Here is a 226005-nt window from a genome sequence, read left to right on the forward strand (position 1 = left end):
TCCAATAGGCCAGCTGCTGATCGCGGGTCAGTTGCATCGGATCCACGGCTTGCAAATCGGTCAGATAACCATCCAGCCGCGCCCGGTCGGCCTGCGTCACCTTCCCATAAGCCAGCCGATTTACACCTTGCGCATCCAGCGCGACATAACCGGACAGGAAAGCTGTCCAATCACCGTGATCAACCCGTTGTCCGGGCAGTGGCGCATAGCTGGTCAAGGTCTGCCCCGGCAAAGCCTCAGGCGCGGGCAGCGCCAAACGCTCAACACTGGCGCAGGCGGCCAGCAAGGGCAGCAGCAGGATAAGCAGGTATCTCATGACGCGTCCTTCCGGGTCTGGCGCAGGGCCCGCATCTGACCCTTGAGCCGCTTCAGCGGGGCAAGCGAGGGGTCGCCAAGCTCGGGCAGATCCGGCCCACCAGACAGGCGCGGCACGGCGGCGTTCCACCAGCTTGGGCCGGTCGGGCCTTCGATCCGGTCCGGCCTGGCCAGATGCACATCGCGCTGCGCATTGTGTACACACATCGACAGCGGTCCGTTGGCCGTCGCGACCATGAACACGCATGAGGTGCAGCGATCCTCCTCAAGCGCATCCGCCGCCATGAAGTTATGGATGAACACGGCCTGCCGCCGCACCGGGCCGCGCAGCAGCCCTGATCCCAGACGCACCACGCTTAACGCCAGATGACCAAGCGCCCGCGAGGCCAGAAGCGGGTGCCGCCAGATCATGCGCCGCAGTTTGGGGCGGATGCGGATATGCGCGTCCTGTTTGTCGTCCACGCCCTCAAGCGCGGCGATCACCCGATGCACCAGCCGCCGGTTCGACAGCAACGAGACCGCGCGCCCTCCGGCGGTGACCACACTGGCATAACGATTGCATTTGGAATGCCCAATGGCAGCAGTGTCGAAATGCAGCGGCGTGCCGTAGCCTGCTTCGATCGCGCGCGTCACACTGTCCTGCGTGATCGCATCGGGCCGCACGCGCAGTACACCGCGCCCGGTATCGGCCTGCATCTGGAACGACACAAAAGCAACCTCGGGGCGGTCACGCAGAAACCGGGCCAATTTCGGTATCTCGCCGAAATTGCCGCCAAACACGGTGGTATTGAACAGGATACGCAACCCCAACCCGCGCGCGCGGCGGATGTAGGCGCGGCGCACGGTGTTCAGTTCGACCTCGGTGCTGAACCCTTTTCGTTCCTGGGTCAGGTCGACGTGAAAGGCGACATCATCCAACCCTGCCGCTGCCAGCCGCGTCAGAAAAGCCCGGCTGGCGCGGATACCGTTGGTCATCAGGCAGGACCGCATGCCCAGACGGCGGATCTCGCGGCACAGGGTCTCAAGATCCTCGACTTTGCGCAGGGTCGGATCACCGCCCGTCAGTTGTACCGAGACACCTGTGCCATAGTGGCTGCGGATCGTGGCGAGCCGTGCAAACAGAACCGAAAGCGGTGGGTCAAAGGTCATCTCGGCCCGGTCCGAGAGGTAGCATAGCGTGCAATCCAGATTGCAGTGCTGGGTGACCTCAAGCGCGACGCAGGCGATGGGGTAAAACCGCCCCGCTGTCTGTCCCGCGCCAAATTCACCGCAACTTAGCAAACCACCACGCAAGGGGGCACGACGGTCGGTACCTGCGAACTTGCGTCCGGCGGGGGCAATGGCGGGCTGGGGATGCGCGGTGTCTTTCATACGCACCAAGCTAGAGAGGGCTCGGACAAGCGACCACGCCCTCTCACGCCAACGTGCGGGCCGGTGAACGATCAGCCGCAGCAGCCACCGGATTGTTTCACTTCGGTCGCAGACGGAGCCTCGTTCACATTCGCACCCCGACCCAGCCAGGTGCGTTCGGCCAGATAGAAACCGGTGAAGCGGTCGTGAAAGTCGTCGGACACGGATTTCTGCGGAATGCCCGTGGCCTGTAGGGCCTGCTGCCACGCTTTCACCTTGGGATAATCGGCCAGCATGTCGTGCCCACTGTGATCGGCGACAATCGCAGCGCGGTGCAACAAGGGCAGCCATGCCATATCCACATTGCCCAGCGTTTCCCCTGCAAAGAACGGACCATCGCCCAGTTGTTTTTCCGCCTTGGCAAAGGCGGCGTTCAATTTGGTCACGCGTTCACCAAATACCGCGCTGTCCGCACTTTGCATGGTGCTGCACTGAACCAGATAGTGTTTGCTGGCCTGATAGCTCCACGCTCGGTTCAAGGCGCGCTGTTCGGGCGTCAGATCGGGTTGCAGCAGGGCAGCGACTTCATCAAGATATTCAGCGATTGCGTCTGACTCGAACAGCGGCGTGCCGCCTTCGGTCACCAGCACCGGCACCTGGCCTGTGGGCGACAGCTCAAGAAACCAATCAGGCTTGTCGCTAAGGCTGATGAAGTCAATTTGATAAGGCACCTGCTTGGCTTCAAGCAGCGCCGTGACGCGCTGAACGAAGGGGCAGATTTTAAAGCTGATAATACGGATCATTGGTCTTTCCTTTTGGTTGCTTCACCTGTCAGACGAAGCCCACGCCAAAAAGACGACGATCAGATCAACATTTTCTGCAATTGGTGGATTTTTCCTGCACGTCCGAGATGTTTCCCCGCACATCCATCGAAATATTGCAGCAGTCTTCAAACGCCTTGCGCAGCTCGGACCGACCTTTTTGAACGCGTGACTTGAGGGTCGAATAGGACAGCCCATGCGCCTGTGCATAATCGCGTTGTGACATGCCATTGATGTCTATGGCCATCAACATATCTGCGGTCTCGGCGGGCAGACCCCGAATGAAGGGTTCGACACAGCCTTCAAGATCCTGACGGGTTTCGGGATCATCGCGATGATACCACAGGTCATCCGGATGCGCCTGCGCACGGCCCGCTTTGCGATAGTGGTCAATGATAGTGCGATCCGCCGTCTGAAACAGCCACGGCTGCAGCTTGGCCGGATCTTTCAAATCAGGCAGGCCGGTGAAGACCTTGACCGAAATCTCTTGCAGCAGGTCATCCACATCCGCCGTATTGGACACGCGCGAATGCAAAAACGCCTTTAGACGAGCGCGATATTTCGGCCAGATATCTTCGATCTGCATGCTGGTTTATGACAGGTAATCGGCGAACGCGTCCACCACCTGCTCGTACACCGCGCGCTTGAAGGGCACGATTTCCGCGATCAGCTTGCCTGGCTCCTGCCATTTCCAGCGGGTGAATTCCGGGTGGTCGGTTGCGATATTGATCTGATCGTCGCTGCCGGTGAAGCGCAGCAGGAACCATTTCTGTTCCTGCCCTCGAAAGCGGCCCTTCCAGATATTGGGCACGATCTCATGCGGCAGATCATAGGGCAGCCAGCCATCGGTCTCGGCCACCACCTTGACCAGATCAGCGGTCACGCCGGTTTCTTCCCATAACTCGCGCAGGGCTGCATCGCGGGGGTCCTCACCCTTGTCCACCCCACCCTGCGGCATCTGCCAGGCGTCCTTATGGCGGTCATTGCGCTGGCCGACGAAAATCTTTCCCTCGGCATTCATCAGCATAAGGCCGACGCAGGGGCGATAGGGCAGTTTGGCAATTTCTTCCGGGGTCATCCGCGGCCTCATGGGGTTGTTAAGGCAACCTGTAACAAGCGCCGCAAGATCCGCAAAGGGGGTGACGTTAGGTTTCGCGTGACAAAGTTTACGCGCACGTCAATTTAGAGTGCAAATTCGTGAGGGAGAGTTTCGCCATGACTGCGTACCCAAACATGCTGGCCCCGCTGGATCTGGGCTTTACCACGCTTAAGAACCGCGTGCTGATGGGTTCGATGCATACTGGTCTGGAAGAGACCGGCGATTGGAACCGCGTGGCCGAGTTCTATGCAGATCGCGCAAGGGGTGGTGTGGCTTTGATGGTCACCGGTGGGATTGGTCCGAACCTTGAAGGTTCGGTGTTGCCCGGCGCGTCGATGATGACAAACGATAAAGAAGTGGCGAACCATTCTATCGTGACGCAGCGCGTGCATGAGGCGGGCGGCAAGATCGCCATGCAGATCCTGCACGCGGGCCGCTATGCCTATGGTCCGAAATGCGTGGCCCCAAGCCCGGTAAAATCCCCTATCTCGCCGTTTCCGCCAAACGAGTTGGACGAAGACGGCATCGAAAAACAGATTAGCGATATCGTCAACGCCGCCCGATTGGCACAGAAGGCGGGTTATGACGGGGTCGAAATCATGGGCTCCGAAGGGTATTTCCTGAACCAGTTCCTTGTGACCCACACCAACAAGCGCTCCGACCGTTGGGGCGGGTCGTATGAGAACCGGATGCGCCTGCCCATCGAAGTCGTACGCCGCACGCGCGAGGCAGTGGGGACGGACTTCATCATCATCTACCGCCTGTCGATGATTGACCTGATCCCCAATGGCTCGACCCATGATGAGGTGGTGGAACTGGCGCAGCGGATCGAACAGGCCGGCGCGACGATCATCAACACCGGCATCGGTTGGCACGAAGCACGGATTCCGACGATTGCGACCAGTGTTCCCCGCGCCGCCTTTGCGTGGGTGACCAAAAAGCTGATGGGCAAGGTCTCGATCCCCGTGATCACCTCAAACCGGATCAATACACCGGAAGTGGCCGAAGAGGTTTTGGCGACAGGCTGCGCCGATATGGTCTCAATGGCCCGCCCAATGCTGGCGGATGCGGATTTCGTGAACAAAGCGATTGCCGGGGACAGCGCCAAGATCGCGCCCTGTATCGCCTGCAACCAGGCCTGCCTGGATCACACGTTCAGCGGCAAGCTGACCTCATGCCTGGTTAACCCGCGCGCCTGCCACGAGACCGAGTTGGAGATTGCCAAGGCAGATACGGTCAAGACAGTGGCTATTGTCGGTGCTGGCCCGGCTGGTCTATCCACCGCCATGACCGCCGCCCAGCGCGGCCATGAGGTCACCCTGTTCGACCGCGCCAGTGAAATTGGCGGTCAGCTGAACATGGCCAAACAGGTACCGGGTAAAGAAGAGTTCTGGGGCCTGGTCGACTGGTACCGCACCATGATGGCTGATCTGGGTGTGAAAGTGGAACTGAACCGCGAGATTAGTGCCGATGACCTGACCGGTTTTGACGAAGTGATCATCGCCACCGGTGTTACCCCTCGCGATCCGCAGATACCGGGACAGGATCGGGACAACGTCCTCAGCTATATCGACGTGCTGCGCAACAAGGCCGAGGTCGGCGCGTCCGTCGCCGTGATCGGCGCAGGCGGCATTGGTTTTGATGTGTCCGAATTCCTGATTGAAGACGGACATAGCCCCACAACCGACTTGCCCGTCTGGATGAAGGAATGGGGTGTGACCGACCCCGAGGATCACCGCTCGGGCCTGGCCCCCGAAGGCCCGCAGCCCGAGGCTCCCAAGCGGCAGATCACCCTGTTGCAGCGCAAGAAGCAGGCACACGGCAAAGGGCTGGGCAAAACTACGGGATGGATTCACCGCGCAACGCTAAAGATGAAAAACGTCAATTTCGTAGGCGGCGTGAACTATGAACGCATCGACGAGGACGGCCTGCATGTAACCTTTGGCGAAGAACGCGCTGATCCGACTGTCATCCCAGCGGATACGATTGTTCTGTGTTCTGGTCAGGTGTCTGAACGCTGCCTTGCCAACGCGCTGATCGATCGCGGCATCACCCCGCACGTGATTGGTGGCGCGGATGTAGCGGCAGAGCTGGACGCCAAGCGGGCGATCAATCAGGGCACACGGTTGGCGGCTAGCCTCTGAGTTCGTACAAAGGTTACTCGGAAAGCGCGAGCTTGACGCCCAGCGCACCAAACGCGGTTGAGAAACACCGCTTGATCCAGGTCATGACGGATGGTCGGTGAATGACATAATCCCGCGCCAGCGCCGCGCAGGCTCCGTATCCAACAAAGACCACAAAGGTCAGTGCCATGAAGGCAAGGGCGAGCTTGATCAGTTCCAGCCCTGCGTTCGCCGTACCTGCCGGTAAGAACTGTGGCAGGAAGGCCAGAAAGAACAAGGATAGTTTGGGGTTCAGAACATTGATCAAAGTTCCGGTCACCGCGATTTTGACGTGGCTTACCGAGGATTTCTCGGCATTGACCTCCAATGCGCCGCCATCTTTGAGAATCCCCCAAGCCATATAAAACAGATAAAGGACACCCAGATACTTGATGAGCTGAAACGCCAGCGCGCTGGTATGCAAAAGCGCGGCAAGCCCGATGATACTGGCAAGCGCTGCCGGAACGATTCCAATTGTACATCCAACTGCGGCCGCAAGGCTGGCGCGAAAACCGCGCCCAAGACCAACGGCCAGCGTGTATATCACACCGGTCCCCGGCAATAGCACCACAATTAGGGATGTCAGAAAAAACTCAAGCGACATGCCGCCTCCAACTTGTTCCGAGGCAGAGTTTCCGACAATCAAATTAATGTAAACCGTTTTAGCTGGCAGTTCTGGTGACTACTCCACCGTAATCGTAATCACCTCGGACACAATTGGTGTTGCATGCGGCACGTGCCCTGCATCGCCCAACACCAGTTGCAGCGTGTGTTCACCGGGGGCAAGGTCCAGCGTCACTTCGGTCTGACCGCCACCAAAATGCAGGTGATTGTCGTCTGCGGGCAAACCATAGGCCAGCTCATCCGCGCCGTCTTCGCCCTCTCCTAGCGGTGGGCGGTCAATCAGCAAATGATGGTGACCGGTGTTTTCCTTCTCGGTCCCGGCCGGGGCCACGCCCATGCCGCTAAGACCAAAGACCACCGTCACAGGGGACTTGACGGTATCCCCGTCCGCCAGATTGACGAAATAAACCTTTGCTTCGGGGTTGGATGGCGTTTCTCCACCGGCCAACGCAAGGGTTGCGGACAGGCACAGGGCAGCAAGGGCGAAAAAGGCTTTCATGATCTCCTCCGTGGTCACAAATTTGCCATTCTCATCTTAGCATATTCGCGCCAATGCCCCTAAACCCTTTGTCTTTTTTGGGGTGTAGTCACCTTGGAAACTATTGTTTCCGCGTTTCCCATCTGCAAACGATAGCAATTAAATCCCTGATATTATCCCATGTCTGCCCCGTTTCCGCCCAGATTGGGCGCCAAAGTCAGGCAGAGACAAAACACCCGGGGAACGAGTATGGACCGACTGACCGAAATGGAAGCCTTTGCCAATGTGGTGGATCAGGGTGGGTTCACCGATGCGGCCAAGAAGATGGGTATTTCTAAATCTGCAGTATCAAAGCATGTATCAAGCCTTGAGGCACGGCTGGGCGCACGATTGCTGAACCGTACCACGCGTCGGGTATCCCCGACCGAGATCGGGCTGGCCTATTACGACCGCGCGCGCCGCGTACTGAATGACGCGGGCGAAGCGGATGCGCTGGTCACCTCAATGCAATCGGCACCTTCTGGCCTGCTGCGAATCAGCGTGGCGACGGATTTCGGGGTGAACCATCTGTCGCCGGTGCTGTCGGACTTTTTGGCCGCGTACCCGGATATCACCGTGAATATGGTTCTGAACAACCGTTACGTGGAATTGATTTCCGAAGGCTTCGACGTCGCCGTACGCATTGGTGAGCTTGAGGACAGCACCCTGCGCGCACGTAAACTGACCGAAACCGTGAAACGAATGGTGGCCGCGCCCAGCTATATCGAGAAATTCGGTCGTCCGCAGAAAATCGACGATCTGAATGAACACAAGCTGCTGCATTATTCGAGCCAATCCTCGGGCAATGTCTGGAGGTTGACCGCACCGTCAGGTGAAAAAAGACAAGTGCGCACCGCCGGTTGGCTCAGCGTGAATGACGGTCAGTCGCTGTTGAACGCGGCGATCTCGGGGCTGGGGATCGCATATCTGCCCAGCTACCTATATGCCGAGGCGCTGAAATCCGGCGAGGTACTGGATGCGATGCCGTCATTGCCCGATGAGGTGCAGGGTATCTATGCCGTCTATCCACCCGGCCGCTTCACGCAGCCCAAAGTACGCGCGTTCATCGATTTCCTGGTTCAGTCCTTTGCGGAAAAAGGCCTGATGGATTGGGTGGACTGACCCGATGCTCAACAGGCTGAACAAATGAATACAGCTATTCAGACCGAGAATAGCACCGAGCACGCCGATGGCGACGCACGTCCTGCATCGTCAACAGGGTCAAAAACGCCCCCGGTTTCAGCCGTAAGCGAAATCACTGGCCTGATTGGCGTAGTCGGCCTTTTTGCAGCAACATTGGCAGCCGTCTATTTCGACACGCCGTTGTTGCAGTCCATTCAGTTGTTGTTGGCGGGTGCCGCGCTTCCGATGATTGTGTCGTCTATCCTGCTGGACAAGGCCCATTTGCGCGCCTCAACAGGATTAGATTATAGGCTCAGGAGGCACTCTTCAGATGTTGTCTCAATCACGGTAACAAAGACCCTGGGCCTTGGGGCGACCTTTTTCGTCATCGCCATGGCCTACCAGATCATTCCGACCTACGACTCGTCAAAATACGAGCTGGTTCGCGCACTGACCCTTGCGTGGTTTCCTATAATTTGGATTCTGTCCCCAGCTTATATTGCCTTCACCACCCGCCACATGGTCGAGCCGCGCGACGAGCTTTGGCACTTTGGTAAGCTGATCACCCTGCAGCTTTCCGTCGTAGATTCTGAAAAGATTAAAGACCATTGCAGGACATGGCTGGTCAAAGGGTTTTTCCTGGCCTTCATGATCACCATCCTACCGCAGATCGTCAGTTTCGTGACCAACGCGGATCTAGAGAGCTTTTTTGCCGATCCAGTGTCGCTCATCCTGCTCTTGATCCAGGTTTCCTTTCTTGTGGATGTGTGCATCGGATCGATTGGCTATGTCTGCACGTTCCGGGTTCTCGATTCACATATTAGAACTGCGAACCCGTATCTGTCTGCCTGGGTCGCTGCGCTGGTGTGTTATCCCCCCTTCGCGTTGATGACCACTGGCGGCCCGCTCGACTATCGCGCAGGCACGCAATCATGGACGGATTGGCTGTCGGATCAGCCTGTGCTTTTGATTGTTTGGGGCGGCGTGATTCTGTTGCTTGCCATAATCTATGCCTGGGCAACCGCTGCGTTCGGGCTTCGTTTTTCGAACCTGACCCATCGCGGGATTATCACGACCGGGCCGTTTCGCTATTCCAAGCATCCTGCCTATCTGTCCAAAAACATCATGTGGTGGATGCTTTACATGCCATTTCTTTCGGCCGTCGGACCAGCGGCCGCCCTTCAAAGCTGCATTTTGTTGTTGGGGGTGAATGCACTGTATTACGCGCGCGCCAAGACGGAAGAAAAGCATCTTATGACCGACGAAGACTATCACGCCTATGCTGACTGGATCGCGGAGAATGGCCTGATTGCGCGCTTGCGAAATCAACGTCGCAGTCAGAAACCCTGACGGTCAGAGCCAACCGAAGGCGATTAGTCGAAGAACAACCACAGATCGTCTTCATTTTGTCGACAAATCGTCTCTTTTACCAGTGATAGTGCAAGTAACAGGAAAGATCTCCCCCGGTGAACCTCGACGGCCCGCGCATCAGTGCGGGTCTTTTTTTCTTGATTGTCTTTTAGAAACGCTCGACCCAAGGACGCAAGGTCAGTTCGTTGCTCCAGGCGGATCGGTGCTGATGTACCAAATGCATGTATTCCCGCGCGATGGCGTCCGGGTCCAACATGCTGTCGGGGTTGTCCGTAGCCTCAACCCGTTCCGGACGGGACGCATTGCGGATGCCGCCGTCGATATTGACCCACGCCACGTGGATGCCTTTGGGGTGCAACTCGCGCGCCATGGATTGCGCCAATCCGCGTTGTGCAAATTTGCCCATGGCAAAGGGTGCGGACAGCGGAAAGCCTTTGACTCCAGCCGAGGCACCGGTGAACAGAATCGTTCCGCGCCGGTTGTCCCGCATCGGCTGGTCCAGCATGCGGCGGGCAGCGGCCTGCCCTAACAAAAAGGCCCCGTGGGCCGTTACTTCAACCGCCTTGCGTACCGTTTCGGGGTCCAGATCGGTGATGGGACCACGCTGCCGGGCCGAGGGGTTGTAACAGGCCACACGCAATTCACCCGGCAGATCGGCGACCAACGCCACCACGCCCGTGGCATCCGTACCGTCCAGCTGATGAAGCGTCGCACCCGTTTCGGCAGCCAGTGGTTCCAGTTTCGCGATATCGCGCGCGGTCAAGTGCAGCGCATATCCATCCCGAGCCAAGGCCCGCGCGAATGAGGCCGACAGGCCTGCCCCCGCGCCGATGATCAATGCCTGAGGGGTTTGTGTCTGATCGGCCATGGCGGGCTCCTTCACTCTTGGTCCTCTCACTGACCTAAGTCGGTGCGATCAATTGACCAGCAATACGGCCTCAACCCGGCGATTCAGGTCGCGCCCTTCGGCGGTTGCGTTTGACGTCAACGGCGCCAGATACCCAATCCCCCGCGCCTCAAGCCGGTCGGCGGCAACCCCATGCGCCTCGATCAGGCGGGTTCGCACCGCTTGCGCCCGACCCGTGCTAACCGAGATATTAGCATCCAGCGCGCCGGTATCATCTGTGTGGCCCACCAACGCCAGCCGCGTACCCGGATTGTCGGCCAAATACCCGGCAATCAAATCCAGAGAGGCAAAGAGCCCGTCACCCAGCGTGATCTCACCGGTACGGAAATGCAGGTCGTCCAGAATCACATGCCCGTTCTGGGCCAATTCGCTCAGCAGGCCGTCCGAACCACTGACCGTTTCCTCAATCACCAGCGGCGGCGGAGCAGCGACACCAACCGGGGTGACACGGATCATCTGCACATAGCCGCTGGGCGGGTTGCGGCTGACCAGCAGGCTCAGCACCTCATCCCCGCGCGTGGCAGCCAAGAAGCGATAATCCTGGATCGAGACATACATGTCGGGGGTCGGCACCACCTCGGTCCCGAAGCGGAAATCGAACCCGCCGCAGTTCCGAGCCTCGCATTCGAACAAAACCTCATAGCCCTGCGCGATGATCTGTTCACGCAATGGCGCCAACAATTGCAACGTGGTGCTAGAGCCCGATTGCACACGCCATGTGATGCGCTCAATCTGCCCTTCGACGTGGCGCACGGGCAGGCTGCCATCGGCAAAGGGGCCAGTTGGCAGATCGTAACTGTCCAAGGGGCTGACACGGTCGCTGAGTTGACGTGCGCCGCTAGGCAGGGTCAGGTCTTGCGCGGCAAGCGGTCCGGCCAGCAACACCAGGATCAGAAAGGCAATTCGGGTCATCGGGCCTGCGCGTGATATTCGTCGTTCGGGGCCATGGCCGTAGCACTGGCAACCCGGTTCGACATGTTGAAAAATCCGGTGACATTGGCAAGGTCCCAGATATCCCGGTCTGTCAGCCCGACATCCCGTAGGTGTTGGCGATCGGGCTCTTCGATCTCGGCGCTGGAAGTCGTCATTTTGGCGGCGAAATCCAGCAGCGCGCGCTGTCGCAGGTCCAGTGGCGCCACACGGTAGTTCATCACCAGCATCTCACCCAATTGTGGATCGCCCGACAATTGCCGCACCGCTGCGCCATGGGCCACAAGGCAGTAAAAGCACTTGTTGATCGCCGACACGACCACGGCGATCATTTCCCGTTCCAGCTTGCTCAGCCCACTGTCGCCCAGCATCAGATCGTTATACGTCGCCGTAAATGCGTTCAGCTTGTCGATATCAAACGCATAGGCCCGCAGCACATTCGGTACAAAGCCCAGCTTTTCCACACAGATATCAAAGTATTTCTGCGTCTCGGGCGGCAGCGGGTCCACCATCGGCAAATTCAGCGCGGTGGGCATATTCTGGTCGGTCACGTCAGGCTCTCTCCTTGGACAAGCTGACGGTAGTGGTATTCGCCGACAATCTCCATCCCAAGTGCGTGATAAAGCCCGTTGGCCGCAGCATTCGCCTTGGTGCAGATCACGCTGAGTTTTTCGGCACCGTTTTCCTGTGCCCAAAAGGCTGCCGCGCGCATCGCCCAGGCACCCAACCCGTGTCGCCGGTGCTGCGGCAGAACCTCAAGCGCGTGAACCATTGCAACACCGTCTTGAATCGCGACAAATACAGTACCGGCGGGCTGATCGTCGCGGCGCAGCAGTAGCCCGGTTTTCGGGCCCTTCGCCCGCTCCATCACCGCAACACGTGCCGGACCAATCCCCCCATGGGCCCAAATCTCGCGCATGATCGCAAGGGGTTCCGGTGTTGGAAAGACCATCACGCGCGGGATCGGTGTATCGGTCAGGTGATCAGTTGGGCAGGCATAGATGTTAACCGGATCCAGAACCTCATACCCGCACGCGGCAAGCTGAGCATCCAATGCCTCATCCCCCGGACGCAGACAGAACAGGCGCTTTTGCCCCATTGCCTGCATTGCAGCCTCGGCGGCGCTGATATCAGCTTCGGTCACCGGGCCCAGTGCACTGGCCGCTGACACCCGCGATCCGCCGCCCTGCCCTTGTCGCAGCTGAAACGGCCCCAGCCGTTCATAGCCCGCAGCGGGCCAGGTGCCGTCAACGATGTCGGGCCAGTTGACGCTCACAGATCAAGCTCTTTCGCCAACCGGGTGACAGCCGCGTCGATCCGTGCCCCGTCTGTGCCGCGCACAACCACGTTCGCCCCAAACACGCCGTTGATCTGGTACGGGTAGCTGCCGATGGACAGGTCCGAGAAATCTTCAGCTAAGGCGGACAGCGGTCCCGCGATATCACCCTCACCACGTTCCACGCGCAGGGTTTGCGACAACAACGGGCTGCCACCGGTCAGGCCGGGCAACACGCTGGCAACCATCGCCTGAAACACCGAGGGCACCCCGGCCATCACATGCACGTTCTGAATGGTGAACCCCGGCGCGGTCGAAACCGGATTGTCGATCAGCGCCGCCCCGTCCGGAATGCGCGCCATACGCAGGCGGGCCGCATTCAACTCCTGCCCGGATTTGTCATAGCGGGCCTGCAACAAAGCGCGCGCATCCTCGCGCACGTCGATAGGCGTGTCGAACGCACGGGCAATGCTGTCGGCGGTGATATCGTCATGGGTCGGGCCGATCCCACCGCTGGTAAAGACATTGTCATAGGCTTCCGACAACGCCTTGACCGCCGTTTCAATGGCGGATGCGTCGTCGCTGACAATGCGCACCTCTTTCAGATCGATGCCATGTTTGGTCAGTTCACCGGCGAGGTAATGCATATTCGCATCTCGGGTGCGGCCTGAAAGGATTTCATCCCCGATCACCAGCATTGCAGCGGTTGGATTGGCCATGGCGCGTGCCTCCCTCTTGATCGACCTTTGGGGCAGGTATAGGCCCTGAGGCATGAAATTTGAAACCCCCCTTGTCCCCGCCCGCCTGATCCGACGCTACAAACGCTTCCTGGCCGATTGCACGTTGGAGGACGGGCGCGAGGTGACCGCACACTGCGCCAATCCGGGCTCAATGATGGGTCTGGCGGAGCCGGGCGAGAAAATCTGGCTGGAGCCCAACGACGACCCGAAGAAGAAACTGAAATACGGCTGGCGTTTGGTCGATCATGAAAATGGACACTTTACCGGGGTCGACACCTCGGTTCCCAACAAAGCCCTGCGCGCGACACTGGAAGCTGGTGAGATTCCGGAACTTGCTGCCTATAGGACCGTCCGCCCCGAGGTGAAATACGGCGAAAACAGCCGCATCGACTTTTTATTGACCCAACCGGGCCTGCCAGATGCCTATGTCGAGGTCAAAAGCGTCACCCTGTCTCGCCAACCGGGACTGGCCGAATTCCCGGACAGTGTCACCGCCCGCGGCGCCAAGCATCTGGGTGAATTGGCGGCGATGGCGGCGCAGGGGCACCGCGCGATCATGCTGTATCTGGTGCAGCGCACCGATTGCGACCGGTTCGCGCTGGCCGCGGATATCGACACAGCCTACGCGGCCGCGTTCGAGATCGCGCAGGGGCAAGGGGTCGAGTGGCTGATTTACGGCACGCGCATTGCACCCACCGAAATCACGGTCGGCGAAAGGATTCGGGCGCAACCCGGATAAGGCCGGATTTTATCTGTTGCGCCCGTTGCCATTTCCCGGTCCGCGCGTTTGACTATGCCCGGGTCACCCGTACCAACGATTTACCAACCAGTCAGGGGAACGCACTTGGAGTCCAATCAAGAAAAGCTAGTTGCCTTGCGGCAAGATTTTCACCGCTTTCCGGAACTTGGGTTCGATGAGACACGTACCAAGGCCAAAGTAGCGGAATTTCTGCGCGATCTCGGATTGGACGTTCACGAGGGCGTCGGCGTCGTGGGGGTGTTGAAAGCGGGTACAGGCAACCGGGCCATCGGGCTGCGCGCTGATATGGATGCCCTGCCGATTCATGAGACCAGCCAGCACGATTACCCCTCGGAGACCGACGGCGTGATGCATGCCTGTGGGCATGACGGCCACATGACCATGTTGCTTGGCGCCGCGCAAGAACTGGCTGCTGATCCCGGTTTCGATGGCACCATAGTTTTTTTGTTCCAGCCCAATGAAGAACATGGGCTCGGCGCGCGGGCGATGATTGATGAAGGGATTCTGGAACAGTTTCCGGTGGACGAGATCTATGCCATTCACAACCTTCCCGGTGCCCCTGTCGGGCAGATATCGACGCGGACCGGGTTGATCTGTTCCTCAGAAAGCCTGTTCGAGATTGCAATCACCGGTCAGGGGGGTCATGCCTCGATGCCGCAAGCAGGGCGCGATGCGATAACCATTGGCGCGGACATGGTGCAGGCATTGCAGACCATCGTATCGCGTAAACTTGCCCCCGGTGCCGGGGCAGTGGTGTCAGTAACCGAGTTTCTGACCGATGGGCAACGCAATGTTCTGCCGGGACATGCGACTTTGAAAGGCGACGTACGCGCCCGCAGCCCCGAAGACCGCATCACCATCGAGGGCCTGATGCGCGAAATCGCACGCGGTGTGGCCATCGCGCACGGGGTCTCGGTCGATGTCATGTTCAACACGGAATTCATCGAAACAATTAATGCCGAGGAACCCACACAGGCCGTTGTTCGGACCGCACGATTCATCGGCGCCGACACCATCCCCGACCGCCAACCCATGAGCTTTTCCGAAGATTTCGCTCATTTCAGCGCGGCCGTTCCGGGCTGTTTTCTGCTGATGGGAAATGGCGAAACCGGACCGCATGGGCAACCGCTGCACTCCAGCGATTACGATTTCAATGATGAATTGCTGCTCTTGGGGGTCGATTTCTGGACTGCGCTTGCGCGCGATCGTTTGCCCGCAAGGGATTGAACCGAAGCGGCCACAATGGATAAGGGCGCAACCGGTTTCAGGCTTGCTGTTCCTCAGCATCGCCCGGCGCATCCAGAAACTCTGCCCACAACTCGGCATCCAGTCCGTTCACAAACGGCTCGAACTCATCTGTCACCGCCTGCCAGCCCCCGACCGAGGCGGCATTGACCGGCTTGCGCGCCTGTAGGTTACTGGCCGTCTTAATCGCGTTCGGGGACTTGTCCGGTGACAGCATCGCGTCCTCAAAGGACAGATCGCAAATCTGAGCCAGTTCTTTTGCGGTTTCTTCCAGATTGCCTACCAACGTCTCGTACCGAACGTCGTGAATGCGCCCGGGCAGTACCTTGTGCCAGTGCCGCATATAGCGCTGATACCGGTTGGCCTCGGCCGCCATCCAGTCCAGGTCATGGGTGAAATACAACCCGCCCGCGCCAAAATTCGCGCGCCACATGGACAGCGCGACATCGCGCGGGTCTCGCAGCACGTTAAAAATCACGGCATTGGGGAAAGCTTGCGCAATCTCACCCAAAAAAGCGTAGTTGCCCGGTGCTTTGTCCACAAAAGCCACTGCGCCATTTGTCAACGAAGGCAGCTTACCCGTGTAGAAATCGGCCAGATTATGAGCCTCGCGCCATTCGGGTGGTTGCGCTTCGGCCTGTCTGGCCCATTGGTGTACTGATGCCAGCTCACCCAAACCCTGAACAGCAGAGTGACGGCCCAGAATACGCTCGACCAGCGTGGTGCCCGACCGGGGTAGACCAACCACAAAAATCGGCCGGGTACTGCCCTTGGATGGCTTGGGCTGGGCAGCGGGCAATGGCGCAGCCAGCCGTTTATCGCATTCCTGCACGCTGCGTTCTTCCCAAGAGTCAAACCCCGCACGCTGCATCAAATGAGCCTCAGACAGGTGCTGCATTTCAAGCGGTGTGTTCTTTTCGCGGCGTGCCAGGCTGGCCGCAGCAAAGCATACCATCACAGCATCCTTAGGGTTTGGCACGCCGCGCTCCAGCGCAGCTGCGATCTGCGTCTTCAGCGTTGCGGCATCCTCGAAGGTCAGGTTGGGCAACCCCGCCATCATCTCAAGCGCCTCGGGGTGACCAGGCGCTTGCACCAGGGCTGTGCGTAGGTTCTTTAACACCTCGCCAAGCTGGCCCAAACCCAACTGAGATCTGGCAAGACGCAACAGGCCGGGAAGAAACCGCGGGTTTTTTCGAACCAGCGTATTCAACATGTCTACAGCACTATCCCATTGCTGCAACGCGTCCAGAATGTCCGCCTTCAGAATTTGCGCATTCACATTGGCGGGTTCGCGCTTCAGGACTTGTTCGATGGCTACAAGGGCCATTTCCGCTTCTTGCTCTTGCAGCAGGGCCAACGCCTGAATGAACAGCTGCGCCGGGCTGAGAGGACCACGTGCGCTGATTTTTTCCAGAAACTTCAAGGCAGCAGCCGGTTCGCCGCCTTGAATCAAGCTCAGGCCATAGTTCTGGATCAGTTCGGCATTGCCGGGGTCCAGCCGCCAAGCGCGTTCAAAATAAATCTGGGCCTGCTTGAAGTTCTGCTGCTGAATTGCGCACAGACCGGCAATTCGGGGCAACGCCGCAGCCTTAGGCCATTTCTTGGCCGCCTTGGTGGCGCGTTTAAAGGCCTGATCCAGCCGACCAGCCTGGAGAAGCGCGCTGATATTGGTGATCTCGGCCCTCAACTGGTCTGCTTTTCTTTGCATTTGCACGCCTTCTCCTGTTTCGCGCACCCGCGCAGCCTTGCTTTGTGCTAGTTGAAAATTACCTGGGGGTCTATATGCGATCAGGTACCAGACCGGGCGCGGACTTGACATTACGACCCAACGCCCTCTGGTACTTTCTGCACAAGCAGCGTAAAAGGAGTGCTGCGCGAAACATTTGGAGCCTCGCATCCATGAAAGAACATCGTGGCCGTCTGACCAAGGATGGCATCCGCATCTATGAACAGGGTGACTTTGCCGGCATGCACGCGGCAGGGGCACTGGCGGCGCGGATACTCGACGATATTGCGGATCATGTCTTTCCCGGCCAAACAACCGGTGAGATCGACCGCCTGATCACTCAGATGGTCGAGGATGCAGGCGCAACGTCGGCCACCATAGGCTACAAGGGCTATCAGCACGCAAGCTGTATCAGCGTGAATCATGTGGTCTGCCACGGCATCCCAGGCGACAAGCGCCTGAAGGATGGCGACATCCTGAATATCGACGTTACCGTCATCGTTGACGGCTGGTTCGGCGATACTTCGCGCATGTTCGTGGCCGGCAAACTGCCCCGCAAGGCAGAGCGTCTGATTCAGGTGACCCATGATGCGCTGTTCAAAGGCATTGAGATGGTCAAGCCGGGCAACACCTTCGGCGATATCGGCCACGCGATTCAGGCTTATGTCGAGGCGCACCGGATGAGCGTTGTCCGCGATTTCTGTGGCCACGGGTTGGGTCGTGTGTTCCACGCCCCGCCCAACGTGCTGCACTATGGCCGTCCGGGGACCGGAGCGAAGCTGGAAGAAGGCATGTTCTTCACCATCGAGCCGATGGTCAATCTGGGCCGCCCCGAGACCAAAACGCTGGCCGATGACTGGACCGCCGTGACCCGTGACAAGTCACTATCGGCGCAGTTCGAACATTCGGTGGGTGTCACGGCAGATGGGGTTGAGATCTTTACCCTGTCACCGGGCAACAAGTTTCACCCAACCTATTCGTCCTGATTGACGGCCTGATCGCGCAATAGCTTCAGCAGCAATGTCTCATCCCTCCACGGCGTTACAGCGTCATGGATGAATACCGGCCCGCGCATGGGATTGCGTTCGGGGCCGGTAGTCGATTCCGTATCCTTTGAAAGGGTCCAGATCGGGGGATTTAAGGTACGGTCCATGCCCCGAATGCTAGCACGTCCAGGTCAGATTCCCAAAAGCGTCGGAACCTCGGCCATATCGGTAAAGACTTCGGCCCCAAGTTCCGCCAGCTTCTCGCCCTGCCCATGCGGCGCGTAGGCCAGACAGCGCATGCCCGCGCGTTTGGCTGCCATTACGCCGTTCTGGCTGTCTTCGATCACCACTGGTGCGGTGGCCCCGAATTGATCGGCGGCCGTCTGGAACATGACCGGATCAGGCTTGGCGGTTCCCAAGACATGGGCGGAGTACATTGCGCCGCTAAAACGCTCCCACAAACCGTTCTGGCCCAGAGTGATCTGCATTTTGTCGGGACTTCCATTTGACGCCACACAGAAGGGGATGCCCTTGGCATCCAGCGCGGTCAGCAGTTCCGGAATACCCGAAACCAGATCCACGCCCTGCCGCAAACGATCATAGGTTTCTGCATAAACCTCATCGACCCAATCTTCGGGCAGGTTTGCGCCCAGCGCACGGGCCTTGTCGCGCACTCCGGTCATTGTACCCCCAAGAAAGAACGCAACACTGTCTTCCAGCGTCAAGTTCAGCCCATACCGTCCAAGATTGTCGACCAGCACCTGATTGGACAGCGGTTCACTGTCTACAAGAACACCGTCGCAATCGAAAATGACCAGATCGTGCATGCCTGCCCTCTTTGTTTTGCACTGTGCCTAGCCAACCGTGCGCGCAGGTGCAAACCGGGTGTCAGCAGAACCTTGCCCGCAGGGTTTCAGCCTGAAACATTTCGCCACATCAACGAGATATGCGTGTCACCGTATTTCCGGCTGTCCTGCAGGTCGAACCCCTGCGGCGCTGCCATGGGGCTGTTTTCCTCCCACACGATCAGCGCGTCGTCGGCAATCCAGCCATGGGACAGGGCAGCGATGGCCTTTTGCCCCATGGATTTTCCATAAGGCGGATCCAGAAAGATCAGATCATAGGGCGCACCCGGATTTTCGCCCAGCCGCGTGGCGTCCCGGCGGATCAAGGTGGTGCGGTCGGCGCTGCGGGTCAGGTCGATATTCTTGCGGATCAGCCCCTGCGCCACCCGCCCGTCATCCACAAAGGTCACCCGTGCAGCGCCGCGCGACAGCGCCTCAAGCCCCAGCGCGCCGGTTCCGGCAAACAGGTCCAGAACGCGCAGCCCGTCAAAGTCGATCTGATGACCCAACACGTTGAACAGGCTTTCGCGCACCCGGTCGGTGGTGGGGCGCAAATGAGCGCCCGCATCCCCTTTGCCAACCGACGCCAAGGCCCGGCCCCGGAACTCTCCGGCGATGATCCTCACGCCTTGAGCAGCGGTTTCAGATCCGCGTCCGGGTCGGCGACCACGGCCGGATCAGCGGTTTTGCCCGCCTCAATCAGACGCTTGCCAACCATATAAGCGCGAGGATCATTCATCGCGTCAACGGCGATCAGCTGATCGCCGTTGTAGTACCAGAAGGACACGGTCTGACCGTCACCCTGACGGGTCACCACGCGGTCATAGCCGGTGTTCAGGCCCGCGATCTGCAGTTTGACGTCATACTGATCCGACCAGAACCACGGTGTCGCCACATAGTCCTTGGCTGCGCCCAGCATGTTTTGGGCTACGATCTCGGCCTGATCAATCGCGTTCGGCACGCTTTCCAGACGAATACGGGCATCGCCATGTGGGAAGGACGCGCAGTCGCCCGCCGCCCAGATCGCCGGATCAGAGGTTCGACCATGCGCATCGGTCTTAATGCCGTTCTCCAACTCAAGCCCTGCGATCTCGGCCAGTTGAGTAGATGGGACGATGCCGACACCGACAACAACAAAATCGACCTCGATCTCGGTGCCGTCGGTCAGAACCGCACCAACCACCTTGCCGTTGTCGCCCACCAGACGATCCAGCCCGACACCTTCGCGGATATCGGCGCCATATTCACTGTGCAATGCGCGGAAGTAATCGCTGGTCTCGGGCGCGGCCACCCGTTGCAGGATGCGGTCGGCCATCTCGACCAAAGTCACCTTGACCCCGCGCTTGGCGCAGACTGCCGCGGCCTCAAGCCCGATATAGCCGCCGCCCACGATCAGGGCGCGCGCGCCGTCTTTCACGCGGGGCTCCATCTCGTCGATATGGGCCAGATCGCGTACTACGTGGACACCTTCAAGATCACCGCCAATCGCGGCAGGCAGGTAGCGCGGGTCCGACCCGGTGGTCAGGGCCAGTTCGTCATATGCGATGACCTCATCCCCTACGGTCACGGTTTTGGCCTGCGGATCAATCGCCGTCACGCGTTGACCCAAACGTAGGGTAATATTGTTCTCGGCATAGAAACTTTCGGGCCGCAGGAACAGGCGCTCCAGCTCCATTTCACCCAGCAGATAAGCCTTGGACAGCGGCGGGCGCTGATAAGGCAGATGCGGCTCGGCCCCGATCAGAGTGACGTCCCCTTCGAACCCGTCTTTGCGCAGCCTGGCAACAAGCGACGACCCCGCCTGCCCGGCACCGATGACGACAATATGGCTCATGTTCCTCCCACCGCGTCGAATTCCCGTGGTCTCATCCACTCGACCACCTATATTGCGGCTGAGCCCGACTCTGCAAATCCAAACGACAGGAGCTTAAAAAATGATTTCAACAGGTGAGACACTGCCCGACGCCACACTGACGCAACTGGGCGCAGACGGCCCCGAAGAGGTGCGGATTTCAGACAAAACCAAAGGGCGCAAAGTGGTGATCTTTGCGGTGCCCGGAGCATACACGCCGACCTGCAGTTCGGCCCATGTGCCCAGCTTCATTCGCACCAAAGACCAGTTTACCGCCAATGGCGTGGATGAGATCATCTGCGTTTCGGTAAACGACCCGTTTGTTATGAAAGCCTGGGGCGAGGCCACAGGCGCGGCCGATGCAGGCCTGACCATGCTGGGCGATGCCTCAGCCGAATTCACCAAGGCCATTGGCATGGAATTCGACGCCCCGCCCGCCGGACTGTATGCCCGTTCCAAACGCTATGCCATGCTGGTCGAAGACGGCAAGGTCACTGCGCTGAACCTGGAAGAAAGCCCCGGCACCTGCGAGATTTCGGCAGGCGAAACTTTGCTGGACGCGATCTGATCCTGCGCGCGGCCCTGGGTCACCTCGGGGCCGCAAACGCATTTAACTTGATGCAACGCCCTGATCAGCCAATAGTTGTGGCATACAATCAGGGAGTTCATTGATGAAACTGAAAGTATTCACTCTATTACTGGGCACAGCGGGGGCATTGGCCGCCTGCGGCCCGGCACCCACCCCTCAGCAACAGGCGGCGCGGCAGCATGAAATCGCATGTCTCAGCGGATCACTGGGCGGTGCATTGATCGGCGGCGCGATCGGCAACCAATTCGGTGGTGGATCAGGTAAATCCATCCTGACTGCGGCAGGCGCAGCCGCAGGCGCGATTGAAGGCAACAGATACGCATGCTGAGGAGAGCCGAGATGACACGTGGAATTTTGATTGCTGCGGCCCTTATACTGGCCGGTGCGGCCACAGCCGAGACCGTGGGCGAGTTGCATGAAAACGAACTGAAGGCCATCGACAAGAACAATGACGGCTTCTTGTCCCGTGATGAGTTCGATGCCTTTTCCGATTATGCCTTTCAGGAAATGGATGACGACAAGAACGGCACGCTGGGATTGGACGAAGCCAAGCCGTTTCTGGACATAAAACAGTTTCAGGACGTTGACCGCGATAATGACGACTTTATCTCTCGGGCGGAATACGACGCGCAGATGAACGACGATTTCAACGCGGCGGATAAGAACGGCAACGGTCAACTGGACTAGCAACAGGAGCGCACGATGAACAAATGGATCCGTTTGGGTGCGCTTTTACTGGTGGCGGCCTGCGATGTACCGCAGGCGCCGGTTGTGAACGGACCGGACGGGCAGACATTTATCCAGATCAACACTTCCGGGCTGACCTGCTATAACACCAAATGTCTGGATATTAATCCGGCAGCCCGCAGTGTGCGCCAAATCGGCAATCGGACGACGCAAATTCCTGGCAATATCAACGTCAGCAACGGAACCGTGACACCTGATGAGTTCCGGCAATTGGGTATTGCTGCATCCCTGGCCGGCGGAGAAGGCTCGCGGAGCGACAGAGGCTAAACCAGGCTGTCCATCTTGCGCGCCAGCTTTGCATCCAGCGCCGAAATGCCACCGACATCATGGGTGGCCAGCGTCACCTCGACTGTGCGGTAGACGTTGGACCATTCGGGGTGGTGATTCCACTTTTCGGCAAAAATCGCCACCTGCGTCATCCAGCCAAAGGCATGCACGAAATCTTCGAAGATAAAGGTCTTGGTGATCGCATCCCGGTCTTCGACCATGGTCCAGCCGTTGTTGAACAGCGGGTCCAGAAGCGGTCCGCGGGTCTCGGGCGACAGTAGTTCGGTCATTGCTGTTCCTCCGGGTTCGATTTCCTGAACGGGCCGTATTCCGTCAGAATCTCAATCTCTTGTCCCACTGCGTGGGCCTCGGCGTCCAGATATTTCTTGATCGCATCGGCAAAGCCGGGGTCGGCGACCCAATGCAAGCTATGCGTGCGCATAGGCATATAGCCCCGCGCCAGCTTGTGTTCGCCTTGCGCGCCGGCCTCAACACGGGCCAATCCTTCGGCAATGGCAAAGTCGATCGCCCTATAGTAGCACAATTCAAAATGCAGGCAGGGGTGATGTTCGACGCAGCCCCAATAGCGGCCATAAAGCGTTTCGCGTCCAATGAAATTCAGTGCCCCGGCAATCGGATAGCCATTGCGTTCCGCCAGAACCAACGCCATATCATCCGCCATGGTTTCCTGAGCGATATCAAAGAATTGTCGCGTCAGGTAAGGCGATCCCCACTTCCGCGCGCCGGTATCCTGATAGAACCGCCAGAACGCATCCCAATGTTCAGGGCGTAGATCATCACCGGAATAGGTGTGAATTTCTCCGCCAAATTCGCAGGCCTGCGCGCGTTCCTTACGGATATTCTTGCGCTTGCGCGAGGACAGCGCGGCCAGAAACCCATCAAAATCCGCATATTGGTCGTTAAGCCAGTGAAACTGCTGTGATTGACGCAGCAACAGACCCATCTGTTCGCCCGCCAGCGCTTCGTCCTCGGTGCAGAACGTGGCGTGGACCGAAGACACCCGGTTATCGGCTGCAATCTGCACGGCTCCTTGCACCAGGGCCGACATACCCGGAACCTCGTACCCCGGTCGCACCAGAAACCGCCGCCCGGTGGCCGGAGTGAACGGTACCGCGATCTGCAGTTTGGGGTAATACCGCCCGCCTGCGTTTTCATAAGCATGGGCCCAGCTGTGGTCGAAGATGTATTCGCCTTGACTGTGCGATTTGGCATACATCGGCGCGGCCGCGATCAGCATCCCATCCAGATATGCGGTCAGGTATTGAGGCTGCCAGCCAGTGCCCGCCCCAACCGAACCGCTGTTTTCCAGCGCCAGCAGGAATCGATGCGTGGTAAAGGGATCAAGCGGCCGCCCGCCATCGGCGGCCTCGGGGCAGGCGCAGGCATCCCATTCGGTCGCAGAAATCTGCGAAAGCGATCTCAGAACCTGAACTTCGATTTGCGCCTGATCCATGTGCCCTCCGCGTCTGATCTTTATCTGTGACACCGAGGGGCAGGTTCAACCCGGATGTGGCGCCAAATACCCTTCGAAGGTCACGTTATCGGCAACCCTTCGGGCCTGAGCCTCTTGCTCGGCCGAGCGTACTGTCCAACACAGAACCGGCACGCCGCGCGCTTTCAATTCGGCCACGCGGGGGCGGGACAGATCGGCGACCTCATGGCTGATAAAGCTGGCACCGACCCTGTCAAAATCGGGTATGTCGCGCAGGTGATCGCAGACCTTCTGCGGCAACAGCTCGACCTTGGGCTGGTAAGAACAAGTCACCAACCCGCGCGGCAGATGGGGGGCAAGACGCGCCAGTTCGGCCACGCTGTTGGGATTGAAAGACATCAAGGCCACTGGCCCGTCATAACCCTGCAAGGCCCGTACCGCGTCGGCCTCAAGTGATCCGACATTGGGACCCATCGCGCCGTCCTGATCCTTGAACTCGATCAGCAAGGGAACCTTGCCGTCCACCTGTGCAAGCACGTCGTCCAGCGTCGGAATACCATCATCAGCATGCAGCAGCTGCGTCGCCTGCGCCTGTGTCGCCGTCACCTGCTGAATAGGGCCGGGCTGCCCGGTCAGGCGTGTCATGTCGTAATCATGAAACACTATTGCCCGGCTGTCCGAGGTTCGCTGCAAATCAATCTCGATCCCGTACCCGGCCTCGACAGCCGCACGGATGGCCGCCCGGCTGTTTTCCGGGCGGTTATCCGAAAGGTCATGCAGCGCCCGATGCGCAATCGGGGCCTGCAGGAAAACTGACGGCAAGGTCGGTGTCATTGAACCTCGAAAATACCTTCGATTTCGACGGCCACGCCCAGCGGCAGTGCCGCGGCGCTGACAGCCGAGCGGGAATGACGGCCAGCCTCGCCCAGCGCCTCGACCAGGAAATCCGACGCTCCGTTGATCACCTGGGGCTGTGCTGTGAAATCGGCGGTCGAGTTCACGAAACCGGTCAGCTTGATCACTTTCACCAGCTTGTCGATGTCACCGCCACAGGCTGCCTTGACCTGCGCCAGCAGATTGATGGCGCAAACCTTTGCCGCCGCGGCACCGGCTTCGATTTCCATGTCATCGCCCAGCTTGCCGGTGATCAGATCGTCATCCTTGGAAATCTGGCCCGAGACATAGACGATGTTGCCCACCCGAACGAAGGGTACATAGTTCGCCGCCGGCGCAGGCGCGTCCGGCAGGTTGACGCCCAGGCTTTCCAGTTTTGCTGCGATGCTCATGAAGTTTCCTCCCAATCTTTGAGTCGGGGCGAAGCTAACCGGGAAGACCGGGATCGGAAAGTACGAAAACGGGGATAGACGACCCAGAGCGGTCAGCGTAACTCTTCCTATGCCGAACAGTTGAACCTGTACCACTTTACGTAAGTACGTCGCACAGGTTAAACGCTTTTTGTTTCATACTGGTTGCGAAACGTATATGTGACATCGGATTGGGCCATGCTATGTGGCCACGGGCAGTATTGATTGACAGTTCGGGCGTGTGGAACCCGAACGTTTAGGAGTGGCAAAGACCGTGTTGAGCAGACCCCGCCTGAAGCACCTTATCGTCATGTCCGTGATGGCATTCCTTAGCGCCTGCGCCACGCGACCGCCGGAGGGGACCCCGTCGAATGAGGTGTTCGATCCCTATGAGAACACCAACCGGGGCATTCACAAATTCAACTTGGGCGTTGACCGGTTTCTGTTCCGTCCGGCCTCGAAAGGCTATGTCAAGATCGTACCCGATCCGATGGTGACAAGCTTTAACCATTTCGCTGAAAACCTGACGATGCCCGGGCAGGCGCTGGACTACCTGTTGCAAGGCAATGTCAAACAATCCGGCAACGCTTTGCTGCGCTTTGTGGTCAATACCACTGTGGGCGGCTTGGGCCTGTCTGACCCCGCTGCCGAGTTGAACCTGCCGCCGGTGGATACCGATTTCGGCGAGACCCTGCATGTTTGGGGCGTTGGCGAGGGCGCTTATGTCGAGCTGCCTTTCTATGGCCCGTCAACCCAACGGGATGCGATTGGTGTTGTGGTCAATCTATTCTCGAATCCGATCAATTTCACACCGGTCCGTCCGGTGGACAATATCGGCGTATATGCCGAGGTCGTCCGCCGCATGGGTGATCGGGGCCGGTTCTCGGATACGGTGGATTCAATCCTGTATGAAAGCGCCGACAGCTATGCGCAGGCACAGACAATTTACATCCAAAACCGCCGCTTTGAACTGGCACGCGACGATGAGGACGCCTATCTGGGTTTGTATGATGACCCTTATGCAGATATCGGGACTGACCCAGTCAGGGACCCCTACCTAGACCCCTACGAGGACCCCTATGCCGAATAACCATCTGAACCGACGCGGTTTTATCGCCACTGGCCTGGCCAGTGCGATGCTGACCGCCCTGCCCGCCTTTGCCCAGACCGAAGCCAGCGCCAAGGCACTGGTTGTCAGTGTCGTGGACGATATCAACCGCGTGATCGCCTCGGGCAAATCCGAAAAGGCGATGATCCGCGATTTTGAAAAGATCTTCGTGCAATATGCCGATGTGCCGATCATGGCGCGCTATGTGCTGGGGGCAGATGGCCGCTCAGCAAGCCCCTCGCAGATCAAGCAATTCACCAAAGCGTTTCAGGGCTATATTTCCAACAAATATGGCCGCCGCTTCCGCGAGTTCATTGGTGGCCAAGTCACAGTTCGCAATGCCCGCAAAATCAAGGCGGGCTACGAGGTGCGCACCTCGGTCAAGTTGCAGGGGTCTTCCCCGTTTGAGGTGACATTCCTGGTGTCGGACAAATCGGGCCGCGACAAGTTCTTCAACATGTTCATCGAAGGGGTGAACATGCTGCTGACCGAACGGACCGAGGTCGGCGCCATGCTGGATGCGCGTGGGGGCGATCTGAACCGCCTGATCAAGGATATGAGCCGAAACAAGCTCAGCTGATCCGGTTCACAAATGAAAAAGCGCCGCGCGATTGGTTTCGCGCGGCGCTTTTTTGGTTTTAGTTCAGGCGTTCGCCAGTTTCCTTGGCGAAATAGGACACCTTGCTCATGTCAAAGGCCAGGTTCAACATCTTGCCCGCCTGCGCACTGGTTTCCGCGTGCAGCCGCGCAGTGACCTGTTTGCCGCCCAGTTCCGAGACCACATAAGTATCAGCCCCCGCCGGTTCGACCATGTCGACCATACAGGAGGCCTCTTGCACACCATCACCGGCACGGAACCCGGCCTCGGCAATGTCTTCGGGGCGCAGGCCCAGAATCACATCCTCGGGCAGTGACAGATCGCGGGCATCGTTCAGAACCAGTGTCTCGCCCGTTTCACGTGCAATGGCGATCTGCGTGCCCGGGCCGGTCTTGGACGCTTGCGCCGGGATCAGGTTCATCGCCGGTGAGCCCATGAAATCAGCCACAAACAGGTTGGCCGGGTTGTTGTAGATTTCAGCCGGGCTGCCGATCTGCTGCACGATTCCACCTTTGAGAACCACGATCTTGGTCGCCAGCGTCATCGCCTCGATCTGGTCATGGGTCACGTAGACGATCGAGGCATCCAGCGTCTGATGCAGTTTCTTGATCTCGGTTCGCATCTCGACCCGCAGCTTCGCGTCAAGGTTCGACAGCGGCTCGTCAAACAGAAACAGTTTGGGATCGCGCACCAGTGCCCGGCCCATCGCCACCCGCTGACGCTGACCGCCTGACAATTGGCTGGGGCGGCGGTTCAGCAGCGGCTCGATCTGCAGCAACGAGGCAACCTCGTTCAGCTTGGCCTCCTGCGTCGCCTGATCGACCCCGCGTACCTTCATGCCAAAGGTGATGTTCTTGGCCACGGACATTGTCGGGTACAGGGCGTAGGACTGGAACACCATCGCGATGTCGCGATCCTTGGGGCTGACATGGGTCATGTCCTTGCCCCCGATGGACAGCGTGCCGCCGGTAATATCCTCCAGCCCCGCAATACAGTTCAGCAGGGTGGACTTGCCGCAACCCGAGGGGCCGACCAACACCAGGAAATCACCCGGTTCGATCGAAATGTTGATGTCCTTCAGAACCTCGGTTGCGCCGTAATTCTTGTACAGATTGTTGATATCGAGGATGGGAGCCATGGGTTATCCCTTCACTGAGCCAGCGGTCAGACCGCGGATGAAATACTTACCGGCGACGACATAAACGAGCAGCGTCGGTAGCCCCGCGATGATCGCGGCGGCCATGTCGACGTTGTACTCTTTGACGCCGGTGGTGGAGTTTACGATGTTGTTGAGCGCCACGGTCACGGGCTGCGTTCCCGCCTGGCTGAACGACACGCCGAACAGGAAGTCGTTCCAGATCTGCGTGAACTGCCAGATCACGGTCACCACGATGATGGGCAGCGACAGCGGCAGGAAGATCGACCAGAATATCCGCAGGAATCCGGCCCCATCGACCCGTGCCGCCTTGGTCAGCTCGGCCGGAATGGTGACATAGTAATTGCGGAAAAACAGTGTGGTGAAACCGAGGCCATAGATCACGTGGACGAAGATCAGACCCGGAATGGTCCCGGCGATCCCCATCATGCCCAGCAGCCGCGCCATCGGCAGCAGCACAACCTGAAACGGGATGAAGCAACCAAACAGCATCAGCGAGAAGATGATATTAGCGCCTTTGAACCGCCATTGCGCCACGACATAGCCATTCAGCGCGCCCAGCAGGGTCGAAAGGGCCACCGCAGGCACCGCGATCAGGACCGAGTTCCAGAAGTAAGGCCGCAGCCCTTCACACTGGATACCGGTGCAAGCCCCGGACCACGCGGTTTTCCAGGCGTCAAAGCTGACCTCACGCGGCAGCGAGATCAGGCTGCCTGTGCGAATTTCCTCAAGGCTTTTAAGCGACGTGGTCAACATCACGAAAAGCGGCATCAGGTAATACAGCGCGAACAGGCCCAGCAGGACATACAGCAACCAGCGCAAGGCAATTTTGCCGGTTGCGCTTTGCGTGCGGGTTTGGGTTTGGGGCATCGACAGATCAGTCATTTTTAGCCCTCAGCTCTGAGTAAAGATAGGGAACCACGATGGCAAAGACGACCAGCATCATGATCATCGCGGAAGAGGCCGCCTGACCGATATCGCCGCGCGAAAACGCCATGGCATACATGTAGGTGGCTGGCAGATCGGTCGCGTAGCCCGGACCGCCACCCGTCAGGGCGATGACAAGGTCAAAGCTTTTGATCGCAAGGTGGGCCAGCACGATGAAGGCAGACAGGAAGATCGGGGCCATCGACGGGATGATGATCGCCGTATAGATGCGCCACGTGGGGATACCATCGACCTGCGCGGCCTTGATGATTTCGCCATCCACCGAACGCAGACCGGCGAGGAACAGCGCCATAACAAAGCCCGAGCTCTGCCAGATTGCGGCGATTACGATGGTGTAGATCGCGTAATCCGGGTTCACCAGCCAATCGAACTCGAAATTCGGGAAACCCCAGCCCTGCACCATGGATTCAATACCCAGACCCGGGTTCAGTATCCATTTCCACGCGGTACCGGTCACAATCATCGACAGTGCCATCGGGTACAGGTAAATTGTGCGGATGGCTCCTTCGACGCGGATCTTCTGATCCAGCAGGATGGCCAGCAGCAGACCCAGTACCATCGCGATCACGATGAACAGAGCACCGAAGATGTAAAGGTTGTTGATTGCCGTATCCCAGCGGGGTGAATCAAACAGGCGCTCATATTGGATGAACCCGTTGATCTCATATTTCGGCAGTAGTTTAGATCGTGTCAGCGACACCCATGCGGTCCATCCGATAAATCCGTAAACAAAGATCAATACGGCGATGAACGACGGTGCCAGCACCACCTTGGGCAGGTGGTTTTCCAGCCATTCGGACATTTTAGCCTCCGGGGAAAGATGCTCTGCCCCGCATTATAGGGGGCAGAGCGTATTGGATCAGTAGCTGTTCGCCACCGCGTCCGCCAGTTGCTGAACCGCGTCAGCCGAGGACATATCCGAGTTAAAATGCGCGGTCACAACGTCGGTGATCGCACCGGACTGCGACCCGCGCAGCGCCATGCCATGGGCATAGGACGGCAACAGCGACCCAGCGTCCGAGGTCGAGCCCATGTCTTCAGCCGACAGGTTGGCGCAGATGTCAAAATCATCCAGCGCGACGTCGGTGCGGGCAGGGATCGAGCCTTTGTTCAGATTGAACACCTTCTGGAAGTTCGGCGCCACGATCAGCTTGGCCAACAGGTCTTGACCGGCTTTCTTGTCATCTCCGTCCACGTCGAACATGGCAAAGCTGTCAACGTTGTACAGATAGCCGTCGCCGGGGGTCGAGGCGCACAGGAAATCTTCACCGGGCTTCTTGCCGGCCGCCAGGAACTCACCCTTGGCCCAGTCACCCATGATCTGGAAGGCTGCTTCGCCGTTCATGACCATCGCTGTTGCAAGGTTCCAGTCGCGGCCCGAGAAGTTCTCGTCGACATAGCCGCGCAGGGTACGCATCTGATCAAAGACCTGAACCATCGTGTCCGAGGTCAGCGCCTCGGGGTCCAGATCGACCAGCGCTTTCTGGAAGAACTCGGGCCCGCCGATACCCAGAACCACAGTTTCAAAGACGGTCGCGTCCTGCCATGACTGACCACCATGGGCCAGCGGGATCACACCGGCAGCCTGCAGCTTATCAGCAGCAGCGTTGAACTCGTCCCAGGTGGTCGGCATTTCGATGCCATTTGCGGCCAGAACATCAGCATTGGCCCAGATCCAGTCTACGCGATGTACGTTCACTGGTGCGGCGCACCATGTGCCCTCGCACTTCATGTGACCTGCGATGGATGCGGGCAGCACATCCGCCCAGCCTTCGGCGTCGGCCACGGATGAGATATCGGCCAGAACGCCCTCTTCGTACCATTCCTGAATTGCGGGGCCTTTCAGCTGAACTGCGGTCGGCGCGTTTCCGGCCAGCACCCGGGCACGCAACGCGGTCATGGCCGCGTCACCGCCACCACCTGCAACCGGCATATCGGTCCAGGTTCCGCCATTCGACGCGAACTCTTCCTGCAGTACGGCGACCGACTTGGCCTCACCACCCGACGTCCACCAATGCAGAACCTCGGCCTGCGGCTCGGCCAGAACCGACGACCCGGCCACAACGGCCAATGTCGAAACGGTGGCGAATGCAAAATGCTTCATTGTCTGTCTCCTCCCTAGAGAACTTAGTGACTGCTGATGCAGCGATGCCCGTTATTCTGAGACCAGTTCGTCATCTGGCAACGCTGAATCCGCGCCAAAGCCCGGCAACCACCCAAAAATTCACTGCTTTTGTTACAGCGTGTTACGTTGACATTGAATCTGTTTCCGTTCGTTACAATGGATGATGTCGGAGGAGCAGAAACTGGGAGGACAAACCGCGTGAGCATTCCGCGACTTTTGGTGGTGGATGACGACCCTGAAATGCGGTCGATGATGACCCAATTCCTGCATCAGAACGGGTTCGTCGCCCTGCCCGCCAGTTCCGAGGCTGAAATCCGCAACCATCTGACAGCGGGACGGATCGACCTGATCCTGCTGGATGTGATGCTTGGGGATGAGAACGGTGTCGAAATCTGCGCCCGCCTGCGGGCTGAACAGGATGTGCCGATCATTCTGGTTTCGGCCCTGTCAGCCGACCATCAGCGCATGGCGGGGTACGAGGTCGGGGCCGACGACTATATCGCCAAGCCTTTCAACCCGCAGCTGATGCTGGCGCGGGTTCGTGCGGTGATGCAACGCGCCCGGCGTACGCCGTCGCTGGCCTATCGCCGCCGCACACACCGCTTTCGGTTCAACGACTGGGCCTATGACGGCAAACGGGATGAGGTGCATTCACCGGAAGGCTACCTGGTTCCTCTGTCGCAACGGGAAACTGCGCTGCTCAAGGTTTTGCTGGCCAACCCGCATATCCCCCTGACCCGGGATGAAATCGCCGCTGCGCTGGACGTCACCGGCAGCGCCGACAAACCCGAGGCGCAGGGTCGCGCCATCGACATGCTGGTTGGTCGGTTGCGTTCGAAAATCGAGGTCAACCCGAAAGACCCGCAGATGCTGCGTACCGAACGCGGGGTCGGCTATGTCTTTGCGGCCGAAGTGTCGGTGGAAGAGGACGCATGACCACACACGCCCCGCGCCTGCGCAGCCTGGGCTGGATCTGGACAGGGGCCGCCTTTGCCTCGGGGCTTCTCTCCGCCGGGCTGTGGTTTTCTTCGGCCCGCGCCTGGGACAACTTTCTAACCCGCGCCTATGTCGCAGGGTTTTCCGTCTATGAAGAGCTGCGGGTCAGCAAAATCCCCCCGCCGGGGATCACGATCACCCCCTTGTCCCCCGAAGCTGCGCAGTTGGCCGATGCCGGGCGGTTCGAGCAACTGCCCGGCCTGTCGGATCGCAGCTTTGTCACCAACCTGTCGATCCTGACCGACAACACCGCCCCCCTGGCCGGGCGCGAACTGACGCTGGCGGTGATGTCCGACCGGCTGGTTTACCCGGTGTCTGATCTTCTGTCCCGCGTTGACCAGACCGGGGCCGAGAAGATGGGCAATCTGACCCGCCTTCTGGCCACCTATTGCAGCGAGCCAATCCTGGTCGCCCGGTTCGGACACAGGGGCTGGCAGCAGGTGGACGGCACCGATATCTGGGGTTGCAAGGCCGCCCCTGCCGACCTGCGCCTGCCCGCCATTCTGGCCGCCATCGTGGCTTTGGCGGTCATCCTGACATCGATCGGCAATGTCTCGGACAGTTTCACCCGGTTTTCCAACGCCCTGCGCGGCCGCAAGCGCCGGGGCGGGCCGAGCAGCTATGATGCCGACGGCCCGGCGGAACTGCGCGACATCGTGTCAGCCGTGAACGACCATCTGGATGCCGAGCGCATGCAGCTTGAAAAACGCGCTACCGTTCTGTCCGGTGTCAGTCACGATCTTGGCACCCCTGCCACGCGTGTTCGCCTGCGCGCGGCCCTGATCGCCGATGACGAACTGCGCGAAAAGCTTGAGGCCGATGTGGATCAGATGACAGGCATGATCGAAAGCGTGCTGACTTACACACGCTCGGAACTCAGCGTTGAAGACCCCCGTCAGATTTCCCTGACCGCACTGGTCGAGTCTGTGGTCGCTGATTATCAGGACATGGACCTGCCGGTAACCCTGAAGAAAATCGCCCCGGTCGCAGTCGAAGGCGCGCCATCGGTCTTCATGTCCCGACGCGGGCATGGATCCTTGCCCGAGACACGGCGGATGCTGGTGATGGGGCGGCCAATATCTCTGAAACGGGCGTTAACAAATCTGATCGACAACGCCCTGAAATACGGCCGCCATGCCGAGGTGCAGCTGGAAACCGACGCCCGCACCGCGACCATCACGGTCGAGGACAAGGGTGCCGATCTGTCCGTCACTGATATTGAAAACCTGATGGCACCGTTCCGGCGCGGATCGAACATCGGATCCTCAGACGGGTTCGGCCTGGGTCTGACCATCGTGGCCACAATTGCCGAACAGCATGGGGGCTCCCTCAGTTTTGAGGCCGGGGACCAGGGCTTGCGCGCGCGGCTGCAAATCACCCGGCAGTGATACCTCATGTCATATAGCTGCGCACCAACGCCCCAGCGATCAGAGACCATCCATCCGCAATAACAAAAAACGCCAGCTTGAATGGCAGCGATACCGTCGCAGGCGGCACCATCATCATTCCCATCGACATCAGCACCGCCGCCACAACCAGATCAATGATCAGAAATGGCAGGAAAATCAGAAAGCCGATCTGAAAGGCGCGTGCAATCTCGGACAGCATGAAGGACGGCATCAGGATCGACAGCGGCGCCTCGGGCGTCAGGGCGATAGCGTCACCGCCTGGTCGCAAGGCCGCCATCGCGTGAAACGTATCCGGGTCCAGCCGCGCGGCCATAAAGGCTCGGAAGGGCTGAATGGCAATCTGCAACGCGGGTTCAACCGCCATGGTTTCTTCGACCATCGGTCGAATACCGGTGGCCCAGGCCTCGGAAAATACAGGCTCCATGATGAAATAAGTCAGGAACATCGCCAGGCTGACGATCAGCATGTTCGGTGGCGATTGCTGCAATCCGATCCCTTGACGCAGAATGGCCAGAACGGTGATCAGAAACGGAAAACAGGTGACCATGATCGCCAGCCCGGGTGCCAGGCTGAGGATCGTGATCAAAAGGATCAGCTGGATGGTCCGCGCCGAGATCGACCCCCCCTCGCCCAATGACAGCGACAGCTCTTGCGCCGCAGCCAGAGACGGGGACAGTGTCGCCAGCGCAACAACCAACCAAAGCAGAGCCCGCATCAACCGATCCCGTTCTGCAAATCCGCAATCTCTGTCAGGCGCACAGCAAGCTGCCCGGCCTGATCGCCCTCCATCTCTTCCAGCAGGCCGCGGGCGACCAGTTGGTCTCCGACATACAGGTCGACCGGGTCCTCGATCCGCTTGTCCAGCGTCAGCACGGCGTTCTCACCCATGTTCAGCAGGTCGCGGATCAGCGGGCGCGCACGCCCGACCGAAACCGTAACCTCAATCGGAACCGCCTCGAACGGATTGGCTTTTTCGGGTTTCGGAGTTTGGGGATCATTCATGGTTCACTGCCTCTTTTGCCTCAAATACATATGCGTCAAATGCCCCCGCGACCGCGGCGAGCAGACCGCTGCAATCCACCTCACGCTGGGTTGTACCGACCTGCAACCGGGCCTGTCCTGGCTCTAACGAGGGGTCTTCGATCACGCGAGTGGGTGAGGACAGTTCCTGCGGCAGCAGGGCCTCTACCCCAGCCGCGCGGCCTTTGGGCACGAAGATTTGCATAGGCTGGCCAATCTGTTCCCGCGCCATTTCGGTCAGCTGTTCGGCCAACCGGACAGCAAAACCGCGATCCAGCGTTTCGGGCAGGACAGTGTCCACCAGGCTTTGGAACATCGGGTCCAGCGACAATGTCATGCGGGTGACAGCCTCATGATAAGTAAAGGACATATCCTCCAACGATCTGGCCAGCCCGTCCGAGACCTGACCTCGGCTTTGTTCTTGCGCCTGAAGCGCGTCTTCCCAACCGGCGCTATAGCCTTGCTCGAACGCTGCCAGCCGCTGTTCCTCCAGCGCGTCCTCGTCCAGCAGGTGCAGCTTGCCACCCCCGGCTTGCAGCGTGAAATCCTCAAGAAGATGAGCAATCGACATCAGACACGCTCCTCACCTTCTTCAAGCCAGCTGCGCAGGATCTCGACGGTCTCTTCCTGTTTATCGCCGATCATAGCCCGCAACCGGTCGACCGGATCAGCGCCCGCCTGCGCGGCCAGCGCCGGGACGTCGCCAGCGGCAGTCTGGCCCGGCAGCGCGCTAAATTGTCCGTTTTCGTCAGTCGCTATCTCGCCGGTCAGAATGGCCTCGGGCTCAGGAGGTGCCCCGGCGGGCAGCAAGGCCGGGGCCATCGCCGGTTGAGTCAGGATCGGACGGATCACGAAGAGCCCAAGCACCAGCGAGACAATCGCCAACACTGCCATCTGGATCAGCGACATCGCGTCGAAATGAACCTTTTGCCAGATCGAGGCCGCTGCCAATGTGCCCTGCGGCTCTACCACCGGCAGGTCCAGCGATTTCAGGGTGATGACGTCCCCACGTTCGGCGTCGAACCCCACGGCCGAGGCCACAAGCTCCTTCAAGGCCTCCATCTCGGTTTCGGGCATCGGCTCAAATGTCTCGACTCCGGTCGCATCCACGGACCGTGTGCCGTTGACCAGAACCGCAACCGTCAGACGCTTGATCGCACCGGGGGCATTGTGGACTTCCAATTCAGTTTCCGAGACCTCGTAATTCACCCGTTCCCGCGTCAGCGTCGCGTTCGAATTCGATTCGTCCCCACCCGCGCCATCGCCATCCGGCAGGTTCGACGCCACGGTGACATCGGCGGATTGATTGCGGGCGCTGTCCGAGCGTTCCTCGATATCAGTGCTGATGGCAACGCGGCCATTGGGGTCAAAACGGCGTTCGCGGATGGATTCGGTCTTGGTCACGGTGTCGACGCTGACCTCAACCACAGCATTGCCCGTGCCGACGCGCGCCTCGACCAATCGCATCACACGCTCGCGCAACTGGCGCGCCTTGTCATCTGCCGTATCCGCAGCGACTGCGGTCTCCTGCGCGCCGATCACCGCCCCGTTCGAATCGACCACGGTGACATTCTCAGGCGCCAGACCACTGACGGCAGACGCCACAAGAAACCGGATCGCGTTGGCCTGATCGGATGTGATCTGCGCCCCTGACGGCACCAGATAGACCGAGGCCGTCGGCGCCACGCTGCGCTGAAACGGGTTGTTCGATCCGTTGGCAATATGAACCCGTGCCTGGCTGACATGAGGGCTGCCAACGATGGTTCGGGCCAGCTCACCTTCTTTTGCGCGCCAATAGGCGGCATCGAACATCTGCGAGGTGGTGCCAAACCCGCTAAGTGAATCCAGCAGCTCATAGCCTTGATTGCCGTTGGCGGGCATCCCCTCGCTGGCGAGTGTCATGCGCAGCTCATCTCGCTGTGATCCGGGCACGTAGATCGAGCCGCCCCGAATCTCATAAGGCACCCCGCGCTGATCCAGCGAGCGGACGACATCCCCCGCCGCGCCACTTTCCAGCCCGGCATAAAGCAAGGTCATCGACGGCGCCGTGACCAGTCGCGACATCGCAAGAACCCCAAGAAAAACCAGCACTACTGCGCCGGCGACGATGATTTGTTTACGCCTGTCCAAACTTGCCCAGACAGTTCCGATCTGCTGCACGATCACCTCCGACTCGCCGACATTCTGCCCGGCGCATCCCTTGTTTGAACGATTGCCCTTAACAATCGGTTAGTCCCTGCCGGGTTATGACGATTGCAGAACGGACAAATGAGGACGTCATGACTGACGCGACTGCAGAACAGGCAGAAGTACCAGAAAAACCTGGGAAAAAAGGGATGATCATAGGGGTGATTCTGGTCGTGGCCGGGGCGGCTGGTGGCTATTTCCTGACCACCTCCGGGTTACTTCCTTTTGTTGGCAAGCCCGCAATGGAAGACGTCAAGGAAACGGATAAGGGCAAGGCTTTAAAGGCCCTGCCGCAAGTGGGATTCATCGATCTGCCGGCGGTGATCGTGTCGGTGAACGCAGGCGATTCGCGGCATCTGAAATTTCACGCTCAGCTTGAGGTGAACAGCGAACACGCCGCCGATGTCGAAAAGATGAAACCCCGAATCATGGACATCCTGAACGGGTATCTACGCTCGGTCGAAGTCTCGGACCTTGAAGATTCTCTGGCCCTGATGCGCATCCGCGGCCATCTGCTGCGCCGCATTGAAATCGTCGTCGGAGAAGGCCGCGTGCGCGACGTTCTCGTGATGGAATTCGTTTTGAACTAGGAGGCGAAATTGGAGCTGATTGCAGATATTTTGCTGGTCGCCGGCGCGCTGGGTGCGGGTCTGTATTGTTTCGTGCTGTCCCGGCGGCTGAAACGCTTCACCGATCTGGAAAAAGGCGTGGGCGGCGCGGTTGCTGTTCTGTCGACCCAGGCGGATGAGCTTAAGAAATCCCTGGGTGCCGCACGAGCAGCCTCGGACCAGTCCGGTGCGGAATTGAAAGAGCTGACGCAGCGGGCAGAATCAGTGGCGCAGCGGTTAGAGCTGATGATGGCTTCGATGCACGACGTCGTTCCATCGCAAGATAAACCCGACCAGTCGACCGACCCCGAAGAAGATATCAGCGCCGCACCCGAGGAACAGGCGGAATCCGCCGTGGCTGAGTCAGATGAAGTCGCTGAAACGATCGAAGCGCCCGAGAAGCCAAAAAAGGACGCGACCGCCCCAGAACCGGCCAAGCGGCCGGGCGGCTTGATGTTCTTCCGCCACGATCGCTCTCAGGGTGAGGTCGCATCATGACCCGCCGGAAAGCCGATAGGCGCCCAAAAGGTGGCGTGCTGGCCGTCATCTCTTTGCTGATGATCGGGTCTGCCGCGATTCGTCTTGGGCTGGAAGCAGGACCAGCGTTGGCAAAAACTGCCGAACCTTATGCCCCCAAAGTCAAACACGCACAGGCCGATCTGCCCGGCGCACAGGTCCTGCTGACCGAACTGCTGCGCCGGGAAGAAGCGCTGAAAAAGCGCGAGGCAGCAGCGCTTGACAAGGAAAAGGCATTGGCCATCGCCGATCAGGCGATCGAGATGCGACTGGTTGCCCTGCAAGAGGCCGAAGAGGCCCTGCGCGCGACGCTCGCCATTGCCGAAAAAGCTGCCGAGACCGATCTGACGCGCCTGACGGATGTCTATCAAAGCATGAAACCCAAGGACGCCGCAGCGTTGTTTGAGACGATGGACCCAAGCTTTGCCGCCGGATTCCTGTCTCGCATGCCGCCCGATGCGGCTGCTGGTGTTCTGGCCGGTCTGCGCCCCGAAGCCGCCTATACCATCAGCGTCATAATGGCAGGCCGCAACGCCGCCGCCCCACAGGAATAAAACTCTAACCCCGCACAGGATTTTGCTGGAGATCACCCATGATCGGAATAATCGGAATTGTCGTCATTTTCGCCATGGTGTTCGGCGGTTATCTGGCTGCGGGCGGCAAAATGACCATCATTTTGAAATCGCTTCCTTTTGAGATGATGATGATCGGCGGTGCCGCTGTTGGCGCTTTCCTGATCAGCAATGACATGAGCGCCGTCAAACACACCCTCAAAGACATGGGCAAAGTGTTCAAAGGACCAAAATGGAGACCTGAGGACTACCGCGACCTGCTGTGCCTGCTGTTCTCGCTGATCCGTATTGCCAAGGCCAACCCGGTCGAGGTGGAACAACATATCGAAGACCCGGAAAATTCATCTCTGTTTTCGGCTTACCCGAAAATTCAGGCAGATAAAGAGGCCGTTGACCTGATCTGCGATACGATGCGCGCCGCCTCGATGAACTATGATGATCCGCATCAGGTGGAAGAAGTTCTTGAAAAGCGGATGGAGGCGAACTTCCACCATGCCATGCATTCCAGCCACGCCTTGCAGACGGTTGCGGATGGCCTACCCGCTTTGGGCATCGTTGCGGCGGTTCTTGGCGTGATCAAGACGATGGGTTCGATTGACCAGCCCCCCGAAGTGCTGGGTAAATTGATCGGCGGCGCCCTGGTGGGGACCTTTCTTGGGGTGTTTCTGGCTTATGGTCTGGTCGGGCCTTTCGCGGGCAAACTGAAAGCTGTCGTCGAAGAAGACAACCACTTCTACCAGCTGATCAAAGAAGTGTTGGTCGCCAATCTGCGCAACCACAACGCTGCCATGTGCATTGAGGTTGGGCGTCAGAACACCCCAACCCACAACCGCCCTGATTTCACCGAGTTGGAAGAAGCGTTGAAAGAACTCAAACAGGCAGCCGCATGACACGGTTTGCATTCTTATTCTCGGCGTTCATCTCCGGGGCCAGCGGAGCCGCAGCGCAAGATCTGACGGTGCGCTCGGGTGAGCATGAAGGTTATACCAGATTGGTGGTTAAAGTGCCTCAAGACACCGATTGGGTTCTGAAACAGACAAAAAACGGCGCACGCCTGAACGTCGCGCTGAAGGATGTGACATACCGAACCGGCACCGTCTTCCAACGCCTGACGCAAAACCGACTTGCCGCGATTTCGCAGGCCGAACCAGGCGGTGCACTGGAACTGGAGTTCGGTTGCGATTGTGTCGCTTCGGCCTTTCTTTTCAAAAGTACGATGATTGTGATTGATATCGCGCCCGGCACCTTCCTGCCGCCGCTCACCAGTGATATTCCGGCCCCGGTCCTGCCCAAATCCCCAAAAGAAATCAAAACGACAGGCCCGGAGCAGACCATTGATGCACTGGCCCTGCCGCTGTTGAACCTCAACGCGAACGGATTCGAAGACCAGCTTTCGACCCGGCTGCTGCAGGGGGCGGACCGCGGAATCATTGATCTGAACATTGCGCCGGTGGGGCCACGCGCATCCAACGGGAATCAAAGCCTGTTTTTGCCAACCGATGTTGAATTGAATGTTCAAGTGACTTCGGTTTTGGACGGTTTGAACGGGCTTTTGGGTCCGGATGTTCCAAAAGTGGAACGGCGCCCACCCTGCGTATCCAGCGCCGAGCTGGCTTTTGACCATTGGTCTGACGAGCGTCCGTTTCCAGAACAAGTCGCGCAGCTTCGATCAGAACTGTACCAAGAATTCGATACCATCGACAAAGAGAGCGCGCTGAAACTGGCGAAACTGTACGCGCATTCCGGGTTTGGCGCCGAAGCGATCCGGGCGTTGGACCTGCTGGACGAGCGATCTTTGGAAACCGAACACATCGCGGCCATTGCCCGTGTTCTGGATGATGGGCCGCTGATCGAAGACAATCCATTCCAGGGCTTGCAGCATTGCGAGGGCGATGCGGCTTTGTGGGCGGCGCTGAGTGAGGGCGACTTGCAAGGCGAGGCCAATCTAACGGCTATCGAACAGTCTTTTGCCCGCTTACCGGACCATCTGCGGCGCCATGTCGGCCCGGCTTTGTCGGACATTCTGGTAGACGGGGACGAGTTAGAAGCCGCCCGGCGGATCTTGCGCTCGGTCGATCGCGTCAAGACGCAAACCAGCGCAAATGTCGCGCAGGCAAAGGCCAAGGTTGCAGCGGCCGAAGGTGACGCCCCCCGGACCGAAGTCTTGCTGACTGAAGCGATCGAAGCGTCAGACGCCACACTTGAGGCGCCGTTGGCACTGGCCCGACTGGTCGACAAACGTTGGCTGGAACGTGGCGCAATCTCTCCTCAGGAACTGGCTCTGGCGGAATCCTACACGATTGAGTTTCGCCGTTCTGACATCGGCCCCCTGATGAATCAAACCCATATGGTCGCGCTAAGCCTGAGTCAGGAATTCGATGCCTCTCTGGATTTGGTGGCAGAGCTGTCAGAGGATGCGGAATCCGCGGACGCTCTGAACCGTGCGGTGCTTATCCTGACCGAACGCGCTGATGATGCGACCTTTTTGCGCCGCGTCCTGATCTTGTCACATAAGCATTCTCAAAATCTGAAAACCGACACAGCCATTGCCGTTGCTGACCGACTGGCAAAGCTTGGGTTTTCACGACATGCATACGCACTAGCAAAGCGTCCTCAGGACAGGCTGAGGCGGGGTGAGCGTGCCCGTCTGCGGGCCAAAGCCGCGCTATTGGATCAGCGTCCGCATCAAGCGATGCTGGAACTGGACGATGATCAGACGGACGCAGCGATTATGCTACGGACTGAAGCCCTGATTGCAGCAGAGGATTTTGCGGCGGCGGGTGATCTGATGCGCAACTCAGGTCGTGAGGATGAAGCAAACCGCTTGTTCTGGTTGGCCGATCTACCAGAGCAAGTGAATTTGGAAAATCACACCAAATTCGATCAGGTCGTCCAGACATCCCAAGGTCTAACAGCCGCACCGGCCCGACTTCCTGAAACGCCCCTGGCCGACGCGGAGAACCTATTGAGGGACAGCGTGGAAACCCGCAACAGGATTGCGGAGTTGTTTGCCATATTGAGTCAGCCGTGAATACGGCTCTAACGCGGACACTTTCCTGATTTTTTGTCGACACGCGCGACGTAAGCGACACATTTTCTAAGGATCAAATATCAACGGAGACAAGTCAGACATCCGAGAGTCCGGCGCGACCCAGCCCAAAATTGCATCCCGAATTGCCGAAGCCCGGGTCGGGCCGATGACTGGCGTTGCGAATTCCGAGTACTTGGTGATCACTTCTTCGCGGCTGATGGGGGCCTCGGGACCGCCTCGGGCGTGGACATCTCCAGAGTCGAAAATCTGCCCATCTGAGGTTTCGATACTGACATCGGCCCAACGACCCTTGGGGAAGCGGGCATTGTGACGATCACTCTCGGCCACGTGAATACGGGATATCAGCGCGGCCACTGCCGGGTCAGAAAGACCGGAACCGGAAATATGCTCGACCCCGATCCGACCGTAAAGCGCCTGCACGGCCACCGCGAAAGGCAACGAATACTGTGCCTGAGAGGTCGTGTCCGGCATTCCGGCATACAGGCAAGCACCCTGATGGAATGTGTTGATCTGAATAGACTGGATTTGCGCATGAGACAGGTCATTGTCCCGCATTACCGCCCGGACACCGTCGATTGCGGCATGGGCCCAACGGCAGATTGGGTAGGGTTTCACGTATTGATGCTCGACCTGCCAAAACTGGCCTAGATCGGCCCAATGAGGCGCGGCGATTTCTGCCTCGATCGTGATGGCGGGGGCACCGGTAAAGCCACGTTCGGCCAGAATAGCGGCTGAAACTCCGACAAGCGCACCCCAACCCGATCCGTCATGCAGCATCGTGGGGTTGGCAATCTCGCGCATCATCTGACTGCGGGGACCGTGATATTCGGCGATACCCATCGCCTGCCGCATCTGATCCAGCGAATGACCGCGCAGACGGGCGGCCATCGCGACCACACCCAACGCGTTCCATGCACCTGACGTATGGTAGTCACTGACCGAGGCATGCAGCGACAACCCCGCGCGCCCGGCAATTTCATAGCCGGTGATCACCGTCGCCAGTGCTTCGGGGCCCGTCAGATCCGGGCGATGGGCGGCCATGGCGATCAGTGCGGGCAAAACCACGACACCAATATGCCCCTTAGTCGGGTTATAGCCGTCATGCCCATCCAGGTTATCCGTCTGGGTCGCCGCCGCATAAGCCGCCCCGGCCATGCTGACCGGACGCCCGTCGAACATCATCCGGGCGCTGTAGTCCGGATCAGAGCTGCCATAGAGCAGGGCCGCCGTGTCGCGTGCGATCACCCCGGCCTCCATCGGGCCAGAGGCGATCAGGATGCCCATCGTATCCAGCATCATCAGCGCAGCCGCTTCCTTGGCGCTGTCGGGCATCTGATCGGCAGATCGGTTCAGGGCAAAATCTGCAACGCGGGCGAAAGTTCCGGTCATGAGACGCCTTCGACGACCGGCTGAATATCACGCAATTTGAGACCTTTGGGATCGAATGGCGGTTCCGAGAGGATTCTGGCGCTGTGCGGCTTGCCCAGAATGTAGATTTCGACCGTATCGCCGGGGCCGGCCACCTTGGGGTCGGCATACCCAATGGCCAGGGACTTGCCCACCGAATAGCCATAGGCACCCGAGGTCACCCGGCCTACAGGCGTACCATCGGGCATGAATATCGGCTCACCTCCGGTGGCATCAGCGTCAACGGCATCAACCTCAAAGATCGAAAGCACTTCGCGGGCAGAATTATCTTTGATGGACAGATAGGCGTCTTTGTTCAGGAAATCCTTGTCCAGTTTGATCAGGCCGGCCAACCCGACCTCTTGCGGCCAGTATTCCTGAGAATACTCCCGTCCCCACGAGCCGTAGCCTTTTTCGATGCGCAGCGATCCCAACGCGCGACCGCCAACCGGGCCACCGTTCAACTCTTTCGCCGCGTTCAAAAGCGCGGAATAGAGCCTGATTTGATCGGATTCGGCGCAGTGTAGCTCCCACCCCAGATCACCGGTGAACGAAACGCGGATGGCCAGACAGGTCACCCCGGCCACTTCGATGGTCTGGGACCGCATAAAGCGGAACGCCTCGTTCGAAAGGTCTGCGTTGGTCAGCCGTTGCAGCAGATCGCGCGATTTTGGACCGGCCACGTTGAAGCCCGCAATCCGATTGGTGGCAACCTCGAACGTGGTGCCTTCGGGCAGATCGACCATGTTGAAAAAGCGCTGATGATAGCGTTCCGCCATGCCAGAGCCGATCATCATGTATTCGTCCTCGGCCACCTTGGTGATAGTGAAATCACCGGCCACGCCACCGCGAACCGAGATCAGTGGCGTCAGGCAGGACCGTCCCACTGCAGTCGGCACCCGATTGGCCACCAGACGATCCAGCCAGTCATACGCGCCCGGCCCTTTGACCACGTAATTGGCAAAGTTCGAGATATCGATGACGCCCACATGATCGCGCAGCATCTGCACTTCGCGGCCAACTGGCTCCCACCAATTCTGGCGAGTGAAGCCGTTGGTTTCAGTCGCCCCGGGGTGATCTGCGAACCAAAGCGGGTGTTCCCAACCACAGTTCAGTCCAAAGACGCAGCCCATATCTTTCTGCATCTCGTAAGCGGGGCGCACACGGGCGGGACGGCCAGCGCTGCGTTCTTCGTTCGGGAAATGGATGGCAAATCGATGGGTATAGACATCTTCGACCCGCGCCTTGGTGAATTTCTTATCGGCCCAGTCGCCGAACCGCGCCAGATCCCAGGCGAACATGTCATATTGCGGCTCGCCCTCGACCATCCATTGCGCCGCCAACAGCCCGAGGCCACCGGATTGCGAGAAGCCGGGGATGATACCGGTACAGCAGAAATAGTTCTTCAGTTCTGGCACCGGCCCCCAGATCGCGTTGCTGTCCGGCGACCAGATCATCGGGCCGTTGATCACCCGTTTGACCCCGGCTGTTGCCGCCACCGGCACACGTTCGGTAGCGCGGATCACGTTCTCCATGATCCGATCCAGATCGTCGGGGAACAGGTCATGGGCGAAGTCCAGCGGCGTGCCGTTTTCGGCCCAGAACCGCATGTCTTTCTCATAGGCTCCGATCAGCAGGCCGTTTCCTTCCTGACGGAAATAATACTCACCATCCCGATCGGCGATCGAGGGCAGGCGACGGCCCAGTTCCGCAACCTCGTCAATCGCCTCGGTCACGAAATACTGGTGCTCGGTCGGTTGCAGCGGCAGTTCGATCCCGGCCAGAGCCGCGACTTCTCGCCCCCACAGACCCCCGGCATTGACCACCCATTGCGTGTGGATATCACCCTTTTCGGTGCGCACGATCCACGAGCCATCAGATTTCTGTTCAGTCCCTATTACAGGGCAAAACCGCTCAATCGTTGCCCCCATCGCGCGCGCCCCTGCGGCGTAGGCGTGGGTCACACCCGACGGATCGACGTTGCCGCCATCGGGTTCAAACATGATACAGCGGATATCGTCGAACTGCGCCAGCGGATGCAGTTCCATCGCCTGTTCGCAGCTGATCTCATAGAAGTTCAGGCCGTAGAATTTTGCCTTGGCCTCTTGCAGGCGCAGCTGGTGTTCGCGGTCCTCGGTCTGCGCCAGATACAGCGAGCCCGACTGGAACACGCCGCAGCCCTGTCCGGTTTCCTTTTCCAGTTCTTTATACAGGTTCATCGTATAATGCTGGATGCGGGTGATGTTGTTGTTGTCGTGCAGCCCATGAATATTCGCCGCCGCATGCCAGGTCGAACCCGAGGTCAGCTCATCCCGCTCCAGCAGCACCGCGTCAGTCCAGCCGAGCTTGGCCAGATGATAAAGGATCGAGCAGCCGACAAGACCTCCTCCGATCACAACGGCCTGGGCGTGGGTTTTCATGGGTGTGACCTCCTGCTGGCGGGCGCATGAACCGCACCCTGTCAGGAAAGTCAGCCACAGGTCAAAAGTGGCTTATGCTCTGTTCCCGACGCGAAATGTCGGGAACAGAGTATTCTCGGTATGAATAATTTTCACGCAGAGATGAGTTAATACGGTGCCTCGACATCGTTCATTGAAACATAAACCGTCTTCATCTCGCTGAAATGGTTGATCGCCAGTTTCGAATTCTCACGTCCGACACCCGACATTTTCGACCCGCCAAACGGTGCCTCGACCGGAGCAAGGTTGTAGGTGTTGATATAACAGGTGCCCGCCTCGAACCCGGCCACAATGCGGTGGGCGCGGGTCAGGTCGTTGGTGAACACACCGGCGGCCAAGCCGAATTCTGTGTCGTTGGCGCGGGCCAGTACCTCTTCCTCGGTGTCGAAATCCAACACCGACATGACCGGGCCAAAGATTTCTTCGCGCGCGATGGTCATATCATCGGTGACATCGGCAAAAACTGTAGGCTGCATATAGAACCCGTCACCTTCGATGCGCTCACCGCCAAAGACCAGCCGTGCGCCCTCGGCCTTGCCCTTTTCGACATAACCCAGCGCGATATTCATCTGGTTTTCGCTGACCATGGGGCCGAAATTGACCTCTTCATCCAGCGGATCGCCGATTTTCGCCGTTGCCAGACGTTCGGACAGACGGTTCAGGAAGGTCTCCTTGATGCCTTTCTGCACGAACACGCGGGTGCCGTTGGAACAGACCTGACCCGAGGAATAGAAATTGCCCAAAATCGCACCCGACACGGCGTTTTCGATATCGGCGTCATCGAACACGATCATTGGGGACTTGCCACCCAATTCCATGGTCACGTGTTTCATGCCATCCGCCGCGGCGGCATAGACCTTGCGGCCCGTCGGAACGGACCCGGTCAGCGATACTTTGGCCACGCGCGGGTCGGTCACCAGTGACGCACCTACATCGCCATAGCCCTGCACCACGTTGTAGACGCCTTTGGGCGCGCCGGCTTCGATCAGGATCTCGGCCACCTTCAAGGCCGACAGGGGCGTGGTCTCAGAGGGTTTGAACACCATCGTGTTGCCGCAGGCCAGCGCAGGGGCACCCTTCCAGCAAGCGATCTGGGTCGGATAGTTCCACGCACCGATTCCGACGCAGACACCCAGCGCCTCGCGGATGGTGTAGACGAAATCGCCACCGCCCAGCGGGATATGCTCACCCGTCAGCGACGCCGTCAGCCCACCGAAATATTCCAGCGCATCGGCGCCACTGGTTGCATCGGCCACCAAGGTCTCTTGCAGCGGTTTTCCGGTGTCGTGGGTTTCGAGGATCGACAGCTCACGATTACGCTCACGCATGATATCGGCGGCGCGGCGCAGAACCCGGCCACGTTCAGTTCCGGACATCGCGGCCCATTCCGCTTGCGCCGCGTTGGCGCTGTTTAGAGCCTGATTTACAATCTCTGGCGTGGCGGAATGCAGCCGCGCGATGACCTCGCCAGTGGCCGGGTAGATGACGTCGATGGGGGCGCCATTGGTGTCTTCGACATATTCACCGTTGATGAAATGGCTGGCCTTGGGCTGAAACTTCATGCCGCGTCCTTTTCTTGATTGCACCCGCGTCGGGCAAAGAGCGTTATCCGCGGATTTAGCTTTTATTGATTGGTCAGTCAATAAAAGCCGTGACAGGCAACATCCCGCCGTGTCGCAGCCCCCTCTCTTGAAATTAGAAGTTAATGTTCCATTTATGTTCTACATAGTCAGGGGAATATCCGATGACCCAGAACTTGCGAAATTCCGCCCCAAGCGGCCCGACAAACGACTATCACCTGCTGCCCGTCACGGACCGGCAGATGCGCTTTGCCCGCGCTATTGCGGAACAGTCGGCGCTGGAAATCCCGGTCGAAGCACAACGCGACCGCCGATCAATGTCAGCCTGGATTTCGGCACATAAACCACACGATCCGTCACCTTTTGCCAATTATCCCACAGGCAAGCAGGTCGCCTTTGCCGAACGGATTTCGCGCAGCAAACGCAGGCCAATCCCGTCTGAGTGTTTTCGCGACAAATACGCAATGTCCCAGTGGATCGACCACAACAAGTGACCGTTCAATTCTGGCTGTGTCCGCGCGCGTAAATGCCCACGGCCGCCGCTACGAACAGGCCCAGCAGGATATACCCAGTGATCGCCTCAGCCACGGCCAGCCCGCGGCACAGGCCTGCGGGATGCAGGTCTCCGAACCCAACCGTCGTGAATGTGACATATGAGAAATACAAAACGTCTGACGGCCCTTTGGCCCCGACCACACACAGATCGTTATACCCGAACGAGCCGTAAACGGCTGCGAACAAGAAAGGCACGACCTGAATAAAGGAGATCCCCATCAGCAACAGCTGGCGCTTTGGGGATTTCACCTGGGTCATGTAGTACCAGGTCTGCGACACCAGCCAGATCGTCAACCCTACGGTTGTTGCAGTCCCTATTTTGTCGCCAGCAGTGGTCTCGCTCAGCCGCGACAGGCCATACCAGGCAACAAAGCTGACGACCACCAGACCCAAGGCCGCGACCAAGGTCGATTTCCACTCATCCAGAGTTGTCGGGTCGCGGTGCATTAAACCTCCGATACGGTGATGCAGGTTCAATGATCGACATTCCGACCCGCGCCTGCAACCTTATTTATCAGAGAGTTAGTCGGCGCCCAGATGCTCTTGCCCGCGCTGACGCGCCAGACCGATCTGCTTCTGCCGCTCACGGAACCGCATTTTGTCGGCTTCAGAGGTTTCGTCAACACACCGATGGCAGGACACGCCATGTTCGTATTCAGGGCGCTTCATATCCTCGGGCAGAATCGGACGGCGGCAACCGTGGCACAGGTTATGCGGCCCCTCGACCAGCCCGTGCCCAACGGACACACGGTTGTCGAACACAAAGCACTCGCCCTGCCAGGTGCTGTCATCAGCTGGCATTTCTTCAAGATAGCGCAGGATGCCGCCCTTCAGGTGATACACATCCTCAACCCCCTGCCCCAGCAGGAAGTTGGTGGATTTCTCACAGCGAATACCACCGGTGCAAAACATGGCGACGCGCTTGTTGTGGAACCGCTCTTTGTTCTCTTCCCACCAAGCCGGGAACTCACGGAAACTGGCCGTTTCAGGGTCTATTGCGCCCTCAAACGTGCCAATCGCCACCTCATAATCGTTGCGGGTGTCGATCACCACCACGTCGTCCGAGCGGATCAGATCGTTCCAATCCTCAGGCTCGACATAGTTGCCGACACGGGCGCGCGGATCGATATCCGGCTGCCCCATGGTCACGATCTCTTTTTTCAAGCGCACCTTCATCTTGCCAAAAGGCGGGTGATCGGCGGTGGCCTCTTTCCAGTCCAGATCGGCACAGCCGGGCAGCGCTTTGATATGCGCCAGCACCGCATCGATCCCAGCGCGGGGGCCGGCAATGGTGCCATTGATCCCCTCTTGCGCCAGCAGCAATGTGCCTTTGACAGATTGCGTGCGGCACAGGTCCAACAAAGGCTCGCGCAGGGCAGCGTGATCCTGGAAACGGGTGAAGTGATAAAGAGCAGCGATGGTATACATGCGCGCGGTCTAAACCTGACGCAACAGAGTCGCAAGGGATCGAATTGACGCTTCGCAGCCAGATTGACGATTGGGCCTGCGCGCCCTACCGATAGAGCAACCTGAGGAGAAACCGCGATGACCCACGCCCTGCTTGTGATCGACGTCCAGAACGATTTCTGCCCCGGCGGCGCGCTGGCCGTACCCGGAGGGGATGAGATCGTGGCCCCGATCAACGCCATGATGGACGAATTCGATGCCGTGATCCTGACGCAGGACTGGCATCCGGCGGGTCATTCGTCCTTCGCCGGGTCGCATGACGACAAGAACCCGTTTGACATGACGGAAATGCACTACGGCCCGCAGGTACTTTGGCCGGATCACTGCGTTCAGGGAACCGAGGGCGCCAATTTCCATCCGGATCTGAACACCCATGCCGATCTTGTCCTTCGCAAGGGCTTTCGTAGCGGTATCGACAGCTACTCGGCGTTTTTCGAAAATGACCAGAAAACACCAACAGGGTTGGAGGGGTATCTTAAGTCGCGCGGAATCACGAAACTGACGCTCGTCGGCTTGGCCACTGATTTTTGTGTGTACTATTCCGCAATCGACGCAGCACGTCTGGGTTTTGACGTCACGGTCCGAATGGATGCGTGCCGAGCTATCGATATGGATGGATCACTGGCCGCTGCTGAAACCGCAATGCGGGAAGCCGGCGTTATCCTGGCCTAGGGGGCAGACCCCTCGGACGCCAGGTATCTCAGCACGACAATCACAACCACGGCCAGACCAAGCGCAAACCCGATACGCCCCTGAACCGAGCGTCGTTTTGGTTTGACCACATCAGGCGCTTGAGGGCTTGGCGTCAATTCCTGCAACTCGCGCGTGGCATTTGCCCGGGGGCGTGCCCGCCTTACGTCGTCCAGGAAATGCCAAAAGTCGAAATCACCACAATATTCCCCCTGAACACCCATATTGCGGATATTCGAAAACAGCCGTTTCAGGATGCGTTCACGATCCGGTGCATCTTCGGACAGGAAATAACCATGTGGAAGGCTGCCACCCTTGGATTCCAGGCTGAAGCCCGATTCCAGAAAAATACGACGAATCTTGGGGGATGCACTGTGCAGGGCCTCAACAGTCTGAGTATTGCGAAAGGTCGCGCGAACGGCGCGGTGGCCCGTCACGGCAGCCATGCCATGTTCCGGATCCACTTCATCAGGCGCAATCGCTACAATATCAAAGTCGTACTCGAGACCCATTCACCAACTAAACCTTGTTCTTCCAACCCCTTCTTTTCACTAACCAATGAAAAGATTACACAATATGCTCGATTTGTGACCTCACCTTGTCATTGTCTTCAATCTAGCGACTCTTGCCAATTCATGCACCTATTGATCTAACAACAGAAATCGCAGGAGTTCTGCCATGGTCGATATTGCGACGCGCGTGTACAATCATAAATGGAAGATTGACCCGATTGTCCGGTCTTTAATCGACACAGACTTCTACAAACTGCTGATGTGCCAGTCAGTGTTTCGAAATAAGCCCCAAACGGATGTGGTTTTTTCGCTGATCAACCGGTCGAATCACATTCCACTGGCCAAATTGATCGATGAGGGTGAGCTGCGCGAACAGCTGGATCATATCCGGTCTCTTAGCCTCAGCCGGGGTGAAAGCACCTGGCTGCGTGGCAATATGTTCTATGGGAAACGGCAGATGTTCCGCTCGGATTTTATGGAATGGTTCGAGAATCTGCGCCTGCCGCCATACCACCTTGAGCGCAAAGGCGATCAGTATGAACTGACCTTCGAGGGCAAGTGGCACGAGGTCATGCTGTGGGAAATCCCGGCGCTTGCGGTATTGATGGAGCTGCGATCCCGCGCCGTTCTAAACAATATGCGCCGGTTCGAACTGCAGGTGCTTTATGCCCGTGCCATGACCCGCGTTTGGGAAAAAATCGATCAATTGCGCAGCATCGATGGGCTGGGCATTGCTGATTTCGGCACCCGTCGGCGGCATTCCTTCCTGTGGCAGGACTGGTGCGTGCAGGCGATGATCGAAGGGCTGGGGCCCGCGTTTACCGGCACCTCGAACTGCCTGATCGCGATGCGACGCGAGGTTGAGGCGATCGGCACCAATGCCCATGAACTGCCCATGGTCTATTCCGCGCTGGCGGAATCCGACACCGAACTGGCGCAGGCCCCCTATGACGTCCTCAGCGACTGGCACGAGGAACATGACGGCAATCTGCGCATCATCCTGCCCGACACCTATGGCACGCAGGGCTTTCTGGACAATGCGCCGGATTGGTTGGCGGGATGGACCGGTATTCGTGTCGACAGCGGAGATCCGGCGACAGGTGCCGAGATTGCCATCAACTGGTGGAAATCGCGCGGTGAGGACCCGCTGCAAAAGCGGGTAATCTTCTCGGACGGGCTGGACGTGGACAAAATCCACGAACTACACAGCCAGTTCGCTCATCGCACGAAGGTCTCGTTTGGTTGGGGCACCTTGCTGACCAATGATTTCCGTGGACTTGTCCCGAATGACGCACTGGCACCGTTCTCGCTGGTCTGCAAGGCGGTGTCCGCCAATGGCCGACCAACCGTGAAACTGTCCGACAACCCGGAAAAAGCGATGGGCCCAAAGGATGAGATCGAGCGCTATAAGCGCGTCTTCGGTGTGGGTGCACAACAGTCGATCGAAGTGATTGTTTAGACCCTAACCATGGTAAGCCGCTACTGTTTTCACCTGCGAGAACCCAAACAGCGCCTCGAACCCCTTTTCGCGGCCATGACCGGACTTGCCGACACCGCCAAACGGCAACTCTACCCCGCCCCCCGCACCATAATTGTTGATGAACACCTGTCCTGAACGCAGCTGTTTCGCCAACCGCATCTGCCGCGCACCGTCGCGGGTCCAGATGCTGGCAACCAACCCGTATTCGGTGGCGTTGGCGATCTGAACCGCCTCCTCCTCGGTTTCAAAGGGGATCAGAACCTGCACCGGTCCAAAAATTTCATCCCGAGCCAGAAGGTGATCTGACGGGACATCGGCAAAAAGGGTTGGCTGCACATATGCCCCCTCGCCGGGGGCATGATCTACGATACGCCCTTGTCCTGCGATGTTGAGGTCGGCGCCTTTGGCTAAAAACCCCTCGACGATCTGTTTCTGACGGGCCGAGATCAGGGGGCCGACCCGCAAATCTTCGGGTGCTGGACCAACAGTCAGATCGGCATAGGCGGTTGCCATGCGGGTTTTGACCTGCTCATACACCCCACGCTGCACCAGAATACGGGACGAGGCCGAGCAGGTCTGCCCGGCATTCTGAATACCCGCGTTCACCAGAAACGGCAGTGCGGTATCAAGATCGGCATCGTCAAATACCAGCTGGGGCGATTTACCGCCCAGTTCCAGCGTCACTGGCACCACGTTGCGCCCCGCCGCCTGTTGAACCAGCGCGCCGGTGGCAACTGACCCTGTGAATGAAATATGCTGCATGCCTGGATGCGCTGACAATGCCGCCCCGGCCTCGGCCCCTAACCCCGGCACCACGTTCAGCGCTCCGGCAGGTAGGCCCGCCTGTTGCGCCAGATGGGCAAAGGCAAGCGCGGTTAAACACGCCTCTTCCGCTGGCTTTAGCACGCAGGCGTTGCCCATCGCCAAAGCTGCCCCGACAGAGCGGCCAATGATCTGCATCGGGTAGTTCCACGGCACTATATGCCCGGTCACTCCGTGCGGTTCGCGCAGCGTGTACACGGTGTAGCCGTCCAGATAGGGGATCGTCTCGCCCATCACCTTGTCCGCCGCGCCGCCGTAGAATTCGCAGTACCGCGCCAACGCCACGGCATCCGCACGGGCCTGTGTCAGCGGTTTTCCTACATCCATCGCCTCAAGCTGCGCCAAGTCCTCTACGCGTTCCAAAACCAGTTGGCCAAGTCGGGTCAGGACGCGGCCGCGCTCCAACGCCGTCTTTCGCCCCCAATCCCCATCCAACGCCGTTTGGGCGGCCTGCACAGCGGCATCTATATCTGGGGCATTCGCGCGGGCAATCCGGCAGATCTCGGATCCGTCAGACGGATTAATCATCGAAATCGTCTGCTGTGAAGCAGGCGCGACCCAATCGCCGCCGATCAGGCAAAGGCCGGGGTTGAACCAGAGAGAATTGGGCATTTTGGCCTCCATATCGACTCTAACAAAGGAATTACGCGACATTTGCACCGATACCGGGCAAGACCGGTGCGGCATCGATCAGGGTCCGAGTGTAAGCGTGCCGCGGGGAAGAGAATACCTGTTCGGTCTCACCCTGCTCAACAATTCTGCCTGCCTGCATCACCATCACCCGGTCGGTGATCGTGCGCACAACGCTTAGGTCGTGGCTGATGAACAGATAGGTCAGATTGTATGTGGCGCACAGTTCGGCCAGCAGGTCCAGAATCTGCGCCCGGACCGATACATCCAAGGCCGAGACCGCCTCATCAAACACGATCAGTTCGGGGCGAATGATCAAGGCGCGGGCAATGGCAATCCGCTGTCGTTGCCCGCCCGAGAATTCATGGATGTATTTGTTCGCATCATCCGGGCTGAGGCCCACGGCGGTCAGCATTTCGGCGATACGGTCTTGCCGCTCTGTGCCGGTGGGCGGGTTGTCCAACGGGTGAAACGGCTCGGTGATCAGGCGGGCGACGCGGTGGCGCGGGTTGAAACTGCCATAGGGGTCCTGAAACACCACCTGCATCTTACGTCGCACAACGGGGTTCGGCTTGTGACCGGCAAAGACAGGCTGGTTGTCCAGTAAAATTTCACCGCTCTGCACGTCCTCCAAACCCAAAATTGCCCGTGTTAGGGTCGATTTTCCACAACCAGATTCTCCGACCAGGCCCAACCGCTCACCCCGGTGCAGGGTAAAGCTGACTTCATCGACCGCGCGGTGGTGATCCGGCCTGCTGAACAGACCTTTTCGCGGCAAGCTATAGTCGCGCACCACATTTCTCACCTCTAGCAATGGCAGGGACTCGGGCGGGTCAGGTAGTGAAACCTGATGCCTCGAGGCCTGAAACAGCATCTTCGTATAGGGGTGCTGCATATTGTGCAGCAGGTCAGTGGTTGCACCGCTTTCGACCACCTCTCCATGGCGCATCACGACGATCTGGTTGGCCATGTCTGCCACCACCGCCAGATCGTGCGTGATCATCAGCAGCCCCATGCCATATTCGCGCGCCAGCCCTTTGAGCAGGTCGAGTATCTGCGCCTGTGTCGTCACATCCAGCGCGGTTGTCGGCTCATCCGCGATCAACAATTTGGGGCGCAGTGCGATTGCCATGGCGATTACCACACGCTGCCGTTGACCGCCGGACAGTTCATGCGGATATCGCGACAGCGGGAAACGGTCAGGTGGCAGGCCAACGCGGCTCAGAACCTCGTGTGCGCGGGCCCGCACCTTGGTGCGCGACATGGCCTTGTGGACCAGAATGGTTTCGATCACCTGATCGCCAATGGTTTTGACCGGGTTCAAGGCGGTCATGGGTTCCTGAAACACCATCCCAATTTTGGCCCCGCGCAGGGCGCACATTTCGCGTTCAGACCGTTTCAGCAGATTCTGACGTCCCAGCCAGATCGCACCTTCTGTCTTTGCGCCATTTGGCAGCAATTGCATCACGGCCAGCGCGGTCATCGACTTGCCCGAGCCACTTTCACCGGTCACGGCAACAATTTGTCCGGCACCAATACACAAGCTGACCCGCTTCAGAATCTCGGTCTCATGGATGGTCAGAGAAAGGTTTTCGATCTCCAGCAAGCTCATGCGCGCGCGACTCGAATTCTGGGATCAAGCCAATCGCGCAACCCATCGCCTAACAGGTTCAGTCCCAGCACAGTGACAATAATTGCCAGCCCCGGAATCAGAGCCAAATGCGGGGCAAAACTGACCATTGTCTGCGCATCAGCCAGCATTCGACCCCAACTGGGTGTGGGCGGCTGCGCACCCAGACCGACATAAGACAAGCCCGCCTCAGCTAGGATACCCAGCGAGAACTGGATGGTCCCCTGAACGATCAGCAGGTTCGCAACATTGGGCAGAATATGCTCTGCTGATATCCGCGCCGCGCCTTTGCCCGCGACACGCGCGGCCAGAATGAACTCGCGTTCCCATAGGGACAAGGCCGCGCCACGGGTGATGCGGGCGAAGACGGGAATGTTGAAAACACCGATCGCGATGATCGCGTTGATCGCGCCTGCTCCGAACACCGCTGTGATCAGAATGGCGATGACTAGCGAGGGGAAGGCAAAGACCAAATCGTTGCCGCGCATGATCACCTCATCCAGCCATGATCCTTTACGCGCTGCCGCCGTCAGGCCCAGCGGTACGCCCAGCGCCATACCGATCCCCACCGCCACCAATGCCACCGCGATGGACGTACGAGCCCCCACCATGATCATCGAGAACATGTCACGCCCGAAATGATCTGTGCCGAACCAATGCTGTGCATTAGGCGGCTCCAGCTTGTTGGGGATATCCAGCGCCGCATAATCATACGGCGTCCAGACAAAGGACATCAGCGCCGCCAGCAAGACCAACGAGGACAATACTGAACCAAGAAGCAGGTTGCGGCTCATGACCGACCTCTCAACCTTGGGTCCACGGCGGCATAAGCGAGATCGACCAGAAAGTTCACGGTGATGACAGCAAAGACAAGCAGCATGACCACCGATTCCACCACGACCAAATCGCGGGCCGAGATCGCCTGAAACACCAGCCGCCCGAGTCCGGGCAGATAAAACACCTGCTCGATGATGATCGACCCCGCCAACAGAAACGAGAACTGCAGCCCGATGATGGTCAGAACCGGGATAAGCGCGTTGCGCACACCGTGCCGCCACATTGCTTGACGGCGTGACAATCCCTTGGCGCGGGCAGTGCGCATGAAATCTTCGCCCAGTATATCCAGCAGCGAAGACCGCATGACCCGCGCCAAGATCGCCGCCTGCGGCAAGGCCAGCGCAATGGCTGGCAATGTCAGAGAATGCAGGCCGGTCCAGACGCCTTTGTCCCAACCCGCAAAACCTCCGGCGTTGAACCAGCGAAGGTTGATGGCAAAGATCAGCACCAGCATCATCGCGAACCAGAAATTCGGCACCGCGATGCCCAGCTGCGTCGCCCCCATCACCGTCAGATCCCCCGGCTTACCTCGGCGGGCGGCGGCGTAAATCCCGGCAGGGAAGGCAATCAGGGTCGATAAGGTCAGTGCATAAAGCGCCAGCGGCAAGGACACCCACAACCGATCCGCAATCATCTGCGACACCGGTGTGCGATACGTGTAAGAGGTCCCGAAATCCCCCACCACCATGCCGCCAACCCAGTTGAAATATCGTTGGATCTTGGACCCGTCCAATCCCAGCTCGGTCCGCAATGCGGCCAGCGTGTCCTCTTGCGCGTTGACGCCCAGCATGAACGAGGCCGGATCACCCGGCGCCACTTCGATCACGGCGAAGATAACCACTGAAGCAACCACAAGGCTGATCAGCAAAGATATCAGTCGTTTGAGGGCAAAGCGCAGCATTGAAGCCACGTTAGGATCACATATCGCGCGGGTCCAGCACCTAAGGCACCAACAGATAGGCAAAAACCGCGTAAGCGACGATGGCTGCATAGCCCAGCGGGTAAATCCACTTGATTGCGTAATTGTCCAGTTTTCTGGCCCCATCCTCACGCCCGGACACTTTCAGTTTGCGCAAGGCCACGTTGAACACGATCAGCGCCCCCGTCATCAGGAACATGCATTGAAGGATGAAATCCAGAAAGGTCAGATACCCCAGCTTGGGCAGATCGGCCGAAATCGCCCAGTTGAAGGCCACGAAGACCAGCAGATTGCCCCCGGCAATCTCGATCCGGCGGCGGTATTCGTCGAGGAAAAACAGTGCCCAGCCCACCGAGACCAGAACCAGCATCGGCAGGAACACCCGGATCACATAATAGGTCAGGTGCCGCTTTCCTTCGAACGCCAGCGCCACCTGATCGCTGTCCCGACCAGACAGGCCGATGACCGTTGAATGCAGAATCTGTGGGTTGTCCAGTATCCATTCTTCCTCGCCAAGCAGATCACCCAGGCCGGAGTGATCTTCCAGCGGATAGTAAGTCACGTATTCAGATGGAAAGATTGAAACGACCTCGAAAAAGAACTCCTGCGTGTCGAACGGGTACTTGCGGAAGTCGAAATGCGGGGCCTGCAATGTCAGCGAGGATTTCTCGACATAGACCACATGCCCGTCATAGTGCAGCGAGGCCGCGGCTTCGTGTATCCATTTGTTGGATTGCTGGTTGTGAATGACAAAGGCCGGAACCACCGCCCCAATATCCGAGGTATGTTTGGCCAGCGTCCTCGGATTGAAAACCTGAAACTCGCGGCCGACCTCTTCGCGGTCGAAGGCCAGGGCCGGGTCGGTCCATTCGACACGCAGAACGACAACGGCACCATAGTTCTCTGCCTTTTGATCTACGCTGGTGACCTGATCTATCCGGATACCGATCCCCACCTTCAGCGGGTTTTCCGGCGTGCCAACCAACGCCGCAAGCCCGCCATCCAGCACGTTTTGCGCCTGCGACTTGTCGCCCAGCACACAGAAGCAGGCAGTCACAGCAACAAAACACAAAAATCGGACCAGGTTCATTTTCGGGCTCATTCGGGAACAGGCAATCCGGGGCCGGATACAGCCCCGGATCAGATTATTCGGACCAACTGATCTGGGTCAGGTCGATGGCAGCTGTTGGCGCGTTCTTCCACAGGCCCTGAACACCGGCCTTGGCAACCCCCAGCTTGGCCAATTGGAACAAGTAGCCGTTGACATAGTCCGTGGCGATCAGGCGCTGCATATCGCCCAACAGCTTTTTACGCTCCTCCGGATCGGTGGTCGCGTTCAATGTCTCCATCAACGTCTGGGCATCCAGACTGTCATACTGGAAATAATAGTCGGGGCGGGCATAGATGCCGATATCCATTGGCTCAGTATGGCTGATGATGGTCAGTCCGTAATCCTTACCCTTGAACACAGATTCCAGCCACTGCGCCCATTCCACATTGATGATCTCGGCCTTGATGCCAACCTCGGCCAGTTGCGCGGCGATGATCTCGCCTCCGCGTCGGGCATAAGAGGGCGGCGGCAGGTGCAGGGTGGTCTCGAACCCCTCTTCATACCCCGCATCGGCCAGCAGTTTGGCGGCCTGTTTCGGGTCATGGGCCGAGGTGCCGGTCAGATCGACATAGGCAGGGTTGTGCGGTGCGAAATGAGTGCCGATGGGCGTGCCATAGCCGAACATCGCACCGTCAATGACCGCCTGCCGGTCGATGGCATGGGCCAGCGCCTGCCGCACGCGGATATCATCAAACGGGGGTTTCTTGTTGTTGGTCGACAGGATGGTTTCCCCCTCGGTCGACCCCACCAGCACCTGAAAACGCGGGTCAGCCTCGAATTGAGGCAGGTTTTCGGGTGCGGGGAAGTTGTCGAAGACGTCCACATCTTCGGCCATCACCGCAGCAAAGGCGGCAGTGGGGTCCGAGATGAATTTGAACGTAGCAGTCTCTAACGCAGGTTGTTCGCCCCAATAGTTGGGGTTCCGGTTTAGCGTGATGCTATCGCCCTGCACCCAGTCACCAAAGGTAAAGGCACCGGTCCCCACCGGGTTGGTCTTGATGTTGTCGATGCTTTCGGGCGCGACGATCACCGCATCCCCCCAAGCCATGTTGAACAGAAAATTGCCGTTCGGCTCGGACAGGGTGACCTTTACGGTCAGCGGGTCCACAATCTCAACGCTTTCGATGCCTGCAAACAGCGCCTTTTGCGCATTGGCACTGTCTTCGGCCGTGGCGCGGTCGAGGCTGAATTTGACGTCCTCGGCATCCATGACGGTGCCGTCATGAAAGGTCACCCCGTCGCGCAGCTTGAATGTATAGACAGTACCGTCCTCGGAAATTTCCCAGCTTTCGGCCAGGCCGGGCACGACCGAGCCGTCACCCATAAAGCGGGTCAGACCCTCGAAGATATTTGTGTAAACCACCGAATCAATGGCCTGCGCGGCGGCGCTGGTCGGGTCCAGGTGTGGCGGCTCCAACTGCATCGCAATCGTAATGTCCGATTTGGCCAAAGCCTGCGAGGCAAACAGGCTGGCGCCCACCGCCAGAGCCGACGCAATACTCCGAAACATCTGCTTTGTCATGAAAAACTCTCCCTGTTTGAATCCTTGGAACCGGCTGTTTTACAGGCTTTTCTGCACTCAATGTCCCTTTAAACCTCGGGTCAATCAAGGAAATGTTCGCGCAACCGGGGTTTCTATAACCTTGTGCAATCTGCTATGCCGCACTGCAACATGAACCCCGCAGGAGCGATCATGAGCGCCACCGCCCGCAAAACAGCCCCGAATGCCGAGGATATCCGCGCCCGCAAAGGCAGCACACCATTGGTCAGTTTGACTGCCTATACCACACCGATGGCACGGCTGATGGATGCCCATTGCGACTTTGTTCTGGTCGGCGACAGCGTCGGCATGGTGCTGCATGGGCTGACCTCGACCCTGGGTGTGACGATGGAGATGATGGTGATGCATGGTCAGGCCGTTGCGCGCGGTCTGGACAGGGCGATGATGGTTATCGATATGCCCTTTGCCAGTTACGAACACGACCCGGCCCATGCCTTCAAGAATGCCGCTCGCCTGATGGCCGAAACCGGCGCAGGCGCGGTCAAGCTGGAAGGCGGCGTGGAAATGGCCGAGACCATCCGCTTTCTGGTCAAGCGCGGTATCCCGGTGATGGCGCATATCGGCCTGACGCCACAATCGATCAACACGCTGGGCGGCTACAAGGTGCAGGGTCGCGACGAACAGGCGAAGGCGGTGTTGGCCGATGCCCATGCGGTGGCCGAGGCTGGTGCATTTTCCGTTGTGCTTGAGAAGGTACCGCAAGGCCTGGCTGATCAGATCACCGCCGAGGTCGCGATTCCGACCATCGGCATTGGCGCCTCAGCCGGATGTGATGGGCAGATTCTGGTCGTGGACGACATGGTGGGCTTTTTCACCGCGTTCAAACCGAAATTTGTCAAACGCTATGCCGAACTTGGTCCGCAAGCCGAGGCCGCCATCGCGGAATATGCCTCCGATGTGCGCGCCCGCAGCTTTCCAGCGGATGAACATGTCTTTGCCGATCAGGCTCCGTCCAAAGGACCTAAGACATGACCGCACCCATTCTGCGCCGCCTAAGTGATTTGCGCGCGCTGACGACCAAATGGCGCGGCAACGGCGAAACGATCGGTGTCGTCCCCACCATGGGCGCGCTACATCAGGGGCATCTTTCATTGGCCGAGGCCGCGAAGGCCGGAACCGACCGGGTGATCGTTACGGTTTTTGTGAACCCCAAACAGTTCAACAACCCCGACGATCTGGCCAATTACCCGCGGACCGAGAACGAAGATGCGCAGAAACTGGCCCCTTACGGTGTCGACGCGATCTATGTCCCCGATCCCGAGGAGATCTATCCGCAGGGCTTTGCCACCACCGTATCAGTCGCCGGTTTGACCGATGTGATGGAGGGTGAATTCCGCCCCGGCCATTTTGATGGCGTTGCCACTGTTGTCGCTAAGCTGTTCCTGCAAACGCAGGCAGATCGAGCCTATTTCGGGGAAAAAGACTATCAACAATTGATGATCGTCCGCCGCATGGCCCGCGATCTGGACATCCCCATCGAGGTGATCGGCTGCCCCACGGTGCGCGAACCCTCGGGGTTGGCGATGTCATCGCGCAACCTCCTCCTCTCGCCCGAGGGGTTGAACATTGCGGCCAACAAGCACCGGATCATGCAGGGTGTGGTCCAGTCGCTGAAAGCAGGGGCCGCGTTTGAAACTGTGGCCGCGCGGGCCGAGTCTGATCTGCTGGCGGCAGGCTTCACTCAAGTTGAATATATTCAACTGCGCTGCGCCGACACACTGGACCCGCTGACCCATGCCACACGACCCGCTCGGCTGTTTGCGGCGGCTTGGGCGGATGGCGTGCGGCTGATCGACAATATTCCTGTCTGAACGCTCTGGCACGATCGTCATTGTTTGCGCTAAAGTCCGGCAAAACCAGACCGGAGGAGGGCGCAGGCGTGACCTATATTCTTGCCATTGATCAGGGCACCACATCATCGCGGGCCATTTTGTTCGACGCGGATATGCAGCGCGTAGGCACCGCGCAGCACGAATTCACCCAGCATTTCCCGCAGGAAGGCTGGGTCGAGCACGACGCCGAAGAAATCTGGGAGAGCGTTCTGCGCGTCTGCCGCGAAGTGATGGACTCCACCGGCGTCACCGCCGACCAGATCGCAGGCATCGGCATCACCAACCAGCGCGAAACCACTGTGGTCTGGGACCGCACCACCGGTCAACCACTCCACAACGCCATCGTCTGGCAGGACCGCCGCACCGCCGAGATTTGCGCGCGCTATAAACGGGCGGGGTGCGAAGATGACGTGACCGCTCAGACCGGGCTGCTGCTGGACCCCTATTTCTCGGGCACCAAGGTCAAATGGCTGCTGGATACTGTGCCCGGCGCGCGCGAACGGGCTGAGGTCGGAGAGCTGATGTTCGGCACCATCGACTGTTTCCTGATCTGGCGTCTGACCGAGGGGCGCAGCCACGCCACCGACGCGACCAATGCCGCACGCACCCTGTTGTTCGACATCAACAAAGGCGAGTGGAGTGCCGAAATTTGCGACCTGCTGGACGTACCGATGAACATGCTGCCAGAGGTGCATGATTGTGCCTCGGACTTCGGAAATACGACCCTATTCGGGGGGGATATCCCAATTCTGGGCGTGGCGGGAGATCAGCAGGCCGCAACCATCGGGCAGGCCTGTTTTCAACCCGGCATGATGAAATCGACCTACGGTACGGGGTGTTTTGCCCTGCTGAATACCGGGGACAAACCGGTTGAATCCAAAAATCGCCTGCTGACGACGATTGCCTATCAGTTGGACGGCAAGCGCACCTATGCGCTGGAGGGGTCGATCTTTGTGGCCGGGGCCGCTGTGCAATGGCTACGCGATGCGTTGCAGATCATTGAGAGCGCCCCGGAAAGTGGTGAACTTGCCCAAAAAGCCGATCCAAACCAGCATGTGGTGCTGGTACCTGCCTTTACCGGCCTCGGCGCGCCCTATTGGAAGCCCGACTGCCGTGGCGCGGTGTTTGGCCTGACCCGCAATTCCGGCCGCGCGGAGTTCGCCAAGGCCACGCTGGAAAGCATCGCCTATCAAACCCGCGATCTGTGGCACGCCATGCAGGGCGACTGGGGCGCGGACACCGATGTCACCCTGCGCGTGGATGGCGGTGCCAGCGCCTCGGACTGGGCGATGCAGGGGTTGTCGGACTATCTGGGGGCCGAGGTCGACCGCCCGGTGATGCAGGAAACCACCGCATTAGGGGCGGCCTGGCTGGCCGGCATGCGCGCCGGTGTTTATCCGGACCAACAGGGTTTTTCCGAAACCTGGGCACTGGATCGTCGGTTTGAGCCGGAATTGTCCGCCCAAGAACGCGACGCCGCATATGATCGCTGGAAACGCGCGGTTGAGGCCGCGATGGCCTTCTAGCTGTGATCCTTCATCAGCCGCTGTTTCTGCCGTGACCAGTCCCGCTTGGCCTGAGTCTCACGCTTGTCGTGCAGCTTTTTACCTTTGGCGATGCCGATCTTCAGCTTCGCCCGGCCCTTGTGGTTGAAATACAAAACCAGCGGCACCAGCGTCATGCCCTTGCGCTGGGTGGCATTCCACAGATTCGACAGCTCTTTGCGCGACACCAGCAGCTTGCGGCGGCGGCGTTCTTCGTGCTTGAAAACCTTCGCCTGCTCATAAGGCGCGATATAGCTGTTGATCAGCCACAGCTCGCCATCCTCGACCGAAGCATAGCTTTCGGCAATGTTTGACCCACCAACGCGCAGGGATTTGACCTCGGACCCTTCCAGCACGATGCCGCACTCGATATCGTCCTCGATCGCGTAATCGAAGCGCGCACGCCGGTTTTCGGCGATAACTTTGTAATTCGGGTCTGTCTTTTGCTTGGCCATGACGCGTTGATTTAGGCGGCTTGGGCGGCCCTTGCAAGCCGTTGCGGTCAGGACGTGGCCGAGATGATCAGATCAGGACCGAAAATCGTGTCGGCGTGACTGTGCAGATAGATCTTCAGCCACGGCGTGAACCGCTGCGGATGTCGTTGCACTTCAGCCAGCAGATCATGGTAGTCGATCCACCGGATATCCATGACTTCGTCTGGATTAGGCTCGATTTTAAGCGGCCCACGAACATGAGCCAGAAAGATATCGACCACTTCGTGTTCGATCATGTTGTTGCCAACATCGGCGTGATATTCCAGCCGGTGCCGGTATTCCGGGTACAAGCCGGTGATCCCCAGCTCTTCGCGCAAACGACGCACGGCACATTCCGAGGGCGTCTCGCCCCAATCGGGATGGGTGCAGCAGGTATTCGCCCACAGGCCCGGCGTATGGTATTTGCCCAAAGCCCGGCGTTGCATCAAGATCTCGGTGCCGCGCACGACAAAGACCGACACTGCCTTGTGCCGCAGGCCCTTTTCATGCGCCTCAAGCTTGTCCACGGGGGTCAATTCACCATCAACCCAGGCCGGGATCATGATTCCCATCTGTCGTCTCCTGCTGCCGATCCGCCAGGGCGGCGGGATGTATGGAATTGGCTGCCGCCGGACCGGCTTGGCTTTGCGAAGTCATGCAAGGGCATGATGAACCGCGTATCCCCAAGGTGACCTTGATCCAAGCTGTTATCAATCGCACGAAAGGCCGCAGGGGCTGCGGCCTTTTGCAATCGTTCGAATGGTCTGGTTTTTCAGACGTTATTCGCCCGAGACACTGACGATATAGGCATAGACGTCTTCGCCGCCCTTCTTCAACTTGAAGGTCATTTTCGACTTGGCCGATGTCTCACCCAGGTAATCTTTCAAAAACGCCTTGGGATCCTGCGCGTATTCGACAAAGGTGGCTTCATCCCAGACCAGACCGTTTTCACCAGCCTCAACGATGCTGTCTCCGTATTTGAACCCTTCAACGGTACCCGCGGTGCGGCCCGCGATACCGTATAGGTTCGGACCGGTCTTACCGCCCTTGACGATGACTTCACCGGCCGGGTCAGCGATCTGATGGCAGGATTTGCATTTATTGAAGGCCTTTTTGCCGGCCTCGGCGTCACCTTCCGCATAGGCAGGAAGGGCCAGCAGGCCGACAATTGCGGTAGCGAGGATACGATTCATGAGTTTTGCTCCGATACGAATTGGCTGCACCGAATGGACCTTCGGCGCAAAAAAGAGTCAACGCGCAGATTGCCGCGCGAGGGTAATGTGCCCTGCGGCATAAAGACAGTCCTTAACTTTTGTCATGTGGTGCGGTCCAACAGGGCAATAGATCGCCCGCTGCCGGGGTCGCCAGATAAATAGCCCGCGCAATAGCTCGTGCCAGACAGACCGAGGCCGCATGTCCGATCAGCCCCAAGCCGGCTTCGGCGTCGATGGTCTGCGCGCCAGTGCTGACCGCAAAGACCAGATCTCCGTCCCCTGGTGTGTGTGCCGGCAGAATGGCGCGGGCAATGCCATCATGTGCTGCCACTGCCAGTCGCTGGCACTGCGATTTCGACAAGGCAGCATCCGTGGCCACAATAGCGATTGTCGTGTTGCCCTTATCCGGCTCGGCAAGTCGCATCGCCTGCGCCTTGAGGCTGGGAGCAGGAAAGCCAAGACCAGCACTTGAATCAGATCCTAAACCGCCAAATTCGTCTCCAAACTCGAACGGCGCTGCCCAGAAATGGCGGTCGCCGGGTGTTGTCACACTGCCCAGCGGGTTGGCCGCAACCAGGGCACCGACGGTCACCCCATTGTCCAGAACCAATGAGGCGGACCCGAGCCCCCCCTTGTGCCGCGCCGCCAAAGCGCCGGTTCCGGCCCCCGCTGTGCCTAACGCAAAAGCCACATCTGCGTCGTCAAAGGCCGCCTGTCCCAGCGCGCGATAGGGGTTTTGAACCCAATCCTTGTCTCCGCCGTTCAACAAATCAAACAGGATCGCGCCCGGCACAATGGGCACCACAGTATCGCCCACCGGATACCCCCTGCCCCGCGACCGCAATGCATCCGAGACGCCAGAACAGGCATCCAACCCAAAGGCCGACCCACCGGACAAAGTAATTGCATCCACTTGCGAGACCGATTTATCCGGCGCCAGCAGATCGGTTTCCCGCGTTCCCGGTGCGCCCCCCATCACGTGAACCGAGGCGGTAAAGGCCTGATCTGCCGTCAGGACAGTTGTTCCCGATTTCAACGCAGCGTCCTGCGCATTTCCGACCCTCAGGCCAGGGACATCGGTGATCAGGTTACGGGGTCCGGGGATCATGGATGGACCTCAGATACAACGGCCACCGTCGACCTCCAATGCAGCGCCGGTGATCATGCTCGCCTCGTCCGAACACAGGAAACAGGCGGCGTTGGCCATGTCGTCGGGGGTCGAGAAACGCCCCAGCGGGATGGTCGACAGGAACTTGGCGCGCATTTCAGGCGTATCTTCTCCCATGAAGGATTTCAGCAGTGGTGTTTCCCCGGCCACCGGACACAGCGCGTTCACCCGCACGCCCGAGGGCGCAAGTTCCACCGCCATTGTCTTGGTGGCAGTGATCATCCAGCCCTTGGACGCGTTGTACCAATTCAGGTTCGGACGTGGCGACAGCCCCGCGGTCGAGGCCACGTTCAGGATCGCACCCGCCCCGCGCGCTTTCATCGCTGGCACCAGCGCCCGTGCGGTCAGATAGACCGATTTCATGTTCACGTTGAAGACGCGGTCAAATTCCTCTTCGGTGACATCCTCTAGCGGCGTCGGCAGATGCGTGACACCGGCATTGTTCACCAGAATATCCAATTGCCCGAACCGATCCATCGCCATATCCGCCATGGCCTGCACCGAGACTGCATTCGCCACGTCGACCATCTGAGCAATCGCATTCGGCCCAAGCTGATTTGCCTGAACCTCGGCCGCGTCACCATTGATATCGGCAATCATGACCCGCGCGCCTTCGGACAGGAATTTCTGCACGATCCCGGCACCAAAGCCAGACGCGCCACCGGTTACAATCGCGGTTTTCCCCTCTAACCTCATGATCTTGCTCTCCCTTGCCCTATCAAACTAGCAAGGCACCGTGAAACTGCCAGTTCAATCTTCTGCGACCTTGCCGCGCAGCGCCTTCACATCCGAGCGCGCTTTTTTGGCCGCCAGCCGCCGCTTGACCGAGCCATAGGTGGGTTTCGTCGCAATCCGCCGCTTGGGTTTCACCAGCGCGCGGACAATCAGTTCAGCCAGACGGGCGCGGGCAATCTCGCGGTTGCGGGCTTGGCTGCGGGTTTCTTCGCATTGAATGATGATCGCGCCATCTTTGGTCCAGCGCCGCCCGGCCAACCGTTTCAGCCTGTTTTTGACCGGATCGGGCAAGGAGGGCGAGCGCGCAGCCTCGAACCGCAGCTCAACTGCGGTCGAGACCTTGTTCACGTTCTGACCACCGGGACCGGACGAGCGGACAAAGCTCTCGGTCATTTCCCAGTCCTGCAGGGTGATATCGTCGGTGATGCGCAACATGAAGTGGACCTTATCCGGCACAAGCAGAAACAAAAAGGGCCGCCCCGGCGGGACGGCCCTTCGAAAGTACAGGAGGTTGGGTCGGTTAGATCAATCGACCAGCCGGAGCGAGCGCTCCGCCAAGGGCTGCCCTAACAGGCGATCCCCCCGGTTGTTCCGACACCTCTCTCCAATCTCTTTCTCGACACTGGATCACCTCCTTTTCTATCTGTTGCGGTTAGCTTTGAGCCTGACACAAGATGCGCCATTCTCAAAGCACTTTTTTACGCAGGCTGCGCGGTCAACCGCGCAACGATCACCTTGAACGGGATCAGCGCAATCATCGCCAGCGACAACTTCACCAGCCAGTCAGCAAAGGCCAGCGTCACCCACAGGGGCACCATCGGACCAGTCAACATGAAGGGCACAGGCTCCCACGCCCAGTTGATCGCCGCATCAGCATTGGCACCGAAAACCGTGATCGAAGCTGAGAATGCGATGGTGAAAAACAGCGCGGTGTCCAGCGCCGAGCCAACCAAAGTCGACACCAGCGGCGCGCGCCACCAGCGACCACCGCGAAGCGAATTGAACACGGTGACATCAGTCAGCTGTGCAATCAGAAACGCCGTTCCCGAGGCAACAGCGATCCGCAGCGGCACGGCGGCATAGGTAAATCCGTCACCTTGCAGCATGATCTGGCTGCCGATCAGCGAACAGATGATGCCGGTGACAAACCCGGCGAACACCACCTTGCGGGCCGTGGCCACGCCATAGACGCGGTTCATGATGTCGGTGACCAGAAAGGCCAGCGGATAGGTAAAAGCACCCCAGGTCAGCAGCCCGTCAAAAATCAGGAACTGAACCAGAATGTTCGAGGCCACAACAATGGCGGCCATGGCAATAATGCCGGGTATATAAGCGCGTTGCATGTTTTCAGATGCCCGTTTTGACAAGGTAGCGGCGACTTGGCCAAGGGACCGTCCCAAGGCAAGCCGTGCGTTTAGACCTTTGGTTGGGATGTGTCAATCCGGTAGCAGATACTCCACCAGTTCAGTGCGCTGAAGGACCAGAAAGTTGTCGTCCGAGATCATCGTGGCGCGCAACCGCCCCTGATCATCGCGCCAAACCGACAACCCTTCGAGGTTATCATGCGTGCCTGTGCCGGTCGTAAACAGGTTTTCTTCGGCACCGACTGAATCCTCTGTGATCTGCCACCGCCGCAGGCGGGTGCGGAACCCTGTCAGGGACAGGGCTCGTTCCAATAAATAGAACCGACCATCTGGACCAAAATCGGCAGATACAGGCAAGAATTTGCCCCGCTGTGGCAACACGAAAGGGGTCGACCAACCCTGCCCGTCCCAGCGATAAACGGGGATGTCGCCTGCTTCGGTCCGGCTTCTTTCGGGAAGGGTATACAGCCACCCCTGATTGTCGATTGCCAAGGCTTCGAACGACCCATTCAGTTTCAGATTTTCAAACGCCTTTGGGCGCGGCAGCACCCGCGCTTCGGCGTCGGGGGTCGCGTACCGGGCAACGCGATGCACTGACTCAAATGAGATGTAATGGCTACCGTCCGGTGCGACCGCAATGCCCTCGGAATCCCCTGCTTCGCCGGATAGGGGCCGTCCTGTGCTAGAGAGAACCGGCCAGTTCCCGGTGATCCGGACCCCTGTAATGTCATCCTCGTCCCGCGCAATGGTCGCGCGGACAAGAACCGACCGGTCACTAAGCGCAAGCATATGCCGACCGTTGTCCGAGATATACAGGGCCGAAAACCCACCAAACCATTCCGCCGGGTGGCGCCAGACAAAGCTGTTTAAGTATGTGGCCGTCTTGACCTCGACCGCCCAAACCGCACCCGCCAGCAAAGTAGCAATCAGTTGGACTGCAAGACTGCGGCACATTGCTGGGGCAAATCGGTCAGAACATACTCGCGGCGTTTCTTCGGCGCAGGCGCGTTCGGGTCAGGGGGCGGCGGGTTGAGGATGTTGCGCACCCATTGCTGCGCCTCGGCACACCCATCACCTTTGGGCGGCGCGTCCTGATTGACACAGCCGCGCGAGCCCTTGGGGCATTTCAGACGCACGTGGAAATGATAATGATGCCCCCACCATGGCCTGATCTTGCGCAGATAGGCCTTGTTGCCTTTCTCATCATTGCACATCTGAACCTTGGCGCCGGGAAAGACGAAAATCCGCGCCACGCGCTTGTCCTTTGCCGCCTCACGCAGCACGGCGTGGTGCTGTGCCGTCCAATTGCCATTCACATAGGCCCCGTTGGCGCGGCGCAGGGAAATCGACGAAATATTCTCGCGCGCTTTGCGCGACAGCCGCATGTTGTCGCCGGGCAGCATCCAGATATCAATGTCCAACCCCAACTGGTGGCTGCGATGACCAGAAGTCATCGGACCACCACGCGGTTGGCTGATATCCCCTATATAGAGACCATTCCACCCCGGTTGCCGGGCCGCAAACTTGCTGAGGTCCTGTACGTAATCCACCGCCTCCGGGTGGCCCCAGTTGCGATTACGCGACAGGCGCATGGCTTGCCATGTCGGCCCCGTTTCGGGCAGTTGCACCGACCCCGCCGCACATCCGCGCGAATAACTGCCGAACGCGGCCGGTTTTTGCTGTGAACTTTGCTTTTGCGCCCCGAACAATTGCTTGGCCAAGGGCTGCGCCCCGGCTGCTCCTGCCAATGTCATCGCGGCGATTATTGCTAAAAAACGTAGTAAAATCATCTGCTCTGATCCCCTTCCGGTTTAACCCAGCGCATTAGGAACAGGCCCAGAATAAACAACAGAATGATCGGTGACACCCCCAACCGCGCACTGCCCGTAACAGTTGTGGCAATCCCGATTAGCAAAGGCGCGGCAAAAGATGTCGCGCGGCCGGACAGGCCGTAAAGGCCAAAGCTTTCGACTGGCGTTTTTGGGTCGGTATGGCGCACCATCATGGATCGGCTGGCCGATTGCAGGATACCGCCCATACCGCCGATCAGAACTCCGCAGCCAAAGAACACCAGATCCGGCAGGCTTGACCCTTCGGGAAAGGAGATGCCGTAAATCTGCGTCCGATCCATCGACACCACAGTTATGCAGACAAAGATCAGCACCCAGATCGCGACCAGAATAACTGGTTTAGGACCGTATTTCTTATCCATCTTGCCACCGACCCACGCAAAGATGGCCGAGGCCAGAACGCTGACAATCCCGAACACTCCGATCTTGATCAGCCCCCATTCCAATACCAGCCGTGCATAGACACCGCCGAAACTGTACAGCCCGTTCAGCGCATCGCGGTAGAACATGGATGAACCCAGATAGGTCGCCAGACTGACCCGGTGCCGCAAGTCTGAGATGGATTTGCCCAGCAGTCGCAATGCCTCACGCAGGCTGCCAGTCTTGTTACTGTCCGGGTCATCACGCACCCAAAGGAAATAGGGCACCATGAACAGGATGAACCAACCGGCGGTAAAGGGACCGACGAACCGCGTGCCCTGCTGGCTCGCCGCATCCAGCCCGAACATCGGGTCCATCCCAATCAGTGTCTTGCCGTTGGGCTGTTCGACGAACAGCAACAGCATGATCGCCAATGAAATCAACCCGCCGAAATAACCAAACGCAAAGCCCGAACCCGAAATTTCGCCCACTTCATTGTCATCGCCCAGATCAGGCAGCTGAGAGTTGATGAAGATCAGCGCATACTCCGCGCCGACAAAACCCAGCCCAAAGGCCGACAGCATCAGCCACATGTTCGAGCCATCGGGCAGCGTGTACCAAAGCGCGGCAGATCCCACCGCGTACATCGCCGAAAAGGCAAAGATCCACGGAATGCGCCGCCCCGACACATCCGCCATCGCACCCAGCAACGGCGCGCCAAAGGCGATGATCAACCCGGTGATGGTCAGGCAATTGGCCCAAACCGTCTGCGCCCGCGCGGCCGCAGCCTCGGCATCCAACCCGGTTCCTGAAAAATACCCCGCCGCAACCCCGGCGAAATAGGGGCCGAACACAAAGGTGACCAGAAGGGTGTGATATGGTTGACTGGCCCAGTCGAAAAACCACCAACCCCAAATGCGCTTGCGCTTGGAAATCTCTGCCATAACTGCCCCTGTTTATTGTTGCATTCATAAGACGGGGCTTTAACCCAATTCGCAAGCGTTGTGTTGGCGCGGGCTTGCTCTTTGTCGCGGGGGCGCTTACCTCTCATCTCACGTATTTACCGGAGGCCCCATGCTGTCGTTGATCCAAATTCTGCTGCTGATCCTGGACATTGTCTGGTTCATCATTTTGGCCCATGTGATCATGAGCTGGCTGATCAACTTTCAGGTTCTCAACCTGCACCAGCAACTGGTGGCGCAAATTTGGTATGGCCTGAACCGGATATTAGAGCCTATCTATGGCCCAATCCGCCGCGTCCTGCCCGCGATGGGTGGGCTGGACCTGACGCCTTTGGTGGTGCTGATCGGGGTCTACGCGCTGCGGATCATTCTAATTAACAATATGGGCTATTTCGTCTGACCTCTTGTTCACCGAATCTTAGTATGTGATTGTCCTGTCTTAAGAGCAGATAAACCTTAAAACAGGGCAACCCCGCACATGTTCGACGCCGCGCCTTTGCTGCGAGATGTCTTTGGATTCGACGACTTCCGCCCCGGTCAGGAAGAGATCGTCGATGCCGTCACGCTGGGTGAAAACGTGCTGGCGATCATGCCCACGGGCGGCGGCAAATCCCTGTGTTTTCAGTTACCCGCCCTTCTGCGTGACGGGGTGACCGTGGTGATATCCCCCCTGATTGCCTTGATGCGTGATCAGGTGCGCGGGCTGCAAGAGGCCGGGGTCGAGGCCGGTGCGCTAACCTCGGGCAACACCCCCGAAGAAACCGACGCCGTGTGGGAGGCGTTGGAGGCCGGGCGTCTGAAACTGCTCTACATGGCCCCCGAGCGTCTGGCCGCCGGGTCAGCCTTGGGCATGTTGCGTCGGATCAATGTCAGCCTGATCGCAGTGGACGAGGCCCATTGCGTCAGCCAATGGGGCCATGATTTCCGCCCAGATTATCTGCGGATCGGAGAGCTGCGACGCGCATTGGACGTGCCTTTGGCCGCTTTCACCGCCACTGCGGATGCCGAAACGCAGGACGAGATTGTCGAAAAACTGTTCGACGGCACCGCCCCACGTAAGTTCCTGCGCGGCTTTGACCGGCCCAATATCCATCTGGCCTTTGCTGCCAAGGACGGCCCACGCAAACAGATCCTCGACTTCGCCGAAGCGCGCAAAGGCCAATCCGGTATCGTCTATTGCGGCACCCGCAACAAAACCGAAGTGTTGGCCCAGGCCTTACGCGCCGAAGGCCACACCGCCTGTCATTATCACGGCGGAATGGAGGCCGAAGACCGCCGCATCGTCGAAACCCGCTTTGCCCGCGAGGATGGGCTGATCGTGGTTGCCACCGTTGCGTTCGGAATGGGCATCGACAAGCCCGATATCCGCTGGGTCGCGCATGCGGACCTACCCAAGTCCATCGAAGCCTATTATCAGGAAATCGGCCGCGCCGGCCGCGACGGCGGGCCTGCTGAAACCCTGACCCTGTTCGGCCCCGACGACATTCGCTTGCGCCGGTCTCAGATCGACGAGGGGCTCGCACCACCGGAACGGCGCATGGCAGATCATGCGCGGCTGAACGCTCTGCTCGGGCTGGCCGAGGCGCTCGAATGTCGACGCAAGACCCTGCTGGGGTATTTCGGAGAACAGATCGAACCTTGCGGTAAATGCGACCTGTGCGACAGCCCTCCGGAAGTGTTCGATGGCACCACCCCCGTTCGCATGGCCTTGTCGGCGATCCTTCGCACCGAGGAATGGTTCGGCGCGGGCCATCTGATCGACATTCTGCTGGGTAATGAAACCGACAAGATTCGCGCCCGGCGGCACGACAACCTGTCCACATGGGGCATCGGCAAGGACTGGTCGCGCCCGCAATGGCAGGCGATCTTCCGGCAGATGATGGGTCACGATCTTGTTCGCCCCGATCCCGAACGCCACGGCGCGTTGCGCATGACCGAAGCAGCCAAGCCGATCCTGAAAGGTGAGGCGCAGATCAACCTGCGCAAAGACACGATCCGCAAGGCCACCCGGAGGCCCGCCGTCAAGATGATGGTGTCCGAGGAAGACGCGCCGCTGCTATCTGCGCTCAAGGCCAAACGTCGCGCGCTGGCGGAAAGCGCGCGAGTTCCGGCCTATGTTATCTTTCCCGATCGCACTCTGATTGAAATGGCCGAAAAACGCCCGGCCTCTTTGGACGATATGGCCCGGATCAGCGGAGTTGGCGCGAAAAAGCTGGAACGGTACGGCGACACCTTCCTTGAGGTGCTGACCGGCGCGGTTGAAGAATTGCACCCAGCACGCCGCAAACTGGCGGGCCGCGAACAAGGGGATATCTATGACCGACTGCTTGAGGTTCAAACACAGCTTTCGCGCGGTTCCGACGGGATTGACAAACCGCTGACCTGTTCGGCCTCACAACTGGCCAAGGTCGCACAACTGCGCCCCAATGACCCCCGCGGGATGGAACAGGTGCTGGGCAACCGTCGTCACGAAAGGTTTGGTGCCGCGTTTCTGGACGTGCTGCGTCAGGCGGGCTAGATACCCTGCATCAGGCAAGAAACGAGGGCGGATATGCTGGTAGTGGTTTCCCCGGCCAAGCGGCTGGATTGGGCAGAGCGGGACGTTGAGGTCACGCAACCCGACTTTCAGGACGACGCGATCCGACTGTCGAAAACCGCCCGCAATCTGACACTGGGCGATCTGAAAAAACTGATGGACCTCAGCGACGATCTGGCCCGTCTGAACCGTGACCGGTATCGAGCATTTTCGGACTCGCCGAGCGCTGAATTGACCCGACCTGCAGCGCTGGCCTTTGCTGGGGATACCTATCAGGGGCTGGAAGCGACCTCGCTGGATGCCGAAGAAATGGCCTGGGCACAAGACCATCTGCGTATCCTGTCCGGACTTTACGGGGTGTTACGCCCGCTGGACGCGATTCAACCCTATCGTCTTGAAATGGGCAGCAAGCTGAAAACCCGGCGCGGTAAGAACCTGTATGAATACTGGCGCGACCAACTGAGCAAAGCGCTGAACGCGCAGGCTGAAGAGGTCGGATCAGACGTTCTGGTGAATTGCGCCAGTCAGGAATATTTCGGCGCGGTCGACTTGAAGGCGCTGAAGCTGCGGGTGGTCACGCCGGTCTTTATGGAAGACAAGGCCGGCACCCCCAAGATCGTCAGTTTCTTTGCCAAAAAAGCGAGGGGTGCGATGGCCCGATATATCGTTCAACACCGTCTGACCGACCCCAAAGGGTTGCTGGATTTCGACACTGGTGGATATGAATACCGCTCGGACCTGTCGCAAGAGGACAAACCCGTTTTCGTGCGCCCCTATCAGGCCTGATCCAGCATCGATGGGTCGTAAGCAACCAACTCAACCGTGTTGCCCTCGGGGTCTTCGGTGAAAATGCCCCGCCATCCGATCCAGCCGAATTGTTCAACGCGGTAAGGCTGACTGATTTTGTCATACCAGCGCATCACGGCCTCTTGTTCGGCAAAGGGCAATGACAGAGCAATATGATGCAGCGATGACCCGGCGCCGGTAGTGGGCTTGTCGGCGCCGGTCGGGTGCAACCCAGGCCGCGGGGCTGCTGTGTGGTGAAATAGGGCCAAGACCTGTGTATGCCCACCGAACCCTTCGGCGATGCGGAAAAAGGTGATGGCGCTGTTGTGATCACCGCTCAGGCGTTCCAGCCCGATTACATCTTCATAAAACGCCACCATCGCGCCCATATCGGCACAGCGAATGGCAATCTCACCCAAGGCACGAGGCTGAAATCCACGATCAGTCATGGCTTACCCTATTCAGCCTGTGCATCTTCGGCAATGACAGGCAAAGCATCCTCGGGCTGATGGTCCAATATCATCTGGTGGATTCTCCGCTTTTGCAGCGGTTTGGTCAGATAGTGATCCAATCCGGCCGACAGAATGCCCTGATCATCCCCAGCCATGGCATGCGCCGTCAATGCGACGATCGGCACATGCCGATCCGTGTCAATCTCGCGCCGCCGGATTTCCGCCGTGGCCTGTTTCCCATCCATCTTGGGCATCGAAATATCCATGAAAATCAGGTCCGGGTCGAATTTCTGATGCTGGTCCACGGCTTCCAGCCCATTCGCGGCGAATTGCAGGTCAATATTCAAATCCTTGACCATCTTTTGCAGGATCAACTGATTGGTCCGATTGTCCTCGGCTGCCAAAACACGCATCTGGCGTTCACCGTGCGGCTCTGACGGTGCCTCGGGGTCACTTGAAGCAGCTTCAGGCGTGACAGGCAGCCGCCCCAATGTCGTCAAGCGCGAATACAGTTCGGCGCGGGGAATAGGTTTCTGCAAAACCCCGTCAATCAGGTTACGTGCCGGGTTGGCGTGGATGACACCGGGATTGGCCGACATCACCACCACGGGCAAATCCCCCCAGCCCCGGCCTTTCAGCGTGGTCGCCAGTTCCAACCCATCCATGTCCGGCAGGTCGTGATCACACAGCAACAGGTCCACACTGCCATCAACAGCGGCCAGCGCCTCACCCCCCGAGGCGCAAACGGTGACTTTCGATCCCAATCGCCCTAGCTGTTTCGACAGGATGGCACGGTTCACCGCCAGATCCTCGACAACGACCACGTGGCGCAACCGACCAGCCAAATCAGGCGGTGTGGGTTGCGGGCCTTCGATGGTGGGCAACGAGATGCGAAATCCAAAACAGGAGCCCTGCTCAGGTTCGCTTTCCACCCAGACCGACCCGCCCATTAGTGTGATCAGCCGCTTGGTGATCGCCAACCCCAGCCCTGTACCCTCGAATGCGCGGTTTTTTTCATCTTCGACCTGATTGAATTCACCGAAGATGTGCCCGATCTTGTCCTCTTGGATGCCGATACCGGTGTCTTCGATCGCAACGTGAATATCGCATGTGTTCGTGTCTGCATTCGGCACACCAGTGACGCGGATCAACACATGGCCTTCGGTGGTGAACTTGACCGCATTGCCCACCAGATTGGTCAATACTTGCCGCACGCGACCGGGATCGCCCACGAACAAGGTCGGTAGGAACAAATCATAATCGACCAACAAGGACAGCCCTTTGTCGCGCACGCTGGGTTGCATCAGCATCGCAACCTCAAGAATGCAGCGTTCAAAATCGAACTGTTCAGGGTGCAGGATCAGCTTGTCCGCCTCGATCTTGGAATAATCCAGAACGTCGTTGATGATCACCAACAACGCCTCGCCCGAGTTGCGGATGGTGTTGAGATAGAGCCGCTGTTCCTCGTCCAGCGGGGTTTCCGACATCAACTCGGTCATGCCGACAATGCCGTTCATCGGGGTTCTGATTTCATGGCTCATATTGGCCAGAAAGGCAGATTTGGCCCGGTTTGCGGCCTCGGCCCGTTCGCGGGCGGCCTTCAACTCAGCCTCATCCCGAACCGAGGCGGTGATGTTCAGGCCCAAACTGACCACGTCACCGCCATTGCCGCGCTGGTCGATCATCTTGAAATATTCACCATTCCACAGCTTGATCACCACCGCTTCCGGCTGGGGTTGTGCCCAGCGGTTCAGCATTCTGGCCTGCCAATCGGTCGGAGATTCCGCGCCAATATCGATCAGCCCTTCATCGGTCAAAATCTCAAGGATACGCGCATAGGAAATACCCGGCGACACTTCTTCCAAACCGTCAAACAGGCTGAGATAGACGGCATTGGCCCCGATCATGTGGCTTTGGTCATTGAAAAAGGCGAAACCGTCCTGAATGGTCTGCATCGAATGCCACAAGCGGCGCTCGGCCACTTCGATCTTGGCATTGGCTTCGGTCAGGTCGGATTTGACCTTTTCATTTTCATCCCTGACCGTTTCGACCTCGGCCTGGGTTTCACCGATGCGTTTGGTCAGGGCCATCGCATGCAAACCCAGCTTGCGATTGGCGGCTGACAATTCGACCTGCTTCATTTCCAACAGCCGCTCGGCCGCCAGCCGCGCACGCCGTTCCTGTGCCAGTTTGGTTGCTAGACTCATCGTTTCTGATCCCAGGTAACTTGCGCCCAGCATCCCGACAGAGCGTGAAAAAGTGTTTAAGCCGTTGCCCGAACACGGACCATCGTGCCAGAGTTTTCGAAAACCCGGAGGTCTGCCATGCCGCGAAAAACATACTTGCCAATACTCTGCGCCATCACGCTGGGTTCTCATGCGGTGGCGGATTGCGCCACAGAAGCGCAGATTGACCAATATGTGCAGGACTATCTGACCAACACACCGACGACGGCCCTTTCTGCGGATGGCAGCATGGAAGACGCGCTGTGTACACAGGCCAAGATAGTCAGTGTGTTAGAGCCACATTTGGGGCCGATCATCGGCTATAAGGCAGGCCTGACCAGCGCCCCCGCGCAAGAGCGGTTCGGCGCATCTGAACCGGTTCAGGGCGTTCTGTACCGCGATATGATGCTGGACGACGGGGCCACTGTACCCGCCACATGGGGTGCGCGTCCGGTTTTTGAGGCCGATTTGGTGCTGGTTGTCGGCGACGCTGGCATCAATCAGGCGACTGCCCCGGCCGAAGTTCTTGCCCATATCTCAGCCATCCGCCCCTTTATCGAGCTGCCGGATCTTACCCTGGCCGAGGGGGAGCCAATCACGCCGGTTACCCTAACCGCCATTGGCGTTGCCCCGAAACTCGGCGTGTTAGGCTCTGAAATTCCCGTATCCGATCCTACAGCGATGACGCAGGCGTTGCAGGATATGACGGTCACACTCCGCGCCGCGGATGGCGAGGTACTGGCGCAAGCCCCAGGGGCGGCCGTTTTGGGGCACCCGGCAAATGCGGCCCTATGGCTGATGTCGAAAGGTATCGAGTTTCAAGCCGGCGACCTGATTTCCGTCGGGTCTTTCGGCCCGCTTGTGCCGCCTGCAAAGGGCAAAGGCGGGGCGTCCGTCAGCTATGCGGGTCTGCCCGGTGATCCCACGGTCAGCGTGGTGTTCGAGTAATCAACGTCGCCCTTCGCGCAACCATCCGGCCAGCAAGAAGCCACCGGCCAGCACCAGCACCAGCCAGGGCGGTAAAAGCCCGGCCTGTGTGACATCGCGCGTCTCATAGGCTTCTCGCGGGGTCAGGCCGATCCATCCGCGCCCAGCAGCTGGACGCCCGGCGCGGACATTGCGGATAGACGGCAACCCGTCTTCCAGTCGGATGGTACCCCCGCGCAGTTCAGCCAGTACGGGTTTCAGCACCTCATCAGTGGCGATGGTACGCTCAAACTCTTTCGGCGCAGCGGGGCCCAGCCCGATCACTGCCATCTGGTCACCTTCCTGAAGACGGTAGAGGCCAATCTCGGGTCCAAAATAGGTCGCCTCGAATCGCCCAGGGGAGACCTCATCGAGCGTTATTTCAAGCGTTTCGCCATCGGGGCGGGTGATGGTCACCGGTCCGACCTCATCCTCCAATGTCTGACGGATGATACGCATGACCTGCCCGTTGGCTTCGGCCCATAAGGCTTCTTCCTCAAGCTCGGGTTCTTTCATCATCCAATGGGCCAGACGGCGCAACAGTTCCAATTGCGGCCCGCCGCCCTCAAAACCCCGGCTCCACAACCAGGCATGGTCCGACGCCAAGAGCGCCACGCGCCCTTCGCCCACGCGGTCCAGCACCAGCAGGGGTCGCTCATCCACACCGGTCATCAACAGCTCACCCGTGCGGTGGTTGACGTCGATCTGGCGCAGCCATGCGCCCCAATCCTCGGAATCCCCCAGATCTGTCGTCACCGGGTGGCGATGGCCCAGATCGGTCACCATGGGCACGAAACGTTCCTCGATCACTCGGGCAGTGGGTTGTGCCGGCAGAATCGGCGCCAAAGGTGAACGGAAGATGCTGTCGGCGCTGGCAAAATCCGGCCCCGCCGCAATCAGAACAGCGCCGCCTTCGTTGATATAATTGGTGACATTGTCCAGATAGATCGCGGGCAGGATGCCGCGCCGTTTGTAGCGATCAAAGATGATCAGGTCGAAATCGTTGATCTTTTCCAGAAACAGCTCGCGCGTTGGGAAAGCGATCAAGGACAACTCGTCCACCGGCACGCCATCCTGTTTCTCGGGCGGGCGCAAGATGGTGAAATGCACCAAATCGACCGAGCTGTCGGATTTCAGCAGATTGCGCCAGGTCCGCCCACCCGGATGCGGCTCACCCGACACCAGCAGCACGCGCAACCGGTCACGCACCCCGTTCATCTGGATCAACGCGGTGTTGTTGCGGTCGGTCAATTCGCCCTCTGCCTGAGGCACAGTGAACTGGATGACATTGCGCCCACCATGCGGCAGAGCGATGGGCAATTCGACATCGACGCCGATGGGAATGGTGAATTGTTCCGGCTCGGCCCCATCTACTGATATCTCAAGCGGCGCAGTGGTCGCCCCGGTAGGCGCAGCGCCGCTGTCTTCCACGCGCAAGGTCAGGGTGACAGGTTCGCCGATAATGGCAAAGGCAGGGGCATTGCGGACGATCAGGCGGCGATCCCAGTCGCTTTCACGTCCGGTTTGCAGCAAGTGCATCGGCGCGGGCAGGTCGGGGGCCTGCTCGACATCATGCACCAGACCGTCTGAAACCACCAGAATACCCGCAATCCGTGCGCGCGGCTCTTCGGCCAGTGCGGCGCTCAACGCGGCCATAACCTGCGTGCCTTCGTCGCCGTCTCCGTCGGCGACCTTGATCCGGCGCAGCTCGGTATTGTCACGGGCTTCGATTTCAGCAGCCAAACCCTCGGCCGCCTGTGCGGTTTGGTCGGCGCGATCCGAAAGGGCCTGACTGGCGCTTTCATCCTCGATCATCAGCACGATATCAGTCAGCGGCGCACGGTCTTCGACCTGATAGACCGGACCCGCCAAGGCCGCGATCACCACCAGCGCCGCCAGCCCGCGCAAGGCCCAACCAGACAGGCCGCGCCAAAGGGCCAGCAGAACCCCTGTGACCGCAATCGCGGCGACAATGGCCAGTACTGGCCACGGGATCAGCGGATCAAAGATGACTGTTCCGGTCATTGTCCCAACCTGTCCAAAAGCGCAGGCACGTGTACCTGATCCGATTTGTAATTCCCGGTCAGCACATGCATCACCAGATTGACCCCAAAGCGATTGGCCAGTTCACGCTGACGTTCCCCGGCATAACCACGCCCGACTGGCAACAGCGCCTGTCCGTTTCGGTCAATTGCCCAAGCCCCGGCCCAGTCGTTGCCGCCAATCACCACCGGGGTGACGTTGTCGTTGAGATTGCGAAATGGCATGCCCTCGATCTGCTCGGCATCCACCGGGGCGGCCTCGACCCAGATTTCTGTACCAGCGTAGCGACCCGGGAAATCCTGCAGCAGGTAAAAGGCTCGGGTCAGAACATGATCACCCGGAACAGGCTCTAAAGCGGGAATATTAAGCGGGGCCGCCAGTTGTTGCAGTTTGCGCCCATTGGGGCTCGAGGCCCCAAAGCGCGCGATATCCGCATCACGTGTGTCGAACAGGATCATGCCACCCGACCGCAAATAAGCGTTCAGTTTAACATAGGCCTCAGCCGAAGGCTGCGGCTGATCCGGAGTGATCGGCCAATACAGCAGCGGGAAAAACGCCAGTTCATCGCGCTCAAGATCCACCCCAAAGGGCTCGGCAGGTTCGACCGATGTGCGATAGAACAACGTTTGTGACAAGCCACGCAGGCCAGCACCTGCCACATCGTCAACCTGCGCATTTCCGGTCAGCACATGGGCCAGCACCAGCTCATGCGTGGCATTCAGTGCGAATTCTGTATCCTCGGGCGTCTGCGCCTGCGCCTCGGGCACCAACAGCATTGCGCCCATAGCAACCGCCGCCGCTTTGGCCAGACCAAGGCGGCCAGACAAGGCCAATGAGGCGATCACATCAATCGTCAGCAATAGCAGAGCGAGGCTGAGCAGGATGCCCCCGACAGGTGTCTCAGAGTTCACCTCCTGCCCTTTGATCGGTACATCCGAAGGCCAGATTGCCGGGCTAATTACAGCCTCTTCCGACAGAACATTCAAGGCCAGCTTCTGTTTGCCGCTTTCATAAAGGCCGGGCTGCAAATCGGGGCCGGTTGTGCCCGAGATCAGCTCGACCCCGTCCACGCCAGCCAGATTGCCCGCATCGGACAGGGCGCCAAAGCCGTCCATCACTTGCAACGGCTCCCACGTGGTGCCCTGTAGCTGCGAATCCTGCCGGGATTTCGCCGCTGAGGCCACGGCCAGACGGTCCAACATCTCAACAAACAGCCCCGAAAGCGGCAGGCTAGACCATTCTGCATCCGCCGTCACATGGAACAAAACCACCTGGCCCAAGCCCAGCGCCTTGCGTGTGACCAGGGGCGTGCCGTCGGACAGCGACGCAATCACCCGATCCGCCAAGTTAGGGTCTGGTTGCGCCATGACCTGTGTTGTGACCGTAACATCGCCGGGCACCTGCAAGCCGTAGAAAGGCGAGTTTTCCGGGAAGGGTGCCAGCCCCTTGGCCTCACCCCAGCTCATCGCGCCACCGACCGAGCGACCGCCGCTGCGCAGACGTACCGGCAGCAATACATCTTCGGAATCGCGGCCCAGGTCGCTGGCGGCCATGCGCGGACCGGCAAAGCGCAGCAATAATCCGCCCTGTTCGACCCATTCCACCAATGCCGTCTGTTCCCCGGGCGACAGTTTGGCCACATCGGCCAGAACGATGGCATCAGGATTGGCAGGTAAAACTTCCAGCAACCCTCCATCCACGAAATCCGCAGTGGGACTCAGGACCTGGGTCAGATAGTGCAGCGGTGAGAGCAGTTCCAACCCTTCACGGTTCAACGTTCCGGCGATCAGGGCGACCTCGCGTCGGCGAAGGCTGTCATCCGTTAGCGTTACCGCACCGGCCGAACGCTGCCCCTGAATCTCGAACCTTGTGATCCGTCCCCGCAATTCGGATGGCAGGGCAAGCTCCACTTGCGCAGTTGTTTCATTTTCTTCGAAAACGGCATCAGCGCTGTGCAGAATGCGCATGACACCCGCCGGGTCGCGGCCCTGAGCCACAAGCGTGACAGCCGTCGCCGGCCCGGGTTCAGATCGTCTTGCAGTCAGTTGAATAACCCCATCCTGATACACTGCCGGAACCATCGCCAGCACCGGGGCGGCAGATTGATACACCGTCACGTCACCACGCGATTGCAAAGTGTCCAGAATTCGGGCGCTGTTCGGGTAAGCCAGCTTGTCGCTGAACCAGAATGTGTCAAAGTCCTCTTCGATCTGATCCAGCACGTCAATTGCCTGCGTGATCTGGGTTTCGCTTGGTTGCCATGGCACCGGAACCATCCCCGGCAACCGCCCGCGCCAGGCCTCTGCCGCCTGAAAGACAGGGGTTTCCGGCTCTGTAAGGCGCAAAATGGATACCGGACGGCCCGCGCGTCCGGCCTCAACCAACTGGGCGTCAATTTGCTCCAGCGTTGCTGGCCATCCAGTAGCCCCGGCCCAGCTTGCATCCAACACCAAAAGCAACGGGCCGGACCCGGCCTGAATACGTGACGGATTCAATACCGGTCCGGCTAATCCGATGATGATCGCGGCAACTGCCACCATCCGCAGCAAAAGCAACCACCACGGGGTACGGTCCGAAACGCTTTCCTTGTCCTTCTGTCCCAAAAGCAAAGTGACCGCGGGAAACAAGCGGCGGATCGGTGCAGGTGGAACTGCGCGCAGAATCAGCCACAGGATCGGCAGGGCCAGCAGGCTCAGCAATACCCAAGGGGATGTGAAGCTGATCACTGACAGAAATGCCGTCATCGCAAGCTCCCGTCCAAAGCGCGGTACAGCCACAGCAGCGCCGCCTGTGCGCTGTCTTCAGTGTGGTGCAGGCCATATTGCCAATTTGTCGCCCGGCACAATTGCTGTAGCGCTTCTTTGCGCTCCGCCAGCCGCTCAAGATACCGGCCACGCAAAGCACCAGCTTTCAGGGTCTCGTGTTTCAAGGTTCGTCCGACACTCTCGAACACGGTGCGGCCGTGATAGGGAAAAGATTCCTCGCTGGGGTCCAGAACATGCATCAAAACGCCCCGTACACCACGGTCGGCAGCTTTGGTCAGGGCCAGCTCCACCTCGCTCATCGGGCCCAGAAAGTCCGATATGAACACGGCACGCGCGCGCGGGATCATGGCGCGATGCTCGGGCGAGGCGTAATCGTCCTGCACATCGCCTGACCAGGCCTGCGCCAGTCGGATGATTTGCGCGTTTCCGCGCCGGGGCGGCAGCGTGGTGCCGGTTAGGCCCACGCGCTCTCCACCGCGAACCAGCAGGATCGAGATTGCCAAACCCAGCAAACGGGCCCTGTCACCTTTCGTGGGAAGGTTCTTGTTGGACGCAAACCGCATCGAGGCACCCTGATCCACCCACAGCATCACCGATTGCGCGATCTGCCATTCCCGTTCACGCACAAACTGCTGATCCCCGCGGGCCGAGCGCCTGTGGTCGATCATCCGACGGCTGTCACCGATCTGCGCCGGGCGGTATTGCCAGAAATCGTCACCAAGGCCCGAGCGCCTGCGTCCATGATCGCCCAGCAAAACGGTTCCGGCCAGATGTTCTGCGCGCGCCAACAGCGGCGGTAGCCGGGATGCCTCGGCCTCGGATCTTTCTCGAAGGGTCAGCGCGGCATTCACGCCGCGGCCTCGGTACGGATTAACCCGGCGGCCGTCGAGTCGATCAGCTCAGCCAGACTATCACCACGCGCGCGCGCCGCGAAGTTCAGCGCCATCCGGTGGCTGAGCACCGGGCGGGCCATGTCCAGGACATCTTCGGCATTTGGCGCCAACCGCCCCTGCAACATCGCGCGGGCCCGCACCGTCATCATCAGCGCCTGCGCTGCACGGGGACCTGGACCCCAGGCAACTGTTTCTGCGACGCGCTCGGACGCACCTGCCTCTTCTGGGCGGAACGCACGAACCAGATCAAGAATCAACTCCACAACCGACTCTCCCACCGGCATGCGACGCAGCAAAACCTGCGCGGCCAGCAGTTCATCTTTGGTGAAAATCTGATGGGCTTCGTCTTCTTCGACCCCTGTGGTTGCAAGCAAAATGTCTCGTTCGGTCTGACGGTCAGGATATTCAACATCGACCTGAACAAGGAACCGGTCCAGCTGCGCCTCAGGCAGGGGATAGGTGCCTTCCTGTTCAATCGGGTTTTGCGTGGCGAGAACATGGAACGGCTCGCCCAGCGAGCGATCTTCGCCCGCCACGGTTACAGTGCGTTCCTGCATTGCCTGTAGCAGAGCCGACTGAGTCCGCGGGCTGGCGCGGTTGATCTCATCCGCCATCAGCAACTGACAGAAGATCGGGCCAGAGATGAAGCGGAAGTGGCGGGTGCCGTCATCAGCGGTGTCCAGAACCTCGGACCCCAGAATATCGGCAGGCATTAGATCGGGCGTGAACTGGATACGATTGCCATGCAAGCCCATCACCGTCGACAAGGTTTCAACCAATCGCGTCTTACCCAGCCCCGGCAAGCCGATCAACAAAGCGTGACCGCCGCACAACAGCGCAGTCAGGGTCAGGTCAACGACCCGTTCCTGTCCGATAAAGCGACGGGTGATCGAGGCCTTGGCCTCTTGCAGCTTGTTTTCCAGCGCTTCGATCTCGGACACGAGGTCGGCAGGTTCGCTCATGACTTTCCCTTCCGTGGACTATTATGATTGAAGTGTATCGCGCTGAGAGGAAATGGCAAAAGCAATGAGCGGACAAAAACCTGTGACCCCTTCACCTGATGGTCTGGCAGCATCAGTCAAAGCAACCAAATCCAAGGGTTTGCCGCCTGTTCACCTGTGGAATCCTCCGTTTTCCGGCGATCTGGACATCAAGATCGCAAAAGATGGCACCTGGAGTTATTTAGGGTCGCCCATCAACCGGTTCGAGCTTGTGAAGCTTTTTTCCTCAATTCTTAAGAAAGAAGACGGGAAGTATTACCTGGTAACCCCGGTGGAAAAGGTTGGAATCACCGTCGAGGATGCGCCCTTTGTGGCCGTCGATTTCGATATCGAAGGGGAAGGTGACGGGCAAAGCGTGACTTTTAGCACGCATGTCGGTGACCGCGCTGTGGCGGGGCCGGATCATCCCATCCGCATTGTCATCGACGAGGAAACAGAAGAGCCGTCGCCCTATGTATTGGTGCGCACAAACCTTGAGGCGCGGATTGATCGTAAAAGCTTTTACCGCCTTGTGGACCTTGCCCAGCATCAGGATGGCTGGTTCGGCGTTCGGTCGGGGGGGCGGTTTTTTCCTTTGATTCCGTCCGAGGACCTGCCGGATTAAGCCCGTCGCGGGACCCGGCGATCCTGCGCCAGAACCACAGCGACAGCGACGATGCTCGCGCCCAGCGCGCGGGTCCAATTCCACTCTTCGCCCAATACCAACATGATCAGCATCACATAGAAGGGTGCGATGTTGATATGAAACGAGGCCAATGCCACGCCCAGCTTGCCCACCGACGCGATGAACAGCACCTGACTCAGCCCCAGCGAAACCAGCGCATAGATGACCAGCATCCCCATCTGCTGCACATCAATCGGTGCCGAGGGCAGGATATCCATGCCAGCCTGACCCGCCGCAAAGAACAGGAATGCAGCCACGATCAGCCCCCCAACCAAGGTAATCGTGCTGCGCCCGGTCTGGCTGAGTTCGGGGAAATCCCGCGCTGTCGCCATGCTGGCCCAACAAAACAGTCCGGTTGACAGGATGGCACAGCCCGCACCCAATCCCAGCTGCGCCGGAGCTACCGCACTGGTGGCAATCAGCCCGCCGACGATCGACACGACCAGACCCACCGCAAAATTCCACCGCAACCGCCGTGTGCCGGTCGCCAGTTCCAACAGCGTCGCGAACAAAGGCGCGCAAGAGGCGATGATGGCCACTGTCACTGGGTCAGTCAGTTTTTGCGCCACAATGATCAGGAACATGCCAGCGCCCAGCGTCCCGCCAACAAACAACGCATGTCCCCAACGGGCGCGCAATACGCGTGACGGTCCGTCAATCAGCAACCAGACCGGAACCAGAAACGCCACCGCCAATACCAGTCGTGCGGCAAACAGGGCCACCGGAGGCCAGCTTTGCAACAGCACCTCGGCGGCCGGAAATCCCGCCGCCCAAGTCAGCATGGATGCAACCGCCAGACCATTGCCAGACACCGCGGATGTCCGTCCGCCAGACACAGTAAGGGCGTTCCCGCGCACGGGGTCAGGGCTCATTGCCATCGTGTTCAAACCTTCTGTTGGCACGGCGCGCAAAAATGATTCGCCGCGTTGCCCCAAAAGTCTCTAATTTGATCCAGGCGATCTGGCCGATTTTCGACAATCTGTCGTTTTTGATCCCCTTCCCCAAAAATCGCCGTCCCGTTAAGGTCCGGCCAACAGCTGCCCGAGACCGCCCATGCCCAAATTTGCCGCCAATATCTCACTGCTCTTTGCTGAGCTTCCGTATCTGGAGCGTTTCCAGGCGGCGGCCGACGCCGGGTTCAAAGCGGTCGAAATTCTGTTTCCTTATGAACTGGCTGCAAAGGAAACGCGCCGCGCGCTGCTGGCAAATGGACTGGAACTTGTTCTGATCAACGCGCCGCCGCCCAATTACACCGGGGGTGAGCCCGGCTATGCCGCAGTTCCGGGCGGCGAGGCGCGGTTTCAATCCGATATCCGCCGTGTCTTGCGCTATGCCGAGATCCTACGACCAGGGCTGATCCACATCATGTCGGGTTATGCCACGGGTTCGGACGCGCAGGACTGTTTCGTGCGCAACCTGCAATGGGCCGCCGATTTTGCCCCGCAACAGCAGTTCACGATCGAACCGCTGAATCCGGTTTCCCAGCCCGGGTACTTTCTGAACGATTACGATCTGGCAATGCAGGTGCTGGACCATGTGAACCGCCCCAATGTCGGCCTGCAATATGACAGCTTTCATGCTCATATGATCCACGATGACGCGGAAACTGTCTGGAATAGCTTTCACCCGCGGATCGTCCACGCCCAGATCGGCGCCGCCCCCGACCGCTGTGAACCGGGGCGCGGACCGACAGATTTCCAACGTCTGTTCGAAGCGATGGACGCAACGGGTTATTCCGGCTGGGTCAGCGCCGAATATATTGCCTCCACGTCACGAACAACGGACAGCCTTGACTGGATGCGGGGCTAGCTCTGGCGTTTTGACGGAAAATACAGCACATCAAGGGAAACAAGACCATCAGGATGCCCGCAATGATCCCCGCCCGCTTTTCCCGCGCCTTGTTCAGCCTGATCATGTCGGGCCTCATGTCCTGCCTGGTGACAGGGATCGCGACGGTAAAAGCCATCGGGTTTGGCCCCAACACCGTCAGCGACTGGATAGCGTCCTGGGCCTTTTGCTGGCCCATCGCCTTCACCGTCATCCTGCTGCTTGGCCCATCCGTGCAACGGTTGGTCAACCGCCTGGTCAGGCCACAGGACTGACCCGCTGTGAAGAGGGCCCGCCGGGCCTGATGAACTGCGCCGCCCTTGTTTTTAGCAGCTAGTGCGCCTCGGCCCAGTTGGCCCCTTGCCCCGCGTCCACGCTCAGCTTTACATCCAACTTCACCGCCGGGTCCGATGCACCTTCCATCACATCGCGCGCCACGTCGATCACCTGATCCACCGCGTCCTCGGCCACTTCGAACAGCAATTCGTCATGCACCTGCAACAGCATCTTTGCGGGTAACCCATTGATCGCATCCGGCATTCGAACCATTGCGCGCCGGATCACATCCGCTGCTGTGCCCTGAATTGGGGCATTGATCGCCGCCCGGCGTGAAAATCCTGCATGCGGTCCCTTGGCGTTGATTTCGGGCGTATGGATTTTGCGCCCAAACAGCGTCTGCACGTAACCATGCTCTTTGGCAAAGACGACGGTGTCGTCCATGTAGCGGCGAATACCGGGGAACCGCTCGAAATAACGGTCGATGAAACCCTGCGCCTCGGCTCGTGGGATGCGCAGGTTGCGCGCCAGACCAAAGCCCGAGATGCCATAGATCACACCAAAGTTGATCGCCTTGGCCTGACGGCGGATATCCGGCGTCATCTCGTCCAGCGGCACATCAAACATCTCGGACGCGGTCATAGCGTGAATGTCCAAACCATCTGAAAACGCTTGTTTCAGAGCCGAAATATCGGCGATATGCGCCAGAATCCGCAATTCGATCTGGCTATAGTCGAGACTGACCAGCACATTGCCCGGCTCGGCAATGAACGCCTCGCGTATGCGCCGCCCTTCTTCCGTGCGCACCGGGATGTTTTGCAGGTTGGGATCGGTCGAGGCCAAACGCCCCGTGTTCGCCCCAGTGATCGAATAAGATGTATGCACCCGGCCCGTATCCGGATTGATATGGGTCTGCAGCGCGTCGGTGTAGGTCGATTTCAGTTTGGACAGCTGCCGCCAATCCAACACCCGGCGCGGCAACTCATGCTCGGTTGCCAGATCTTCCAAGATATCCGCCCCGGTCGAATATTTACCGGTCTTGCCCTTTTTGCCGCCTTCCAGACCCATCTTGTCGAACAGGATCTCACCCAGCTGCGCGGGTGAGCCGACATTGAAGTTCTCTCCCGCCAGCTCATGGATTTCAGCCTCTAATCCCGCCATTTTCTGTGCAAACGCGTTCGACATGCGGCTCAGGACGTCGCGATCGACCTTAATGCCGTGCATCTCCATCTCTGCCAAAACCGGCACGAGAGGGCGTTCGAGCGTCTCATATACTGTGGTCACCTGCACCTGATGCAGTTGCGGCTTGAACAGTTTCCACAGGCGCAGAGTGATATCCGCATCCTCGGCAGCGTAAGCCGTAGCTTCATCAATCGGAACCTTGTCGAAGGTGATAGCCGACTTGCCCGAGCCCAACAGCGGTTTGATCGGGATCGGCGTGTGGTTCAGATACCGTTCGGACAGGGTATCCATACCATGTCCGTGCTCGCCCCCATGCATCGCATAGGACATCAACATGGTGTCATCGATCGGGGCCACGTCGACGCCATACCGTTTGAATATCTTGGCATCGTATTTCATGTTCTGGCCGATTTTCAGGATCGATGAATCCTCAAACATCGGTTTCAGCAGGGTCAGAGCCTCATCCAACGGCATTTGCCCATCGGCCAGCGCATCCGATCCGAACAGATCATCCGTTGCGCTTTCGCGATGAATCAGCGGTAAATAGCAAGCTTCACCCGCCTCAACGCACAGTGAGATACCCACCAGCTCAGCGATCATTTCATTCAGCCCGGTGGTTTCGGTATCGACCGCGACCCAGCCACGCTCATATGCCTGATCAATCCACCTTTGCAGCGCCCCGGCATCGCGTACACATTCGTATTTCGACGCATCAAAGGGTACGGCCTCAGCCTCGGCCTCTTCGACCGCAGTTGCGGGCGCATCAGCGATTACCGGGGCCTCGGCCCCCAACTTGTCGGCGATGCGCTTGGTCAGGGTGCGAAACTCCATCTCGGCCAAAAAGCCCAGCAAAGTGTCCGGTTCGGGGTCTTTCACCTCCAGATCGTCCAGGGTGAAGTCCAGCGGAGTATTCTCATCCAATTGCACCAGCTTTTTCGACAGCTCGATCTGATCACGCTTTTCGATCAGCGTCTGGCGGCGTTTGGGCTGTTTGATTTCCTCAGCCCGGTCCAGCAGAGATTCCAGATCGCCATATTCGTTGATCAGCAGCGCCGCAGTCTTAATCCCGATCCCCGGCGCACCCGGCACGTTATCGACGCTGTCACCTGCCAGCGCCTGCACGTCGACCACCCGTTCCGGCCCAACACCGAACTTTTCGAACACCCCATCGCGGTCGATGCGCTTGTTCTTCATTGCGTCCAGCATTTCCACGCCGCCGCCGACCAACTGCATCAGATCCTTGTCCGAGCTAACGATTGTCACCCGTCCGCCGGCATCGCGCGCCTGCACGGCGAGGGTCGCGATGATGTCGTCGGCTTCATAGCCCTCCAACTCTTTGCAAGCGATGTTGAACGCCTGCGTCGCCTCGCGCGTCAGTGGCATCTGCGGGCGCAGATCTTCGGGCATCGCCTCGCGGTTGGCCTTGTACTGGTCATACAGGTCATTGCGGAAGGTGTGCGATCCCTTGTCGAAAATCACGGCCACATGGGTCGGCGCGTCCGGCCCGGCGTTTCCTTCGACATATTTCTGCAGCATGTTGCAGAACCCAGACACAGCGCCAATCGGCAACCCGTCGGATTTTCGCGTCAGTGGGGGCAGCGCGTGATAGGCCCGAAAAATAAAAGCTGATCCGTCGATCAGATGCAGGTGACATCCTTTTCCGAAATTGCTCATGTACGCGCTCCGTTCTTGTTGGGAACGGTTCTGCCACAGGGCCGTGCAGGTGACCAGCGCAGAAGACAAACAAACTGCGGATCCGCTTGCTTAGCCGAGGTTGAATACCCTGCGCGCCTTATCCCAGACCAGCCCTGTACGATCTGCGATTTGCTGCAACTGCTTGTTTAGGGACCGATCATTCAAACGACGGCTCAGTGACCGCAGGGGAACAAGGTTACGCTCACCATACCCATCGATCAGAAGAAACATCCGGGTCTGACCGCGCAACCCGTAGACGATGTTTTCCGCGTGGATGTCACGGCCCACAATCTGCAGTTCGAACAACTTTTCCACAAAACGGTTGAGGTCACCCAGCATCTGATCGCTCAGCCCCTGCTGTCGGCACATCGACAAAAGATGGTTCGCAAGCTGGCCATCGCTGGATTGAATCCGTTCAACCACAACCCCCGGCCCGACATCTGTCTGCACAACGCCGAACGACCGCGCCAATGGCAGCTGCGCGATTTCCTCACCGCTTTTCAGCGCGGCTTTCATCTCACATTCGATCTCTTTCAAGGCGTTGCGAAAGGCGGTGTCCGGCAATATCCGCCGCACCAACCGTTTAGAGAACGAGCGGTTCCGGCGTGTACGGGGCCGTGTCACCTTGATCAAAAGCGCGGGCTGATCCGGGTAGGCATACACATTTCTGTGGCCGCCTTTTGCCAGTGGCTCCTTATCCGATAGCCGCAAAAGCTGCACTGCATATGGCATCCGGCCTCCGTTTCGCGCGGCACCTGCCACTCTGTCAGCTTTGTGCCTGGCTGCCGGACAGCACAAATTTGCAATCACAGTACGGACACTCGACCCAACCGATATCCCCGGGGATTTGCAGCCAGACGCGCGGATGGCCCAATGCGCCTTCCCCGCCGTCACAGGCGACACGGGCGGTTTCGACGATCTTGGTTTCCGGCGCTTCGATTGTCACGGCTGGCGATCCTTCTTCGGTTGTCGGCCTCGCGGGCATGCATTAGGTGCGTTTATGAGCGATGAGCAAACCGGGGGCAAGGGTCACATGGCCGATGCGGCAATCAGGATCGAAGGGCTGCGCAAAACCTATCGTGGCGGCAAGGGCCAGCCCGAGAAGAGCGCATTGAAAGGCATCGACCTGACCGTTCCACGAGGGTCAGTCTTTGGCCTGCTGGGGCCGAACGGGGCCGGAAAATCGACCCTGATCAACATCCTGGCCGGGCTGGTGGTGAAAACCTCGGGCCATGTGTCGATCTGGGGCTACGATCAGGACCAGAGCCCTCGCCAGTCCCGTGCTGCCATTGGTGTGATGCCGCAGGAACTGAACCTCGACCCGTTCTTCACCCCGCGCGGTGCGCTTGAGGTACAGGCTGGCCTTTACGGCGTGCCCAAAGCACAGCGCCGCAGCGATGAGATTCTGGAGCTTGTTGGCCTCAGCGACAAGGCCGAGGCCTATGCGCGAACCCTCTCGGGCGGGATGCGGCGGCGGCTGCTGTTGGCCAAGGCGCTGGTGCATCATCCTAAGATCCTTGTGCTGGATGAACCGACGGCTGGCGTGGATATCGAACTGCGTCAGATGCTGTGGGCCAATGTGCGCAATCTGAATGAACAGGGCATGACCATCATCCTGACCACGCATTATCTGGAAGAAGCACAGGAAATGTGCGACGAGATCGCCATCATCAACCACGGCGAAATGATCGCGCAGGACAGCACCGCCAACCTGCTGGGCCGGGTGGACAGCCGCACCATGGTGATTGCTCCGGACAGCCCGATTGTGAATCTTCCCACAACCGAAGGCGTCGAAGCCGCTTTGCGAGACGATGGCACCCTGGTATTGAGCTATCGCAGCGCCCAGACCAGCGCCGAACAGGTTCTGGAATCCGTACGCTCTGCCGGCATTCGCATCCGCGATGTTCGTACCGAAGAAGCGGATCTCGAGGATGTCTTCCTCGCCCTCACCTCATCCCGCGCGAATGAAACCCCGGCGGACGATCAGGATCAGCCGCGCCGGGGCATGCACCGGGTCAAGCTTTAGACCCGGTCGATTCGGGCCTGGTAGCAATTGTTTCGCGCGGATCGGACGTGGATATAGCTCACATCGGGGCGGGCAAAGATATCCCTGACCGCAGTGGCAATCTGGTCTGTGGCTGTGATCGCTCCGGTGCCATAGACGATCCGGTCATCGGTTCCGTAGCCCTTGATCAGATAGTCGGGTGACGTGGTCAGAATTTCAGGCAGCCCTTTCCCCTCGTACCGCTCACACTGTGCAGCGCATAGAAATATCGGACCCGTTTCCGCGTAAGGATGTGTCTCTAGAAAAGGCCGGTGCGCCAATATTAGCATCTCTTCGCCCTCAGGAATATTCTGCAGGCAATGGCGGCATGGATTGCCTGTGCCTGTGGATGTCGCGCGCTCTGGCGTGGCACCATAAGCATCCGTGTGACCAGCCTGAAGGGCGCGCACTTCGTCGGTTGCCAATGCGGTGATCTTGAACATTTTGCGTCTCCTTTTGCCCAATCATGCCCACCCGGAAAATCCCAATCGACCCGTTTCCTGCGCAAAGGACTCGAAAAAGAACAAAACGTGAATATAATATGGAATCGCCATGTATGCCGAACTGTCGATCACGTCGAATTTTACCTTTCTCACCGGGGCTTCACATCCCGAGGAATATATGGAGCGTGCCGTCACCCTTGGCCTACCGGCCATCGCGATTGCCGATGACAATTCGGTCGCCGGAATCGTCCGTGCCCATACCCAAGCGCGCGAAATCGCCCGCAAGGTACGTGAACGGCTGGAGTGGGAAGCGCAGAACACCTCTATCGGCCCACCTTGCCCCGATCACATCCCCAAACCGCCCTCTTACCCCATCCACGCGGTGCCGCGCCTGATCCCAGCGGCGCGGCTGATCTTTACCGACGCGCCCACCGTCACCGCCCTACCCCTGAACCGGCAGGGCTGGGCCAACCTGTGCCGTATCCTGTCGGCTGGCCGCCTGCGCGCCGAAAAGGGCGACTGCATTCTACAGCTGTCCGATCTGCTGGAGTTTTCCGACGGTCTCCACCTGCTGCTCTGGCCACAGGCGACACCGTCTCCGGGCGGCGCGAACGGATGGCGGACACAGGCGCAACAGCTAACGCGCCGCTTTGCCGGGCGGATGCATCTGTTGATGCACCCCCGGTATGATGGCGCAGATACTGTCTATTTCTCTTTATTAGAGACTGAATCAAAGCAACTCGGCATTCCCACCCTAGCCAGTGGCACACCGCTGATGCATCACGGCACCCGTCGCAAGCTGGCCGATGTGGTGACCGCCATCCGCCTACGCCGCAAAGTCGATGAGCTCGGTCGCGAGGCGCTGGCCAACGGGGAACAGCGCCTGCGGTCTGAGGCCGAGATGCTGCGGATATTCAAAGGCCACGAAGGCGCGGTCACCCGCGCCCATCAACTCAGCGAACAGCTAACCTTTTCTCTGGACGAGCTGCGCTATGAATATCCCAGCGAGGGCAGCGATCAGGAAACCCCGACCCAACGCCTGCACCGCCTGGCGCATGAGGGTTTAAAATGGCGCTATCCGGCGGGCGCGTCGGAAAAGGCGCAAAAGATGCTGGCGCATGAACTGACCCTGATCGGTAAGCTGAAATACGAGCCCTATTTCCTGACCGTCCGCGACATCGTCCATTTCGCCCGCTCGCGCGGTATCCTGTGCCAGGGGCGGGGCTCGGCGGCCAACTCGGTGGTCTGCTTCTGCCTTGGCATCACCGAAGTCAGCCCCGAGATGGGCACCATGGTCTTTGAACGCTTCGTGTCCGAGGCCCGCGATGAGCCCCCCGATATCGACGTCGATTTCGAACATGAACGGCGTGAAGAGGTGATCCAGCACATCTACGACCGCTATGGCCGCCACCGTGCGGGTCTCTGCGCCACCGTGATCCACTATCGCGGCAAACGCGCCATTCGTGAGGTCGGACGGGCGATGGGCCTGACAGAAGACACCATTTCAGCCTTATCCTCACAACTCTGGGGCTTTTTCTCTGCCGCCGGGCTCGAGGCTGAACGCATGCGCGAAATCGGTCTCGACCCCGAGGATCGCCGCCTAAAACAGACTCTAATGCTGGTCTATGAGATCAACGGCTTTCCCCGCCACCTTTCGCAACATGTCGGCGGTTTCATCATCACCGAGGGGCGTTTGGACGAGCTGGTCCCCATCGAAAACGCCACGATGGAGGACCGCACGGTCATCTGCTGGGATAAGGACGACATCGACTCTCTGGGTATCCTCAAGGTCGATGTCCTCAGCCTCGGAATGCTCACCTGCATCCGCAAGGCGTTTGACCTGATCGGCCAACACCACCAGACCAGCTATACGCTGGCCACCCTGCCGCCCGAGGACCCAATGGTTTATGACATGCTGTGCAAGGCAGACAGTATCGGCGTGTTTCAGGTAGAATCACGTGCGCAGATGAACTTCCTGCCCCGGATGCGGCCACGCAATTTCTATGATCTGGTGATCGAGGTCGCCATCATCCGCCCTGGCCCCATCCAAGGCGACATGGTCCACCCCTATATCCGCCGCCGGAACGGAGAGGAGGAGGTCCGCTTCCCCTCGGACGCGTTGGGCGAGGTGCTTGGCAAAACGCTGGGCGTACCGCTGTTTCAGGAACAGGCCATGCAGATCGCCATTGTCGGCGCGGGTTTCACCCCGGAACAGGCCGACCGCCTGCGCCGGTCGCTGGCAACCTTCAAGAAACATGGCAATGTCAGCGAATTCCGTGCGCTGTTCCTGCGCGGCATGCAGCGCAATGGCTATGACGACGACTTTGCCGAACGCTGTTTTTCGCAGATCGAGGGCTTCGGCTCTTACGGTTTTCCCGAAAGCCACGCGGCCAGCTTTGCGCTGCTGGTCTATGCCTCGGCCTGGATCAAATGCCACCATCCCGGCATCTTCGCCTGCGCGCTGCTGAACTCACAGCCGATGGGGTTTTATGCGCCTGCCCAGATCGTGCGCGATGCGCGCGAACATGGGGTTCAGGTGCGGCCGGTCTGCATCAATGCCAGCTTTTGGGACAATGTGATGGAGCCTGACGGCCATGGCGGGCTGGCCCTGCGGCTGGGTTTTCGCCAAATCAAGGGCCTCAGCGAGGAAGACGCCAGCTGGCTGACCGCCGCACGCGGCAACGGCTACACCCAGGTCGATGATGTTTGGCGCCGTGCCGGGCTGGGGCCGTCAGTGATCGAACGGCTGGCCGAGGCCGACGCCTTCGCCACTTGCGATCTGACCCGGCGCGAGGCGCTGTGGCAGGCCAAGGCGATTGCGACTGCCAAACCGCTGCCGCTGTTCTCGCGGGATCTGGAGGGCGAGGCGCTGGACGAGCCCGAGGCCTATCTGCCTCAGATGACATTGGGCGAACAGGTGGTCGAGGATTATGTCGCCACCCGTCTCAGCCTCAAGGCGCATCCGGTGGCCCTGCTGCGGCATATTCTGACACCGGACCAGCGCGACAAAACCACCCCTGTAGCGTAACCCCTGAACCGGCTATTGACCGCGAACAGAATCGAAACCCCGAGATCACCCATGTCCAGACCGCCCCTGCCTCCGCGATTTCCCGCGACGCCCGAGCAAATCAACGCGCAGGTCAGCGCTTTCTATGCGCGTGTCCGGGAAGACAATGTGCTGGGGCCGATCTTCAACCGACATGTCGATGACTGGCCCGCGCATGAGGAAAAAATTGCCGCCTTCTGGCGCAACGCCATCCTGTACGAGCGTAGCTATGACGGCAATCCACAGCGGGTTCATATCGAGCGGCCCGATGTAAAACCCGAATTCTTCGCCCATTGGCTAGATCTGTTCGAAGAGGTCGCCACCCGGATGCTGCCACCGGAAACCGCCATTCCCTGGGTCGCCTTGGCGCGTCGTATCGGTGTGGGGATGAAAGCGGGTGTTCAGTCTGCCCGTCAGCCTAAGGACGCGCCACCGATCCTGCGATGATCGGATATCATACCGGCTTTGACATGTTAGCGGTAAAATAGGGGCTATCAGACTCTGCAAAATGGGTTTATGCAGCGCGAATAGACAGCCCGAGATCACTCCGTGCCGCCCTAAACACCGCACATCACCCGAGGCCAGACTCATGAGCACTCAAAACACTACCCTCCGGGGTCTTGGCTATGCGTTTGCAGGCTTTGCAGTTTTTGCGAGTCATGACGCACTGATCAAAGTGCTGGGCGGGACCTATTCGGTGATGCAGATCATCTTTTTCGCAACGCTGTTTTCCTTCGTGCCGATGGCGGTGACAATCCTGACCGACCGGACAACCGGGAACTTCCTGCCCCATCACCCTTGGCTGGTACTGCTTCGCTCGACCTTGATGGTTTCGTCCATGGTCTGTGCTTTCTATTCCTTTTCGGTTCTGCCGCTGGCTGAGGTCTACTCGCTGCTGTTTTCCTTTCCGCTGATCGTCACCGTCCTGTCGATTCCGATTTTGGGAGAGGTCGTCCGCGCCCAACGCTGGGCTGCTGTCGGCGTCGGCCTGATCGGCGTGCTGATCGTCTTGCGTCCTGGCGCGACCGATATCACATTGGGCCACCTCGCCGCCCTGACGGCCGCGTTCTGCAGCGCCTTTGCATCCGTTCTGGTGCGCAAGATCGGGAATGAGGAACGCTCGGCCGTATTGATCTTATACCCGATGCTGCTGGCCATTGTGGCGATGAGCCTTGCCCAACCCGCCGTGTATCTGCCGCCCTCGCTGCTGCATCTGGCAATGATGGCGCTGGTCGGCGTGTTCTCGGTGATCGCCCAGCACCTGATCATCCTTGCCTACCGCGCCGCGCCCGCCGGTGTCATTGCGCCCAGCCAATACAGCCAGATCATCTGGGCCACGCTGTTTGGTATGATCTTCTTCGGCGAAAAACCCGATGCTTGGGTCGCAGTCGGGGCCAGCATCATCATCGCATCCGGCGTGTTCGTGGTTTGGCGCGAAAGCCGGACGAACACTTCGTCAGCGAACACCCCGGTTCTGCGGGTACGATCTCCGCGAGCGGATACTGGGGCAACGAGGCCAGGCTCGTAGCTTCGGAGTGCTACATGAGCCTTTACTTGTCTTTGGGTCTGATCTTAAGGCTTCCGTTTGTACCTGCCTCCTCAAATTTTCCTGTTGCACGAACAAGATCACTCAAGCGTCCGAACCCGTATGATCGCGTGTCAAAAGAGGGGTAATTCTTGAGCAGTTGATTTCCGAGCCAGCCAAGCTCAGCCCATCCGTCGGGTTCTGCGGACTTGAGCACAACATTCCGAATGAGCTGAAAGGCGTGGTTGATTTCCTTTATTGGCGCCAAGTTCTTTCTCTTGGCGTCGCTCGTAGCCTGTGGTTCATCCTTTTTGATGTTTTCGATTGAAATGTAGCGGTTGCACGCAGCCTTGAAAGCCCAAGGTGCCTTCTCCTCGCCAATCCCGAACACGCTCAACCCCTGTTCGCGGATGCGACTGGCAAGCCGGGTGAAATCGCTGTCCGAGGACACTAAAACGAACCCGTCGAACCGGCCCGAATGTAAAATGTCCATCGCATCTATAACCAGGGCGATGTCACCAGCATTCTTCCCAATAGTGTTGGCGAACTGCTGATGGGGAACGATGGCGTATTCCGCCAGTTTCTCGGCGCTCCAACCCTGCGGAATGTCACCCGAGAAATCTCCGTAGATCCGGCGCAGACTAGCCTCGCCCAACGTGGCGACTTCCTCGAATATCTCGGAAACATGCTTTGCCGAAATATTCTCGGCATCAATCAGAACGGCTAGGCGTTCCGTGGTCGTGTCGGTCAATTTGGTCCCTCAATTCAGATGTTTATCAATGATCTGAAGATAAGAGGCAAAAAGGGCGGGTTAAACCCCGCCCGTTTAATTTCTGGTTGTCAGTAGACCACGACCGACCGGATGCTCTCACCCTTATGCATCAGGTCGAAGCCGTGGTTGATGTCGTCCAAACCCATGGTGTGGGTGATCATCGGGTCGATCTCAATCTTGCCGTCCATGTACCAGTCAACGATCTTGGGCACATCGGTCCGGCCTCGAGCCCCGCCAAAGGCTGTACCACGCCATGACCGGCCGGTGACCAGCTGGAACGGACGGGTCGAGATTTCGGCCCCGGCAGGTGCCACACCGATGATGATCGATTCACCCCAGCCCTTATGCGCCGATTCCAGCGCCGCGCGCATTACGCCAACATTGCCGGTGGCGTCAAAAGTATAGTCCGCGCCGCCCTTGGTCAGGTTGACCAGATAGGGGACCAGATCGCCCTCAACTTCGGACGGGTTGACGAAATCGGTCATGCCAAATTTCGTGGCCATTTCCACCTTGGACGGGTTCAGGTCAACGCCAACGATCTGATCAGCTCCGGCCAGACGCAGGCCCTGGATCACGTTCAGGCCGATACCGCCCAGACCGAACACGATGGCGCGGCTGCCAATCTCGACCTTAGCGGTGTTGATCACCGCGCCGATACCGGTGGTCACGCCACAACCGATATAACAAATCTTGTCGAACGGAGCGTCCTCACGCACTCTGGCCAGCGCGATCTCGGGCAGGACCGTGTGGTTCGCGAAGGTCGAGCAGCCCATGTAGTGCAGAATCGGATCGCCATCCAGCGTCGAAAAGCGCGAGGTACCATCGGGCATGAGGCCCTTACCTTGGGTTTCGCGGATCGCCTGACACAGGTTGGTCTTGGGGTGCAGACAGTATTCACACTCGCGACATTCGGGGGTGTAGAGCGGGATCACGTGATCGCCCGGCTTCAGGCTGGTCACTCCCGGGCCGACCTCGACCACCACGCCCGCGCCTTCGTGGCCCAGAATGGCGGGGAACAGGCCTTCGGGGTCAGCACCCGACAGTGTAAATTCATCGGTGTGGCAAATGCCGGTGGCCTTGATTTCCACCAGAACCTCGCCCGCTTTGGGGCCTTCGAGGTTTACTTCCATCACTTCCAAGGGTTTGCCGGCCTGAACGGCGACGGCGGCACGGGTACGCATATCGTTGTCTCCCTGTCTTCTTTGCCCCGACCCTGCGTCAATCGCAGAGGGTTTTCAACTGCGCTTTGGTGACAGATCGGCTAATGATTTGATATTGCAGAAACGACATTGCCGCAAAGAGGAACGCCAATGCGCCGATTTATTCCGATTTTGATCTTGCTGGCCGCTTGTGCCGAAACGCCACCCGCACCGGAAGACGCCCGCCTTGCACCCGAAGCCGCACCGGTCGATCTGGCCTTTTGCGAGGGTGAACCCTTTGGCGATTCCATTGGTCAGCCGGTTTCGACCATTCAGGGCCAGCTGCCTGAACGCGCGCGTGTGTTAGGGCCGGATGATTTGGCCACGCAGGATTACCGCATCGACCGGTTGAACGTGTTCGTCAATGACGCCGGGATCATTCAGCGTCTGACCTGCGGGTAGGCGTGGACTCGGGGCATGATTCTACGGTAAGAACAAAATGGGAACATTTTGATGTCTGCCGATGCCCAAACGACGAATACTCTCACTCTGGTTTCCCCGTCTGGGGGCTGAACGGCTGGTCCGCGCTGCGCGGGGCCTGCAGGATGGGCCTTTGGCCGTGGTGGCCGAGCAGGCGAACATGCAGGTTGTCACCTCGCTGAATGCACAGGCTCAGGCCGCCGGGTTGCGCGTGGGTCAGCCGGTGCGCGATGCCCATGCCATGTGCGCGAATCTTGTGACGCGCCCTCGCAATACCCCCGCCGAGACCGCGTTTCTAACCGCTTTGCGCCGCTGGGCAGGCAAATTCAGCCCCTGGGTAGCCGAAGAATCACCGGACGGGCTGATTGTCGACCTGTCGGGCTGCGCCCATCTGTTCGGCGGCGAAGAGGCGTTGCTGAGCGTACTTGAGGTCGACTGCGCCGATATGGGCCTGAGCGTACAGATGGGCATCGCCGACACGCTGGGCGCGGCCTGGGCGTTGGCGCGATACGCCGGACAAGAGGCCACATCCGACCGCAACGGCGACGCCATCAGCCAAGAGGCCCGTGCCACCCGTGCCCGCGCCACCAAACGGCGGCACTGGACCAAAGGTGGCGCCGCGCCGCAGGTGATGGCCTTGGGTGGTGGCGCGCGGATTGCAGCGCCGGGACAATCCTATGGCGCGCTCAGCCCCCTGCCCATCGCGGCGCTGCGGTTGGAGGATCAGACCGCGGCGCAGTTGAACCGGCTGGGCCTGCGCCGGATCGGCGATCTGTTGGGCCAGCCGCGTGCCAGTTTGGCGCGGCGGTTCGGGCGGGGTCTGGTGCTGCGGCTGGATCAGGCCATGGGCAGCGCGCCCGAACCGGTCTCGCCCGCCCGTCCGCCGCATCGCTTTGCGGTGCGGATGACCCTGCCCAACCCAATCGGTCTGATCGAAGACGTCATGGCCGCCATTGATCGGATACTGCCCACGCTCTGCGCAAAACTGGAGGAGAAAGGCCGCGGCGTTCGCACCCTGCGGCTTGAGGCACATCGCGCCGATCAGGCCGCTGAGATTGTCGAAGTCGGTCTCGCCCGTCCGACCTTTGACAAATATCGTATTCGCCCTTTGTTAGAGATGAAAATCGACAAGATTGATGCGGGTTATGGCATCGACATGCTGCGGCTTGTGGCGGTCCAGACCGAGCCTATCCACGCCCGCACCATGGCGGGCCATGCCGAGGCCCGCCGCGCCGTGCGGGATCGGCTTGAGGGCAACACCGCCGTCGACGACCTGATCGGTAAGCTGGGCGCACGCGTGGGGCTGGAGGCGATCACGCGGCGGCACCCGGCGGCCTCACATATCCCCGAGAAGACGGCGCAGACGCTGGCCGCAGCCTGGTCGGAACCGGCGCATGACTGGCCTGCCCCTCCGCGTCCCCGCCCCTTGCAGATGTGGCAACCCGAACCGGTGATGGCGCCGGAAACCCCGGACGTTCCCAGCGCCTTTCGCTGGCGTGGGCGCGACTGGCAACTGGCGCAGGCCACGGGCCCAGAACGCATTGCGCCGGAATGGTGGCTGGACGATCCCAACTGGCGCAGCGGCGTGCGGGATTACTGGGTGGTGGTGACCGAACAGGGCGAGCGACTGTGGCTGTTTTATGGCCATGGCGGTACCATGTCGGCAGGATGGTTTTGCCAGGGGCAGTTTTGTTAGAGTCTATTTTCCGCGATAAATCAGCCAATCAGGCAGATAGTCGATCAGACGCACCAGCCAGGAAAATGGTGCTGGAAAATCCGTACGGAATCGGCGACGTGACATCGCTTTGACCACCCTGTCCGCTGCATCCTCGGGCGTCATCAGCATCGGCATCTTGAAAGTGTTCTTCTCGGTCAGACGGGTCTTGATAAAGCCCGGATTGACGATGCGCACCGTCACCCCTGTGCCCGCCAGGTCGAACCGCATGGTCTCGGCCAACGAAACAAGTGCTGCCTTGCTGGCCGCGTACCCCACCGCCGCGGGCAAACCCCGATACCCCGACAAAGACCCGATCAGCGTGATATCCCCCCGACCCCTACGTACGAACCTGCGTACAACCTCACCCAGAACCCGCAGGGCACCCGTGTAATTCACATCCGTCATCGCCAACACGGCCTCGGAATTCCAATCGGCAGAGCGCATCGGTTCATAAGCTCCGGCGTTATAGACCAACCCGTCCACCTCTCCGGCCTCGACCGCGGCACGACGTACAGCGTCCAGATCTGTCACGTCGCACGGAACAGCTTGCGCATTTGGCAGGGCAGAGCAAATCTCGGTCAGACGCTCGGTATTGCGGGCAGACAGGATCAGATGTGCGCCCTGACGGCTCAGCGCCTCGGCCAAAGCCCGGCCCAGCCCTTCGCTGGCGCCAACGATCCAATAGGTTTTTCCTTCAAAGCTGCTCATGCCCTGGCCAATACAGTTGTGTCTATGATTTTACGGCCAGAGCGACGCACTGGATCAAACTCCAGAAGTCACAACATAGTGCTTTTGCGAAAAACTTCTAATCCGATTGATCCACCCCGGCATTTCCTGCGTATCCTATTGTAAAATGTCGCACAAAGAGGATGGCATGTTCGACGAAACCCGAGGCGTACGCAAGAAAATCGCGGTAGTAGGTGCAGGTATCTCAGGTCTGTCGGCCGCTTACTATTTGTCAAAAAACAACGATGTGACCGTGTTCGAAGCCGAACCCCGGCTGGGCGGCCATGCCCGAACCGTCATGGCAGGCAAAAACGGCGACCAACCTGTCGATACCGGTTTCATCGTCTTCAATTATGCCACCTACCCCTATCTGACGCGCCTGTTCGATGAGCTGAACGTGCCCGTCATCAAATCCGAGATGAGCTTTGGTGCCACCATCGACAACGGCCGCATTGAATACGGACTGAACAACCTGCGCACCCTGACGGCGCAGAAACGCAACCTCGCGCGGCCTGCCTACTATAAGATGATCGCGGACATCCTGCGCTTTGGCAAAGAAGCCCCCGAAGCCGCACGTGACGATGACACCACGATCGGAGAGCTGGTCGATCAGCTGCGTCTGGGTCATTGGTTCCGCCACAATTACCTGATGCCGATGTGCGGCGCGATCTGGTCCACTCCGGTGGAGTTTGTGGATCAGTTTCCGGCCCGCTCGCTGGTACAATTCTTCCGCAACCATGCCCTGCTGGCCAGTGGTCGCGCCAATCAGCATCAATGGTACACTGTCAAAGGCGGCAGCATCGAATATGTCCGCCGCATCGATGCCGCGTTACGTGAGCGCGGGTGTGAAATCCGTCTGGCCTGCCCGGTTGAGCATATTCAACGCGGCGATGCCGGTGTGACTGTCCACAGCCAGGGTCAGGTTGATCTTTTCGACGAAATCATATTGGCCACCCATTCCGATCAGTCCCTTGCCATTCTGGGCGAGACCGCAACAGATGCGGAAAGAGCTGCGTTAGGCTCTATTCGCTACCAACCGAACACGGCTATCCTGCACTGTGACCCAAGCCAGATGCCGCGCCGCCGCGCGTGCTGGTCCAGCTGGACCTACCGTTCGCAAGCGGGGAATGTTGGCGTGACTTACTGGATGAACCGACTGCAGAATATCCCGGACAGCGATCCGCTGTTTGTGACGCTGAACGCATCTTCGGAAATTCCCGCGGGTAAAATCTATGACAAGGTCGAGTTTGCCCATCCGGTGTTCGACAAAGCGGCCCTGAAAGCTCAGGGGCAAATCCGCGAGATGCAGGGACAGAACCGAACCTGGTTTGCCGGGGCTTACAACCGGCATGGCTTTCACGAAGACGGGATTGCCAGCGCGATGCATGTTGTTGAGCGCCTTAACGGCACCCCGCACACACTCGGAGTTGACAATGGCATTCCTGCACAAGACCCGGCCATCCCTGCATCGGCTGATCTCTGATACCTGCCGCGCTGCACTGTTTTCTGTGATCGTGCTGGCCCCGGGCGGGTTGGCCGCGTCACCGATCACCCAGACGCTGACTGATGCGCAACTCAGAGGCAGCGCAACCTTCCGGTTTTTGGGCATGCCAATCTACGAAGCCAAGCTGTATACGCCGCAAGGCAGCACGCTCAATTGGACGCAGGACTTTGCATTGCAGTTGACCTATCGCAAATCCCTGAAACAGAAAGCACTGGTTGAATCGACGTTGGATGAGATGGCTCGACAAGGAAACCCTGCCCCGACGCAGGCCCAGTTACAGAAGTGTTTTCAGTCGGTTAGCAAGGGCGACAACTATATTGCAATCTCGGAAGGCCCGAACAAAGTTGGATTTTGGCGAAACGGCCAAAAGACCTGTACCCTGTCCTATCCCGGCGCCAAAAGCGCCTTTATGTCCATTTTTCTGGGCGACAACACCCGATCGGGCAGTTTCACCCGGCAATTGAAGGGCGGATGATGCTGTACCCGCGTGTCAGTCTGTATGCGCTGATGCTCGCTGCGGCGGGGATACCGCTATATATCCATCTGCCGCGATTTGCTGCCGTTAATCTTGGTATCGGGTTGGGTGTGATCGGCACCGTTCTGCTGGTGATCCGGTTAATCGATCTGGTGCAGGATCCGCTGATTGGTTGGGCCATAGACCGATGGCCAAACGCGCAACTGCTGTTTGCTGCGACCGCTGCGATTGGTTTGGCGATCGGGTTTCCAATGCTGTTTGGACTGCCGCCGGGAACAAATATTGCCTTATTAGTCTCTGTTTTAATCTTACTATTCTCAGCCTACAGCTTAGGCACCATCCTGCTTTACGGTCGCAGCGCAACGCTTGCCATACGACCAGAGCCGCAAGAGTTGATAAGATTGGCCGCATGGCGCGAAGGCGGGCAGTTGACAGGCGTCATCCTTGCAGCCAGCGCCCCAGCCTTGTTCGTAGGATTCGGAGCCAGCGCGCAGGGCTATCCCGCCTTTGGCCTGTTTCTGGGCCTGATCGCAATCTTCACCCTGACCCTGACGATCCCAATCTGGCGCCGACCCCCGATTACTGGCGACGGCCTGTCGTTCAATGGGCTCGCACAAGCTGGTGCGCTGCGCTTGCTGCTGCTGGCGCTGGTCAACAGCCTGCCAGTGGCCATCACTTCGACCCTGTTTTTGTTCTTTGTCGAAGATCGCCTGCAATTGCCGGGAAAAGCCGGACCACTGCTGATCCTGTTCTTCCTCAGCGCCGGGGCCAGCGTTCCGCTTTGGGCAAAGCTGGCTAACCGAATTGGCCCGAAACGAACACTGATCATCGCCATGCCCCTGTCGATCGCGGGATTTGTTGGCGCAGCTTTGTTGTCCGCCGGTAATCTGACCGGGTTCGCCGCAATCTGCCTGGCTTCGGGCGCGGCACTGGGGGCGGATATGGTGGTGCTGCCCGCGATGTTCTCAGTCGCGCTGACGCGGGCGGGGCTGAACGCATCCGCCGCATTTGGCATCTGGTCATTCGCTGGCAAGCTGGGCCTCGCGCTCGCTGCCTTTTTCACTCTGCCGCTGCTGGAACGCAGCGGGTTCACCCCAGGACAGGCAAACTCGGCCGAGGCGTTGCGGACGCTCACCCTCGCCTATGCCGTGCTGCCCTGCATCCTGAAACTCGGCGCGTTCGGGCTGGTCCTGACGTTGCCTTCTGAGGTCTCAGTCAAATGACTATCGTAGCTATCCTACTGCTTGCCATCCTTGTTCTGGTCGCAGCTCAGCGCCGGTTCCTAAGCTTTCGCTCGCAATCCCCTGCCGATTACAGCGGCACCGGGCCTGCCTTTAAAATGAAAGAAGTCCTGAACGGCGAAATCCTGTCCGAAGGGCTGATCTATGGCCCCAATGGGAAGATGTCGAACAGCTTTGTCGCCCATATGGTGGGGAAATGGAATGGCAACACCGGCACGTTGACCGAGTATTTCACCTATTCCAACGGCAAGAAGATGACCCGCAAATGGCATCTGACGCTGGGCACGGGCAACACGTTTACCGCGACGGCAGAAGATATCGTCGGTGAGGGTCACGGCACAATTTCGGGATCGACCGTGAAGCTGACTTATCGGATCATCCTACCCCAAGACGCGGGCGGGCACACACTGGACGTTACCGATTGGATGTACCTGACCGAGAATGGTGTGATCATGAACCGGTCCGAGATGCGCAAATTCGGCATCAAGGTCGCTGAACTGGTCGCCACCATGCGCCCCGCGCCCGAAGCTAAAGCTGCGCATGTCAACGGTTCAAATGGCTATGACACCGCGGTAGAAACGAGGACCTTGCAATGACGCCCCGCCGCATCCTGATCGCGGCCCTTGCCATCGCGGGGCTTGCCGCGCTGTCCGCCTGTTCCGCCAAGCCTCGCGTACCTAAAAGCTTTCTGTCCGACCGGCAGTTGAACCTTGAGGAGTTCTTTGAAGGCAAAACCGTCGCCTATGGTCAGTTTCAGGATGTTCTGGGCAATGTCCCCCGCCGATTTACGGTGGATATCCAAGGCACTTGGGATGGTGAAACCCTGACCCTGATCGAGGATTTCGTCTATGACGACGGCGCCACCGAACAACGCATCTGGACCCTAATCAAAACCGGTCAGGACACCTGGACCGGAACTGCGCCTGGCGTCCTGGGCGCTGCCAGCGGGGTCGAGCGTGGTGATACCTTCAACTGGACATACAAGATCGATCTGCCAGTCAAGGACGGCACCATGCGGGTCAACTTTGACGACTGGATGTGGCTGCTAAGCGATGATCGTCTGCTGAACCGCGCCTATGTTTCGCGATATGGCGTGCGGCTGGGCGAGGTTATCCTGTTCTTTGAAAAACAGTAGGGCGCAATAAGGGCGAACCTAAAGGCCCGCCCCTGAATCTAGGTCAAACAGGTCACTTTAGAAGTTGAACCAGACACCAAAGTCGGCCTGAATCCGGCCGTCGTCGTCACCGTCTTTAACTTCGCCAACGGCGCCACGCAGTGTAGCGCCCGCACCCAGATCATAGATGGCGCCCACACCGATGTTGCGCGTGTCATTATCGGCCGATCCGTCACCATAGACCAGCTGCAACGTGGTCGCTGCACCCAGATTATAGGCGACCGAGAAACCGTAAGCAGTGCCGTTTTCATCATCATCGGCCACATCGTCGTCCGCCAGGAACAGCGTTCCGTAGAAGTCATTGAATTCGGCACCCAAAGTGAAGACGGTCAGGCTTTCCTTTTCGACACCATCACCTTCATCGGTTTCACCATAAACCAGCGAGGCGGTGATGTTGTTGAAAGTATAAGCCGCACTTACGTCCCAGCGGTCACGGTCCGTGGTTGAGCCAGTGCCATTGTTTGCAAAGATGGTGTTCTGGTCGTAAGACGCCGAAACAGCAAAATCACCAACGGTGTACTGGAAGAACACGGCATTGTCGCCCGAACCGGTCGATTCATACTCGAGGAACGAGTAGTTCACGCCCGAATACTGACCCAGAAACTCTTCCAGGCCGGGCTCGGTGCCGAAATAGTCATCCAGATTGTCGAATGAACCGGCCACGTTGCCGGCGTCAACACGTAAGCCACCATAGATAACAGAGAACCTCGCGCCGTTCAGACCGGCGTTGTTGGCTTCACCAGTGTCGGAGTCTTCGTCGGCCTGCAGACGAACACGACCTTCAAACCGAACGCCACCGTCAGTTTCCGTGAAACCGTCAATATTCAGACGGAAACGTGAGATCAGGATGGCCTCGTCAGAATCCGCCGTGAATTGGTTTACCGTACCATTGGCTGTGGTGGTGGTCAGTGTCGTGTTCTGACGGTCCTCAAGGTAACCAATACCAAAACGGCCATAGCCGCTGAGGTTGATGCCGGATTCGGCCGCTGCGATGCCTGCGGTTGCAATTGTTGCGGTCGACGCAAAAAGAAGTTGTTTCATGATAAGTCCATGAGAGTGAGAGGAGTTTGGCTACAAAGTGTGGCTGAGCGCCTAGTCGAACAAATCGCGGGCATGCTCAACAGGGCCCGCGGACATTCGAACGTCTTGCCCTCGGCTTGCGTTGCAACTTTGCACAGGTGAAATCAGATAAACTAATTATTATTGTTTATTTTTAGATAATTAGCATAGCTTCCAGAAGCCGTTACAAAAAGTTGATCGCAGAAAAAGGCCGCGACCTCTTTAATTTAAAGAGACTGACCCAATAGCCGTAAATGGTGTTTTCGATACTCATGCCAACGCCTTACGGCCACGCTGATCGGCAAAATCCAACGCTTTCGAATATACCTGCTCAGCCTGCCAAGCTCTTCGGCAGATCAGTTGCCGTAATAGACAAAAGACAGTGACCGGCTGACACCTCCGGGCGGTTTCGGAAAGGGTGAGGCCGCTGCCACCTGTGCCTTGGCTGCCCGTTCAAGATCCGGTGTGCCGTTGGTATCCACCACTTCGACATAATCCAGAGTTCCGTCCGGCTTGATCACGAAAAACACCCTCGCAAAGCCCCGCGCTGCTGTATAGACGATCGGCGCGCGGTTCAGGTGAACCAGAACCTCTCCGGCATAATTCGTCCGGTCAGAATTTCCGGGCCCTCGCCCGCCTGAGCGCCTGCCGCTATTGCCCGAAGTAAACCTGTCGACACCCCGGCGAGCGTATGTGGTCAGGGGGGATTCAATTTCGCGCGATGGATACCGAAGGTTGCTGAAATCCCGCACGCTACGCAACACGTCCCGCGGTTCAGACTGTGGGCGACGATCCGGCAGTTGTGGGCGGATCGAAGAGGCCACAGCCAGCTCTGATCCTTCGCTGCTTTCCTCTGCCTGCGGTGCGGATTCGGCTTGGGCTGCGGGAATATCGGGCTCGACCGCCTCGCTTTCGGTGGGGATATCCGGCGCAACTGATGGCAATACGTCTTCCGACGGGTCCGGCAGCGCGGCAAGCTGCTCGGCCTCAACCGGTTCAGTTGCCGCGGCCTCAGTAATCGGCTCGGTCACCTCGGGGTTGCTTTCTGGGGCTTCGACAACCTCGGCAGTTTCTACGTCCGGAGTTTCTTCCACCTCGTCACTGGCGCTCTGGTCGCCATCCGTGGTCTCTTGGGGTTCGGGGGCTTGTGACTCGACCGGTTCGGGGGAAACGGGCTGCAACACTTCTGAGGTACCCGTATCGGGCGCAAAGGTTTGTTGGGGATCGTCCGAGGCCACATGCACTTCGCTGGTTGGAACCTCGGCAGGTTCGGGTGGGTCATCGACCGGAGGTTCAGGCGTTTCCTCCGGTTCGGGCTCAACAGGTTCAGCGACGGCTTCAACCAGATCTTCGAAACTGTTGCCCAGTTCAACCCTGTCGGGTGTATCAGTGTCACCTGATTGTCCGGTCAGTCTGGGTGCGGTCAGGCTTAGCCCCGTCAGATGCAGCAGCAGCGACAGAAGCGCGGCCAGAACCGCAATAACCACCGACCCCCGGATCATTCCAGCGCCTTTTCGGTCACGACAAACACGGATACGGCGCCCAGTCGCCGCAGTTCAGCCGTCACTTCTATCAGCCGAGCGCCCGGCGCCTCGCGATCCGGGACGATACGTACCGGTCCGGGGTCGCGCCCTGTCATATAGGTTTCGGGGTCCATCGGCGCGCCGCGAAAGCTGAGCGTTCCGTCCCGGTGCAACACCAGCGCATCGGGCGGTTCGCGGCCTTCCAACTCGGACGTGTCGACCAGATTCAGATCAGGATCCAGCGGCGTGGCCACCGTTCCCGCGATCAGAAAGAAGATCAGCATCAGGAACACGACATTGATCAGCGCAATGGTCGAGTCGCGTTTGCGGCGGGGGCGGCCAGGACGGATCATTCCAGCACCAGAACGCTGAGGCCCTCGCGCCCGCGCAGCAAAACCAGCAGGTCCACCAGCCGCTGCGCCGTCGTGTCAGGGTCCAAACTGACCAGCACCTGCCCGGTCGTCACCTGTGTGGTCAGGTCCGCAAGCGTGACCGGAGTACCGTTCAGAACCAGCCTTTCTTCTCCCAGCTGCACAAATGCGCGATCTTGAGGTGTGTCCGCGGTCGGGTTGCCCGCTGTGGCGGCGCTCAGCTCGATCTCGCCATATTTGGAAAAGGTCGAGGTCAGCATGAAAAACAGCAGCAACAGAAAGATCACGTCGATGAGCGGTGTCATCGCCAGTGGTCGCCTGACAAAGGGTGCGAGGTTACGCATGTCCGGGCGTGGCCGCCATGCTCTGTGCGTCCTCGGCCAGCGGGATGGCCTGCCCCGGCACCAGTACGGTGCGCAGCGCCTTATCGGCGAACACCCGTTCCCGTGCGGTGCGGCTTTCGAACCACGACAGCACCATCGAGGTCGGCATCGCCACCGCCAGGCCCACCGCGGTGGTCACCAGCGCCACCCAGATACCACCCGCCAACAGCGACGGATCAACCGAGGACCCGGCGGTTTGCAGACTGCGGAACGCTTCGATCATGCCCAGAACCGTACCAAACAGACCCAACAGCGGCGCCAGCTGCGCCACCGTGTCCAGAAGACGGAAACCACGTTCAAGCCCGGCCAGCGCCAGCCCCGCCTCGGCATCCAACCGTTGATCCAGACCGGGTGCGTCCGGCGCATCCATCGCCACGCCGACCAGCGGCGCAAGATAGCTGTTGCTTTTGGCCAGTCGCGCGCGGGCGGCTTGCTTGTCACCGGCATCCCAAGCGTCCAGCGCCTGCGACAGCACCCGGTGCCGACCAACACCCGAGGCGGCGAATTGCCAAAGCTTGTAAAGCGTCACCGCCAGCGTCACCACGGACATGGCGATCAGGATGGCCACAACCGGCCCGCCCAGGGCCAGAATTTCACGCAGGGCGTCAAGAATACTCATCCCAAAAGCTCCACTTCAGTACGGCTGCGCAAGGTTGGTGTCTTGTCGCAGATTTCGCTGTCAGCACCGTCGACGGTACAGCCGCTTAGCCCATTGATCAGAACCCGCCCAAGATTTTCACAGGCGATGTCGCGTACATCAAACTGGCGCACGCGGGGGCGTTCCGCTGGCAGGTCCCGAAATCCAAAAAGGGTAAAGCGTTCGAACACACCAGCGGCATCGAAAATCACCACCTGATAATTGGCAGTGTCGATCGCCGTTGCAGTTTCGTTTTCGACCAGAAAGGTCAAACGGCAGGCGCCTTCGACATCTTCAGCCGCGTTCAGCTCGACCACCAACCCCGGCGCATCCTTCGCCGTTTGGGCCTGGGCCGCAAAGGGCAGCGTGCTAACGATGGCAGCAAGGGCCAAAGGGCGAAACTTCATGAATACGCTCCCAATTGTTTCACGCAGGCAGAGGTTCTGACAGCGCTATGTCCGTCTTATCCAAGACCGCTGGGGCGCGAAAGGGTTGCGGACATCTTTGTGATAAAGTGCGATTTTCGACCCGTTCAACCCTATTGCCGGGTCAAGGGCAACAGCGTGCTGCTCTAGTTGATGTCACTGGGGCAGTTGCGGGCAGTCCTATGTGTCATCGCGCAGTCCACTCACTGGCACGAACAGACTTACATGTCGGACCTGCGCCCACTTTAGGTCTGATCGGCTTAAATTTCTCGTTCGCAAGCACACTCACGCGTGAATAGCTATCGGGGAAGGGGTGCAAACAAACCTCGTGGTAACGTCAGCTTCTGCTCCACGACAAATCTTGCTTTTATTGAAAAAGTGGTGAGCCGTGCAGGATTCGAACCTGCGACCCACTGATTAAAAGTCAGTTGCTCTACCAACTGAGCTAACGGCCCACTCTTTTGTTGGATCTGTTCGATCCGTGGCGCTCTCTAAGGTATTTTCCCGACTGGGTTCAAGCCCTTATTTTGCACCTCGTTTCACCGTCACTTAACTTGTTTCCGGCGTCCCGATAGGCGGCCTAATTAGGGAGGTGACGCGGGGGGGTCAACCCCTTTTTTCAGGAATCTGCATCGCAGGGTGGATTCCTTTCAAACGCATGGTTATATGCCGGCCATGCAACGAATGATGACCTCTGGTTTGCCCTTCATGAAGATGCACGGGCTTGGCAATGACTTTGTCATTGTAGATGCGCGCGCGCAAAGTGTTGAGATTTCGCCTGCGCTTGCTAGGGGAATCGGGCACCGACAGTTCGGCGTGGGTTTCGACCAGCTGGCCGTGATAGAAAACGGTAACGCAGATGCGCATCTGGTGTTTTATAACGCCGACGGGTCGACCTCAGCGGCGTGCGGGAACGCCACGCGCTGTATCGCCCGTTTCCTGATGGAAGAAAGCGGCAAATCGGAACTGACGCTGACCACCGAACGCGGCACGCTTTTTGCCTGCGATGCCGGGGACGGCATGACCTCGGTGAACATGGGGCAACCGCAGCTGGAATGGCACGAGATTCCGCTGGCCGAAGAGGTTGATACACTGGAATTGCCGATCGAGGGTACTCCGACCGCGACCGGCATGGGTAATCCCCATTGCACGTTCTTTGTCGAAAACGCCGAGGCGATTCCCCTGGAAGAATTTGGCGCGCGGTACGAGTATCACCCGCTGTACCCTGAGCGCACCAACGTGCAGGTGGCGCAAGTCATAGAACCGGACCACATCCGCATGCGTGTTTGGGAGCGGGGCGTGGGAATCACGTTGGCTTCTGGCTCGTCCTCCTGCGCGACGGCTGTTGCTGCTGCCCGTCTTGGCCTGACTGGTCGCAAGGTGCAGATCGATCTGGACGGTGGCACCATTTGGGTCGACTGGCGCGAAGATGGCGTCTGGATGACCGGACCAACCTGTCATGTCTTTTCAGGCACTCTGACATCGGAATTCCTGGGGTCACTGGGATGAGCGTCCCCAAATTCACCACGCTAGGCTGTCGCCTGAACGCCTATGAGACTGAGGCGATGAAAGAACTGTCGCAGCAAGCCGGTCTAACCGACGCGGTGGTGGTGAATACCTGCGCTGTAACGGCTGAGGCCGTACGCAAGGCCCGGCAAGAGATTCGCAAACTGCGGCGGGAGAACCCCGACGCGCGGCTGATCGTGACTGGATGTGCTGCGCAGACCGAGCCCGAGACCTTTTCCCGGATGGAGGAGGTCGATGCGGTGATTGGCAACACCGAAAAGATGCAGCCCGACACCTGGAAAGGCATGGCCGCGGATTTCATCGGTGAGACTGAGGCTGTGCAGGTCGATGACATCATGTCGGTGACTGAGACGGCGGGACATCTGATTGATGGGTTCGGCACCCGCTCGCGCGCTTATGTGCAGGTCCAGAATGGCTGTGACCATCGCTGCACCTTCTGCATCATTCCTTATGGCCGCGGCAACTCGCGCAGCGTCCCTGCGGGCGTGGTGGTGGATCAAATCAAGCGGCTGGTAGACCGGGGCTATAACGAGGTTGTACTGACCGGCGTTGACCTGACCTCTTGGGGCGCTGACCTGCCCGCGCAGCCCAAGCTGGGCGATTTGGTCATGCGCATCCTGAAACTGGTGCCTGACCTGCCGCGGCTGAGGATCAGCTCCATCGACTCGATCGAAGTGGATGAGAACCTGATGCAGGCCATCGCAACCGAACCACGCCTGATGCCGCATCTGCACCTGTCGCTACAGCACGGGGATGACCTGATCCTGAAGCGGATGAAGCGCCGCCACCTGCGCGACGATGCCATCCGTTTCACGCAAGAGGCCCGCAAGCTGCGCCCCGAGATGACCTTTGGCGCCGACATTATCGCAGGCTTCCCCACCGAAACGGATGCGCATTTCCAGAACTCGCTGAAGCTGGTTACAGATTGCGACCTGACCTGGCTGCACGTCTTCCCCTATTCCAAGCGCGATGGCACACCAGCGGCCCGTATACCGCAGCAGATCAACGGGAACATTATCAAGGACCGCGCCGCCCGTCTGCGCGCGATGGGTGAGGCACAGGTCGCAAAGCACCTGAACGAACAGATCGGCAAGACCCATCGCATCCTGATGGAAAACCCGCATATGGGCAGGACCGAGCAGTTCACCGAGGTCGCGTTCAACACCCCGCATACCGAGGGGCAGATTGTGACGGCCAAAGTGCTAGGGCGCTCAGACACACAGCTGACTGCCTGAGGTAAAGCTGCTTAGGTGGTGACCGCAGACACCGCTGCGGTGTCATAGAATTCCTCGTATTCACAGACCAGCCCGTCGCGAAACCGGCAAATGATCAAAATCGGCGTCTCTACCGTCTTGCCAGTGCCTTTATGCGTCCAGGCACAGGCGCCGATGCCGACAACACGGTCATCCTGTGCAATGGTGTCTTTCAGGGTCCAATGCTGCATCTCGAATGCGGCAGTCAGATCTTCCAGATATTCCTGCATCTCGGCCCGACCATCGCGCCCACAGCTGAAATCCAGCCCGTATTGGCCCCGGCCCAGCGAACGCATGCACAGATCCTCGGTCGTGTATTTTTCCCACATACCGATATCTGAAGCCTTACAATCGTTCCATTCCGCAAAGGCTTTCCGCATCTTTTCGACATTGCTCTGCGTGTCCATAATTCGTTCTCCCAAATGTAATGCGCTGAAAATTTGCTGCCCCAGAAACAACAAAGGACGAGGCGAGTATAACACCGGCAGCCAGCCGAACAAAAAAGGCCCGGTGTCGAACACCGGGCCTCGTAACATTCAGAAGCAAAATCCGATCAGACGGACTTCTTGCCTTTCACACCTGCCCACAGGCGTTTGTTGACCAGGTACAACAGCACCGACAACAGCGACAGGAAGATCACACCGACGAAGCCGGAGTACTTACGCTCCATCATCTTCGGCTCGGCTGTCCACATCAGGAAGGCCGCGATGTCTTCGGACAAGGCTTCGACCGTGGCCGGGTGACCATCAGCGAATTCCACCTGATCTTCGGCCAGGGGCGGTGCCATCGAAATCCAGCCGCCTGGGAAGGCGGTGTTTTCGTACAGGATCGTGCCGGCCTCTTCTTTTTCATGGCCGGTATAGCCATCCAGCAGCGAGGCGATGTATTCCGCGCCACCCATGCCTTTGAAGAACTGGTTGATGCCCAGACCGTAAGGACCGTGGAAGCCCGCACGGGCCTTGGCCATCAGGCTCAGGTCCGGTGCGCCTACGCCGTCATTTGCCGGGAAGTGATCGGTCGGAATGGCCGGACGGAAATCGTCCAGCTCGGGGTCGAACACTTCGAAGTTGCCCGCCGCATAGGCGATGACTTCTTCTTCCGAATAGCCCAGCGCTTCAAGGTCGCGCAGGGGCACGTATCTCAGGCCGTGGCAAGCCGCGCAAACCTCGGTATAGACTTGAAGACCGCGCTGCAGCTGGTTCTGATCCCAGGTGCCAAACGGCCCCTCGAACGAGAAGTGGAAGTCCTCGATATGCTGTTCGCCTCCGCCTGCCGCGTAGGACGCAGCAGGAGCAAGGGCGAGAGCAAACGCGGCACCGATTGCAAGTTTCTTGAACATGTTTCCGGTCCCTCTTCTTACTCGGCCGGCGTGGCGTCGGCGTCAGCCTTGCCATAATGCGCGTTGAAGTCTTCTTCGATGGTCTCGGGCTGAGCCAGAGGTTTCTCGATCACGCCAAGGATCGGCAGGATCACGAAGAAATAAGCGAACCAGTAGGCGGACGCGATCAGCGAGAAGGTCGCATAGGGCTCTTCCGCGGGCATCGCACCCAGCCACATCAGGGCAAAGAAATCGATGATCAGCAGGTAGAACCACCATTTGAACAGCGGGCGGTATTTGCCCGAACGCACAGTCGACGTGTCCAGCCAGGGCGCCAGCGCCATGGCCAGGATCGCACCGAACATCGCGATCACACCAAAGAATTTGGCGTCAACAATGCCGCCGGTGATGAAGCTGGCGAACTGCACGACCCAGACCTCACCAGTGAAGGCACGCAGGATCGCGTAGAACGGCAGGAAGTACCATTCGGGCACGATGTGCGCAGGCGTCACCAGCGGGTTGGCTTCGATATAGTTGTCCGGGTGGCCCAGATAGTTCGGCATGAAACCGACGACCGCCCAGAACACAACCAGGATCACAGCCAGTGCGAACAGATCCTTGATCACGAAGTACGGCCAGAACGGCAGCGTGTCTTTCTCGGCTTCGGCTTTCGAACCGCGGCGCACTTCAACACCTGTTGGGTTGTTATTGCCAGTGGTGTGGAAGGCCCAGATATGCACGATCACCAGCGCCGCAATGACAAACGGCAGCAGGTAGTGCAGCGAGAAGAAGCGGTTCAGCGTGGCGTTGTCCACCGCGGGTCCGCCCAGCAGCCAGGTCTGGATCGCATCACCCACGAACGGGATCGCGCCAAACAGGCCGGTGATCACGGTTGCACCCCAGAAGGACATCTGACCCCAAGGCAGAACGTAGCCCATGAAGGCGGTGCCCATCATCATCAGGTAAATCAGCATCCCGATGATCCACGTGATCTCACGCGGGGCTTTGTACGAGCCGTAGAACAGGCCACGGAAGATGTGGATGTATACCGCAACAAAGAACAGCGATGCGCCATTCATGTGTAGGTAGCGCAGCATATAGCCGCCATTCACGTTGCGCATGATGTGTTCGATGCTGGCAAAGGCCAGATCGACATGCGGGGTGTAGTGCATCACCAGAACGATACCGGTGACAATTTGCAGCGCCAGGCAGAACGCCAGGACGATGCCCCAGATCCACCACCAGTTCAGGTTCTTAGGCGTTGGGATCATAAGGGTGTCATACAGCAGGCCGACGATCGGCAGACGGCTGTTCAGCCACTTCTCGCCATTTGTCTTCGGCTCGTAATGATCGTGGGGAATTCCGGACATCTGGGTCTCCCTTAGCCGAGCTTGATGGTTGTCGCATCCACCCATTCAACGGGCGGAACGGGCAGGTTTTCAGGCGCGGGGCCTTTGCGGATTCGACCGGCAAGGTCATAGTGCGAACCGTGGCAGGGGCAGAACCAGCCACCGAAATCACCCGCATCGCCCAGAGGGACACAGCCCAGGTGGGTGCAAACGCCCATCTGAACAATCCATGCGCCGGGCGCTTCGCCTTCGGGCGACGGCATCACGCGGTTGGCATCCGTTGCGGGCGCATCGGCAGGCAGGTTGAAGTTGCGCGCCAGCGGATCAGGCAGTGCATCTACGCCTTCGGCGTCCTGTTCCTGAGCCTCTTGGATCTCAGCACCGGTACGGTGACGGATAAATACAGGCTTGCCCAGCCATTTGACGGTCAGCTGCGTGCCCGGCTCGACACCGCTGACGTCCTGGCGAATCGAGGACAGCGCCTGAACGTCTGCCGATGGGTTCATTTGGTTGATCAGGGGCCATACGGCTGCACCCGTCGCAACGACACCTGCGCCGCCTGCGACGTAGTAGAGGAAATCTCTGCGGGTGCCTTCGTGGTCTTCTGCGTGGGACACGAGGTTTTCTCCGATTCCGGCGCCCGCGATTGCGGGCAAACATGCATCAGCACCGCATCAAAGCGGCGTCTCATCGCGGCTATCTAGCCGGGAGAAATCGGTTCGTCCAGCGGTCATAGGCGCGCAGGACGCCTCAACAGGGCATTCATGTCACAACGACGGGGTATTTTTTCAAGATGGGGACAGATTTAAGCGGGGGAACCCACCGCCTGTCCAAACCTGCTGCCCATGTGATTCGGGTGAGGCATACTGAGGGCGAAACCGGCATGCAGAACTGGGTTTTGCCCCGCAAGAAAGCGGGCATCGGGCAAGATTCAGACCAGATTCTGCCACCCTATTTTCCACTTTTCTGGAATGTGTGACCAATTAAAAACTGAGTTAAAAATGTATATTTTATAACGGGTTATATACGCCTGAATTCGATTGCACTTTTAACGGGAATCCACGAAAGGCAAGGAAATTCCAACCTCTGCAGGACGTTTTCAATGTCAAACCCCGTGTCACAACTTTTTGCACCAACGCTGACCCTTTTTCTGGCCATCGCGTCTCAGGCCGTGGCCGTTGGCGATCCGGCAAAGGGTGAAAAACTATATAACCGCTGCTCTTCTTGCCACGCGATCATCAAAGATGGAGAAATTTTGGTCAAAGGCGGCATCACCGGGCCGAATCTGTATGGTGTGGTAGGTCGTGTTGCCGGATCCGAGACTGATTATCTTTACGGAAGCGAACGCCTGCCCATCGGAATGTTCACTGATGACATGATCCGTGCGGGCAACGAAGGGCTTGTGTGGACCGAGGAAAATATCATCGCTTACTCGCAAGACCCGATTGGGTTTATTCAGGATTACCTGAATGACGAAACCGCACGCCCGAACATGAGCGTGAAGCTGAAGAAAGGGGCCGAAGACATTGCTGCCTATCTGGCCACCTTCAGCAGCCAGTAATGCAAAAGGCTCCGCCCCATCCTCGGCGCGGGGTCTGTTTCCTAGGCTGGCGGGCGGGTGGCAACCATGCTTGGCCGTTCGCTGAAATCCGCGTACCACGCGGCCAACGCATCATTGCCCTTACGCCAGCCACGCGCATCATGCCGCAGGTCCAGATACCCCAGTGCGCAGGCCACAGCGATCTGGCCCATATCCAGCGGGCCCGCCAAATGGGCCATCCACCGTTGGTTCAGCGCAGCGCAGGCGCGTTCGATCTTACCCCATTGCGCATCCTTCCAAAGGTCCCACTGCTTATCCTCGGGGCGGAAACGCTCTTCATAGGCGACCGCCAAAGCTGAATCCATAATACCGTCTGCCAGCGCTTCCAGTGTCAGCACGTCCCAGCGCCCGGAACCCTCGGGGTACATCCCGGCCTTGGCGCGTGCATCCAGAAAGGCGCAGATCACCCGACTGTCGAACAATGTCGGGCCATCGGACCGCTCCAACGCGGGGATTCTGGTCAACGGCACTTTGCCCAGCAGGGAATCGGAGGGATCCAACGGCGTATTGGCAATGGTCATCACCTCGACATCGTCAAGTTGGTTGGTTTCATGCAGCAAAACCATAACCTTACGCACATAGGGGGACATCGGGCTGTGATAGAGTTTCATTCACATTCTCCTTGGCTTCAGAAACCCTACAGCAGCTGGTTTGAAACAAAACCCATCAATTGCCAGCACCTTCACCCTTGCGGAACGGCGCGGGCCTTGGCAATGTCGTTCCCGTTCTCAGGGCGGGGCGAAATTCCCCACCGGCGGTATGCGGGCCAAGACCCGTAAGCCCGCGAGCGGCCCCGTTGACCGGGGTGTCAGCAGATCTGGTGAGAGGCCAGAGCCGACGGTTACAGTCCGGATGAAAGAGAACGTGCAAGTAACGCCGGTGATACGGCGTGTTTGCTCGTGATCGCCTTGGGTGACGTGTCTGTTACGAAAGGAGATCATGATGACACACACCCGCTATGCTTTTATCAAAGCCAACTGGCATTCCGATATCGTTGACCGCGCGCTGGATGGGTTTCTGGACCTCATCCCCGCCGAGCAGGTCGATGTTTATGACGTCCCCGGCGCGTTCGAGATGCCGCTGCTGGCCCGCGACCTGGCCCAAACCGGTCGTTATGCCGCAGTCGCCTGCGCCGCATTCGTCGTGGATGGCGGTATCTATCGACACGATTTCGTTGCCCAAGCCGTGGTTGACGGGCTAATGCGCGCAGGGATGGACACAGGTATTCCGGTCCTATCGGTTTCGCTGACCCCGCACCAGTATCAGGAAACCGACCACCACAATGCCATCTACCGCGACCACTTTGTGCAAAAGGGCCGCGAAGCGGCACAGGCGGCGCTGAAAATCACCCAGACCCGCGACGGGTTGGCTGCGGCTGCGTGATGTGAACAAGGTTGGGGTCAAACGGCCCCAACCGCAAATCCGCTTGAGGCCGCGGGCCTTGCCAGCTAATCACGACGCGCAAAGGAGCATGCCCCATGTCGATGAACAGCTTTGGACACCTCTTCCGCGTCACCACCTGGGGCGAAAGCCACGGGCCCGCTTTGGGTGCCACCGTCGATGGCTGCCCGCCGGGCGTTGCGATTGACGAGGCGATGATTCAGCACTGGTTGGACAAGCGCAAACCGGGGCAGAACAAATTCACCACCCAGCGACGTGAGCCTGATCAGGTTAAAATCTTGTCCGGCGTGTTTGAAGGCCAGACCACCGGCACGCCCGTGCAACTGATGATCGAGAACACCGATCAACGCTCAAAAGACTATGGCGATATCATGGACAAGTTCCGGCCGGGTCACGCCGATATCACCTATTGGCAGAAATACGGTATCAGGGATTACCGCGGTGGCGGGCGCAGTTCGGCCCGGGAAACCGCGTCGCGCGTGGCCGCAGGGGGGCTGGCGCGCGAGGCGATCAAGCAGATCGCGCCCAATGTGCAGATCACCGGCTATATGGTGCAAATGGGGCCGCGCAAGATTGACCGCGCCAATTTCGACTGGGCGCAAATCGAACAGAACCCGTTCTGGACGCCCGACGCACAGGCGGCCGAAGACTGGGCCGCTTATCTGGATGACCTGCGCAAATCCGGCAACTCGGTCGGCGCAGTGGTTGAAGTGGTAGCCCAAGGCGTCCCTGCCGGCATCGGCGCCCCGGTTTATGCCAAGTTAGACACTGATCTGGCCGCTGCGATGATGTCAATCAACGCGGTCAAAGGCGTTGAAATCGGCGAAGGCATGGCCGCCGCCGAGCTGACCGGCGAGGCCAACGCAGACGAGATTTTCATGGGTCAGAACGGCCCGCAATACAGCTCCAACCATGCGGGCGGTATTCTGGGCGGTATTTCCACCGGGCAGGATCTTGTGGTGCGATTTGCGGTCAAACCAACCTCATCCATCCTGACCACCCGCAAGACCATTACCAAATCCGGTGAGGAAACCGAGATCATCACCAAGGGCCGGCACGACCCCTGCGTCGGCATTCGCGCAGTCCCGGTGGGTGAGGCGATGATGGCCTGCGTCATTCTGGATCACCTGCTGCTGCATCGTGGCCAAATCGGAGAGAACCGTGGACGGATCGGCTGATCTGCGGGCGCGCCTGCGCGCCATCGTCGCGCAGCGGATGGAGACCGACCCAGCCCATGATCTGGCCCATCTGGACCGGGTTTGGGTGAACGCGCAGGCCATTGCGGACGATCAGACCGACATGCCCGTGTTGTTGGCCGCCAGCTATCTGCATGATCTGGTGAACCTGTCCAAAGACGACCCGGATCGCCATCTGGCATCCCGCCAGTCCGCGCAGGAATCAGAGCCTATACTGAGTAAACTTGGCTATAGCCCAGATCAAATCCGCGCTATTCAGCATGCGATTGAGGCACACAGCTTCTCTGCCAATATCGCGCCAGTCTCACCCGAGGCCTGCATCTTACGCGATGCGGATCGGCTGGACGCGCTGGGCGCGATCGGCATTGCGCGGAACTTTTCGGTTTCAGGCGCTTTGGGACGGGCGCTGTACGATCCGGCAGATCCGTTTGCCGCAAATCGGTCCTTGGACGATCTGACCTATTCGCTGGATCACTGGAAGGTAAAGCTGCTGGGCCTGCCCAGTGACATGCTGACCGAGGGCGGAAAAACCCTTGCACGACAACGCATCGAGCTGATGATCCGCTTTCTGGATGACTTCGCGGACGAGATCGGCCAGTCTCTGCCTGCGGACTGGACGAATTCCTGATTCCACGCGTTGATCTTTGTCGAACAAAGGCGCAGGTTCGCGCCGATGGCAAAACCGTTAACATCGCATCGACCGCTGCTGGCCGTCGCTCTGAAAACGAGCGCGGTTTTTTTGTTCACCGTGATGGCCGGGTTGATCAAGTCGCAGTCTGATCACTTTCCACCCGGCGAGATGGTGTTCTTCCGATCACTGTTCGCCATTCCAGTGATCGTCATCTGGCTGATCTCACGCGGAGAATTGGCACAAGGCTTTGTTGTTCGCAAACCCATGGGTCATTTCTGGCGCGGCGTACTTGGGACCACAGCGATGGGGCTGACCTTTACTGGCCTTGGTCTGATCCCCCTGCCCGAGGCCACGGCAATTGGTTACGCGACCCCGATTTTCACCCTGATTCTGGCCGCGATCATGTTGGGCGAGCGCATCCGCAAGATTCGGATCGCCGCCGTGGCAATTGGCCTTTTGGGTGTTCTGATCATGATCTGGCCCCGACTAGGCGGCAACAACATGGAGGCCGCCGCAACCATCGGCGCGCTGTGCATACTAGGAGCGACCGTTGCACGCGCCTTTGTGCAGATTCACATCCGGCAGTTGGTGCAGGTCGACCACCCGGCGGCCATTGTGTTTTATTTCTCGATGACCGCGACCTTGCTGTCCGGTCTGACCGTTTTCTGGGGCTGGGTCCTGCCCACGTGGGAGCAAGCCGCCGTGTTGATTCTGGCCGGGCTGATCGGCGGTGTGGCGCAGATTCTGGTGACCTCGTCCTATCGCTTTGGTCAAGCGTCGATGTTAGCGCCCTACGACTATACTTCGATGTTGTTTGCCATTGTCATCGGCTATTTCTGGTTCAGCGAACTCCCGACACTGGTGATGTTGATCGGTGCGGCACTAGTGATCGCCGGCAATATTGTGGTGATCTGGCGCGAACATCAGCTGGGTCTGGAACGTGGACGCGCCCGCGCCGTCACAGATCCCAAAGCCTGACCTTTACCTTTGCCAAACTTCCCCTAGGGTGTGGCGCGACACAAAATGAGGGTTCCCCATGAGCGACGCGCAGGATCACAAGGAAAAGATGCAAAAGGTGCAGGCTCAGCACCGCAAGAAAGTCTCAGAGGCGGTCGATCCCGACCGTGGGCTGGTGCTGATCAACACCGGCAAAGGCAAGGGCAAATCCTCGGCTGCTTTTGGCGTGGTAATCCGCGCCCTGGGTTGGGGGCAGAAGGTCGCCGTGGTCCAGTTCATCAAGGGCAAGTGGAAAACCGGCGAGCGGCGTTTCTTCGAAGAACGTGATCTGGTCACCTGGCACACGATGGGCGAGGGCTTTACCTGGGACACCCAAGACCGCGAGCGTGACATCGCAGCCGCTAATGCCGCCTTTGACAAGGCCCGCGCGCTGATGGCCAGCGGGGATTATGATCTGGTGGTACTGGATGAGATCAACATCGCCCTGCGTTATGAATATCTGTCGGTTGATCAGGTGATTGACGGGCTGAACGAGCGATCAGACAAAACCAGCGTGTTCCTGACCGGGCGGGACGCTCCGCAAGCGCTGCGCGACTATGCCGATCTGGTCACTGAAATGACCGAAGAAAAGCACCCGTTCCAAGCCGGGATCAAAGCACAGCGCGGCGTGGATTTCTGAAAACAGAGTCTAAACAGCCCCAAACCGGGGCTGTTATCCCGCCCGGTTTTCATTGAGAAACCGGACCGACCCGCGTTGGCTGGCGGCGCTGTCAGGTAAACGGTCGGATGACTTGGCATCTGTGGCAGGTTTTTTCTTGTCGACATAGGCGCAAAAATCGTCGTCACAACAGCAGCCGCACGCGGTTGCGGCCTCGTACCGTGCCATGATTTCGTCCAGCGGATCGCCCATACCAAGCTCTTTCCATGCCAGTCTGTTTCGTTTCCGAGGCGGCGGCGGGCTCTCACCAAGTCACGCGCTAAGCCCGCAAACCGCCTCGAAATTCGGTGCCGGATAGTATCATACCCAGCGTTGCTTTTTATCTGATTATTTTAGTCGGGAATTGCAAGAGCAAAAGCGCCATGTGATCAGGTGTGATGCGTTTGATGAGCGGATGAGCCGCCTGTTCTTAAAACAAGCGACTCACAGACATAAAAGTGGGCGTATTTCACACTCAGGCGGTTGCGCCCTGTTCCGACGCGCTAAGCGAGATCACAGCAACCACCGCCGCACCATTCAGCCAGTAGTAAATTGCGTCCAGCCCCGTAAAACCAAACAGGCTAGGTGCGGCCAGGAACGTGACGCCGACGAGCAAATCAACCGCCAGGTGGAATTTATAGGGCAGAACCCGCCAGACGCCGAGATGGTGGTCGGTCAGCACGGTCAGAACAAGCGCCGCGACACCGGTGACTACCGACAGCCACAACGCCATTGGGTTGGATTGCCCCAGCCCTAAAACAAAAGGCAACACCATCAGCGCCAGAGCAACCGGATAATCAAGATAAGCATGCACAGTGCGGGTAACAAAACGGACAGACATTGTTTTTTCCTTTCCTAACTTGGCATGGCACCAAGTTAAGATTGGATAGTCGGACGTTTAATTCTGGATCGTTCGCGAAACATTGCAGATCGTTCGAAGATCCAGCGGATCAGTGCATGGACCGGTAAGCTGCCGGAGACAGGCCAATCTGTTTCTTGAACACGCGGGAAAAGGCCGCTTCTGACGCATAGCCAACCTCGGCCGCCGCATCCGCCACGTTCCAGCGATTCTCAGTCAGGCCGTGACAGGCGATCTGCATGCGCCAATCCGTCAGATATTGCATGGGGGTCGCGTTCATCTTCTCGGCAAACAACTGCGCGAAGGCGGTACGTGACATCCCGGCCTCACGCGCCAGTGACTCGACACTCCATTCCTGTGCGGGGGCCTGATGAAAGGCGGTCAGCGCCCGCGAGATGCGCGGATCAGCGAATCCGGCCAAGGCGGTATCGCTGGGGCTTTGGTATTCCAGATGGGCGCGTATGGCTTGCGCAAACAGCACTTCGGACAGCTTCAGGGCGATCAGGTCGCCCCCGATACGGGCACCGTTGATCTCGGACCCGATCATGCGCAGGGTCGCTTCGATCCAGGCACCGGCCTCTTCGCCGTAGTTTTCGATCAGAATGTACGACGGCAAGCGGTCGATCAGCATATGACCTGCGCCCCTTCGTCCCGGCGGACCAGTGAATGAGAAATGGCCGCACACCAGCTGAGTATCGCGGCTTTTATCCTCGCCCCCGTAAATCAGGACGCCGTCGCCCTGATAACCGGACTCCTCCAGAACCTGCTCTAATGGCAACGCGTCCAGTGGCTTGATCTCATTGCACAGCAGCGCGTGCGCGGCCCCGTGCGGGATCAGGATCAAATCGCCTTGCTTGAGCCGCAGCGTTTCCCCTGTGTTAGAGACATAAACCTTCAATTCGCCGCGCTGAACAAAGTGGAAGCGGGCGACATTTTGATAGGCAGGGACCTGGATACCGAAAGGCGGCGTGAATGACGTGCGGAAATAGAATGTCCCCCGCAAGGACAGGCGGGTGAGGATATCGCTGAGCAGGTCCAACATGGGCGTAACCTATCGCTGCCTGCGCTGCCGTCCAGCCCGTTGAACGATCTGCACAAGAACTTGAACGGCGGGCAAAGAAAAACCCCCACGAAACGCGGGGGTTCCTAACTGTGCGTTTCTGGTCAGATCAGGCGCGAACCAGCGCCTCATAATCTGCGGCGATCTCGCGGGTCAGATCTCCGACTTCGAAAGCGTAGTCGCCGATTTGCCCCACCGGAGTGACCTCGGCCGCCGTCCCGGTCAGCCAGCATTGCTCGAAATCAGCCATTTCTTCGGGCTTGATACGACGTTCGATCACGTTGATGCCCTTGTCTTTCAGCATCTGGATCACGGTCTGACGGGTGATGCCGTTCAGGAAGCAATCGGCCAACGGAGTATGTACCTCGCCATCCTTGACGAAAAACACGTTGGCACCGGTCGCCTCGGCCACATAGCCGTTGTAATCCATGAACAGCGCGTCCGAGCAGCCCTTGGCCTCGGCCTTGTGCTTGGATATGGTGCAGATCATGTAGAGACCCGCCGCCTTAGCGTGAACCGGGATGGTTTCCGGACTTGGGCGTTTCCATTCGGCGATGTCGAGCTTGGCGCCTTGCATCTTAGCGTCGCCATAATAGGCGCCCCAAGGCCAAACCGCGACGGCCATACGTACGGGGTTTCGAGCCGAGGCCACGCCCATATCTTCGCCCGAACCGCGCCAGACCAGCACCCGCACATAGGCGTCCTGCAGACCGCTGGCTTTCAGGGTTTCTTCCTTGGCAGCTTCGATCTGATCGATCGTATAAGGCATCGGCATGTCCAGCGCGTCGGCAGATGCGATCAGACGCTCGGAATGCTCGCGGCTTTTGAAGATCTTGCCGTTATATGCGCGCTCACCTTCGAACACCGAGGACGCATAGTGCATTGCATGAGACAGGATGTGTACATTGGCATCGCGCCAAGGCACCAGTTCACCGTCTATCCAGATCACGCCGTCACGATCATCATACCCCGCCATGCGAAACCTCCTGAACTGGGTTGAATTTTTCGCTTGTTGCGCCATTTAAGTCCGATGCGGACATAAAGTTGCGCAGAAACTGCGGTTCGATACCTGTCCACTCTTGGAATGTCAATAACGCTGACATAAAGTCGGTCCTGAGTAACGAATGAGGCAAATGATGTCGGATACGCGCCCCGCCCAAGTGTTTGGCGGTGAAAGCCTTTTGTTTTTGACCGACGAACAGTTGCGACAAGGGATCGAAGCGATGTTTTTCGCTTACCGGGGCTTTACCGCCGATCCTGATCGCATTCTGGCGCAACTCGCCTATGGTCGAGCCCATCACCGCGCCGTTCATTTCATCAACCGCGCGCCAGGAACGACCGTGAACAACTTGCTGGCGATCCTGGGCGTGACGAAACAGTCGCTGAACCGGGTACTGCGGACCTTGATCGATGACGGGCTGGTCGAAAGCCGCGTGGGCACAGTGGACAAGCGCGAACGCCATCTGTTTCTGACCGAAAAAGGCAAGGCGCTTGAGGCCAAACTCTCTGAGGCTCAGCGGGTGCGAATGCGCGCCGCCTACAAGGATGCGGGCCCCGAGGCGGTATCAGGATTTCGTAAAGTACTTGAAGCAATGATGGATGCTGATATGCGTCATGCTTACACGAAACTGCGGGATACGACCTCATGAGCGATTTGGATGCCCATCTGCTGATCGTCGACGACGATGAGCGTATTCGTGATCTGCTCAAGAAATTCCTGATGCGCAGCGGGTTTCTGGTGACCGCCGCCCGTGATGCCGCCCATGCGCGGCGGGTACTTTCGGGGCTGGACTTCGACATGATCGTTCTGGACGTGATGATGCCGGGCGAAGACGGCGTAAGCCTGACCAGAACTCTGCGCGAAACCCATTCAACCCCGATCCTGCTGTTGACCGCGCGTGGTGAGACCGAACACCGGATCGCCGGGCTTGAGGCTGGCGCGGACGATTACCTGGCCAAGCCGTTCGAGCCAAAAGAGCTTTTGCTGCGCATCAACGCGATCCTGCGGCGGATGCCTGAAACACCAGCGCAAGATACGGCGACCAAGATTTTGACCCTCGGCCCGATCCGCTATGACGTGGAACGTGGTGAGATGTGGCAGGGCGAAGAACCGGTGCGTCTGACTGCGACGGAAAGCCAGTTGATGAAGATCTTCTCGACCCAACCCGGTGAGCCGATCAGCCGCGCCAAGCTGGTCGAGGATCTGGGCCGCGACAAGGGACAGGCGCAGGAACGCGCGGTTGATGTGCAGATCACCCGGCTGCGGCGCAAGATCGAACAAGACCCAAAGCAGCCACGTTATCTGCAGACGGTCCGGGGCGCCGGGTATATGCTGGCGCCGGATTGATCAGGCCGCTGCGCGGCGACTATTGGCCTTCGGCGAAGGTATTTTTAGCCAGATAAACAGGGGATCGATATGAAAACCGCCCTTTTGACTCATGCGGATTGTCTGGAGCATGTCACCCCGGATGGGCACCCTGAGCGGGTGGCCCGACTGGAGCATATCCTGCATGCTTTGGAGTCATTGGACCTGAACCGGGTGACAGCCCCGCTTGCGGCGGATGACGATCTGCTGCGCATACATCCGGAAAGCTACATCCGGGATGTGCGCAAAATGCGCCCCGCGGAGGGCTTTACCCAGATCGACGGGGACACGTTCATGTCTCCGGGCTCGGTCGATGCGGCCTATCGCGCGGCGGGGGCTGTGGTACGGGCGGTGGATATGGTGCTGGGCGGTGAGGCGCAAAATGCGTTTTGTGCGATCCGGCCTCCGGGGCATCACGCCGAGACTGACACCGCGATGGGGTTTTGCTTGTTCGGCAATGCCGCGCTGGCGGCAAAACATGCGCTGGATCACCACGGGCTGAACCGCGTCGCAGTGGTTGATTTTGACGTGCATCACGGCAATGGCACGCAGGATTTGCTGTGGGATGAGAAACGCGCACTTGTGATCACCAGCCAGCAGATGCCGCTATGGCCCGGATCGGGGCGTCCGGATGAAACCGGCGCGTTTGAGACCATTCTCAACATCCCCCTGCCCCCCGGTTCCGGCGGGGCAGAGATGCGCGCGGCCTATGAAACACAGGCCTTCCCGCGCCTGCGCGCCTTCAAGCCGGACCTGATCATCATCTCGGCTGGATTTGACGCGCATCAGGACGATCCATTGGCCAATCTGAACTGGTCCACAGGTGACTTTGCCTGGGTCACCGCAGAGCTTTGCAAGATTGCCGATGAGCTTTGCGGGGGACGTATCGTCTCGACTCTGGAAGGCGGGTATGATCTGAACGCACTGGCCCAGGCCACACGCGCCCATGTGGAAGAATTGATGAAGGCAGCCCGATGACCGATACCCCAGTAGACCAGATGACATTCGAACAGGCGATGAAAGAGCTTGAGGCCGTTGTTGGCCAGCTCGAGCGCGGCGATGTGGCGCTGGACCAGTCCATCGCGTTGTATGAGCGCGGCGCGGCGTTGAAAAAGCGTTGCGAGGAGGAGTTGAAGCGGGCCGAAGAAAAGGTGGCCGCTATTACTCTGGACGCCAACGGTCAGCCGACCGGGACGACGCCTGTCGAAGGTCAGTAAATGTTTCGTGAAATACTAGCGCAGGATGCGGCGCGGATTCAGGATCAGTTCGATCTGGTTCTGGGCGCGCTGGACGATCTGAATGTGACCCGTGCGATGGCCTATGCCATCAAAGGTGGCAAACGGTTACGTGGGTTTCTGGTGTTGGAAAGCGCGCGCGTGCACGGCGTGGATGCAAGCCGCGCCGTTTGGCCCGCCACCGGGATTGAAGCACTGCACGCGTACTCACTAGTCCATGACGATCTGCCCTGTATGGATGACGACGACCTGCGCCGTGGGCGGCCCACGGTTCATGTGAAATGGGACGAAGGCACCGCCGTTCTGGCCGGGGACGCGTTGCAGACGCTGGCCTTCGAAGTCTGCACCCGTCCCGAGGTCGGCACGGCCGAGGTTCGGGCAGAATTGGCCCTGACCCTTGCCAAGGCCAGCGGAGCGCAAGGTATGGTGCTGGGTCAGGCGCTGGATATCGCGGCGGAAACGGCTACAGCACCGCTGACCCTGGACGAAATCACGCGCCTTCAAGCGGGTAAGACCGGTGCCCTTATTGAATGGTCCGCATGTGCAGGCGCACGATTGGCGCAGGCCGACCCCGGGCCGTTGCGCCAATATGCACGGGCACTGGGGCTTGCTTTTCAGATCGCGGACGACATTCTGGATGTCGAGGGTGATGCCGAAAAGGCTGGAAAACGCCTGCAAAAGGATGCCCAGGCTGGCAAGGCCACATTTGTTTCACTGTTGGGTCTGGAAGCAGCCAAAGCCCGTGCGGCGGAACTGGTGGATCAAGGCTGCGCCGCACTGGACGGCTATGGCGCATCGGCAGAAACCTTGAAGGACGCCGCCCGCTTCGTTATTGCCCGGGACAGCTAAGCCAGGAACGCCAAATGTCTGACCGCCCGAAAACGCCTTTGCTGGACCTTGTGAGCCGCCCTGCGGATCTCAAGCAGTTCTCGGATGCGCAACTGCATCAGGTGGCACAGGAATTGCGAACCGAAACGATCTCGGCCGTGTCCGTCACAGGTGGGCACTTGGGCGCGGGCCTAGGTGTAGTCGAGCTGACCACTGCTTTACATGCGGTGTTCGACACGCCCCGCGACAAGATCATTTGGGATGTGGGGCATCAGTGTTATCCGCATAAGATCTTGACCGAGCGGCGCGACCGTATCCGAACCCTGCGCATGAAGGACGGGCTGAGCGGGTTCACCAAGCGCAGCGAAAGCCCGTATGATCCGTTTGGGGCGGCGCATAGCTCAACCTCGATCAGCGCCGCACTTGGGTTTTCCGTGGCTCGCGATCTGGGAGGCGTCACGCCCGAAGGGCTGGGTGACGCAATTGCCGTGATCGGCGATGGGTCGATGTCGGCGGGTATGGCCTTTGAGGCGATGAACAACGCCGGTCATCTGGGCAAACGCCTGATCGTCATCCTTAATGACAATGAGATGAGCATCGCCCCGCCCGTCGGTGCACTGTCCAACTATCTGTCGCGAATTTACACCGAAGCCCCGTTCCACGAATTGAAAGCTGCTGCCAAGGGTGCGGTCTCGCTTCTGCCTGAACCGTTCCGAGAAGGTGCGAAACGGGCTAAGGAAATGCTGAAAGGCATGGCGGTGGGCGGCACGCTGTTCGAAGAGCTTGGCTTTTCCTATATCGGGCCACTCGACGGTCACGACATGGATCAGTTGCTGCCGGTTTTGCGCACGGTCAAAGCACGGGCAACCGGTCCGATCCTGATCCATGTGCTGACAAAAAAGGGCAAAGGCTACGCGCCCGCCGAGCAGGCCCGCGACAAAGGCCACGCCACCGCGAAATTTGACGTGGTCACGGGCGAGCAGAAAAAGGCCCCGTCCAACGCGCCGTCATATACGTCGGTCTTTGGCAAAGCGCTGGTTGATGAGGCGGGGCGCGATGACAAGATCGTGGCTGTCACGGCCGCAATGCCGGACGGCACCGGGTTGAACCTGTTTGCCGAACGCTACCCGTCGCGCTGTTTCGACGTCGCAATTGCGGAACAGCACGGCGTGACCTTCGCGGCGGCGCTGGCGGCTGGCGGTATGAAACCGTTCTGCGCGATGTATTCGACCTTTTTGCAGCGCGGCTATGATCAGGTGGTGCATGACGTGGCCATTCAGCGCCTGCCGGTGCGTTTTGCCATCGACCGTGCAGGGCTGGTGGGTGCTGATGGCGCAACCCATGCGGGATCCTTCGATATTGCCTATCTTGCCAACCTGCCCGGCATGACCGTCATGGCCGCTGCGGATGAGGCCGAACTGATGCACATGGTGGCCACGGCGGCGGCCCATGATGACGGTCCCATTGCGTTCCGCTATCCGCGCGGCGAGGGTGTGGGCGTCGACCTGCCTGAAGGAGGCGAGGTGCTTGAGATCGGCAAAGGCCGCATGATCCAAAAAGGTGCGCGCGTGGCGCTTTTGTCCTTTGGCACCCGCTTGGCCGAGGTGCAGAAGGCCGCCGAGGCCCTTTCAGCCCGCGGGATCACACCCACCATCGCCGACGCCCGTTTCGCCAAACCGCTGGACCGTGATCTGATCCTTGATCTGGCCGCTAACCACGAGGCTCTGATCACCATCGAAGAAGGTGCCGTTGGCGGATTTGGCAGCCACGTGGCACAGCTATTGGCGGATGAGGGTGTGTTCGATCACGGGCTGAAATACCGCTCGATGGTGCTGCCGGATATCTTCATCGATCAGGCCAGCCCAGCGGACATGTATGCCGTTGCGGGCATGAATGCCGAACAGATCGAAGCCAAGGTTCTGTCGGTTCTGGGCGTCACAACAATAGGCGAAAAACGCGCCTAAGCGGTTACCGGAACACGATTCGGGAATGCATGTGGTGCCTCAAGAGGGACTCGAACCCCCGACCTTGTCCTTACGAAGGACCTGCTCTACCAGCTGAGCTATTGAGGCAAGCGAGGGTTCGTTTAAACGGTCGGGGTGGTACGCGCAAGCCTACTTCTTTTTGGTTTCCTCGTGCTTTTTCCACGCGTTTGGGCAAGCTGTGCTGTTGACCGCTCGACCCCAACGCGAACATTCAGTGACAACGAATGTGAATTTTTTGTAACGGCCCAGGTTAGGGATTGTTGTTTGTGTATTATTTCGATATTTCATGAATTATGGTAAAACAAATAACAAACCAGCTCGCTGTCCTTGGCCACCCGCAACGTATTTCGGTGTTTCGCATATTGATGCGACGCTTTCCTGACACCGTTCCGGCGGGTGAATTGGCGACAGAGCTGGGTATCAAACCCAGCACTCTGTCGAACTATCTGAACGCATTGCAACGATCCGGGTTGGTGACGCAGAAACGGTCGGGGACTTCCCTGCTTTATTCGGTTGAAATGAAGAACGTGCAGAACATGCTGGGCTTCCTGCTGAACGATTGCTGCCGTGGCCGCCCTGATATCTGCATGCCATCCGAGCAAGGAAACGGCGCAATGACGGGCCGCAAATTCAACGTGTTGTTTATCTGCGTAGGCAACTCGGCACGTTCCATTTTTGCCGAGACCCTGCTGCGAGACATCGCAGGGAACCGGTTCAACGTCTACTCAGCTGGCACAAAATCGTTTTCCGAGCTGAATCCGATGGCCATGCAAGTGCTTGAGGACAAGGGTCATGACACCTCGGGTCTACGGTCCAAAAGCATATCTGAATTCTCGGGCCCCGACGCGCCCGAGTTGGATTTCGTTTTTACTGTCTGCAACAAGGCCGCAAACGAAGAATGCCCCGCCTGGGAAGGTCAGCCGATTAGCGGCCACTGGGGTATGATCGATCCGGTCAAGGCCACCGGTACGGATGCCGAGAAAAGCCTGGCCTTCCAGAACACCTATGGCGCGCTCAAGCGCCGGATCGAAGCCTTCACCTCTTTGCCGGTCGAAAGTCTTGACCGGATCGCATTGCAATCTGCTGTCGATGACATCGGCAGAACGCCCGTCGAGGAAGAACAATGACAACTTACGCACTGAACGGTCTGGGCCGGATGGGAAAGCTGGCGCTGAAGCCATTGCTGGAAAAAGGTGCCAAGATCGCCTGGATCAATGATGCGGTGGGTGACCCCGAAATGCACGCGCATCTGCTGGAGTTTGACACCGTGCATGGCCGCTGGGATGCCAATTTCGAGCATGACGCAGAGAGTGTCACGATCAATGGCACCCGCCTGCCTTTTATTGGCACCAAGGACCTGAATGCCCTTCCACTGGACGGTGTCGATGTGGTGATCGATTGTACAGGCGTATTCAAGACCGAGGCCAAGCTGGCCCCATATTTCGAGGCTGGCGTGAAAAAGGTTGTCGTCTCGGCTCCGGTCAAGGAGGGACCGACTGCCAATATCGTCATGGGCGTCAACGATGCCACCTATGACCCGAACAAGCACCTAATCATCACTGCGGCCTCATGCACCACCAACTGCCTGGCGCCTGTGGTCAAGGTGATCCATGATAACCTGGGCATTCGACACGGATCGATGACCACAATCCACGACGTGACCAACACGCAAACCATTGTGGATCGACCGGCCAAGGACCTGCGCCGCGCACGCTCGGCGTTGAATTCTCTGATCCCGACCACCACCGGATCGGCCACCGCAATCACGCTGATCTACCCCGAACTCACGGGGCGGCTGAACGGCCATGCAGTGCGTGTGCCGTTGCTGAACGCCTCGCTGACCGATTGCGTATTCGAAGTCGAGCGGGAAACAACTGCTGAAGAGGTCAACGCCCTGTTCAAAGCCGCTGCCGAAGGGGACTTGAAAGGTATTCTGGGTTATGAAACGCGGCCTTTGGTGTCGACCGACTACACCAATGATACACGCTCTTCGATCGTGGATGCGCCTTCGACCATGGTGGTGAACGGAACGCAGGTAAAGATCTATGCCTGGTACGACAATGAAATGGGTTATGCGCACCGCCTGGTGGACGTTGCCCTTATGGTTGGGTCGGGGCTGTGACCCAACGGCCCGAGGGTCTGTCAGCCTATATCGCGGTCACAGCCGCCTATTGGGCGTTTATGCTGACCGACGGTGCGTTGCGCATGTTGGTGCTGTTGCATTTTCATTCGCTGGGCTTTTCTCCGGTGCAGCTGGCCTATCTGTTTGTTTTGTATGAGGTCGCAGGGATCGTGACCAATCTGACGGCGGGCTGGATCGCGGCGCGGTTCGGGTTGGCCTCGACGCTTTATGCCGGTCTGGGACTTCAGGTTCTGGCCTTACTGGCGATGACGCAACTGGACCCGAATTGGACCATCGCAGCATCGGTGACCTTTGTGATGATGGTGCAAGGGGCCAGCGGCGTGGCCAAGGACCTGGCCAAGATGTCCTCGAAATCTTCTGTGAAACTGCTGGCACCCACCGAGGGGGGCGGGCTTTTTCGTTGGGTAGCGGTGCTGACCGGATCCAAGAATGCGGTGAAAGGGCTGGGCTTTCTGCTGGGTGCGGTGATGTTGGCCACCTCGGGATTCATGATGGCGATCCTGATTATGGCCGCAGTTCTGGCACTGATATTGATTGGAGTAATACTGTTCATGCCCGCAGGTCTGCCCATGGGCCGCAAAGGGGCAAAATTCTCCGAGGTGTTCTCGAAATCCGCCAATGTGAACTGGCTTTCGGCGGCGCGTGTCTTTCTTTTTGGCGCCCGAGACGTGTGGTTCGTGGTCGGCATCCCGATCTATTTCTACGCCGTGCTGTCCGACGGCACCCAAGAAGGAAACCGCGCTGCCTTTTTCATGATCGGCTCTTTCATGGCAGTCTGGGTTATCCTTTACGGCGCTGTTCAAGCCAGCGCGCCCAAGATTCTGCGCGCCAGTGAACGCAGCGAAGCAGACCTGATCCGCTCCGCCCGCAGCTGGGCCGCAGCTTTGTTTTGCGTACCCGCCGCATTGACGATTGTGGTGCTGTTCTCTTCAGGCCCCGAAACATGGTTAACCGTCACGCTGGTTCTGGGCCTGCTGCTGTTCGGCGCGGTGTTCGCAGTCAACTCATCGCTGCATTCCTACTTGATCCTGGCCTTCACAAAATCGGAACGGGTGACGATGGATGTCGGATTTTACTACATGGCCAATGCAACGGGCCGTCTTGTAGGCACCGTCCTGTCCGGGCTGACCTATCAAATCGGAGGTCTTTCCCTGGTCCTGGGCACCGCAGCCGCGATGGTTGCACTGGCAGCGCTGGCATCGGGCAAGCTGACCGATCAAACCGCTGACGCCTATTCTTGAATGTCGTCGTACACTACCTGACCGCCCGGCCGCCTATAGCTGTGTTTCAGCAAACTTGGCGACCCCGGCAGGATTCGAACCTGCAACCTGCCCCTTAGGAGGGGGCTGCTCTATCCAGTTGAGCCACGGGGCCGCGCAAGGCTCTCTGTAACCCGGTTTTTTCAGGTTGTCATGACCTTTGCACAACAGTTGTAAATCAAGTCCCGTTCACGCTACCATCGGGCAAAACAACAGTGCAGGTGCCCTCCGTGACCACAGAAACAAAACGTCCGCTTACCCTTCGTGATGTATCCGAAGCGTCAGGGGTGTCCGAAATGACGGTCAGTCGGGTCCTGAGGAACCGGGGCGACGTGTCCGATGCTACCCGCACCCGCGTTTTGGCTGCCGCGAAAGAGTTGGGATACGTTCCTAACAAGATTGCAGGCGCGCTGGCTTCCAGCCGCGTAAATCTGGTTGCGGTGATTATCCCGTCGCTGTCCAATATGGTCTTTCCCGAGGTTCTGACCGGTATCAATCAGGTGTTGGAAGACACTGAATTGCAGCCCGTTGTCGGCGTCACCGATTACCTGCCCGAGAAAGAAGAAAAAGTCCTTTACGAGATGCTCTCGTGGCGGCCGTCGGGTGTGATCATCGCGGGACTGGAACATACCGAAGCAGCCCGCGCAATGCTGGATTCAGCCGGAATTCCGGTGGTCGAGATCATGGATACGGACGGCAAACCAGTGGACGCGATGGTCGGCATCTCACACCGCCGTGCCGGGCGTGAAATGGCTGCTGCGATCCTGAAAGCGGGTTATCAACATATCGGTTTCATGGGCACCAAGATGCCGTTGGACCACCGCGCGCGGAAACGCTTTGAAGGTTTTACCGAAGTGCTGGGCAAGAACGGGATCGAGATCGAAGATCGCGAGTTCTACTCCGGCGGCTCGGCCCTGGCCAAGGGGCGCGAGATGACGCAGGCCATGCTGGATCGTTCACCAGATCTGGATTTCCTGTATTATTCCAATGATATGATCGGTGCTGGTGGATTGCTGTACCTGCTGGAACAGGGCATCGACATACCGGGACAGATCGGTCTGGCCGGGTTCAACAATGTGGAACTGCTGCAGGGGTTACCACGCAAGCTTGCCACGATGGATGCCTGCCGTCTTGAGATCGGGCGCAAGGCGGCCGAGATTATCGCCACACAATTGGCCGATCCGAATACCGAGGTCGACACGCGTCTGACACTGACCCCCAAGATCAGCTACGGCGACACCCTGAAGCGGCGCTAAAACCGTGGCGCCGCGGCGGCTGGACAACAAAACGGCCCGCGCGTTGTTTATGGATCACCATGCGCTGGCCGAACCGCCTTCGGGCGGGGCCAAAGGTGCGGATTTATTGGATTTGATCCACCGACTGGGCTTTGTTCAGCTGGACAGTATCAATACCGTGGCGCGCGCCCATGACATGATCCTGTATTCGCGCAGGCCATCCTATCGCGCCAAAAACCTCAAACAGCTTTACGAACGTGACAAGGCGCTGTTTGAACACTGGACTCATGACGCTGCTGTCATCCCGATAGAGTTTTACCCCCATTGGCATCTGCGATTTCAACGTGATGAGGTATTGTTGAAATCCCGGTGGAAAAATTGGCGCCGGGATGGGTTTGAGCAGCAGTTTGCCTCTGTCCTGCAACATATCCGCGATCATGGCCCGGTCTCGTCCTCGGATGTGGGCAAGGACGAGAAAAAGGGCTCGGGCGGTTGGTGGGATTGGCACCCATCGAAAACGGCGCTTGAGTTCCTGTGGCGGTCGGGCGCGCTGACCGTGGTTGGCCGCAACGGATTTCAAAAGCAATACGATCTGACCGAACGGGTCATCGAGACGCATCTGTGTCCTGGCAACATGCCCTGCAACGCCGAGGAAACCGTGGATTGGTTGTGCAAAGCAGCGTTGGACCGGCTGGGATTTGCAACACCCGGAGAGCTGGCGGCATTCTGGGATACGGTCAGTGTTAGCGAGGCCAAGAACTGGTGTAATAAGGGTCTAACACAGGGCATTCTGGAGGAGATTGAAGTCACCTGTGCCGATGGAAGAATCCGCAAACTGCTCGCGCGCCCGGATTTGGCCGAGAAAAACCCGCCTTCGCCGTCCAGCCGCATTCGCGTGCTTAGCCCCTTTGACCCGATGCTGCGCGACCGCAACCGCGCGGAACGTCTGTTCGGGTTCCATTATCGGATTGAGGTCTTCGTTCCCGCCGCCAAACGGACCTATGGCTATTACGTGTTTCCGCTGCTGGAAGGGGACCGATTGATTGGCCGGATCGATATGAAAGCCCAGCGCGACAGTGGCATTCTGCAGATCAACGCGTTATGGCCAGAGCGATCCGTGCGCTGGTCCGACGCACGGACACGCAGGCTGGAGGCCGAGATGGACCGCGTCCGCCGGTTTGCTGGATTGGACGGTGTTGAATTCGCAACCGATTGGCTGAAAGACCCTAAATAGGGTCTATTCTGAATCCGTCAGCGTCAATTGGATCGGCTGCAACCCGTCAATCCCCCCTTCGATCACATCCCCAGCCTGCACTGGGCCAACACCGGCGGGTGTGCCCGTCAGGATCAGGTCACCTGGACGCAGATGGTAATATCCGGACAAATGGCTGATGATTTCGTCGATCTTCCAGATCAGTTCGCTCAGCGTGGCATCCTGACGAATGTCGCCGTTCACGCTTAGATGAATGCGTGTGTTGTCTTGCGGTGACCAGTCCGCAGCCGAGGTCAGGGGCGCAAACACTGCCCCGGCCTCAAGGTCCTTACCCAGATCCCAGGGTCGCTGTTTGTTGCGCTCTCGGATTTGCAGATCCCTACGGGTCATGTCTAGGGCACAGCCATAGGCATAGACGGCGTCCCAGGCCTGCGCACTGGTGGCGCGGAAAACGGGCTTGCCGATGGCTACAGCCAGCTCCATCTCGTAATGAAAATTCTCGGTCCCCGGAGGGTATGGCACAGACGCACCGGTCAGAACTGCGTTTGGAGCTGATTTGGTGAAATAAAAGGGGGCTTCGCGGTCGACCTCGTGCCCCATTTCGGCGGCATGAGCGGCATAGTTACGGCCCACACAGAAAATTCGCCCCACCGGATAGGCCGCATCCTGCCCCCGCATCGGAATCACAACCGGATCGGGAAGAGAAAACAAATTGTCTGGCATGGGAGCCCCCCTAATCTATCAGCCAGCGCGCATCTTAATGCGGTGAACCGCGGGAACAAGTCGCCACTTCTCGCGACATCGGCTGAATTCACTGCAATTTTACCTGCCAATCGGCAAGCCCTGGCCGACAGCTGTTCACAATCTGGTCGACGGGCTTGGAAAACGCTCAAACAGCTCTAAGTTGAAAGATGGCTGGGTGACGAGCGCTGGCAAATCGGGGTGCCGCGCGCTCTGACCGCCACTCACAGATATGGCGGGGACCCAAGCACCCGCCACGACGTCCAGACACCCCATAGGGTCCCGCATCACGCGGCATTATCGGGTGCGAATATTTCAGAGAACTATGGTCAAAGGCGTTACCCCCAATGTCTTTGGAGCAAAAAGCCGGTTACTTTTTTGATTGGCGCGTTCTCTGAATTGCGGGCCGGACCGTCGGGAACTATCCGGTGCAACCGGCCTCGGGCCAGGCATATAATCCAGTACACGTCTGGCCGCCCCGTCAGAGATAGCACCTGTCTCTGGCGGGGTTCGTATTTGGGGTGTCACGTTTCCAGTTCGCGCAATTCGTTCAGCAGGTCCAACAGGGCCTCATGCCGGTCGGGCCCAAGTTTGGTGCGCAGATCCTCGGCCAGATGGATGGTTATCTGAATATTGTCTTGGATAATCTGCTTTCCTTTGGCTGTGATGTCGACGATCTGGCGGCGCTTGTCACAAGGGTGCGCGCTCCGCAGGATCAGGCCTTTGACCTCAAGCTTTTGCAGAATGCGAGTGAGGCTGGGCAACAACAGGCAAGCACGGTCCGCAATATGAGTCGGCTCTTGCGGGCCTTCCTCGTTCAGGACACGCAGCACGCGCCATTGCTGTTCGGTCACACCAACATCCACCAGCATCTTGCGAATGGGTCCCATGACCCGTTCCCGCGCCCGCAGCAACGCAATGGGCAATGAACGTGACGTCAATGGTACATCATTGGTCATACGAAATTCTTGCCGAATTCCGCCGACACTGCAACGGGACAAAGGGTTTTTTCGGCTGTTCTTACCTATTTGGCTATAAATAGACTCTATGCGATGGGATATTTTCACAGAGTTGTCATTTTGTGATGAAGTGAAGGATCGAAAGATCGTTGACCTTCTGCCCGCGTTGTCCATCACTATCAGCAAGACAAAACCAGCCTGGGGGTAACCCCCACCAAACAATGCTGAGGATAGCGATGAAATGGGATGAATTCTCAGACTGGGGCAAGAAAATATCCGAATGGGCACAGGATTATCACCTGACCGTGGGGGACAAACCGGTGCGCTCCCAGACCGAGCCCGGAGAAGTGTTCAACGCCCTGCCCGCCCATCCGCCGGAACAGGCGCAGGCGATCGAGGACATTTTTCGCGATTTCGAAGATATCGTGATGCCCGGCATTACCCATTGGCAGCACCCCCGGTTCTTTGCCTATTTCAACTCGAACGCCTCGGCCCCTTCGGTTCTGGCCGAGTTTCTGGCCAGCGCAATCGCGCCACAATGCATGCTGTGGCAGACCTCGCCCGCCGCAACCGAGTTGGAAACGCGGATGATGGACTGGCTGCGACAGGCGCTGGACCTGCCCGAAGAGTTTGCTGGTGTCATCCAGGATTCTGCTTCGTCGGCAACGCTGGCCGCTGTGCTGACTATGCGGGAAAAAGTGTTGAACTGGCAGGGCAATCGTCAGGGGTTGTTCGGTCAGAAACCGCTTCGTGTCTATTGCTCGGCCGAGGTCCATACATCGGTGGACCGCGCCATCTGGGTTGCGGGGATTGGGCAGGATAATCTGGTACGTGTTCCGATCAAGGGAGATTGGCGCGGGATGGATCCTGCGGCACTAGATAGGGCAATTCAGGCCGATTTAGACTCTGGTTTTCAGCCCGCCGGTGTCATTATGTGTGTTGGTGGCACCGGAACTGGGGCCACCGATCCGATCGACGAATGCTTGAAGGTGGCGCAGAAATACGGGCTTTATACGCATGTGGATGCGGCCTGGGCCGGGTCGGCGATGATCTGCCCGGAATATCGCCACTATTGGCCCGGCGTGGATCAGGCCGATAGCATCGTCTTCAACCCGCATAAATGGCTTGGTGTGCAATTCGATTGCTGTGCGCATTTCCTGAAAAACCCGGATGACCTGGTGCAGACGTTGGCAATTAGCCCGGAATTCCTGAAGACACATGGTAAGGACGGGATCATCAACTACTCGGAATGGTCGGTGCCTCTGGGCCGTCGGTTCCGTGCGCTGAAACTGTGGTTCGTTATACGCGCCTATGGGCTTGAGGGGTTGCGTGAACGGCTGCGCAATCATGTGAACTGGTCCGTCGACCTGCATGACAAGTTGGCGGCCGAGCCGGATTTCCAGATCACCACGCAACCGATGTGGTCGTTGTGGACCTTCCGCTATGCGCCTGAAGGGCACCCCGATCTGGACGCGCTGAACCTGCGGCTGGTTAATGCCATCAACGATGATGGCCGCATTTACCTGACCCAAACCCGTGTTGATGGTGATATGACGATCCGTTTTCAGGCGGGTCAGTTCGAAACCACGCAAGATGACGTGCGAATGGCCTATGATGTCATCACCGAAATCGCACGCTCACTAACCTAAGGGTTCCACCATGTCTGCACCAAAAAATACTTTCAAACAGGCTCTGATCAACGGAGATCGCCAAATCGGTTGCTGGAGCAGTTTTGCCGAACCCATCGCAACCGAGATCATGGGCACCGCCGGATTCGACTGGCTGGTGATCGACGGTGAACATGCGCCGAATGACATCCGTTCGATACGCGATCAGCTTATGGCGCTGGCCGCCAGCCCCTCGCATCCGGTGGTACGCGTGCCCGTGGGGGAAACGGCGAAGATCAAGATGGTGCTGGATGTGGGGGCGCAAACCATTCTGGTACCGATTGTAGAAAGCGCCGAACAGGCACAGGAATTGGTCCGCGCCTGTCGTTATCCGCCCATGGGCCTACGCGGTGTCGGTGCAGGGGCCGCACGGGCGACTGGCTATGGGTCCGTCACGGATTACATTCAAACGGCAGATGCGCAGATTTGCCTGCTGGTTCAGGTGGAAAACCGCGCCGGGATGGCAGCACTGGACGATATTCTGACGGTTGACGGTATTGATGGTGTGTTCATCGGCCCGGCGGACCTGTCCACCGACATGGGCTATCAAGGCAATAGCGCCGCGCCCGAGGTGCAGGCCACCATCGCCGACGCCATCACCCGTATCAAAGCCGCCGGCAAGGCACCTGGCATTCTGGGCACCAATGATCAGGCAAATCAGACCTATATGGATATGGGCGCGCAGTTTCTGGCAGTGGGAATCGATGTGATGCTATTGGCGCAGGCGGCGCGGGCCTTAGCGGCCAAGTGGAGAGCGAAGTGACGCCTTAGCCCTGCATCCCTGCCGCGGCCTGCGCGTAACCACCCGAAGCTCCATCGACGAAATGCACATGATCATCGCGCGTGGCCGAGGGCACGAAACAGGTCATCATAGCCTCATCCTGCACGTGCAGACCATAGCGGACCTTGCCCTGCCCGCGCGCTTGTTCCAGCATCACGCGGATCTGCGATAAGGTGGCCGGATCGCAATCCAGCGTCATTTTCAACCCATCATCGAATTTGCGGAAATCGGCATTGCGACTGACCATGTGTTTGTAATGCTCGGGGTCGAACTGACCCAATCGCTTGCCGGTCTTGAACAGCAGCGCAATCAGCAGGTTTTGCCCCAAAAGTTTGAGTTTCTGCGCAAACAGGTTGCGCCCGGCCCGTGACACACGCGCATCAAGCGCGACATCGGGGGGTGGCCAACTGATTGGTGGGCCGTTTTCTGGCACGGGGTGGCCTGCGCGCTCTAACCGATCGGCCGCGGATAGGACGGATTGAGACAGATCGGCAAAATCGCTTTCGGTGGCTTTGGAAGTCGGCTGCACCACGACCGAGACGATCATTCCATGCCGCGCCCTGCTATTGGACCAGCGACAGGACAGGCCGGTAAGGTCGGGCTGCGCGCCGGGGTCGGCGGGCGGCACTTCGAACTGGCCTTCTTTCATCTGCGCCTCAGCCCAGGCCAGCCCGCCCCCCGAGAACATGGCGTAATCCACCCCGTCTGACGGCGCATAGCGTGCCACACGGAGGTCTTTGCCCGCCATGCGGATTTCGGACACAGGCACCAAGGCCCCGCGCAGAGTAATCCCAAACTCCTCGTCCGCCCAGCGCCGAAGCTGGGCCAGGACCGTTCGGCCCGTGTCAACCGCGCTGGCGGGTATGGCAAATCCGGCCCCGTCGCCACCGAAGACATAGGGAAACTCCTGCCCCTTCAACCCGTTGATCATGCCCGAGATCACAGCCGCGCCGACCATATTGACGGTTTTATAACGCCCTTTGGCAATCTCACCGGTGGAATCAACGATATCGGCCACGCCCAGCGCCCAATCATCCGGCACAGCGGTAAACCGCGCAGGCTGAGCCAGTCGAGTAAAGTCCCGCTGCAGGGGAAGGCTGTCATAAAAGGCGGCCTGGGCGTCTTTCATCTGCACCTCGGGGTGATGGGTAAATAGTTAGATAGACCGAATGTGAACGCTGTCCGGTGAAAACAGTATAGCACACGCGCTTGTGTGGCGCATCGTGACGTGCGAAGCATTTCCGCGCAGGCGGGGGTAGAAGGGACGAAAAATGAAGGCAGGTCTGGTAGTCTTGTGCCTGGGCTATGTGCTCAGCCAGTTCTTTCGCGCCTTTCTGGCGGTTCTCAGCGTTGATCTGGGCCGCGATATCGGCGCCACACCCGAGGATCTGGCCTTTGCCTCGGGTCTTTGGTTTCTGATCTTTGCCGCGATGCAATTGCCGGTGGGATGGGCTCTGGACCAGGTCGGGCCGCGCCTGACCTCGGCCGTTCTTTTGCTGGTCGGCGGCGCAGGTGGCGCAGCCCTGTTTGCCGTGGCCCACACGCCGTTTCACATCGCCATCGCCATGGGATTGATCGGGGTCGGATGCTCGCCTGTTTTGATGGCATCTTATTATATCTTCGCGCGGGAATACCCGCCCGCCCGCTTTGCGACATTGGCCGCCGTGATGTTGGGGGTTGGATCGGTCGGCAATCTGGTGGCCTCATACCCCACTGCGCTGGCGGTCGAACTGGTTGGATGGCGCGCAACGATGTGGGTGTTGGCGCTGTTTTCGGGGGCTATCGCACTGGGTATCTGGTTCACCGTGCATGACCCAAAACGGGTCGAGATCGAACACAGGGGGTCCGTGCTGGATCTGCTGAAGGAACCCGCGCTTTGGGCGATCCTGCCTTTGATGCTGGTCGCCTATGCACCCTCGGGCGCCACACGAGGGTTGTGGGCCGGACCGTACCTAAGCGATATATTCAACCTAAACACCACTCAGATCGGGACGGCGACTCTGATCATGGGCGCGGCGATGATTGCAGGCACCTTTGCCTACGGGCCGCTTGACCGGATGCTAGGCACGCGGAAATGGGTGATTTTCGGCGGCAATGCGTTGGGCACCGTGGCGCTGGTGCTGTTGTGTCTGTGGATCGACAACGCCGTCTGGGTATCAGTGGTTCTGATGGCGGTGATTGGGTTCATGGGGGCCAGCTTTCCGGTGATCATGGCGCATGGCCGCGCTTTCGTTGCACCGCATCTGGTTGGGCGCGGCATGACCTTGCTGAACCTCTTTGGCATCGGAGGTGTGGGGCTGGCCCAATTTATCACCGGACGCATTCACGCGGCCACGGTGGACATAAGCCCGACCGCACCCTACACAGCGATATTCGGCTTTTTCGCAGTCGCGCTTGCCATCGGGTGCGTGATTTATCTATTCAGCCGCGACAGCATAGACTGATCCCGCCTCGGATCATCGGGTATGGAGAGCTCAATGCAGGATATCGAAGTTCTGGCGCCGAACCTGAAACATAGTCTTTCGGGAGTGACCACAACTGTTATCCGGCTGCTGCCCATCCAGGCAAAGATGATCAACATCCGCGCCACGGGCCCAGGGTTGCCAGAAAATATTCCGCATATTCCCCTTTGGAAGACTCTGTTTTTGCCCAATCGTGCGCCCATCGTTTGGCATGCGCGTCGCAACACCGAAATGCTGATGGGGCTGTTCCTAAGGTCCGTATTCCGCCGCAACTATAAAATGCTGTTCACGTCGGCCGCACAGCGCGATCATTCGAGATTTACCAAAAAACTGATCTCGAAAATGGATACGTTGATTGCCACCACACCACAGGCGGCCTCATTCCTGCAACACCCGTCGAAGGTGATCATGCATGGCGTTGATACGCAGATCTTCCACCCGGCCGAGGATAAGGAAGCACTGCGCGCCAAGCTTGGATTGCCAACCGGGACGTTGATAGGGTGTTTCGGGCGTATTCGACCCCAAAAAGGCGTCGATCTGTTGGTTGATGCAGCGATCAAGGTGCTGCCATCCTTTCCCGATGCCAAAATTGTCTTTACCGGCAATGCCACGAAAGAATTCGAAGCCTTCCAGCATGAACAGGAAACCAAGCTGAAACAGGCCGGGCTGGCCGACCGTGTCCGGTTTCTGGGCGAACGCCCGTGGGAGGAGATCGTCGAAACCTATCGCGCGCTGGATTTGTTCGTCGCCCCTGCCCGCCATGAAGGGTTCGGCCTGACACCGCTTGAGGCGATGGCATCGGGTGTTCCAGCCATTGCCTGCCACGGTGTCGGTGCCTTTAGCGCACAGATTCAGGACGGTGTAACCGGTCGTTTGGTGAAAAAAGACAACGTTGATGCGCTGACCGAGGCATTGCACGACATGCTGAGCGGCCCAGGCAAAATGGCCGCCGCCGGAACCGCCGCCCGCCAGCATATCGAACAGAATTTTCGAATCGAAGGCGAGGCAGAAGAGATCGTCAAGGTCTATCGATCCCTGTTAGCGCAAGACTGAGGCCGGAAACGCCTCAAATCGCCGTCATCCTCGGAATAATGGAGCGATTCCTCTTTTTTCTTTGCTGCAACGCGGCTATGAACGCGCGTCCTTAACTTTGGAGACATGAAATGGGCTATCGCGTCGTAGTCGTCGGCGCCACGGGTAACGTGGGCCGCGAAATGCTGAACATCCTGGCGGAACGCCAGTTCCCCGTCGATGAACTTGCCGTGTTGGCAAGCCGTCGTTCGCTGGGCACCGAAGTAAGCTTTGGCGACACGACACTCACGACCAAGGATCTGGACACGTTCGACTTCACCGGCTGGGACATGGCACTTTTTGCCGTGGGTTCCGAGGCGACCAAAGTGTACGCCCCCAAGGCGGCGGCCGCCGGCTGCGTGGTGATCGATAACTCGTCGCTGTATCGCTATGACCCGGACATTCCGCTGATCGTACCGGAATGTAACCCCGAGGCGATCCACGACTACAAGAACAAGAACATCATCGCCAACCCCAACTGCTCGACCGCGCAGATGGTTGTCGCGCTGAAGCCGCTGCATGACCGCGCCAAGATCAAGCGCGTTGTCGTGTCGACCTATCAGTCGGTTTCGGGTGCCGGTAAGGAAGGCATGGATGAGCTGTGGGATCAGACCAAAGCGGTCTACAATCCCACCACGGACGTTCCGCCAAACAAGTTCCAGAAGCAGATCGCTTTCAACGTCATTCCGCAGATCGACGTCTTCATGGAAGACGGCTCGACCAAGGAAGAGTGGAAGATGGTGGTCGAGACCAAAAAGATCGTCGATCCGTCGATCAAGGTCACAGCCACCTGCGTCCGCGTTCCCGTGTTCGTTGGCCACTCTGAAGCCGTGAACATCGAGTTCGAAGAATTCCTGGACGAAGACGAAGCGCGCGACATCCTGCGCGAGGCACCGGGTATCATGGTGATCGACAAGCGCGAACCCGGCGGCTACGTCTCGCCGATCGAATGCGCGGGCGATTTTGCCACCTTCATCAGCCGCATCCGTCAGGATTCGACGATCGAAAACGGCCTGAACCTGTGGTGCGTGTCCGACAACCTGCGCAAGGGCGCGGCGCTCAACGCTGTGCAGATTGCCGAACTGCTGGGTCGCGAAGTCCTGAAAAAGGGCTGATAAACATATCGAATGTGCCATGTTGGATGACGTGGCGCATTCCACCTCTGCCTGTTGACAAAGACAGGCTGGCTTGCCACCAAAATGACGCGCTTTGACAGCGGGACATGTGACACAGCAAACCACATGCATTGCCCCGCACAAAGCGACAGAGGCAGAGCATGCGAGTTTTGACCAAGCACAGGATTGTACGAAACCTGATCATAGGCTGCGCAAGTATGCTGATGGGTCTGGTCATTATTGGCTTTACAGGCCCCGTCATTGCAGCTGGGGATTCGTTCGCCCTGCTTCGCCCACTGGCCGGTATTCTGCTTTTACCATGCGCCGTGATTTTGCTATGCATGCGCGCGCGCTACGTCGCTTTGAGCGCGATAGCCGTTGCCGTCCTCGCGATTGGGTCAATCGCAACCAGCTATGCAGCGCCCTCAGGTGATTGCAATGACGCTTGCCTGACGTTGTATCAAAAGAACCTCATGAGCCAGGCCTGGCCACGCTATCCCTTGGCCGATGACATAATAGAATCCAACGCCGAGATCGTGACCTTGCAGGAAGTGTCCAGTCACAATCGCAAGTTCATGAGAAACATGTTCGAACATTACCCGGCAAAATCGATCTGTGAATTTCGCCCCGAACAAAACGTCGCCATCCTGACCACATTGCCAATTGTCGAAGGTTCCGAGTTTTGCCTGGAAGGGTATGGGCTTGTCGGGGTGCAGGTTAAAACCCCCGGCGGCGGTCTGGTTTGGGTTGTATCCGTACACCTGAACTGGCCGTTTCCTTACGACCAATCCAAACAAAGCCAAGTGATTGCTGATCGCATTAAGGAACTCGACGGGCCGGTTCTGATTGCCGGAGATTTCAATATGGTGCCCTGGGGCCAAAGCGTTCAGCGGATCGCGGCGGCAGCAGACAATCAAAGCTTTGGAACTATCTTGAACACTCATAACCTTGGCAGCTGGCAGATACCCTTGCCAATCGACAACCTGTTGTTCCCGAAAGGAACAACAGGAACGGTTGAGTTGCGCCCCTTTATGGGCTCCGACCACCTTGGAAAGCTCGCCCGAATTCGATTTGAATAATCTGCCCGACCGTTGCGCCGGGCTGCATAGATCAAAACCTGCGGCGCAAAACCTATTGGCTTAGGTCTGTCCTTCGACCAGCGCCTTTAGATTGCTCAGTCCCTGTTCGTAATCGCCGCCGACCCACTTATCCATCATCAACCCCATCCAGCGTGCCATCGGGTTCATCCCAAGATCGGATTCAAGCCCCCAAGTTACCTGAGTCTGATCGCCTTCGGGCGCCAGCTCAAACGACGCCGATGCCGTGCCCATCGGACCAAAATCCAGCGCGGTTCTGACGGTCTGATCCGGAACACTTTCGATGATTTCCTGAGTGCCGCTGCCGACTTGTGGATGCTCGGAACTCCAGCTCAGGGTATTGCCCACCCCAGCTTCGGGTCCGCTATAGGACAGTTGCGTTTCCGGGTCCCGCGCCAGCCAGGGAGACCATTTCTCGGTCTCTTGCATGGAATTCACATAAGGAAAGATGGCGCTGGCCGGGGCATCGATGGTGATGCTGCGCGACACGATCGCCTTGCCGGGCAGCAGGTATGAGACACCGATCAATAGCAAAACAAGACAGATTAGAAAAAGGAAAATACGTTTGATGACTCGCATATCGCGCCTCTAACCCAAACCTGGATCAGGCCACTATACCAAAAAAGGGCGCAGAATCAGAGACCTGATCCTCCGCCCACTATTTGCGCAACATTTCAGCGCCGCTTAGACGACGACGAATTTCTTTTCCTGCGGATCATAGCTTTGCAGCCCGCCTTCGCCGATATCGGTCCACAACCCATGCAGGCTGAGCGAACCATCCTGCACCGCAGAGGACACGAAGGGAAAGGTCATCAGGTTCTCAAGCGAGGCCACAACCGCCTGCCGCTCAAACTGACGCGCCTGTTCAACGCTGTCCTCGACATCGGCGACCAGGTCGTATTTCGGTTTGAGGATATCCATCCAGCGGCCCACAAAGCTTTCTTTGGCTTCCAGTTGCGGGGCCTGCCCCTTGCACATGTCGATACAGCCCTGCACACCACCACATTGCGAATGGCCCAGCACGATCAGATGCGCCACTTTCAGAGCGGTGACCGCATATTCAATCGCCGCACTGGTGCCGTGATGATCACCATCCGGTGCATAGGGCGGCACCAGGTTGGCAATGTTGCGGTGAATAAAGAACTCACCCTGATCGGCCCCGAAGATCGAAGTGACATGGACGCGGCTGTCACAACATGAAATCACCATCGCCCGTGGACGTTGTCCTTCAGTGGCCAGACGGCGATACCAGACTTGATTTTCAGAATATGTGGTGGCTTTCCAGCCGTGATACCGCTTGACCAAATAGTTCGGCAAAGGTTTGGCGTGATCCATTTGAAAGTCCCTGATTTGTTCGCTGGGGGCTGCTCTACCCCGAATTCGCAGAAAATTCGAGCGATTATCCCCCGCGAATGCAAGGTTTTGCAAAGGAATTCGCGGTCAAAGTCGGTCCATGCCGTGGGGGCACAAAATATTGGGGTGAATGTGGTGGATAAGATACTCACGCTTGAACACAAGGAAACCGTTCGTCTGGATCAGGACCGGCTGAATGGATTGTACCGGCAATTGGGCGACAAGAACGCATTGGACGTTTTGTGCCGTACGGTCGAGGAACTGGCCGTGCGCCTGTCGAACTGCGAACGGTTCTGGCGGCAACGCGATTGGGCCGGGTTGCGCAAATGCGCGCGGTCGCTGGTGGCGATCGCCGAACAGATCGGCATGGTCGCATTGGCCCGCGTCGCCGGAGATGTGGCGCAGTCCGTGGATGCAGGGGATGCCGTTGCCACCGGCGCCACCCTGTCGCGGCTGATCCGGGTCGGTGAAAACTCGTTGACGGTGATCTGGGATCAGCAGGACCTTTCGGTCTGACGGGGCTTGCGGACGGGCCGTGGGCGGCTAGGCTGGGCGCAAATCGAACAAGCCGAGATTTCCATGACCCTGTCCTTCGCTTCCTCTTCTGATCCATCGCTTCCGCTGCATGTCATCGCACAACCCGATCTGGAAGGTTGGCTGAGCGATCAGCCAGACCATATTCCAAACTGGGTCAGGGCCAGCGGGTTCACCGGCGCGCTGGGTCAAGCATTGCTGATTCCCGGACCGGAAGGCAAACCCGAATTTGCGCTGGGGGGATATGGCAAAGCAACAGGCCGGGTGCGCAAGCGCTTTCCGCTGGCCGCCGTGGCCGAAACCCTGCCAGAAGGCACCTATCACATTGCTTCTGGCGTCCCATCCGAGGTGTTAGCGACCGAATGTCTGGGCTGGTTGCTGACCGGCTATGCGTTCAACCGCTATGCCAAGCAATCTCCGGCCAACGCCCGGCTGATCGCGCCCGAGGGCGTCGACGCCACGTTGATCGAAGTTTTGGCCCAAGCCGAGGCCCTGACCCGCGATTTGGTCAACACGCCCACCGCAGATATGGGTCCGGATCAATTGCAAGCTGCGGCAGAGGCGCTGGCGCAGGAATTCGAGGCGTCGTGCGACGTGATCCGCGGCGCGGCGCTGTTGGATCAGAACTTTCCGATGATCCACGCCGTTGGCCGGGCATCCGCGCAGGACCCCCGGCTGATCGAGATAAACTGGGGCAGTGTCGGTCCCAAGCTGACATTGGTCGGCAAAGGTGTGTGTTTTGATACCGGTGGGTTGAACCTGAAACCCGGCAACTCGATGGGCTTGATGAAGAAGGACATGGGAGGATCGGCCAATGTGCTGGGCCTGGCCCGGATGATCATGGCGTTGAACCTTCCGCTGCAACTGCGGGTGTTGATCCCAGCGGTTGAAAATTCGGTGGCCGGAGACGCCTTTCGCCCCGGCGATATCCTGACCTCGCGCAAGGGCTTGACGGTTGAGATCAACAATACCGACGCTGAGGGGCGGCTGGTACTGGCCGATGCGCTGACGCTGGCAGATGAGGGGGAGCCGGATCTGGTAATCTCGATGGCCACGCTGACGGGTGCCGCGCGGGTGGCCGTTGGCCCCGATCTTGCGCCGTTTTACACCGATGACGACAGTGCTGCCGATGCTTTGGCACAAGCAGGCAGGCAGGCCGCTGATCCGGTTTGGCGGATGCCGTTCCATGAACCCTATGAGGCAATGATCGAACCCGGCATCGCCGATCTGGACAATGCGCCTCCGGGTGGGTTTGCAGGCTCGATCACCGCCGCGCTGTTCCTGCGTCGGTTTGTGGGCAATAGTCGTTACATGCATTTCGACATCTACTCGTGGCAGCCCAGCAAGGTCCCGGGTCGCAGCAAAGGCGGCCTCGGTCAAGGCCCCCGCGCCATATTGACCGCCCTACCCGAGATTCTGGGCTTATGACCCAACAGCGCATCATAACCCCCGTCGCTGACCTGTTGCGCCGCCCGGATGGTCCGCGGGACCGGCAGCTTTTATTCGGTGACACCGTCACCGTCCTTGAAACGCAACAGGGTTGGGGCCGGATCACCGCCGACAAGGACGGTTACCCGGGCTGGGTAAACCTGGATCATTTGGGGGCACCGGTGCCCGATACGCATTGGGTCACGGCGCCTGCGACCCACGCCTATGCGCAGCCGGATATGAAAAGCCCCGACCGGGTCTCGTTAAGTTTCGGCAGCAGGGTTCAGGTTCTTTCGGAAAATGGCCGGTTTCTGGAAACTGAGCTGGGATTCATCCCCGCCGTTCATGCCAAGCGCAACGCCATCCACCTGACCGATCCGGTTTCCGTGGCCGAACTGTTTCTGGGCACACCCTATCTTTGGGGCGGCAACAGCCGGTTCGGATTGGATTGCTCGGGTCTGGTGCAGGCTGGGCTATTGGCCTGCGGCACGCCTTGTCCCGGCGATAGCGGCGATCAAGAGCGTGAATTGGGCGAGGCCCTGCCCGCTGGGACGGAACCGAAACGCGGCGATCTGCTGTTTTGGAAGGGTCACGTCGCTTGGGTCTATGGCGACAACATGCTGCTGCATGCCAATGCCTATCACATGGATGTGACGTTCGAGCCGATGGATCAGGCTATCACGCGTATTCTGGAACAGGGTGATGGGCCAGTGACCGCCCACAAACGGCTCTAATCAAGGTCGACCGAGCGAATCAGCTTGCGTTCCAACACCCTTAGAACCGTGCGCAAATCCTGGCCGCGTTTCAGGATGCGGCCATCCATGCCAACCACCGAATACATCCCCTGCCTTTGCCGCAGACGTGGATGTTTCTCGACCCGGTAAATCGGATGTTCTGCCGTTCGCCGAAAGATGGAAAACACCGCCATGTCGCGCAGGTTGGAAATTCCGTAATCGCGCCATTCTCCGGCGGCGACCATCCTGCCATAGACGGATAGAATATGGGACATCTCGTGCCGGTTAAACGCGACGGGCATCTGGGCCGAGTTTGCAGAAAACCGGCTGGGAGGCTGCATGTTCATACCCCAAGCCTTGCCGGAAATTGCGTTTGAATCAAGCCCAAGCACAACAGGATGTGATTTTTTGGTTCGCCCTGTGCTAGCGCCGCCCGACCTGACGGCAGATCAGAATCACCGGCAACAGCCCCACCGCAAGGATCACCAGCGAGGGCACGGCGGCACCCTCCAACCGCTCATCCGAAGCCAGCCGATACGCCTGTACCGCCAGCGTATCAAAATTGAAGGGCCGCATGATCAAGGTGGCGGGAAGCTCTTTCATCACGTCGACAAAGACGATCAGCAGCGCCGTCAGCAGCGAGGGCGTCAGGATTGGCAAATGCACCCGTCTCAGCGTTCCCAACGGGGTCTGGCCCAGCGACCGTGCAGCGGCGTCCATGTTGACATGCACCGTGCTTTGCCCACCCTCATAAGCGCTGAGCGCAGCGGCCAGAAAACGCACCATATAGGCCGCGATCAGCAACCAGATTGACCCGGTAACCAGCAGGCCGGTCGAGATATCGAAAGTTTCGCGCATCCAAGCATCCAATGCGTTGTCGAAACTGGCAAAAGGCACCAAAAGGCCCACCGCGATTACACCGCCCGGCACTGCATACCCCAGCCGCGCGACATAACCTGACGTGGCGGACCCTTTGCCCGGGCGCAACCGCTGATAGAACCCTATGCAAATCGCCGCAAAAACGGTGACGACGGCGGCCGTACCTGCCAGCGTTAACGAGTTCTGGATAAACCCGATATAGCGCCGCGACAGCAGGTTCTGTTCCGATTCAAGACCCATCTGCACGAGAATGAACACCGGCAGCAAAAAACCCAATAGCACCGGAATGGCACACAGCGTGAACCCCGCAACTGCAAACCAACCTTTAATCTGCTGTGCTGGCAGTGGGGCGTGGCTTTTACCTGCCTGGTAATATTTTGCCTTGCCCCGCCGAGTGCGTTCGATCACTGCCAGCAGCAACGCGAAACCCAGCAGACACATGGCCAATTGCGCGGCGGCAGCGCGGTCTCCGATCGAAAACCAGCTGGTATAGATACCGGTGGCAAAGGTCTGGACACCGAAATAGGCCACGGTACCAAAATCGGCGATGGTCTCCATGATCGCCAGCAGGACCCCGCCGGCAATTGCCGGGCGCGCCATTGGCAAGGACACATGCCAGAACGCCAGCCAAGGGCTTTTTCCCAACGCCCGCGCGGCCAGAAAAGCAGTCGAGCTTTGCTGTAGAAAGGCGGCGCGGGCCAACAAATAGACATAAGGATACAGAACCAGGATCAGCATCACCGCCGCGCCCCCGGTCGAGCGAATCTCGGGGAACCAATAGTCGCGCGGGCCCCAGCCGGTCACCTCGCGCAGGGTGGTTTGAACGATGCCGGGGTGATCCAGAATGAACGTATAGGCATAGGCCAGAACATAGGCCGGAAAGGCCAGTGGCAAGACCAGTGCGATCTCAAGAAAGCGGACGCCCGGAAAGCGGGTCATCGTCACCAGCCAGGCCGCGCCCACACCGATGGACAAGGTGCCGATGGCGACCAGAACCACCAAAATCAACGTTGTCAGCGCATAGCCGGGCAGAACCGTATCCAGCAGGTGTGAGATCGTTTCCGTCCCACCCGTCACCGCTGCCAGCACAACAGCCATCATCGGAAGCAGACAGGCCGCAGCCACCAGATAGGCCACCACGGCCACCAGCCGGGTGCCAAACACGCCCCGATTGCGCGTTCCGTGTTCTGAGTATTCGATTTCGGCCATGTTTCCGGTGTTACAGGCAAAGAGGCGCAGGTTTCGCCTTTAATCGACTAAAATGCTAAGAAACACCAGTAGGCAGAGGAACAATTCTACGGCACAAACTGCCGCAGAACCCTTTGTTGGACTATTCGTAAACGCGTTGATCCTCGATCACCAACCCGTCCTTGGGCAGCGACCCGGGGGCCACAACCTCAATCGCGCCTTTCAGTTTCAGCACCTCAATTACGGATTTGGCATAGGTCACGTCATCGTCGCGTGGACTTTCGATCTGAACGGTCATCGTGTCCATTTCCCCCTGTCGCGCGGCGATGACACGGGCTTTGACGATCTCTGAATGTTTGTCGACCAGCGCGGCCACCTGTTCAGGACGCACGAACATGCCTTTGATCTTGGTGGTCTGATCGGCCCGTCCCATCCAACCCTTGATACGCAGGTTGGTGCGGCCACAAGGCGATTGTCCGGGCATGATCGCGGACATATCACCGGTGGCAAACCGGATCAGCGGATAATCTGGGTTTAGCGAGGTCACCACGACCTCACCCACCTCACCCGTTGCAACCGGGGTGCCTGTGCCGGGCGTGACGATTTCGACAATCACATGCTCGTCGATGATCATTCCCTCCATCGCGTGGCTTTCATAGGCGATATTGCCCAGATCGGCGGTGGCATAACATTGCAGACAGGAAATACCCCGGTCGGCATAGTCCTGACGCAGCGATGGGAACAGCGCGCCACCACCCACCACGGCAGAAGAAAAGTTCAGCTCCACGCCCATCTCATCCGCTTTGTCCAGAATGACCTTCAGGTAATCCGGAGTACCCGCATAAGACGTACACCCCACATCCCGTGCCGCAGTGACCTGCAGCTCGGTCTGGCCGGTACCGGCGGGCAGCACAGCGGCCCCAACAGCCCGCGCACCACTTTCAAAGATCATCCCAGCCGGGGTCAGGTGATAGCCAAAACAGTTATGGACGATATCGCCGGGTCCTACGCCTGCCGCATGCAGGAACCGGCCCATGCGCCACCAATCGGGGTCAGTGCTGCCGGGCTCATAAATCGGGCCCGGGGACTGGAAAACATGGTGAAAATGCCGCGCTGGTGTGACCGTGAACCCGCCAAACGGCGGCCGCGCCGCCTGTGCCTGCGCCAGATCAGATTTGCGCAGCACCGGCAGTTTCACCAGATCCTCGGCCGAGGCAACAGCATTGCAATCAACCCCTGCCAGATGCGCCGCAAAACCTGGCGCGGACAACGCCCGCTGAATTTGAACACGCAGCGCCTGCGCCTGATCGGCAGCGCGCTCGTCGGCTGAACGGGTCTCGAGCGCGTCGTAGTAATTCGTCATGACCAGATCCTCCATCCGCTTACAGCCACCTTTTGCGGCGGCGGTATGAGCGCACGTCACGGAAGCTTTTGCGCCCCTCGTCGGACATGCCCAGATAAAACTCTTTCACATCCGGGTTTTCGCGTAGATCGGCCGCCGGGCCGTCCATCACAACACGCCCCGATTCCAGAATGTATCCGTAATGTGCAAACCGCAGTGCCACATTGGTGTTCTGTTCGGCCAACAGGAAGGACACGCCCTCTTTCTCGTTCAAATCCTTGACGATGCCGAAAATCTCTTCGACCAGCTGCGGCGCAAGACCCATCGATGGCTCATCCAGCAGGATCGTTTCTGGGCGCGACATCAAAGCCCGACCCATCGCCACCATCTGCTGTTCCCCGCCCGAGGTATAGCCCGCCTGCGACCGGCGCCGTTCGGCGAGACGCGGGAAATAGGAATACACAAGTTCAAGATCCTGCTGGATCGCCGCGTTGCCATCCTTGCGAGTATAGGCCCCGGTCAGCAGATTTTCCTCGACCGTCAGGTGTTCAAAGCAATGGCGGCCTTCCATCACCTGAATGACGCCCTTTTCCACCAGATCGGCCGGATCGCTTTCATGCACGCTGGTGCCGCGATAGGTGATCGTACCCTTGGTGACCTCGCCCCGTTCGGACTGCAGCAGGTTCGACACCGCCTTGAGTGTCGTGGTCTTGCCCGCCCCGTTGCCGCCCAGCAAGGCGGTGATCCCACCCTTGGGCACGGTCAGGCTGACGCCCTTCAGCACAAGAATGACGTGGTTGTAGATCACCTCGATATTGTTGACCTCCAACAGGGTTTCGGCCTGTACATCGGTGGTTTGTGCCGCATCCAGCATCGTCAACTCCCGTAGATTTCGTTGATCTTGCGCTCCACCTCAGCCGCGGTCAGCCACGGGATGGGTTGAGAGCTTGTCATGTTCTTCCCCGCCTCGAACAAGGCCCCGGTGATACATTTGTCAAAAAGGGGTTCGGGGTTCTTGCAATTGAGCGCGGGCAGTTCAGGCGCAACCAATGCCTTAAAGGTCCAAGAGGGGTTCTGTTTCACAACGCGAAGGGTTCGGTCGATCGACTCGCGAAATCCCTGATCGGTGACCAGTTGGAAATTCCGGCCTGCCAACGCGAGGATACCGGGTCCTGGGTCCTTTTCCGCGACAACCAGGTCACCGTTCACCAGCAAAGTTACCCGAACGTCAAATTGTTGGCCTGTGCGCTGCGTAGCTGTTTGCTGACCTTTAGCCAGGCCTTCCAGAAACACATGCTGGCGCACACCTGCATCCGCGTATAGGCCCCCATTGATCTTGCGAGGCGGGAACAGAACCGGAATGGCCGAGCTGGCCAGAACCGCCTCGGACACGCAATCCTCTTTTGTCGCGAAATCATCTGGGGTGGTGGCCAGATACTGACCGATATCCATGATGTCGAACCGCCCGGTTTTCAGATTGACCGCGCCGACCACCACGCTGTTGACCTCTTGCCCGGATTGGCCCGGATCGGCCCGCTCGGCGATACGATCCAGCAGAGGTTCGTCAATTTCACTTTCGACCAGCCGTTTCAGTTTTTTGGTGCTGAAGACAGAGCTGGCCAAAGGAATCGGTGGCACGATTTGCAGCGACAGCACATCGTTCAAATTGATCCTGGTATTGGATTTCAGGCGCGCGTCAAACGCCGATCCCGCAAATGCCAGAGGGGTAATCAAAGCCCCGGCGCTGGCCCCGGTCACGACGTTGAAGTCTGGCCTGCCGTTTTCTGTCCAGCCGGTCAGAACGCCTGATGAGAAGGCACCATATTGCCCACCGGTGGTCATAGCCAGAATTTCGACGGGAATGCCCCGCCCATCGCGGTCAAGGTTTGCACGTTGCGCGGCCTGACCTTCGAACACCCGGGCAAACAGATCCGCAGTCGCATCCACATTCGGCGCTGAGCTGCGCCCGACAACGGATTTCGCCGGAACAAAATCTCGGACAAGCCCGGTGCAGGTCGGCCCGTCGATCTCGGGCGCGCTGCACGCAGCAAGCCCAAGTACCGCACTCAGCACTATCCCTGTTCTTATCCGGAGAAACTCCAGCATCACCGCGTGTCCTTGTTTGGGGGTTGGGGCGGCAGATCACCGCCGCCCCTGTTTTTGTTGCGCTTTAGTTGCAGCGCCCCTCGAGGTTGTTTTCCGACGCGTAAGCTGCGGAATCCTCGTCGATAAGCGCACCGATCACGTCACCATCTGTTGGTTTGAAGTCAGAAATCAGCGACCAGGTCTTGTTCGCCGCGTCCCACTGCGTCACACCAACCAGAGCGTCGCCGCCGTGGTTTTTGCACGAGACCGAGAAGGTCGGACCAAAGTTCGGCAGGCCCAGCTCAGCCATTTTCTCTTCGGTCATTTCAAGCGCTTCCATACCGTCACGCATGTCAGCCGGAGTGATTTCGGCATTGCCCGAAAGCTCTTGTGCTTTCTTAATGGCTTCTGCAGCCAGCACCGCAGCGTAAAGGCCTCGGTTATACAGAACCGTCCCAACCTGATCGCCTGCACCGGCAGCCTTGCCAGAATCGACCACATATTGTTGCAGGTCAGCAAAGACCGGGAAATCCGTGCCCACATTGTGGAAGGTCAACGCCTTGTAGCCATTCGCGGCCTCACCCGCAGGCACAACGTCATTTTCCGAGCCGGACCACCAGATACCGATGAAATTCTCCATCGGGAAGCGGATGTTCGCGGCTTCCTGTACCGCAACCTGGTTCATGACGCCCCAGCCCCACATCAAGACATAGTCAGGACGGTCGCGGCGGATCTGCAGCCATTGCGACTTCTGCTCTTGACCGGGGTGATCGACCGGTAGGGCCGCCAGCTCAAAGCCGTGCTTCTTGGACAGTTCTTCCAGCGTGCGGATCGGCTCCTTGCCGTAGGCCGAATTGTGGTAGACCAGAGCAATTTTCTTGCCGCTCAGATCGCCACCGTTTTCTTCCAACAGATAGTTAATCGCACCTGACGCCCCGTCCCAATAGTTGGCCGGATAGTTGAACGTGTGGCTAAAAACGTCGCCATTCTTAGCCGAAGTCCGGCCATATCCCATCGTGTGCAACGGGATATTGTCCGCGGTCACTTTTGGGATCAACTGATAGGTGATGCCCGTCGACAGCGGTTGATACACCAACGCGCCTTCGCCCTTGGTTGATTCGTAGCACTCAACCCCTTTTTCGGTGTTGTAGCCGGTTTCGCATTCGACCACGCGGATCGGCACGCCGCCAATGCCGCCATCCCGTTCGTTCAACAGGGTGAAATAGTCGTTATACCCGTCCGAAAACGGAATGCCGCCAGCTGCATAGGGCCCAGTCCGGTAGCTGAGATCAGGGATTACCAAATCCGCCAGAGCCGGTCCTGCGGCCATCAGGGCGCCAAGCGCCGCGGTTGCCAGTGTCAATTTCATCGGGTGTCTCCTCCCTTGGTTGGTCCGATGTTGGGGTCGGGCTTTGCACCCGTTATCTGATTGGGCCTGCCCCTTAGTGCGGGAACGGCCAGAGTCTGAGTTTCTCTTTCGCCACGCGCCAAAGCTGCGCCAGACCGTGTGGCTCAAGGATCAGGAACATGATGATCAGCGCGCCGACAATCACCAGCTGCAGATGCGCCACAATATCGGTGGGCCAGCCCAGCCAATCGGCGCCAACAACTTTCAGCACCACGGGCAGCAACACCAGAAACGCAGCGCCCGCAAAGGATCCGAAAATAGACCCTAACCCGCCAATAATGATCATGAACAGCACCAGAAATGATTTCTGAATGCCAAAGACCTCACCCACTTCGACAGCGCCCAAATAGACGGCAAAGAACAGCGCCCCGGCGATGCCCACAAAGAACGAGCTGACGGCAAAAGCGGTCAGTTTCGCCTTCAGCGGGTTCACCCCGATGATCTCGGCGGCGATATCCATGTCGCGGATCGCCATCCAGCTGCGCCCCGTGGTGCCACGCGTCAGGTTGCGCGCAATGATGGCGCTGACCGACAGGAAGATCAGGCAGAACAGATAGGTGGCCCAGGCCGGTGCATTCGGGCCGGTGATGATGATGCCGAACACGTCACGCTCGGGCGCGTTGATCTGGCCCGAAGCGGAATAGTTGTAGAACCACGGTACGCGGTTGAAAAGCCAGACCAGAAAGAACTGCGCGGCCAGAGTTGCCACCGCCAGATAGAACCCCTTGATCCGCAGGCTTGGCAGGCCGAACAGCACGCCGACAATGGCGGTGATCCCGCCCGCCAGAATGACATGTATGAACATGCTGACATCCGGGAACGCGGTCATCAGCTTGTAGCAGGCATAGGCCCCCACGGCCATGAACCCCCCGGTGCCCAAGCTGACCTGACCGCAATAGCCCACCAGAATGTTCAACCCGATCGCTGCAATCGCGTAGATCAGAAACGGCAACAGCAACGCATTGGCCCAGTAGTCATTGATGAGGAACGGAATAATCCCAAAGGCCACGGCCAGCACGACATAGTACCGATACCGGTCGAACTTGATCGGAAAGGTCTGGTTGTCATCGATGTAGGAGGTTTTGAAATCCCCGGCCTCACGGTAGAACATAACTTACTTCTCCCACTCTTCCTGTGCCCGGTTACGAGCCTCGGCATCCAGTTGGTTTGTGCCCTTGGCGTATCCGCTCGCCTCGGAGTTGCGCACCAGTTTCATGTAGGCCAGAACGCCCGTGATCAGCCCGGCAAAAGCCAGTATCGCGGCCACGACCAGCTGGCTTTCGGTCAGATCTTCCGAGGTGACGGCGATATAGCCAAAGGCCCAGAACCCTGCCCATGCGATGACGTTGATGATGGCGATCAGTTTGGTCATGCAGCGACCCCGCGGCTTTTGACGTTCAGCCAATGCACCACAGCAGCAAAAGCTGCGTAGAAGAACAGCGAGTCCAAGGCTCGCAGATAGCTCACAATGAGCAACATCCTCATCTCCCACGCTGTATCGCCAGGCATCGCTATGCTTGAACCAGACAGGTTGAGTTCAAAGCAGTCACCAAGTGACCGCGCGAACCCATAGGCCAGCAATGCAATTGGCAACGTTTTGAAGAGGGGTTCCAGCTTATCCATCTATACTCTCTCGATAATTTTCTCACCGAAGAGACCTTGCGGACGAAACACCAGGAAGATCAACGCCAAAACGTAAGCGAACCAGTTCTCGGTCGCGCCGCCGACCAGCGGGCCGACGGCGAACTCGAACAGTTTCTCACCCACACCGATTATCAACCCGCCGACAATGGCACCTGGGATCGAGGTAAACCCGCCCAGCATCAGCACCGGCAGCGCCTTGAGCGCGATCAGCGACAGCGAGAACTGCACGCCCGACTTGGTGCCCCACATGATGCCCGCGACCAGCGCCACGAACCCAGCCACCGACCAGACCATGATCCAGATGAAGTTCAGCGAGATGCCAACCGACAGTGCTGCCTGATGGTCATCGGCCACTGCACGCATGGCCCGGCCCTGTTTGGTGTACTGGCTGAACGCCACCAAGGCCGCCACCAGCAGCGCCGCAATCACGGTCGCCACGATGTCCAGATTGTCGAGGAAGAAGCCATAACCGAAGATGTTAAAGGTGCTCTCATCAATCCACAGATTGATGCCCTGCGGCAGGCCCACATCCAGCGTCTTGATCTCGGACCCCCACATCAGGTCGGCCACACCTTCAAGGAAATAGGCCAGCCCGATGGTGGCCATGAACAGGATGATCGGCTCTTGCCCTACCAGATGACGCATGACGAACCGCTGTACCGCCCAGGCCAGCAATACCATGACACCCATGGTCAAAAGGATCGCCACAAAAGCGGGCACATTCCACCCGAAGGTATGAACATGCGTGCCAAAAGTTGCATTTATCACATGCGCAAAGGGCACCTGCCCGTTCATGACCCCGACCAGCGTCATCGCCGCAAACAGCGCCATAACGCCTTGGGCATAATTGAAAATCCCCGAAGCTTTGTAGATCAGAACAAAGCCCAGCGCGACCAACGCATAGAGCACCCCGGCCATCAGACCGTTGAGGATGACCTCCATCGCGAATACGAGTTGTTCAGGCATCTGCGCCTCTCCCCATGTCTGTCCGATGCTCAGTCATGACTGACCCCCAGATAGGCGTCGATGACGTCCTGATTGCTGCGCACCTCATCCGGGGTGCCGTCGCCGATCTTTTTTCCGTAATCCATCACGACCACGCGATCGCTCAGGTCCATCACCACGCCCATATCGTGTTCGATCAAGGCAATGGTGGTGCCGAACTCGTCATTCACGTCTAGGATAAAGCGGCTCATGTCCTCTTTTTCTTCGACATTCATGCCCGCCATCGGCTCATCCAGCAGCAGCAGCCTGGGTTCGGCCGCCAGCGCACGGGCCAGCTCGACCCGCTTTTTCAACCCGTAGGGCAGGCGCGACACCGGCGTTTTGCGAATGTGCTGGATTTCCAGAAAATCGATGATCTTCTCCACTGCCTCGCGGTTTTCCACCTCTTCCGCTTCTGCCTTGCCCTTCCACCAGGCCTGCTGAAAAATGTTGGTCTTCATAAAGTTCAGCCGTCCGGTCATAACGTTGTCCAAAACGCTCATACCTTCGAACAGAGCAATGTTCTGGAACGTCCGCGCAATGCCTTGCTGCGCGACCTCGAATGGCCGCATCGGTGGGCGCTTGGCCCCGTGAAACCAGACCTCACCCTCTTGCGGGACATAGAACCCGGAAATCACGTTCAACATCGAGGATTTACCTGCCCCATTCGGCCCGATGATGGCGCGGATCTCACCCTCGCGAATATCAAACGAGATATCCTTGATTGCCACAACACCGCCAAAACGCAGAGTGATGTTCTTCATCTCCATCACCACGCCGCCGATCTTGCGGCCGTCTTCGGTGACATATCCTTCGGAACTATCCAGCATCAGTCACTCCCTGACCTACGCAAAAACGGGATGGCGGGCGGGGCGATGACCGCAGGTCGAGCGGCGCTCGGCGACCCATCATTCCGCAGCCACTTTATGTTGAGCGACCGGTACAACCGGCGCATCTACGATCTCAAGCGTCGCGCTGATCGATCCCTTGCGGCCGTCCTCATAGGTCACTTCCGTTTTGGTTGAGACGGTCTCTGACCCGTCATACAGCGCCGCGATAATGTCGCTGAACTTGTCCTCGACAAACCCGCGCCGCACTTTCCGCGTGCGGGTCATCTCGCCGTCATCCGCATCCAGTTCCTTGTGTAGAACCACAAAGCGATGCACCTGACAGCCCGACAGCATCTCGTCGGCGGCAACAGATTTGTTCACCTCTTCCACATGTGCCTTGATGGTCTCTAACACCTGTGGATTCGCCGTCAGTTCTTGATAAGACCCGTAGGCCACGTTGTTACGTTCCGCCCAATTGCCCACTGCTGTCAGGTCGATATTGATAAAGGCCACGCAGCGATCCTTGCCGTTTCCAAACAAAACAACTTCAAGGATGTCAGGATAGAATTTCAGCTTGTTCTCGACGTATTTCGGCGCAAACATCGACCCGTCGGCCATCTTGCCCACATCCTTTGCGCGGTCAATTATCCGCAAATGCCCTGAGTTCTCTTCGATGAAACCGGCATCGCCAGTGGCAACCCATCCCTCGGCATCTTTGGTCGAGGCCGTGGAATCCGGGTTTTTGAAATACTCAACAAAAACACCGGGCGAGCGATAGTGAATTTCTCCCTTGTCATCGATCTTCAACTCGACATCCGGCGCAGGCACACCAACCGTATCCGCGCGTACTTCGCCGTCCGGTTGCACGGTGATGAACACGGTGGCCTCGGTCTGGCCGTAGAGCTGTTTCAGATTGATGCCAAGGGATCGGTAGAAATCGAAAATCTCGGGCCCGATGGCCTCACCCGCTGTATAGCCCACCCGGAACCGACCATAACCCAGCGTATCCTTCAGCGGGCCGTAGACCAGCAGATTGCCCAGCGCGTATTTCAACTTATCACCGAGGCCCACGGGTTTGCCATCCAGCAGCAAACCTCCGACCTTCTTGGCATGCGCCATGAAGTGATGGAACATGCGCTGCTTCAGCTTGCCCGCATCCTCCATCCGGATCATCACGTTGGTCAGCTGTGTTTCGAACACGCGCGGCGGGGCGAAGAAATAGGTCGGTCCGATCTCGCGTAGATCGGTCATCATCGTATCGGCACTTTCGGGGCAGTTCACGCAGAACCCGCACCAATAGGCCTGACCGATGGAAAAGATAAAATCGCCTACCCAGGCCATCGGCAGGTAGGACAGGATATCCTCGCTCTGGGTAAGATGATCGAACTCGGCTGAATTCTTGGCGCTTTCGATGACGTTGCGGTTCGACAACACCACGCCCTTGGGCTTGCCGGTAGTGCCCGAGGTATAGAGCATCACGCAGGTATCGTCATAAGTGATCGCAGCGATGCGCTTGTCCAGTTCCGCATCGAACCGGGCGTGACCGGCACGGCCTTCGGCCATGATATCATCCAGCGCATTCATCTGGGAATGGTCGTATTTCCGCATCCCCCGCTTGTCGGTATAAAGGATGTGTTTGACCTGGTGCAGGTTTTCCTGAATCTCGATGACCTTATCGACCTGCTCTTGGTCCCCGCAGACGACGTATTTTGCACCGCAATGTTCCAGCACATAGGCCATCTCTTCGGCCACCGCGTCCTGATATAGTGGAACCGGAACCGCACCGACCATTTGCGCCGCGACCATCGACCAATAATGCGCCGGGCGGTTGCGACCGATCACAGCAATATGGTCGCCCTTTTCAACACCTAACTCGAGAAACCCCAACGCGATGGCACGAATTTCCTTAGTCGTCTCAGCCCAGGTCCAGCATTGCCAGATGCCGAATTCTTTCTCTCGATAGGCCGGGGCGTCCCCGAACTGTGTCGCGTTTCGGTGTAGCAGCGCAGCAAGGGAGTGCATCCCCTCGGCGCCCGACTGCGTCTGAGCCAATCTTCCTCTCCTCCACATCCGGCCTCTCCCCGGGCCGGAAAAAGCGGACCCGAGGATCAACCCCGGACGCCAACGCCCGATTAAGGGACGCTTGCACGATCAGCGTCAACTTTTTCCTGATGTTTTCTCAATTCTTACGAATTGTAACAACCAAGACGTGGTGAAACCTGACCGATCTTGGGTGTGGAAATTGCAAACCTAAACCAAACGAACAGATAAACAGCCCTGACCTACTATCAAATGCTCTGATCGTCAGGAACGATTTGCCGCCGCAGAAATCGGTCTTGCGGAGGTCTTCTAATGGCTAAATATTCTGGATTACCACATAAGATACGGCGCGTTGGGCTCTGGTAAAAAAATTCAGAAAATCGCGTGTTGATGAAGGCCGACAACAACAAAGGCCGACGCCGCAATGACCAATGCAGACGCGAAATACTTGAAACTTAGCTGTTTCTTTTCAGGCTTCATCGTCCATGTCGCCCATTTGTTTTGCAATTCTTTGTTGGTGGAACTTGTATCGCTTTTCATAACATCACCAATCCGATCTGCGCCATTCAATCTGCGTAGCCGCCCCTGACCTTATCATCGAGTAATTCTGCAGACAGGCACCATTAGGTGTTTTCGACTCGCCGTAAGCTAAAAGAGTTTGCATCAACAATATTAAATACAGAAGCAACGCGTTGTTCACATTGCATTCACATTCTCTTGGTTGAAAACGGAACTGATTTCGTTCCGACGTCCAATCTGACGGATTTACAGCCAGTCCCGCAAAATTGGGATCAGCGGCACATCCGCAGCAGGCATCGGATAGTTTCGCAGCTCATTCGCGCGCACCCATTTCAGTGCCTGCCCTTCTTTAGACTGCGGGATCCCCTCCCACTTGCGGCAGGCAAACAAGGGCATCAACAGGTGAAAATCGTCATAGCTGTGACTGGCGAAGGTCAGCGGGGCAAGGCAGGAGGCCCAGGTGTCGATGCCCAGCTCCTCATGCAATTCGCGGATCAAGGCGGCTTCGGGCGTTTCCCCGGCTTCGATCTTGCCGCCGGGGAACTCCCACAAGCCCGCCATGGATTTGCCTTCCGGGCGCTGCGCCAGCAACACCCGGCCCTCGATGTCGATCAGGGCGACGGCAGACACTAATACGGTTTTCATGGTCGCAATCCCGGACGCAAAACCGGGCTCCACTTTTGCTGGAATTGCTCCGATTTCACGAGCGATAATCCGCGTTGATCTCGATATACCCGTGGGTCAGATCGCAGGTCCAAACGGTGGACTTACCTTCGCCCAGCCCCAGGTCGACCGAGATCACCAGATCCTGACCTTTCATATAGGCGGCGGCGGCGTCCTCGCTGTAATCGGGGCTGACCCAGCCTTTCTCGGCCACCAGAATGTCACCGAAAGAAATGCTCAGCAGGTCCCGATCCGCCGCGGCACCCGATTTTCCGATGGCCATAACAACGCGGCCCCAGTTCGGGTCCTCGCCCGCAATTGCGGTTTTGACCAGCGGGGAATTGGCGATGGCCAGCCCATGCACCTTGGCATCTGCGTCCGAGGCGGCCCCAGTCACACGGATTTCCACGAATTTCGTCGCACCTTCTCCGTCGCGCACTACCTGCTGCGCCAAATCCAGCATCACGCCTTCCAGTGCCTCGGCAAAGGCGACATTGCCCGTCGCATCCACGCCTGACGCCCCGGTCGCGCACAGCAACAGGCTGTCCGAAGTTGAGGTATCGCTATCCACCGTGATGCAGTTGAATGTCCGGTCCGTCTGCGCGCCTAGCAGCGCCTGCAGCGCCGACTGTTCGACCTGCGCATCTGTGAAAATGTAAACCAGCATCGTCGCCATATCCGGGGCGATCATGCCTGATCCCTTTGCAATCCCCGCAATAGAGACTGTTTTTCCATCAATCTCGACCTGCGCGCAGGATCCTTTTGGGAACGTGTCCGTGGTCATGATCGCGCGCGCCGCATCCTCGACCGCGTGACGGCTGAGGCCCGCTTTCAGAGCCTCAAGCTGCGCTACGATGCGATCATGAGGCAGCGGCTCACCAATTACGCCGGTGGACGAGGTAAAGACCCGTTCGACCGGAACACCGGTGGCCTTGGAAACTGCCTGCGTCACCTCGGCCACCGAGGTCTGACCATAATGACCGGTAAAGGCATTGGCATTGCCTGAATTCACCAGGATCGCAGCTGGTCCCTCGTTGGTTCCGCCGATCTTGTCCTGACAGTCTAGGACAGGGGCCGCGCGTGTGGCGGAGCGGGTGAACACCCCCGCCACCGAAGTGCCGGGATCCATCACCGCCAGCATAACATCAGTACGGCCCTGATAACGCACACCGGCCTCGACCGTGGCGAACCGCACACCGTCAATCGCGGGCAAATCGGGAAAGGCCGCCGGGGCCAGCGGGGATACCTTGGTGATCGTGGCCACGGGGGTTACTCCTGAAGCAGTTCGATCTGACGCAGCGCCTCGGGGCCAGCACCCTCGGGGGCGGGACGATCGATGTCGGCCTCGCGGGTCAGCTCGTCGATCCGTGCCTGAATGACGCCCTGTTGCAGGGTTTGGGTCAACTCGGCGCGTACCTGTTCCAATTCAGGCGCTTCGGTTTTGCGCTTGTCGTTCAGGGTGACCAGATGCCAGCCGAACTGAGTTTTCACCGGCTCGGAAATCTGGCCTTTGTCCAGCGCGATCACGGCCGCCTCAAATTCCGGGACCATCTGACCGGGTCCGAACCAGCCCAGCTCACCCCCGTTCGGGCCCGACGGGCCGGTAGAGTGTTCTTTGGCCATCTCGGCAAAATCGGCGCCGTCATCCAGCTGTGCCTTGATTTCTTTGGCTTTGTCTTCCGTTTCCACCAGAATATGGCTGGCGTTAAACTCATCCGAACCTTCGAAATCTGCGTACTGGGCGTCATAGGCGTCTTGTATCACGTCGTCGGTCAGGTTTTCGTCGATCAACGCATCCACCGCCTGCACCGCCCGCATGGATCGCGTCTCGTTTTCCAAGGCCAGAGTGTTCAGTTTGCTCAAAGCGTCCTGCTGCTGGCTCAACAATTGTTGCTGGATCAGCTGATCCAGAATCAGATCATACAGAACATCGTCTTCGATCTGCTGGTACTGCTCGGGCAGCGCGGCTGCGGTGGCGATGATGTGACCCAATGTGATTTCATCTCCATTCACACGAGCGACCACGGTGGCGGCATCAGGTTTGGTTTCGGCGGCCAATGGCAGGGCCATCACAGCAGCAAGCGCCAACGATGGCAGAAAAGTGAGGCCTTTGGGCATGGAATCATCCTATTTCTTTGCCGCGACAGGGCGCAGCGTTGACACTCTGGGACCTGCCGCTTACATCGCTTTGAAGCCTTGGACAGGGCCGCCTTTCACCCCCCGTATCTATGGGTTGCGCGCAAGGTGGGCAAGCCTGTCGCAACCACGATAAGAACAGATCCGCTGGAGTGAACATGCTGGGACTCGGAACGCTCGCCAAAAAGGTGTTCGGAACACCGAACGACCGCAAGATTAAGGCGACCCGCCCGTTGGTCGAGAAAATCAACGCGCTGGAGCCAGAGTTCGAGAAACTGTCCGATGACGGCCTGATCGAAAAAACCGCCGAGCTGCGCAAACGCGCACTGGACGGGGAAAGCCTGGATGACCTGCTGCCCGAAGCCTTTGCCAACGTCCGCGAAGGCGCCAAACGCGCGCTGGGTCTGCGCGCCTTTGACGTGCAGCTGATGGGCGGCGCGTTCTTGCATCAAGGCAACATCTCGGAAATGAAGACTGGTGAGGGCAAGACGCTGGTCGCCACCTTCCCCGCCTATCTGAATGCGCTGACCGGCAAGGGCGTTCACGTGGTCACGGTGAACGAATATCTGGCCAAGCGCGACTCGGAATGGATGGGCAAGGTGTTTGCCTCCGTGGGCATGACCACCGGCGTGATCTGGTCGGGCCAACCCGACGCCGAAAAGAAAGCGGCCTATGCCTGTGACGTGACCTATGCCACCAATAATGAGCTGGGTTTCGACTATCTGCGCGACAATATGAAGGCCGAGCTGGACCAGATTTACCAGAAATACCACAATTTCGCGATTGTGGACGAGGTCGACTCGATCCTGATCGACGAGGCGCGAACACCGCTGATCATCTCGGGACCGTCGCAGGACCGTTCGGATCTGTATACCGCCATTGATGGATTGATCCCCTCGTTGCAGGACGATCACTATACGCTGGACGAAAAGTCCCGCAACGTGACCTTCACCGATGAGGGCAACGAGTTTCTGGAACAGCAGCTGATTGCTGCGGGGCTGATCCCCGAAGGGCATTCGCTGTATGATCCCGAAAGCACAACCGTGGTGCACCACGTCAACCAAGGTCTGCGCGCGCACAAGCTGTTCACGCGCGACAAGGACTATATCGTCCGTGACGGCGATGTCGTGCTGATCGACGAATTCACCGGCCGGATGATGCCGGGCCGCCGCCTGTCCGAAGGTCTGCATCAGGCCATCGAAGCCAAAGAAGGTGTGCAGATTCAGCCGGAAAACGTGACGCTGGCCAGTGTGACTTTCCAAAACTATTTCCGCCTGTACGACAAGCTGGGCGGCATGACTGGCACCGCACTGACCGAGGCCGAAGAATTCGCTGAAATCTACGGTTTGGGCGTAGTCGAGGTTCCGACCAACAAACCGATTGCCCGTTTGGACGAAGACGATCAGGTCTATCGCACCGCCGGTGAGAAATACGGCGCGATGATCGAACAGACCAAAGAGGCGCAGGAAAAGGGCCAGCCGGTCCTCCTGGGCACCACGTCGATCGAGAAATCCGAACTGCTCAGCCAAATGCTGCAAAAGGAAGGCATTGCACACAATGTTCTGAACGCCCGCCAGCACGAGCAAGAGGCGCAGATCGTCGCCGATGCCGGCCGTCTGGGTGCGGTGACTATCGCCACCAACATGGCTGGCCGCGGCACCGATATTCAGCTGGGCGGCAATGTGGAAATGAAGGTTTTGCAGGCACTGGCCGAAAACCCCGAGGCCGACCCGGCCCAGCTGCGTGCCGCTGAAGAATCCCGCCATGCCGAGGAAAAGGAAAAGGTTCTGGCAGCCGGTGGTCTTTATGTAATGGCGTCCGAGCGTCACGAAAGCCGCCGCATCGACAACCAGCTTCGTGGCCGTTCGGGCCGTCAGGGCGATCCGGGCCGCACCGTGTTTTACCTGAGCCTCGAAGACGACCTGATGCGAATCTTTGGGTCAGAACGGCTCGATAAGGTGCTGACCACCCTGGGCATGAAAGAAGGCGAAGCCATCGTCCACCCCTGGGTGAACAAGTCACTGGAGCGGGCACAGTCCAAGGTCGAAGGCCGCAACTTTGACATGCGCAAGAACGTCCTGAAATTTGACGACGTGATGAACGACCAGCGGAAGGTAGTGTTCAGCCAACGGCGTGAGATCATGTCTTCGGACGACCTGTCCGAAATCGTCTCGGATATGCGCGAACAGGTGATCGACGATCTGATCGACGAACACATGCCGCCAAAATCCTATGCCGATCAATGGGACACTGACGGTCTGCACGAGGCGGTCAAGGATAAGCTGACCATCGACGCCCCTGTACAGGACTGGGCCGCCGAAGAAGGCGTGGATGACGAGCAGGTACGCGAACGTCTGATCAACGCCGCAGACGAGATGATGGCGCAGAAAGCGGCGGCCTTTGGTCCCGAAAACATGCGCAACATCGAAAAACAGGTGCTGTTGAACACCATCGACGGTAAATGGCGCGAGCATCTGTTGACGCTGGAACATCTGCGCTCGGTCGTTGGGTTCCGCGGCTATGCCCAGCGCGATCCGCTGAACGAATACAAGAACGAGAGCTTCCAGCTGTTCGAGTCGATGCTCGATAGCCTGCGTGAGACCGTGACTCAGCAATTGTCACGCGTGCGCCCACTGTCTGAAGAAGAGCAGCGGGAAATGCTGGCGCAGATGCAAGCACAACAGGCTCAGGCACAGCAGCAGGTCGAACAAGCGACCGAACGGGCCGAAGCGGTAGCCGAGGCCGAAGCCTCGGGCGATCCGCGTCCCGGCTTTGTCGAGGATGATCCAAGCACCTGGGGCAACCCGTCGCGCAATGACCGTTGCCCCTGTGGATCGGGCAAAAAATTTAAACACTGCCACGGGCGCCTGACCTAACGTCAGCGTAATTCAGACACATTGAGTCCCCCTCACGGCCACATATTGGCCGTGATTCAGAATCAATATGCGACTCGCTCCTTCAACTGGGGAGGGTGTCTTGTTTGTAATAAAGAACTACGTGACCACCGGCGGCACAGTCGTTTGCGCGCTGGCAATTGGTTACCTGATGCAAAATGGATTTCCTGCGTGGTCTGACGACGTGCAGGGCACTGAACTTGCGGCCGCTGATCAAGGTGCCGGTATTCCCGGGCTGGAGGACATCGTCTTGACCTCCTCGACCCCCGCCCAGGAAACGGTTCGCGCCATCCCTTCTGCACAACGAGTTGAGACTCCCAGCCGGTCAACCCCCTCTGATCACGCTGATTGTAGCCTTAGTGCCCGCGCACGCGCCGTGCCCGGTGCTGCCGCGCGCCTGATCATCAAGGCCCCCTGCCACGGTAATGAACGGATCGAGGTGCATCACAGTGGACTGACCGTAACCCAGCAGACAGACGCCAATGGCACGCTGGACCTGACCATACCGGCCTTGTCGGAATACGCGATCTTCCTGATCTCACTTGGCGATCAGAAAGGGACCGTAGCCACCACTCACGTTCCCGACATCAGCCAGTATGCCCGCGTTGTATTACAATGGCAGGGCACGACCGAGCTGCAGATCCACGCGCTGGAATTTGGGGCCAGCTATGGGGATGCAGGTCATGTTTCGGCTCAGTCTGACTCGCAAGGCGCAGGCAGTGTCGTTCAGCTGACGCAACCGACCTTTAGCGATGCGCGCAACCTCGAGATCTATTCCTTTCCCGCCGGGCAATCGGGTCAATCGGGCTCGATCGAATTGACGGTCGAGGCTGAGGTGACGGCAGAAAATTGCGGCACGGACCTGCACGTCCAGTCGCTGGAGTTGCGCGAAGACCGGAAACTGCGGCCGCGCGAATTAACGCTGAACTTTCCAGACTGCTCCAAAACAGGTGAGTTTCTGGTGTTGAATAATCTGTTCCAAAACCTGACAATCGCGGCAAACTAAAACCGCAGGCAGGCTAGAACTTCCTATGACATTTCTTCGTGTGGCGGCGGTCGCACTGTTTTCGGCAACACTTTCCTCAGCCGTTCAGGCGCAGGATATCACGCTCACCTCTCATGACGGCAAGGTCGAGGTGACAGGTACCCTGCTTGGCTTTGACGGAGAGTTCTACCGCGTCGACACCCAATTTGGTGAGCTGACGGTGGATGGCTCGGGCGTGACCTGCGATGGCCCTGCCTGCCCCAATCTGACCGATTTCGTGGGCGAACTGAGGTTTTCAGGCTCTTCCGTCATGGCCGAGAAGGTGTTGCCTGCCCTGTTGATGGGCTTTGCCGAACAGGAAGGGCTGTCAGTCACGTCCCGCCAATCCGCTCCGGACAGTTTGATATACGAGCTTCATCAGGATGGGCGCGACGCACCGCTGGGCCGATTCTATTTCGATATCGGCAATACCGGTCAGGGCTTTGCCGATCTGATCGCGGATCAAACCGACATTGTCATGGCTTTGCGCGAAATCCGCCCGTCAGAGCAAGAGGCTGCCGAGGCCGCTGGTTTGGGCGACTTGAACCACGCACGCCGGTCGCGGGTTATTGCGTTGGATGCGTTGGTGCCCATCGTGGCGCCGGACAATCCCGTGCCCCAAATCTCTCCCGCGGATCTCGCCTTGGTGTTTTCTGGCGCGATTGACAATTGGTCCGCCTTGGGTGGACCCGACGCACCAATTGCGCTGCACCTGCCCGACGCCGGATCAGGTCTGGCACAAGGGGTCGAGGATCAACTGCTTTCACCCGCCAGTGTCGTTCTGTCTGATGCCGTTATCCGGCATGAGCGCAGCAGCGATCTGGTTCAAAAGGTCACCAAGGACCCTTTTGCCATCGGCATCGCTAGCCAGGCCGAGGTTGACGCGGCCCGCGCACTGCCCCTGACCGGTGGATGTGGTCACGTGTTAATGGCCACCCGGCAGACGATCAAGACCGAGGACTACCCGCTGACCTCACCCATGTTCCTGTACTTCCCCAAGCGCCGCCTGCCCCGTATCGCCCGGCAGTTTCTGGCCTATACCCAAGGCGACGCAGCCCAAAAGGCGATCCGCAATGCGGGTTTTGTCGATCAGGAACCCGAGATGATGCGGATCGGACTGCAGGGCGATCGTCTGGCCAATGCGGTGGCCTCGGGTGGCCCCGAGGTTGGGTTGGAGGAATTGCAGCGTATGGTCGATACCCTCAGACCCATGTCCCGGCTGTCGCTATCGGTCAGGTTCGAGGCAGGCTCGTCCCGCCCCGACGCACAATCACGGTCGAACATCCAGCATTTGGCCCAACAGCTTGAGGCCGGGACGCTGAATGCGCGCAAGCTGGTGTTCGTTGGTTTCAGCGACGGCGACGGAGCCGCGACTGCAAATAAGCGGATCGCCTTGCTGCGCGCCAAAACCGTGCGCAATGCGGTGTTGGCGGCGGTGGAAACTGCCATTCCCGATAGTGTTGAATTGCAAGTCGATGCGTTTGGTGAGGCGATGCCGATGGCTTGCGACGACACCGAATGGGGCCGAAAGATCAACCGCCGGGTCGAGATCTGGGTTCAGTAACTCGCTACAGATATCCCTGCGACCGAAAGCTCAGTTCATTCGATTTGCCGATGATCAGATGATCATGCAGCGTCAGCCCCAGGGCCAGACATGCGTCCTGTATCCGGTTGGTCATGTCGATATCTGATTGCGACGGGGTCGGATCGCCCGAAGGGTGATTGTGTACCAGGATCAAGGCTGACGCATTCAATTCCAACGCCCGTTTCGCAACCTCGCGCGGATAGACAGGTACGTGATCGACGGTGCCCTTGGCCTGTTCCTCATCCGCGATTAGCACGTTCTTGCGATCCAGATAGAACACCCGGAACTGCTCCGTCTCGCGATGGGCCATCGTGGTGTGACAATAGTCCAGCAGTGCATCCCAACCTGAAATCACGTGCCGCTGCATCACCCGCGCGCGGGCCATGCGATGGGCGCAGGCCTCAAGTATCTTCAAATCGGTGATCACCGTGTCACCAACGCCCTTGATCTGACGCAGCCGTTCCTCGGGCGCGGTCAGAACCCGGTTGAAATCCCCAAACGTGTCCATCAGCGCCCGTGCCAGCGGCTTTACATCCTGCCGCGGGATTGAACGGAACAGCACCAGTTCCAACAGCTCATAATCCGGCATCGCCGCCGATCCACCTGACATGAACCGTTCCCGCAGGCGTTTCCGGTGGTCTTTGATATAGGACGGCAATCGCCCCGAGGGCAGGGGCGCCACCGGGGCTTCGTCACTTTCAAACAGCATCGGGGCTTCGGCAAAGGCGTCCTGAGTCATGCGTTCAGATTTGCGCAGAATCGGTTTCCGAAAGGTTAACGCGCCCAAACGACCTTAGACCCCTTTGGTCGATAGTCACCGGTTTCCACCTACCTCGTTTATCAATTCACTCATGTAGTTGAGGCTGCAACCAGGACAATCTCACCGGACCAATCCGATTGAATTTGCTCAGCCGCCCGCCATGCGCGCAATCCGCTAGAGCAACAAAGCGCAAGTCTTTTTCCTTTGTTAGGCTCTGTTTTCAGGGATTCAACAATGTCCCGACGTGCCCTGCTGTGAAGAGGCTCGGGGGCCTCGTCCCGGGTGCGCAGTTCAATGATCACATCATCTTCGGTCAATTGGCTGGCGGAAAGAAATCGAAAGTGGTGCGCCGGTTCCGGTGCGCCGTCAAATCGGAATGTGGTGCTGCGCAGCGTGCGGGCGTCAAACTGTACCAACTGTCCCAAAGGCGAGGGGTCCAGGCCAAGGATCACGCCCAGCGCCATTTGCGCCTGCAAGGCACCTATTACCCCAACGACAGGGCCCAGCACGCCGGCCGTTGCACAGCTCGCGCCGCTATCCGGTGCATCCGGGAACACCGCACGCAAGGACGGCGCGCCAGCACAAAACCCACCGACATAGCCGGTCAGCCCCAACACGGATGCGCTGATCAGCGGCTTGCCCTGCAACAAACAAGTATCCGACAAGATATAGCTGGCCGCATAACTGTCCGCGCAGTCCAGAACAATGTCAGAGCTGCGAACAAAATTTAACACATTCTGGTTTGTTAGAGCCTGATTCCCGGCCACTACGGTGATGTCACCATTCAACGCCCGGCAGCGTTCTGCGGCGACTTTGGCCTTGGCGCGCCCACAGTCGGATTCAGCGAACAATGTCTGCCGATGCAGGTTCGATAGCGCGATCTGATCCCGGTCCAGGATGGTTATATGCCCAACCCCGGCCCCGGCCAACAAGGGTAAGACCGGGGCGGCTAACCCGCCCGCGCCCACCACCAGAACCCGCGCTGCTGACAGGCGGGTCTGGCCTGCCGGCCCAACCTCGGGCAGGATCATCTGGCGGGCATAGCGGCTCATCTCGTGACCTCGATCCATTCGCGAACGCGGGTTTCTGGATCGGAATTCAGCGTGATGTCCGTGACGACCGAGACGATGTCGGCCCCCGCCTGCAAGACCCCCGGCGCCCGCTCAACGCTCATGCCGCCAATCGCGACCAGAGGGATATCCCCCACCCGCGCCTTCCATTCGGTGACGCGTGGCAGGCCCTGCTGTTCCCATTTCATTTTTTTCAGGATCGTCGGATAGACCGGGCCCAAAGCCACATAATCCGGGTCCATGGTCAGGACTCGCTCTAATTCATCATCATCGTGGGTGGAGACACCCAGTTTCAGCCCCGCCTTGCGGATGGCTTTTAGATCGGCCTCGTCCAGATCCTCTTGCCCGAGATGAATCCACTCACAACCAGCGTCGATAGCCGCCTGCCAATGATCATTGACCACCAGCACGGTGCCGTGGGCACGGCATAGTTCCAACGATTGGGCGATCTGTTCCCGTATGACCACATCAAGCTGATCCTTAATCCGCAGTTGCACCAGCTTCACACCCAGGGGCAGCATCCGGCGCAACCAATCAGAGTGGTCGAAGATCGGATAAAATCGGCCTAACATCATGATAAGAAGGCCTTTCCGATTACCGGAGTTGACGGTTCGGCCATATCGCGCGCCTCGATCGGGTCGGCTTGATGCGCCAGTTGCCCGGCCTCAATCGCCAGTATCATCGCGCGGGCCATGGCCACAGGGTTTCCAGCACGAGCGACAGCGGTATTCAGCAGAACGGCGTCATAACCCAACTCCATCGCCTGCGAAGCGTGACTGGGCAGGCCGATCCCGGCATCCACAACCAATGGAACATTGGGGAACTCGGCCCGCATCGCGCGTAGAGCAAATTCATTGTTCAGCCCGCGCCCCGACCCGATGGGTGCACCCCAAGGCATCAGCACCTCGCACCCGGCGGCCAGCAGACGCTCGCCCACGATCAGGTCGTCGGTGGTGTAGGGGAAAACCTGAAACCCGTCCTCGGTCAGTATGCGCGCGGCCTCGACCAGTTGAAACACATCTGGCTGCAAACTGTCAGTGTGGCCGATCAATTCCAGCTTGATCCAATTAGTTTCAAACACCTCACGCGCCATATGGGCGGTGGTTACGGCTTCTTTGACCGTGTGGCAACCAGCGGTGTTTGGCAGGATCAGCGCGCCCAGCTCGCGGATCATCTGCCAGAAGGTCTGCCCAGCCCCGGATTCACGGCGCAAGGAAACTGTGGCAACACCCGCGCCGCTCTCGCGAAACGCCTGTTCCAGAATGGCGGGGCTGGGGTACTGCGCCGTGCCCAGCATCAATGAGTTGGGAAGTTGGGTCCCATAAAAGCTTTTCATCCTCAGCCTCCCTGCATCGGCGCGACGACTTCAACCCGGTCGCCATCGGTCAACTTTTGAGCAATGCGCAGCCCCGAGGGCACAAAGTCTTCGTTTACAGCTGTCGCCACCCGTCCAGAGAACCCGCATTCGACCAACAGGTCCGAGAGGATTTCGGCGCGCACCTCGCGCGATTCACCATTAAGCACGATCTTCATCGACCATCTCCGAATGTTCGTTGTCCAACGCCAGATCGGCCACTCCCTGCGCCAGCGCTGGGGCCAGCAGATAGCCATGGCGGTACAGTCCGTTGGCATAAATCGTATGCCCCAGCCGCCGGATGCGGGGCAGGTTGTCGGGAAAAGCCGGGCGCAGATCGACACCGATCTCAAGCACCTCGGCCTCGCCAAAGGCGGGGTTCAGCGCATAGGCGGCACTGAGCAGTTCCAGCATGGATCGGGCCGTGATACGGCTGCTGTCTTCGCTTTCGATCATCGTTGCGCCCAGCATGTAGACACCATCCCCACGCGGCACGATGTACAGCGGCATCCTTGGATGCAGTAGACGTACAGGTCGCGTCAGGGTCACGTCCGGGCAGCGGATCACCAACATCTCTCCCTTGACGCCGCGCAGGTCGTGCAAAACCTCACGCGCGTGTAGACCGCGGCAATCGATTACATTCTCCAGCTGGGTCGGGGCCAGTTTCCGGTGGAAGACTACCCCTTGGTCCAGCAATTGGCGGTGCAGATCCCGCAGCGCCTGTCGTGGGTTCAGATGAGCCTCATCCGTGAAATGCAGACCGTTGGTGAAACTGGTTAAATCAGGCTCTAAATTGGCAACTTCAGCCGGACTAATCTCGGTATACCCCCCGGTCCGACGGGCGAACCGACGCAAATCCGGCAGATCACGCGGGTTGGCAACAACCAGCGTGCCACGTTGTTCCACCCGAGTACGCGTAGACCACCACTCGAACGCAGCCTTTCCCAACCGCAACACCGGTTCTTCGGCGTTTTCAAACTCGCACCATGGGGCCAGCATACCGCCAGCCCACCAAGAACACCCATGCGGGCCAGGTGGACCACTGGGATCAAAGATCTGAACCTTGGCCCCGCGCGACACTAGCTCGCTGGCTGCTGCCAGCCCGGCCACACCGGCCCCTATGACCGACCAGACCGTCACGCGGGCCAGACCCGATGGAAATGATGAACCGGGCCATGCCCCTGTCCGACCATCAGACCGTCAGCTTTAGCAATGGCCCCTTGCAGATACTCATGCGCCTGCGCGACCGCATCGGTCAGGCCCAGCCCTCGCGCCAGCCCGGCTGCTATCGAAGACGACAGGGTGCAACCGGTGCCATGCGTGTTGCGCGTATCGCACCGGGGGGCGGTGAATTCTGCCACAACTCCCGAAGGATCAAGCAAGACGTCGTGGCAAACGTCGCCGCGCCCATGTCCGCCTTTCATCAATACCGACCGCGCCCCCAGCCCGCACAGCGCCATCCCCTGCGCGATCATCTGATCGGGGGATTCGGCGTCCGAGGTGCCCAGCAAACAAGCGGCCTCGGGTAAGTTCGGGGTAAGCATGGTCGCTTGGGGCACAAGAACATCACGCAGGGTGCGAACCGCATCCTGTGCCAGCAAGGCATCGCCAGATTTGGAGATCATCACCGGGTCCAAAACGACGGGGCCATCAAACCCAGCGATGGCCCCGGCAACGGTTTGAATAATTTCAGGGGTCGCAAGCATGCCGATCTTGATCGCGCTCACATCCAGGTCGGTCAGCACCGCCTCGATCTGAGCGGCCACTACGTTGAGCGGTATGCCATGCACTGCGGTCACAGCCCGCGTGTTCTGCGCCGTGACTGCCGTGATCACGCTGGCCCCATACACGCCCAACGCAGACATCGCCTTGAGATCCGCCTGAATCCCGGCCCCACCGCCACTGTCCGAGCCCGCAATTGTCAGGGCAATATGCGCCATATCGTTGCTCCATCATCAGGGGGCAACGCAGCGTGGAAAACGTCTGTGTGTGTAGACCGTTCCCTACGCCGGTATTGCCCGGATCAGGTTCGATGGGTTAGCGCATTCACGCCTCTCAGCCCCTTGATCAGGGCACCCCAACGGTTGGCGCGACAATCTCAGGGGATGCGAAGGGATTCAAGGGCCAATTTTCGCGAAGTTCATGGACAAACTGGACCTATAAAACGAAAAAAGCCGACCCAAGGGGATCGGCCTTTTGGCAGCTTGGTGGAGTGATCTTAGCCCTTCATCCCATCCCAAAAGGATTTGACGGATGAGAAAAAGCTTTTTGATTCCGGGTGGTTATCCTCACCCAAATCGTCAAACTCTTTCAGCAGTTCTTTTTGGCGACTGGTCAGATTGACCGGCGTTTCCACCGCCAGTTCGATGAACATGTCGCCCACACCACCACCGCGCAGGGCAGGCATGCCTTTACCGCGCAGGCGCATCTGGCGGCCCGATTGGCTGCCTGCTGGTATTTGCACACGGCCACGGCCACCATCGATGGTTGGCACTTCGATCGAGCCGCCCAGCGCGGCCTTGGCCATGCTGACCGGAACGCGGCAATACAGGTTCACACTGTCACGTTCGAACAGCTTATGATCCGACACTTCGACAAAGATATACAGATCACCCGGAGGGCCACCGCGCATCCCAGCTTCACCCTCACCCGCCAGGCGGATGCGGGTTCCGGTCTCGACACCGGCGGGGATGTTGACGGACAGCGCACGCTCTTTTTCCACGCGGCCTGCACCGCCACAGGCTTTACAGGGGTTCTTGATGATCTGACCCAGACCCGAACAGGTCGGGCAGGATCGTTCGACGGTAAAGAAACCCTGCTGTGCACGCACCTTGCCCATGCCCGAACAGGTTGGACAGGTGGTTGGCTCCACTCCGCCTTCTGCACCCGAACCGTCACAGGCCGAACAGGCCACGGCAGCAGGAACACTGATGGTTTTCTGCAGGCCCGCGAACGCCTCTTCCAGCGTCACGCGCAGGTTATAGCGCAGGTCCGATCCGCGCGCCGCACGGCGCCCGCCACCGGGGCCGCCACGCTGACCGCCCATGAAATCGCCGAACAGATCGTCGAACACGTCTGAGAACGCGCTGGAGAAATCACCCTGACCAAAGCCGCCACCGGGACGGCCACCACCACCGCCCATACCGTTTTCAAAGGCGGCGTGACCAAAGCGATCATAGGCGGCCTTTTTGTCGGCGTCGCGCAGAACATCATAAGCCTCGTTGGCTTCTTTGAACTGCGACTCGGCATCCGGGTTGTCTTTGTTGCGATCGGGATGCAACTCTTTGGCTTTCTTGCGAAAACCCTTTTTGATTTCATCCGCTGATGCGCCCTTTGATACGCCGAGCACATCGTAGTAGTCGCGTTTTGACATCAGTATTTCCTTCAGCCTCAACGTATTTGGGCCGGCCCGGCAACCGGACCGGCCCACATTGGCCCGGTTACCCGTTAGTTACGCTTGTCGTCGTCCAGATCTTCGAACTCGGCGTCAACAATGTCGTCCTCACCCGGCGCAGCATCTGCCGCCGCAGGTTCATCCTCACCTTCTTCGGCTTGCGCCTTGTAGATGGCTTCGCCCAGCTTCATGGCCGCTTCGGTGACGTTCTGGATGCCCGACTTGATCTTGTCGGCATTCTCGGTCTCCAGCTCGTCCTTCAGCGCGGCAATTGCCAGCTCGATGGCTTCGATGGTGGTCGGGTCGACTTTGTCGGCATGCTCTTCCATCGACTTTTCGGTCGAGTGGATGAGGCTTTCCGCCTGGTTCTTGGCGTCTACCAGCTCGCGGCGTTCCTTGTCGGCTTCCGCGTTCTCTTCGGCGTCCTTGACCATCTTGTCGATGTCTTCATCCGACAGACCGCCCGAGGCCTGGATGGTGATCTTCTGCTCTTTGCCAGTGCCTTTGTCCTTGGCCGAAACCGAGACAATGCCGTTGGCGTCGATATCAAAAGTCACCTCGATCTGAGGCATGCCGCGCGGTGCAGGCGGGATATCTTCGAGGTTGAACTGACCCAGGATCTTGTTGTCCGCAGCCATTTCACGCTCACCCTGGAACACGCGGATGGTTACGGCGTTCTGGTTGTCCTCGGCGGTCGAGAAGACCTGAGACTTTTTGGTCGGGATCGTGGTGTTGCGGTCGATCAGACGGGTGAACACCCCACCCAGCGTCTCAATCCCCAGCGACAGCGGGGTCACGTCCAGCAGAACTACGTCTTTGACGTCGCCCTGCAGAACACCGGCCTGAATGGCGGCGCCCATGGCAACCACTTCGTCCGGGTTCACACCCTTGTGCGGCTCTTTCCCGAAGAACTTGGTGACCTCTTCGATCACTTTCGGCATCCGGGTCATACCACCGACCAGAACAACCTCGTCAATGTCGCCAGCCGACAGACCAGCGTCTTTCAGTGCGGCCTGGCAGGGCTTCATCGACTTTTTGATCAGGTCCGAAACCAACGATTCCAGCTTGGCACGGGTCAGTTTCATGACCATGTGCAGCGGCTGACCGTTCGAACCCATCGAGATGAACGGCTGGTTGATTTCGGTTTGCGAAGTCGAAGACAGCTCAATCTTGGCTTTCTCAGCAGCTTCTTTCAGACGCTGCAGCGCCATCTTGTCTTGCGACAGGTCGACACCGTGTTCCTTTTTGAACTCATCCGCCAGGTAGTTGACGATGCGCATGTCAAAGTCTTCACCACCTAGGAAGGTGTCACCGTTGGTCGATTTGACCTCGAACAGGCCGTCGTCGATTTCCAGAATGGTCACGTCGAAAGTACCGCCACCAAGGTCATAGACCGCGATGGTTTGAGTTTCTTCTTTGTCCAGACCATAGGCCAGCGCAGCCGCTGTCGGTTCGTTGATGATCCGCAGCACTTCCAGACCGGCGATTTTACCGGCGTCTTTGGTGGCCTGACGCTGTGCGTCGTTGAAATATGCAGGAACGGTGATCACGGCTTGCGTGACTTCCTCACCCAGATAGCTCTCGGCGGTTTCCTTCATCTTGCCCAGAGTGAAGGCCGAGATCTGGCTTGGGGAGTACTTTTCACCGCGGGCTTCCACCCACGCGTCGCCATTGCCGCCATCGACGATGGCGTACGGCACCATTTTCTTGTCTTTTTCGACTTCTGCATCATCCACACGACGACCGATCAGACGCTTAACACCAAAGATCGTGTTGTCGGGGTTGGTGACCGCCTGGCGTTTTGCAGGCTGACCGACCAGTCGCTCATCTTCGGTGAAGGCGACGATCGAGGGCGTGGTCCGCGCCCCTTCGGCGTTTTCGATGACCTTCGGCTGCGAGCCGTCCATGATGGCCACACACGAGTTGGTGGTTCCGAGGTCAATCCCGATTACTTTTCCCATATGTTCAATCCCTTTCTCTTCAAGGCGATGTCCCGAGGTCCGAACCCGTTATGGCACCCGGCCCCGATCTGATGTGCGCAACAGCCCTACACCATCGCGCGTCCCGGCGTATATAAGGGCGGGATCAGAGGCCTGCAAGCGTTGTAAAACGCAGGTTTTCGGGAATCTGTGGCCTTTTTGGCAAGGTTTTGGCAAGGATCGGGGATTCTCGGATGGCGCGGCTGCTTTTACGCGGTTTTGATATCAGGAAAGCCTGGCTGGACGGGCCCGCGCAGGAGCGGCTGATCGACAGCCTGCGGCCGATTCTGAAATCCGCCCCTTTGTTCCGGCCGGTCACGCCATCGGGTAAGGAAATGTCCGTGCGTATGACGTCGGCCGGGTCACTGGGCTGGGTCACCGACAAGACGGGGTACAGATATCAGGCGCAACACCCCAAAGGCGCGGTTTGGCCCGCGATCCCGGAGCAGATTCTTGGTATCTGGCGCGACCTTGCCAGTGCGGACCGTGATCCTGATTGCTGTTTGATCAACTACTACGGCGAAGGGGCCCGGATGGGATTGCATCAGGACAAGGACGAGGCCGATTTTTCCTGGCCGGTCCTGTCGATCTCACTGGGGGATGATGCCCTGTTCCGCATCGGCAACCAGACACGGGGCGGCAAGACCGAATCCATCTGGTTGAACTCGGGTGATGTGGTGATCATGGGCGGGCCCGCCCGGCTGACCTATCACGGCGTCGACCGCATCCGGTTCGGATCATCAAAACTGTTGCCCAAGGGTGGTCGGATCAACCTGACGCTGCGTGTGGCAGGTTAGCGGCGCGCCTCCCAGCTTTGGGACACATGCTGACGAGAGAAGAAAATTCCCAACAAGCCGATCAGCAGCAGGATCAGCCCCACCCAAAGCGCGTATTCCCAGCTGGTATTGCGAGGAAAATAATTGCGGAAAAGAAAACCGCGGCACTGATCGATGACGTGAAACAGGGGGTTCCAGGTGAACATGGCCAACGTGGCACCGCCCAGCGCATTCGCCACGAACATTTTACCCGAAAAGATCATGTTCAAGCGCCGGTAGATATTGGTCAGGACTGTCACAAAAGTGGGAAACCACGGTCGCAGAGCCATGAAGACGACGCCAATTGCGCAGCCAACAAACCAGCTCAGGATCAACATGCCAAAAGCGCCGCCCGGTTCCTGAATTTCAATTGGCGCGACTGCTACACTGTAAATAAAGAGGATCACGATGATTGTCACAATCTGCGTGTAAAGCGCCCCAAAAGCGGTGGCCAACAGGACGACAACCATGTTCATCGGCGAATGCAGCATCATCGGGTTGTTGCCGGTCCCGACCCCCGCTACCGCGCTGACGGACTTGATATGGGTAATGAACAGAAATACGCCCGACAGCAGAAACAGGACAAATTCGCCCCGGATTCTTGCAATACGTGGTCCCAGGAAAGACAGGATCGTATACAACACCAAAACCAGGGCGAGAACCTGCAAGATGTTGATGATTATGGCCACGACCGCGTTGTGATGCTGGGACCGTATGCTGCGAACAACGGCGTGGAAAATCAGCTCGGCCGTTGTGAACGCGCCGCCCAGTAAGGACTGGTTTCGCTTGAAATAATACACCCGAAGCGTCTTTCCCGTTTTTTCGCCTGCAATCTGTCACGAAATTCTTGCCGTTCCGTAACCGGCACATCATAAGGCCGTCAGGCTATTCGATCAACAAATCACAGGAACGGAGCTTTTTTGTGACCTACGACGCCCTCATTCCCGTCATTCGACGGCTGGCCCTGGAAGCCGGTGACAAGATCATGGAGATCTACAATTCGGATGATTTCGACGTAAAGGTCAAATCCGATTCCAGCCCGGTGACCGAAGCAGACGAAGCTGCCGATGCCTTGATTTCGGCCGGTCTGCGCGATGCCTTCCCGGATATTCTGCTGGTGACCGAGGAACAGTCCGCCTCGCATTCAGAAAAGGGTGACAGATTCCTGATTGTCGATCCTTTGGACGGCACCAAAGAATTCATCAACCGGCGCGGCGATTTCACGGTGAATATTGCGTTGGTCGAAAACGGCGTTCCAACCCGTGGCGTGGTTTATGCGCCTGCAAAGGGTCGCATGTTTTATACACAGGCCGATGGTCAGTCGGTTGAAGAGACCGGAGCATTGGACAAAGCCCAGGCTGGGGAGGTGACTTCCATATCAGTGTCTAATCCGGAAAATTCAGCACTTCTAATCGTGGCGTCGAAATCGCACCGCGATCAGGCCACCGAGGATTACATCAACAAATATCAGGTCAAGGACAGCAAGAGCGCGGGCTCATCCCTGAAATTTTGTTTGGTGGCCACGGGCGAGGCAGATCTTTACCCCCGCGTTGGCCGCACGATGGAATGGGACACCGCCGCGGGCCATGCCGTGCTGGCCGGTGCGGGCGGCAACGTGGTGCGCTTTGATGATCATTCACCGCTGACCTATGGCAAGGACGGCTATGCAAACCCGTTCTTTATCGCCTACGCTCCGGGTGTTGACCTGAAGGAGGCCTGATGTCCGTTCTGATCGCCATTCCCGCCCGCTATGCCTCGACCCGCTATCCGGGCAAACCGCTGGTTCCGCTGACCGGCGCCAATGGCACCGCGATGACGTTGATCGAGCGGTCCTGGCGCGCTGCCTGTTCGGTGTCGGGCGTCGACAAGGTGGTCGTTGCCACCGATGACGACCGCATCCGCGAAGTGGCCGAAGGGTTCGGGGCCGAGGTGGTGATGACCTCGGAAAGCTGTGGCAATGGCACCGAACGCTGCGCTGAGACCCATGCCAACCTTGGCGCTGGCTATGACATCGTGGTGAACCTGCAAGGCGACGCGCCGCTGACACCGCATTGGTTTGTCGAAGACCTAGTCGCTGGCCTGCGCGCCGCGCCCGGGGCGGGCGTGGCCACACCCGTGCTGCGCTGCGATGGTGACGCGCTGAACAGTCTGCTGAACGACCGCAAGCACGGGCGCGTTGGCGGCACCACCGCCGTCTTCGCCGCGGATCACAGCGCCATGTATTTCTCAAAAGAAGTCGTCCCGTTCACCGCCGAGACCTACGCAGGCGAAGAAGAGACCCCGGTTTTCCACCATGTCGGCGTCTACGCCTATCGCCCCGATGCTTTGGCCGCCTATTCCACCTGGCCGGTGGGCCCGCTGGAACAGCTGGAAGGGCTTGAGCAACTGCGCTTTATGGAGAATGGCCGCAAAGTTCTGTGCGTCGAGGTTGAGGCCAAAGGCCGCCAGTTCTGGGAGCTGAACAACCCGCAGGACGTTCCCAAGCTTGAGGAAATGATGGCCGCGATGGGGTTGGATTGAGCCATTTTCCCCCTGACCTGGACACACCTGTTGGCATAGCAGGGCACAAACTTCTTTGTCTGGAAGACAGATGACCAATATTCTTGTAACCGGCGGGGCTGGATATATCGGATCGCATGCCTGCAAAGCGCTGGCGCAGGCGGGCTATACACCCGTGACTTATGACAACCTGATCACCGGCTGGCAGGACGCGGTGAAATTCGGACCGTTCGAACAGGGCGATCTGCTGGATCGCGCTCGGTTGGATGAGGTCTTCGCCAAATACCAGCCCGCCGCCGTAATGCACTTCGCCGCCCTCAGTCAGGTGGGCGAGGCGATGTCCCAGCCAGGCAGATATTGGACCAACAATGTCACAGGGTCACTGAACCTGATCGAGGCAGCCGTGGCAGCCGGTTGCCTGAACTTTGTGTTCTCCTCGACCTGCGCCACCTATGGTGAGCATGACAATGTGGTGCTGGATGAAGACACACCGCAACTGCCGCTGAACGCTTATGGTGCCTCAAAGCGGGCCATCGAAGATATCCTGCATGATTTCGAGGCTGCATATGGCCTGAATCACGTGATCTTCCGCTATTTCAACGTGGCCGGTGCCGACCCCGAGGGTGAAGTGGGGGAATTCCACCGTCCCGAAACTCATCTGGTGCCGCTGATGCTGGACGCCATTGACGGCAAGCGCGACGGGCTGACCGTATTCGGCACCGATTACGACACGCCCGACGGTACCTGCATCCGCGACTATGTGCATGTCTGTGATCTGGTCGATGCTCATGTTTTGGGGTTGAACTGGCTGGAACAGGGCAAGGGTAGTCGGGTTTTCAACCTTGGCACCGGATCGGGCTTTTCGGTGATGGAGGTGATCAGCCATTCCAAAGCCGTCACTAACCGCGAGGTGCCCTATTCCATCGGCCCCCGCCGCGCTGGCGATTGCACCAAGCTTGTTTCAGGCTCGGTCCGCGCCGGGCAAGAGCTTGGTTGGACCCCAAAAAGATCAACGTTAGAGACTATGATCAGTGATGCCTGGCGCTGGCATCAGAACGGCAATTACGAAAAGTGAGCCATAGGTGACAGATCATGTAGCCGATAATCTTCCACCCATTGGATGGGTGCAGAAGTACCGGTTGCGTCTGAAACGACGGCGGTTGCTTTGGCGATCCTTTCGCAGCCGCCATCAGCTAGCCAGCCTCAAGGATCAGACCGCGCAAATCAGACCCGGCGCGGTACTGGCCTTCACCACGTTGCGCAATGAAATCAATCGCCTTCCGTGGTTCTTCCGCCACTATCGCGGGCTCGGGGTGGATCACTTTCTGGTCGTGGATAACGGCAGCGATGACGGCTCGGTCGGATTTCTGCGCGATCAGCCCGATGTGTCGCTGTGGCAGACCTCTAACAGCTATCGCGACGCGCGATACGGTTTGGATTGGCTGACATGGCTGCAAATGCGCTATGGCCACGGACACTGGACCTTGATGGTGGACGCGGATGAGCTGCTGATCTACCCCAACTACGACAGCAAATCCCTGCATGACCTAACAGGCACCTTGGACCAACAAGGCCACATCGCCTTTGGCGCGCTGCTGCTGGATCTCTACCCCAAGGGGCCACTGGGCGCGCAGCCCTATGACCCCGAAATGGACCCGACCAAAACCCTTAGCTGGTTCGATCCCGGCCCCTACCGGGCGCAGCGCCAAAGCCCATTGGGAAACCTGTGGGTGCAGGGTGGCGCGCGAGAACGGATGTTTTTTGCCGACAGGCCGCGGCATTCGCCCACGTTGAACAAAATCCCGCTGGTGCGCTGGTCACGGCGCTATGCCTATGTGAACTCGTGCCACTCGGCCCTGCCCCGGCATCTGAACGCGGTCTATGACGGCCCCGGCGGCAAGACGCCTTCGGGCGTGTTGCTGCACACCAAATTTCTTCCCGAGGTGGTGGACAAGTCATCGACCGAAAAAACCCGACGGCAGCATTTTCATGATCCCGACCTATTTGGGTCATATTATGATGCAATTGGAAACCGCCCCGACATGTGGACGCCTCAGTCCGTGCGTCTTGAGGGCTGGGCCCAGTTACAACAATTGGGTCTGATGGGGAAAGTTTGCTGAAAAGCAGCATATGTGACTAACGGTTTTTAAATTCGTTGCCTTGAAAGATACATCAATGGCATAAAACGGCACTTGCCCGGCACCACTCTGGATCGTCCAGCCCCCGGGCATGCTCGCGTAACGAAAAAGGCAGTGCAAACGCGTGAGCCTGTTGGATTCATACCGAATGAGATTGCGGCGCAAGCGTCGTCTGGTGCGCTGCCTGCGCAAACGTCGGCAATTAAAGCCGATTTCCGACAAGACCAACGATATCCAACGCGACGATATCTTGTTGATGAGCGTTCTGCGGAACGAGAAAATCCGCCTGCCTTACTTTCTGGAATACTACCGCAGGTTGGGCGTCGATCATTTTCTGTTTGTCGACAACGACAGCGATGATGGCTCGGGCGAATACCTGGCAAGCCAACCCGACGTTTCGGTCTGGCGGGCAAATGCCAGCTATAAACAGGCTTCGTTTGGATTGGATTGGTCAAACTACCTGTTGCGAAAATACGCACACGGACATTGGGTTCTGACAGTCGACCCGGATGAGTTCTTTATCTATCCGTTCTGCGACACCCGTCCGATCCGCGCCCTGACCGATTGGCTGGACGGCTGCGCGGTACGCAGTTTCGGCACCATGCTGATCGACATGTATCCGCAAGGACCAGTGGATGCTCAGCCGTATCACGAAGGACAGGACCCGTTTGAGATCGCCCGCTGGTTTGATGCTGGCAACTATATGATCACAAAGAACCCCGAGTATAAGAATCTGTGGATTCAGGGGGGACCTCGTGCGCGCGTGTTCTTTCGCGACACCCCCTTGCAAGCGCCTGCGCTGAACAAGATCCCCTTGGTCAAATGGGACCGTCGCTATGTCTATGTCAGCTCGACCCATTCGCTGCTGCCGCGTGGCTTAAACCAGGTTTATGACGATTGGGGCGGTGAAAAGACCAGTGGCGCGTTGCTGCACGCAAAGCTGATCAGCACGCTGGGCGACAAAGCCCGCGAAGAGATGCAGCGTGGCCAGCATTACCGCCGCTCGGGCGAATATCGCGCATATGCCCAGGGGCTGGACGAGCAGCCGGTGTTTTGGTGCGACCGGTCCGAGAAATACATCAACTGGCGTCAGCTTGAGATCCTTGGCCTCATGTCGAAAGGAAACTGGGCATGAGCCGTCTGGGCGTTGTTATGCTGGTTCATACAGCACTGCACCGGGCCGAGCAGGTGGCACGGCATTGGACGGCATCGGGCTGTCCGGTGGTGATCCATGTGGACCGCAAAGTGCCGGATCAAGTTTATTCCGATTTCGTTGCCGCATTCGCGGATGAAGCGTTGATCCGGTTCTCGGAACGCCATACCTGCGAATGGGGTAGTTGGGGAATTGTCGCGGCCTCACAATCCGCGTCCGAACTGATGCTTGAGGCTTTTCCGGATGTACATCACGTCTACCTGTCTTCGGGGGCCTGCCTGCCCCTGCGGCCCGTGGATGAGCTGATCGACTATCTTTCTGACCGGCCTCGGGTCGATTTCATCGAAAGCGCCACGACCGCCGATGTCAGCTGGACGATCGGTGGGCTGGATCAGGAACGTTTTACACTGCGCTTTCCGTTTTCCTGGCGCCGGAACCGCAAACTGTTCGACGCTTATGTAAAACTGCAACGCGCCCTCGGGATGCGCCGCAAAATCCCCGAAGGGCTGATGCCGCATATGGGCAGCCAATGGTGGTGCCTGACCCGACAGACCCTGTCGGCCATTCTGCAGGACCCCAAGCGGCAGACCTATGACCGCTATTTCCGCCGCGTCTGGATTCCGGATGAAAGCTATTTCCAGACGCTGGCCCGACTGTATTCCACCCACATCGAAAGCCGGTCGCTGACCTTGTCGAAATTCGACTATCAGGGGCGACCACATATCTTTTATGATGATCATCTGCAGTTGCTGCGCCGGTCGGACTGTTTTGTGGCCCGAAAGATCTGGCCGCGTGCTGATCGGCTGTATCAGGCCTTTCTGACCGATCAGAGCAGCGCCATGCGACCAGCCGAACCCAACCCGGGCAAGATCGACCGGGTATTTTCCAAAGCGGTCGAGCGTCGAACCCGTGGGCGCGACGGGCTGTACATGCAAAGCCGCTTTCCTCGCCACGGCAGTGAGAACGGCCTGACCTCATTCCCTTATTCGGTATTTCAGGGCTTTGCCGAGCTGTTCGAGGATTTTGAACCCTGGCTGGCTGAGACCACAGGCGCACGGGTGCATGGGCACCTGTTTGGCCCCGCTCGGGCCGAGTTCGCCAACGGGGACACGATCACAAACGGTGCGCTCAGCGATTGTGCGGTTCTGCGTGACTATAACCCAACGGCCTTTATCTCGAACCTGATCTGGAACACACGGGGTGAGCGGCAGTGCTTTCAATTCGGTCCCGGGGACACGCAAAAGATCAGCTGGTTTCTGGCGCGGGATAAGAACGCGCAAATCTCGGTTATCACCGGGGCCTGGGCGATCCCACTGTTCCGGTCGAACATGAATTTCGCCGATATCCGCTGTGAAGCGGCACGCCTTCAACAGATTGAAACCAAACAGCTTGAGGTTCTGGGCTCGGTCTGGACCAAGGCGCAGGTGCGGACCTGGTCCTTGGCCGAATTTGTGGAATCTCCGATGGAGCCCATGCAGACCGTGATCGAGGAAATCGGCACCCATCGCGCGAACCATTTGACCGAGGCGCCAAAAATGGTGGATTTGACTGGCTTTGGACAATTCCTCCAGAACCTCAAAAATCAGGGAATGCATCCTTATTTGGTGGGGGATTTTCCGGCAGATGATATTTTCGGCGCGCGGGTTCGGCCATTCAAGAAACCCTATCTGGTGCAATAGTCTGTCATGACATCCAAGTTCGACTATTTCGTCATCCTCGCCGCGATGCGCACCGGGTCCAACCTGCTTGAGTTCAATCTCAACGCGCTTGAAGGCGTCACCAGCTTTGGTGAGGCATTCAACCCACATTTCATTGGTCGGCTGAAATCTGAAAGTCTGTTGGATGTAACTTTGGAAGATCGTGACGGCGATCCGATGAAACTGGTGCAGGCAATCAAAGATGCACCCGGCGAGTTAAATGGGTTCCGCTTCTTTCAGGGGCACGATAACCGCGTGTTAGAGCCTGTTTTGGCTGACCCACGCTGCGCCAAAATCATTTTGACGCGCAATCCTCTGGACAGTTACGTTTCGTTGAAAATTGCGCGGGAAACCAAGCAGTGGCAACTGAAGAACATCAAACGCCGCCGCGAAGCACAGGTAGAGTTTAATGCGGAAGAGTTTGAATCCTATCTGGATAGACAGCAGGATTTTCAGCTCTTGTTGCTCAATACCCTTCAGCGAACAGGTCAAACCGGGTTTTACATTTCCTATGACGACCTGACCAATCTGGAGGTGCTGAACGGGCTGGCCGCGTGGTTGGGTATTTCGGCGCGGTCGGCTTCGATTGACGATACGATCAAGCCGCAGAACCCGGGCCCGACCCTGTCCAAGGTGACAAACCCGGAAGAGACCGAGCATGCCTTGGCCCGGATCGACAGTTTCAACCTGCATCGCACCCCGAATTTCGAGCCCCGGCGCGGATCGACCGTCGGCAATTATGTCGCCGCGCCGCATACGCCCTTGATGTTTATGCCGATACGCGGCGGGCTTGAGGCACCTGTGACCCAATGGATGGCCGATCTTGACTCGGTCAGCACCGACAAGCTGGTCACCAATCTGAACCGCAAACAGATGCGGCGATGGCTGCACGCTCATCCCGGACACCGAAAATTCACGGTACTACAGCACCCTCTGGCACGGGCGCATTCGGCCTTTTGCTCCAACATCCTCAGCACCGGGCCCGGCGCTTACCTGAAAATCCGAAATATGCTGCGCAACCGGTTCAAAATTCCGATCCCGGGTCAGCTGCGTGACGGCAATTACCCGGTTGATCAGCATTATGAGGCGTTTTCGGCCTTCCTAATCTTCCTACGCCAAAATCTGGCTGGACAGACGCCCGTTCGTGTGGATGGAACGTGGTGCAGCCAGTCTCAGGTATTAGACGGGATGGCATCCTTTGCTCTGCCTGACTTCATCCTGCGCGAGGATGATATCGCAACAACCCTGCCCGATCTAGCCAGACGGATGGGGCATGACAGCCCACCAACACCCGGGTTTTGCGCGCCGGAAATCCCGTTCACGTTGGCCGAAATTTATGACGACAGATTAGAAACGCTGGCGGCTGAGGCCTACCAGCGCGACTATGTGCAATTCGGGTTCGGGGATTGGGAACCAGTTACGGGCGCAGCGTGATCAGTGTGCCCTTGTTGACCATCGCATAGATCTCTTCGATCTCTTCATTCTTGACGGCGATACAACCGGCGGTCCAATCCGCTGTCTTCTTGGCGCGTTTCAGTTCCGACCGCTTTTTCGGCTGACCGTGAATGAAAATATCACCACCCGGATCAACACCGGCCGCCTTGGCCTGCGCGATATCATTGGAATTCGGATAGGAAATCCCCAGCGACAGGTGATAGCGACTGTTGGGGTTGCGACGGTCGATCAGATAGCTGCCTTCGGGCGTGCGGCCATCACCGCGCTTTGTCTTTGTACCATCTGGCGCAAAGCCCAAATCGACTTTGTATTCCTTGAGAATGGTTTGGTTGTGCAGAAGATACATCTTCCGCGCGCCCTTGTTGATGACCAAAGAAGTCACCTCGGGGCCATCATATGTCAGAAATCGTGGGCTAGCTGTGGCACAGGCCGAAAGGCCCAGCGTTGCCATAGCGCCCAATCCAAATGCTCGACGATCCATGTGTCACTGCCTGCTCTTTTTTTTCAGCATTATGCCAGATTTCCGAAAAACTGAAATCACTTTTTGATGTGCTGCTGTTCGGTCAGGCGGCGCTCGATGCTTTCCAGCCGTTCCAATACTTCGTCGCGATAGGCGTCAGTTCGCACCTCATCCTCGGCATGATGCGCATCCTGCATCGAGTTCACAATCAGACCGACCAGCAAGTTCACGACCGCAAAGGTGGTGACCATGATGAACGGAACAAAGAACAGCCAGGCATAGGGATAGACCTCCATCACCGGACGGACAATGCCCATGGACCAGCTTTCCAGCGTCATGATCTGGAACAGCGTATAGGCCGACAGACCTAGGTCGCCGAACCAGTCCGGGAAAGTGGCCGAGAACAGCTTGGTCGAGATCACGGCACCGATGTAGAACAGGATCGCCATCAACAGGAATACGCTGGCCATGCCCGGCAGGGCCGAAATAAAACCCTCGACCACCCGCCGCAGGCGCGGCGCGACCGAGATAACCCGCAGTACCCGCAGGATTCGCAACGCCCGCAATACCGACAGCCCCCCGGCGCTGGGGATGAGGGCAATGCCGACAACGATAAAGTCAAAGACGTTCCAGCCGCTGAGAAAGAACCGTCGCCCGGTCGCCAACAGCTTCATGGCGATCTCGGCCACGAAAATGGCCAGACAGATTGTGTCCAGCGTCACGATCAGGGGTCCCGCGGCCTCCATCAGGGTTGGCGATGTCTCCATCCCCAACAACACAGCATTAAAGATGATGACCGCAGTGATGAACCGGCCAAAAGTGGGATGTTCGATGATGGTCAGCAGACGCTGATTGAAGCCCATATTGACACTCTCCTGTCTGCTCATGATGCGGGCCCCCATACAAACCGCGCGGCAAGTTCCGTGTGTGACGACCATCGAAATTGGTCCACCACCTGTACCCATTCAAGAGTGTAGCCCGCATTAACCAGCGTTCTTGCGTCCCGCGCGAAGGTCACCGGGTTGCACGAGACATATGCAATCACCGGGCGCTGCGCCTGTGCCAGTTCGACAACTTGCGCCTCGGCCCCGGCGCGGGGCGGGTCCAGCACAACGGCGTCAAAGGATTTCAACTCATCGGGCATCAGCGGGCGGCGGAACAGGTCGCGGGACTCGGTCGTGACCCGTTTCAACCCTTGCGCGCGGCGCCAGCCCTGATCCAGCGCATCCGTCATCGCGGCTTCACCTTCGACCGCGTGAACCTCGGCATTTTCGGCGAGGGGGAGTGAGAAGGTCCCACTGCCTGCAAACAGGTCGGCAATGCGCTTTTTACCCTGCGTCGCCTGTAATACTGACTGTAATAGAGCCTGTTCTCCATCTCTTGTCGCCTGCAGGAATGCTCCGGGCGGTGGCACAACCCCAGCACCCCCAAAGCGTTGCATCGGAGGTTGGCGCATTGCGATCACTTCACCATCCCAGCTAAGCCGCGCCAAGCCGTGCTTCTCGGTTGCCTGCGCCAATGCCAGTTCCAACGGCCCATCCAGCGGTTTGCCACCTTTGACGGCCACATCCAGCCCGCCTTCGGACAAGGTCAGTGTCACGGCCAGCACGCCCTTGCGACTTCCGCCCAGAATAGCCAGCGCCTCGGCCACCGGTATGGCAGAAATCAGGGCCGGGTCCAGCAGATGACAATCGGGGATTTCGGTGATCGTGTCGGACGCGCGGCCATGGAATCCGGCCAGCGTGCCCTTTTTGGTCCGACGCACGGCGATCGTGGCACGGCGGCGCGACCGCTCGGGCGAAGTATGGATCGGGCGCATCTGCGCCTCTAGCCCCTGCGCCGCCAGTGCGGTGCGCACCACTTCGACCTTCCAGTTGGCCACAAAATCATCTGCGGCGTGCTGCAATTGGCATCCACCACAGGCCTTGTAGTGACGGCAAGGAGGTTTCACCCTTTGGTCCGAGGGTGTTTCAACCCGTATGTCAGTCAGCAGCTGCCCTACTAATGTACCACTTACCACCTCACCTGGCAGGGTACGCGGCGCGTAAACCGGGCCGTCAGCAATGCCGTCTCCCTGATGACCCAGGCGATTTATGGTGAAGTGTTGCGTCATAAGGGGCCTGATACCGGGGCTTTGCGCGCAACAAAACCCCCTAGCACGCTTTGTGCGTTATTCGGCGGCTTCGGCCTGAATGAACCCGCCCGATTGGCGATGCCAGAACCGCGCGTACAACCCGCCCTGCTCCAACAACGCATCATGGGTGCCGGATTCGGCGATCTGCCCCTGATCCAGGACGATAATCCGGTCCATCTCGCTGAGCGTGGACAGGCGATGTGCAATCGCCAGGACCGTCTTGCCCTGCATCACCCGGTGCAGGGCGGTTTGAATCGACGCCTCAACTTCGGAATCCAGCGCCGAGGTCGCCTCATCCAGAACCAGAATCGGCGCATCTTTGAGGATAGCGCGCGCCAGAGCGATCCGTTGCCGCTGCCCACCGCTGAGCTTCACACCGCGTTCGCCCAGATGCGCGTCATAGCTGCTGCGGCCATGGGCATCCTGTAGGCTAAGAATAAAATCATGCGCTTCGGCCTTCTTCGCCGCTGCAATCATGTCGTCTTCTGACGCGTTTGGGCGGCCATACAGGATATTCTCACGCGCCGAACGGTTGAACATCGCAGTTTCCTGCGTGACCATGCCGATCTGACTACGCAAACTGTCCTGCGTTACCTGGCTGACATCTTGCCCGTCAATGCGAATAATGCCTTTTTCCCCGTCATAGAGCCTGAGCAACAACGAGACCAAAGTGGATTTCCCAGCACCCGAGGCCCCAACAATTCCCAGCTTTTCACCCGGATGCACGGTCATGCTCACATCGGACACACCGCCCACATCGCGACCATAGGCAAAGCTGACATGTTCGAAATCTATCCGCCCCTCGGTCACTGTCAGGTCAGTGGCTTGCGCGGCGTCCTCGACCCGGTCGCGTTTGGCAAGCGTCTTCATACCGTTCTCGACCTCACCCACATTCGCGTAGAGCCCCATCAGTGTGAAACTGACCCAGCCGGTCATCTGCGCAATCCTGATCGAAACCGCGCCAGCCGCCACGATATCACCCGCCGTCGCAATCCCGTTTCTCCACAAAAGCAGCGTCGCGCCCAGCAAGAGAACCGGAAGAACCCCGGCCAGCACCATCAGGATAAATCGGAAGCTGGCGGACAATGCCCCGAAGGCCAACATCTTTTCGCGTAGATCAACCATGGAGTTTCGCGCGGCCTGATCCTCAAACGCAGAATGAGCGAACAGCTTTACGGTCTTGATATTGGTGATGGTATCAACCACTTGCCCGGACACCATGGCGCGCGCGCCAGCCCGCGCAGCAGACCGGGCGCGAATGCGTGGCAGATACCAGCGGATCAGCAGAAAATACACCACCAGCCACCCGGCGAAGGGTAACATCACCAGTGGATGAATAGACCCTAACAAGAACAAAGAACCGGCAAGTGAGGCCAAGGCAAACACAATTGCACTGATTGTCTCGGACACGACAGAGGCCAATGCGTTAGACGTCTGCATCTGTTTCTGCGCGATCCGGCCCGCGAAATCATCGTCGAAATAAGTGACCGATTGGCCAAGGGTCCAGCGGTTCAGCTTGGCCAGCACCAGCGGCGGCACATTGGGCATGACGATATAGTTGTTCGTCACCGAAGACAGCCCGAACAGCGCTGGGCGCAGCAACATGAAAAATGCCACCACGCCCAGAATCATCCACAGATTATCTGCGTTGAAAAAACCCTGAGGTCCATTTTCCGAGGCAAGATCGATCACCAGACCCAACATCCAGGCCGTTCCTGCCTCCATCGCGCCAGCCATGGCCGAAAAACTGGCCGCGACAAAAATCATCGGCCACGCGCCGGACAGGCACCAACGGATGAACGCCCCCAGCGTTTGCGGCGGGGGCGTCTCAGATTTTTTGAACGGATCTATAAGATCGGCAGCCTTCATTCCGCAGCCTCCGGGTTCAGGAAGCCACCAGATTGCCGCGCCCAGAACTGAGCGTAAAGCCCCCCATGCGCCAACAATTCGGAATGCCCGCCCTGCTCTACAATCCGACCTCCATCCATAACCAGAATACGATCCATCTGCGCAATGGTGCTCAGCCGGTGGGCAATGGCGATCACGGTTTTACCTTGCATCATGCCGTAGAGGGTCTCCTGGATCGACGCTTCGACCTCGGAATCCAGGGCGGATGTCGCCTCATCCAACAGCAGGATCGGTGCGTCTTTCAGGATCACCCGCGCCAGCGTCACCCGCTGCCGCTGTCCACCGGACAGCTTCACGCCCCGTTCCCCCACATGTGCATCATATCCGGTGCGTCCCTGCGGATCTTGCAGGTCGAGGATGAATTCATGCGCCTCGGCCTGTTTGGCGGCGGCGATCATCTGTTCCTCGGATGCCTCGGGACGACCATACAGGATATTATCGCGCACCGACCGGTGCAGCAGCGCACTGTCCTGCTGCACCATACCGATTTTGCTGCGCAGACTGTCCTGAGTGACGCTTGCGATGTTCTGGTCGTCAATCAGGATTGCACCCTGTTCCACGTCATAAAACCGCAAAAGCAGCTTAACTAGGGTCGATTTTCCGGCACCGGACCGCCCGATCAGACCAATCTTTTCACCCGGTTGAATGGTCAGGTTGATATGATCCAGCCCACCGGTTTTGCGGCCATAGTGATGCGACAGGTTGCGGATGTCGATCTGACCTGTGGTCAGTTGCAATGGTTTCGCGTCCCGCGCATCCAGCAGGTCGATAGGCTGGGCAATCGTCTCCATCCCTTCAGCCACCACACCAAGCTGGCGGAAGAAACTGGTCAACGCCCACATGATCCAACCGGTCATCGCATTCAGTCGCAAGGTCAGCGCGGTCGCCGCTGCTACCACACCGACCGTGGCACTGCCCTGCATCCACAAGGCAATGGCCCAACCGACAACACCAACGATCAGCAGGCCGTTCAACGTCACCAGAACCGCATCCATAATGGTGAAGATCCGCATCTCAACCTGGAAGGTGCGACGGGTTTCAGCTATGGCTTCGCGGGCATAGTCCAACTCTTGATCATCATGCGCGAACATCTTGACCGAGTGGATGTTGGTGTAACTGTCCACCACCCGACCCGTCACCGCCGAGCGCGCATCCGACGCCGCCTTGGACGCCGGTCCGACCCGAGCGACCGTCCAGCGCACCAACAATGCATATAGTGCAAACCAGATCAGCAGCGGCAACAACAGGCGCGGATCGGCCGCCATCAATAGGATCGCCGCCCCGATCAGATAAGCCAGCGAGAAAGAAATCGCGTCAAAAACCTGAAACACGGCCTCACCCGCGGCGGGGGGCGTCTGCATGATCCGGTTTGCGATACGGCCCGCGAAGTCATTCTCGAACCACCCCACGGACTGACGCAGCACATGCTTATGCGCCCGCCAACGTATGATGGTGCCAAAGTTCGGCAGGATCGTGTTGTTCAGCAGCAGGACATCAACCACATGCAGCATCGGCCGTAACAGCAGCACAAACACAGCCATCAGAATCAATTCAGTCCCGTGGGCCTGCCAGACCTCAGCCGGAGGGCCAGACAACAGGTCAACCACGCGGCCCATGTAATAAATCAGCCCGACCTCGACCGCGGCGACGATGACTGAAATCAGCGCGGTCCAGAAAAACACCCGCATGAAAGGTCGGGAATAATCCAGCATAAACGGCCACAGCCGCGTGGGCGGTGTGTCGGTCTCGGTATAGTCGGCAAAAGGGTCAACAAGGTTTTCGAAATAGCGAAACATGGAGAGTGCTCCGATTGAGCAGTAAATAGGTCATGCGAAGAAAGATGGCGCCAGAACACCACCCCTACGGGTCAAAGTGTTCCGGCTTTAGCCGAACCAGATCCCGTAATACATTCGCATCCCTCCATTCATGTGACAGGCGCACGAAACCACAAAGAAGTTGATTTGTCATCCCCTTTTGAGACTTCGTGTCAGATGCTCAGCAATTCCTCGCGGGTCAGCGCAAAGCCTGATGCAATCCAGCGCGCCTCAAGCTCGGCCAGTTTTTTGCCCAGCGCGGGACCGGTGAAATCGGGAATCAGGTCGGTGGCCTTGATCGGGAAATCAGCCTCAGCCCCTTTGTGCAGATCGGTGCGCAAGGTTTCGCTCCACGGCTGTTCAAGGAAGGCGCAGCGCAGCAAGGTTTCGTGCAAGCCGCCCTCTTCGCCATAACGAAACCCCAGTTCGGCAACGCTGGCAGTACCGGATGCCTCATCCCGCATGCGGGTCAGACGTTGTAATTGCGCCTTGCTCAGGCGCAGGGTCTTGGCGATATCCGGTGTTGCGATTGCGGCCAGACGCCGAATTGACTCAGGGGCGGCCCCGGCCTGTTCCTCTAAGGCTATCAACGGTGCCAACGCACGGTCCTCGGCCCCTGGCAACAGCCGGGCCAGAACTCCCGATTGACGCATCGCGGCAATCGAGGGTGCCGGATCGGGTGCGCCCATAAGTTTCAGAAGTTCGGCCCCGACCCGTTCACGAGACAGGCCCTCTAGCCCGTCCAGATTAGACGCAATCGCCGCCAGAGCGTCCGGATCAAACCCAGCCTCGGCATCGCCATACCAGGCGTGAAACCGGAAATACCGCAGGGATCGCAGGTAATCCTCTCGAATGCGGTTCTCGGCGTTGCCGATAAAGCGCACGCGGCGGGATTGCAGGTCGGGCAGCCCGTTCAACGGGTCGAGAATACTGCCATCGGGCCGCGCATAGATCGCATTCATGGTGAAATCGCGGCGCGCGGCGTCTTCTTCCAACTTGTCGGAAAATGCCACCACCGCCCTGCGGCCATCGGTTTTCACGTCGCGGCGAAAAGTGGTGATCTCATGCGGGGCACCGCCACTGACCACAGTGATCGTGCCGTGGTCGATTCCGGTGGGGATGGCCTTGAGGCCCGTTGCCTGCGCCAGCTCCATCACCCGTTCGGGGCGCGCATCGGTGGCGATATCGATATCCGAGACCGGCGCGCCCAGCAGCGCGTTGCGCACGCAACCCCCGACGAACAACGCCTGCGCACCGGCGCCCGTCAACGCTGCACAGACCTTTTGCGTTGCCGGATCAGTAACCCAGGCCTCAGAAATTCGCGTCATTCATTCACCCGTGCGGCCAATCCCCGCAACATTCGGGCCGTCGCGCCCCAGATGTAGTAGGGGCCGAACGGCACCGTGAAATAATACCGTTTGTGACCACGCCAGCGGCGCGATTCAACGATATAATTCGCGGGGTTGAGGACATGTGCAAGCGGAACCGAAAACACCTCGTCCACTTCGCCCGGTTCGGGGGTCAGTTGAAACGGTTCGCGCAGGATCGCGACAACCGGTGTAACGGTAAAGGACGTGACGGTTTCATGAGACGATAGGTGGCCCAGAATCTCGGGCAAGTCGGGCGGCAGACCGATCTCCTCCTGCGCCTCACGCAGGGCAGTGGCGGTGACATCTACGTCGCCTTGATCCTGCTTACCGCCGGGAAAGGCGATCTGGCCGGGGTGGTGTTTCAGAGCCGAGGATCGTTTCGTCAGAATCAGCCGCGGCGTGTCGTCAAACACCGTGATCGGAACCAGCACCCCCGCCGGGCGCAATTTGCGCCCTTCAGGCAGGTTGGTTTCGGGGTTCAGGTCGAAATCGCTTGAACCGTGGCCGGGGCGGCGCAGGGCCGCCCGCAACTGGACCGTAGGATCAGGCGTCGTCCGCATCAAAGCCGACCGAACCCGGTTCCAGTATGTAATGTGCGCCACAGAACTGACAATCGGCGGTTACCTTGCCTTCGGGCGTGGTCATCTTTTCGATGTCCTTGGCCGAATAGATCGACAGGCTTTGCCGCACACGATCTTCCGAACAGGTGCAGCCGAATTGCACGGACTGAGCGTCATAGACCCGCGGCTGTTCCTCGTGAAACAGCCGGATCAACAGGTCGGTCGGCGCCACCGAAGGCCCGATCAATTCGAGATCCTCGACCGTATCCAACAGGATGTTGACGCGGCCCCAGTTTTCACTCTCTTCCCCGTCGACCAGATCTTCGGCGGTCAGGATCTGCCCCCCACCTTGTCCGTCCGCCACAAAGGGCGAGGCCTTGGGCATGTGCTGCAGCATCACTCCGCCCGCGCGCCAGTGTTCACCGACGCCCGGCTCGGTCGATTTGCCAAAGCTGAGCGAGAACCGCGTCGGCAGCTGCTCGGATTGTGCGAAATACGCCTCGGCACAGGCAGAGATCGAGCCCCCCGCCAGCGGAGTGATCCCCTGATACGGCTGCGTGCCTTCACCCTGGTCGATCATGATGGCGAAATAACCCTCGCCCACCTGATCAAACGGCCCGCCATCGGTCAGGCGGTCGCGATCATAGCTGGCATAGGCGCGGATGCGGGCCGGCTCTCCCTCGACCTTGGGCGCAAAGTAATCGGTCGCGATCATGCGCACCGGGCCCTTGGACTGCACCTGCAAAGACAGTTTCCAACGCAGCGAAACGGTCTGGCCGATCAACGCGGTCAGCAGGGCCATCTCGGCCACTAACGCCTCGACCTTTTCGGGATAGTCATGCTGCTTCAGGATGCCGTCCAGCACACCATCCAGACGGGCTACACGGCCGCGCATATCCGATACATCAAGTTGAAAGGGCAGGACAGTATCGTCCCACGCGATTTTCGTTCCAAGAGACATGGGGTTTCCTTACACGCCACGGGTTGGCATACCGGCACCATATAGGTTGAACAGATTGGGTTTGAAGGGGCCATACATGATCAGACGGTTCGGTGAAACCCCGGAAAAAGGGCGTACATATACACGCAGACCGGGTGTCTATGCGTTACTGCCGAAAGGAAAAGACCTGCTGGTCACGTGGTATGACGATGGGCTGAACCCCGAATTGCAGCTGCCGGGCGGTGGCATTGATCCGGGCGAATCCCCGATTACCGCGCTGCATCGCGAAGTGTTCGAAGAAACCGGCTGGCTGATCGCCGCCCCGCGGCGGATCGGTGCGTTTCGCCGATTCACCTTTATGCCTGAATATGACCTTTGGGCCGAGAAAATCTGCATGATCTACAGCGCCCGTCCGGTGCGCCGGATGGGACCGCCCCGCGAAGAGTTTCACGAGGCGCTTTGGATGGAAACTGCCGTTGCGGTGCAGATGCTTGGCAACGAGGGGGACCGTCACTTTGCCACCCGACATCTGAACAGTTTCTAAGCCCCGTTATATTCAAAGAACACGGCGGACACGTCATCATCCATGCCGCTACCCGGTGCCATGGCCTGCGTCATGCGCCAGAACATATCGTCCAGAAACTCAGTACCGCAGCGGTCGGGCGCACAATCGCGGGCCATCTGCTGCAGGCCTTCTTCCTCAAGCAAACCGCCATCGGCCAGACGACACTCGGTAAAGCCATCAGAATACAGCATCAGTTTATCGCCAGGTTGCAGGTAAGTTTCGATCCGCTGAAAGGACACATCGGGCAGCAAACCGATGGGCAGGCCACCCTCGCCCAGAAATTCGGCACTGCCGTCTTGGCGCAAAACAAGTGGATGCGGGTGCCCGGCCTGCACCATCTTAAGATGCCCGTTGCGCAGATCGACAATAGCATAAACCATGGTGAAGTATTCTTCGACGCCGGCATCGGCCATCAGGCGGCAATTGAGCATCTCGGCCACCTGTTCGGGTGGCAGCAGAGCATAGAACTTGTCAAAGCGTTTTTCCATCGCCACGTTCTGATCGAAATGATTGCTGGACAGATAGCCGCCCAATCGCGCTGTCATCATCGCCGAGGTGATACCGTGGCCCGACACGTCAATGCTGTAAAACCCCAGCCGATTGACCCCGGGCGAGAACATCCCCACCAGATCACCGCCAATATGCCCGCAGGGTTTCAGCAGCATGCTGACCCGCGATTTCCCGAAATCCCGCGTCAGTTCGGGGACAAGGGATTCCTGAATTTTCCGGGCCTGAATCAGGTCTTTGTCGATGGCATCATGCGCCACGCGCAGGTCTTCTAACGCGGATTCGATCATCCGGTTCTTCTCGGACAGTTCGCGCTGCATATCCAGAATCCGCGCCCCGGCCGAGATCCGCGCGCGCAGCTCATCCGCCTCAAGCGGTTTGATCAGGAAATCGTCCGCACCAGCGTCCAGCCCGCGCGCCACCTCTTGCTTTTCACTTTTTGAGGTCAACAGGATGAAGTAACTGTATTGATCACTTTCCAGCGCCCGGAAGGCACGGCAGAATTCCAGCCCGCTCATCCCCGGCATCACCCAATCGCTGAGAACCAGATCCGGCGGGTCGGTGGCGCACATCTCGATCGCGGCGTCGCCGTTATCGGCCTCTAGCACCTCAAAGCCCCACTTTTTCAGCGAGGCCACCAGAATACGACGTTGCAGCCGGCTGTCATCGACGACCAGCACCTTTTGGATCGCACCAAAATCCTGATCGGACCTGGCCTCTGCCTGACTGCCCTCTGCCACCTGAACCCTCTGTACTGTGACCTTTACGGAACGCAGCGACCCTAGCGCGGGGCGGTTTAACATCCGGTGAAGGCGTCTTTGTCTTGTTGCTTAACCCGCTCTTTACTCGCCGTGGGCTACGCAAGTCAGGTCGCGATATGTGTGGAGAGGCCGAACATGATCGACTGGTCCAGAGTCAGACAACTGCAGGATGAAGTGGGTGCCAACGAATTCGAAGAGGTGGTGCAGATCTTTCTGGACGAGGTTCAGGAAACCATCGACCGGCTGCATCAGGACACCGACCGGGCTGAGTTCGAACAGAACATGCATTTCCTCAAGGGCAGCGCGCTGAGTCTGGGGTTCGACCGGTTTTTCAAGCTGTGTCAGGACGCAGAGCGCAACGCCGCCGCTGGCAAGGCCAGTGACGTCGATCTGCCTGCCATCCTAACAGTCTATGACGACTCAAAAACTGTGTTCTTTGCCGAGAAAGTCGCAAACCTGTCCTAGATCACGAACTGCGCCAGCGTCTCGTCTTCGGTGATGTCGGCGTAGGTAAAGCCAGCCTCGTCCAGATGCGCGAACAGGCGTGCGAAATTCTCGGGCTTACGGGTTTCGATGCCGATCAGGACCGAACCGAAATTGCGCGCCGACTTCTTCATGTATTCGAACCGGGCGATATCGTCTTCCGGCCCTAATATGCCCAGAAACTCTTTCAACGCGCCGGGGCGCTGCGGCAGGCGCAGGATAAAGTACTTTTTGACGCCGGAATAACGCTGCGCCCGTTCCTTGACCTCGGGCAGACGTTCGAAATCGAAATTGCCGCCCGAGGTGACGCAGACAACGGTTTTGCCGCGGATAAAGCTTTGCACATCAGTCACCGCCTCGATCGCCAGAGCGCCTGCGGGCTCAAGCACGATGCCTTCGACATTCAGCATTTCGATCATGGTGGTGCAGATACGGTCTTCGGACAAGACCAGCACGTCGGACAGGTGGCGATCCTTGAGCAGTTCAAACGGTTTCGCCCCGATCTTCCCGACCGCTGCCCCATCGACAAAATTGTCGATCTGATCGAGCGCCACCGGATGTCCCGCCGCCATGGCCGCATGCAAACAGGCCCCGCCTTTGGGTTCGACAAACAGGCAATGGGTCCGATCCCCGAACCATGTCGCCACGCCCGAGGACATGCCGCCCCCGCCAACCGGCAGGATCACGTGATCCGGGACGCCGCCCAGCTGCGCCTCAACCTCGACAGCCAGAGACGCCTGCCCCTCGATCACATCCTCATCATCAAAGGGCGACAGAAAATGCCCGCCCTGCTGCGCACACCACGCCTGCGCAGCGGCCAGCGTGTCGTCGAAATAGTCTCCGGTCAGGTGAATTTCGATATTGTCGCCGCCAAATATGCGGGTTTTCTGAATTTTCTGCTGCGGCGTCGTCACCGGCATGAAGATCACACCACGCACGTTCAGGTGCTTGCACATATACGCCACGCCCTGCGCATGATTTCCCGCGCTGGCGCAGACGAAAAGCTCTTGCCCCTGCTGCTTGCGCATCGCGTTGAACGCACCGCGGATTTTGTAGGACCGCACCGGGCTGAGGTCCTCGCGCTTGAGCCAGATATCGGCGCCATAGCGGTCGGAAAGGTGAGCGTTCCGCTGCAACGGGGTTGGCGGAAACACGGTGCGCATCGCCTGTTCAGCGACGCGGGCGCGGGTCATGAAATCAGTCATGCCGGTTTCCCTGCCCGATCACCGTTGAAAGGGCAAGGAATACATATGTGTACTCAGCTTAGGTGAGTTCGCGTTTCTCGATGAACACGCCATAGATCGTCGTCAGAATGCTGACATTGATCAATGGGACGATCAGCATGCTCGCAAACAAAACTATCAATATCCCGATGATCGGGATGAAAAGCAGCAATGACGCCAGTAGCTGAAGCAATATTTGGAAGAGGATGGACAAGACGACCAGAAGTGCGATGGCTCCGCTTGCGCCCGAGGTCGCCTGCCACGCTTCAGACAGCTTTATGGGCTTTCCAATAGCTGCACCGGGCAGAATTGGTGAGGCACGATAGAATCCGATCGTAAGACATACGATCAAACCCACCCAGAAAATGGCCCCCAAAACCGCCGAGGATTGCGCCAACATACTCATGATCAACGCCGCAGGGATCATAAGGATGAAAGCCAACAAGAACAGCATCAAAAGACGCCCGAAATAGGCCAGAACGCGGTCAAATCGGAAAGGTGGAACTAGCCCCGACGGATACTCTTCGAGCAAAACAAACCTGTGCCATGATACTACAATCCAGAGCATTACGACGAACACTACGATCACGATGCAAAATAGGAATCCGAGTAACGTCATCACAGCAGTTGGGTCAGGGGTTGTAGCAGTGGCACCTTCGAATTGTTTGTGTGGGGCGTCGAAAAGAAAGAACAAGCCAATGGCCAAAAAGCCGCCAATGAGCGCAGGTACAACGGAAATCTGAAGCGCTTGCTTCAGGTTCCTCAGAACCATCTTTACCGAATGTACGAAAATCGCCAATCCCAGCATATACTCTGCCCTCTCAACCATTCCTTGTTCTCAATCCGCCCGTTTCACCGCAATTCCCACCCTGCGTCAATCCTCATAACTTGCCCCCGCGTCCAAAACCCGTTAGGGGCCAAGCGTCTTACGCATAAGGGGAAGTCAGATGTCCGCGCCCAAGAAAGTTGTTCTGGCCTATTCCGGTGGCCTTGATACCTCGATCATCCTGAAATGGTTGCAGACCGAGTACGGCTGTGAGGTCGTGACCTTCACCGCCGATCTGGGTCAGGGTGAAGAGCTGGAGCCCGCCCGCCAAAAGGCCGAGCTGCTGGGGATCAAGCCCGAAAACATCTATATCGAGGACATCCGCGAAGAGTTTGTTCGCGACTTCGTCTTCCCGATGTTCCGCGCCAATGCGCAATACGAAGGCCTGTATCTGCTGGGCACCTCAATCGCGCGTCCGCTGATCTCGAAGCGTCTGGTCGAGATTGCCGAGGCCACCGGTGCCGACGCCGTTGCACATGGCGCGACCGGCAAAGGCAACGATCAGGTGCGGTTCGAACTGGCCGCCTATGCCCTGAACCCCGACATCAAGGTCATTGCACCCTGGCGTGAATGGGACCTGACCAGCCGCACCAAGCTGTTGGAATTTGCCGAAGCGAACCAAATCCCAATTGCCAAGGACAAACGCGGTGAGGCGCCGTTCTCGGTCGATGCCAACCTGCTGCACACCTCGTCCGAAGGTAAGGTTTTGGAAGACCCCGCAGATCAGGCGCCAGACTATGTCTATCAGCGTACCGTCCACCCCGAGGACGCACCGAACGAGCCCGAGTTCATTGAGATCGGCTTTGAAAAAGGCGACGCGGTCAGCATCAATGGCGAGGCGATGAGCCCCGCAACCATCCTGACCAAGCTGAACGAATATGGCGGCAAGCACGGTATTGGCCGTCTGGACCTGGTCGAAGGTCGTTTCGTGGGCATGAAATCGCGCGGTATCTACGAAACACCCGGCGGTACCATCCTGCTGGAAGCGCACCGTGGAATCGAATCCATCACCATGGACCGCGGCGCGATGCACCTGAAAGATCAGCTGATGCCGCAATATGCCGAGCTGATCTATAACGGCTTCTGGTACAGCCCCGAGCGGGAAATGCTGCAAGCCGCCATCGACAAATCTCAGGACCATGTCACCGGCACTGTCCGCGTGAAACTGTACAAAGGTCTGGCTTCGACCGTGGGTCGCTGGTCGGATCATTCGCTGTATTCTGAAGAGCATGTGACGTTCGAAGATGACGCCGGCGCCTATGACCAAAAAGACGCGGCCGGATTTATCCAGTTGAACGCGCTGCGCCTGAAATTGCTGGCGGCGCGGGATAAGCGCCTGTCCAAGTGATCGACGACGACGACATCAACGACGAACTCGATCTGTTCATCGAAGCGCAGGACGCGGTCTGGTCCGACGTCCTGCGCGAATTGGAACAAGGACAGAAAACCAGCCACTGGATGTGGTTTGTATTTCCGCAATTGGCCGAACTTGGCCGGTCTCACATGGCGCAGCTGTACGGGATCGAGGATTTGGATGAGGCCACAGCTTATCTGGATAATCCAGACCTCCGCCAGCGCCTGACCAAGGTTGCTGGGTTGATGTTACAGCACAAAGGGCGCGATGCCAGTGACATTCTGGGTGGGATTGACGCAAAGAAACTGCGGTCCTCGATGACGTTGTTTGCATCCGTGCCCGGAGCTCCGTCAGAGTTTCAGACTGTTCTTGATGCCTTTTATGATGGGCAACCCTGTGAGCGGACCCGGCAAATCCTGCAAATGTCGTGACTGCAGGGTCCAGTTGGGTCACCCTTGCACAAGAACGCCCATTCTCTTTACGTATAGGCAAATTGTGAAGGGGACAAAGATGCTGCAGGACATCGCCAACGGCATTCAGCAAGGCTTGGATGGCAAAAGCTTTGAGGGCTCGCTGAAATTCGATTGTGGCGAGGATGGGGTCATCGTTCTGGCCGATAATCGGGCCAGCACACAGGATCGCGACACCGATTGCACCATCCGCATTTCGCAGGACAACCTGACCAAATTACTGACGGGCAAGCTGAACCCGATGACCGGCGTAGCATTAGGCAAGCTCAAGATTTCGGGCAATATGGGTGTAGCGATGAAGTTGGGACAACTGCTAGGTTAAGACGATAAACTCGTCTCACCACCCCGTGACAAACCATGTCAGCGGATTGCACCAACGCATAAGTCAGGGCAGCCTTATCCCGAAAAGGAGACCTGCCATGACCCGCATCGCCTATCTCGATTTTTTCAAACCTACGCTTCAGTTCACGCTGATCGCTCTTGTCGCCCTGCTGCGTGCCGCCCCGGCACCCGCCGCCGGGTTCGAAACCCTGACGGTTGCAGGGGGCTGTTTCTGGTGCGTCGAATCCGATTTCGAATCCGTTCCGGGCGTGACTGGCGCCGTGTCGGGTTTCACCGGTGGCAGTACCGCCAATCCAACCTATGATCAGGTCACCAAAGGCGGAACCGGCCATTACGAGGCGGTTCAGATCACCTTTGACCCGGCCCGCGTTTCCCGTGAAACCCTGCTGAGCATGTTCTTCCGTTCGGTCGACCCAACGGATGCGGACGGTCAGTTCTGTGACCGGGGTGACAGCTACCGCACGGCCATTTTCGTCTCTAACGCTGGGGAAAAAGCCCTAGCTCAGCAAGCCAAGACAAGTGCCCAGAACGCTCTGGGGCAACAGATCGTGACGCCAATCCTGCAGCAAGGGGCATTCTACCCGGCTGAGGCCTATCATCAGGATTACTATAAGGGGAACAAGCTGGTCCTGACCCGCTTTGGCCCCAAACGCCAGCACAGCGCGTACAAAGCCTATCGCAAAGCCTGCGGCCGTGATGACCGGGTCAAGCAGCTTTGGGGCAGTGACGCACCGTTCGCGGGGTCTTAATCGAGCCGCGCTTCGCGCACCTCTTTGAGATCGGGAATAACATCAGCTGTGCCGTGCCGCGTGACCATCAAGGCCGCGGCACGGTTTGCTTGGGAAATCACCTGTGCCATTGGCATCCCGCGATCCATTCCTGCCAGAACATAGCCGGTGAAAGTATCCCCTGCGCCAGTGGTATCCACGGCCTTTACCTTGTGCGCCGGAAAATCCGTAGCGGCGCCGCGATGGTAATACCGCGCTCCTTTTGACCCCAAAGTGACGATCACATGCTCGACCTCAAGGTCGGTAACGGATTGCCCGGTTGCCTGCTGTAGTTGTTCAGCCTCGATCTCATTCAGGATCAGAAAATCCAGATACGGCAACACGGCCTGAACCGCGTCAGCCTGGAACGGTGCGGCGGCATAGCAGACAGTCAGCCCCAGATCGCGCCCCATCTTTGCGGCTTCGACCTGTAGGTTGGTTTCGTTCTGCATCACCAGCACATCACCTTGCAGGGCCGAGGACAGCGCTTGCCCCAACTGACCCTGAGTGATCGCGTGGTTTGAACCGGGGAACAGAATGATGTTGTTCTCACCCTGTGCGTCCACCGCAATGATGGCATGACCGGTCGGAACCTCGACTCCAGTGATATGGCGCGTGTCCACGCCATATTCGGTCAGACGATCCAGCGCCCAGCGCCCATCCGGCCCCACGGCCCCGATATGCGCCACTTGCGCCCCGGCCCGTGCGGCCGCCACAGACATATTTGCCCCTTTGCCACCCAGATACCGATCCAGCCGATTGGCTGAAAGCGTCTCTCCCGGTCCGGGCAGGTGCGGCACGTCATAAATCATGTCCGCGTTGATCGAGCCGAGGTTCCAGATCGTCATGGCTTAAGCAATATCGCACGAGGCCAGGATGGCCATGTTCAGAATATCATTCGCCGTCGACCCGGTCGAACAGATCTGGATCGGCTTGTCGACACCAGACAGAATCGGGCCAATCACCGTGGACCCGCCCATTTCCTGCATCAGCTTGGTCGAGATCGACGCCGAATGCCGAGCGGGAACGATCAGGATATTCGCCGGGCCGGTCAGGCGCTGGAACGGATAGCCTGCCTGCTGATCCTCGTTCAGGGCAACGTCCACGGTCATCTCGCCCTCGTATTCGAAATCCACTTTGCGCTTATCCAGCACGACAGGCGCGCGGTGCATCTTTTCGGCCCGTTCCGACACCGGATACCCAAAGGTCGAGAAACTGACGAAGGCCACGCGCGGCTCAAGCCCCATATGACGGGCCACTGCGGCCGAGCGTTCGGCGATATTGGCCAGGTCATTCTCGTCCGGCCATTCATGCACCAGCGTATCACCGATCAGCACGATCCGCCCCTTGTGCAGCAGCGCGGTCACACCTACCGCACCATGCGCTTTGTCCGCGTCGAACACGTGATTGATCCGGTCCAGCACATGCGCCGATTTGCGCGTGGCCCCGGTTACCAGGCCATCACCGTGCCCATGCGCCAGCATCAGGGATGAGAACACATGCCGGTCACGTGCCGCCAGGCGGTAAATATCCTTGCTATCAAAACCTTTGCGCTGCAGGCGCTTGTACAGGAAATCGGTATAGGTCTCGAGATGCGTGGTGTTGGCGGCATTCACCACCTCCAACTCGCGCACGGCATCGCCCAGCCCGGCCTCTTCCAGCTTTTGTTTTACGTCATCGGGGCGACCGACAACCAGGGCCTTGCCGAATCCAGACCGCTGATAGGTCACAGCAGCGCGCAGTACACGTGGATCGTCACCTTCGGCGAAGATCATGCGGCTTTGCGCTTGGCGCGCACGGGCGTTCAGACCGCGCAGGATGCTGGCGGTCGGGTCCATGCGGGATTTGAGGCTCAGCTCATAGGCGTCCATGTCGATGATCGGACGCCGCGCTGCGCCGGTATCCATGCCCGCCTTGGCCACGGCAGGTGGGATACGATGGATCAGTCGGGGATCAAACGGTGTCGGGATGATATAATCGCGACCGAAGGTCAGCGATTTGCCATAAGCCATCGCAACCTCATCCGGCACATCCTCGCGCGCCAGACGGGCCAGCGCATGGGCGCAGGCAATCTTCATCTCGTCATTGATGGCACGGGCGTGAATGTCCAGCGCACCCCGGAACAGATAGGGGAAGCCCAGCACGTTGTTGACCTGGTTCGGATAATCGCTGCGTCCGGTGGCGACGATGGCATCCACACGCACCTCATGCGCTTCTTCCGGCGTGATTTCAGGGTCGGGGTTGGCCATGGCGAAAATCACCGGGTTGTCGGCCATGCTGGCGACCATGTCCTGCGTGACCGCACCTTTGACCGACACGCCCAGGAACACATCCGCGCCGTTCATAGCGTCTTCCAGCGTGCGCAGATCAGTGGTGATGGCGTGTGCCGATTTCCACTGGTTCATCCCTTCGGTACGGCCCTGATAGATTACGCCCTTGGTGTCGCAGACGATGCAGTTTTCATGCCGCGCACCCATTGCCTTGAGCAGTTCTATACAGGCGATCCCAGCAGCACCTGCACCGTTCAGAACGATCCTCACATCCTCGATCTTTTTGCCCGAGATATGCAGCGCGTTCAGCAGACCTGCCGCGCAGATCACCGCCGTGCCGTGTTGATCATCGTGAAAGACGGGAATGTCCATCTCTTCCTTCAGGCGCTGTTCGATGATGAAACACTCGGGCGCCTTGATGTCTTCCAGATTGATGCCGCCAAAGGTCGGCCCCATCAGCTTCACTGCGCGGCAGAATTCATCTGGGTCTTCAGTGTCCAACTCGATATCGATCGAGTTCACATCGGCAAACCGTTTGAACAGGACCGACTTCCCCTCCATCACCGGTTTTGAGCCCAACGCGCCCAGATTTCCAAGACCCAGAACCGCCGTGCCGTTCGAGATTACCGCGACCAGATTGCCCTTGTTGGTATAGTCATAGGCCGTTTCGGGGTTTTCCGCGATTGCTTCACATGGAACAGCGACACCGGGACTATAGGCCAGCGACAGATCACGCTGGGTTGTCATTGGAACCGTGGCCTGCACCTCCCACTTGCCGGGAGTGGGGTCCAGGTGAAAGGCCAGGGCTTCTTCGTCGGTAATTTTCGCTTTGGGCATCTGATATGTCGTTTCTTTACATCTGTTGGGCTGTCGCCTCATAGCGCAGGAAAACGCGCGCCTCAACGAGAATGAGTTTTCGGCTTTTACAGAAGATGCGGGATTTGTAAGGTCGCGCCCGGAACACGCCAAAAGGGGTCAGCCTTGTCCACAGTCACGCCGATGATGGCGCAATATCTCGAAATCAAAGAGGCCCACGCCGATGCCCTGCTGTTCTACCGTATGGGCGATTTCTACGAGATGTTCTTCGAAGATGCCGTCAACGCAGCCGAGGCGTTGGATATCGCCCTGACCAAACGCGGCAAGCATAACGGCACCGACATCCCGATGTGCGGTGTACCTGTTCATTCCGCCGAAGGTTATTTGCTGACCCTGATCCGCAAGGGCTTTCGCGTGGCAGTCTGCGAGCAGATGGAAAGCCCGGCCGAGGCGAAGAAAAGAGGCTCTAAATCAGTAGTAAAGCGCGATGTCGTGCGTCTGGTGACACCCGGCACACTGACCGAAGATGCCCTTTTGGAAGCCCGCCGCCACAACTTTCTGGCCGCCTATGCCGAAGTGCGGGATGAGGCCGCCTTGGCCTGGGCTGATATCTCTACCGGGGCGTTTCACGTGATGCCTTTGACAACCGTGCGGCTGAGCCCCGAACTGGCACGGCTTGCCCCGTCCGAACTGATCGTTGCCGACGGATCGGAACAGGCTTTGCAGGAACCAGTCCGTGATTTGGGAATTTCGCTAACCCCCATCGGCCGCGCCAGTTTTGACAGCACGGCCGCCGAAAAACGTATTTGCGGATTGTTCCACGTGGGCGCTTTGGATGCGTTTGGAAATTTCGGTCGGGCCGAGGTTTCGGCAATGGGTGCCTTGATCGACTATCTTGAGATCACGCAAAAGGGCAAACTGCCCCTGCTGCAGACCCCCTTGAAGGAATCAGAGGATCGCGTTGTCCAGATCGACGCCGCCACACGCCGCAATCTTGAACTGACCCGTTCCTTGTCGGGTGGTCGCGCCGGATCCCTATTGTCGGTGGTCGATCGCACCGTCACTCCGGGCGGGGCAAGGTTGCTGGAACAGCGCTTGTCCAGCCCCTCGCGCAATCTGGACGTGATCCATGCCCGGCTGGATGCTGTGAGTTTTGCAGCTGAGGACAGTCTGACCGCCTCAGACCTGCGCGATGCCCTGCGCAAAACCCCTGATCTGGACCGCGCCCTGTCGCGCCTGTCGCTGGAACGGGGTGGCCCTCGTGATCTGGCCGCCATCCGCAACGGAATGACGCAGGCAGCTGCTATTGCAGGTATCTGTGACACACAGAATTTGCCGGTTCTGCTGGCCACCGCAGTGCAGAACTTGATCGGGTTTGACGATCTTTTGACCTTGTTGGATGAGGCCCTTGTGGCAGAACCACCCCTGCTGGCCCGTGACGGCGGTTTCATCGCTCCGGGTTTTGACACGGAACTGGATGAAGCCCGCAAACTGCGCGACGAAGGCCGATCCGTCATTGCGGGATTTCAACAGAAATACGCAGAACACACCGGCATTGCTTCGCTGAAGATCAAGCATAACAACGTGCTGGGTTATTTCATCGAAACCACGGCCACCCATGCCGAGAAGATGCTGAACCCGCCATTTTCTGAGACCTATATCCACCGCCAGACCACTGCCAATCAGGTGCGGTTTACAACCGTCGAACTGTCCGAGATCGAAACCCGCATCCTGAACGCCGGTAATTTGGCATTGGAAATAGAAAAGAGGCTCTATCAAAGGCTTTCTGACGAGATTCTGGACCGCGCCGCGCGTCTCAACCAAGCCGCCCGGGGGCTCGCCGAGCTGGATTTGACCACCGCATTGGCCGATCTGGCGCGCGGAGAAAATTGGTGCCGTCCCCAGGTCGACACATCGCGCGCCTTCCACGTGCAGGGTGGACGTCATCCGGTTGTGGAACACGCGCTGCGCCAACAAAGCGGCGATGCCTTCATTGCCAATGATTGCGATCTCAGCGCGGATCAGGGCGCGGCTATCTGGCTGCTGACCGGTCCCAACATGGCAGGTAAATCGACCTTCCTGCGTCAGAACGCCCTGATTGCCCTGCTGGCCCAGATGGGCAGTTATGTTCCCGCTGAACAGGCGCATATCGGTGTGGTCAGCCAATTATTCAGCCGCGTCGGCGCATCCGACGATCTGGCCCGGGGCCGTTCGACCTTTATGGTGGAAATGGTCGAGACGGCCGCCATCCTGAATCAGGCCGACGACCGCGCGCTGGTGATTCTCGATGAAATTGGCCGTGGCACGGCCACCTATGACGGCCTGTCCATCGCCTGGGCCACGCTGGAACATCTGCACGCCGCCAACCAATGCCGCGCGCTGTTCGCCACCCACTACCACGAACTCACCGCCCTGGCCGGCAAGTTGGAGGGTGTCGGCAGCGCCACCGTGGCAGTCAAGGAGTGGGAAGGTGAGGTCATTTTCCTGCACGAAGTCCACAAGGGGGCCGCCGACCGCTCCTATGGGGTGCAAGTCGCGCAGCTTGCCGGTCTGCCCGCATCGGTGGTGGATCGAGCCCGCGTCGTACTGGACCAGTTGGAAAAAACCGAACGCGAAGGCGGCAAACAAAAGGCGCTGATCGACGATCTGCCGCTATTTTCCGCCGCTCCGCCGCCCCCGCCACCTGCATCCAAGGCATCGCCGGTCACGGATATGCTGGACGACGTGCTGCCTGATGAGCTGACCCCGCGCGAGGCACTGGACCTGATTTATAAACTGAAAGAGGCGGCCAGATCCTGACCGCCTCAAAAAAATTTTGGTTTTAAAGCCGCTTAGCTTGAAGGTGTCGACGACACACCCACTTGCGCCGGTCGCAGTAGACGATCATGCAGCATGAAGCCTTCGGCCGATACCTGAATGATGTCACCGGCGCGGGTTCCAGGAACCGGCGCTTCGAACATCGCCTCATGCACGTTTGGATCAAATCGATCGCCAACCTCGGGCGTGATCACCTCGATCCCGTGTTTTTGGAATACATCCTTCAGCGCCCGCATGGTCAGCTCGATCCCTTCCAGCAGACCGGCGGCCACTTCTTTCTGCTCATCGGTCGCGGCTTCGAGTGCGCGCTTCATGTTGTCGTAGACCGGCAGCATATCACGCGCCAGTTTCGAACCGCCGTATTGCTCAGCATCGCGCCGCGCTTTGTCGCCACGCTTACGGGCGTTTTCGGCATCTGCCAGCGCACGCATAAACTTATCTTTGTAATCGTCGCGCTCAGCGCGCAACTCATCCAGCTCTAGCGCTTCGTCGCTGAACTCAGCGATTTCTTCAGCCAGCTCTTCAGCTTCAGCCATTGCGATATTGTCCAGAAAATCTTCGTCCTTGGGCTCTGCCATCTCTTACCCTCTAGCTCCGGTCGGATATCAGCTTGCCGACCAGTTGCGCCGTATAATCCACGATCGGTACGATCCGTCCATAATTCAAACGCGTGGGCCCGATGACCCCGACCGCGCCGATTATCTTTCGATCAGCGTTCATATATGGAGACACCACCAAAGAGGAACCCGAAAGTGAGAAAAGTTTGTTCTCAGAGCCGATAAAAATGCGCACACCCTCGCCTTCTTCGGTCAATTCAAGGAATTCCGCGATGTCTCGTTTGCGTTCCAGATCATCAAACAGGGAGCGGATTCGGTCCAGCTCCTCAACTTCACCCGGTTCACCCAGCAGATTCGCCCGCCCGCGCACAATCAGACGGGCCGAGTCGCCTCCATCCCCGTCCCAAGCCGCCATGCCGCTTTCGACCATTTCCCGTGCCAGCACGTCAATCTCTTGTTTACGCGCGTCAATCTGCGCCTGCATCTGACGGCGCACTTCGCCAAGCGTGCGGCCTTCGATCAGTGCGTTTAGAAAATTCGCCGCTTCGCGCATCGAACTGGGTGTCTGCCCCGGTGGCGGTGTAAACAGGCGGTTTTCAACGTGCCCGTCAGCAAAAACCAACACCACTAATGCACGGTCATGAGCTAACGAAACAAATTCGATATGCTTGATCTCGGATTCTTGCTTGGGAGTCAAAACTAAGGAGGCACCATGTGTCACGTGTGACAAGGCCGAACCCACGCGATCCAGCATCCCGCCCACATCGCCTGCGTTAGACCCTAATGTTTCGTCCAGTTTCTGCCGATCAGCGGCGCCCAGATCGCCAACCTCAAGCAAACCATCGACAAACATACGCAAGCCTTGCTGCGTCGGAATGCGCCCCGCACTGACATGGGGGCTGTCGAGCAAGCCCAGAAACTCCAGATCCTGCATGACGTTGCGCACGGTGGCGGCGCTGACTTTTTCCGACAATGTGCGGGTCAGAGTGCGGCTGCCAACAGGCTCACCGCTGTCCAAATAGCTTTCGACGATCAGCCGGAACACCTCACGTGACCGGTCGTTCATCTCGTTCAGAATTTTGCTCGCTTCGCTCATCAGCGGTCCCCTGCTGGGCCGTCATTAAATCGCAGGCATATGAAAGGTCAATCGGGGTTGCATCGTAAGCCATGAGGGCGTTATCCCCAACCCAGCAAACAAAGGATTTTCCATGCGACCCTCAGGACGAGATTTAAGCGAAATGCGCGCCGTTTCAATCGAAACGGAGTTCACCAAACATGCCGAAGGTTCCTGCCTGATCAAAATGGGTGACACCCATGTACTGTGCACCGCCACGATCGAGGATCGCGTACCCCCCTTCATCAAAGGCTCGGGCCTGGGCTGGGTTACGGCTGAATACGGTATGCTGCCCCGCGCCACTAACACTCGGATGCGGCGCGAGGCGGCGTCGGGCAAGCAAGGTGGGCGCACCGTTGAAATCCAGCGCCTGATCGGTCGTGCCCTGCGCGCCGGTGTGGACCGGGTAGCCCTGGGCGAGCGTCAGATCACTGTGGACTGTGATGTGATCCAAGCCGATGGGGGCACTCGTTGTGCTTCGATCACTGGTGGTTGGGTTGCACTGCGGCTGGCGGTGAACAAACTGATGAAGGCCGGGGACGTAATCTCGGATCCGTTGATAGACCCTGTTGCAGCGGTTTCTTGCGGTATTTATGCCGGCCAGCCCGTACTGGATCTGGACTACCCAGAGGACAGCGAAGCAGGCGTGGATGGCAATTTCATCATGACCGGTTCGGGCAAATTGATCGAAGTGCAAATGAGCGCCGAGGGTTCCGTCTTTAGCCGCGCGCAGATGGATCAGCTGATGGATCTGGCCGAAAAAGGTGTGGCCGAGCTGGCCGCAGCCCAGAAAGCCGCAACCGCATGACCCGCAAGTTCGACAGCAACAGGCTGCTGGTGGCCACGCACAACAAGGGAAAGCTTGAGGAGATGAAACATCTCCTTGAACCCTTCGGCGTGACCGTTGTTGGCGCGGCTGAGATGGACCTGCCCGAACCGGATGAAACTGAGGACACGTTCGTCGGCAATGCCCGGATCAAGGCCCATGCTGCCGCCCAAGCCACTGGCATGCCTGCCCTGTCGGACGATTCCGGGATTACCATTGATGCGCTGGATGGCGCTCCGGGTGTTTACACCGCTGATTGGGCCGAAACCGGTGATGGTCGCGATTTCCTGATGGCCATGACCCGCGCCCACGATAAGCTAGAGGCTAAAGGCGCCGCCCATCCCCGCACGGCGCAGTTCCGATGCACTCTGGTACTGGCCTGGCCCGATGGGCATGACGAGGTATTCGAAGGCATCGCCCCTGGTCAACTGGTCTGGCCCATCCGTGGCAAGGACGGGTTCGGCTATGATCCAATGTTTGTCCCTGACGGGTACGACATTACCTTTGCCGAGATGGATCGCTGGGAAAAGAACAAGATCAGCCATCGCGGCCGCGCTGTGGAAATGTTCGTGAAGGGCTGCTTTGGCGGATGATTGGCGCAACGGGGGCTTCGGCCTGTACGTGCATTGGCCTTTTTGCGAGGCCAAGTGCCCTTATTGCGACTTCAATAGCCATGTTTCACGTAATATCGATCAAAAACAATGGGTTAATGCATATTTGGATGAGCTGCGCCGCACGGCTGCCGAAACACCAGGCCGGGTTTTAAACACGATCTTTTTCGGCGGCGGCACGCCGTCGTTAATGGACCCAGACACTGTCGCCGCTGTGATCGATCAGGCCCGGGCCCTCTGGCATCCGGCCAATGACATGGAAATCACGCTTGAGGCCAATCCGGGCTCGGTCGAGGCTGGCCGTTTTGCCGCATATCGGGACGCCGGGGTGAACCGCATCTCGATGGGGGTTCAGGCGCTTAATGACGAAGATTTGCGTCGATTGGGTCGCATTCACACTGTGGCTGAGGCACGTTCTGCCTTTGATATTGCCAGAAATTGCTTTGATAGGGTCAGTTTTGACCTGATCTACGCCCGCCAACACCAAACCCCCGAAGACTGGCGAGCCGAACTGACCGAAGCCCTTTCGATGGCTGTCGACCACCTGTCGCTGTACCAGCTGACCATCGAGAACGGAACCGCCTTTGGGGATCGCTATGCCGTTGGTAAACTGCGTGGCCTACCCGAAGATGACAGCGCTGCCGACATGTATTTGGAAACACAGGACATCTGCGAGGCACATGGCCTGCTGACCTATGAGATTTCCAACCACGCACGCCCCAGCGCTGAATCACAGCACAACCTGATCTATTGGCGCTATGGCGACTATGTCGGCATCGGGCCTGGTGCCCATGGGCGCGTCACCTTGAATGGTCAAAAACTGGCTACAGAAACCTACCTGTCCCCAAACGCTTGGCTAACTGCTGTCGGAAAAGGCAACGGAGAAAAAGAACGCTCGCCCCTATCAGCGCAAGAGCAGGCCAAAGAATACCTTATGATGGGGTTAAGAGTTGTAGAGGGTCTATATATTGATAGATATAATGCCCTGGCAGATCACCCGTTGCCGCAGGACAAATTGGCCGATCTGACGGAATTTGGGATGATCAAACAGACAAATGGCCGATTGATTGCCACCAAAGATGGGCGCGCCGTTTTAAATGCGGTGATCAGGGAACTTTTGGGATAGATGATGCAATATGTTTGGGCCACCCTGGGTTTGATTTGCGTTGGCTTCGCGGTGGTCGGCATCGTTCTGCCCTTATTGCCTACTGTTCCTTTTTTGCTGCTGGCCGCGTTTTTCTTTGCACGGTCGTCTTCTCGCCTGCACAACTGGTTGATTACACATCGCACTTTCGGCCCGTTGATCCTTGACTGGCAAACGTCCGGCGCTATCCGACCTGGGGCAAAAAAGGCGGCCACCATTTCGGTTGCCGCCGTGTTCGGGCTATCGGTTCTGTTGTCCCTGCCGTCTCATGTCCTGATCATTCAGGCCGTGGTTTTGGGCGCAGTGATGTTATTTATCTGGACCCGGCCTAACGGCTAAGCTTGGCGCACAGATCGTCCAACTGATCCAGGTTTTCATAGGTCAGCACCACTTGCCCGGTTTCTGATCCAGCCTTGTGATTGATCGCAACTTTCATCGCCAGAATTGCCGACAGATCTTTTTCCAAGGCTCGCGTATCAGCGTCTTTACCCGCATCCAGGTTTCGGGAACGCGGGGCAGCTTTCGCCGGATCTGCCTGTTGTTTTTTCACCAGCGCTTCGGTTGCGCGAACCGAAAGCCCATCCCGTACTACGATTTTCGCCAGTTCTGATGGGTTTTCGGCCGTTATCAACGCTCGTGCGTGCCCAGCAGACAGCTTACCTTCGATGACCAGCGTCTGAACGTCCAAGGGCAACGACAGTAAGCGCAATAGGTTCGCAATATGACTGCGGCTTTTCCCCAAGGCTTCGGCCAACTTCTCTTGAGTATGCCCGAAACGGTCCATCAACTGCTTATAGCCAGCAGCTTCTTCGACCGCATTCAGGTCAGCCCGCTGTATGTTTTCTATAATGGCGACTTCCAACACCTCTGTGTCGTCAAACTCACGCACAATAACCGGAATATCATGCAACTGCGCCATCTGAGCAGCGCGCCAACGCCGTTCCCCGGCTACGATTTCATATCCGCCATTGCTGATTTCCCGCACAATCAACGGTTGAATAATGCCCTTTTCTTTGACAGAGGCTGCCAGTTCATCCAATTGATCCGCTGAGAATGTACGGCGCGGCTGGTTTGGATTGGCCTGCAGCTTTTCAATCGGAACTTTCATGTCCGGACGACGCGGTTCTGTAGTCACCAGACCTTCGGCTTCCTGCGTTACATCTGCCATCAGGGCAGATAGTCCCCGGCCCAAACCTCTGGGTTTTGATTTTTTGACGGCCACTGCGCCCTCCTCACTGCCGCTCAGGCAGCGGCATTTTTGTTCTTGTGAATGACTTCACGCGCCAAATGTCGATACGCCATCGCACCCAACGATCCCGAGTCATACTGCAACACCGGCAAGGCGTATGACGGCGCCTCACTGACCCGCACATTTCTGGGTATCTTGGTTTTAAATACCATCTCACCCAGATTGTCACGTGCATCCTTTTCAACCTGACGGGACAAGTTGTTGCGGTTGTCATACATGGTCAACACAACACCTTCGATTCTCAGGTCCGGATTCGCAGTTTGCCGAACCTCTCGGATCGTCAACATCAACTGCGATAGCCCTTCCAGCGCAAAGAATTCACTTTGCAGGGGAACCAGAACGGAATGGGCGGCTACCATCGCATTCACGGTAAGCAAGTTCAGAGATGGCGGGCAGTCGATCAGCACAAAATCAAGCTCAAACTGGTCGATCGAGGTCTGACGCAGGGCGTCATGCAACAAATAGCTGCGTTTTTCATTGGAAATCAGTTCGATATCCGCCGAGCTTAGATCAACGGTTGCCGGTATTACCAGCAACCCGCCAATTTCTGTCTCTTGTACCACAGCTTCAAGCGGTGCATCGTCCAGGATCAAATCGTATGTGGTCCAATCCCTGTCCTCAACACCCAAACCGGTTGACGCGTTCCCCTGTGGATCCAGATCCACCACAAGAACCCTGCTTCCTGCTTCTGCCAAACCGGCCGCAAGGTTGATCGCAGTTGTTGTTTTTCCCACCCCACCCTTTTGATTGGCGACCGCAATTATCCGGGGCCCTGAGGGACGAGACAGATCAACCACGCGATACTCCTTTGATCCTTAGAATAACAGCTTGGGGCTCAGTTAAACTTGTAATCGGCTCACAGTCGAAATTCCATTCCTTGCGCGCGTCATTCAACTCTTTTTTCCAGCTTGCGCCTTTCGGCAACAGCGCCGTACCGGACTCTTTTAAATGCCTGTCACAAAAGGACAATAACGTGGACAAATCCGCAAGGGCACGGGCAGACAAAATATCCGCATTCAGAGAGTCTACGGATTCGATCCTTTTTGAAACAATAGAACAGTTTGCCCCGCATTCCCGTGCAACGCTACGCAGAAAGGCAGATTTACGCTGATCGCTTTCTACAAATGTAAATCGCGCCTCTGGCGCTTCCTCTATAGCCATGATCGCGCAAACCATGCCAGGGAAACCACCGCCGCTGCCCAAATCTACCCAATTATGGAACACATCCGAACACCGGTATACCTGCACTGAATCCAGAATATGCCGTGACCAGATGTCATTCAGGCTGTTGCGCGACACCAGATTTATCTTGGGATTCCAGCGCCGAACCAGTTCTACATAGGTTTCAAGACGGCTAAATGTTTCACGTGAAACATCTAAACCTTTAAATACCTCATAGCTCATGCCTTTCGGACCTTTTGCTCTCGCCTCAACTTGGCCAGCAGTAGGGTCAAAGCGGCGGGCGTCACGCCCTCTACCCGCCCGGCCTGAGCAATATTGATAGGCTTTACCTCAGACAGTTTTTGTTTCATCTCAGAGGACAGGCCTTCCAACGCCGAATAATCGAAATCGCGTGGTATTTCATAGGATTCATCGCGTTTCATGGCTTCAACGTCTTTTTTCTGGCGCGCAATATAATTTGCATAAAGCGCATCCCGTTCGACCTGGCTTCGGATATCTTCCTCAATATCTTGCAAACCCGCCTCAAGCGGAATCAGATCATTGAACGTAACATCAGGAAAAGCCAGCAAAGCCATGCCATCTCGGCGATTTCCGTCCTGATTGACATTGATTCCAACTGCACGGACCTCCTTTGGTGTATAAGTCCGGTCTGTCAGAATTGACTTAGCAGCTGTAAGTTTCTCTATCTTTTCATGAAATCTTTCAGCCCGCGTATCACCAACACATCCAAGGTCAATTCCAAGAGGTGTTAATCGCTGATCAGCGTTATCAGCCCGAAGAGACAACCTGAACTCTGCCCGAGAGGTGAACATCCGATAAGGTTCTGCAACCCCTCGCGTAGTCAAGTCATCGATCATAACGCCTATATAGCTGTCAGCACGCGTGAAATGAACGGGTTCCCGATCCAGGACAGCGAGTGCTGCATTCAGACCAGCGACAAGCCCTTGTGCGGCTGCTTCTTCATATCCTGTAGTCCCGTTAATTTGTCCGGCAAGATATAGCCCCGGGGCATCAGGCAAGGACAAGGACGACGTCAGAACACGGGGATCAATATAGTCATATTCAATTGCATAGCCCGGTTGCAGGATCTCCGCCTTTTCCAGACCTTTGATCGACCGCACATAATCATGCTGGACGTCCTGCGGAAGCGAAGTTGAGATCCCGTTTGGATAGATCGTGTGATCATGGATCCCTTCAGGCTCAAGGAAAATCTGATGGGATTCTTTCTCGGCAAACCGAACAATCTTATCCTCAATCGAAGGGCAATATCTGGGCCCGACCCCATCAATATGACCGCCATACATTGCCGACCGTGACAGATTTTTTTCAATTATCTCATGTGTACGCGCATTCGTATGCGTTATTCCGCACGAGATTTGGGGTGCGACAGCTGACTCAGATAAAAACGAGAATAGCGTCGGATCTTCGTCTCCATCCTGCCGCTCTAGATCTGACCAATCAATGGTTCGACCGTCCAACCGGGGTGGTGTACCTGTTTTCAATCGCCCCATTGGAAGGTTTAAGCTGTCCAATCGCTCTGCCAGTTTGACAGAAGGTCGGTCCCCCATTCGCCCGCCGGGTCGGGAAACGTCTCCGATATGAATCACACCACGCAGAAAGGTCCCGGATGTAAGTATCACGGCCGAGGCATGAATCTCGGACCCATCTGCCAATTGTATTCCGACGATACGAGGTCCAACTGTCAGAAAATCTGTGACCTCCCCGACCACCACGGATAAATGCTCTTGCGCCTGTGTCACTTTCTGCATGGCATCACGATACAGTGCCCGGTCTGCCTGAGTCCTTGGGCCCTGCACAGCTGGGCCTTTGCGGCGATTCAGCAATCTAAATTGAATACCGGCCTGGTCCGCAACGCGGCCCATGACACCATCCATCGCGTCGATTTCGCGAACCAGGTGGCCTTTCCCCAAACCCCCAATGGCAGGATTGCAGGACATCACTCCAATATCGGACGCAGACAGCGTCACCAATGCCGTCTCAACCCCCACGCGTGCAGCGGCATGGGCGGCCTCGGTTCCGGCATGTCCGGCGCCAATCACAACAACATCGAACTTTGAATGTTTCACGTGAAACACTCCTTACTTACCCAGGCAGAAACTGGAGAATATCTCATCCAAAAGGTCTTCGACCCCTATTCTGCCGACCAATGTTTCAAGGGCGCGGATAGCCGTCCGCAACTCTTCTGCCGCGATATCATACAGGTCCGGGCCTGATTCCAGAACTGTCATCGCCGCGACCAAAGCTGCCTTGGATTCATTCAGTGCGACTCGGTGGCGTTCACGGGTTGCAATACCATGGCTTGTGGATCTCTCACCCAATACACACGATATATGGGAAATTAACTGATCAATTCCATGACCGGTTTTCCCGGAAATCCCGCCCTTATCATCCCCGCGCAGGTCAGATTTCGGAAAAAGCTGAATGTCACCTTCGACCATGGGAACACCAAGGTCTGACGGGTCTTCGGTCAGAAATACCCGCAAATCAGCCGCGTCCGCACGTTTACGGGCCAGATTAATTCCAAGGTTTTCAACGTGATCTTCGGTTTCGCGCAACCCTGCGGTGTCCAGCAAAGTCACAGGCAAACCACCGAGATCCATGCGAACTTCAATAACGTCACGAGTTGTGCCGGCATATTCCGACGTGATCGCGGCCTCTCGACCCGCCAACGCATTCAGCAAGGTGGACTTGCCTGCATTTGGAAGGCCAACAATGGCAACTTCGAACCCGGTCCGGATACATTCGGCAATTTTTACACCGTCCGCTTCGCGTTGCAGGTCTTGCATGACTCCGGTCACCAATGTGCAGACCTCAGGTGTCACGTCGGTTGGAACCTCTTCATCGGCGAAATCTATCACGGCTTCCAGCAGAGACGCCGCCCGGATCAGGTCACGGCGCCAGCGTTCGGCCAAGCCACCCAGCTCTCCGGCTAAAATGGTCTGGGCCTGTTTACGCTGCGCCTCGGTTTCGGCATCGATCAGATCGGCCAGACCTTCGACCTGCGTCAGGTCCATCTTGCCGTTTTCCAATGCACGGCGCGTGAATTCCCCGGGTTCCGCAAGCCGCAACCCAACCGTATCGGACAAAGTGCGCATTACCGCATTAACCGAAGCCGTGCTGCCGTGTATCTGCAACTCTGCGACGTCTTCACCGGTAAAGCTCGCCGGGGCCTGAAAGGTCAGAACTAACCCATCATCCAAGCGCGACCCATCAGCTGCACACAAAGACCGAAGCCGCATACCGCGGGGCGGTAGCGGGCTGCCGGTCAGGTCGGCTGCGGCTGAATGCGCCAAAGGGCCCGAGAGGCGGATGACCGCCACCCCTGCTTTACCCTGGGCGCTGGCCAAGGCGAATATCGTATCCATTCGAAGGCCTCGCGTCGGTTAAGACCTGTATCAGGTATTCATCGAGTCGAAGAACTCACCGTTGGTCTTGGTCTGCTTCAACTTAGACAGCAGGAACTCGATCGCATCAGTGGTGCCCATCGGGTTCAAGATACGGCGCAGAACAAAGGTCTTGGCCAGATCACCTTTGTCGACCAGCAGGTCCTCTTTCCGGGTGCCGGATTTGAGGATGTCGATCGCCGGGAACACGCGCTTGTCTGCGATCTTACGATCCAGAACGATTTCCGAGTTACCCGTGCCTTTGAATTCTTCAAAGATCACTTCGTCCATCCGGCTGCCGGTATCGATCAACGCGGTTGCGATGATCGTCAGCGATCCGCCCTCTTCGATATTCCGCGCAGCACCAAAGAAGCGCTTGGGCCGTTGCAGAGCGTTTGCATCCACACCACCGGTCAGAACTTTACCGGATGATGGGACCACGGTGTTAAACGCCCTACCAAGTCTTGTGATTGAATCGAGAAGAATAACAACATCTCGTTTATGCTCGACCAAACGCTTGGCTTTTTCGATCACCATCTCGGATACGGCGACGTGGCGTGTTGCAGGTTCATCAAAGGTCGAGGACACAACCTCACCCTTTACTGAACGCTGCATATCGGTCACCTCTTCGGGGCGTTCGTCGATCAGCAGAACGATCAAATAGCACTCCGGGTGGTTCTGTTCGATCGAATGCGCGATGTTTTGCAAGATCACCGTCTTACCAGTCCGCGGCGGCGCCACGATCAAAGACCGCTGTCCTTTACCGATAGGTGAGACCAGATCAATCACCCGGGCCGACTTATCTTTGATGGTGGGATCTTCGATCTCCATCTTCAGACGTTCATCGGGATACAAAGGCGTCAAGTTGTCGAACAGGATCTTGTGTTTTGCTTTTTCAGGCTCTTCAAAGTTGATCTTGGTGACTTTGATCAGCGCAAAGTACCGCTCGTTCTCATCCGGTGCCTTGATATCACCTTCGACCGTATCCCCGGTTCGCAGCGAATGCTGACGGATCATATCCGGTGAAACATAGATGTCATCTGGGCCCGGCAGATAGTTCGCTTCGGGTGAACGTAGAAAACCAAAGCCGTCCTGCAGCACTTCAAGCACGCCATCACCGCCAACGGTCCAGCCTTCATCGGCGCGTTCACGCAGAATCTGGAACATCATCTCGCCCTTGCGCATGGTCGAGGCGTTTTCGATTTCCAGCTCTTCGGCCATCGCCAGAAGGTCTTTGGGGCTTTTGGCCTTAAGGTCAGCCAGATTCAGGGTGTCAGTTGTCATGATATATACCTTCGCCGCAGGCATCGCGGCACGAAGTGGAATTTCAGTACGGAAGATACGCCGCCCGGACGGGCGTGTTGATCTCTACATAAGCGCGGCTGACTGCGGAGTCAAACAGGCCCTCAGAATTTCAAAATGACCGCCAGAACGATGGCAACCATCAAAATGGTGGGAACCTCATTCATCATGCGGTACTGGCGCCCAGTGAGCGTATTTCGGCCCTCTAAGAAGTCTTTGCGCCGCGCCATCAGCCAGTGATGGAACCAGGTCATGCCGATCACGGCAGAACCTTTAATCCAGGGCCATGCAAAATCCCAACCGACAATGCCTGGTGTGAATACCATGATCAGGCCACACACCCACGCCACGATCATTGCCGGGCGCATAATCACGCGCAGCAGTTTTTCTTCCATTTCAAAGAAAATGGTTTCGGCACCATCGACGGCTTGCGCCTTTTCTACGTGATAGACGAACAGTCTGGGCAAATAGAATAAACCGGCCATCCACGAGATCACGGCCATGATATGTAAAGACTTCACCCACGGGTAAATCGTGAAAAGAAGATCGGTCATCCTGTCTCCGGGGGTTGCTCGGAACTCTCCCTAATAAAAAAATAAGAAAAGAAAAAGGAAGATGGTTTTGTAGGGTGAACAAAATTCGTGGATTACTTTTTTACACATGTGTTTTCCCCAGGTGGACATTTTTACGCGTCAAAGCGATGATTCTGTTAATAGTAAAAATAATATAATTAAATCAGTGTGTTAAGGTATGTCTGTAAAAGATGCTCTGGGGATAAGTTTCTGAGTATATGTGGAGTTCCCGCTTATCCCGTCATTCCGACTTATCCTTGTCCCGGAAGGACAGCGTTCGAGCGACTCAGGGAAGATCTGCGCGAATATCCCGGGGTTGCGTGTCAATCGGAAAACCATACAAACCATTCAAGAACGCTCAACGATTTGCACACGGGGTTGTCCACATGTCTGTCCCCATCATCCTGGCCTCAGGCTCATCCATACGTGCGCAGCTACTGGAAAACGCAGGCGTGCCGTTTTCCGTTCAGGTCGCGCGCGTGGATGAGGATACCATGAAACGCGCGTTGCTGGCTGAGGAAGCATCCCCTCGGGACATCGCCGATGCACTGGCTGAGATGAAGGCGCGCAAGGTCAGCGACAAAAAACCAGGTGCGATGGTTCTGGGGTGCGATCAGGTGTTGGATTTCGATGGGAAGCTGTTGTCGAAACCGGAAACGCCCCAGGAGGCGCTGGCGCAGCTCAAGGCGATGCGGGGCAAGCGGCACATGCTGTTGTCGGCGGCGGTGATCTATCTGGATGGCGAGCCGATCTGGCGCCATGTCGGGCAGGTGCGTTTGCGCATGCGGATGAGTTCGGACGCGTACCTGCGCGACTATATCGACCGCAATTGGGACAGTATCCGGCACGCGGTGGGGGCTTATAAGCTGGAAGAAGAAGGCGTGCGCCTGTTCGCCACCATTGACGGCGACTATTTTAATGTCTTGGGTATGCCCCTGTTGGAACTGCTCAATTTTCTGGCCGTCAAAGGGGTGATCGACCAATGACACATAACCGAATACCGCTGGCCGGAGTAATCGGACACCCGATTGCGCATTCCAAGTCGCCCCAACTGCATGGCCATTGGTTAAAGAAATATGGGCTGGCCGGGCATTACATCCCCGTAGACGTAGCGCCCGAGGATCTTGAGACGGTTTTGCGCACCCTGCCGAAGGCGGGGTTTGTCGGGGCGAATGTGACCGTGCCCCACAAAGAAGCGGCGTTGCGTATCGCCGATCACGTATCGGAACGCGCATCGGTCATCGGGGCGGCAAATACCTTGGTGTTTCAAGATGATGGCACAATCCACGCGGACAACACCGATGGCTATGGGTTTATGCAGAACCTGCGCAGCGGCGCGCCGGATTGGGTTCCGTCGGATGGCCCGGCGGTGGTGTTTGGTGCGGGTGGCGCAGCACGGGCGGTGTTGCAGGGTTTGTTGGACGCGGGCGTGCCCCAGATCATGCTGACCAACCGCACGCGCGTCCGGGCGGATCAGTTGAAAGATGAATTTGGCGACCGCATCACCGTTGTGGATTGGTTACAGGCCGGCAATGTCATTGAAGAAGCTGAACTGGTGGTCAATACGACCTCATTGGGCATGCAGGGACAACCGGAACTGAGGGTGCCC

At 58.4% G+C, this 226005-nt stretch carries 228 protein-coding genes, 3 tRNA genes and 2 riboswitches (2 of these 233 cut by a window edge); of the genes, 95 read left to right on the forward strand and 136 right to left on the reverse strand.

Features of this window, described 5'->3' with window-relative positions:
* The 5 genes from ACR0AL_RS09590 to ACR0AL_RS09610 all read right to left on the reverse strand — a co-directional run.
* Positions 1–316, reverse strand: the beginning of a protein-coding gene (locus tag ACR0AL_RS09590) for a DUF547 domain-containing protein (RefSeq protein WP_425081364.1). Its footprint begins 518 nt before the window's first position; 316 of the gene's 834 nt are visible here — the first part of the coding sequence; its start codon is at positions 314–316; its stop codon lies beyond the left edge, outside the window.
* Positions 313–1686 carry a radical SAM protein gene (locus ACR0AL_RS09595; RefSeq protein WP_480662800.1) on the reverse strand — a complete coding sequence of 458 codons (1374 nt, stop codon included), beginning with the start codon at positions 1684–1686 and terminating at the stop codon, positions 313–315. The genes ACR0AL_RS09590 and ACR0AL_RS09595 overlap by 4 nt, the downstream gene beginning before the upstream one ends.
* Positions 1687–1757: 71 nt before the next feature.
* The gene (locus ACR0AL_RS09600) at positions 1758–2468 is read right to left on the reverse strand and encodes a glutathione S-transferase family protein (protein WP_170349782.1); all 711 of its coding nucleotides are present in this window, start codon (positions 2466–2468) and stop codon (positions 1758–1760) included.
* Between the two features lie 64 nt (positions 2469–2532).
* Positions 2533–3072, reverse strand: a complete 540-nt coding sequence (sigZ, locus tag ACR0AL_RS09605) for an RNA polymerase sigma factor SigZ (RefSeq protein WP_170349781.1) — start codon at positions 3070–3072, stop codon at positions 2533–2535.
* Between the two features lie 6 nt (positions 3073–3078).
* Positions 3079–3564, reverse strand: coding sequence for an RNA pyrophosphohydrolase (locus ACR0AL_RS09610; RefSeq protein WP_366553024.1), 486 nt, complete (start codon positions 3562–3564; stop codon positions 3079–3081).
* Between the two features lie 137 nt (positions 3565–3701).
* On the opposite strand from ACR0AL_RS09610, the gene ACR0AL_RS09615 reads away from it, so the two are divergent.
* Positions 3702–5729 carry a 2,4-dienoyl-CoA reductase FMN-binding domain-containing protein gene (locus ACR0AL_RS09615; protein WP_480662803.1) on the forward strand — a complete coding sequence of 676 codons (2028 nt, stop codon included), beginning with the start codon at positions 3702–3704 and terminating at the stop codon, positions 5727–5729.
* Positions 5730–5742: 13 nt separating this feature from the next.
* Here ACR0AL_RS09615 and ACR0AL_RS09620 read toward each other — a convergent pair whose 3' ends face one another.
* On the reverse strand, positions 5743–6351 hold the full coding sequence (locus ACR0AL_RS09620; RefSeq protein WP_170349778.1) for a LysE family translocator: 609 nt from the start codon (positions 6349–6351) through the stop codon (positions 5743–5745).
* A 78-nt stretch (positions 6352–6429) separates the two neighbouring features.
* Complete coding sequence (locus ACR0AL_RS09625; RefSeq protein WP_170376221.1) at positions 6430–6870, reverse strand: DUF4399 domain-containing protein; 441 nt, start codon at positions 6868–6870, stop codon at positions 6430–6432.
* 228 nt (positions 6871–7098) lie between these two features.
* On the opposite strand from ACR0AL_RS09625, the gene ACR0AL_RS09630 reads away from it, so the two are divergent.
* Together ACR0AL_RS09630 and ACR0AL_RS09635 are read left to right on the forward strand one after the other, a co-directional pair.
* Positions 7099–8010 (forward strand): LysR family transcriptional regulator, encoded by a 912-nt coding sequence (locus ACR0AL_RS09630; protein WP_170349776.1) that lies wholly within the window; start codon positions 7099–7101, stop codon positions 8008–8010.
* 24 nt (positions 8011–8034) lie between these two features.
* On the forward strand, positions 8035–9360 hold the full coding sequence (locus ACR0AL_RS09635) for a methyltransferase family protein (RefSeq protein ID WP_480662805.1): 1326 nt from the start codon (positions 8035–8037) through the stop codon (positions 9358–9360).
* 169 nt (positions 9361–9529) lie between these two features.
* Here the strand turns inward: ACR0AL_RS09635 and ACR0AL_RS09640 are convergent, their stop codons facing one another.
* The 5 genes from ACR0AL_RS09640 to ACR0AL_RS09660 are packed head-to-tail and all read right to left on the reverse strand — an operon-like array spanning position 9530 to position 13213.
* Positions 9530–10249: an SDR family NAD(P)-dependent oxidoreductase gene (locus ACR0AL_RS09640; protein WP_480662807.1), complete on the reverse strand. Its 720-nt coding sequence runs from the start codon at positions 10247–10249 to the stop codon at positions 9530–9532.
* A gap of 48 nt (positions 10250–10297) precedes the next feature.
* Entirely contained in the window at positions 10298–11200 is a 903-nt protein-coding gene (locus tag ACR0AL_RS09645; protein WP_170349773.1) for an OmpA family protein, read from the reverse strand.
* A complete protein-coding gene (locus tag ACR0AL_RS09650; protein ID WP_170349772.1) occupies positions 11197–11769 on the reverse strand; it encodes a peroxidase-related enzyme in 573 nt (190 codons plus the stop codon). The genes ACR0AL_RS09645 and ACR0AL_RS09650 overlap by 4 nt, the downstream gene beginning before the upstream one ends.
* A complete protein-coding gene (locus ACR0AL_RS09655) occupies positions 11766–12494 on the reverse strand; it encodes a GNAT family N-acetyltransferase (RefSeq protein ID WP_170349771.1) in 729 nt (242 codons plus the stop codon). Before ACR0AL_RS09655 ends, ACR0AL_RS09650 begins: the two co-directional genes overlap by 4 nt.
* Entirely contained in the window at positions 12491–13213 is a 723-nt protein-coding gene (locus tag ACR0AL_RS09660) for a competence/damage-inducible protein A (RefSeq protein WP_170349770.1), read from the reverse strand. Before ACR0AL_RS09660 ends, ACR0AL_RS09655 begins: the two co-directional genes overlap by 4 nt.
* Before the next feature lie 52 nt (positions 13214–13265).
* Here ACR0AL_RS09660 and sfsA point away from each other — a divergent pair, with 52 nt between their 5' ends.
* Positions 13266–13973, forward strand: a complete 708-nt coding sequence (sfsA, locus tag ACR0AL_RS09665) for a DNA/RNA nuclease SfsA (RefSeq protein ID WP_170349769.1) — start codon at positions 13266–13268, stop codon at positions 13971–13973.
* A 105-nt stretch (positions 13974–14078) separates the two neighbouring features.
* Complete coding sequence (locus tag ACR0AL_RS09670; protein ID WP_254440205.1) at positions 14079–15221, forward strand: amidohydrolase; 1143 nt, start codon at positions 14079–14081, stop codon at positions 15219–15221.
* Between the two features lie 37 nt (positions 15222–15258).
* On the opposite strand, the gene ACR0AL_RS09675 is transcribed toward ACR0AL_RS09670, so the two are convergent.
* Complete coding sequence (locus tag ACR0AL_RS09675; protein ID WP_170349767.1) at positions 15259–16947, reverse strand: tetratricopeptide repeat-containing sulfotransferase family protein; 1689 nt, start codon at positions 16945–16947, stop codon at positions 15259–15261.
* 191 nt (positions 16948–17138) lie between these two features.
* Between ACR0AL_RS09675 and map the strand changes: the two genes are divergently transcribed.
* Positions 17139–17951, forward strand: coding sequence for a type I methionyl aminopeptidase (gene map / locus ACR0AL_RS09680; protein ID WP_170349766.1), 813 nt, complete (start codon positions 17139–17141; stop codon positions 17949–17951).
* Here the strand turns inward: map and ACR0AL_RS09685 are convergent.
* The 4 genes from ACR0AL_RS09685 to ACR0AL_RS09700 all read right to left on the reverse strand — a co-directional run bounded on the left by ACR0AL_RS09685 (position 17939) and on the right by ACR0AL_RS09700 (position 20630).
* Positions 17939–18118, reverse strand: a complete 180-nt coding sequence (locus tag ACR0AL_RS09685) for a hypothetical protein (protein WP_480662809.1) — start codon at positions 18116–18118, stop codon at positions 17939–17941. The two genes, map and ACR0AL_RS09685, sit on opposite strands and share 13 nt — an antisense overlap.
* 24 nt (positions 18119–18142) lie before the next feature.
* The gene (locus tag ACR0AL_RS09690; protein ID WP_425081353.1) at positions 18143–18778 is read right to left on the reverse strand and encodes an HAD family hydrolase; all 636 of its coding nucleotides are present in this window, start codon (positions 18776–18778) and stop codon (positions 18143–18145) included.
* Between the two features lie 86 nt (positions 18779–18864).
* Positions 18865–19422: a 16S rRNA (guanine(966)-N(2))-methyltransferase RsmD gene (gene rsmD / locus ACR0AL_RS09695; protein WP_170376240.1), complete on the reverse strand. Its 558-nt coding sequence runs from the start codon at positions 19420–19422 to the stop codon at positions 18865–18867.
* Positions 19419–20630, reverse strand: a complete 1212-nt coding sequence (locus ACR0AL_RS09700; RefSeq protein ID WP_170349762.1) for an NAD(P)/FAD-dependent oxidoreductase — start codon at positions 20628–20630, stop codon at positions 19419–19421. The genes rsmD and ACR0AL_RS09700 overlap by 4 nt, the downstream gene beginning before the upstream one ends.
* Before the next feature lie 100 nt (positions 20631–20730).
* Between ACR0AL_RS09700 and ACR0AL_RS09705 the strand changes: the two genes are divergently transcribed.
* The 4 genes from ACR0AL_RS09705 (at position 20731) to ACR0AL_RS09720 (ending at position 22251) form a co-directional block, all read left to right on the forward strand.
* Entirely contained in the window at positions 20731–21216 is a 486-nt protein-coding gene (locus tag ACR0AL_RS09705) for a peroxiredoxin (RefSeq protein ID WP_170349761.1), read from the forward strand.
* 103 nt (positions 21217–21319) lie between these two features.
* Positions 21320–21565, forward strand: a complete 246-nt coding sequence (locus ACR0AL_RS09710; protein ID WP_058282649.1) for a glycine zipper 2TM domain-containing protein — start codon at positions 21320–21322, stop codon at positions 21563–21565.
* Positions 21566–21576: 11 nt separating this feature from the next.
* Entirely contained in the window at positions 21577–21924 is a 348-nt protein-coding gene (locus tag ACR0AL_RS09715) for an EF-hand domain-containing protein (RefSeq protein WP_226689088.1), read from the forward strand.
* A gap of 15 nt (positions 21925–21939) precedes the next feature.
* Positions 21940–22251 carry a hypothetical protein gene (locus tag ACR0AL_RS09720; RefSeq protein ID WP_480662811.1) on the forward strand — a complete coding sequence of 104 codons (312 nt, stop codon included), beginning with the start codon at positions 21940–21942 and terminating at the stop codon, positions 22249–22251.
* Here the strand turns inward: ACR0AL_RS09720 and ACR0AL_RS09725 are convergent.
* Genes ACR0AL_RS09725 through ACR0AL_RS09740 form a run of 4 tightly spaced genes read right to left on the reverse strand, consistent with a single transcriptional unit; the run spans position 22248 to position 24990 of the window.
* Positions 22248–22541 carry a 4a-hydroxytetrahydrobiopterin dehydratase gene (locus tag ACR0AL_RS09725; RefSeq protein WP_170349758.1) on the reverse strand — a complete coding sequence of 98 codons (294 nt, stop codon included), beginning with the start codon at positions 22539–22541 and terminating at the stop codon, positions 22248–22250. The two genes, ACR0AL_RS09720 and ACR0AL_RS09725, sit on opposite strands and share 4 nt — an antisense overlap.
* Positions 22538–23725 (reverse strand): GNAT family N-acetyltransferase, encoded by a 1188-nt coding sequence (locus tag ACR0AL_RS09730; RefSeq protein WP_170349757.1) that lies wholly within the window; start codon positions 23723–23725, stop codon positions 22538–22540. The genes ACR0AL_RS09725 and ACR0AL_RS09730 overlap by 4 nt, the downstream gene beginning before the upstream one ends.
* Before the next feature lie 45 nt (positions 23726–23770).
* Positions 23771–24538: a glycerophosphodiester phosphodiesterase family protein gene (locus ACR0AL_RS09735; RefSeq protein WP_170349756.1), complete on the reverse strand. Its 768-nt coding sequence runs from the start codon at positions 24536–24538 to the stop codon at positions 23771–23773.
* Positions 24535–24990 carry a RidA family protein gene (locus tag ACR0AL_RS09740; protein WP_058282655.1) on the reverse strand — a complete coding sequence of 152 codons (456 nt, stop codon included), beginning with the start codon at positions 24988–24990 and terminating at the stop codon, positions 24535–24537. Before ACR0AL_RS09740 ends, ACR0AL_RS09735 begins: the two co-directional genes overlap by 4 nt.
* Before the next feature lie 328 nt (positions 24991–25318).
* Here ACR0AL_RS09740 and ACR0AL_RS09745 point away from each other — a divergent pair, with 328 nt between their 5' ends.
* Both ACR0AL_RS09745 and ACR0AL_RS09750 read left to right on the forward strand, forming a co-directional pair.
* Entirely contained in the window at positions 25319–26098 is a 780-nt protein-coding gene (locus tag ACR0AL_RS09745) for an MlaA family lipoprotein (RefSeq protein WP_170349851.1), read from the forward strand.
* Positions 26088–26696: an MlaC/ttg2D family ABC transporter substrate-binding protein gene (locus ACR0AL_RS09750; RefSeq protein ID WP_170349755.1), complete on the forward strand. Its 609-nt coding sequence runs from the start codon at positions 26088–26090 to the stop codon at positions 26694–26696. The genes ACR0AL_RS09745 and ACR0AL_RS09750 overlap by 11 nt, the downstream gene beginning before the upstream one ends.
* A 58-nt stretch (positions 26697–26754) precedes the next feature.
* On the opposite strand, the gene ACR0AL_RS09755 is transcribed toward ACR0AL_RS09750, so the two are convergent.
* From ACR0AL_RS09755 to ACR0AL_RS09770, 4 genes are read right to left on the reverse strand one after another with little or no spacing between them, the layout of a single operon-like run.
* On the reverse strand, positions 26755–27852 hold the full coding sequence (locus ACR0AL_RS09755; RefSeq protein WP_480662813.1) for an ABC transporter ATP-binding protein: 1098 nt from the start codon (positions 27850–27852) through the stop codon (positions 26755–26757).
* A gap of 3 nt (positions 27853–27855) precedes the next feature.
* Positions 27856–28755, reverse strand: coding sequence for a carbohydrate ABC transporter permease (locus ACR0AL_RS09760; RefSeq protein ID WP_170349753.1), 900 nt, complete (start codon positions 28753–28755; stop codon positions 27856–27858).
* A complete protein-coding gene (locus ACR0AL_RS09765) occupies positions 28748–29620 on the reverse strand; it encodes a carbohydrate ABC transporter permease (protein ID WP_170349752.1) in 873 nt (290 codons plus the stop codon). The genes ACR0AL_RS09760 and ACR0AL_RS09765 overlap by 8 nt, the downstream gene beginning before the upstream one ends.
* 57 nt (positions 29621–29677) lie before the next feature.
* Positions 29678–30922, reverse strand: a complete 1245-nt coding sequence (locus ACR0AL_RS09770; protein ID WP_170349751.1) for an ABC transporter substrate-binding protein — start codon at positions 30920–30922, stop codon at positions 29678–29680.
* A 219-nt stretch (positions 30923–31141) separates the two neighbouring features.
* On the opposite strand from ACR0AL_RS09770, the gene ACR0AL_RS09775 reads away from it, so the two are divergent.
* The gene (locus ACR0AL_RS09775) at positions 31142–31879 is read left to right on the forward strand and encodes a response regulator transcription factor (RefSeq protein ID WP_170349750.1); all 738 of its coding nucleotides are present in this window, start codon (positions 31142–31144) and stop codon (positions 31877–31879) included.
* Complete coding sequence (locus ACR0AL_RS09780; RefSeq protein ID WP_480662816.1) at positions 31876–33327, forward strand: sensor histidine kinase; 1452 nt, start codon at positions 31876–31878, stop codon at positions 33325–33327. Before ACR0AL_RS09775 ends, ACR0AL_RS09780 begins: the two co-directional genes overlap by 4 nt.
* Before the next feature lie 4 nt (positions 33328–33331).
* Here ACR0AL_RS09780 and fliP read toward each other — a convergent pair whose 3' ends face one another.
* Genes fliP through fliF form a run of 4 tightly spaced genes read right to left on the reverse strand, consistent with a single transcriptional unit; the run spans position 33332 to position 36528 of the window.
* Complete coding sequence (gene fliP / locus ACR0AL_RS09785) at positions 33332–34063, reverse strand: flagellar type III secretion system pore protein FliP (protein ID WP_480647721.1); 732 nt, start codon at positions 34061–34063, stop codon at positions 33332–33334.
* Positions 34063–34350, reverse strand: coding sequence for a FliM/FliN family flagellar motor switch protein (locus ACR0AL_RS09790; protein WP_170360799.1), 288 nt, complete (start codon positions 34348–34350; stop codon positions 34063–34065). The genes fliP and ACR0AL_RS09790 overlap by 1 nt, the downstream gene beginning before the upstream one ends.
* On the reverse strand, positions 34343–34939 hold the full coding sequence (locus ACR0AL_RS09795; protein ID WP_170349746.1) for a FliH/SctL family protein: 597 nt from the start codon (positions 34937–34939) through the stop codon (positions 34343–34345). Before ACR0AL_RS09795 ends, ACR0AL_RS09790 begins: the two co-directional genes overlap by 8 nt.
* Positions 34939–36528 carry a flagellar basal-body MS-ring/collar protein FliF gene (gene fliF / locus ACR0AL_RS09800; RefSeq protein WP_480662818.1) on the reverse strand — a complete coding sequence of 530 codons (1590 nt, stop codon included), beginning with the start codon at positions 36526–36528 and terminating at the stop codon, positions 34939–34941. Before fliF ends, ACR0AL_RS09795 begins: the two co-directional genes overlap by 1 nt.
* A 119-nt stretch (positions 36529–36647) precedes the next feature.
* On the opposite strand from fliF, the gene ACR0AL_RS09805 reads away from it, so the two are divergent.
* The 5 genes from ACR0AL_RS09805 to ACR0AL_RS09825 are packed head-to-tail and all read left to right on the forward strand — an operon-like array spanning position 36648 to position 41282.
* Positions 36648–37145 (forward strand): flagellar basal body-associated FliL family protein, encoded by a 498-nt coding sequence (locus tag ACR0AL_RS09805; protein WP_480662820.1) that lies wholly within the window; start codon positions 36648–36650, stop codon positions 37143–37145.
* Between the two features lie 9 nt (positions 37146–37154).
* On the forward strand, positions 37155–37661 hold the full coding sequence (locus tag ACR0AL_RS09810; protein WP_170349743.1) for a DUF6468 domain-containing protein: 507 nt from the start codon (positions 37155–37157) through the stop codon (positions 37659–37661).
* Positions 37658–38233, forward strand: coding sequence for a MotE family protein (locus ACR0AL_RS09815; RefSeq protein ID WP_170410821.1), 576 nt, complete (start codon positions 37658–37660; stop codon positions 38231–38233). The genes ACR0AL_RS09810 and ACR0AL_RS09815 overlap by 4 nt, the downstream gene beginning before the upstream one ends.
* A gap of 38 nt (positions 38234–38271) precedes the next feature.
* A complete protein-coding gene (gene motA / locus ACR0AL_RS09820; protein WP_480662821.1) occupies positions 38272–39141 on the forward strand; it encodes a flagellar motor stator protein MotA in 870 nt (289 codons plus the stop codon).
* A complete protein-coding gene (locus tag ACR0AL_RS09825) occupies positions 39138–41282 on the forward strand; it encodes a hypothetical protein (protein WP_480662823.1) in 2145 nt (714 codons plus the stop codon). Before motA ends, ACR0AL_RS09825 begins: the two co-directional genes overlap by 4 nt.
* A gap of 66 nt (positions 41283–41348) precedes the next feature.
* On the opposite strand, the gene ACR0AL_RS09830 is transcribed toward ACR0AL_RS09825, so the two are convergent.
* The 3 genes from ACR0AL_RS09830 to betB all read right to left on the reverse strand — a co-directional run bounded on the left by ACR0AL_RS09830 (position 41349) and on the right by betB (position 46731).
* Entirely contained in the window at positions 41349–42692 is a 1344-nt protein-coding gene (locus ACR0AL_RS09830; RefSeq protein ID WP_480662825.1) for an MmgE/PrpD family protein, read from the reverse strand.
* On the reverse strand, positions 42689–45130 hold the full coding sequence (locus ACR0AL_RS09835) for a GcvT family protein (protein ID WP_480662827.1): 2442 nt from the start codon (positions 45128–45130) through the stop codon (positions 42689–42691). Before ACR0AL_RS09835 ends, ACR0AL_RS09830 begins: the two co-directional genes overlap by 4 nt.
* A 146-nt stretch (positions 45131–45276) precedes the next feature.
* Entirely contained in the window at positions 45277–46731 is a 1455-nt protein-coding gene (gene betB / locus ACR0AL_RS09840; RefSeq protein WP_480662829.1) for a betaine-aldehyde dehydrogenase, read from the reverse strand.
* Between the two features lie 182 nt (positions 46732–46913).
* Here betB and ACR0AL_RS09845 point away from each other — a divergent pair, with 182 nt between their 5' ends.
* Positions 46914–47243: a hypothetical protein gene (locus ACR0AL_RS09845; protein ID WP_170360821.1), complete on the forward strand. Its 330-nt coding sequence runs from the start codon at positions 46914–46916 to the stop codon at positions 47241–47243.
* Between the two features lie 4 nt (positions 47244–47247).
* On the opposite strand, the gene ACR0AL_RS09850 is transcribed toward ACR0AL_RS09845, so the two are convergent.
* Entirely contained in the window at positions 47248–47751 is a 504-nt protein-coding gene (locus ACR0AL_RS09850; protein ID WP_170349735.1) for a potassium channel family protein, read from the reverse strand.
* A 75-nt stretch (positions 47752–47826) separates the two neighbouring features.
* Positions 47827–48732 (reverse strand): oxygen-dependent tRNA uridine(34) hydroxylase TrhO, encoded by a 906-nt coding sequence (gene trhO / locus ACR0AL_RS09855; RefSeq protein WP_170360823.1) that lies wholly within the window; start codon positions 48730–48732, stop codon positions 47827–47829.
* Between the two features lie 117 nt (positions 48733–48849).
* Between trhO and pncA the strand changes: the two genes are divergently transcribed.
* Positions 48850–49443 (forward strand): bifunctional nicotinamidase/pyrazinamidase, encoded by a 594-nt coding sequence (gene pncA / locus ACR0AL_RS09860; RefSeq protein ID WP_170349733.1) that lies wholly within the window; start codon positions 48850–48852, stop codon positions 49441–49443.
* On the opposite strand, the gene ACR0AL_RS09865 is transcribed toward pncA, so the two are convergent.
* Positions 49440–49973 carry a hypothetical protein gene (locus tag ACR0AL_RS09865; protein WP_170349732.1) on the reverse strand — a complete coding sequence of 178 codons (534 nt, stop codon included), beginning with the start codon at positions 49971–49973 and terminating at the stop codon, positions 49440–49442. The genes pncA and ACR0AL_RS09865 overlap by 4 nt on opposite strands.
* A gap of 166 nt (positions 49974–50139) precedes the next feature.
* Between ACR0AL_RS09865 and pncB the strand changes: the two genes are divergently transcribed.
* On the forward strand, positions 50140–51432 hold the full coding sequence (gene pncB / locus ACR0AL_RS09870) for a nicotinate phosphoribosyltransferase (protein WP_480662831.1): 1293 nt from the start codon (positions 50140–50142) through the stop codon (positions 51430–51432).
* Between the two features lie 3 nt (positions 51433–51435).
* Here the strand turns inward: pncB and ACR0AL_RS09875 are convergent, their stop codons facing one another.
* From ACR0AL_RS09875 to ACR0AL_RS09900, 6 genes are read right to left on the reverse strand one after another with little or no spacing between them, the layout of a single operon-like run.
* Positions 51436–52887 carry an aldehyde dehydrogenase family protein gene (locus ACR0AL_RS09875; RefSeq protein WP_480662833.1) on the reverse strand — a complete coding sequence of 484 codons (1452 nt, stop codon included), beginning with the start codon at positions 52885–52887 and terminating at the stop codon, positions 51436–51438.
* A gap of 31 nt (positions 52888–52918) precedes the next feature.
* Positions 52919–54517 carry an ABC transporter ATP-binding protein gene (locus tag ACR0AL_RS09880; protein ID WP_480658538.1) on the reverse strand — a complete coding sequence of 533 codons (1599 nt, stop codon included), beginning with the start codon at positions 54515–54517 and terminating at the stop codon, positions 52919–52921.
* Positions 54514–55329, reverse strand: a complete 816-nt coding sequence (locus tag ACR0AL_RS09885) for an ABC transporter permease (RefSeq protein ID WP_480662835.1) — start codon at positions 55327–55329, stop codon at positions 54514–54516. Before ACR0AL_RS09885 ends, ACR0AL_RS09880 begins: the two co-directional genes overlap by 4 nt.
* The gene (locus ACR0AL_RS09890) at positions 55326–56273 is read right to left on the reverse strand and encodes an ABC transporter permease (RefSeq protein WP_480662837.1); all 948 of its coding nucleotides are present in this window, start codon (positions 56271–56273) and stop codon (positions 55326–55328) included. The genes ACR0AL_RS09885 and ACR0AL_RS09890 overlap by 4 nt, the downstream gene beginning before the upstream one ends.
* A gap of 40 nt (positions 56274–56313) precedes the next feature.
* Positions 56314–57381 (reverse strand): ligand-gated ion channel, encoded by a 1068-nt coding sequence (locus ACR0AL_RS09895; protein WP_170349726.1) that lies wholly within the window; start codon positions 57379–57381, stop codon positions 56314–56316.
* A 55-nt stretch (positions 57382–57436) separates the two neighbouring features.
* Positions 57437–58924, reverse strand: a complete 1488-nt coding sequence (locus ACR0AL_RS09900; RefSeq protein WP_480662839.1) for an ABC transporter substrate-binding protein — start codon at positions 58922–58924, stop codon at positions 57437–57439.
* 171 nt (positions 58925–59095) lie between these two features.
* Here ACR0AL_RS09900 and panB point away from each other — a divergent pair, with 171 nt between their 5' ends.
* From panB to glpK, 3 genes are all read left to right on the forward strand, one after another.
* A complete protein-coding gene (panB, locus tag ACR0AL_RS09905) occupies positions 59096–59935 on the forward strand; it encodes a 3-methyl-2-oxobutanoate hydroxymethyltransferase (RefSeq protein ID WP_170396649.1) in 840 nt (279 codons plus the stop codon).
* Complete coding sequence (gene panC / locus ACR0AL_RS09910) at positions 59932–60774, forward strand: pantoate--beta-alanine ligase (RefSeq protein ID WP_480662841.1); 843 nt, start codon at positions 59932–59934, stop codon at positions 60772–60774. The genes panB and panC overlap by 4 nt, the downstream gene beginning before the upstream one ends.
* Positions 60775–60842: 68 nt before the next feature.
* Entirely contained in the window at positions 60843–62321 is a 1479-nt protein-coding gene (gene glpK / locus ACR0AL_RS09915) for a glycerol kinase GlpK (RefSeq protein ID WP_425081326.1), read from the forward strand.
* On the opposite strand, the gene smpB is transcribed toward glpK, so the two are convergent.
* From smpB to ACR0AL_RS09965, 10 genes are all read right to left on the reverse strand, one after another.
* Positions 62318–62794 (reverse strand): SsrA-binding protein SmpB, encoded by a 477-nt coding sequence (gene smpB / locus ACR0AL_RS09920; RefSeq protein ID WP_170360845.1) that lies wholly within the window; start codon positions 62792–62794, stop codon positions 62318–62320. The two genes, glpK and smpB, sit on opposite strands and share 4 nt — an antisense overlap.
* Before the next feature lie 47 nt (positions 62795–62841).
* Positions 62842–63384, reverse strand: coding sequence for an isopentenyl-diphosphate Delta-isomerase (gene idi / locus ACR0AL_RS09925; protein WP_170349720.1), 543 nt, complete (start codon positions 63382–63384; stop codon positions 62842–62844).
* A gap of 207 nt (positions 63385–63591) precedes the next feature.
* Positions 63592–64005, reverse strand: coding sequence for a c-type cytochrome (locus ACR0AL_RS09930; RefSeq protein WP_170349719.1), 414 nt, complete (start codon positions 64003–64005; stop codon positions 63592–63594).
* A 112-nt stretch (positions 64006–64117) separates the two neighbouring features.
* A complete protein-coding gene (locus ACR0AL_RS09935) occupies positions 64118–65134 on the reverse strand; it encodes a P1 family peptidase (protein ID WP_170360847.1) in 1017 nt (338 codons plus the stop codon).
* A 9-nt stretch (positions 65135–65143) separates the two neighbouring features.
* Entirely contained in the window at positions 65144–65890 is a 747-nt protein-coding gene (locus ACR0AL_RS09940) for an SDR family oxidoreductase (protein WP_170360849.1), read from the reverse strand.
* A gap of 54 nt (positions 65891–65944) precedes the next feature.
* Positions 65945–66364 carry an alternative ribosome rescue aminoacyl-tRNA hydrolase ArfB gene (gene arfB, locus ACR0AL_RS09945; protein WP_170360851.1) on the reverse strand — a complete coding sequence of 140 codons (420 nt, stop codon included), beginning with the start codon at positions 66362–66364 and terminating at the stop codon, positions 65945–65947.
* Positions 66365–66627: 263 nt separating this feature from the next.
* On the reverse strand, positions 66628–67272 hold the full coding sequence (locus ACR0AL_RS09950) for a queuosine precursor transporter (protein WP_480662844.1): 645 nt from the start codon (positions 67270–67272) through the stop codon (positions 66628–66630).
* A 93-nt stretch (positions 67273–67365) separates the two neighbouring features.
* On the reverse strand, positions 67366–68247 hold the full coding sequence (locus ACR0AL_RS09955) for an esterase-like activity of phytase family protein (RefSeq protein ID WP_480662846.1): 882 nt from the start codon (positions 68245–68247) through the stop codon (positions 67366–67368).
* The gene (gene mepA / locus ACR0AL_RS09960; protein WP_170376310.1) at positions 68220–69083 is read right to left on the reverse strand and encodes a penicillin-insensitive murein endopeptidase; all 864 of its coding nucleotides are present in this window, start codon (positions 69081–69083) and stop codon (positions 68220–68222) included. Before mepA ends, ACR0AL_RS09955 begins: the two co-directional genes overlap by 28 nt.
* A complete protein-coding gene (locus ACR0AL_RS09965) occupies positions 69080–70447 on the reverse strand; it encodes an MFS transporter (protein WP_480662848.1) in 1368 nt (455 codons plus the stop codon). Before ACR0AL_RS09965 ends, mepA begins: the two co-directional genes overlap by 4 nt.
* Positions 70448–70577: 130 nt before the next feature.
* Here ACR0AL_RS09965 and ACR0AL_RS09970 point away from each other — a divergent pair, with 130 nt between their 5' ends.
* The 3 genes from ACR0AL_RS09970 (at position 70578) to yaaA (ending at position 73787) form a co-directional block, all read left to right on the forward strand.
* Complete coding sequence (locus ACR0AL_RS09970) at positions 70578–70865, forward strand: YggT family protein (RefSeq protein ID WP_170349712.1); 288 nt, start codon at positions 70578–70580, stop codon at positions 70863–70865.
* Positions 70866–70943: 78 nt separating this feature from the next.
* The gene (recQ, locus tag ACR0AL_RS09975; protein WP_480662850.1) at positions 70944–72983 is read left to right on the forward strand and encodes a DNA helicase RecQ; all 2040 of its coding nucleotides are present in this window, start codon (positions 70944–70946) and stop codon (positions 72981–72983) included.
* A gap of 33 nt (positions 72984–73016) precedes the next feature.
* On the forward strand, positions 73017–73787 hold the full coding sequence (yaaA, locus tag ACR0AL_RS09980) for a peroxide stress protein YaaA (protein WP_170376316.1): 771 nt from the start codon (positions 73017–73019) through the stop codon (positions 73785–73787).
* Here the strand turns inward: yaaA and ACR0AL_RS09985 are convergent.
* The gene (locus ACR0AL_RS09985; protein ID WP_170376318.1) at positions 73778–74236 is read right to left on the reverse strand and encodes a VOC family protein; all 459 of its coding nucleotides are present in this window, start codon (positions 74234–74236) and stop codon (positions 73778–73780) included. The two genes, yaaA and ACR0AL_RS09985, sit on opposite strands and share 10 nt — an antisense overlap.
* Positions 74237–74244: 8 nt before the next feature.
* Entirely contained in the window at positions 74245–76446 is a 2202-nt protein-coding gene (locus tag ACR0AL_RS09990; protein WP_480662853.1) for a response regulator, read from the reverse strand.
* 117 nt (positions 76447–76563) lie between these two features.
* Between ACR0AL_RS09990 and ACR0AL_RS09995 the strand changes: the two genes are divergently transcribed.
* A complete protein-coding gene (locus ACR0AL_RS09995; protein ID WP_170410896.1) occupies positions 76564–77412 on the forward strand; it encodes a 2-keto-4-pentenoate hydratase in 849 nt (282 codons plus the stop codon).
* Here ACR0AL_RS09995 and ACR0AL_RS10000 read toward each other — a convergent pair whose 3' ends face one another.
* From ACR0AL_RS10000 to ACR0AL_RS10015, 4 genes are read right to left on the reverse strand one after another with little or no spacing between them, the layout of a single operon-like run.
* Entirely contained in the window at positions 77413–79455 is a 2043-nt protein-coding gene (locus ACR0AL_RS10000; protein WP_170360871.1) for a hypothetical protein, read from the reverse strand. It lies immediately after the preceding gene.
* The gene (locus tag ACR0AL_RS10005; protein ID WP_480662855.1) at positions 79452–82217 is read right to left on the reverse strand and encodes a DUF4159 domain-containing protein; all 2766 of its coding nucleotides are present in this window, start codon (positions 82215–82217) and stop codon (positions 79452–79454) included. Before ACR0AL_RS10005 ends, ACR0AL_RS10000 begins: the two co-directional genes overlap by 4 nt.
* A complete protein-coding gene (locus tag ACR0AL_RS10010; protein ID WP_170349704.1) occupies positions 82214–83089 on the reverse strand; it encodes a DUF58 domain-containing protein in 876 nt (291 codons plus the stop codon). Before ACR0AL_RS10010 ends, ACR0AL_RS10005 begins: the two co-directional genes overlap by 4 nt.
* The gene (locus ACR0AL_RS10015; RefSeq protein WP_170360874.1) at positions 83086–84093 is read right to left on the reverse strand and encodes an AAA family ATPase; all 1008 of its coding nucleotides are present in this window, start codon (positions 84091–84093) and stop codon (positions 83086–83088) included. The genes ACR0AL_RS10010 and ACR0AL_RS10015 overlap by 4 nt, the downstream gene beginning before the upstream one ends.
* A gap of 64 nt (positions 84094–84157) precedes the next feature.
* Here ACR0AL_RS10015 and ACR0AL_RS10020 point away from each other — a divergent pair, with 64 nt between their 5' ends.
* On the forward strand, positions 84158–84736 hold the full coding sequence (locus tag ACR0AL_RS10020; protein WP_170396677.1) for a DUF1285 domain-containing protein: 579 nt from the start codon (positions 84158–84160) through the stop codon (positions 84734–84736).
* Here ACR0AL_RS10020 and ACR0AL_RS10025 read toward each other — a convergent pair.
* The gene (locus tag ACR0AL_RS10025) at positions 84733–85668 is read right to left on the reverse strand and encodes a DMT family transporter (protein ID WP_170360879.1); all 936 of its coding nucleotides are present in this window, start codon (positions 85666–85668) and stop codon (positions 84733–84735) included. The two genes, ACR0AL_RS10020 and ACR0AL_RS10025, sit on opposite strands and share 4 nt — an antisense overlap.
* A gap of 181 nt (positions 85669–85849) precedes the next feature.
* Between ACR0AL_RS10025 and ACR0AL_RS10030 the strand changes: the two genes are divergently transcribed.
* Both ACR0AL_RS10030 and ACR0AL_RS10035 read left to right on the forward strand, forming a co-directional pair.
* The gene (locus ACR0AL_RS10030; RefSeq protein WP_480662857.1) at positions 85850–86605 is read left to right on the forward strand and encodes a hydroxypyruvate isomerase family protein; all 756 of its coding nucleotides are present in this window, start codon (positions 85850–85852) and stop codon (positions 86603–86605) included.
* A gap of 62 nt (positions 86606–86667) precedes the next feature.
* Positions 86668–86898, forward strand: coding sequence for a DUF2798 domain-containing protein (locus tag ACR0AL_RS10035; RefSeq protein ID WP_170349700.1), 231 nt, complete (start codon positions 86668–86670; stop codon positions 86896–86898).
* A gap of 58 nt (positions 86899–86956) precedes the next feature.
* Here ACR0AL_RS10035 and polA read toward each other — a convergent pair whose 3' ends face one another.
* From polA to ACR0AL_RS10050, 3 genes are all read right to left on the reverse strand, one after another.
* Positions 86957–89755, reverse strand: a complete 2799-nt coding sequence (gene polA, locus ACR0AL_RS10040; RefSeq protein WP_480662859.1) for a DNA polymerase I — start codon at positions 89753–89755, stop codon at positions 86957–86959.
* Between the two features lie 90 nt (positions 89756–89845).
* On the reverse strand, positions 89846–90508 hold the full coding sequence (locus tag ACR0AL_RS10045; protein WP_480662861.1) for a YrbL family protein: 663 nt from the start codon (positions 90506–90508) through the stop codon (positions 89846–89848).
* A gap of 34 nt (positions 90509–90542) precedes the next feature.
* The gene (locus tag ACR0AL_RS10050) at positions 90543–90722 is read right to left on the reverse strand and encodes a zinc-finger domain-containing protein (protein WP_480647658.1); all 180 of its coding nucleotides are present in this window, start codon (positions 90720–90722) and stop codon (positions 90543–90545) included.
* Positions 90723–90809: 87 nt separating this feature from the next.
* On the opposite strand from ACR0AL_RS10050, the gene ACR0AL_RS10055 reads away from it, so the two are divergent.
* Complete coding sequence (locus ACR0AL_RS10055; protein ID WP_480647798.1) at positions 90810–91802, forward strand: ABC transporter ATP-binding protein; 993 nt, start codon at positions 90810–90812, stop codon at positions 91800–91802.
* Here ACR0AL_RS10055 and ACR0AL_RS10060 read toward each other — a convergent pair.
* Positions 91799–92263, reverse strand: coding sequence for a DUF1203 domain-containing protein (locus ACR0AL_RS10060; protein ID WP_480662863.1), 465 nt, complete (start codon positions 92261–92263; stop codon positions 91799–91801). The genes ACR0AL_RS10055 and ACR0AL_RS10060 overlap by 4 nt on opposite strands.
* Before the next feature lie 109 nt (positions 92264–92372).
* Here ACR0AL_RS10060 and ACR0AL_RS10065 point away from each other — a divergent pair, with 109 nt between their 5' ends.
* The 3 genes from ACR0AL_RS10065 (at position 92373) to ACR0AL_RS10075 (ending at position 96837) form a co-directional block, all read left to right on the forward strand.
* Positions 92373–95291 carry an error-prone DNA polymerase gene (locus tag ACR0AL_RS10065; protein WP_480662865.1) on the forward strand — a complete coding sequence of 973 codons (2919 nt, stop codon included), beginning with the start codon at positions 92373–92375 and terminating at the stop codon, positions 95289–95291.
* Positions 95292–95342: 51 nt separating this feature from the next.
* On the forward strand, positions 95343–95756 hold the full coding sequence (locus ACR0AL_RS10070; RefSeq protein WP_170515655.1) for a group III truncated hemoglobin: 414 nt from the start codon (positions 95343–95345) through the stop codon (positions 95754–95756).
* A gap of 142 nt (positions 95757–95898) precedes the next feature.
* Entirely contained in the window at positions 95899–96837 is a 939-nt protein-coding gene (locus ACR0AL_RS10075) for a DMT family transporter (protein ID WP_480662867.1), read from the forward strand.
* A 22-nt stretch (positions 96838–96859) separates the two neighbouring features.
* On the opposite strand, the gene ACR0AL_RS10080 is transcribed toward ACR0AL_RS10075, so the two are convergent.
* Together ACR0AL_RS10080 and ACR0AL_RS10085 are read right to left on the reverse strand one after the other, a co-directional pair.
* Positions 96860–97585 (reverse strand): NYN domain-containing protein, encoded by a 726-nt coding sequence (locus ACR0AL_RS10080; RefSeq protein WP_480662869.1) that lies wholly within the window; start codon positions 97583–97585, stop codon positions 96860–96862.
* A gap of 89 nt (positions 97586–97674) precedes the next feature.
* Positions 97675–98787 (reverse strand): S-(hydroxymethyl)glutathione dehydrogenase/class III alcohol dehydrogenase, encoded by a 1113-nt coding sequence (locus tag ACR0AL_RS10085; RefSeq protein WP_480662871.1) that lies wholly within the window; start codon positions 98785–98787, stop codon positions 97675–97677.
* Positions 98788–98916: 129 nt separating this feature from the next.
* Here ACR0AL_RS10085 and ACR0AL_RS10090 point away from each other — a divergent pair, with 129 nt between their 5' ends.
* Together ACR0AL_RS10090 and ACR0AL_RS10095 are read left to right on the forward strand one after the other, a co-directional pair.
* Entirely contained in the window at positions 98917–99207 is a 291-nt protein-coding gene (locus tag ACR0AL_RS10090; RefSeq protein ID WP_170349690.1) for an I78 family peptidase inhibitor, read from the forward strand.
* A gap of 61 nt (positions 99208–99268) precedes the next feature.
* Positions 99269–100921: a DUF6504 family protein gene (locus ACR0AL_RS10095; protein WP_170349689.1), complete on the forward strand. Its 1653-nt coding sequence runs from the start codon at positions 99269–99271 to the stop codon at positions 100919–100921.
* A 3-nt stretch (positions 100922–100924) separates the two neighbouring features.
* Here ACR0AL_RS10095 and ACR0AL_RS10100 read toward each other — a convergent pair whose 3' ends face one another.
* Positions 100925–101650, reverse strand: coding sequence for an SDR family NAD(P)-dependent oxidoreductase (locus ACR0AL_RS10100; protein WP_170550128.1), 726 nt, complete (start codon positions 101648–101650; stop codon positions 100925–100927).
* A 166-nt stretch (positions 101651–101816) separates the two neighbouring features.
* On the opposite strand from ACR0AL_RS10100, the gene ACR0AL_RS10105 reads away from it, so the two are divergent.
* From ACR0AL_RS10105 to ACR0AL_RS10125, 5 genes are read left to right on the forward strand one after another with little or no spacing between them, the layout of a single operon-like run.
* Positions 101817–103151 (forward strand): NAD(P)/FAD-dependent oxidoreductase, encoded by a 1335-nt coding sequence (locus tag ACR0AL_RS10105; RefSeq protein ID WP_480662873.1) that lies wholly within the window; start codon positions 101817–101819, stop codon positions 103149–103151.
* Positions 103102–103647 carry a hypothetical protein gene (locus ACR0AL_RS10110; RefSeq protein WP_480662875.1) on the forward strand — a complete coding sequence of 182 codons (546 nt, stop codon included), beginning with the start codon at positions 103102–103104 and terminating at the stop codon, positions 103645–103647. Before ACR0AL_RS10105 ends, ACR0AL_RS10110 begins: the two co-directional genes overlap by 50 nt.
* Positions 103647–104870, forward strand: a complete 1224-nt coding sequence (locus tag ACR0AL_RS10115) for an MFS transporter (protein ID WP_480662980.1) — start codon at positions 103647–103649, stop codon at positions 104868–104870. Before ACR0AL_RS10110 ends, ACR0AL_RS10115 begins: the two co-directional genes overlap by 1 nt.
* Positions 104867–105484, forward strand: coding sequence for a DUF3833 domain-containing protein (locus tag ACR0AL_RS10120; protein ID WP_480662877.1), 618 nt, complete (start codon positions 104867–104869; stop codon positions 105482–105484). The genes ACR0AL_RS10115 and ACR0AL_RS10120 overlap by 4 nt, the downstream gene beginning before the upstream one ends.
* On the forward strand, positions 105481–106023 hold the full coding sequence (locus ACR0AL_RS10125) for a DUF3833 domain-containing protein (protein ID WP_480662879.1): 543 nt from the start codon (positions 105481–105483) through the stop codon (positions 106021–106023). Before ACR0AL_RS10120 ends, ACR0AL_RS10125 begins: the two co-directional genes overlap by 4 nt.
* Before the next feature lie 57 nt (positions 106024–106080).
* Here ACR0AL_RS10125 and ACR0AL_RS10130 read toward each other — a convergent pair whose 3' ends face one another.
* The 7 genes from ACR0AL_RS10130 to ACR0AL_RS10160 form a co-directional block, all read right to left on the reverse strand.
* Complete coding sequence (locus ACR0AL_RS10130) at positions 106081–107103, reverse strand: porin (protein ID WP_170349683.1); 1023 nt, start codon at positions 107101–107103, stop codon at positions 106081–106083.
* Positions 107104–107477: 374 nt separating this feature from the next.
* Positions 107478–108623 (reverse strand): TonB family protein, encoded by a 1146-nt coding sequence (locus ACR0AL_RS10135; RefSeq protein ID WP_480662881.1) that lies wholly within the window; start codon positions 108621–108623, stop codon positions 107478–107480.
* Positions 108620–108997, reverse strand: coding sequence for an ExbD/TolR family protein (locus ACR0AL_RS10140; RefSeq protein ID WP_480662883.1), 378 nt, complete (start codon positions 108995–108997; stop codon positions 108620–108622). The genes ACR0AL_RS10135 and ACR0AL_RS10140 overlap by 4 nt, the downstream gene beginning before the upstream one ends.
* A complete protein-coding gene (locus tag ACR0AL_RS10145) occupies positions 108994–109320 on the reverse strand; it encodes a biopolymer transporter ExbD (RefSeq protein ID WP_170349680.1) in 327 nt (108 codons plus the stop codon). The genes ACR0AL_RS10140 and ACR0AL_RS10145 overlap by 4 nt, the downstream gene beginning before the upstream one ends.
* A 31-nt stretch (positions 109321–109351) precedes the next feature.
* On the reverse strand, positions 109352–110017 hold the full coding sequence (locus ACR0AL_RS10150; RefSeq protein ID WP_170349679.1) for a MotA/TolQ/ExbB proton channel family protein: 666 nt from the start codon (positions 110015–110017) through the stop codon (positions 109352–109354).
* Positions 110014–110442, reverse strand: coding sequence for a hypothetical protein (locus ACR0AL_RS10155; protein ID WP_480662885.1), 429 nt, complete (start codon positions 110440–110442; stop codon positions 110014–110016). The genes ACR0AL_RS10150 and ACR0AL_RS10155 overlap by 4 nt, the downstream gene beginning before the upstream one ends.
* Before the next feature lie 397 nt (positions 110443–110839).
* Positions 110840–110915 (reverse strand) — tRNA-Lys (locus ACR0AL_RS10160).
* A 211-nt stretch (positions 110916–111126) separates the two neighbouring features.
* Here ACR0AL_RS10160 and dapF point away from each other — a divergent pair.
* Together dapF and mtaB are read left to right on the forward strand one after the other, a co-directional pair.
* Positions 111127–111969, forward strand: coding sequence for a diaminopimelate epimerase (dapF, locus tag ACR0AL_RS10165; protein ID WP_480662887.1), 843 nt, complete (start codon positions 111127–111129; stop codon positions 111967–111969).
* Entirely contained in the window at positions 111966–113222 is a 1257-nt protein-coding gene (gene mtaB / locus ACR0AL_RS10170) for a tRNA (N(6)-L-threonylcarbamoyladenosine(37)-C(2))-methylthiotransferase MtaB (RefSeq protein ID WP_480662888.1), read from the forward strand. The genes dapF and mtaB overlap by 4 nt, the downstream gene beginning before the upstream one ends.
* A gap of 11 nt (positions 113223–113233) precedes the next feature.
* On the opposite strand, the gene ACR0AL_RS10175 is transcribed toward mtaB, so the two are convergent.
* The 4 genes from ACR0AL_RS10175 to petA form a co-directional block, all read right to left on the reverse strand.
* Entirely contained in the window at positions 113234–113647 is a 414-nt protein-coding gene (locus ACR0AL_RS10175) for a nuclear transport factor 2 family protein (RefSeq protein WP_170349663.1), read from the reverse strand.
* A 146-nt stretch (positions 113648–113793) separates the two neighbouring features.
* Positions 113794–114579, reverse strand: a complete 786-nt coding sequence (locus ACR0AL_RS10180; RefSeq protein ID WP_226689057.1) for a cytochrome c1 — start codon at positions 114577–114579, stop codon at positions 113794–113796.
* A 17-nt stretch (positions 114580–114596) separates the two neighbouring features.
* The gene (petB, locus tag ACR0AL_RS10185; protein WP_170349661.1) at positions 114597–115928 is read right to left on the reverse strand and encodes a cytochrome b; all 1332 of its coding nucleotides are present in this window, start codon (positions 115926–115928) and stop codon (positions 114597–114599) included.
* A gap of 11 nt (positions 115929–115939) precedes the next feature.
* Positions 115940–116524, reverse strand: coding sequence for a ubiquinol-cytochrome c reductase iron-sulfur subunit (gene petA / locus ACR0AL_RS10190; protein ID WP_170349660.1), 585 nt, complete (start codon positions 116522–116524; stop codon positions 115940–115942).
* A gap of 485 nt (positions 116525–117009) precedes the next feature.
* On the opposite strand from petA, the gene ACR0AL_RS10195 reads away from it, so the two are divergent.
* Entirely contained in the window at positions 117010–117468 is a 459-nt protein-coding gene (locus tag ACR0AL_RS10195; RefSeq protein WP_170349659.1) for a c-type cytochrome, read from the forward strand.
* Between the two features lie 41 nt (positions 117469–117509).
* On the opposite strand, the gene ACR0AL_RS10200 is transcribed toward ACR0AL_RS10195, so the two are convergent.
* Positions 117510–118118 carry a glutathione S-transferase gene (locus tag ACR0AL_RS10200; protein WP_170550164.1) on the reverse strand — a complete coding sequence of 203 codons (609 nt, stop codon included), beginning with the start codon at positions 118116–118118 and terminating at the stop codon, positions 117510–117512.
* Positions 118119–118227: 109 nt separating this feature from the next.
* Positions 118228–118375, forward strand: a riboswitch (FMN riboswitch).
* Positions 118376–118449: 74 nt separating this feature from the next.
* Between ACR0AL_RS10200 and ACR0AL_RS10205 the strand changes: the two genes are divergently transcribed.
* The 5 genes from ACR0AL_RS10205 to cobO all read left to right on the forward strand — a co-directional run bounded on the left by ACR0AL_RS10205 (position 118450) and on the right by cobO (position 122371).
* A complete protein-coding gene (locus tag ACR0AL_RS10205) occupies positions 118450–118890 on the forward strand; it encodes a 6,7-dimethyl-8-ribityllumazine synthase (RefSeq protein WP_480662889.1) in 441 nt (146 codons plus the stop codon).
* 95 nt (positions 118891–118985) lie between these two features.
* Positions 118986–120086, forward strand: a complete 1101-nt coding sequence (gene aroC, locus ACR0AL_RS10210; RefSeq protein ID WP_480662890.1) for a chorismate synthase — start codon at positions 118986–118988, stop codon at positions 120084–120086.
* A complete protein-coding gene (locus ACR0AL_RS10215; protein ID WP_170550170.1) occupies positions 120070–120732 on the forward strand; it encodes an HD domain-containing protein in 663 nt (220 codons plus the stop codon). The genes aroC and ACR0AL_RS10215 overlap by 17 nt, the downstream gene beginning before the upstream one ends.
* A 45-nt stretch (positions 120733–120777) precedes the next feature.
* Positions 120778–121713 (forward strand): DMT family transporter, encoded by a 936-nt coding sequence (locus tag ACR0AL_RS10220; protein ID WP_170376372.1) that lies wholly within the window; start codon positions 120778–120780, stop codon positions 121711–121713.
* A 58-nt stretch (positions 121714–121771) separates the two neighbouring features.
* On the forward strand, positions 121772–122371 hold the full coding sequence (gene cobO / locus ACR0AL_RS10225) for a cob(I)yrinic acid a,c-diamide adenosyltransferase (protein WP_480647608.1): 600 nt from the start codon (positions 121772–121774) through the stop codon (positions 122369–122371).
* 33 nt (positions 122372–122404) lie between these two features.
* Here the strand turns inward: cobO and ACR0AL_RS10230 are convergent, their stop codons facing one another.
* From ACR0AL_RS10230 to ACR0AL_RS10245, 4 genes are all read right to left on the reverse strand, one after another.
* On the reverse strand, positions 122405–122602 hold the full coding sequence (locus ACR0AL_RS10230) for a hypothetical protein (RefSeq protein ID WP_170396731.1): 198 nt from the start codon (positions 122600–122602) through the stop codon (positions 122405–122407).
* A gap of 262 nt (positions 122603–122864) precedes the next feature.
* Positions 122865–123230, reverse strand: a complete 366-nt coding sequence (locus ACR0AL_RS10235; protein ID WP_170349651.1) for an SPW repeat domain-containing protein — start codon at positions 123228–123230, stop codon at positions 122865–122867.
* 109 nt (positions 123231–123339) lie between these two features.
* Positions 123340–124290 carry an AraC family transcriptional regulator gene (locus ACR0AL_RS10240; RefSeq protein ID WP_170360940.1) on the reverse strand — a complete coding sequence of 317 codons (951 nt, stop codon included), beginning with the start codon at positions 124288–124290 and terminating at the stop codon, positions 123340–123342.
* Positions 124291–124417: 127 nt separating this feature from the next.
* On the reverse strand, positions 124418–125284 hold the full coding sequence (locus ACR0AL_RS10245) for a branched-chain amino acid aminotransferase (RefSeq protein WP_480647605.1): 867 nt from the start codon (positions 125282–125284) through the stop codon (positions 124418–124420).
* A gap of 160 nt (positions 125285–125444) precedes the next feature.
* On the opposite strand from ACR0AL_RS10245, the gene ACR0AL_RS10250 reads away from it, so the two are divergent.
* From ACR0AL_RS10250 to dxs, 6 genes are all read left to right on the forward strand, one after another.
* Positions 125445–125957: a MarR family winged helix-turn-helix transcriptional regulator gene (locus ACR0AL_RS10250; protein ID WP_170349648.1), complete on the forward strand. Its 513-nt coding sequence runs from the start codon at positions 125445–125447 to the stop codon at positions 125955–125957.
* Positions 125954–126655: a response regulator gene (locus tag ACR0AL_RS10255; protein ID WP_170349647.1), complete on the forward strand. Its 702-nt coding sequence runs from the start codon at positions 125954–125956 to the stop codon at positions 126653–126655. Before ACR0AL_RS10250 ends, ACR0AL_RS10255 begins: the two co-directional genes overlap by 4 nt.
* Before the next feature lie 69 nt (positions 126656–126724).
* A complete protein-coding gene (locus tag ACR0AL_RS10260; RefSeq protein ID WP_480662891.1) occupies positions 126725–127651 on the forward strand; it encodes a histone deacetylase family protein in 927 nt (308 codons plus the stop codon).
* Positions 127648–127890 carry an exodeoxyribonuclease VII small subunit gene (locus ACR0AL_RS10265; protein ID WP_058282745.1) on the forward strand — a complete coding sequence of 81 codons (243 nt, stop codon included), beginning with the start codon at positions 127648–127650 and terminating at the stop codon, positions 127888–127890. The genes ACR0AL_RS10260 and ACR0AL_RS10265 overlap by 4 nt, the downstream gene beginning before the upstream one ends.
* A complete protein-coding gene (locus ACR0AL_RS10270) occupies positions 127891–128757 on the forward strand; it encodes a polyprenyl synthetase family protein (protein WP_480662892.1) in 867 nt (288 codons plus the stop codon).
* A gap of 14 nt (positions 128758–128771) precedes the next feature.
* A complete protein-coding gene (dxs, locus tag ACR0AL_RS10275) occupies positions 128772–130700 on the forward strand; it encodes a 1-deoxy-D-xylulose-5-phosphate synthase (protein ID WP_480662893.1) in 1929 nt (642 codons plus the stop codon).
* A 32-nt stretch (positions 130701–130732) separates the two neighbouring features.
* Here dxs and ACR0AL_RS10280 read toward each other — a convergent pair.
* A tRNA-Thr gene (locus ACR0AL_RS10280) sits at positions 130733–130808 on the reverse strand.
* Between the two features lie 206 nt (positions 130809–131014).
* Between ACR0AL_RS10280 and ACR0AL_RS10285 the strand changes: the two genes are divergently transcribed.
* From ACR0AL_RS10285 to arsJ, 3 genes are read left to right on the forward strand one after another with little or no spacing between them, the layout of a single operon-like run.
* Positions 131015–131848 (forward strand): arsenate reductase/protein-tyrosine-phosphatase family protein, encoded by an 834-nt coding sequence (locus tag ACR0AL_RS10285; protein WP_480662895.1) that lies wholly within the window; start codon positions 131015–131017, stop codon positions 131846–131848.
* Positions 131845–132843 (forward strand): ArsJ-associated glyceraldehyde-3-phosphate dehydrogenase, encoded by a 999-nt coding sequence (locus tag ACR0AL_RS10290; protein WP_170349642.1) that lies wholly within the window; start codon positions 131845–131847, stop codon positions 132841–132843. Before ACR0AL_RS10285 ends, ACR0AL_RS10290 begins: the two co-directional genes overlap by 4 nt.
* Positions 132840–134105, forward strand: coding sequence for an organoarsenical effux MFS transporter ArsJ (arsJ, locus tag ACR0AL_RS10295; RefSeq protein ID WP_480647599.1), 1266 nt, complete (start codon positions 132840–132842; stop codon positions 134103–134105). The genes ACR0AL_RS10290 and arsJ overlap by 4 nt, the downstream gene beginning before the upstream one ends.
* A gap of 56 nt (positions 134106–134161) precedes the next feature.
* Here the strand turns inward: arsJ and ACR0AL_RS10300 are convergent.
* Positions 134162–134238: transfer RNA gene (locus tag ACR0AL_RS10300), tRNA-Arg, on the reverse strand.
* Positions 134239–134353: 115 nt separating this feature from the next.
* On the opposite strand from ACR0AL_RS10300, the gene ACR0AL_RS10305 reads away from it, so the two are divergent.
* Positions 134354–135379 (forward strand): LacI family DNA-binding transcriptional regulator, encoded by a 1026-nt coding sequence (locus tag ACR0AL_RS10305; protein WP_170360951.1) that lies wholly within the window; start codon positions 134354–134356, stop codon positions 135377–135379.
* A 4-nt stretch (positions 135380–135383) separates the two neighbouring features.
* A complete protein-coding gene (locus tag ACR0AL_RS10310; protein ID WP_170550192.1) occupies positions 135384–136592 on the forward strand; it encodes a winged helix-turn-helix domain-containing protein in 1209 nt (402 codons plus the stop codon).
* 3 nt (positions 136593–136595) lie between these two features.
* Here ACR0AL_RS10310 and ACR0AL_RS10315 read toward each other — a convergent pair whose 3' ends face one another.
* Together ACR0AL_RS10315 and hpaR are read right to left on the reverse strand one after the other, a co-directional pair.
* Positions 136596–137294, reverse strand: a complete 699-nt coding sequence (locus ACR0AL_RS10315; protein ID WP_170349628.1) for a fumarylacetoacetate hydrolase family protein — start codon at positions 137292–137294, stop codon at positions 136596–136598.
* 542 nt (positions 137295–137836) lie between these two features.
* A complete protein-coding gene (gene hpaR / locus ACR0AL_RS10320) occupies positions 137837–138271 on the reverse strand; it encodes a homoprotocatechuate degradation operon regulator HpaR (RefSeq protein ID WP_170349627.1) in 435 nt (144 codons plus the stop codon).
* Between the two features lie 236 nt (positions 138272–138507).
* Between hpaR and ACR0AL_RS10325 the strand changes: the two genes are divergently transcribed.
* Both ACR0AL_RS10325 and ACR0AL_RS10330 read left to right on the forward strand, forming a co-directional pair.
* Positions 138508–139920: a pyridoxal phosphate-dependent decarboxylase family protein gene (locus ACR0AL_RS10325; RefSeq protein ID WP_480662897.1), complete on the forward strand. Its 1413-nt coding sequence runs from the start codon at positions 138508–138510 to the stop codon at positions 139918–139920.
* A 10-nt stretch (positions 139921–139930) separates the two neighbouring features.
* The gene (locus ACR0AL_RS10330; protein WP_480662899.1) at positions 139931–140701 is read left to right on the forward strand and encodes an HpcH/HpaI aldolase family protein; all 771 of its coding nucleotides are present in this window, start codon (positions 139931–139933) and stop codon (positions 140699–140701) included.
* 4 nt (positions 140702–140705) lie between these two features.
* Here ACR0AL_RS10330 and ACR0AL_RS10335 read toward each other — a convergent pair whose 3' ends face one another.
* A complete protein-coding gene (locus ACR0AL_RS10335) occupies positions 140706–141848 on the reverse strand; it encodes a DUF3095 domain-containing protein (RefSeq protein WP_170349624.1) in 1143 nt (380 codons plus the stop codon).
* Between the two features lie 142 nt (positions 141849–141990).
* Between ACR0AL_RS10335 and ACR0AL_RS10340 the strand changes: the two genes are divergently transcribed.
* From ACR0AL_RS10340 to ACR0AL_RS10355, 4 genes are all read left to right on the forward strand, one after another.
* Positions 141991–143163 carry an MFS transporter gene (locus ACR0AL_RS10340; RefSeq protein ID WP_170550202.1) on the forward strand — a complete coding sequence of 391 codons (1173 nt, stop codon included), beginning with the start codon at positions 141991–141993 and terminating at the stop codon, positions 143161–143163.
* 33 nt (positions 143164–143196) lie between these two features.
* Positions 143197–144234, forward strand: coding sequence for a glycosyltransferase family 4 protein (locus ACR0AL_RS10345; RefSeq protein WP_480662901.1), 1038 nt, complete (start codon positions 143197–143199; stop codon positions 144232–144234).
* 110 nt (positions 144235–144344) lie between these two features.
* On the forward strand, positions 144345–145367 hold the full coding sequence (locus ACR0AL_RS10350) for an aspartate-semialdehyde dehydrogenase (RefSeq protein WP_480662903.1): 1023 nt from the start codon (positions 144345–144347) through the stop codon (positions 145365–145367).
* 161 nt (positions 145368–145528) lie between these two features.
* The gene (locus ACR0AL_RS10355; protein WP_480662905.1) at positions 145529–146446 is read left to right on the forward strand and encodes an endonuclease/exonuclease/phosphatase family protein; all 918 of its coding nucleotides are present in this window, start codon (positions 145529–145531) and stop codon (positions 146444–146446) included.
* A 60-nt stretch (positions 146447–146506) separates the two neighbouring features.
* Here the strand turns inward: ACR0AL_RS10355 and ACR0AL_RS10360 are convergent, their stop codons facing one another.
* Both ACR0AL_RS10360 and ACR0AL_RS10365 read right to left on the reverse strand, forming a co-directional pair.
* Positions 146507–147043, reverse strand: a complete 537-nt coding sequence (locus tag ACR0AL_RS10360) for an SRPBCC family protein (protein WP_480647590.1) — start codon at positions 147041–147043, stop codon at positions 146507–146509.
* A 105-nt stretch (positions 147044–147148) separates the two neighbouring features.
* The gene (locus ACR0AL_RS10365) at positions 147149–147799 is read right to left on the reverse strand and encodes a carbonic anhydrase (RefSeq protein WP_170349618.1); all 651 of its coding nucleotides are present in this window, start codon (positions 147797–147799) and stop codon (positions 147149–147151) included.
* A gap of 144 nt (positions 147800–147943) precedes the next feature.
* Between ACR0AL_RS10365 and ACR0AL_RS10370 the strand changes: the two genes are divergently transcribed.
* The 3 genes from ACR0AL_RS10370 to ACR0AL_RS10380 all read left to right on the forward strand — a co-directional run bounded on the left by ACR0AL_RS10370 (position 147944) and on the right by ACR0AL_RS10380 (position 150513).
* Positions 147944–148333 carry a hypothetical protein gene (locus tag ACR0AL_RS10370; protein WP_170349845.1) on the forward strand — a complete coding sequence of 130 codons (390 nt, stop codon included), beginning with the start codon at positions 147944–147946 and terminating at the stop codon, positions 148331–148333.
* 63 nt (positions 148334–148396) lie between these two features.
* Entirely contained in the window at positions 148397–149779 is a 1383-nt protein-coding gene (locus ACR0AL_RS10375) for a leucyl aminopeptidase family protein (protein ID WP_480647588.1), read from the forward strand.
* A complete protein-coding gene (locus ACR0AL_RS10380) occupies positions 149776–150513 on the forward strand; it encodes a C40 family peptidase (protein WP_480638414.1) in 738 nt (245 codons plus the stop codon). Before ACR0AL_RS10375 ends, ACR0AL_RS10380 begins: the two co-directional genes overlap by 4 nt.
* Here ACR0AL_RS10380 and ACR0AL_RS10385 read toward each other — a convergent pair.
* The 16 genes from ACR0AL_RS10385 to ACR0AL_RS10460 form a co-directional block, all read right to left on the reverse strand.
* Positions 150510–150860, reverse strand: a complete 351-nt coding sequence (locus ACR0AL_RS10385) for a DUF2794 domain-containing protein (RefSeq protein ID WP_170349615.1) — start codon at positions 150858–150860, stop codon at positions 150510–150512. The genes ACR0AL_RS10380 and ACR0AL_RS10385 overlap by 4 nt on opposite strands.
* Positions 150861–150936: 76 nt before the next feature.
* Positions 150937–152601, reverse strand: a complete 1665-nt coding sequence (locus ACR0AL_RS10390; protein ID WP_480647584.1) for an ABC transporter permease — start codon at positions 152599–152601, stop codon at positions 150937–150939.
* A gap of 121 nt (positions 152602–152722) precedes the next feature.
* The gene (locus ACR0AL_RS10395; protein ID WP_480662907.1) at positions 152723–153943 is read right to left on the reverse strand and encodes a phenylacetate--CoA ligase family protein; all 1221 of its coding nucleotides are present in this window, start codon (positions 153941–153943) and stop codon (positions 152723–152725) included.
* A 19-nt stretch (positions 153944–153962) separates the two neighbouring features.
* Complete coding sequence (locus ACR0AL_RS10400; protein WP_170349612.1) at positions 153963–154796, reverse strand: ABC transporter ATP-binding protein; 834 nt, start codon at positions 154794–154796, stop codon at positions 153963–153965.
* 2 nt (positions 154797–154798) lie between these two features.
* Positions 154799–156028, reverse strand: a complete 1230-nt coding sequence (locus ACR0AL_RS10405; RefSeq protein WP_480647580.1) for a patatin-like phospholipase family protein — start codon at positions 156026–156028, stop codon at positions 154799–154801.
* A 64-nt stretch (positions 156029–156092) separates the two neighbouring features.
* The gene (locus tag ACR0AL_RS10410) at positions 156093–157376 is read right to left on the reverse strand and encodes an ABC transporter substrate-binding protein (protein ID WP_170360980.1); all 1284 of its coding nucleotides are present in this window, start codon (positions 157374–157376) and stop codon (positions 156093–156095) included.
* A gap of 73 nt (positions 157377–157449) precedes the next feature.
* The gene (locus ACR0AL_RS10415; protein WP_170349609.1) at positions 157450–158526 is read right to left on the reverse strand and encodes a branched-chain amino acid ABC transporter permease; all 1077 of its coding nucleotides are present in this window, start codon (positions 158524–158526) and stop codon (positions 157450–157452) included.
* A 3-nt stretch (positions 158527–158529) separates the two neighbouring features.
* Positions 158530–158787: a hypothetical protein gene (locus ACR0AL_RS10420; RefSeq protein ID WP_170349608.1), complete on the reverse strand. Its 258-nt coding sequence runs from the start codon at positions 158785–158787 to the stop codon at positions 158530–158532.
* On the reverse strand, positions 158784–159038 hold the full coding sequence (locus ACR0AL_RS10425; RefSeq protein WP_170349607.1) for a hypothetical protein: 255 nt from the start codon (positions 159036–159038) through the stop codon (positions 158784–158786). Before ACR0AL_RS10425 ends, ACR0AL_RS10420 begins: the two co-directional genes overlap by 4 nt.
* Positions 159039–160025: a branched-chain amino acid ABC transporter permease gene (locus ACR0AL_RS10430; protein WP_480647578.1), complete on the reverse strand. Its 987-nt coding sequence runs from the start codon at positions 160023–160025 to the stop codon at positions 159039–159041. It abuts the gene before it with no gap.
* Between the two features lie 29 nt (positions 160026–160054).
* On the reverse strand, positions 160055–160873 hold the full coding sequence (locus tag ACR0AL_RS10435) for an ABC transporter ATP-binding protein (protein WP_170376430.1): 819 nt from the start codon (positions 160871–160873) through the stop codon (positions 160055–160057).
* A 78-nt stretch (positions 160874–160951) separates the two neighbouring features.
* Positions 160952–162895 (reverse strand): AMP-binding protein, encoded by a 1944-nt coding sequence (locus tag ACR0AL_RS10440; RefSeq protein WP_170376719.1) that lies wholly within the window; start codon positions 162893–162895, stop codon positions 160952–160954.
* A 390-nt stretch (positions 162896–163285) separates the two neighbouring features.
* Positions 163286–163483, reverse strand: coding sequence for a hypothetical protein (locus ACR0AL_RS10445; protein WP_170376432.1), 198 nt, complete (start codon positions 163481–163483; stop codon positions 163286–163288).
* Between the two features lie 195 nt (positions 163484–163678).
* Entirely contained in the window at positions 163679–164077 is a 399-nt protein-coding gene (gene mutT, locus ACR0AL_RS10450) for an 8-oxo-dGTP diphosphatase MutT (protein WP_170349603.1), read from the reverse strand.
* A 55-nt stretch (positions 164078–164132) separates the two neighbouring features.
* A complete protein-coding gene (gene argJ, locus ACR0AL_RS10455) occupies positions 164133–165359 on the reverse strand; it encodes a bifunctional glutamate N-acetyltransferase/amino-acid acetyltransferase ArgJ (protein ID WP_480662909.1) in 1227 nt (408 codons plus the stop codon).
* 5 nt (positions 165360–165364) lie between these two features.
* Positions 165365–166213: a peptidylprolyl isomerase gene (locus ACR0AL_RS10460; protein WP_170349601.1), complete on the reverse strand. Its 849-nt coding sequence runs from the start codon at positions 166211–166213 to the stop codon at positions 165365–165367.
* A gap of 176 nt (positions 166214–166389) precedes the next feature.
* Between ACR0AL_RS10460 and secA the strand changes: the two genes are divergently transcribed.
* The 3 genes from secA to ACR0AL_RS10475 all read left to right on the forward strand — a co-directional run bounded on the left by secA (position 166390) and on the right by ACR0AL_RS10475 (position 171713).
* A complete protein-coding gene (gene secA / locus ACR0AL_RS10465; protein WP_170349600.1) occupies positions 166390–169107 on the forward strand; it encodes a preprotein translocase subunit SecA in 2718 nt (905 codons plus the stop codon).
* Positions 169108–169207: 100 nt separating this feature from the next.
* Positions 169208–170131: a hypothetical protein gene (locus ACR0AL_RS10470; RefSeq protein WP_480662911.1), complete on the forward strand. Its 924-nt coding sequence runs from the start codon at positions 169208–169210 to the stop codon at positions 170129–170131.
* 25 nt (positions 170132–170156) lie between these two features.
* Entirely contained in the window at positions 170157–171713 is a 1557-nt protein-coding gene (locus ACR0AL_RS10475) for a phosphate ABC transporter substrate-binding/OmpA family protein (protein ID WP_480662913.1), read from the forward strand.
* 4 nt (positions 171714–171717) lie between these two features.
* Here the strand turns inward: ACR0AL_RS10475 and radC are convergent, their stop codons facing one another.
* From radC to dnaK, 9 genes are all read right to left on the reverse strand, one after another.
* On the reverse strand, positions 171718–172473 hold the full coding sequence (gene radC / locus ACR0AL_RS10480) for a RadC family protein (RefSeq protein WP_058283296.1): 756 nt from the start codon (positions 172471–172473) through the stop codon (positions 171718–171720).
* Positions 172474–172583: 110 nt separating this feature from the next.
* A complete protein-coding gene (locus ACR0AL_RS10485; protein WP_480662915.1) occupies positions 172584–173546 on the reverse strand; it encodes a HesA/MoeB/ThiF family protein in 963 nt (320 codons plus the stop codon).
* The gene (locus tag ACR0AL_RS10490) at positions 173543–174139 is read right to left on the reverse strand and encodes a thiamine phosphate synthase (RefSeq protein WP_480662917.1); all 597 of its coding nucleotides are present in this window, start codon (positions 174137–174139) and stop codon (positions 173543–173545) included. Before ACR0AL_RS10490 ends, ACR0AL_RS10485 begins: the two co-directional genes overlap by 4 nt.
* The gene (locus ACR0AL_RS10495) at positions 174136–174900 is read right to left on the reverse strand and encodes a thiazole synthase (protein WP_480662919.1); all 765 of its coding nucleotides are present in this window, start codon (positions 174898–174900) and stop codon (positions 174136–174138) included. Before ACR0AL_RS10495 ends, ACR0AL_RS10490 begins: the two co-directional genes overlap by 4 nt.
* A gap of 2 nt (positions 174901–174902) precedes the next feature.
* Positions 174903–175097 (reverse strand): sulfur carrier protein ThiS, encoded by a 195-nt coding sequence (gene thiS / locus ACR0AL_RS10500; RefSeq protein ID WP_170349593.1) that lies wholly within the window; start codon positions 175095–175097, stop codon positions 174903–174905.
* Positions 175081–176058, reverse strand: coding sequence for an FAD-dependent oxidoreductase (locus ACR0AL_RS10505; RefSeq protein WP_480662921.1), 978 nt, complete (start codon positions 176056–176058; stop codon positions 175081–175083). The genes thiS and ACR0AL_RS10505 overlap by 17 nt, the downstream gene beginning before the upstream one ends.
* Positions 176055–176858 (reverse strand): bifunctional hydroxymethylpyrimidine kinase/phosphomethylpyrimidine kinase, encoded by an 804-nt coding sequence (gene thiD, locus ACR0AL_RS10510; RefSeq protein WP_170361001.1) that lies wholly within the window; start codon positions 176856–176858, stop codon positions 176055–176057. The genes ACR0AL_RS10505 and thiD overlap by 4 nt, the downstream gene beginning before the upstream one ends.
* Before the next feature lie 43 nt (positions 176859–176901).
* A riboswitch (TPP riboswitch) is annotated at positions 176902–177008 on the reverse strand.
* Between the two features lie 128 nt (positions 177009–177136).
* Entirely contained in the window at positions 177137–178291 is a 1155-nt protein-coding gene (gene dnaJ, locus ACR0AL_RS10515; RefSeq protein ID WP_170349590.1) for a molecular chaperone DnaJ, read from the reverse strand.
* 74 nt (positions 178292–178365) lie between these two features.
* Positions 178366–180273 (reverse strand): molecular chaperone DnaK, encoded by a 1908-nt coding sequence (gene dnaK, locus ACR0AL_RS10520; protein WP_170349589.1) that lies wholly within the window; start codon positions 180271–180273, stop codon positions 178366–178368.
* 212 nt (positions 180274–180485) lie between these two features.
* Between dnaK and ACR0AL_RS10525 the strand changes: the two genes are divergently transcribed.
* Positions 180486–181088, forward strand: coding sequence for an alpha-ketoglutarate-dependent dioxygenase AlkB family protein (locus ACR0AL_RS10525; protein WP_170349588.1), 603 nt, complete (start codon positions 180486–180488; stop codon positions 181086–181088).
* Here ACR0AL_RS10525 and ACR0AL_RS10530 read toward each other — a convergent pair.
* Complete coding sequence (locus ACR0AL_RS10530) at positions 181085–181906, reverse strand: ABC transporter permease (RefSeq protein WP_170349587.1); 822 nt, start codon at positions 181904–181906, stop codon at positions 181085–181087. The genes ACR0AL_RS10525 and ACR0AL_RS10530 overlap by 4 nt on opposite strands.
* Positions 181907–182028: 122 nt before the next feature.
* Here ACR0AL_RS10530 and cysQ point away from each other — a divergent pair, with 122 nt between their 5' ends.
* The 7 genes from cysQ to ACR0AL_RS10565 all read left to right on the forward strand — a co-directional run bounded on the left by cysQ (position 182029) and on the right by ACR0AL_RS10565 (position 190027).
* On the forward strand, positions 182029–182826 hold the full coding sequence (gene cysQ / locus ACR0AL_RS10535) for a 3'(2'),5'-bisphosphate nucleotidase CysQ (RefSeq protein WP_170349586.1): 798 nt from the start codon (positions 182029–182031) through the stop codon (positions 182824–182826).
* Positions 182826–183626, forward strand: coding sequence for a 3-deoxy-manno-octulosonate cytidylyltransferase family protein (locus ACR0AL_RS10540; protein ID WP_170349585.1), 801 nt, complete (start codon positions 182826–182828; stop codon positions 183624–183626). Before cysQ ends, ACR0AL_RS10540 begins: the two co-directional genes overlap by 1 nt.
* A 70-nt stretch (positions 183627–183696) precedes the next feature.
* On the forward strand, positions 183697–184680 hold the full coding sequence (gene galE / locus ACR0AL_RS10545; protein WP_480662923.1) for a UDP-glucose 4-epimerase GalE: 984 nt from the start codon (positions 183697–183699) through the stop codon (positions 184678–184680).
* A gap of 7 nt (positions 184681–184687) precedes the next feature.
* Positions 184688–185725: a glycosyltransferase family 2 protein gene (locus tag ACR0AL_RS10550; RefSeq protein ID WP_480662925.1), complete on the forward strand. Its 1038-nt coding sequence runs from the start codon at positions 184688–184690 to the stop codon at positions 185723–185725.
* Between the two features lie 166 nt (positions 185726–185891).
* On the forward strand, positions 185892–186878 hold the full coding sequence (locus tag ACR0AL_RS10555; protein WP_170533175.1) for a glycosyltransferase family 2 protein: 987 nt from the start codon (positions 185892–185894) through the stop codon (positions 186876–186878).
* Entirely contained in the window at positions 186875–188575 is a 1701-nt protein-coding gene (locus ACR0AL_RS10560) for a DUF5927 domain-containing protein (RefSeq protein ID WP_480662927.1), read from the forward strand. The genes ACR0AL_RS10555 and ACR0AL_RS10560 overlap by 4 nt, the downstream gene beginning before the upstream one ends.
* A gap of 6 nt (positions 188576–188581) precedes the next feature.
* Complete coding sequence (locus ACR0AL_RS10565; RefSeq protein WP_480662928.1) at positions 188582–190027, forward strand: nodulation protein NodH; 1446 nt, start codon at positions 188582–188584, stop codon at positions 190025–190027.
* On the opposite strand, the gene ACR0AL_RS10570 is transcribed toward ACR0AL_RS10565, so the two are convergent.
* From ACR0AL_RS10570 to hslO, 8 genes are all read right to left on the reverse strand, one after another.
* Entirely contained in the window at positions 190011–190529 is a 519-nt protein-coding gene (locus ACR0AL_RS10570) for a L,D-transpeptidase family protein (RefSeq protein ID WP_170349579.1), read from the reverse strand. The genes ACR0AL_RS10565 and ACR0AL_RS10570 overlap by 17 nt on opposite strands.
* Positions 190530–190585: 56 nt before the next feature.
* Positions 190586–191371, reverse strand: a complete 786-nt coding sequence (locus tag ACR0AL_RS10575; RefSeq protein WP_170349843.1) for an ion transporter — start codon at positions 191369–191371, stop codon at positions 190586–190588.
* Between the two features lie 20 nt (positions 191372–191391).
* Positions 191392–192621 (reverse strand): class I SAM-dependent RNA methyltransferase, encoded by a 1230-nt coding sequence (locus ACR0AL_RS10580; protein WP_480662930.1) that lies wholly within the window; start codon positions 192619–192621, stop codon positions 191392–191394.
* A 57-nt stretch (positions 192622–192678) separates the two neighbouring features.
* Entirely contained in the window at positions 192679–194511 is a 1833-nt protein-coding gene (locus tag ACR0AL_RS10585) for an ABC transporter ATP-binding protein (RefSeq protein WP_480662932.1), read from the reverse strand.
* Positions 194508–196346 carry an ABC transporter ATP-binding protein gene (locus ACR0AL_RS10590; protein WP_480662934.1) on the reverse strand — a complete coding sequence of 613 codons (1839 nt, stop codon included), beginning with the start codon at positions 196344–196346 and terminating at the stop codon, positions 194508–194510. Before ACR0AL_RS10590 ends, ACR0AL_RS10585 begins: the two co-directional genes overlap by 4 nt.
* 191 nt (positions 196347–196537) lie before the next feature.
* On the reverse strand, positions 196538–197692 hold the full coding sequence (locus tag ACR0AL_RS10595) for a CCA tRNA nucleotidyltransferase (protein ID WP_480662936.1): 1155 nt from the start codon (positions 197690–197692) through the stop codon (positions 196538–196540).
* Entirely contained in the window at positions 197689–198294 is a 606-nt protein-coding gene (locus tag ACR0AL_RS10600; protein WP_170349574.1) for a CoA pyrophosphatase, read from the reverse strand. The genes ACR0AL_RS10595 and ACR0AL_RS10600 overlap by 4 nt, the downstream gene beginning before the upstream one ends.
* Entirely contained in the window at positions 198278–199255 is a 978-nt protein-coding gene (gene hslO / locus ACR0AL_RS10605; protein WP_170349573.1) for an Hsp33 family molecular chaperone HslO, read from the reverse strand. Before hslO ends, ACR0AL_RS10600 begins: the two co-directional genes overlap by 17 nt.
* A 76-nt stretch (positions 199256–199331) precedes the next feature.
* Here hslO and ACR0AL_RS10610 point away from each other — a divergent pair, with 76 nt between their 5' ends.
* On the forward strand, positions 199332–199778 hold the full coding sequence (locus ACR0AL_RS10610) for an NUDIX hydrolase (RefSeq protein ID WP_480662938.1): 447 nt from the start codon (positions 199332–199334) through the stop codon (positions 199776–199778).
* Here ACR0AL_RS10610 and ACR0AL_RS10615 read toward each other — a convergent pair.
* On the reverse strand, positions 199775–201046 hold the full coding sequence (locus ACR0AL_RS10615) for a PP2C family protein-serine/threonine phosphatase (protein WP_367648257.1): 1272 nt from the start codon (positions 201044–201046) through the stop codon (positions 199775–199777). The two genes, ACR0AL_RS10610 and ACR0AL_RS10615, sit on opposite strands and share 4 nt — an antisense overlap.
* 156 nt (positions 201047–201202) lie before the next feature.
* On the opposite strand from ACR0AL_RS10615, the gene ACR0AL_RS10620 reads away from it, so the two are divergent.
* Complete coding sequence (locus ACR0AL_RS10620) at positions 201203–201532, forward strand: Hpt domain-containing protein (RefSeq protein WP_480662940.1); 330 nt, start codon at positions 201203–201205, stop codon at positions 201530–201532.
* On the opposite strand, the gene ilvA is transcribed toward ACR0AL_RS10620, so the two are convergent.
* Both ilvA and ACR0AL_RS10630 read right to left on the reverse strand, forming a co-directional pair.
* Complete coding sequence (gene ilvA / locus ACR0AL_RS10625) at positions 201529–202755, reverse strand: threonine ammonia-lyase IlvA (protein WP_480662942.1); 1227 nt, start codon at positions 202753–202755, stop codon at positions 201529–201531. The genes ACR0AL_RS10620 and ilvA overlap by 4 nt on opposite strands.
* A 58-nt stretch (positions 202756–202813) precedes the next feature.
* Entirely contained in the window at positions 202814–203602 is a 789-nt protein-coding gene (locus ACR0AL_RS10630) for a hypothetical protein (RefSeq protein WP_254441058.1), read from the reverse strand.
* Between the two features lie 118 nt (positions 203603–203720).
* Between ACR0AL_RS10630 and ACR0AL_RS10635 the strand changes: the two genes are divergently transcribed.
* The 4 genes from ACR0AL_RS10635 (at position 203721) to msrA (ending at position 206514) form a co-directional block, all read left to right on the forward strand.
* Positions 203721–204947, forward strand: coding sequence for an argininosuccinate synthase (locus ACR0AL_RS10635; protein ID WP_170361039.1), 1227 nt, complete (start codon positions 203721–203723; stop codon positions 204945–204947).
* Positions 204944–205384: a DUF1810 domain-containing protein gene (locus tag ACR0AL_RS10640; protein WP_170506395.1), complete on the forward strand. Its 441-nt coding sequence runs from the start codon at positions 204944–204946 to the stop codon at positions 205382–205384. The genes ACR0AL_RS10635 and ACR0AL_RS10640 overlap by 4 nt, the downstream gene beginning before the upstream one ends.
* Positions 205385–205463: 79 nt before the next feature.
* On the forward strand, positions 205464–205745 hold the full coding sequence (locus tag ACR0AL_RS10645) for an SCP2 sterol-binding domain-containing protein (RefSeq protein ID WP_170349566.1): 282 nt from the start codon (positions 205464–205466) through the stop codon (positions 205743–205745).
* 97 nt (positions 205746–205842) lie between these two features.
* Positions 205843–206514 (forward strand): peptide-methionine (S)-S-oxide reductase MsrA, encoded by a 672-nt coding sequence (gene msrA, locus ACR0AL_RS10650; RefSeq protein ID WP_480662945.1) that lies wholly within the window; start codon positions 205843–205845, stop codon positions 206512–206514.
* Here the strand turns inward: msrA and ACR0AL_RS10655 are convergent.
* The gene (locus ACR0AL_RS10655; protein ID WP_170506400.1) at positions 206511–207380 is read right to left on the reverse strand and encodes a ribokinase; all 870 of its coding nucleotides are present in this window, start codon (positions 207378–207380) and stop codon (positions 206511–206513) included. The genes msrA and ACR0AL_RS10655 overlap by 4 nt on opposite strands.
* 3 nt (positions 207381–207383) lie before the next feature.
* A complete protein-coding gene (locus tag ACR0AL_RS10660; RefSeq protein ID WP_170506403.1) occupies positions 207384–209639 on the reverse strand; it encodes an NADP-dependent malic enzyme in 2256 nt (751 codons plus the stop codon).
* A gap of 162 nt (positions 209640–209801) precedes the next feature.
* On the opposite strand from ACR0AL_RS10660, the gene mutS reads away from it, so the two are divergent.
* The gene (gene mutS, locus ACR0AL_RS10665) at positions 209802–212417 is read left to right on the forward strand and encodes a DNA mismatch repair protein MutS (RefSeq protein ID WP_170349841.1); all 2616 of its coding nucleotides are present in this window, start codon (positions 209802–209804) and stop codon (positions 212415–212417) included.
* Between the two features lie 32 nt (positions 212418–212449).
* On the opposite strand, the gene ACR0AL_RS10670 is transcribed toward mutS, so the two are convergent.
* Both ACR0AL_RS10670 and hrcA read right to left on the reverse strand, forming a co-directional pair.
* On the reverse strand, positions 212450–213013 hold the full coding sequence (locus ACR0AL_RS10670; RefSeq protein ID WP_480662947.1) for a nucleotide exchange factor GrpE: 564 nt from the start codon (positions 213011–213013) through the stop codon (positions 212450–212452).
* A gap of 10 nt (positions 213014–213023) precedes the next feature.
* Positions 213024–214088: a heat-inducible transcriptional repressor HrcA gene (gene hrcA, locus ACR0AL_RS10675; RefSeq protein WP_170361045.1), complete on the reverse strand. Its 1065-nt coding sequence runs from the start codon at positions 214086–214088 to the stop codon at positions 213024–213026.
* 112 nt (positions 214089–214200) lie between these two features.
* Here hrcA and rph point away from each other — a divergent pair, with 112 nt between their 5' ends.
* The 4 genes from rph to ACR0AL_RS10695 are packed head-to-tail and all read left to right on the forward strand — an operon-like array spanning position 214201 to position 217026.
* Positions 214201–214914, forward strand: a complete 714-nt coding sequence (gene rph, locus ACR0AL_RS10680) for a ribonuclease PH (protein WP_170349560.1) — start codon at positions 214201–214203, stop codon at positions 214912–214914.
* A complete protein-coding gene (gene rdgB / locus ACR0AL_RS10685; RefSeq protein ID WP_480647532.1) occupies positions 214911–215525 on the forward strand; it encodes an RdgB/HAM1 family non-canonical purine NTP pyrophosphatase in 615 nt (204 codons plus the stop codon). Before rph ends, rdgB begins: the two co-directional genes overlap by 4 nt.
* Positions 215515–216669: a radical SAM family heme chaperone HemW gene (gene hemW / locus ACR0AL_RS10690; protein WP_480662949.1), complete on the forward strand. Its 1155-nt coding sequence runs from the start codon at positions 215515–215517 to the stop codon at positions 216667–216669. Before rdgB ends, hemW begins: the two co-directional genes overlap by 11 nt.
* Before the next feature lie 3 nt (positions 216670–216672).
* A complete protein-coding gene (locus ACR0AL_RS10695; protein WP_170411117.1) occupies positions 216673–217026 on the forward strand; it encodes a YbaN family protein in 354 nt (117 codons plus the stop codon).
* Here the strand turns inward: ACR0AL_RS10695 and ACR0AL_RS10700 are convergent.
* From ACR0AL_RS10700 to ACR0AL_RS10730, 7 genes are all read right to left on the reverse strand, one after another.
* Positions 217016–217909: a ParB/RepB/Spo0J family partition protein gene (locus ACR0AL_RS10700; RefSeq protein WP_170411121.1), complete on the reverse strand. Its 894-nt coding sequence runs from the start codon at positions 217907–217909 to the stop codon at positions 217016–217018. The genes ACR0AL_RS10695 and ACR0AL_RS10700 overlap by 11 nt on opposite strands.
* Positions 217910–217929: 20 nt before the next feature.
* Positions 217930–218733, reverse strand: a complete 804-nt coding sequence (locus ACR0AL_RS10705) for a ParA family protein (RefSeq protein ID WP_170349556.1) — start codon at positions 218731–218733, stop codon at positions 217930–217932.
* On the reverse strand, positions 218726–219340 hold the full coding sequence (gene rsmG, locus ACR0AL_RS10710) for a 16S rRNA (guanine(527)-N(7))-methyltransferase RsmG (protein WP_170349555.1): 615 nt from the start codon (positions 219338–219340) through the stop codon (positions 218726–218728). Before rsmG ends, ACR0AL_RS10705 begins: the two co-directional genes overlap by 8 nt.
* Positions 219337–221205, reverse strand: coding sequence for a tRNA uridine-5-carboxymethylaminomethyl(34) synthesis enzyme MnmG (gene mnmG, locus ACR0AL_RS10715; protein WP_480662951.1), 1869 nt, complete (start codon positions 221203–221205; stop codon positions 219337–219339). The genes rsmG and mnmG overlap by 4 nt, the downstream gene beginning before the upstream one ends.
* 12 nt (positions 221206–221217) lie before the next feature.
* Positions 221218–222504, reverse strand: a complete 1287-nt coding sequence (mnmE, locus tag ACR0AL_RS10720) for a tRNA uridine-5-carboxymethylaminomethyl(34) synthesis GTPase MnmE (RefSeq protein WP_480662953.1) — start codon at positions 222502–222504, stop codon at positions 221218–221220.
* Positions 222505–222534: 30 nt separating this feature from the next.
* Positions 222535–223806 carry a transcription termination factor Rho gene (rho, locus tag ACR0AL_RS10725; RefSeq protein WP_170349552.1) on the reverse strand — a complete coding sequence of 424 codons (1272 nt, stop codon included), beginning with the start codon at positions 223804–223806 and terminating at the stop codon, positions 222535–222537.
* 122 nt (positions 223807–223928) lie between these two features.
* Positions 223929–224378 (reverse strand): CopD family protein, encoded by a 450-nt coding sequence (locus ACR0AL_RS10730; protein WP_170361059.1) that lies wholly within the window; start codon positions 224376–224378, stop codon positions 223929–223931.
* Between the two features lie 404 nt (positions 224379–224782).
* Between ACR0AL_RS10730 and ACR0AL_RS10735 the strand changes: the two genes are divergently transcribed.
* Both ACR0AL_RS10735 and ACR0AL_RS10740 read left to right on the forward strand, forming a co-directional pair.
* Entirely contained in the window at positions 224783–225382 is a 600-nt protein-coding gene (locus ACR0AL_RS10735; RefSeq protein ID WP_480647524.1) for a Maf family protein, read from the forward strand.
* Positions 225379–226005, forward strand: partial view of a shikimate dehydrogenase gene (locus ACR0AL_RS10740; protein ID WP_170361063.1) — the 5' portion only. 207 nt of this gene lie beyond the right edge of the window; 627 of the gene's 834 nt are visible here — the first part of the coding sequence; its start codon is at positions 225379–225381; its stop codon lies off the right edge, out of view. Before ACR0AL_RS10735 ends, ACR0AL_RS10740 begins: the two co-directional genes overlap by 4 nt.

Source organism: Ruegeria sp. BB1, from assembly GCF_056539465.1.

Bases quoted from the DNA above. Each gene is read 5' to 3' on its own strand.
- ACR0AL_RS09595 (WP_480662800.1), bottom strand. From the start codon at position 1,686: ATGAAAGACACCGCGCATCCCCAGCCCGCCATTGCCCCCGCCGGACGC.
- ACR0AL_RS09600 (WP_170349782.1), bottom strand. From the start codon at position 2,468: ATGATCCGTATTATCAGCTTTAAAATCTGCCCCTTCGTTCAGCGCGTC.
- sigZ (WP_170349781.1), bottom strand. From the start codon at position 3,072: ATGCAGATCGAAGATATCTGGCCGAAATATCGCGCTCGTCTAAAGGCG.
- ACR0AL_RS09610 (WP_366553024.1), bottom strand. From the start codon at position 3,564: ATGACCCCGGAAGAAATTGCCAAACTGCCCTATCGCCCCTGCGTCGGC.
- ACR0AL_RS09615 (WP_480662803.1), top strand. From the start codon at position 3,702: ATGACTGCGTACCCAAACATGCTGGCCCCGCTGGATCTGGGCTTTACC.
- ACR0AL_RS09620 (WP_170349778.1), bottom strand. From the start codon at position 6,351: ATGTCGCTTGAGTTTTTTCTGACATCCCTAATTGTGGTGCTATTGCCG.
- ACR0AL_RS09625 (WP_170376221.1), bottom strand. From the start codon at position 6,870: ATGAAAGCCTTTTTCGCCCTTGCTGCCCTGTGCCTGTCCGCAACCCTT.
- ACR0AL_RS09630 (WP_170349776.1), top strand. From the start codon at position 7,099: ATGGACCGACTGACCGAAATGGAAGCCTTTGCCAATGTGGTGGATCAG.
- ACR0AL_RS09635 (WP_480662805.1), top strand. From the start codon at position 8,035: ATGAATACAGCTATTCAGACCGAGAATAGCACCGAGCACGCCGATGGC.
- ACR0AL_RS09640 (WP_480662807.1), bottom strand. From the start codon at position 10,249: ATGGCCGATCAGACACAAACCCCTCAGGCATTGATCATCGGCGCGGGG.
- ACR0AL_RS09645 (WP_170349773.1), bottom strand. From the start codon at position 11,200: ATGACCCGAATTGCCTTTCTGATCCTGGTGTTGCTGGCCGGACCGCTT.
- ACR0AL_RS09660 (WP_170349770.1), bottom strand. From the start codon at position 13,213: ATGGCCAATCCAACCGCTGCAATGCTGGTGATCGGGGATGAAATCCTT.
- sfsA (WP_170349769.1), top strand. From the start codon at position 13,266: ATGAAATTTGAAACCCCCCTTGTCCCCGCCCGCCTGATCCGACGCTAC.
- ACR0AL_RS09675 (WP_170349767.1), bottom strand. From the start codon at position 16,947: ATGCAAAGAAAAGCAGACCAGTTGAGGGCCGAGATCACCAATATCAGC.
- map (WP_170349766.1), top strand. From the start codon at position 17,139: ATGAAAGAACATCGTGGCCGTCTGACCAAGGATGGCATCCGCATCTAT.
- ACR0AL_RS09685 (WP_480662809.1), bottom strand. From the start codon at position 18,118: ATGGACCGTACCTTAAATCCCCCGATCTGGACCCTTTCAAAGGATACG.
- ACR0AL_RS09690 (WP_425081353.1), bottom strand. From the start codon at position 18,778: ATGCACGATCTGGTCATTTTCGATTGCGACGGTGTTCTTGTAGACAGT.
- ACR0AL_RS09700 (WP_170349762.1), bottom strand. From the start codon at position 20,630: ATGAGCCATATTGTCGTCATCGGTGCCGGGCAGGCGGGGTCGTCGCTT.
- ACR0AL_RS09705 (WP_170349761.1), top strand. From the start codon at position 20,731: ATGATTTCAACAGGTGAGACACTGCCCGACGCCACACTGACGCAACTG.
- ACR0AL_RS09710 (WP_058282649.1), top strand. From the start codon at position 21,320: ATGAAACTGAAAGTATTCACTCTATTACTGGGCACAGCGGGGGCATTG.
- ACR0AL_RS09715 (WP_226689088.1), top strand. From the start codon at position 21,577: ATGACACGTGGAATTTTGATTGCTGCGGCCCTTATACTGGCCGGTGCG.
- ACR0AL_RS09720 (WP_480662811.1), top strand. From the start codon at position 21,940: ATGAACAAATGGATCCGTTTGGGTGCGCTTTTACTGGTGGCGGCCTGC.
- ACR0AL_RS09725 (WP_170349758.1), bottom strand. From the start codon at position 22,541: ATGACCGAACTACTGTCGCCCGAGACCCGCGGACCGCTTCTGGACCCG.
- ACR0AL_RS09730 (WP_170349757.1), bottom strand. From the start codon at position 23,725: ATGGATCAGGCGCAAATCGAAGTTCAGGTTCTGAGATCGCTTTCGCAG.
- ACR0AL_RS09735 (WP_170349756.1), bottom strand. From the start codon at position 24,538: ATGACACCGACCTTGCCGTCAGTTTTCCTGCAGGCCCCGATTGCGCAT.
- ACR0AL_RS09740 (WP_058282655.1), bottom strand. From the start codon at position 24,990: ATGAGCATCGCAGCAAAACTGGAAAGCCTGGGCGTCAACCTGCCGGAC.
- ACR0AL_RS09745 (WP_170349851.1), top strand. From the start codon at position 25,319: ATGTCCGTGATGGCATTCCTTAGCGCCTGCGCCACGCGACCGCCGGAG.
- ACR0AL_RS09750 (WP_170349755.1), top strand. From the start codon at position 26,088: ATGCCGAATAACCATCTGAACCGACGCGGTTTTATCGCCACTGGCCTG.
- ACR0AL_RS09755 (WP_480662813.1), bottom strand. From the start codon at position 27,852: ATGGCTCCCATCCTCGATATCAACAATCTGTACAAGAATTACGGCGCA.
- ACR0AL_RS09760 (WP_170349753.1), bottom strand. From the start codon at position 28,755: ATGACTGATCTGTCGATGCCCCAAACCCAAACCCGCACGCAAAGCGCA.
- ACR0AL_RS09765 (WP_170349752.1), bottom strand. From the start codon at position 29,620: ATGTCCGAATGGCTGGAAAACCACCTGCCCAAGGTGGTGCTGGCACCG.
- ACR0AL_RS09770 (WP_170349751.1), bottom strand. From the start codon at position 30,922: ATGAAGCATTTTGCATTCGCCACCGTTTCGACATTGGCCGTTGTGGCC.
- ACR0AL_RS09780 (WP_480662816.1), top strand. From the start codon at position 31,876: ATGACCACACACGCCCCGCGCCTGCGCAGCCTGGGCTGGATCTGGACA.
- fliP (WP_480647721.1), bottom strand. From the start codon at position 34,063: ATGCGGGCTCTGCTTTGGTTGGTTGTTGCGCTGGCGACACTGTCCCCG.
- ACR0AL_RS09790 (WP_170360799.1), bottom strand. From the start codon at position 34,350: ATGAATGATCCCCAAACTCCGAAACCCGAAAAAGCCAATCCGTTCGAG.
- ACR0AL_RS09795 (WP_170349746.1), bottom strand. From the start codon at position 34,939: ATGTCGATTGCTCATCTTCTTGAGGATTTCACGCTGCAAGCCGGGGGT.
- ACR0AL_RS09805 (WP_480662820.1), top strand. From the start codon at position 36,648: ATGACTGACGCGACTGCAGAACAGGCAGAAGTACCAGAAAAACCTGGG.
- ACR0AL_RS09815 (WP_170410821.1), top strand. From the start codon at position 37,658: ATGACCCGCCGGAAAGCCGATAGGCGCCCAAAAGGTGGCGTGCTGGCC.
- motA (WP_480662821.1), top strand. From the start codon at position 38,272: ATGATCGGAATAATCGGAATTGTCGTCATTTTCGCCATGGTGTTCGGC.
- ACR0AL_RS09825 (WP_480662823.1), top strand. From the start codon at position 39,138: ATGACACGGTTTGCATTCTTATTCTCGGCGTTCATCTCCGGGGCCAGC.
- ACR0AL_RS09830 (WP_480662825.1), bottom strand. From the start codon at position 42,692: ATGACCGGAACTTTCGCCCGCGTTGCAGATTTTGCCCTGAACCGATCT.
- ACR0AL_RS09835 (WP_480662827.1), bottom strand. From the start codon at position 45,130: ATGAAAACCCACGCCCAGGCCGTTGTGATCGGAGGAGGTCTTGTCGGC.
- betB (WP_480662829.1), bottom strand. From the start codon at position 46,731: ATGAAGTTTCAGCCCAAGGCCAGCCATTTCATCAACGGTGAATATGTC.
- ACR0AL_RS09845 (WP_170360821.1), top strand. From the start codon at position 46,914: ATGACCCAGAACTTGCGAAATTCCGCCCCAAGCGGCCCGACAAACGAC.
- ACR0AL_RS09850 (WP_170349735.1), bottom strand. From the start codon at position 47,751: ATGCACCGCGACCCGACAACTCTGGATGAGTGGAAATCGACCTTGGTC.
- trhO (WP_170360823.1), bottom strand. From the start codon at position 48,732: ATGTATACCATCGCTGCTCTTTATCACTTCACCCGTTTCCAGGATCAC.
- pncA (WP_170349733.1), top strand. From the start codon at position 48,850: ATGACCCACGCCCTGCTTGTGATCGACGTCCAGAACGATTTCTGCCCC.
- ACR0AL_RS09865 (WP_170349732.1), bottom strand. From the start codon at position 49,973: ATGGGTCTCGAGTACGACTTTGATATTGTAGCGATTGCGCCTGATGAA.
- pncB (WP_480662831.1), top strand. From the start codon at position 50,140: ATGGTCGATATTGCGACGCGCGTGTACAATCATAAATGGAAGATTGAC.
- ACR0AL_RS09875 (WP_480662833.1), bottom strand. From the start codon at position 52,887: ATGCCCAATTCTCTCTGGTTCAACCCCGGCCTTTGCCTGATCGGCGGC.
- ACR0AL_RS09880 (WP_480658538.1), bottom strand. From the start codon at position 54,517: ATGAGCTTGCTGGAGATCGAAAACCTTTCTCTGACCATCCATGAGACC.
- ACR0AL_RS09885 (WP_480662835.1), bottom strand. From the start codon at position 55,329: ATGAGCCGCAACCTGCTTCTTGGTTCAGTATTGTCCTCGTTGGTCTTG.
- ACR0AL_RS09890 (WP_480662837.1), bottom strand. From the start codon at position 56,273: ATGCTGCGCTTTGCCCTCAAACGACTGATATCTTTGCTGATCAGCCTT.
- ACR0AL_RS09895 (WP_170349726.1), bottom strand. From the start codon at position 57,381: ATGAACCTGGTCCGATTTTTGTGTTTTGTTGCTGTGACTGCCTGCTTC.
- ACR0AL_RS09900 (WP_480662839.1), bottom strand. From the start codon at position 58,924: ATGACAAAGCAGATGTTTCGGAGTATTGCGTCGGCTCTGGCGGTGGGC.
- panB (WP_170396649.1), top strand. From the start codon at position 59,096: ATGAGCGCCACCGCCCGCAAAACAGCCCCGAATGCCGAGGATATCCGC.
- panC (WP_480662841.1), top strand. From the start codon at position 59,932: ATGACCGCACCCATTCTGCGCCGCCTAAGTGATTTGCGCGCGCTGACG.
- smpB (WP_170360845.1), bottom strand. From the start codon at position 62,794: ATGGCCAAGCAAAAGACAGACCCGAATTACAAAGTTATCGCCGAAAAC.
- idi (WP_170349720.1), bottom strand. From the start codon at position 63,384: ATGGGAATCATGATCCCGGCCTGGGTTGATGGTGAATTGACCCCCGTG.
- ACR0AL_RS09930 (WP_170349719.1), bottom strand. From the start codon at position 64,005: ATGAATCGTATCCTCGCTACCGCAATTGTCGGCCTGCTGGCCCTTCCT.
- ACR0AL_RS09935 (WP_170360847.1), bottom strand. From the start codon at position 65,134: ATGATCCCCGGACCCCGTAACCTGATCACCGATGTCCCTGGCCTGAGG.
- ACR0AL_RS09940 (WP_170360849.1), bottom strand. From the start codon at position 65,890: ATGAGGTTAGAGGGGAAAACCGCGATTGTAACCGGTGGCGCGTCTGGC.
- arfB (WP_170360851.1), bottom strand. From the start codon at position 66,364: ATGTTGCGCATCACCGACGATATCACCCTGCAGGACTGGGAAATGACC.
- ACR0AL_RS09950 (WP_480662844.1), bottom strand. From the start codon at position 67,272: ATGCAACGCGCTTATATACCCGGCATTATTGCCATGGCCGCCATTGTT.
- ACR0AL_RS09955 (WP_480662846.1), bottom strand. From the start codon at position 68,247: ATGTGCCGCAGTCTTGCAGTCCAACTGATTGCTACTTTGCTGGCGGGT.
- mepA (WP_170376310.1), bottom strand. From the start codon at position 69,083: ATGATTTTACTACGTTTTTTAGCAATAATCGCCGCGATGACATTGGCA.
- ACR0AL_RS09965 (WP_480662848.1), bottom strand. From the start codon at position 70,447: ATGGCAGAGATTTCCAAGCGCAAGCGCATTTGGGGTTGGTGGTTTTTC.
- ACR0AL_RS09970 (WP_170349712.1), top strand. From the start codon at position 70,578: ATGCTGTCGTTGATCCAAATTCTGCTGCTGATCCTGGACATTGTCTGG.
- recQ (WP_480662850.1), top strand. From the start codon at position 70,944: ATGTTCGACGCCGCGCCTTTGCTGCGAGATGTCTTTGGATTCGACGAC.
- yaaA (WP_170376316.1), top strand. From the start codon at position 73,017: ATGCTGGTAGTGGTTTCCCCGGCCAAGCGGCTGGATTGGGCAGAGCGG.
- ACR0AL_RS09985 (WP_170376318.1), bottom strand. From the start codon at position 74,236: ATGACTGATCGTGGATTTCAGCCTCGTGCCTTGGGTGAGATTGCCATT.
- ACR0AL_RS09990 (WP_480662853.1), bottom strand. From the start codon at position 76,446: ATGAGTCTAGCAACCAAACTGGCACAGGAACGGCGTGCGCGGCTGGCG.
- ACR0AL_RS09995 (WP_170410896.1), top strand. From the start codon at position 76,564: ATGCCGCGAAAAACATACTTGCCAATACTCTGCGCCATCACGCTGGGT.
- ACR0AL_RS10000 (WP_170360871.1), bottom strand. From the start codon at position 79,455: ATGACCGGAACAGTCATCTTTGATCCGCTGATCCCGTGGCCAGTACTG.
- ACR0AL_RS10005 (WP_480662855.1), bottom strand. From the start codon at position 82,217: ATGACGGCATTTCTGTCAGTGATCAGCTTCACATCCCCTTGGGTATTG.
- ACR0AL_RS10015 (WP_170360874.1), bottom strand. From the start codon at position 84,093: ATGAGCGAACCTGCCGACCTCGTGTCCGAGATCGAAGCGCTGGAAAAC.
- ACR0AL_RS10020 (WP_170396677.1), top strand. From the start codon at position 84,158: ATGAGCGGACAAAAACCTGTGACCCCTTCACCTGATGGTCTGGCAGCA.
- ACR0AL_RS10025 (WP_170360879.1), bottom strand. From the start codon at position 85,668: ATGAGCCCTGACCCCGTGCGCGGGAACGCCCTTACTGTGTCTGGCGGA.
- ACR0AL_RS10030 (WP_480662857.1), top strand. From the start codon at position 85,850: ATGCCCAAATTTGCCGCCAATATCTCACTGCTCTTTGCTGAGCTTCCG.
- ACR0AL_RS10035 (WP_170349700.1), top strand. From the start codon at position 86,668: ATGATCCCCGCCCGCTTTTCCCGCGCCTTGTTCAGCCTGATCATGTCG.
- polA (WP_480662859.1), bottom strand. From the start codon at position 89,755: ATGAGCAATTTCGGAAAAGGATGTCACCTGCATCTGATCGACGGATCA.
- ACR0AL_RS10045 (WP_480662861.1), bottom strand. From the start codon at position 90,508: ATGCCATATGCAGTGCAGCTTTTGCGGCTATCGGATAAGGAGCCACTG.
- ACR0AL_RS10055 (WP_480647798.1), top strand. From the start codon at position 90,810: ATGGCCGATGCGGCAATCAGGATCGAAGGGCTGCGCAAAACCTATCGT.
- ACR0AL_RS10060 (WP_480662863.1), bottom strand. From the start codon at position 92,263: ATGTTCAAGATCACCGCATTGGCAACCGACGAAGTGCGCGCCCTTCAG.
- ACR0AL_RS10065 (WP_480662865.1), top strand. From the start codon at position 92,373: ATGTATGCCGAACTGTCGATCACGTCGAATTTTACCTTTCTCACCGGG.
- ACR0AL_RS10070 (WP_170515655.1), top strand. From the start codon at position 95,343: ATGTCCAGACCGCCCCTGCCTCCGCGATTTCCCGCGACGCCCGAGCAA.
- ACR0AL_RS10075 (WP_480662867.1), top strand. From the start codon at position 95,899: ATGAGCACTCAAAACACTACCCTCCGGGGTCTTGGCTATGCGTTTGCA.
- ACR0AL_RS10085 (WP_480662871.1), bottom strand. From the start codon at position 98,787: ATGCGTACCCGTGCCGCCGTCGCCGTTCAGGCCGGCAAACCCTTGGAA.
- ACR0AL_RS10090 (WP_170349690.1), top strand. From the start codon at position 98,917: ATGCGCCGATTTATTCCGATTTTGATCTTGCTGGCCGCTTGTGCCGAA.
- ACR0AL_RS10095 (WP_170349689.1), top strand. From the start codon at position 99,269: ATGCCCAAACGACGAATACTCTCACTCTGGTTTCCCCGTCTGGGGGCT.
- ACR0AL_RS10100 (WP_170550128.1), bottom strand. From the start codon at position 101,650: ATGAGCAGCTTTGAAGGAAAAACCTATTGGATCGTTGGCGCCAGCGAA.
- ACR0AL_RS10105 (WP_480662873.1), top strand. From the start codon at position 101,817: ATGTTCGACGAAACCCGAGGCGTACGCAAGAAAATCGCGGTAGTAGGT.
- ACR0AL_RS10110 (WP_480662875.1), top strand. From the start codon at position 103,102: ATGGCATTCCTGCACAAGACCCGGCCATCCCTGCATCGGCTGATCTCT.
- ACR0AL_RS10115 (WP_480662980.1), top strand. From the start codon at position 103,647: ATGCTGTACCCGCGTGTCAGTCTGTATGCGCTGATGCTCGCTGCGGCG.
- ACR0AL_RS10120 (WP_480662877.1), top strand. From the start codon at position 104,867: ATGACTATCGTAGCTATCCTACTGCTTGCCATCCTTGTTCTGGTCGCA.
- ACR0AL_RS10125 (WP_480662879.1), top strand. From the start codon at position 105,481: ATGACGCCCCGCCGCATCCTGATCGCGGCCCTTGCCATCGCGGGGCTT.
- ACR0AL_RS10130 (WP_170349683.1), bottom strand. From the start codon at position 107,103: ATGAAACAACTTCTTTTTGCGTCGACCGCAACAATTGCAACCGCAGGC.
- ACR0AL_RS10135 (WP_480662881.1), bottom strand. From the start codon at position 108,623: ATGATCCGGGGGTCGGTGGTTATTGCGGTTCTGGCCGCGCTTCTGTCG.
- ACR0AL_RS10140 (WP_480662883.1), bottom strand. From the start codon at position 108,997: ATGATCCGTCCTGGCCGCCCCCGCCGCAAACGCGACTCGACCATTGCG.
- ACR0AL_RS10145 (WP_170349680.1), bottom strand. From the start codon at position 109,320: ATGACACCGCTCATCGACGTGATCTTTCTGTTGCTGCTGTTTTTCATG.
- ACR0AL_RS10150 (WP_170349679.1), bottom strand. From the start codon at position 110,017: ATGAGTATTCTTGACGCCCTGCGTGAAATTCTGGCCCTGGGCGGGCCG.
- ACR0AL_RS10155 (WP_480662885.1), bottom strand. From the start codon at position 110,442: ATGAAGTTTCGCCCTTTGGCCCTTGCTGCCATCGTTAGCACGCTGCCC.
- dapF (WP_480662887.1), top strand. From the start codon at position 111,127: ATGCCGGCCATGCAACGAATGATGACCTCTGGTTTGCCCTTCATGAAG.
- mtaB (WP_480662888.1), top strand. From the start codon at position 111,966: ATGAGCGTCCCCAAATTCACCACGCTAGGCTGTCGCCTGAACGCCTAT.
- ACR0AL_RS10175 (WP_170349663.1), bottom strand. From the start codon at position 113,647: ATGGACACGCAGAGCAATGTCGAAAAGATGCGGAAAGCCTTTGCGGAA.
- ACR0AL_RS10180 (WP_226689057.1), bottom strand. From the start codon at position 114,579: ATGTTCAAGAAACTTGCAATCGGTGCCGCGTTTGCTCTCGCCCTTGCT.
- petB (WP_170349661.1), bottom strand. From the start codon at position 115,928: ATGTCCGGAATTCCCCACGATCATTACGAGCCGAAGACAAATGGCGAG.
- ACR0AL_RS10195 (WP_170349659.1), top strand. From the start codon at position 117,010: ATGTCAAACCCCGTGTCACAACTTTTTGCACCAACGCTGACCCTTTTT.
- ACR0AL_RS10200 (WP_170550164.1), bottom strand. From the start codon at position 118,118: ATGAAACTCTATCACAGCCCGATGTCCCCCTATGTGCGTAAGGTTATG.
- ACR0AL_RS10205 (WP_480662889.1), top strand. From the start codon at position 118,450: ATGACACACACCCGCTATGCTTTTATCAAAGCCAACTGGCATTCCGAT.
- aroC (WP_480662890.1), top strand. From the start codon at position 118,986: ATGTCGATGAACAGCTTTGGACACCTCTTCCGCGTCACCACCTGGGGC.
- ACR0AL_RS10220 (WP_170376372.1), top strand. From the start codon at position 120,778: ATGGCAAAACCGTTAACATCGCATCGACCGCTGCTGGCCGTCGCTCTG.
- cobO (WP_480647608.1), top strand. From the start codon at position 121,772: ATGAGCGACGCGCAGGATCACAAGGAAAAGATGCAAAAGGTGCAGGCT.
- ACR0AL_RS10230 (WP_170396731.1), bottom strand. From the start codon at position 122,602: ATGGGCGATCCGCTGGACGAAATCATGGCACGGTACGAGGCCGCAACC.
- ACR0AL_RS10235 (WP_170349651.1), bottom strand. From the start codon at position 123,230: ATGTCTGTCCGTTTTGTTACCCGCACTGTGCATGCTTATCTTGATTAT.
- ACR0AL_RS10240 (WP_170360940.1), bottom strand. From the start codon at position 124,290: ATGTTGGACCTGCTCAGCGATATCCTCACCCGCCTGTCCTTGCGGGGG.
- ACR0AL_RS10245 (WP_480647605.1), bottom strand. From the start codon at position 125,284: ATGGCGGGGTATGATGATCGTGACGGCGTGATCTGGATAGACGGTGAA.
- ACR0AL_RS10250 (WP_170349648.1), top strand. From the start codon at position 125,445: ATGTCGGATACGCGCCCCGCCCAAGTGTTTGGCGGTGAAAGCCTTTTG.
- ACR0AL_RS10255 (WP_170349647.1), top strand. From the start codon at position 125,954: ATGAGCGATTTGGATGCCCATCTGCTGATCGTCGACGACGATGAGCGT.
- ACR0AL_RS10260 (WP_480662891.1), top strand. From the start codon at position 126,725: ATGAAAACCGCCCTTTTGACTCATGCGGATTGTCTGGAGCATGTCACC.
- ACR0AL_RS10265 (WP_058282745.1), top strand. From the start codon at position 127,648: ATGACCGATACCCCAGTAGACCAGATGACATTCGAACAGGCGATGAAA.
- ACR0AL_RS10270 (WP_480662892.1), top strand. From the start codon at position 127,891: ATGTTTCGTGAAATACTAGCGCAGGATGCGGCGCGGATTCAGGATCAG.
- dxs (WP_480662893.1), top strand. From the start codon at position 128,772: ATGTCTGACCGCCCGAAAACGCCTTTGCTGGACCTTGTGAGCCGCCCT.
- ACR0AL_RS10285 (WP_480662895.1), top strand. From the start codon at position 131,015: ATGGTAAAACAAATAACAAACCAGCTCGCTGTCCTTGGCCACCCGCAA.
- ACR0AL_RS10290 (WP_170349642.1), top strand. From the start codon at position 131,845: ATGACAACTTACGCACTGAACGGTCTGGGCCGGATGGGAAAGCTGGCG.
- ACR0AL_RS10315 (WP_170349628.1), bottom strand. From the start codon at position 137,294: ATGCCAGACAATTTGTTTTCTCTTCCCGATCCGGTTGTGATTCCGATG.
- hpaR (WP_170349627.1), bottom strand. From the start codon at position 138,271: ATGACCAATGATGTACCATTGACGTCACGTTCATTGCCCATTGCGTTG.
- ACR0AL_RS10325 (WP_480662897.1), top strand. From the start codon at position 138,508: ATGAAATGGGATGAATTCTCAGACTGGGGCAAGAAAATATCCGAATGG.
- ACR0AL_RS10330 (WP_480662899.1), top strand. From the start codon at position 139,931: ATGTCTGCACCAAAAAATACTTTCAAACAGGCTCTGATCAACGGAGAT.
- ACR0AL_RS10335 (WP_170349624.1), bottom strand. From the start codon at position 141,848: ATGAAAGACGCCCAGGCCGCCTTTTATGACAGCCTTCCCCTGCAGCGG.
- ACR0AL_RS10340 (WP_170550202.1), top strand. From the start codon at position 141,991: ATGAAGGCAGGTCTGGTAGTCTTGTGCCTGGGCTATGTGCTCAGCCAG.
- ACR0AL_RS10345 (WP_480662901.1), top strand. From the start codon at position 143,197: ATGCAGGATATCGAAGTTCTGGCGCCGAACCTGAAACATAGTCTTTCG.
- ACR0AL_RS10350 (WP_480662903.1), top strand. From the start codon at position 144,345: ATGGGCTATCGCGTCGTAGTCGTCGGCGCCACGGGTAACGTGGGCCGC.
- ACR0AL_RS10355 (WP_480662905.1), top strand. From the start codon at position 145,529: ATGCGAGTTTTGACCAAGCACAGGATTGTACGAAACCTGATCATAGGC.
- ACR0AL_RS10360 (WP_480647590.1), bottom strand. From the start codon at position 147,043: ATGCGAGTCATCAAACGTATTTTCCTTTTTCTAATCTGTCTTGTTTTG.
- ACR0AL_RS10365 (WP_170349618.1), bottom strand. From the start codon at position 147,799: ATGGATCACGCCAAACCTTTGCCGAACTATTTGGTCAAGCGGTATCAC.
- ACR0AL_RS10375 (WP_480647588.1), top strand. From the start codon at position 148,397: ATGACCCTGTCCTTCGCTTCCTCTTCTGATCCATCGCTTCCGCTGCAT.
- ACR0AL_RS10380 (WP_480638414.1), top strand. From the start codon at position 149,776: ATGACCCAACAGCGCATCATAACCCCCGTCGCTGACCTGTTGCGCCGC.
- ACR0AL_RS10385 (WP_170349615.1), bottom strand. From the start codon at position 150,860: ATGAACATGCAGCCTCCCAGCCGGTTTTCTGCAAACTCGGCCCAGATG.
- ACR0AL_RS10390 (WP_480647584.1), bottom strand. From the start codon at position 152,601: ATGGCCGAAATCGAATACTCAGAACACGGAACGCGCAATCGGGGCGTG.
- ACR0AL_RS10395 (WP_480662907.1), bottom strand. From the start codon at position 153,943: ATGACGAATTACTACGACGCGCTCGAGACCCGTTCAGCCGACGAGCGC.
- ACR0AL_RS10400 (WP_170349612.1), bottom strand. From the start codon at position 154,796: ATGCTGGATGCGGCACAAACCACCGATGTACAGGCCGAAACCCTGTTG.
- ACR0AL_RS10405 (WP_480647580.1), bottom strand. From the start codon at position 156,028: ATGCTGGAGTTTCTCCGGATAAGAACAGGGATAGTGCTGAGTGCGGTA.
- ACR0AL_RS10410 (WP_170360980.1), bottom strand. From the start codon at position 157,376: ATGAAATTGACACTGGCAACCGCGGCGCTTGGCGCCCTGATGGCCGCA.
- ACR0AL_RS10415 (WP_170349609.1), bottom strand. From the start codon at position 158,526: ATGTTCTACCGTGAGGCCGGGGATTTCAAAACCTCCTACATCGATGAC.
- ACR0AL_RS10420 (WP_170349608.1), bottom strand. From the start codon at position 158,787: ATGACCAAACTGATCGCCATCATCAACGTCATCGCATGGGCAGGGTTC.
- ACR0AL_RS10425 (WP_170349607.1), bottom strand. From the start codon at position 159,038: ATGGATAAGCTGGAACCCCTCTTCAAAACGTTGCCAATTGCATTGCTG.
- ACR0AL_RS10430 (WP_480647578.1), bottom strand. From the start codon at position 160,025: ATGCCTGAACAACTCGTATTCGCGATGGAGGTCATCCTCAACGGTCTG.
- ACR0AL_RS10435 (WP_170376430.1), bottom strand. From the start codon at position 160,873: ATGCTGGATAGTTCCGAAGGATATGTCACCGAAGACGGCCGCAAGATC.
- ACR0AL_RS10440 (WP_170376719.1), bottom strand. From the start codon at position 162,895: ATGCACTCCCTTGCTGCGCTGCTACACCGAAACGCGACACAGTTCGGG.
- mutT (WP_170349603.1), bottom strand. From the start codon at position 164,077: ATGAAAACCGTATTAGTGTCTGCCGTCGCCCTGATCGACATCGAGGGC.
- ACR0AL_RS10460 (WP_170349601.1), bottom strand. From the start codon at position 166,213: ATGCCCAAAGGCCTCACTTTTCTGCCATCGTTGGCGCTTGCTGCTGTG.
- secA (WP_170349600.1), top strand. From the start codon at position 166,390: ATGCTGGGACTCGGAACGCTCGCCAAAAAGGTGTTCGGAACACCGAAC.
- ACR0AL_RS10475 (WP_480662913.1), top strand. From the start codon at position 170,157: ATGACATTTCTTCGTGTGGCGGCGGTCGCACTGTTTTCGGCAACACTT.
- radC (WP_058283296.1), bottom strand. From the start codon at position 172,473: ATGACTCAGGACGCCTTTGCCGAAGCCCCGATGCTGTTTGAAAGTGAC.
- ACR0AL_RS10485 (WP_480662915.1), bottom strand. From the start codon at position 173,546: ATGAGCCGCTATGCCCGCCAGATGATCCTGCCCGAGGTTGGGCCGGCA.
- ACR0AL_RS10490 (WP_480662917.1), bottom strand. From the start codon at position 174,139: ATGATGTTAGGCCGATTTTATCCGATCTTCGACCACTCTGATTGGTTG.
- ACR0AL_RS10495 (WP_480662919.1), bottom strand. From the start codon at position 174,900: ATGAAAAGCTTTTATGGGACCCAACTTCCCAACTCATTGATGCTGGGC.
- thiS (WP_170349593.1), bottom strand. From the start codon at position 175,097: ATGAAGATCGTGCTTAATGGTGAATCGCGCGAGGTGCGCGCCGAAATC.
- thiD (WP_170361001.1), bottom strand. From the start codon at position 176,858: ATGGCGCATATTGCCCTGACAATTGCGGGCTCGGACAGTGGCGGTGGG.
- dnaJ (WP_170349590.1), bottom strand. From the start codon at position 178,291: ATGTCAAAACGCGACTACTACGATGTGCTCGGCGTATCAAAGGGCGCA.
- dnaK (WP_170349589.1), bottom strand. From the start codon at position 180,273: ATGGGAAAAGTAATCGGGATTGACCTCGGAACCACCAACTCGTGTGTG.
- ACR0AL_RS10525 (WP_170349588.1), top strand. From the start codon at position 180,486: ATGGCGCGGCTGCTTTTACGCGGTTTTGATATCAGGAAAGCCTGGCTG.
- ACR0AL_RS10540 (WP_170349585.1), top strand. From the start codon at position 182,826: ATGTCCGTTCTGATCGCCATTCCCGCCCGCTATGCCTCGACCCGCTAT.
- galE (WP_480662923.1), top strand. From the start codon at position 183,697: ATGACCAATATTCTTGTAACCGGCGGGGCTGGATATATCGGATCGCAT.
- ACR0AL_RS10555 (WP_170533175.1), top strand. From the start codon at position 185,892: ATGAGATTGCGGCGCAAGCGTCGTCTGGTGCGCTGCCTGCGCAAACGT.
- ACR0AL_RS10560 (WP_480662927.1), top strand. From the start codon at position 186,875: ATGAGCCGTCTGGGCGTTGTTATGCTGGTTCATACAGCACTGCACCGG.
- ACR0AL_RS10565 (WP_480662928.1), top strand. From the start codon at position 188,582: ATGACATCCAAGTTCGACTATTTCGTCATCCTCGCCGCGATGCGCACC.
- ACR0AL_RS10570 (WP_170349579.1), bottom strand. From the start codon at position 190,529: ATGGATCGTCGAGCATTTGGATTGGGCGCTATGGCAACGCTGGGCCTT.
- ACR0AL_RS10575 (WP_170349843.1), bottom strand. From the start codon at position 191,371: ATGGGCTTCAATCAGCGTCTGCTGACCATCATCGAACATCCCACTTTT.
- ACR0AL_RS10580 (WP_480662930.1), bottom strand. From the start codon at position 192,621: ATGACGCAACACTTCACCATAAATCGCCTGGGTCATCAGGGAGACGGC.
- ACR0AL_RS10585 (WP_480662932.1), bottom strand. From the start codon at position 194,511: ATGAAGGCTGCCGATCTTATAGATCCGTTCAAAAAATCTGAGACGCCC.
- ACR0AL_RS10590 (WP_480662934.1), bottom strand. From the start codon at position 196,346: ATGTTTCGCTATTTCGAAAACCTTGTTGACCCTTTTGCCGACTATACC.
- ACR0AL_RS10595 (WP_480662936.1), bottom strand. From the start codon at position 197,692: ATGACGCGAATTTCTGAGGCCTGGGTTACTGATCCGGCAACGCAAAAG.
- ACR0AL_RS10600 (WP_170349574.1), bottom strand. From the start codon at position 198,294: ATGCGGACGACGCCTGATCCTACGGTCCAGTTGCGGGCGGCCCTGCGC.
- hslO (WP_170349573.1), bottom strand. From the start codon at position 199,255: ATGTCTCTTGGAACGAAAATCGCGTGGGACGATACTGTCCTGCCCTTT.
- ACR0AL_RS10610 (WP_480662938.1), top strand. From the start codon at position 199,332: ATGATCAGACGGTTCGGTGAAACCCCGGAAAAAGGGCGTACATATACA.
- ACR0AL_RS10620 (WP_480662940.1), top strand. From the start codon at position 201,203: ATGATCGACTGGTCCAGAGTCAGACAACTGCAGGATGAAGTGGGTGCC.
- ilvA (WP_480662942.1), bottom strand. From the start codon at position 202,755: ATGACTGATTTCATGACCCGCGCCCGCGTCGCTGAACAGGCGATGCGC.
- ACR0AL_RS10630 (WP_254441058.1), bottom strand. From the start codon at position 203,602: ATGGTTGAGAGGGCAGAGTATATGCTGGGATTGGCGATTTTCGTACAT.
- ACR0AL_RS10635 (WP_170361039.1), top strand. From the start codon at position 203,721: ATGTCCGCGCCCAAGAAAGTTGTTCTGGCCTATTCCGGTGGCCTTGAT.
- ACR0AL_RS10645 (WP_170349566.1), top strand. From the start codon at position 205,464: ATGCTGCAGGACATCGCCAACGGCATTCAGCAAGGCTTGGATGGCAAA.
- msrA (WP_480662945.1), top strand. From the start codon at position 205,843: ATGACCCGCATCGCCTATCTCGATTTTTTCAAACCTACGCTTCAGTTC.
- ACR0AL_RS10655 (WP_170506400.1), bottom strand. From the start codon at position 207,380: ATGACGATCTGGAACCTCGGCTCGATCAACGCGGACATGATTTATGAC.
- ACR0AL_RS10660 (WP_170506403.1), bottom strand. From the start codon at position 209,639: ATGCCCAAAGCGAAAATTACCGACGAAGAAGCCCTGGCCTTTCACCTG.
- mutS (WP_170349841.1), top strand. From the start codon at position 209,802: ATGATGGCGCAATATCTCGAAATCAAAGAGGCCCACGCCGATGCCCTG.
- ACR0AL_RS10670 (WP_480662947.1), bottom strand. From the start codon at position 213,013: ATGGCAGAGCCCAAGGACGAAGATTTTCTGGACAATATCGCAATGGCT.
- hrcA (WP_170361045.1), bottom strand. From the start codon at position 214,088: ATGAGCGAAGCGAGCAAAATTCTGAACGAGATGAACGACCGGTCACGT.
- rph (WP_170349560.1), top strand. From the start codon at position 214,201: ATGCGACCCTCAGGACGAGATTTAAGCGAAATGCGCGCCGTTTCAATC.
- rdgB (WP_480647532.1), top strand. From the start codon at position 214,911: ATGACCCGCAAGTTCGACAGCAACAGGCTGCTGGTGGCCACGCACAAC.
- ACR0AL_RS10695 (WP_170411117.1), top strand. From the start codon at position 216,673: ATGCAATATGTTTGGGCCACCCTGGGTTTGATTTGCGTTGGCTTCGCG.
- rsmG (WP_170349555.1), bottom strand. From the start codon at position 219,340: ATGAGCTATGAGGTATTTAAAGGTTTAGATGTTTCACGTGAAACATTT.
- mnmE (WP_480662953.1), bottom strand. From the start codon at position 222,504: ATGGATACGATATTCGCCTTGGCCAGCGCCCAGGGTAAAGCAGGGGTG.
- rho (WP_170349552.1), bottom strand. From the start codon at position 223,806: ATGACAACTGACACCCTGAATCTGGCTGACCTTAAGGCCAAAAGCCCC.
- ACR0AL_RS10730 (WP_170361059.1), bottom strand. From the start codon at position 224,378: ATGACCGATCTTCTTTTCACGATTTACCCGTGGGTGAAGTCTTTACAT.
- ACR0AL_RS10735 (WP_480647524.1), top strand. From the start codon at position 224,783: ATGTCTGTCCCCATCATCCTGGCCTCAGGCTCATCCATACGTGCGCAG.